Raw genomic sequence first — 229,939 nt, 5'->3', positions numbered from 1 at the left:
ACAAAGCGTGCCGGGTGACGCGGCCTAGATGCGCCGCCACGTCCGCCAGCATCTCGCGCGGCACATGGTTGAGCACGCTGTAGAGGCAGAGCGTGATGTCGAACGCCCGATCGGGCAGATCGTCGAGTGCGGTCACGATGTCGCCGGTCACGAAATGCAGGCGGATATGATCGTCGCTGATGTCGAGCGCGTGCCGTGTGGCATGGACGATCATCTCCGGCGCGATATCGAACCCCCGGCATTCGACCGAGGCGAAGCCGAGTTGCCGCGCACGCCGCGCGATGCGGAGCAGCCACAGGCCCGGTCCGCATCCCGCATCGAGGATGCGGATATGGTCGCGGCCGGCGGCACGCATCGCCACCATTTCGCCGTCGAGCCGCGCCCAGATCTCCGCATCGAGCAGGCCGGGGCGATGATCGAGACCCAGCGGATCGCGCGGCTCGCCATCGACCTGATCGAGGAAGGCGAAGCTGTAGGCATCATAAGCCGCCGCCGTCATCTCGCGCAGCGTGATCGCGGTCATCGCGGCTTCGGCTCCGGCTTGGCGGGCTGTTCCGCCGCATCCTCCTTCGGATCGACCGCCTGCCAGAAATCGCGCAGGCTCAACCGACCGAGCAGCCGACGCTGCCGGCGCGCGGCGCGATCGGCCATCAATGTGGCGCGAAGGGACAGATCCTCGTTCATGCGGCTTGCTCCATCGGGGGCATGAGGGGGCAGGGCAAAGGTTGCCCTGCAATGACGATGGTCGCGCCGGGAAAGGCGCAGCATTCGGTCTGTGCAAAGTGCAACGCGGCATCGCGCGATACGAAGATGCCGCCCATCAGGCCGTGATTTTCGCGGACCAGCCAATGGCCCTCCACGTCCTGACCAACGATAAGGCAGGTGTCGCAGCTACGTTGGTCTTCCTCGGGCATATAATACTCGTCTTCAGCGGCGGCATTCTGTGCCGTCGCGACAAGGATTATGGGCCGCCCCATAGCTATTCGAGTGGAGCGGCCGGCGGCATCCATTGGGATTTCATAGTGTTGCGACAGGCCGTGGCGCGTTGCGACGAACCGTGGCGACACCCTATGCAAATGCTATGCGGATGCCGGATCGCCCGGCTCGCAAAGCTATGCGCGCGTCGGCACATCGAACGCATGAGAATGCGCCGCCCTATCGATGATGACGACTGGATTTCGATCGAACCCGGCAACCCCCGTTCGGGCCCGTTCGATCCGTTGTTCGACTTTCTGGGCGCGACCAAGCCGCTGACATTGATCGCGGTGGTGTGCGGCTTCATCGCCGCGGTGGCGGGGATCGCCGAGCTGCTGCGCTAATTCTGCATGCTTTCCAATCTTGACAATGTTCTCTATTTGTTCTAATTGGGAGCGTTTCGAAATATCAAGGTCGAGTCGAGCCCTTCGCCAAAAGGGAGCGGATGTCGATCTGTTTTGGGGAAAGCCATGAACCGCGTCGATTCTTCCGCTGACGAAGTCGTGATCGAAATTCTCGCGCTCGATCGTGGCGGCGCTCGCTTGTGGGGCATGAGCGCTTCTCCCCACTCGTCATTGCGAGGAGCCGCAGGCGACGCGGCAATCCAGGCCCGCATTTGAGACAGGTCGCGAGCCTCTCCCATGTAGGCCTGGATTGCTTCGCTACGCTCGCAATGACGCGTGGGGATAATGCGCTGTTTTTACAGCGAGAATCCAAAGGCCACAAAAGCCGCAACCATATTGGCCTTCACCGTTACACGGATCGCCGCTTCACTGGCGCGCGAGCAGCCCGCGCCGTTTTTGGTTCCCCCAGGTCGAACGGCCGCTCAGGAACGCGATCCAGCCCCACGCCGCGCCGACATGGCGCAGCAGCTGGAAGGTGAAGGGCTCGATCAGCGAGGTCAGCAGGATGCGCGCGCTGCCTTCGGGCACCATCCCGCCCGACCAGCGGCGATAGAGGCGGATCGACCAGAAGTGGAAGCTGAGATCGAGCACCACTTTGGCCAGCATCACCCCCAGGATCGGCAGGACCAGCACGAAGCGCCCCGTCACCACGAAGCCGGCCAGCAGGACAAACGCGACGAGACCGTAGAGCGGCTGCACCGTATCGAGCGCCTTGACCGGCAGCATCATCGTGCCGAGCCGGCCGAAGCGCGGATTGCCGACCATGTCGCGGTTCCAATATTGGGTCTGCAGGAAGCCGCCGAACCAGCGCCGCCGCTGCCGCAGGAAGGGGATCAGGCGCGCGGGCGCATCGGTCTGCGCGCGGGCTTCGCCCAGCACGCGGATCGTCCACCCCAGATCATTGTCGCACGACCAGCGGTGGAGCCGGTGGATCAGTTCATAATCCTCGACCATGCAATCGGGATCGAACCCGCCGACCGCAACCACGGCTTCGCGCCGGAAACCCGCAAAGGCGCCCGAGATCAGCAGGAGGCCGTTCACCTGCATCCACGCGAAGCGCGAGATGAAGTTGCGGACATATTCGTAGGTCTGGAACCATTCGAAGATGCGGCCGGTGACGCTGTGGTCGCAGATCGGGCCGAGCAGCCCGGTTGCCGCCACCAAAGCGGGATCGCGGCGGAAGGCGGCGCGCATCGCGGCGATGGCGTTGGGCAGCAGGATCGTGTCGGCATCGACCGTCAGCACGATATCGCTGTCGATCTTTTCCAGCACGGCGTTGAGCGCGCCGGCCTTGCCCGCCTGTTCGACACGCAGCCAGCGCAGCGAGGGGAGGACGGGCGAGGTCGCGATCTCGCCATATGGCGCGGGTTCAAGGCCGAAGGCTTCGGCGAGGACCGCCGGGGTCGCGTCGGTCGATCCGTTGTCGGCGATCAGGATGATGTCGGGCGCTTCGGCCTGCGCTGCGAGCGCCTTCACCGTCGCGACCAGCACCGCCTGTTCGTTATGCGCGGCGAGCAGGACGGCGAGCGTTTCGGGCACCGCGACGGGCGGGGGCGGCGGCAGCGTCTGCTGGCGATGGAGCGACCAGGTCATCACCGCGACGAAGCCGAGCAGGAAGGTGTCGTAGCCGATATAGGCAAGGCCCACGCTCCACGCGAACAGGCCCGTCTGGCGCCACGCCATATCCACCAGCACCGCGAGCAGGACCAGGGCCCCGACATGGAGGAGGACGCTGACGATCGTGAAGGGCGGGCGGTTCAGCCGCGGCGAATAGGCCGCGAACCGGGCGTCGAGCGGGGTCGGGGAAAGCATCGCCTGGGACGTATCCGAAAAAACATGTTACGCGGGCGAACCGGGTGGCCGTTCGCGCCGGTCGCTCTATGATCCTTTTGCGATCCACCCGCAATTGCGCTTTCTGCCGGGGGCCGAGTGACGCCGATGAACGACATGAACCTTCCCCGCTATACGACCACCGCGATCGTCCTCCATTGGGTGCTGGCGGTGCTGATGATCGGCAATCTTCTGGTCGGCCTCTATTTCACCAAGCTGCCCGACGAATGGATCCGCCCGGTGCTCGATACGCACAAGTCGACCGGGATCGCGATCCTCGGCCTCGTCCTGCTGCGCGTGCTGTGGCGGTTGGGGCATAAGCCGCCGCCTTTCTCGCACGGTATGGCGGCATGGGAGCGGGTGGCCGCGCATGTCGCGCATTTCGGGCTCTACGCCTTCATGCTGCTGATGCCGCTGACCGGATGGTTCATGGATTCGGCGTGGAAGGATGCGGGCAGCCACCCGATGTTCTTCTTCGGCGCGTTCGAATGGCCGCGGATCGGCTATTTTCTCAATATGCCGCTGGAGCAGAAGGATTACTGGCACGATCTGTTCGGCGCGATCCACCAATATGCGGGCTATGCCTTGTTCTGGCTGATCATTCTGCACGTCGCAGGCGCGCTCAAACACCAGTTCATCGATCGCGAACCCGAATTTCAGCGGATGTGGCCCCGCTGACGGGATGAACCGGGGTCTTTCGCTGACCCCTCCGATTTGGCGGAACAGAAACAGTCGCGGATGTTGGCGCGCGCCGATCGCCGCCTATATGCGTTCTGACATTATAGAAACGAAGAAGGGCAGGACGGGATGTCGCTGTTTGACGACGATGAAGAAGCGCTGGATTCGAACGGCAAGCTGATCGTGCCGGATGAGGTGCAGGATGCGATCCGCACCCTGATCACATGGTCGGGCGATGATCCCACCCGTGAAGGGCTGGTCGACACGCCGTCGCGCGTGGCGCGGGCGTGGCGCGAATATTGCCAGGGCTATGGCGAGGATCCCTCGCATCATCTGAGCCGCACCTTCGAGGAAGTGGGCGGCTATGACGAGATCGTGCTGCTGAAGAAGATCCCGTTCCAGTCGCATTGCGAACATCACATGGCGCCGATCATCGGCCATGCGCACATCGCCTATCTGCCGCATCAGCGCGTCGTCGGCATCTCGAAGCTGGCGCGCGTGCTGCAGGGCTATGCCCGTCGCCTCCAGATTCAGGAGCGGCTGACGGCCGAGATCGCCGACTGCATCTGGACGCATCTCGAACCCGTCGGCGTCGCGGTTGTGATCGAGGCGAGCCATGCGTGCATGACGGCGCGCGGCGTGCGCACCCCCGGCGTGTCGATGACGACCAGCCGGATGATGGGCGTCTTCCGCGAGGACGAGCGCAGCCGCAAGGAAGTGCTCAGCCTGATGGGGTTCGAGTAAGCCCGCGTCATCCCGGCGGAGGCCGGGATCTCAGCGAGCATCTAGGCGCATGTTTGTCGCATGAGCCTCCTGAGATCCCGGCCTCCGCCGGGATGACGTGTCAGGCCAGCTCCACCGCCACGGCGGTCGCTTCGCCGCCGCCGATGCACAGGCTTGCGACGCCCTTCGTACCGCCGCGCGCCTTGAGCGCCGCGAGAAGCGTCGCGATGATGCGCGCGCCCGAGGCGCCGATCGGGTGGCCGAGCGCGGTCGCGCCGCCGTTGACGTTGAGCTTGTCCGACGGGATGTCGAGTTCGCGCTGCGCGATCATCGCGACGACCGCGAAGGCTTCGTTGACCTCGAACAGATCGACGTCGCCGACCGACCAGCCCGCCTTGTCCAGTACCTTGCGGATCGCGGGGACGGGGGCGGTGGTGAACAAGCCGGGTTCGTGCGCATGCGCCGCCTGCGCGACGACGCGCGCGACGACGGGCAGGCCGAGCTTCTTCGCAATGCTCTCGCGCGTCATCACCAAGGCAGCGGCGCCGTCGGAGATCGACGAGGCGTTGGCGGCGGTGACGGTGCCGTCCTTGACGAAGGCGGGCTTGAGCGTCGGGATCTTTTCGGGCTTCGCCTTGCCCGGCTGTTCGTCGGTGTCGACGATCGTGTCGCCGGCGCGGCCCTTGACCGTGACGGGCACGATCTCGCCGGCGAAGGCGCCGGTGGTGATCGCTTCGTTGGCGCGCGAGAGCGAGCGGAGCGCATAGTCGTCCTGCGCTTCGCGGGTGAACTGGTAATTGCGGGCGGTCTCGTCGGCGAATTCGCCCATCAGCTTGCCGGTGTAAGCGTCCTCGAGGCCGTCGAGATACATGACGTCCTTGATCGCATCATGGCCCATGCGCGCGCCGCCGCGATGCTTGGTCATAACGTAGGGCGCCTGCGACATGCTCTCCATGCCGCCCGCGACGACGATGTCGGCGGATCCGGCGGCGATCGCATCGGCGGCCATCATCGCGGCCTTCATGCCCGAACCGCACATCTTGTTGACCGTGGTCGCCTCGACCGACAGCGGCAGGCCCGCGCCGACCGCCGCCTGACGCGCCGGCGCCTGCTTCAGCCCATGCGGCAGGACGCAGCCCATATAGATGCGGTCGACGGCATCGCCGGACACGCCCGCGCGCTCGATCGCGGCCTTGACCGCGACGGCGCCGAGATCGGTCGCGCTGACAGTAGAAAGGGCGCCCTGAAACCCGCCCATCGGGGTGCGGGCATAGGACACGATGACGACGGGATCGGATGTGTTGCTCATGGTCTCAATATGGTGATGGGGTGTCGGTTTTGAAGATCAGGCGGCGGCCAGCATTTCCTTGAGCGGAACGCTGGCATCGGCGAGCTTTTCGGGGGCGATTTCGGCGCCAGCGACGACCAAAGCCTTGCCCTGCACATAGTCCTTCACGACGTTGACGCAGTCGAGCGCGATCACCTTGCCTTGGCGCAGATAGACCAGCGTGAACGCACGCGTCGCCGGATCGCCGCGCAGCACGGTCTGGTCGTAGCCGGTCGACAGGCCCACCGTCTGGAGCCGCAGATCATATTGGTTCGACCAGAACCACGGAACGGCGTGATAGGGCTCGGTGCCGCCCAGGATCGCCTTGACCGCGGTGGTCGCCTGATCATTGGCGTTCTGGACCGATTCCAGCCGCATCGTGATGCCGTCGGCAAAGTCATTCTTGTGGAGCGCGCAGTCTCCGATCGCCCAGATATCGGGAAGCGAGGTGCGGCACAGTTCGTCGACCGCGACGCCATTGCCCCCCTCGGCCCCCGCCGCGATCAAAGGCTCGACCGCCGGGATGATGCCGATGCCGACGATCACCATATCGGCGGGCAGGACGCTGCCGTCGGCGAGGCGCACGCCGGTGGCCTTGCCGTCCTTCTCCTCAATGCAATCGACCGTCACGCCCAGCCGGACATCGACGCCGTGCGCGCGATGCTCGGCCTCGTAGAAGCGCGACAGCGGTTCGGCGGCGACGCGCGCGAGGACGCGATCGAGCGCCTCCAGAACGGTGACGTGCTTGCCGAATTTGGAGAGGACGGCTGCCGCCTCCAGCCCGATATAGCCGCCGCCGATCACGACGACGCGTTCGGTGGTCGCCAGTTCGTCCATCATCCGATCGGCATCGGCGCGGGTGCGGACGCCGTGGACGCCCTTCAGATCATGGCCCGAACAGACGAGCTTGCGCGGCGCGCCGCCGGTCGCCCAGATCAGCTTGCCGTAGGTGACGGTGGAGCCGTCTTCCAGCGTCAGCAGATGCGCGGTCGGATCGACCGCCGTCACCTTGCGGTTGAGCAGCATGTCGATGTTGCGATCGGCCCAGAAGGTCGCCGGGCGGATCAGGATGCGGTCGAACGTCTTGTCGCCGGAGAAATATTCCTTCGACAGCGGCGGGCGCTCATAGGGGACTTCGGGTTCCTCGCCGATCACCGCGACGCTGCCTTCGAACTTCTGCGTGCGAAGCTGCAACGCGGCCTGCGCGCCGCCATGCCCCGCGCCCACGATCACGACATCATAGCTGGTGGTCATCGATATCCCCGAAATTCCGTTGGTGGCGATGTGCGGTCGAAGCGGCCACTTGTCCAGTTCTCACTCGTCATTGCGAGGCGGAGCCGAAGCAATCCAGTCCGCAGTTCGGAGTGGATTGCCACGTCGCCTCCGGCTCCTCGCAATGACGAGGAGAGGTCAAGCCAGGATGCGCTTGCGAACCTCGACCTTGCTGGTGCCGAGCATCGAGATCAGGTGCGCGCGCTTCAGGAAGAGGTGCGCGTCGCACTCCGCCGTGAAGCCCATGCCGCCGTGGATCTGGATGTTCTGCTTGGCATTCGCCAGCGCCGCTTCGCCCGCGAGCAGGCGCGCGCAGGCGACTTCGACGCCGTCATCATTGCCCCGACCGAAGGTGACGGCGGTGTGATAGCATTGCGTCTCGGCACCCGCTGCGCGCAAGGCAAGATCGGCGCACTGGTGCTTGATCGCCTGGAATGCGCCGATCGGCTGGCCGAATTGCTCGCGCGTCTTGGCATAGTCGACCGCCATGTCGCGCGTCGCGCCGGCAAGGCCCGCCATATAGGTGGCGAGCAGCAGCGAGAGGCGATCGACCTCCGCGCCGCCCGACAGCGCGGCATCGGTCGAAACCTTGGCGACCGCGACGGTTTCGTCGATCAGCTCGACCGGTTCGGCCGCGCCCAACGAGTCGATCGCGACGAGCGCCGCGCCGCCCTTGCCGACCACGACGGCGTGGGTCGCGCCTTCGCCGTCGATCAGGTGCGCGCCGCCATCGAAGGCGTTGACGAAGGCCGCGCGCGCCTCACCGCTCATCAAAGCGGGGCGGGTGGCGTCGTCGGCGAGGTGGACCGCGATCATCTGCGCGACGATCGAGGGCGAGGCGAGGTGGGCGCCCAGCGCCTTCGCGACGATCACTTCCTCGGGCAGGCCATAGCCGATGCCGCCGCGTTCTTCGGCGAGACCCAGGCCGAACAGGCCGAGTTCGACAAGGTCGCCCCAGATCGCGCGTTCGACCGCACCGCCATGCGCATGGGCTTCGCGTAGGCGATCGACCGGCAGCTTGTCGGCCAGAAGGCCGCGGATGCTGTCCTCGACGAGCTGCTGTTCCTCGGTGGGGGTGAGATTGACGATCATCGTGCGGAAGGTCCCTTGGGCAGGCCGAGCACGCGCTCGCCAATGGCATTGCGGCGGATTTCGTTGGTGCCGCCACCAATGCCCCATTTGAAGCATTCGAGATATTCGAGCGGATAATCGGGCATGCCATGCCGTTCGAGCGCGGACGGCCCGAACAGTTCGAGCGCATAGCCGTTCACCCGGCGGGTCAGTTCGGCGAAGTGGAGCGCGACGATATTGCCCTCAGCACCCGGCACAGCCTCGCTCATCCCGCGCGAAATCTGCGCGACGGTGAGCGAGCGGAGCGCCGCCACTTCGGCCTTGAGCGTCGCGAGGTCGGCGCCGGTCGCGTCGTCGAGCAGACCCTTGGCCTTGGCTTCGGCGATCATGTCGTCGGTGCGCTTCGAAAGCTCGATCTGGTGGGGGACTGTGCCGGTGCCGCGCTCGAAACCGAGCGTCGTCATCGCGACCTTCCAGCCGCCATTCACTTCACCCACCACGTTCGACAGCGGGATGCGGACATCGTCGTAGAAGGTCTGCGCGAAGTGGGTCAGGCCCGACATCGCCTTGATCGGCCGCACCTCGACGCCCGGCGTCTCCATGTCGCAGATCACCCAGCTAATCCCCTTGTGGCGCGGCAGATCGGGATCGGTACGGACGAGCAATTCCTGCTGTTTGGCGAGGTGGCCGTAGGTCGTCCAGATCTTCGTGCCGTTGACGACCAGATGATCGCCGTCGATCACCGCGCGGCATTTGAGCGCCGACAGATCGGACCCTGCGCCCGGCTCCGAAAAGCCCTGGCACCAATTTTCCTCGCCCTTCAGGATCGCGGGCAGATAACGCTGCTTCTGCGCCTCGTTCCCCGAATTGATCAGGGTCGGGCCGGCATGGCTCAGCGCCACGAACATGCTGCCCGAAACCGGGCCGTTCGCGCGGGCATATTCCTCATGCCAGATTAGGGTTTCGAGCACCGATGCGCCGCGCCCGCCATAGTCCTTGGGCCAGCTGATGCCTGCCCAGCCGCCATCATATTGGCGGCGCTGCCACGCGAGATCGAAGTCGCGCATCGCGGCGCCATCATGCGGGCGGGGTTCTTTCGGGACATTGTCGGCAAGCCAGTCGCGGACTTCCTCACGGAAGGCGTCCAGCTCGGCGCTATCGATGATCTTCATTGGAAAAGAGCCTTAACCTCGGGCAGTGAAACCTTCATCGACGCATTGCGCGGCAGCGCGTCGACCATGCGAAAATCGACCGGAACCTGATAGGCGACGAGCCGGTCCTTGAGCCAATGTTTGAGTGCGGCCGCATCGGCACTCTGGCCGCGCCGCAGTTCGATCGCGGCGACCGGAACTTCGCCCAGCCGCGCGTCGTCGATCCCCACTACGGCCGCATCGGCGATGGCGGGATGCTCGCGCAGCGTGGCGGCGACCTGATCGGGGACGATCTTGAATCCGCCCCGGTTGATCGCCCCGTCGGCGCGGCCGTGGAGAAACAGGAAGCCGTCGGCGTCGAGCGAGGCGAAATCGTTGGTGCGGACGAAATCGGGCCCGATCCGTTCGACCTGCGCTTCGAGCAGGCCGACCTCGCCGGGTGGGAGCGCGATGCCGGTGTCGCGATCGACGATGCGTAGGGTCGCGCCGGGGCTGGGCATGCCCGCGCTGCCGCGCTTGTCCGCGCCGAAGCGGCGATAGGTGTCGAGCGTCCAGTTGGCGATCACGCCGCCAAACTCGGTCGCGCCGAAGGCGGGGAGGGCGGGGATGCCGAAGCGATCCTCGAACGCTACCTGCAGCGCCTCATCGAGCTTGCCCCCGCCGACGGCGACGAGGCTGAGGCTGGAGAGCCATTCGGCCGGGATATCCGAATCGAGCAGCATGCGGACGCCCGCAGGGGGCACGGTGCCACGGCTCGGGCGATGATCGCGCACCGCCTCCGCCCAGACGAGCGGATCAAAGCGTTCGAGGATCACGAGCCGCTGTCGCCAGACGAGCGGGGGAACGGCGTAGGCCAGCCCTGCGATATTGCCGAGCGGGTGGACCATCACCTGCGGCGCGGAAACTTCGGAGGTTCCCGCATAAGCCGACTTGGTGCCCGCGACCGCGCCCGCGATCGTCGACCACGGCAGGCCGCTGCGCCGGGGGGCGCCGGTGGTGCCGGAGGACAGGAGTTCGAGGCCGATATCGGGCATGGCTGCGCGGAACGGACCCGCGCCGCGCGGCACCAGCACCTCGACCGAGCCGTCACCGATCGCGATCGCCTGCGATCCGACCGATCGTGCGGCTGCGAGCGCCTCGGGCGTCCAGTCCTCGGCATCGGCGACGATCGCGGGGAGGCGCAGCGTCTCGATATCGCTCGCGATCCCGGCCGGGCTTTGCGCGGCGTAGATCATCGATGTCGTGCGCTGCGCCATCAGCGTCGCAGCGAAGGCGGCGATATGCTGCGGCCGGTTGCGCGCGACCAGTCCTACCGTGTGGGCATCGCCCAGAGCGTCGTCGATCCTGTTCGCGATGTCCGCGACCCAATCCCAGCTGCGCCAGCGCCCGCCGAAAGCGAGCGCATCGTCCGCGCCGCCGCTTTCGACGGTGGCGCGGATCGCAGCTGGGAGGTCCAGCGTCACGGGCGCTTACTTGCCGGTGAAGACCGGCGTGCGCTTGTCGGCGAAGGCGTTGATCGCCTCGCGATGGTCGAGCGAGAGGTGCGACATCGTCTCGTAGCCGAGATGCGCCTCGATCATCGTGTCGAGCTTCTGGCGCAGGTCCATGTTGATCGACTTCTTGGTCAGCTTCACCGCGACAGCGGGCAGCGCCGCGATCGTCTCCGCAATCTCCTGCACGCGCGCGTCGAGCGCTTCGGCGGGGACGGCTTCGGTGATCAGGCCGATTTCGGCGGCTTCCTTACCGGTGATCGGCTTGCCGGTGAGCAGGTAGAGCTTGGCGCGCGCGTGGCCGATGATCGCGGGCCAGATCACCGCACCGCCATCGCCTGCCACCAGGCCGACATTGACGTGGGTGTCGGCGATCTTCGCCGTGTCCTTGGCGACGATGATGTCGCTGAAGAGAGCGAGGGTCGAACCCAGGCCGGTCGCGGCGCCGTTCACCTTGCAGATCAAAGGCTGCGGCAGATCGACGACGTTGTAGAGGATCGCGCGCGCCTCACGCATCGCTTCCAACCAACGGACATGATCGTCCAGCCGATCGCGCATGTCGACGATGTCGCCGCCCGCCGAGAAGCAGCGGCCTTCGCCGGTCAGGATCACGACATTGCAGTCGGGATCGCGGCCGATTTCGGGAAAGGCGCGCTCCAGCTCCTGGTGCATCTGGGGGTTGGTGGCGTTCATCACCTCGGGGCGATTGAGCGTGATCGTGATGATCTTGCCCTCGCGCGTGATCTTTATCGTCTCGTAACCCTCATAGACGTGCACGTCGGCATCTCCCTCGATTTGCCCCTTGTTGGGCAGCGCCGTAGCGGATATCGCGATAAAAGATATTACTCAATTGCGCTAGAGCGGTTTCAGTCAGAACCGCCTGAGGGGACAAGTTATGGCGGATGACGGCCTGTTGCGGAACATGATCACCGATGAGTCGGTGGACCTGATGCGGCGACGGATCGGCTTTCCGAACCCCACGCTGCGCACCGGGGCGATCGACGAGCCGTGGAACCTCGCCTGCACCGACGATGCCGTGCGCCGCTTCGCGATCTGCATCGGCGACGACAATCCGCTGTTCGTGGATCCGGACTATGCGAAGGGCACGCGCTGGGGCGGCGTGATCGCGCCGCCGGCGTTCGAAAAGTCGATGGGGATCAATCGGAATCCGGTGATGGACCCGGATGAAGCGAAGATCACGTCGAAGGCGCTACGCGGTATTCAGCTATTTCATTCGGGCGGCGAGAATTTTTATTACGCGCCGATCATGGAGGGCACGAAGCTCTATCGCTCGCGCTTCGTGAAGGCGGTCGAGGACAAGCCGTCGGAGTTTTCGGGCCGCTCGGTGATCGTCACCAACGGGCTGTGCCTGTGGGATCAGAACGACAAGGTTCTGGTCGACGGCGTCGACTGGTTCATCCATGCCGAACGCAAGAAGAAGAGCGGCGACGCCAAGGCGAAATATGCCAAGGAGGAGCCGGCCTCCTACACCGACGAGGATCTGGCCGAGATCGAGGCGGCGTACGACAACGAATATCGTCGCGGCGCCGATACGCTGTACATGGAGGACTGCACCGTCGGGCAGGAACTGCCCAAGATGGTCAAGGGGCCGCTGACGGTCACCGATCTTATCAACCTGCATATGGGCGCGGGCTGGCTGATCTACGGCAACTGGCCGAACCGGCTGGCATACGAGAATCGCAAGAAGCTGCGCGGTTTCTACAGCCGCGATGAATATAACGCCTGGGATACGGTGCAGCGCGTCCATTGGGACAAGGAGCTGGCCGACAAGGTGGGCGTGCGGATGATGTACGACATCGGCCCGGTGCGGCAGTTCCACATTTCCAACTTCCTGACCAATTTCGCGGGCGACGACAGCTTCATCCACCGCATCAAGTTCGAGTTCCGCCGCTTCAACTATATCGGTGACGTGACCTGGATGACGGGCGAGATCACCGAGGTTTCGGTCGACGAGACGCTCGGGCCGAAGATCGAGGTCGCGCTGCGCGGCACCAACCAGCGCGGGATCGAGAATATCCGCGCGACGGCGACGATCCTGGTGGCGTCGAAGAAGCACGGTCCGGTAAAGCTGCCTGAGAGCCCGAAGCCGACGGAGCATCGGGCCAAGTAGGATAGGGGAAGCCAGATGATGCAGCCGACGATCGCCCATTGGATATTGCTCGTCGGCGGCCTCCTGCCGATATTTTCGGTCGCGATCGCGAAGGCGACGCGCAGTTACGACAATGCCGATCCGCGCAATCCGGCGAACTTCGCCGATCCGGTGCGGCAGCGCGCGCATGCGGCGCACGCCAACAGCTATGAGGCGTTTCCGTTCTTCGCCGTGGGCGTGCTGCTCGCGACCTTGCGCGCCGCGCCTCCCGGCCATGTCGATCTGGCGGCGGGCATCTGGCTGGTGTTCCGGCTGCTCTACATCGGCTGCTATCTCGGCGGCTGGGCCGGCCTGCGATCGATCACCTGGTTCGGCGCCTTCTTCGCGGCCTTGTCGCTCTATGTGATCGCGCTGACCTGACGGGAGAGAGAGCGATGCGGGACTATCGCGAACGTTATGGCGAATGGGCGCTGATCCTCGGCGCATCGCAGGGGCTGGGCCGCGCGATTGCGGCGGAGGCGGCGCGACGCAAGCTGAACCTTGTCATGGTCGCGCGACGCGAGGCGCCTTTGATCGAGGCTGCACGCGAGATCGAGGCTGAGTTGGGCATTCAAACGAAGACGCTGGCGATGGATATGGCGCGCGACGATATCGTCGATGCGATCGAGGCTGGCCTAGGCGGGATCGATATCGCCTTCATGGTCTATAATGCCGCCGCCGAACCGCATGGCGAATTCCTGGAACAGGATGTCGCGACGCATCTGGAGAATATCGCGGTCAACTGCACCACGCCGACGCTGCTGGTGCACCATTTCGGGCGCAAGATGGTGGCGCGCGGCCGCGGCGGGATCGTGATCTGCTCCTCGCTCGCCGCCGATCAGGGCATCTACAGCTACGTCACTTATGGCGCTGCCAAGGCCTATGAGATGATCCTGGGCGAAGGGCTGTGGGAGGAATTGCGCCACCACGGGGTCGACGCGACCGCGCTGATGGTCGGATCGACCTACACCCCCAATTTCCGCGAATCGCAGCGCAAGAAGGGGACGTTGTTCGCCGACAGCCCCGCGCCGGAAGGCATAGCCGAGGGCATTCCGCTGCCCCAGCTGCCCGAAGATGCTGCCGCCAGCCTGTTCGCGCAGATCGACGGTGAATGGCTGCCGCGCATCTTCGCCAATCCGCGCGACGAGCAGAATGCGATCGCGAACCGCGACAAGAGCCGTGTCGAAATGATCATGCGGATGGGCGACGCGATGCGCACCGGCTGGCGCAAGCCGATGGACCCCGTGGGGTAAGAGGGGGCGTTAGAGCGACCCTTCCGGCGCAACGTCGCCATCGGGCAGGAACATGCCCACGCGCCATTCCTTCGACGTCGGATCATTCTTGTACGCGGCGAAATCGCGCACGCCTTCGTCGTAGAGGAAGGTGTCGTCGATGAAGAAGTTGCCGGTGCATTCACGCGCCGGCTTGGTGAAGATCCGGTAGGCCGCGTCCGACATGATCTCGGGCTTGCGGCATTTGCGCATCTCGTCCGAATTGCCGACCGCAAACTCGATCGCCGAAGTGGCGATGCCGACGCGCGGCCACAGGCAATTGAAGGCGATTCCCGCCTCGCGATATTCCTCGGCCATGCCCAGCATCGCCATCGACATCGAATATTTGGTGATCGTGTAGGCGACGTGCCCCGCAAACCACTTCGGATCGAGGTTAAGCGGCGGCGACAGCGTCAGGACGTGCGGATTCGCGGCCTTCTTCAGATGGGGGATCGCCGCCTTCGAGGCGAGGAAAGTGCCGCGCGTGTTGACCTGATTCATCAGGTCCCACCGCTTCATCTCGCTATCCTCGACCCCGGTCTTGGAGATCGCCGAAGCGTTGTTGACCAGGATGTCGATCCCGCCGAAGCGCGCGACCGCCGCGTCGATCGCGGCCTGAACGCTGTCCTCATGCCGCACGTCGACGACGATCGGCAGCGCCTGGCCGCCTGCTTTCTCGATGTCTTCGGCTGCCGAATAGATCGTGCCGGGCAGGTGCTTGTGCGCTTCGGTCGTCTTAGCGGCTACGACGATATTGGCTCCGTCGCGCGCGGCGCGTAGGGCGATCGCCAGCCCGATCCCCCGGCTTGCGCCCGTGATGAACAGCGTCTTTCCGGTAAGGCTCAAGGCAACGACCCCATTTGAGATTACTCTTTTGCGCTTTGGCCATAATATTATAACGTGGCAAGTCCCATCGTCAGGAGCCCGAATGTCCCGTCCCAAGGAGCCCAGAACGTCCGCCGTCGATCAGGCCGCCCGAGCGCTGCGCGATATGGCCATGAAACGTGAGGAGGGGCAGCTGGTCGGGTCAGAAGACGAGCTGATGACCCGGCTGGGCGTAAGCCGCCCGACGCTGCGCCAGGCGGCCGCTCTGGTCGCGCAGGAACATCTGATCGAGATCAAGCGCGGCGTTAACGGCGGTTACTTCACCTCGCGGCCGAGCAGCATCACGGTCGCGCGGATCGCCGCCATCTATCTCGAGGCGCATGACGCCAAGCTGCGCGAACTGGTCCGCGCGGTGGAGCCGATCCGCCATGAACTCGCGCAGCTTGCCGCGCGCAACCGCGATCCGGAGGCATTGGCCGCGCTCGGCGCCTTCCTCGACAAGGAGCGCGCGCTCGACGAGCAGGGTGGGGCGAACGACTATCTGACCTTCCTGAAGACCGAGCGCGAGCTGGGCCGGTTGATCGGGCGGGCGAGCGGCAACCTGCTGCTCGAGCTGTTCCTGAACATCACCTATGATCTGGCGGCGCGCGTCAGCGGCACCGACGACGTCTATGCGCATCGGCCCGACCGGATCGAGCAATATCGCCTCCACCGCAACCAGATGGTTGCCGCGATCCTGAGCGGGGATGAGGAGATGGCCTCGCTCGCCACGCGGCGCTGTTCGACGATCGTCGTCGAATGGATGCAGGACGATATGGGCAGCGGCGGCTTCCAGTCCGATCCGATGGCGCTTCCGGCACGCTGATGGACGGAGAGGCCGTCCCTGGCGGCGGCCTCGGAATGCCGCTGTCGCTCGACATGCGCGAGAGGATCGAGGCGCTGATCGCGCCCTTGCGGTCGCCCTTGTCCGAATATGGCTTCGCGAACCTCTGGCTGTTCCGCGACCGGCATGACTATCGCTTCGTCGATGGCGATCTGCCGCACATCACCGGCCGCACCTATGATGGGGAGCGGCATGCTATGCCGCTGGTGTCGATCGATGCGGAGGGGGCGGCGCGGCTGCTCGATGGCGTCGACTGCCTCTATCCGTTGAGCGATGATGCGCTGGCGCAGGCCGGGTTCGACGTGCGCTGGAACGACGACGATGCCGACTATGTCTATCGCGCCGAGGCGCTGGCGAAGCTTGATGGCGCCAAGGCCAAGCGGGCGCAGGCGCGCGCTTTCGAGGCCGAGCAGGCGCCGGTCGCGGAGCCGCTGAGCGACGCCAATCTCGTGTCGGCGCGGACGGTGCTCGATGGCTGGCTCGCCGATGTCGGGCGCGATCCGGATATGACCGATCTCGATGCCTGCCGTGAGGCGCTGGCGCGGCGCGAGGCGCTGGGACTCGACGGGTTGCTGGTGACGACGGGGGCGGGGGAGCCGGCGGCGTTCCTGCTGGCGGGGACCAATGCAGACGGATCGCGCGTCGTCCATTTCGCCAAGGGGCGCCGCGTCCATGCCGGCGCCTATCCGTGGATGTTCGCGCGGTTCGCGGCAACGTGCGGGGCGGCGATCGTCAACTTCGAACAGGATCTGGGCAAGCCGGGCTTCGCGCAGGCGAAGCGCGCGCTGGCGCCGATGGGGCAGCTTCGGAAGTACAGAGCAAGCAAAAGGGGTGGAGCATGAAGGCGTTGATGGCGGATCTGCAGGCGGAATATGACGAGCTGGCCGATTGGCTGGCGACCTTGCCCGAGGCCGATTGGGGCAAGCACACCGTCTTCTACGACTGGACCGTGGCCGACGAGGTGATGCACCTCCACCAGGTCGACCTGTTCGGCTTGATCGCGATGCGCGACGCCGCCGAGTTTGCCGAGCTGTTCAAGGCGGTGCGTGCGGGGCAGGCGCAGGGGATCGAGTTGAGCCAGGAGATGCGCACCCGCTTCGGCCATCTCGCGCCTGCTGAGCAACTGGCCGCGTGGCGCGCGACCTATGAGGAGGTGCTGGCGCGCTTCGCCGCTTCGGATGCCGAGACGCGGATGCCGTGGTTCGGGCCGGAAATGGGCGTCGCTTCCTTCGCCGCCGCGCGGCAGATGGAGGTGTGGGCGCACGGGCAGGACATTTATGACCTGTTCCGCGTCCGCCGCCCGTCGCACGACCGCATCCGTGCGATCTGCGATCTGGGGGTGAGGACGCAGGGCTGGTCTTTCCGCAACCGTGGCCTCGATCGCCCCGCGCCGCCGCGCGTGACGCTGACCGCGCCGTCGGGTGCGGTGTGGGAATGGACCCCGGACGGGGCCGAGAGCATCACCGGCCCGGCCGAGGATTTCGCACTGGTCGTCACGCAGCGCCGGCATGTCGACGACACCGATCTGATCGTGACCGGCGCAGGCGCGCGGGCGTGGATGGAGGTGGCGCAATGCTTTGCGGGCAAGCCGGCCGACGGGCCGGCGGCTGGGGTGCGGAAGGTGGACTACGCCTGATCCGTCATCCCGGCGGAGGCCGGGATGTCAGGAGGTTCTTGCGACCAACTGCCGCCTAGATGCTCGCTGAGATCCCGGCCTCCGCCGGGATGACGACTGTTCAAAGCGGGATGTTGTAGAGCTTCGAGGCGTTGGTGCTGAGGATCTTCTCGCGCTCCTCGAAGGTCAGCTGCGCCAGGCCCGAGGCCGCATGTTCGAGCGGTTCGGGGTAAAGGCAGGTTGGGTGCGGGAAGTCGGTTTCGAACATGACGTTGTCGACACCGCACTGGCGCACCGTGGCGGCCATATTCTTCCGTTCGAACCAGAAGCAGCCGTAGATGTTGCGGCGGAAATATTCCTCCGGCGTGAGCGAAAAGGTCTTCGTCACAGCATTTTCGTGGAGCTGATATTCGAGCGTTTCGAGCAGGAAGGGGATCCAGCCGATCCCGCTTTCGACCGAGACGAACTTGATCGTCGGATAGCGATCGAGAATGCCCGACAGGATGATGTTCGCCATCACGCGGGCATTGCCGAAGAACAGCATCGACGAACCGATGGCGAAGCGGATGTCGTGCGGCTCGGACGGCCAGAAGCTGCTGCCGAACCACGCTGACGAGCTTTCCGACGCGCCGATGTGGAAGTTGATCGGCATGTCGTTGGCAACGCACGCTTCCCACAGCGGATCCCAATGGCGTTCGGCCAGATCGGGCAGGCCGTTATTCTGCGGGTCCGAATTGATGATGACGCCGCGCAGGCCCATCTTCTTGGCGCGCTCCACCTCGGCGACCGAACGCTTCACATCCCACCAGGGGAGCAGCGCCATGCCGTAGATGCGCTGCTTCGATTGCTGCAGCATATCGGCCATCGCGTCGTTGTAGATTTCGATGCTGGCGATGCGGATATTCTCGTCGGCGTCCCAGCCGCGCTGGCCGCCGAAGCCGAGGACGTTGGGATAGACGATCTGGGCGTGGATGCCCGCTTCGTCCATCACCTCGAGCCGTTCCTTGACGCTGTGCGCGCCAGCATGGACGTCGCCGATCTGCCAGTCGAAGAATTCCAGCGAGCGCGACTTGCTGCCGTCTTTCTTGATCACCGAGATCGGGCTGGCGCCGATGCCCGACAGCTGCTTGCCCTCACCGATGATCCAGGTGGGCTTGCCCTCGAACAGATCGACGCGGGGGACGAGATTTTTCAGGTTGGCGGGCGCGCGGCTGGTCCACAGATCATGCGGTTCGCTCAGATGCGTGTCGGTGTCGATGATCTTGATGCCGGCGATCAGATCGCGCGCGGTGGGCTTCAATTGCGTAGCCATGATCCTGCTCCTCTATTTGAACAGGAGGGTGCGCCTGTCGCCGGTTCGGGGCAACTCCGGGACTTATCGCGAAGGCGCATAAGCTTTGGCGCGGGCGACAGGCGGTGCGAGTCGCGCGGAATTCGAAATACGAAACTTATCAAACTTGTCACTACGTCGGCTTCGGAATCGCCTCCCGCACGGATTTTCGTGAGCAGCGTGCGCCGATGATGAGCGATGCGGGCCATGTCGCGATCTTATGGATCGGACCGGGTGTAGGACAGCTTCAGACGTGCGAGGTCTCGGCGATCGCATCCGCCAGCGCGGGGCGGCGGCTGTTGTGCCAGAGGAGGAGACCGGCGGCGACGATCAGCGACGCGCCGAGCATTGCCAGCGCATCGGGCCAGGTGCCGAATACCAGCACGCCGAAGACGATCGCGACGAGCATCTGGAAATACATGAAGGGCGCGATGTGGGCGGCGCTGGTCCGTTCGGTGGCCATGAACAACAGGATCTGGCCGCCCGTCGCGACGACGGCGATCGCGCAGGCCGTAAGGACAATGCCGAGGCTGGGCCATACCAGATGCAGCCCCTCCGCCCCCGAAACATCGCCCACCAACGCGGCGATCAGCGTGAAGGGGAGGGCGCAGCCCGATCCGAGCAACTGCATCTGGAGCGCGCTGGCATGGCCCACGGCCATCCGGTTGAACAGGACGAGGAAGGCGAGACACAAGGCGCTGACAAGCGGCCACAGCCCCGCCCAGCCGACGTTGGACAATTCGGGCTTGATGACCAGCGCGATGCCAATGATCGCGAGAAGTGACGCTGGCCAGGTGACGCGCGGCGCGCGTTCGCCGAGGAACAGGGCCGAGATCATCACGAGCATCAGCGGGCTTGCGAACTGGATCATCGTGGAGGCGGCGAGCGGCATGTAGCGCAGGCCGACGAAGACCGAGACGGTGCTGAGCGCGATGGCCGCGCCGCGCGCAAGCTGCATCCGCCACAGGGGGAAGGTGAAGCCCGCACGCCCTTCACGCAGCCACAGGATGATCGCGATCCCGACCGCTGCGAACAGATGGCGCAGGCAAGCAAGCGCGGTGCCCGGATAATGGCCGGTCACGAGCTTTGCGATGCCGTCGCTGATCGCGAACAGGCCATAGCCCGAAAGCGCGAGCATCATGCTGCGCAGGCCGAGGCCATGATCCTGTTCCGGTGGGTTCATCAGGCCGTGCGATAGAAGCGGCGCGTGCCGCCGACAACCATCGGCATCGCATCCTGCACGAAACGCAGCCAGCGCGGATCGGCATGGGTGGCGAAGCGCATCGGATTGAAGGCCGCGATCGAGGCGAGCGACCAGCTGGACAGGATGTCGGCATAGTCGCCGGTATCGTCGACGGTGCGCCAGCGTTGGAGCAGGGGCGCGCCATTTTCGGCCATGAACGGATCATAATCCGCCACCATCGCGGCGATGAAAGCGTCGGCATCCTTGGCCGCGACCCGCGCGGTGTAGGTCAGGAAGGTCGGGAAAACGTCTTCGGGCATCGGCCGGGGCGCGGCATCCGATTTAAGCGTGAAATCGTAGGTGAAGATCTTGAGCTTTTCGAGCGGGAGGCCGAGCCGCGCGAAGCCTTCGCTGCTGGAGGTGGCGAGACCGTCGCGGCTGCGCAGATACGTGTCGAGTTGTTCTTCGTCGGCAAAGGTCTGTTCCCAGATGTGGGTCCAGGGGCGGCCCTTGAACGAGACCCAGCCGACATTGTCCTCACCCAATACCGAGGCGGCCATGCCTTCGCCCTTCGCGACCATATCTGTGATCGCGGAGGCGTCCGATCCTTCGGCGACCTTCATCAGCACGATGCGGCGTATGCCCTTTTCGATGCGCGGGGCGGGCGTGTCGAAGGTGTAGCGGGTGGCGTAGATGTCCTGCGTGATGCATTCGGGACTGTCGGCCATCAGATAATTGTCGAGCATCTGCGCGTGATAGGCGTGCAGCATATAAGGGCCGGTATAGGCCGCCTCGTCGACGAAGTTGTTTTCCCAGATGACGGTGTCGCTGTCATAATCGAGGCCCGCCGCGGAATCGACGAGGCCGGGCAGGAAGCGATCGGTATCGTCGAAGCCCTTGCGGAACGCCTCGACCTGCGTGTCATCAACGCCATAGCGCAGCGGCATGATGTAGAAGCGCCGGATCATCGTCTCTCTCCCCTTAGGATCGCTTAGTCGCGGAAGCCCGCGCCGCCATTGACCGCGAAGGTCTGGCCCGTGATCCATTCGGCATCGTCGGAGAGGAGGAAGGCAAGCATCGACGCAATGTCTTCCGGCTGGCCGAAGCGGGGCAGGGGCGTGTCGGCCAGAGCGCGCTCGCGCATGTCCGGCGTCAGGTTGACCATCGCGCCCGGCGTCTCGACGAGGCCGGGGGAGACGCCGTTGCAGCGGATATTCGCCTTGCCCACCAGCCGCGCGACGTGGCGGATCAGCGCCTGAAGCCCTGCCTTCGACGCGGCATAAGCGGGAAGGGCGGGCATGCCGTTGAACGCCGAACCCGATGAAACCGCCGCGATCGATCCGCCGCCTGCCGCCTTCAGATGCGGGATCGCCGCGCGGATCAGCACGGCGGGGCCGATCAGGTTGACGCGGTTGGTCCGCTCCCAGATCGCGACGTCCATGTCGGGCACGGGATGATCGTTGCCCATCGTCGCCTTGGACAGATCGGCGCCGGTGATCGCGACGCCGTCGAGCCCGCCGAACGCCTCGACGGCGGCGGAGACGAGCTTTTCGGCCGAGGCTTCGTCGGCGAGATCGTAATGCTGCGTCAGGATCGCGCCGCGCTCGGCCTTCAGAGTGTCGAGCGCGGGCAGGTTGATGTCGCCCACCAGCACCTGCGCGCCTTCGTCGATCAGCCGCACAGCCAGCCGCGATCCCATGCCGGTCGCGCCGCCGCCGATGATGAAACGCTTGTTTTTCAGGCCTCTCATGACGCTCTCCTCTCGGTTGCGCCTTTTTTTCCGTTCGTGTCGAGCGAAGTCGAGACACGTTGGCTGGGCGCTTGTGAACGTGTCTCGACTTCGCTCGACACGAACGGATTTGTTTTGCTTCTACGTTCGGTTTGGAACCGGCTTGAATACCCCGCTCATGCGCAAAACCTCGCGGCCGTTGGTGGTGGCCATCGCGTCGGCGAAGATCAGGTTGGCGGTGCGCTTGCGGGTGACGACCTGCGCCTCGATCCATTCGCCGACCTTCACCGGGCGGATGAAATCGGCGGTGAGGTTGATCGTGATGCCCATCGTGATGATCGTCAGCGCGAAATCGGCGAAGGTCATCAGGAAGCCGCCATGCGCATAGCCTTGCGTGTTCGACTGGCCTTCGCAGATCAGGGTGCCGAGCGTATGATTGCCGTCATCTTGCCGCCGGATGAAATAATCGGCGGAGCGGCCGATGAACTGGCCGGGACCGGGCAGATGGACGAAGCCCGGCGGGGGCGTGAAATCGGGCGGCACCCAGCCGAATTCGCCTGTCGGTGCCGCGTCGATATGCCTCATGCCGGCAACTTGAACTTCTGCACCTTGCCGGTCGCGTTGGTGGGCAGTTCGTCCGAGAAGATGACCGAGCGAGGCACCTTGAAATTGGCCATATGCTCACGGCTCCACGCGATCAGGCCCTTTTCGTCCAGTTCGGCGCCGGGTTTGAGCACGACATAGGCACGGCCGACTTCGCCCATGCGCTCGTCGGGAATGCCGGTGACGGCGACCTGGAGGATGGCGGGATGCGCGAGCAGCATTTTCTCGATCTCGGCCGGATAGCAGTTGAACCCTCCGACGATGAAGATGTCCTTCTTGCGATCGGTGATGCGCAGATAGCCGGCCTCGTCGAGGATGCCGATGTCGCCCGAATGGAGCCAGCCATCGGGATCGATCGCTTCCTCGGTCGCCTTTTCGTCGTCGAGATAGCCGAGCATCACGTTCATGCCGCGGATCATCACCTCGCCAGCCTCACCGGCGGGCAACGTATTGCCATCGCCGTCGACGATCTTGAGTTCGATCCCCTCGATCGCGCTGCCGCACGAATTGACGATCGTTTCGGGCGGATCGCCGACCTTCGACATGGTCGCGGTGCCGTTGCATTCGGTGAGGCCGTAGCCGGTCAGCACCGTCGGGATGCCCAGCACCTCGTTCATCGCGGTGATCATCGACGGCGCGACCGAGGCGGCGCCGGTGACCGAGACGCGGATCGATGCGATGCGCTTCGGATCGAAATCCTTGGCATTGAGGAGCGTGGTGAAAAGGGTCGGCGGGCCGGGCAGGAAGGTCACCTGCTCGCGCTCGACCTTGTCGACGAGGCTCGGCACGTCGAGCGTCGCTTCGGGAACGATGCCCGCGCCGACCGCGAGGCAGACGACCCAGGCGGCCTTGTAGCCCGAACAGTGGAAGAACGGCCACATGACGAGGAAGCGATCGCCCGCCGTCAGCGTGGTCGCCTTGGCCCACAGGCGCGCGGTTTCGACGACCTGCGCGTGGGTGGCCAGCACGCCCTTGGGATCGCCGGTGGTGCCGCTGGTGAACATGATGTCGCACACCGTATCGCCGGTCAGCGCGGCGGTGCGCGCTTCACCCTCGGTGATGCTCGCGGGGGTGGCGGAGGCGAGGAAGGCGTCCCAGCCCTTGAGGCCGTCCGCGCCGATGTGGATCACGCGGCGCATGTGCGGGATGGCAAGGCCCTCGATCACCTCTGCATAGCGAGTGTCGAGGAATTCAGTCGCGGCGACGGCCATCACCGTGTTCGAGCGGCGCAGGATATAGTCGACCTCGGCGCCGCGGAAGCGCGTGTTGAGCGGCACCAGCACACCGCCCGCCGCCTGCAGGCCGAGGCAGGCGATGATCCATTCGATCGAGTTGGACGCCCAGATCGCAACGCGCTCGCCTGGTTGCAGCCCCGCCGCGACGAAGGCGCCCGCCGCCTGCTTCATCGCCTGCGCGAGTTCGGCGAAGGTCAGGCGCTTGTCATTATCGATCACGCCCATCACGTCGGGCCAGGTCGCCGCCGCTTCGAGCGCGGTGTGCGGGATGGTGACGGCTCGGTTCACGCGGAAGCCTCCGCGGCCTTGGCGGCTTCTGCGGCCTTGCGGGCCTCCACCAGCGCGTTGCGCGCGAGCATCATGTTGAGCGACTCCCGATCGAGCGAGGCGGCGAAACCTTCGGTCAGCGCCGCGTTGAGATTGGCCTTGGCATAAGCCACGCCTTGCCCCGGCAATGCCGCCAATTGGCGGGCGACCGCCATCGTCTCCGCAACGAGTTCCGCATCGTCGTAAACCCGATCGACCAGACCGAAGCCGAGCGCCTGTTCGGCGCTGCGCTTCTCATCGATCAGGTAGAGCTGGCGCGCCTTCGACGGGCCGAGAATGTGGGTCCACAGCCAACTGCCCCCATAATCGCCGGGCATGCCGCCGGTGGTGAAGGCCGCGCGGAACTTGGCGCCCGCGCCGGCGAAGCGGAAATCGCATGCGGCGGCGAGGCTGAGTCCCGCGCCCGCGCACGCGCCGTTGATCATCGCGATCGTGGGCTTGGGCATTTCGTGGAGGATGCGCGACGCCTCGACCGAACGGCGCAGCCAGCGCACCCGGCTTTCGGTGGTCGACCGCTTCGGCGCGGTGCCCGCGACGCGATCCGCCGACGCCTTGCCGATCGCCTTGACGTCCCCGCCCGCGCAGAAGCCCTTGCCCGCGCCGGTCAGGATCACGCAGCCGATCTTGTCGTCCTCCGCCACACGACGCACGGCCGCGAGCAGTTCGCGCATCAGTTCGGTGTCGAGCGCGTTGAGGCTGTCGGGCCGGTTGAGCGTGAGGGTCGCGACGCGATCCTCGACCGTCTCGATCAAAACATCGGCCAACTAAGCTCTCCCATTCCAACTTTTCCGCGAGGTGGTTTCGTATATAGAGTTATCTCAAATCGGAAGGGAAGAGATTCACGATGCAGTTCAGAGAAGCCTTCATCTGCGAACCGCTGCGCACGCCGGTCGGTCGCTTCGGCGGCATGTACAAGGACGTCAGCGCGCATTTCCTGGGCGCGGCGGTGGTCAAGGCGCTGATGGAGCGGACGGGGCTTCCGGGCGAGGCGGTCGACGATGTGCTGTTCGCGCAATGCTATCCGTCGATGGACGCACCGGCGCTCGGCCGCGTGGTTGCGCTCGATGCGGGCCTGCCGATCACGGTGGGCGGTCTTCAGATCGATCGCCGCTGCGGTTCGGGCCTGCAGGCGCTGATCTATGCCGCGCTGCAGGTGTCGAGCGGCGCGTCCGAGGTCGTCCTGGCGGGCGGCGCCGAATCGATGAGCAACGCGCCTTTCTATTCGACCGAGCAGCGCTGGGGCATCAAGGGCAGCGCGGCCGTGTTTCACGATGCACTCGCGCGCGGTCGCGTAACGGCGGGCGGCATCAACTATCCGGTGCCCGGCGGGATGATCGAGACGGCCGAAAATCTGCGCAAGGATCACAATATCCCGCGTCTGGAGCAGGACGAGTTTGCGGTGCGATCGCACCAGAATGCGGTCAAGGCGCAGCAGTCGGGCGCCTTCGCCGAGGAGATCGTGCCCGTCACGCTCAAGACCAAGAAGGGCGACGTCGTCATCGACACCGACGAGCATCCGCGCGCGGATACGACGGTCGAGGCGCTGGCGCGGCTCAAGCCGATGCTCGCCAAGGATCCCGAGGCGACCGTGACCGCGGGCAATGCATCGGGCCAGAATGACGGCGCGTCGGTCGCGATCGTCGCGTCGCGCGAGGCGGTCGACAAATATGGCCTCAAGGTGTTCGGCAAGCTGGTGTCGTGGGGCATTGCGGGCGTCGAGCCGAGCCGGATGGGCATCGGCCCGGTCCCGGCGACGCAGAAGGCGCTCGACAATGCGGGGCTGAAGCTGAGCGATCTCGACCTGATCGAACTCAACGAAGCCTTTGCGTCGCAGGTGCTGGCCTGCACGCGCGACTGGGGCTTCGCCAAGTCGGACTTCGATCGCTTCAACGTCAACGGTTCGGGCATTTCGCTGGGCCACCCGGTCGGCGCGACGGGCGGCCGTATTCTCGCCACGCTGCTGCGGGAAATGAAGCGGCGAAACGTCCGCTACGGCCTCGAGACGATGTGCATCGGCGGCGGGCAGGGGCTGGCCGCGATCTTCGAACGGGCCGAGTAGAGCATAGAGTTATCTCTAATGACGGTTCATAATTTCACGGGTGCCGGCGGCGCAAAGATCGCCGCCGACATCGTGGGCGAAGGCAGGCCGGTGGTGATGCTCCACGGCGCGGGGCAGACCCGCGGTTCGTGGTGGCGCACCGCGGCGATGTTCGCCGATCAGGGCTATCGCGCAATCACGCTCGACGCGCGCGGGCATGGCCAGAGCGACTGGTCGGCCGACGGTTACGGCATGGACGTGTTCGTCGACGATCTGCGCGCGGTGCTCGATCAGGTCGAGGCGCGGCCCGCGCTGATCGGCGCGTCGCTGGGCGGGCTGACGTCGATGGTGGCGATCGGGGAGGCGGATCGCGCGATCGCCTCCGCGCTCGTCCTCGTCGACATCACCCCGCACATCAGGCGCGAGGGCGGTTCGGCGATCCAGGGCTTCATGGGCGCGAATCCCGAAGGCTTTGCGACCGTCGAGGAGGCGGCGGATGCCGTCTCGCGCTATTTGCCGCATCGGCCGAGGCCCAAGAGCGTCGAAGGGCTGCGGCGCAATTTGCGCGAGCGCGAGGACGGACGGCTCGTCTGGCATTGGGATCCGGCCTTCATCAATCCGCGCCCCGGCCACCGACCCGATATCGACGTGATGCAGGCGCGATTGGACGAGGCGGCGCGCGCGATCGAGGTGCCGACACTGATGGTGCGCGGATCGGATAGCGAGATCGTGTCGGACGAAGGCGTCGAGCAGTTTCGTCGCCTCGTCCCCACGGCGGAGATTGTCGAGGTGAGCGGCGCGCGGCATATGGTCGCCGGAGACGCCAACACCGACTTCGCGGGCGCGACCATCGAGTTTCTCTCCCGCGTCTATCCGGCCTGATTTCGAAGGGATTTCCTATGCGCCTGCGTTCGATGCTGTTCGTGCCGGGGGACCGGCCCGACCGGATGGAAAAGGCGTTGGGCGTCGGCGCCGACGCGCTGATCCTCGACCTTGAGGATGCGGTCGCCCCCGACAGCAAGCCCGCCGCGCGCGGCATGGTCGCCGAATTCCTGAAGGCGAAGACCGAGCGCCCGGCGCCGCTGTTCGTCCGCATCAACCCGGTCGATCTGGGCATGGTCGAGGAGGATATGGCGGCTGCGGCCGACGCCGATGCGATCATGGTCCCCAAGGCGGAGGGCCGCGCGACGATGGAGGTCATCGCGCCCTATCTGCGCCGCATGAACAAGAAGGCGCTGCTGATCACCTGCGAGACGCCAGCCGCCGTCTTCACGCTGGGTGACTATGCTTTGTTCAAGGATCTGCTGATCGGCCTGAGCTGGGGCGGGGAGGATATGGCGGTCGGCGTCGGCGCGACTGCGAATCGCGAGGACGGCATCCACACGCCGCCCTTCCAGCTGATCCGATCGCTCACTTTGTTTGCGGCGCATGGCGCGGGGGTGAAGCCGGTCGATACGGTCTATCCGGCGTTCACCGATCTGGAAGGGCTGGCGGCCTATGCCGGTCGCGCGCGGCGTGATGGCTTTCAGGGGATGCTGGCGATCCACCCATCGCAGATCCCGGTCATCAACGCCGCCTTCACGCCCAGCGAGGCCGAGATCGAACATGCCAAGGCGATCATCGCCGCGTTCGACGCGAACCCCGGCGTCGGCGCGCTCCGCCTCGACGGCCGCATGATCGACATGCCGCACCTGAAGCTGGCGCAGGCCACACTCGCGGCGGCGGGCTAGGCCACTCTCCTCACCACTCGTCATTGCGACCCCGGACTTGATCCGGGGGAAGCAATCCATTCCGCATTCGGAGTGGATTGCCGCGTCGCCTTCGGCTCCTCGCAATGACGAGGAGAGTGAGATGACGGTGTGGCTTAAAACTCCGCGATCAGGCGCAGACCGGCGCGGGGGCGGACGGCGCTGCCGCGCGCCTTGGTAGCGCCGATGCCGGCCTGCATCGAAACCGGCCCGAAATCGTGGTGGAGCTGCGGCATGATCAGCCAGTATCGATCGCCGCCCGTCCGATAATTGGCCTCGATCCCCAGGATCGTGTCGGGGCCGAGATCGTAGAAGATCGACTGGTTGAGCAGCAGCGCGCTGGCGTTCGGGCCGGAGAAGGTGACATCGCCGATGCCGATCATCGTCATGCTGCTCCACCGTTCGCCCAGCCGGTTGCCGATCAGGTAGAGCAGGCTCGAATACCAGCGGTCGTCGGCGCGATCATAGACGCCCAGATATTGGACGCCGTGGACGGCATCTCCGCCGCGCAGCGTGCCGAACGTGCCCTGAAGACCCATCTTGTAGGCCGTAACCTTGCGATCGGTGAGCGGCAGTTCGAGTTCGGCGGCAAAGCCGTCGGCCAGCGCCATTTCGACCTCGGGCGCCCATTCGACCTCGCGATGCCGCCCGGACAGATTGATCTGGCCCAACGTATTCGCCTCCAGCTCGCCCTTCTTCGCGCCGAGTGGGCGGACCATATCGAACACCATCGGTTCGGGGATGGCGGGATAGGTCTGCGCGTGGACGGGCAAGGCGACGGTTGCGGCGAGGATCGGCAGGAAAAGCCGGAGAGGGTGCATCGACGGAAATATCCTCGCTATGAAGCGCCGGCCGACGGGTGGCGCGAAGGAGGATTGTGATCTTCGGATCGGCTTACACGGACCTTACGGATCAGCAGTTCAGGGAATGGGGCCATGCGGCTGCTGATCGTCGAGGATAATGACGAGCTGGCGCGTCTGCTGGGCGAGGTGCTGGCGCGCGCGGGGCTGGCGAGCGATCGGGCGGCGACGCTGGCCGACGGGCAGTTGCTGCTCGACGTGTCGCATTATGCCGCGGTGATCCTCGATCTCGGGCTGGGCGATGAGGATGGGCTGGCGCTGCTGCGATCGCTGCGCGCGCGTGGCGATGCGACGCCGGTCCTGATCCTGACGGCGCGGGGCGCGGTGTCCGATCGGGTCGCGGGGCTGAACCAAGGGAGCGACGATTATCTGGTGAAGCCGTTCGCGCCCGAGGAGCTGGTGGCGCGCATCCACGCGCTGTTGCGCCGGCCCGACGCCGCTTATGGGCGCAGCATTCGGGCGGGGGCGATCACGCTCGATATCGAGGCGCAGGATCTGCGGATCGCGGGCCGATCGCATCAGGTGCCGGCGCGCGAGATGCAGTTGCTGGTGATGCTCGCGCGGCAGCAGGGGCGGGTGGTGCGCAAGGCGCAGCTCGAAAGCGCGCTGTTCGGCGCGGACGACGATTATAGTTCGAACGCGGTCGAGGTTTACATGCACCGCCTGCGCCGCCGGCTGGAGGCGCTCGGGGCGGGCGTGGGGATCAGCACGGTGCGCGGGGTCGGCTATATGCTGGCCGAGGATAGGCCATGAGCCGGCCGGGATCGATCCTGTCGCGCATCCTGTGGATGCATGCCGCTGCGCTGCTGGCGACGACGTTGATCGTGGCGAGCGCGGTCTATCTGTTCCTCGATTCCACCGCCGATCGGCTGCAGCGCCAGACGCTGACCGCGCATGCCGAGACGCTGCAGCGGGGGCTGGTGCGCGGTGGCGATGGCGCACTTTACCTGCGCGGCGAGGCGGCGGATGCGATACGGGGCAGCGGGGCGAGCTTTTCCTACCGCGTGATCGACAAGGGTGGGCGCGTGGTGCTGGGCGCACGGCGCGGTGCGCGGGTGGACGATGCGGTGCCGCGCGATCCTGGCCCGTCCTTCTTTCGCCAGCATTCGCGGCGGGCGGTGTTTTCGGGGTTGAGCGTACCGGTCGGGCAGGGCGGGGGGCTTTGGATCGTGGTGATCCAGAATCTCGAACATCCCGACGTGATCGTCGACGATATCGTGCAGCAATTCCTGTTGTGGGGGGCGTTGCTGATCGCGCTGATCCTGGCGGTGCTGCTCGCGGTCGACCTGCTGATCGTGCGGCGGGCGCTGCGGCCGGTGAATGCCGCGTCGTCGCATGTTCGCACGCTGGACGTCCACGATCTCGACGTGCGCCTGCCCGATGCCGAGATGCCGACGGAGATCCGTCCGCTGGCCGTCGCGGTCAATCAGGCGCTCGATCGCGTGGCGCGCGGCTATGGCATCCAGCGCGACTTCATTGCCGATGCTGCGCACGAACTGCGCACCCCGCTGGCCATCGCGCGGATGCGCGTCGATGCGGTTGCCGATGCGGAGGTGGCGGCCGCATTGCGCGCCAATCTGGATCAGCTGGGGCGGATCGTGGGGCAGTTGCTCGACATCGCCGATGCCGACAATGCCCCGCCGATCCGCGATGTGGTGGACCTGCAGGCGCTGGCGATGGCGGCGGTTCAGGATATGGCGCCGCTCGCGATCCGGGGCGGGCGCAGCATCGCGTTCGATGGCGGCGACGGAGAGATGGCGGTCTATGGATCGGCGCGGTTGATCACGCGGGCTTTGGGTGCGCTGATCGAAAATGCGCTGCACCACACGCCGCCCGGCGCATCGATCATCGTGGGCGTCCACGAAGACGGGACGTTGTCGGTCGCCGATGACGGGCCGGGCGTGGCGGCGGAGGATCGGCCGCATATGCTGCGCCGTTTCTGGCGGAAGGATCGATCGGGCAACGCCCATTCGGGCCTCGGCCTCGCGATCGTCGCGCAGGTGGCGCGGGTCCACCGCACGATGGTCGATTATGCCGGGACGCCGGGGGGCGGAGCGACCTTCCTGATACGGTTCGAACCGGTCAGATCGTCTCCGACGCCCTGAGCGCCGCAACCTCATCGGCCGAGAAGCCGAGTTCCGTCAGAACGTCGCCCGTATGCTGGCCCAAGGTCGGGGGCGGGGTGCGGATGTCGGCGGGGGTTTCGCTGAGGTTTACCGGCATGCGGAACAGGGTCGCGCCGTCGGCGAGGCCGGGATAGGCGACCTGCTGCTTCATTCCCATCGCCTCGACCTGCGGATGGGCGAGGACTTCGCGCGGCGAGAGGATCGGGGCGGCGGGGATGCCTGCGGCGCCCAGCTCCGCAATCGCCTGATCGCTGCTGCGCTCGGCGCACCATTTGCCCATGCGTTCGGACAGCACATCGCCATTGTCGCCGCGGGTGCCGTCGCTGGCGAAGCGCGGATCGTCGAGCCATTCGGGCTCGCCCATCAGCTTGGTCCAGCGCTTGAACAGCGGGTTGGAGACGACCTGGGTGACGATCCAGCCGTCGGTCGTCTTGTAGATGTCGGTCGGGCCGTTGATGAAGCTGCGGTTGCCGATCGCGGTGCGATCGATCCCCAGCGCCGCCTGCTCGACGAGGTAGGTGGTCGAAAAGGACACCGCCGATCCGAGCAGGCTGCCGTCGATCTGCTGCCCACGGCCGGAGCGGTTACGCTCCCACAAGGCCATCATCACCCCGATCGCGGCATAGAGGCCGGTCGCGTGATCGACCCAGCTGATCGGGGTGCGATAGGGCTGGTCTGCGGTGCCCGTCAGATGCACCCCGCCGCTCATCGCCTGGCCGACCGAGTCGAATCCGCCCTTGTCCTTCCACGGGCCGACGGGGCCGAACGAGGAGACGTTCGACAGGATGATGTCGGGCTTGATGGCTTCCAGCGTCTCATAATCGATGCCCATGCCGGCGAGCGCGCTGTCGGGGACGTTGGCCATCACCACGTCGGCGCTTTCGATCAGGCGGCGCAGCACTTCCTTGGATTCCGGCGTGCGCGTGTCGATCGCGACCGATCGTTTGTTGCGGCTCATCTGGAGGAAGATCGATCCCTCGCCATCGTCGGTGATGGGGGCGACAAGCCGGTCCTCGCCGCCCTGGCGCCGTTCGATCCGGATCACGTCGGCGCCGAAATCGGCGAGCACGGTCGCGCCATAGGGGCCGGCGACATAGCGGCCGAAATCAAGCACCCGGATGCCGTCCAAAACCCCTGCCACCGTCTCTCTCCTGTTATTCAGGTAGTTCTTTTAGAAAGCGGAATATAATTCCGCAATGCAGAATTGAGCTTGGCTTTGGCGTCGAAGGGACTACAAACCCCACCCGACTCCGGCCGCCTTGCCGGCCTGCAATCATAACGGATGGACCGATGGACACCGAAACCTTTGCCATGCTTCGCGAAACCGTGCGCCGCTTCGTCGACGAGCGGCTGATTCCCAACGAGGACCGCGTCGAGCATGAGGATGCGGTGCCGCAGGAAATCATCGACGAGATGCGCGATCTGGGCCTGTTCGGCCTGACCGTGCCCGAAGAATATGGCGGCCTAGGCCTCACCTCGGCCGAGGAAGTGCAGGTGATCTACGAACTGGGCCGCACCAGCTTCGCCTATCGTTCGGTGATCGGCACCACCGTCGGCATCGGCAGCCAGGGCATCGTCATGGACGGTACCGAGGCGCAGAAGCAGGAATGGCTGCCTAAGCTCGCCGGCGGCATGTTCGCCAGCTTCGCACTGACCGAGCCGAATGCGGGTTCGGACGCCGCATCGATCACCACCACCGCTATCCGCGAGGGCGACGTCTATCGCGTCAACGGCACCAAGCGCTTCATCACCAATGCGCCGCGCGCGGGCATGTTCACGCTGATGGCGCGCAGCCAGCCCGACGTGAAGGGCGCCGCCGGCGTCACCGCCTTCATCCTGCCGGCCGAGACCAAGGGCATCAGCTTCGGCAAGCTCGACAAGAAGATGGGCCAGAAGGGCACGATGACGTGCGACGTCATCCTCGACGACGTGATCATCCCGGCCGAAAACATCATCGGCGGTGTGCCCGAGCGCGGCTTCAAGACCGCGATGAAGGTTCTCGATCGCGGCCGCATCCACCTGTCGGCGCTGTCGAGCGGCATGTGCGATCGTCTGGTGCAGGAAAGCGTCAATTACGCGGTCGAGCGCAAGCAGTTCGGGCAGGCGATCGGCCAGTTCCAGCTGATCCAGGGCCTGATCGCCGATAGCCGCACCGAAGCCTATGCGGCTTGGCTGATGACGCAGGATGTCGCCAAGCGTTACGACGCGGGCGAGAAGGTTTCGGCCGACGTCGCATCGACCAAGTATTTCGCATCGGAAGCGCTGGGCCGCGTCGCGGATCGCGCGGTGCAGATCCACGGCGGCGCGGGCTATATGGCCGAATATAAGGTCGAGCGCTTCTATCGCGACGTCCGCCTGATGCGCATCTACGAGGGCACTTCGCAGGTTCAGCAGACGATCATCGCCAAGGCGCTGCTGCGCGAGGCGGGCCTGAAGGTCTGATCGGGGCCGGGGCGGAGACGCGCGGGCGTGGCCAAGGAATTCGGCAAGGTTCTCTCGCTTCCCGGTGCGGAGGAGGAGAAGACCGATCGCCAGTTCGTGACCGCGCTCGCCCGCGGGCTGGAGGTGCTGCGCGCCTTCACGCCCGAGGACGGCCCGCTCGGCAATCAGGAACTGGCGGAGCGGACGGGACTGCCGAAAGCGACCGTCTCGCGGATCACGCATACGCTCACCACGCTCGGCTATCTCGATTATCTGCCGCGCCTGTCGCGCTACATGATCGCGCCGTCGGTGCTGTCGCTGGGCGCGGCGTGCGTCGCGGCGGCGGGTATCCGGCGGATCGCGATGCCGCACATGAAGGATCTCGCCGAATATAGCGACGCTTCGGTGGCGCTGGGCGCGCGCGATCGGCTGACGATGATCTATCTCGATGTCGAACGCGGGAGCCGCACGGTGGCGTTCAGCCTCGATGCCGGCGCGCGCGTGCCGATCCACCGGTCGGCGATGGGTGCGGCCTATCTGTCGGGCCTGCCGGATAAGGACCGCACCGTCCTGATGGATGCGATCGCGCGGGCGAGTGAGGATCACTGGCCGGCCACGAAGACGCGGCTCGAAGGCGCCTTCGCCCAGATCGAGGCGCGCGGCTACTGCGTCTTCGAAGGGACTTATGACCGTGCGATCAACGGCGTGGGCGCGGTGCTGGTGCAGAATGACGGCACCGTCCACGGCTTCACCTGTTCGGCCCCAACCTATTTGTTCACGCCCGAGCGGATGGAAGCCGATATCGGCCCCCGCCTTGTCGCGATGAAGGAAGCGGTGCGGGCGGAATTGAGCCAGCGGCGCTGGTGACGACGACATTTCGGAAAAGAGGAGAGGGATATGGCCGAAGTCTTGAAAGAAACGCCGATCGAAGGCGTCGCGCTGCTGAAGCTCAACCGGCCCGAAGTGTTGAACGCGCTGAGCGTTCCGCTCCGTCTCGAACTCGCCGCGCATATCGATGAGCTGAACCTCGATCCGGCGGTGCGCGCGATCGTCATCACGGGTGACGAGAAGGCATTTGCGGCGGGCGCGGACCTGACCGAACTCAAGAAGCGCACCGTGCGCGACGCCCAGACGCGGGAATCGGTCGCGGCCTGGGTCGCGCTGCGCGCCTGCCAGAAGCCGGTGATCGCCGCGGTCAACGGCTTCGCGCTGGGCGGCGGTTCGGAACTCGCCTTCCATTGCGACATCATCATCGCAGGCGAGGGCGCGAAGTTCGGTCTGCCCGAGGTCAAGGTCGGCATCATGCCGGGCGCCGGCGGCACGCAGCGGCTGGTCCGCGCGGTCGGCAAGTTCAAGGCGTCGCGCTACCTGCTGACCGGCGATCTGATCCCGGCCGAAGTCGCCTACACGATGGGCATCGTTTCCGAAGTCGTGCCCGACGATCAGGTCATCCCGCACGCGTTGAAGATCGCGTCGAAGATCGCGGCACTGCCGCCGCTCGCGGTGCAGGCGATCAAGGAGGCGGTGGGCCTTGGCCCCGACGCCTCGCTCGACACCGCGCTCGCGCTCGAACGCAAGACCTTCCAGCTTCTCTTCACCACCGAGGACCGCGACGAGGGCATCGCCGCCTTCCTCGAAAAGCGTAAACCCGTCTTCAAGGGACGTTGATCAATGGCTGAAACCACCACTCTCGGCGTCGTCGGCGCCGGCCCGATGGGCGCGGGCATCGCGCAGATCGGCCTCACCGCCGGCCTCAAGGTCGTCCTGTTCGATCTGTCGGCCGATGCGCTCGCCAAGGCGGGCAAGGACATTATCGGCCGCATCGCGCGCATGGTCGAAAAGGGTCAGCTCGCCGATGGTTATACCGCCGAAGCCGAAGCGCGGCTGACGCTCGCGACCGACCTGAACCAGTTCGCGCCGTGCGAGACGGTGGTCGAAGCGATCATCGAGCGGTTGGAGCCGAAGCAGAAGCTGTTCGCGCAGCTGGAGGAGATTGTGTCGGCCGACGCGATCCTGGCGACCAACACCTCCTCGCTCTCGGTCGCGGCGATCGCGGCGGGCTGCAAGAACAAGGCGCGCGTCTGCGGGTTGCACTTCTTCAACCCCGTGCCGCTGATGAAGCTGGTCGAGGTGATCACCGCGCCCGCCACGTCGCAGGCGGTGGCGGACGATGCGACCGCCTTGTCGAAGATCCTCGGCAAGGTGCCCGTCACCGTGAAGGACGGCCCCGGCTTCCTCGTCAATCTGCAGGGCCGCGCCTATACGCAGGAAGGTCTGGCGGTCGTGCAGGAGCAGGTGACCGACCCGGCGACCGTCGATCGCATCATGCGCGACGGCGCGGGCTTCCGCATGGGGCCGTTCGAACTGATGGACCTGACTGGCATCGACGTGAACTTCCCGGCGACGTCGTACATCTATCAGGGCTATCAGCATGATCCGCGCCTGAAGACGACGACGCTGCACGAGATAATGTTCCACGCAGGGCTGTTCGGTCGCAAGACCGGCCAGGGCTTCTTCAAGTACGGCGACGAGGCCAAGGATGTCGCGCCCGCGCCGGAAGTGGGCGAGGGCGGTCCGTTCGCCGCGAAGATCGGTGACGGTTCGGCAGATTTCGCTGCGCTCACCGAACTCGGCCTCGTCGATGGCGACGGCCCGACTTTGGTCGCGCCGCTGGGCGAGGATTGCTCGAGCATTTGCGCGCGCCTCGGCCTCGATCCCAAGACGACCGTCGCGATCGATTTCACCGCGGTCGACAAGAAGCATCTGACGCTGATGACCGCGCCGGGCGGCTCGGCGGCGGCGCAGCCGGTGGCCGCGTGGCTGCGCGGGCATGGCTTCATCGTCGAGGTGATCAAGGATTCGGCGGGCTTCGTGCTGCAGCGTATCCTGTGCATGATCGCGAACCTCGGCAGCGAACTGGCGCAGATCGGGGTGGGTTCGCCCGCCGACATCGATCTGGGCATGAAGTTGGCGCAGAACTATCCGGCCGGCCCGCTCGAATGGGCGGAGAAGATCGGCGTCGCGAAGACCTACAAGATCATGCAGGGCCTGCAGGAGGCGACCGGATCGGATCGCTACCGCCCGAGCCTGTGGCTGCGTCGTCGCGCGCTGCTCGGCCAGTCGATCTATCAGGCCGATTGATCGATGTACGATCTCCTCAAAGGTCTGACCGTGGTCGAAGGCGCGGCGTTCATCGCCGGGCCTTCGTGCGGCCTCCACTTCGCGCAGATGGGCGCGACCGTGATCCGCTTCGACCAGATCGGCGGCGGCCCCGACAGCGCGCGCTGGCCGATCGGTCCGGGCGGGCAGAGCCTCTATTGGGAGGGGCTGAACAAGGGCAAGAAGTCGATCGCGATCGACCTTTCCAAGCCCGAGGGCCGCGAGCTTTCGCAGCGTATCGCGACCAGCGGCGACGGCCTGTTCGTCACCAATTTCCCGGTGCAGGGCTTCCTCAGCTACGAAAAGCTGTCGGCGCTGCGCGAGGATCTGGTCTGCCTGCGCGTGATGGGCTGGGCCGATGGCACGCCCGCGGTCGACTATACGATCAACGCCAGCGTCGGCGTGCCGACGATGACCGGCCATCCCGATGATCCGCGCCCGGTGAACCACGTCCTGCCGGCATGGGATCTTTATGCGGGCGCGATGGCGGCGTTCAACATGCTGGCGGCAGAGCGTGATCGCCGGATCAGCGGCAAGGGCCGCGAAATCCGCCTCGCGCTGTCCGATCTGGCTGCCGCGACGATGGGCAATCTGGGCAATGTCGCCGAAGTGATGTTGGGCGGTGCCGATCGCCCGCGCAGCGGCAACAACCTGTTCGGCGCCTTCGGTCGCGACTTCGCAACGTCGGATGGCGAGCGGGTGATGCTCGTCGCAATCACGCCGCGTCAGTGGACCGGGCTGATCAAGGCGCTGGGCCTCGCCGATGCGATTGCGGCGCTCGAAAGCGAACTCGGCGTCGACTTCGCCAAGGATGAGGGCGCGCGCTTCAACCACCGTGCCCGCGTCGATGCGCTCGTCGAAGGCGCGATCGGGAAGCTGCCTTTGTCGGCCTGTGCCGAGGTGTTCGACGGGGCGGGTTGCACCTGGTCGATCTACCGCACGCTGCAGCAATCGCTGGCGAAGGAGCCGCGGTTGTTCGGCGAAAATCCGATCTTCTCGAACGTCACCCATGCGGGCGGCGCATCCTATCCGACGCCGGGTGCGGCCGCGCGGCTTCCGGCCGACGAGCGCAAGCCCGCCGCGCCCTCGCCGAAGATCGGGCAGGATACGGACGAAGTGCTGGCGACCCTGCTGGGCCTCAGCAGCGGCGAAATCGGCAAGCTTCACGATCAGGGACTGGTGGCATGAGCGACATCACCGAAGACATGATCGCCGAATGGCGCAGCGCGATCGGGCGCACCCAGGCGCTGAAACAGCGGCTCGAAGCCGAACCGCTGCGGCGTTACGCGCTCGCGGTCGGCAGCGACCGCAATGTGGAAAAGGTGCTGCCGCCGCTGGCGCACTGGGCCTTCTTCCTGCCCGAACCCGCCGATGGCGACATCGGTGAGGACGGGCACCCCAAGCGTGGCGGCTTCCTGCCCGCGATCACCTTGCCGCGCCGCATGTTCGCATCGGCCAAGATCCGGTTCGAAGCGCCGCTTTTGATCGGGGAGGAGGCCGAACTGGTCTCGACCGTCGCCGACGTGACCCACAAGAGCGGCCGTTCGGGCGATCTGGTGTTCGTCGAGGTGGACCGCGAGCTGCGCCAGGGCGGCGTGGTGCGCGTCACCGAACGGCAGAGCTACGTCTATCGCGATGCCGACAACAACCCGGTGCCGCTGCCGACGCCGACTGCCGATCCGATCGATGGCGATCTGTGGGAGCCGTCGACGGTCAACCTGTTCCGCTTTTCGGCCGTCACCTTCAACGGGCACCGCATCCATTATGACGTGCCCTATGCGACCGGCGTGGAGGGCTATCCCGCGCTGATCGTCCACGGGCCGTTCATCGCCGCGAAGCTCGCCGCGCTGGCCGCGACCAAGGGCGAATTGGCCAGCTTCGATTTCCGCGCATCGGCCCCGATCTTCCTCGGCCAGCCGATCCGCCTTCAGCACGCCGGCGACGGCGAAGTTCAGGCCGTCCGTTGCGACGGCGCCACCTCCACGTCCGCGAAAGTGACCTACAAATGACCGACTGGATCGCCTCCGCCGCCGCCGCCGCTACCGCCGCGCGCATCTATGCCAAGGCCGCGCAGGCCAAGGTCGGCGCCACGATCGCGCCTTCGGGCAAGGTCGAAAGCAAGCTTGCCGATCAGCAGCAGCGCCTCGTCCACGGCTTCGCCTGGATCGCGACGACCGCCGAAGCCATCGCCGCCACCGCCGATTGGGCGGCGCGCGGGCAGGGTGCCGGCCGCCAGCGTGAGATCGACGTGCTGACGCTGCGCATCGGCGTGGGCGAATATCTGGCGCAGCTGATCGGCGGCGTGCCGATGAGCCAGAACGAATATGCGCGTCCGGGCGAACTCGGCATCGCCGATGCTGCTGCGACGCTCGCGGCGGATGAGGCCGTGAAGACGTTCCTGGCCGACGGCAACACCGCCGAGACGCGCCTCGCGCTCGCGAACCTGCTGCGCGGCGGCGAGCTGCCCGACGAGGCGCTCGACGACGAGACGATGGACATGATCCGCGAACAGTTCCGCACCTTCGCGGCGGACCGGATCGCGCCGAACGCACATGCGTGGCACCTGGCCGACGAACTGATCCCCGACGCGGTGATCGCGGAGATGGCCGAACTGGGCGTGTTCGGCGTCTGCATCGAGGAAGAATTCGGTGGCCTCGGCCTTGGCAAGCTCGCCATGTGCCTCGTCTCCGAAGAATTGTCGCGCGGGTGGATCTGCGCCGGTTCGCTCGGCACCCGTTCGGAAATTGCGGGCGAGCTGATCGGGCAGAACGGCACCGCCGAGCAGAAGGCGAAGTGGCTGCCGGGCATCGCCAGCGGCAAGATCCTGCCCACCGCCGTCTTCACCGAGCCCGACACCGGCTCCGACCTCGCCTCGGTCCGCACCCGCGCGATCAGGCAGGATGACGGCAGCTGGAGCCTGAAGGGCAGCAAGACCTGGATCACCCACGCCGGCCGCGCCGACGTGATGACCGTGCTGTGCCGCACCGATCCGAACACGCCGGGCTATGGCGGGCTTTCGATGATGCTGGCGGCCAAGGGGCGTTCGGAGGGGACCAACTTCCCCGACGAAGGGCTCGACGGCAGCGAGATCGAAGTGCTCGGCTATCGCGGCATGAAGGAGTTCGTGCTGTCGTTCGACGACTTCAAGGTCGCCGAAGACGGGCTGCTCGGCGGGAATGAAGGGCAGGGCTTCAAGCAGCTGATGAAGACCTTCGAAGGCGCGCGCATCCAGACGGCGGCGCGTGCGATCGGCGTGGGCTGGAACGCGTTCGACGTCGCGCTGCGCTACGCCACCGAGCGCAAGCAGTTCGGCAAGCAACTCGCCGATTTCCCGCGTGTCACCGACAAGCTGGCCCTCATGGTCGCCGAACTGGTGATGGCGCGCGAGCTGACCTATTCGTCGGCGCGCCACAAGGACAAGGGCCAGCGTTGCGATATCGAAGCGGGCATGGCCAAGCTGCTCGGGGCGCGGGTCGCGTGGTCGAATGCCGACCTCAACGTCCAGATCCACGGCGGCAATGGCTATGCGCTCGAATATGAAGCGAGCCGCATCCTGTGCGACGCGCGCATCCTCAACATCTTCGAGGGCGCGGCGGAGATTCAGGCGCACGTGATCGGGCGCGGGCTGGCGGCGGCGTAAGCACTTACGTCATCCCGGCGGAGGCCGGGATCTCCGGAGCAGCGAAGCGCGTGAGCCTCCTGAGATCCCGGCCTCCGCCGGGATGACGAAGTTTCCCATAGGAAACTTCCTACAGCACCGCCTTGAACAAGGCCGCCGCATCCTCGCGGCCGGTCGAGCGCGAGACGCGCTTCGTGATCTGCCAGCGCCCCTCGCGCCTCTCCAGTTCCCAGCGCCCGAACGACTGGCGCCACACCTTCACCTCTCCATCCTCGCGCACATAAACGGTCGCATAGCCGGTCGCGGTCGCGCGCGTGCCGTCGATATCGACCACGAACGGCCCCATCACATGTGCGCAATTGGGCAGGATCGCCTGATGCAGCGGCGATGCGACGATGCCGCGCGTCGCATCGCGCCCGTCCATGAACACGCTGGCGTCGATGTCGACATGGGTATCCTCGGCATAGAGCAAGCTCGCTTCGATCTCGCTGTTGCTGTCGACGGCAAGGCCGTAGCGGATCAGGTGCGCCTGGATCGCGCGTTCGTCCTCCAGCCGCTCGATGCGGGCGGCGAGTTGTTCAAGGGTGGGGGCGGTCGTCTCCATATCTCCGGGTAACCGTGTTGGCGCAGTCCGGCATAGCCGAAACGGTGTAGGTGGCTTCCCATTGAAACCCATTATAGCTTAGGTTCAGTCGAACAGAGACCGCCAACCGGCGGCGCGTGGATCGAGGAACCGAATGAGCGATATCTACCCCGCCTATGCCGAAATCGTATCGCGGCTGACCGCGCCGGGGGCGCCGTTCGAAATCGTGCCGGTCGCGGTGCGCGGTGAGGAAATCCGGGCCTATGCGGGCGCGTCCGAAAATCTGATCGACATCTATCTCGATACCGCCGCCAAGTTCGCCGATCGCCCGCTGCTGTGGGAAAATGGCGATTTCACGAGCTATGCGGAGATGTTCGCGGCGGCGTGGCGCCTGGCGGGCGGGCTGGCCGATCGGTTCGGCGTGGGGCCGGGCGACCGGGTCGGCATCGTTATGCGCAATCGCGGCGAATATCTGCTGTCGCTGTTCGCCTGCGCGCGGATCGGCGCGGTCGCAGTGCTGGTCAACAGCCGCGGTTCGGCGGACGAACTCAGCGCGGCGACCAGCGATGTCGATTGCAAGGTGATCATCGCCGATGGCCCGCGCGCGGCCCTGCTACGCAAGGGCGGCTGCGATGCGCCGATCGTCTTCATTCCGGAGGATGATCGCCCGGTCGACGTGTCGGGCGCCACGCCGTTCGCGGAATTGACCGATGCGCGGCAGGCGGAAGCGCCGATCATCCGCGTCGCGCTCGACGATCCGTGCTGGATCCTGTTCACATCGGGCACGTCGGGGCGGCCCAAGGGCGCGGTGCTGACCCAGCGCAACATCACCCAGATGATCCACAATCTCGGCTTCTACGCCGCGAGCGGGATGGCGCTGGCCGCGACCTTGATGAAGGTCGAGATCGACGTGATCCGCAAGAATGCGAAGCCGCCGTCGAACCTGCTGATCGTGCCCCTGTTCCACATTTCGGGGCTGACCGCGATTGCGGGCTCGCTGATGGGCGGCGGCCTGATCACGATCATGCGCCGATGGGACAAAGAAGAGGCCGCGCGCCTGATCGCCGCCAATAGCGTGACGCAGCTTACCGGGCCGCCGATGGTGTTCGAAGATCTGCTCGACCTGCCCGATGGCGTCGCGCGGATGGCGACGATCAACAATGTCGCGATCGGCGGGCAGGCGCTGCCGCCCAATTTGGCGCAGCGTATCCGCGATGCCTTCCCGCGCGTGAGCCTGGGCAATGGCTGGGGCATGACCGAGGCGAGCGGCAGCGTGTGCGCAGGCTCCGGTCCGCTGATGGCGCCGCGCCCGCGATCGGCCGGGATGATCTGCCCGGTGATGGAAACGCGCGCGGTCGACGAGACGGGCAAGGTGCTTCCGGCCGGGGAATCGGGAGAGCTGCAGGTGCGCGGGCCGTTCGTGATGGCCGGTTACTGGAACCAGCCGGAGAAGACTGCCGAGGTTCTGAAGGACGGCTGGTATGCCACCGGTGACGTCGGCTTCATCGATGCGCAGGGCTACATCCACATCGTCGATCGCCTGAAGGAGATGATCATCACCCACGGCGAGAACGTCTATTGCGCCGAGGTGGAGCGCGTTCTTGAAGCGTCGGGCCAGTTTCTGGAGGTGTCGACCTTCGGCATTCCCGATGAGCGCGCAGGCGAACTGATGGTCGCGGCGGTCGTGCCGCGTCCGGATGGGCCGAAGGATGCCGCGGGCGTGAAGGCGATCGCGAAGGCGGGGCTTGCCGATTACAAGGTGCCCGCGCATGTCATGATCGGGATGCGTTCGCTGCCGCGTACCGCGACCGGCAAGGTCGAGAAGCGCAAGCTGCGGGAGGCGTTTCTGGCGAATCTCGAAACCGCCTGAAAAGGGCGGGCGAGCGGAGAGGATAAGATGACGACGAAGCTCGATGCCGATGCGCGCGCCGCGCTCGACGAATATTATACGCTGGTGACGGTGCCGGTCGAAACGCTGCCGCACCTCGAATATCGCGCGCGGGTCGATGCCGGGGGCGATCTCAAGCCCAAGCAGCCTATTACGCGGGTCGAGGATTTCGCGGTGCCGGGGCCGGATGGTGACATTCCGGTGCGGCTCTATGCGCATGGTGACGCGCCCGCGCCGACGCTGGTTTTCTATCATGGCGGCGGTTTCGTGATCGGATCGATCAAGAGCCATGACGCGACTGCGCGGGCGATTGCGCTGGCGACGGGCTGGGCGGTGCTGTCGGTCGACTATCGCCTTGCACCCGAGCATCGTTTCCCGGCGGCGGCGGAGGATTGCTATGCCGCGCTTGTCTGGGCGGCGTCCGATGCGGCGAAGGCGAAGGGGATCGACACCGCGAACCTCGCGGTCGGCGGCGACAGCGCGGGCGGCAATCTGGCGGCGGTCGCATCGATCATGGCGCGCGATCGGGGCGGGCCGGTGCTGCGGCATCAGCTGCTGATCTACCCGGTGGTCGACGTCGATTTCGACACGCCGAGCTATCTCGAAAATGCCGACGGCTATCTGCTCAGCCGCGATGCGATGAAATGGTATTGGGATCATTATATGGGCCCCGATGGCGACCGCAGCCATCCGCACGCGACGCCGATCAACGCCGAAGTCCACGATCTTCCGCCCGCCACCGTTATCACCGCCGGCTTCGATCCGCTGCGTGACGAGGGGGAGGCTTATGCGAAGAAGCTGGAGGCCGCCGGCGTCGACGTCGAGATGACGCGCTATCCGGGCGCGTTCCACGGCTTCGTCGGGATGGGCGATCTTCAGTCGGGTCGCGATGCGATGGCGCAGATCGCGCGTCGGCTGACGGGATCGGTAGCCTAAGCCGTCGGCTGACTCTGCAGTTCGATCAGCTGGCCGTAGAGGAAGCTGCCCGAGACGATCACGTCCTGGTGGATAAAGCCCTGCACCGTGCTCGCGCCCTTCGCGCCCGATCCGCCGGGGCCGAAGACGCGGATGTGCAGGCGGTCGCCCAGCGTCGTGCCCAGCGCGGCCTGTAGCCGCTCGGCGGCTTCGGCGACGGCGTCGCCGGAAGGATAGCGGATCGCGAAGTGGGGGACGCCGAAGGGTTTGCTGCGGGCTATGCTGCGGTAATCGGCGAGGGTGGCGGCGAAGTCCGCATCCTCGTTCGCAAGCTTCAGAAGACGCGCCTCGACCGCCTGCTGTTCGGGCCGCATTGGCGACAGGAAGAAGGCGTTGTTGCGCATGTCGCGATCGGCGGGATTGGGGTGGACGGCAAGGAAGCTTTCCTCGCCGTCGCCCGAAAATCCGGTGTCCGATATCGCGCAGCCCAGCGCCTCGGCCATCGCCACCGCAAGGTGCCGTTCGCCGGGGCGGTAGAGCGTTTCGACATGGTTGAGCAGATTGCCGGTATAGGTGGCGATCCGCTCCACCGCGTCAGATCCCGAACGCCTGGATGGCGATCCGATCGGTGTGGAAATGCGCGTCGCCGAACAGTTCGCCGGCGACGCGGACGCGCTTGTAGAACAGGCCGATGTCGAGTTCGTCGGTGACGCCGATGCCGCCGTGCATGTGCGTCGCCTCGACCATCACGTCATAAGCCAGCTTGCTCATCGCGCCCTTCGACAGGCTGCACAGCATGGTCGCGGCCTTGTCGCCCTCGTCGAGCGCACGCAGCGCCTTGAGGACGGCGCCGCGGGTCAGATCGAGCCGGGCGTAGAGGCGCGCCGCGCGATGCTGCAGCGCCTGGAAGCTGCCGATTGGGCGCCCGAACTGCACGCGCTCCTTGAGATAGGCGACGGTGCGGTCGAAAGCTTCGTCGGCGATGCCGAGCAGTTCGGCCGCCAGCAGCGCGCGGGCGACGTCGAGCGTGCGGGCGATGGCCGCCTTGGCCGCGCCCGCATCGCCCAGCGGCGTGGCGGGGGCGTCGGCAAAGTCGATCTCGGCGGCGTTGCGGCTGTCGATCAGGTCGAGCGGACGGACGGTGACGCCCGCCGCCGACGGATCGACCAGGAACAGGCCCGGTCCATTATCGGTCGCCGCGACGACGATCAGCAGCTTCGCGCCGACGCCGTCGAGGACGATCTTCTTGGTGCCGCTGATCTTGCCGTCCTTGAAGGTGACGGCGGTGCCGGCCGGATTGTGGCGCAGCCCTTCTTCGAACGCGAAGCCGGTGACCAGATCACCCGCGATGATCTTCGGCAGCAGATCGGCCTTCAGTTCGGCGCTGCCCGCCTGCACCACCAGTTCGGCGGCGATCGCGGCCGACAGGAAGGGGGTGGGGGCCAGAGTATGCCCCATCTGCTCGGCGATCAGGCCGGCGGCGGCATAGCCCATGCCCAGACCACCTTCGGCCTCGGGCACATGCGGGGCGATGAAGCCGTTTTCGGCCATCTCGCTCCATACCGACGGCGTGTAGCGCAGCGTATCGCCGCTATCGCGCAGCGTGCGCAGGGCGGAGACGGGTGCCGACTTGGCGAGGAAGCCGCGCGCGGCGTCGACGAGCATCACCTCGTCTTCGGTCAATACCAGCGGCATGGATCAGAGCTCCGGAAGGCCAAGCGCGCGCTTGGACAGGATGTTGAGCTGCACCTCGTTCGAACCGCCCGCAATGCAATTGGCGGGGGCGTGGAGGTAGGAATGGACCGGCTCGCTGAAGAGGTCGTTCACGGCATCGAAGCCGCTGATGCTCATCAGCAATTCGCCGCGGCGATAATTGAGCTCGGTGCCCATGAGTTTCAGGACCGAAGGCGCGAATTGCGAGAATTGCTTCGCCTTGCCCATGTCCTTGAGCCGCTCGACCGCGATGCCCAGCACCCAGCTTTCGATCTCGTGATTGGCGATCGCCATGCGCAGGCTCGGATCGGCCTTGAGGCCGTCGGCGCCCAGCTTGGCCTTGGCGACGCTCGACACCGTCTCGGTGACCGAATTGGTCATCGACGAACCGATCATCTCGCGTTCGTGGCCGAGCAGATATTTGGTGACGTCCCAACCCTTGCCGCGCGGGCCGACGACATTGCCCTCGGGTGCGGTGGCATTGTCGAAGAAGGTCTGCACGAAGGGGGCGTCGCCGTTGATCAGCGTGATCGGCTTCGTCGTGACGCCGGGCTGGTCCATGTCGACCAGAATGAAGCTGATCCCCTGATGCTTGGGCGCGTCAGGTTCGGTGCGGACGAGCGCGAAGATCATGTCGCACTTGTCGCCGTTGGTGGTCCAGATCTTCGATCCGTTGATCACCCACTGGCCGTCCTTCAACTCGCCCTTGGTCGAGAGCGAAGCGAGGTCGGAGCCGGCGCCCGGTTCCGAATAGCCCTGCGCCCAGCGGATTTCGCCGCGCGCGATCTTGGGCAGATGTTCGGCCTTCTGTTCGGGCGTGCCGAAGTGGAGCAGTGCCGGCCCGAGCATCCAGATGCCCAGGCTCTGCAGCGGCGGCTGCGCCTGGATGCGGCGCAGTTCCTGCTGCAAGATGCCGGCGCGATGCTTGTCGAGGCCCGCGCCGCCATATTCGACCGGCCATTCGGGCACGGTCCAGCCCTTGTCGCGCATCCGTTCAAACCAGACCTTCTGGTCCTCGTCCTGGAACTCGGCCTTGCGGCCGCCCCAGTAATTGAAGGTCGAAAAACCCCGGAAGGCGCCGCGCCGGCTCTGGGGGCAGTTCGCCTCCAGCCAGGCGCGCGTTTCGGCGCGGAAATCGTCAAGCTCGCTCATGGCCCAGTCCTCAGGAAATGCCGAACAGCTTCAGCGCGTTTTCGCGCAGGAATTTCGGCCAAACCTCATCCTTCAGCGGCAGATTATCCAAGTCGCTGAAGATCGTGTCGAGGCTGATGCCCATCGGGAAATAGCCCGCATAGAGCACCTTATCGGCGCCGCGAGAGTTCATATAGTTGATGATCGACTTGGGATAATGCTTCGGGCGGAAGGCCGAGGGGCTGTAATACAGGTTCGGGAACTTGATCATCAGCTTGACGGCTAGATCGTCCCAGGGCTCGGCGCCGTGGCGCATCACGAACTTGAGTTCGGGGAAGAACCACACGACCTCTTCGATCAGCTCTGTCTTCTGCACCATGCTGGGGAAGCGCGGGCCACAAATGCCGGTGTTGACGAAGACGGGCAGCCCTTCCTCGACGCAGGCGGCGTAGATCGGGAACATCTTCTTGTCGTCGATCGCGACCTGGGGGACGAGGCCCGAGGGGAAGATCGAGACGGCGTTGATCCCCTGATCGCGCTTCGCCTGCTTGATGCGGCGGACTTCCTCCATGCCCCGGTTCGGATTGACGTCGAGGCACTGGAGGAAGCGATGGCGGTTCTTCGAGATCGCTTCGCTGATCTCGGGGCGGCCCGTATAGGCGCCGACCATCGCACGTTCGATATTGTGCTTGTCCATCTGCTGGAGAACCCAGCCGACCTTGTCATCGGTGTCGCCGACCGAGGGGATGTCCTTGAACATGTACTGCGCGGGCATCTTGAACTGCTGACGGCTTTCCTCGTCCATCATCAGCGGCTTGAGATATTCGTACATCTCATGATTGCTGGACGACATGGGGATGCCCAGCATCAGATCGATGGCGGCGATGTCCTTGGGCCTCGGCATGAAAATCCCTCCTCTCGTTGCGCTCTATCGGCGCGGAGAAGGGGCGTGAATGCGCGCAAAATGCCGCAGGCCGGTCTCCCCTCCGCCCGTTCGTTATAGTGCGTTATAGTAGCCGGGGAGGGCTATCAAGCGGATTCGGGTGCGCTTTCCGGAAGCACGGACTGGTGAAGCGCGGCGAGCAGTTCGGGGCGATATTCCTCGCCGAACATGCCCAGGCACACGATCAGGATCGACGCCCGCATCTCGCTGCGCATGCGCACGGCATCCCAGCCGCGACGGACCCATCGCTGCATCGTCGCTTCGTACATGCGCGTGATCTGCGCGGTCAGCATCGGCTTGGGCAGATCGAGCCGGATCGTGCCGTCATCGACCAGCCCTTCGACCAGCGGGCGCAGCAGCAGATCCGACAACGGGGAGATCAGCCGTGCGCTTTCCTCCGCACCCAGAGTCGCCATCCCGCGCGAAAGGGCGCGGTAGAAATGCGGCTTGCGTTCGAACACCTGCAGCAGATGTTCGATGACCGCGAGGACGCGATCGACCGGCGGGGCAGGGGAGATCGTGGCATAGACCGCATGGAAATGCTCGATCTCGCGCTGGAACACAGCCTCCAGGATCGCGGCCTTCGAACCGAACAGATTATAGGGCGTGGCAAGACTCAGCCCCGCGCGCGCCGCCAGTTCGGGCATCGAGAATTCGCCATTCTCGCGCTCGTTGATCAGTTCCTTCGCCGCGCGGACGAGGCGCTGGCGCCGCTCGTTCATGCCGCGTGCACGCGCACCGGCGGGCGTCAAGTCCTCATTGGGGGCTGTTTCCATGTTTCCGAGCATTAGGTGAAAGCCGGATTGCGTCAAGCAAAGGCAGTAGCCCTTGCCTATGATGATCAAGCTAACCAGATAGAGATTACTGAATCGAGCGGGGAATGATGATGACGGAAGCGGTGATCGTATCGACGGCACGGACGGGAATCGGCCGCGCGTACAAGGGCGCGTTCAACGATACCGAGGCGCCCGCGCTGAGCGCCCACGTCATTCGCGCCGCTGTCGAGCGGGCGGGAATCGATCCCGCGAGCGCCGACGATGTTTTCTGGGGCGTGGCCAGCCAGTATGGCAATCAGGGCTATAATCAGGGGCGCATGGTCGTCTTTTCGGCCGGCCTGCCGATCACGGTTCCGGGATTCACGATGGACCGCAAGTGCGGTTCGGGCCTGACTGCGATCGCGATGGCCGCGCGCTCGATCGTGTCGGGCGATATCGATGTCGCGATCGCGGGCGGGATGGAATCGATCTCGCTGACGATGAACAAGCATGCGCCGACCTACCGCCGGGAATCGGACAGCGTGAAGGCGGGTAACGCTCTCGCCTATATGGCGATGCTGGAGACCGCAGAGGTCGTCGCCGAACGCTACAATATCAGCCGAGAGGCGCAGGACGAATATTCGGCCGAGAGCCACCGTCGCGCCGCCGCGGCGCAGGCCGAGGGCCGCTTCGCCGACGAGATCGTGCCGATCACCGTCACCAAGAACATCGTCGAGAAGGACGGCAGCGTTTCGGGCACCGAGCAGGTGACGCTCGACCGCGACGAGGGCGTGCGCGGGGACACGACGCTCGAAGGCCTCGCCAAGCTCAAGCCCGTCTGGAAGGACGGCATGCTCATCCAGGAAGGCAAGTTCATCACCGCTGGCAATTCCAGCCAGCTGTCCGACGGCGCCTCCGCGCAGGTGCTGATGAGCCGCGCGGCTGCCGAAAAGGGCGGCCATCCGATCCTGGGCGTCTATCGCGGTTTCCAGGCCTATGGCTGCGGGCCGGAGGAAATGGGCATCGGCCCGGTCTTCGCGATCCCCAAACTGCTCGACCGCGCGGGCCTGAAGATTTCGGACATCGGCCTGTGGGAGCTGAACGAGGCGTTCGGCAGCCAGGTCGTCTATTGCCGCGACAAGCTGGGCATCGATCCGTCGATCTACAATGTCGACGGCGGCGGCATTTCGATGGGCCATCCCTTCGGCATGACCGGCAGCCGCATTGCGGGCCACGCGCTGATCGAAGGCAAGCGCCGCGGCGTTAAATATGTCGTCGCGTCCATGTGCATCGCGGGCGGCATGGGCGCCGCCGCTCTGTTCGAGATCGTCTGACCGGGGGAGGGGCGCCGGACCGGCTCCGGCGCCCTTCGCCTTATTGCGCGGCGATTTCCGCCTGCGTGTTCTTGAGCCGGCCCAGCCCGATGCTGTCGCTGGCTTCGATCGGAACGCCCGTCGTCTCCAATATGCGTGAGACGGTCATGTACTGGCACGCCGCGATCAAAGTGGTGAACGTGCCCTCGATCCCGAAATGCGCGCGCATTTCCGTCAGCGCAGCGTCGCTCGGCCGCACGTCGCGGACGAGTTCGTCGACGAAGCGCATGATCGCCTTTTCCTTCGCATCGAAGATCGGATTGTCGGGCGTCGTCTTGATCGCCTGAATCTTGTCCTCGGCCATGCCCAGGTAGCGCGCGAACGCCTGATGCTGGAACTGTTCATAGGCGCAGTTGCTGAGATGCCCGACGCGCAGGATCGCGATCTCGCGCAGCAGCGGATCGAGCGACTTGGTGTGCATCACCGCGCGCGCCAGCGCCGAAAAGCCGGGGCGAAGATCGTCGGCGATATGGCCGAACATCCGTTCGATGTTCAGCGCGGCGGGATCGCTGTCGCCTTGCGGGTAAGGAATGCGCGGTTCGGCCATCATCATCTCTCCTCATCTGTTTTGCAGCGATGATGATAGCGATGGCGGTTTCGAACGAAAGGGCCGCCTTGCTGCCGCAACGCAGATCAGCCTAGCATTTGCGCCGAACCAGAAAGAGGAGCGGGACGTGGCGAAATATCAGCTGTTGGTGGTCACAAATCCGGTCGAAGGCCGCGAGGACGAATATAATGACTGGTACGACAATCAGCATCTGGCCGATGTGATCGCGATGGACGGCTATACTGCCGCCAAACGCTACACCGTCACCGCGCTGATGGGCGACAAGCCCGCCGGCACCTATGCTGCGGTCTATGAAATGGAGACCGAGGATCCGATCACGGCGTTCGAAAGCCTCGGCAAGGCGATGGACGCCGGCACGATGTACATTTCGGACGCGATGGACCCGGTGCGGCTGTCGGTCTCGCTGCTGACGCCGATCGGGTAACGTCCCCACTTTCCTCGTCATTGCGAGGAGCCGCAGGCGACGAAGCAATCCAGGCCCGCACTTGAGTTAGGTCGCGAGCCTCTCTCATTCGGGCCTGGATTGCTTCGCTGCGCTCGCAATGACGAGTGTTTGTGGAGAGGCTACCTCTCCACCACCGGCGCGAACATATAGCCTTCGTTGCGCACCGTGCGGATTAGTTCGGTGCTGCCCTCGCTGCCCAGCTTGCGGCGCAGGCGGCTGACCTGCACGTCGATCGCGCGGTCATAGAGTTCGCTGTCCGAACCGCGCGCATAATCGAGCAGTTGATCGCGCGTCAGCACGCGGCGCGGATGCTCGACGAAGGCGCGCAGCAGGCGGAACTCGCCGTCGGACAGGATCACCGGCCGATCGTTCGGATCGTAGAGTGCGTGCGCCTCGACATCCATGCGCCAGCCCGAGAAGCGATATCCGGGTTCCTTCGCCGCGTCCTTTGCCTTGCCCGCCGCCGGTTCGGCGCGCACGCGGCGCAGCACGGTGCGAATGCGCGCCAAAAGCTCGCGCGGATTGCATGGCTTGGCCAGATAATCCTCGGCGCCCATTTCGAGGCCGACGATCCGATCGACATCGGTGCCGACCGCCGACAGCATGATCACCGGCGGCCCTTCATCACGCTGCAACCCGCGCAGCGCCGACAAGCCATCCTCGCGCGGCATCATCACGTCGAGCACGATCAGATCGTATCGGTGCGCAGCCAGCCGTTCGCGCATCTCGATCGGATCGGCGGCAGTGTCGGCGCGAAATCCGTGCTTTTCCAGAAAGGATGACATGAGCGTGCGGATGCCCGGATCGTCGTCGACGATGAGGATGCGGGTATCGAGATCCATGAAGGTAGCAATGGCGTTCATCCGCCTGCTTTGCCAGCCCCTTGTCGCCGGCATTTTTCAGGCGAGGGCGCACGCACGCTACAAAGATGAAATCTGTGTGCAACACAGGAGCCGGAAACCCAGGCTGTCGGCGACCGACAGGCCCCGTTCGTTCTGCCCCTGTGACGGATCCGGGCACTGGTTGTCGTAATGCCTGCAACGGTGCGTGGAGCCTGCGACCCTCCTCATGCCGTTGCAGGCCGCCCCATTTTACGCGCGCGTGCGAGGATGAAGACGATGGGATTTCCGGGGGCCATTGGGCAGGCTGATCAGCCGCCGCAGACTCAGTCTGTCGGCGTGCGCCCCGACGTGGCATCTTCGCGCCCCATGACGCCGTCCTTCCTTCAGCGCCTGCGCGGCCCCACGTTGATGGTGCAGATCCTGATCCTGCTGGTCGGCGGACTGGTGATCGCGCAGCTCGTGACCCTGCTGCTCACCCTGCTGCTGCCGCCCGCGCCGACACCGCAATATGATCTGCGCACCGTCGCCGCCGCGCTGCGCGAGAGCGAGGAGAGCCGGACCGGCAATCTGCAGCATATCATCCAGCCGGGGCCGCCCGATCTGGGCGGGCGCGGATGGCTGGTCTCCGAACGATCGCGCGCCGAACTCGCGACCTTGCTCAAGGTCGGGGCGGACGATGTGCGGCTGAGCTTCTACACCCCGTTGCCGTTCGCGGGCACCGTTGCTGGCCGCAAGCTGGCGATGGCGAATGATGGGCCGGTGGGCGGGGCGACCCCCGTAAGCTGGACGCCGCAGGCCAACTCCGGCTCGCTGCTCGTGCTGGCGCAGGCGACGATGCCACCGGTCGACCGGCTTGGGCCGATGCTGCCACGCACGCCCGACGGGCAGATCCGGCCGCGCATCGGCGCGCCCAATCGCGAAATGCTGCCCCCCGGCGTCCGCCGCCGGATCGAGGAGCGGCGCAACAGCTCCGATCCGTCGACCGCAGGCCCGGTCACGCGGCCACTGGACGGGCGCGGCGCGGGCCAGCTCATCACGATCGATCCGACCCCGTTGCAGGGGCGCGACGGCATCTGGATCGGCGGCGATCATGGCGAGACGATCCCGCCCATCCTGCGCGGTGGAACAGACGGTGCCACAGGCGGGGGCACGATCATTACCCAGCCCGGTAGCGGCACGATCCCGCAGATCGGCGCGGCGCTTCGCGAGCGGATCGGCGAGGGCGGCTTTTTTGAGCGGCGGCCGCTGATGGGGGCGCCCTTTGCGCCGTCCCAATCGCAACTTCGCTCGGTGATGCCAACGATCGAGACCGAGGCGTCGCGCGTGCCGGTCGCGCCGATGCTCGAAATGCCGCGCGAGGCCGTCACGATCGAACGGCGCGCACCCGTCGTCATGCCCGCGCCGCAGCCGGTGGCGCCGCAGGAAATGCCGTTCGTCGCGGCGACCCCGCCCGCCGATCCGCTGGAGGGCGCCACTGTCGTTTCGACGCCCGAAGGCGATTTTCTCGAGCCCGCCATTCCGCTCCTGCCGCGCGAACGCGGGCTGTTCGGCCTCGCGCCCGCGCCTTTCGTGGAGGGCGATTTCGTGGCGGCGCTGCGCCTGCCCGACGGGCGCTGGTCGGTCGTCCAGCCGGCGGCCGAACCTTTCCCGAACAGCTGGCAGCGGCGCGTGCTTCTGTGGTTCATCATCGCCTTCGCGACCGTCGCGCCGCTCGCCTGGCTCTTTTCGCGGCGGATCGTGAAACCGCTAAGGGGCTTTGCCGAGGCGGCCGAGGCGCTGGGTCGCGATCCGACTGCGGCGGTCATCCCGCTCGACGGCCCGGCCGAAGTCGGCCGCGCGGCCAATGCCTTCAACGTGATGCAGAGCCGGGTGAAGAGTTTCGTGGGCGATCGCACCGCGATGATCGGCGCGATCAGCCACGATCTGCGCACCCCGCTCACCCGCCTGCGCTTCCGCATTGAGGAGGTCGACGACGACGCCGTTCGCGCGGGCATGATCGAGGAGGTCGAGGAGATGGAGATGATGATCACCTCCGTCCTCGCCTTCATCCGCGACGCATCGGCGCCGGGCGTGCGCGAACGGCTCGATCTCGGCGCGATCGTCGAGGATGTCGCCGAGGATGCGGCGCTGGTCGGCAGTGACGTGCGGGTCGAACGGCTGACGGCCGCGCCGGTCGAGGTCGACGTGCTCGGTATGCGGCGGCTGTTCGCCAACCTTGTCGAAAATGCCGTCAAATATGGCGATCGCGCGCGGCTGCGCCTGTCGATCGATCAGGGCGATGCCGTTGCCGAGATTATCGACGATGGCCCCGGCGTGCCCGAGGAGGATCTGGAGCGCGCCTTCGAACCCTTCTACCGCGCGGCCAATGCGCGGGCGGGCGACAAGCGCGGCAATGGCCTCGGCCTCGCCGTCTGCCGCTCGATCGCCCGCGCGCATGGCGGCGACGTCCACTTGCTGCGCTCGCCCGAAGGTTTCAAGGCGCAGCTGCGGCTGCCGCTCGCTTATGATGCCGCGACGGTGGCGGCCTGACCCCAAAACTCCCCTCCCTTCTAGGGAGGGGCAAGGGGGTGGGTGCGAGCGACGAAGTCGCGAGCATCCTCGCTTGTCGCGCTAAACTTCGCCAAGGGCATCGAGCCCTTGGCTTCGTCACCCACCCCTAACCCCTCCCTTGCAGGGAGGGGGATAGAATCAGGGAACCGTCGGAATATCCACCGGATCGGTGGGCGCCCCCGGATCGGGGTCGACGGGCGAGGGGACCGGGATGTCGACCGGCGTATCGATCGGAACTTCGCGGGCGGGTGGGGGCTGGGTGGCCATGTCGTATCTCCTTCGGTGAAGGAAACGCATGGGGCTGCGGGAGGTTCGAAGGTCCGTCCCGTATAGCTTGCGTTCAGCCGCAAAGGCCCAAAACGGAAAGCGCCGGGACCTTTCGATCCCGGCGCCGGTGACGATTTCTCGTCAGCCCCCTTGAGCGGGCTCTACGCGGCGTCGCCCCTAATGACGCGCGGAGCCGTTTCTCCCCGAACCTGGCCGTTTTCCGTGCCTTTGTCCGTGAAAAGGTGCCTACCCGCATGGCTGGTTCTTGTCATCGGATTTCAAGGGAGCAACATACGAAAGCCGCGCGGTGTGTTTTCTGCGCAACAGCCGTTTCGGCGCCGCGCGCTGTTGCTCCGGCGCTTCGCGCGGCATAGACAGCGCCATCCTTATCGAAAGATCCGACCACTCATGCGCCTGTCCCGCCACTTCCTGCCCGTTACCAAGGAATCGCCCGCCGACGCCCAGATCGTCAGCCACAAGCTGATGCTGCGCGCAGGGATGATCCGCCAGACCGCCGCCGGCATCTACGCCTGGCTGCCGCTGGGCCATCGGGTGCTGCGCAAGATCGAACAGATCGTGCGCGAGGAGCAGGATCGCGCCGGCGCGGTGGAATTGCTGATGCCGACGCTGCAGTCGGCCGATCTGTGGCGCCAGTCGGGCCGTTACGACGCCTACGGCCCCGAAATGCTGCGCATCAAGGACCGGCACGACCGCGAAATCCTCTACGGCCCCACCAATGAGGAGATGATCACCGCGATCTTCCGCGATTCGGCGCGCAGCTATCGCGATCTTCCGCGCACGCTCTATCATATCCAGTGGAAGTTCCGGGACGAGGTCCGCCCCCGCTTCGGCGTGATGCGCGGGCGCGAATTCCTGATGAAGGACGCCTACAGCTTCGACATGGATGAAGCGGGCGCGCGTCACAGCTATAACCGCATGTTCGTCGCCTATCTGCGCACCTACAAGCGGATGGGTCTGCGCGCGATCCCGATGCAGGCCGATACCGGCCCGATCGGCGGCGATCTTTCGCACGAGTTCATCGTCCTCGCCCCCACCGGCGAGAGCGAGGTCTTCTACCACCAGAATTGGGAGCAGGACCGCGCGCTCGAGGTCGATGCTGACGATGCGGTCGCGCTGCAGGCGTTCGTTTCGGGCCTGACCACCGATTATTCGGCGACCGACGAGAAGCGCGACGAGGCGCGCGAGGCGGCGGCGGGCGATGCGCTCAAGACGTCGCGCGGCATCGAAGTCGGCCACATCTTCTACTTCGGCACCAAATATTCGGCGCCGATGGGGCTGAAGGTGCAGGGCACCGATGGCTCCGAAGTGATCCCGCACATGGGCAGCTATGGCATCGGCGTGTCGCGCCTGATGGGCGCGATCATCGAAGCGAGCCATGACGATGCCGGCATCATCTGGCCCGACGCGGTCGCGCCTTACGCCGTTGGCCTGATCAACATGCGCGCCGACGATGCGCGCTGTGCGGCCGCCAGCGACGATATCTACGCCAAGCTGCAGACCGCGGGGGTCGAGGTTCTGTACGACGATCGCGACGAACGCGGCGGCGCGAAGTTCGCGACGATGGACGTGATCGGCCTGCCCTGGCAGCTCGTCGTCGGCCCCAAGGGGCTCGACAAGGGCGTCGTCGAACTCAAGCGCCGCGCCACGGGCGAGAAGATCGAGCTGTCGGTCGAAGACGCGATCGCGAGGATCGTCGGTTGAACCACACATTGTCATCCCCGCGAAGGCGGGGACCCATCCAGTCTCTCCGCGAGGGAAGGCATTGGATAGGCCCCCGCCTTCGCGGGGGTGACGCCCTGTGGGGAGCGTCATGATCCTCTCCCGCTACGAGCGGATGATCGCGAAGCGTTATCTCCTTCCGGGGAAGGGGGAGGCGTTCATCGCGCTCGTCGCGTCGATCAGCCTCGTCGCGGTCGCGCTGGGCGTCGCCGCGCTCATCATCGTGATGAGCGTGATGAACGGCTTCCGCGCCGAACTGTTCGACAAGATCGTGGGGCTGAACGGCCATGCGGTCATCCAGGGCTATGACAACAAGCTGCCCGACTGGCGTCGCGTCGCGGCCGAGGCGAAGGCGCTGCCGGGCGTCACCTCCGCGACTCCGCTGATCGAACAGCCGCTGATGGCGAGCTTTGCCGGCCGCGTCGAAGGCGTGCTGGTGCGCGGGCTGACGACCGAGGATATCCGCACCAATCCGGTGCTGCGCGGCAAGGTGATCGCCGGTTCGCTCGATGCGGTGACGCAGGGCGAGGGGCGGGTCGCGATTGGCGCGCGCCTGGCCGAACAGCTGGGCGCGCAGGTCGGCAGCCAGATCAGCCTGATCAGCCCCGATGGCCAATCGACCCCGTTCGGCACGGTGCCGCGCATCGTTTCCTATCAGGTCGCCGCAATCTTCGAAGTCGGCGTCTATGATTATGACAAGGCGTTCGTTGTGATGCCGATGGCCGAGGCGCAGACCCTGCTGATGCTGGGCGACGCGGTTGGCATGGTCGAGGTGCAGACGACCGATCCCGATCGGGTCGGCGAGATCCTGGCCCCGCTCAAGCCCAAGATCGCGATGGTCGGGCAGGTCAGCGACTGGCGCGACATGAACGCTTCCTTGTTCGAGGCGCTGGCGGTCGAGCGGGTGGCGATGTTCGTGGTGCTCTCGCTCATCATCCTCGTCGCGGTGTTCAACATCCTCTCCTCGCTGATCATGCTGGTGCGCGCCAAGACGCGCGACATCGCGATCCTGCGCACGATGGGCGCGTCGCGCGGGGCACTGATGCGGGTGTTCATGGTGGTGGGCACGACGATTGGGACGCTCGGCACCGTCGCGGGCATCGCGCTGGGCGCGGTGTTCCTGTTTTATCGGCAGGCGGTGGTGAACTTCGTTCAGTTGGTGACCGGCCAGAATCTCTGGGATCCGTCGATCCGCTTCCTGACCGAATTGCCGTCCAAGACCGATCCGGTCGAAGTGACGGTGATCGTGATCATGTCGCTGGGCTTCAGCTTCCTCGCGACGCTCTATCCCGCGTGGAAGGCCGCGAGCACCGATCCCGTACAGGTGCTGCGTTATGAGTGACGTTCTCGCTGTCTCCGGTCTCAAGCGCAGCTTCTCGCAGGGCGGGGCGACGATCGACGTGCTGCGCGGGGTCGATCTCCACGTCGGCCCCGGCGAGATCGTGGCGCTGCTCGGCCCCAGCGGATCGGGCAAGTCCACCCTGCTGCAGGCGGTCGGCCTGCTCGAAGGCGGGTTCGAAGGATCGATCCGGATTGCGGGCGAGGAAGCGGCGCGTGCCGACAATGCCGGCCGCACCCGCATCCGCCGTGATGCGCTGGGCTTCGTCTATCAGTTCCACCATCTCCTCCCCGATTTCTCGGCGGTGGAGAATGTCGTGCTGCCGCAACTGATTCACGGCGCGGAGACCGATGTGGCGACGAAGCGTGCGGAAGCTTTGTTGTCGGCGCTCGGCCTCGGTCATCGCCTGACGCATCGGCCGAGCCAGCTGTCGGGCGGCGAGCAGCAGCGTGTCGCCGTTGCCCGCGCGCTCGCCAATCGGCCCGCTTTGGTGCTGGCGGACGAGCCGACCGGTAATCTCGACGAGGGCACGGCCGACATCGTCCTCGCCGAGTTCCTCCGCCTCGTGCGCGGGGAGGGGAGTGCGGCTCTGGTAGCGACGCATAACGAGCGTCTGGCGATGAAGATGGACCGCGTGGTGCGCCTCCACGATGGGCAGTTGAGCTGATCGATTAACCACGCCGGCCAAGGGCTTCCTTAACCCTTCGCCTTTAGTCGCAATCGAATGCTCGCCTGTGCGACTCACACGATTGCGCTTCTGGCCCGGCTGCGTCGCAGCAACCGGGGCGCGGTCGCGTTGATGGGGGCGCTGTCGCTGTCGGTCATCGTCGGCATGGGCGCCTTCGCGGTCGAGGCGAGCCAGGGCTATGCGCAGAAGGTGCGCAATCAGCGCGTGTCGGACATGGCCGCGCTCGCCGGCGCGCTCGCCTACAACGTCAACAAGAGCGAGATCGAGATGCGCGCGACCGCGAAGGCCGTCGTCGCTGCGCAGGGCGTCGCCGCGAGCGCCGCGACCGTCAACCTCATCACCGATCCGACGACGTCGAAGCAGCTTGTTTCCGTCACCGTCACCACCCCGGTCCCACTGGCGCTCGCGCGCGTGATGACGTCGGCGCTCAGCTATGACGTGACCAGCGTGGGCATGGCGACGGTGAGCGCCACGACGACGACCGCGCCGCCCTGCATCTCCGCGCTGTCGGGCGCGGGCCAATATGGGATCGATCTTACGGGCGGCCCCTCGCTGGAAGCGCCGAATTGCGCGATCAATAGCAATTCGGGGATGAGCGTGCCCTGGGGAGCGCGCATGAAAGGGAAGCAGTTCAATTCGGGCAAGAAGATCGACGATCCCGGCACCGGCGTCACCACCGATCCGACCCCGAACAACATCAATCAGAACAAATCCAATTCGGCTGTCGACTGGATGAAGGATGACAGCGCGCTCAAGGCGTTGCTGTGCAAGGTCAACAAGCTGACCGGGGTGTCGGATGGTGACTATCCCGACGGCAACACCGTCTGTTCGACCACGCTGACTGCACCGACGACCTATGCCAATACCGGCGCGGCGGATGTGACTCTGGGCTATCGTCCGCGCAGCGACGGCGGCGTTCACGCGTTTCAGACCGCCGATTATAGCTGCAAATATATCATACCGGCGGGCAATTATACGGTCGGCAAGCTGACCATTCCCGGCGGCTGCGAATTGACCGTGGTCGATGGCGCGAACATCCGCGCGGATTCGATCGACATGAGCGGCAGCGCCATGACCGTCGGCAACGGCAATTTCATCGTCGGCGGTGTCTTCGGCTTCAACAGCGGATCGCTGATCACGATCGGCAACGGCAATCACAGCTTCGGCACGCTTTCGATCACGGGCGGGCGCACGCTCCAGGTCGGCACCGGCAATTTCAACGTCACCAACGGCATCAGCCTCGACGGCGGATCCTATCTGAAGGTGAACATCGCGGCGGGAAATAGCGTCACGGTCGGCCACAATAGCGGCACCGCAATCTCGGTCGGCGGGGGCAGCTTCGTCTGCTTCACGGCCAATTGCGATGCGCCCAGCGCCGCTGCTGGCAATTTCAGCTCGAACGGCACCATCGTCACCTCGGGCGGCAGCACGATCATCTTTCCCAAGGCGCTGACCCACACGATCGCGGGCGATCTGAACCTCAACGGTAGCTCGACCTTCGGTTCGGGCACCTATGTGATCAAGGGCAATTTCACGAACAATACCGGCGGCACGATGACGGGAGCGGATGTCAGCTTCGGGCTGGGCGGCACGTTCAATCTGTCGGGCGGCACATCGATGGAGCTTGCCGCACCTTCATCCGCGTCGAGCTACGGCGTGCCGGGTATCCTGATCGCGACCAAGAGCATGCAGGCGACGAAGATCGGCGGCGGATCACAGAACAAATATGCCGGCCTGCTCTACGCGCCCAAATCCTCGGTCCTGCTGGATGGAGGCGCATCGATGACGAGTTCGTCGGCCGGCTGCCTGATGATGATCGTCAACACCCTCTCGCTGAACGGGGGCGCTGCCGTTGCGAGCAGTTGTACCGGCCTTGGCGGCACGTCGGGCACGTCCGACAGCGTGGCGCTGTACAAATGATCGCGCTGCTCGCCCGCTTGCGCCGCGACCAACGCGGGGTCGCCACGATCGAGTTCGGGCTGATCTCGGTCCTGTTCTTCGCGGTCATCTCCGGCGCGCTCGATATCGGCATCTGGTATCAGCACCGCCTGCGGCTCGATTCCGCGGTGGAGCAGGGCGGGGTGGCCGCGTTCAACCAGCGCAGCGCCGTCGATGCCAATGCGATCGGCACCTTCGTCGCCGCCGCATCGCAGCTGTCGACCGCGCCCACCGTCACCGTGACCTGCAACGGCGCCACCTGCGTGAACAGCGGGCGGACCAGCAAATGCCTTGGCGGCACCAGCGGCGATCCGACCTTCACCAATCCGGTCGCCTCGCTTTGCCTCGATGGTAGCCTGCCGGGCTATTATATGGTCATCAAGGCGGTGGCATCGTCGTCCAGCGTGGTCGTGCCGATCGCGCGCTTCGGCGGATCTATGACGCAGACCAGCCGCGCGATCGTGAGGCTGCAATGACGCGCCTGATCCGCGACATGCGCGGCGTCACGGCGGTTGAGTTCGCGCTCGTCGCGCCCGTCTTCCTGATGTTCATGTTCATGATCATCGATGGCGCGCGTGAGGTGTGGACCTATCAGACGCTCCAGCAGGTCGCGACGGCCTCCGCGCGCTGTGCAGGGCTGGGCACCACCGACTGCAATTCGAGCGCGAATGTGAAGGCTTATGCGGTGGCGAAGGCCAATGGCTTCGGCGTGCCGCTCACCGCGTCGGCGGTGACGCTGACGACGGGAACGACCTGCCAGTCGATGGCGAACATGACCAAGGTGGCGATCGTGACGAGCTATCAGGGCGCGACGACAAAGTTGCTGCCGAGTTCGCTGTCGACCCTGCGCACGGAAAGCTGCTTTCCGACCGCGCCGACGACCTAGCCCCACACACCTCGTCATTGCGAGGAGCCGAAGGCGACGAAGCAATCCACTCCGCAGTCCGGAATGGATTGCTTCGCTACGCTCGCAATGACGAACCTTGGTGGCTAGGTCGGATTGAGTTAGCCCTTTCGTCAAACAAGAGGAGAGGGCGAATGAACCGACTGAAGGGACGGGTGGCGATCGTCACCGGTGGCGCGCGGGGGATTGGCGGGGCGATTGCGAAACGCTTTGTGGACGAAGGCGCGCAGGTCGCGATTTCCGACATATTGGTCGCCGATGGCGAGGCGCTGGCGAAGGAACTGGGCGAGGCGGCGATCTTCATCCGCGCCGACGTGAAAAGCGCCGATGACTGGGCGATGCTGGTCAAGGCAGTGGTCGATCGCTTCGGCGGGGTCGACATTCTCGTCAACAATGCGGGCGGCGCGCCGGGGATCGGCAATCTGATCGACGAGACCGAGGAGTTCCACCGCCACGTCGTCGATCTCAACCTCACCGGCACATGGGCGGGGATCAAGGCCGTCATCCCGGCGATGAGGGCGCGCGGGGGCGGATCGATCGTCAACATCTCGTCGATGGACGGGCTGGTCGGCGTCCCCGGTGTCGCCAGCTATTGCGCGGCCAAGTTTGCGGTGACGGGCCTCACCAAGTCGGCGGCGCTCGAACTCGGCCGCTTCGGCATTCGCGTCAATTCGATCCATCCGGGGATGATCGGGACGCCGCTCGTCCTCCAGAGCGGGGCCGCGACGCTCTCGCGCGTCGAAAAGTCGCTCGCGCACCAGCCGATCCGTCGGATGGGCAAGCCCGAGGAGGTCGCGGCGGCGGCCGCCTTCTTCGCGTCGGACGACAGCAGTTTTTGCACCGGCTCCGAACTGCTCGTCGACGGCGGCCACATTGCGGGCCCGGCGCGGGAGGAGGTGGGCGGTCTGGTGATGCACGAGGGGCAGTAAGCCTCGCCTAAACTCCTCGTCATTGCGAGGAGCCGCAGGTGACGAAGCAATCCAGGCCCGCACTTGAGTTAGGTCGCGACCCTCTCCAGTGCGGGCCTGGATTGCTTCGCTCCGCTCGCAATGACGAGTGGGGCGGGGCCTTACCCCTCCAGCTTCGCCCGCATTTCGGCTTCCTGCGCCGCCACCTCAGGCGGCAGGAAATCGATCAGGTCCGCCTCGGTGTAGGTCGGCCGGATCTCGATCTCGCTGGGGCCGGGCATCGGATTGGGGCAGCGTTTCACCCACGCGACCGCCTCGTCCATGTCCTTGACGTCCCAGATCCAATAGCCTGCGACCTGATTGTTGGGGACGTCGAATGGCCCTTCGATCACGGTGCGGCTTTCGCCGTCGAAGCGGATGCGCTTGGCGGCCGAGGTGGGCTTCAGCCCGTCGCCATCCTTCAGGATGCCGGCGTCGATCAGCTCCTGATTATATTTGCCCATCGCCTCGAACATGCCGGGATCGGGCATCGCGCCCGCTTCGCTGTCGGTGGTCGCCTTCACGAGAATCAGGACTTTCATCGGACGTCTCCTTTCAGGCGTCCACGATCGTCTGGAAGCCGCCGTAGATCATGCGCTTGCCGTCGAAGGGCACATCGTCGGGCGGGGTCTTCATTCGTTCGTCGGCCATGATCTTGGGCTGGGCGGCGTCGCGGACCTCCTTCGAAGGATATTCGACCCAGGAGAAGACGACGATCTCGCCTTCCTCGGCCTTCACAGCGCCCCGGAAGTCGGTGACCTTGCCGTCGGGCACATCATCGCCCCAGCATTCGACGACGCGGGTCGCGCCATGATCCTTGAACACCGCGACGGCTTTCTCAGCCATCTCGCGATAGGCGTCCTTCTTGGCCGCAGGCACGGCGACCACGAAACCATCGACATAGATCATCGTCCGTCTCCTTGTTCGTGTGTGCGAACGCCTCAGGCAGGTTCGCGCTGCATCGCGGCCGTCATCGCCGCGACGTCCATCCAGTTGATCCCGGTCATATGCCCGTCGGGATCCTCGTAACCGCGGCCATACATGAACCCCATGTCGTCGACAGGGCTCGGATCGGCGGTGCCGCCCGCCGCCACCGCGCGATCGACGATCGCATCGACCTCGGCGCGGCTCTCGACGCTCAGCGCGAAGAAGGCCTGTGCGCTCGCCTGAGCATCGACGATCGTCTTGGAGATAAAGCTGGCGAACTTTTCGTGGGTCAGCAGCATGACGTGGATGTTCTCGCTCCACGTCATCATCTGGGCGGTGCCGTCGCAGAAACGATCGTCGCGCACGAAGCCGACCGCTTCGTAAAAGGCGATCGATCGGGCGAGATCGGCCACCGGCAGGTTGACGAAGATCATCTTGCTCATCGTCGGTCTCCTTGGGGCTGGATCAGGCGGGCTGCGCCTCGAATGCGGCCGTGGCGGCGGCGACGTCCATCCACATCACTTCGAAGATGTGGCCATCGGGGTCTTCGTAGCTGCGGCCGTACATGAAGCCACCCATGTCCTGCTGCGGCGTGGGATCGAGCTTCGCGCCCGCCGCCGCCGCGCGGCCGATGATCGCGTCGACATCATCGCGGCTGTCGGCGCTGGTGCAGATCAGCACCTGTGCGCTGGTCTTCGCGTCGGGGATCGCCTTGGGCGTGAAATCGGCGAAGCGATCGTACGTCATGATCATCACGTGGATGTTCTCGCTCAGCGTCATCATCTGCGCGCGATCGTCGCGGAATTGCTGGTCCGCCGTAAAGCCGACCGCCTCGTAGAAGGCGATCGACCGGGCGAGGTCGGTCACGGGCAGGTTCACGAAGATCATCTGGGCCATTGTCCGTCTCCTTACGACTCGATGGTTGATTGGGTAGCGCACCGTAGTTATATTTAGCAACTATGAAGTTAGAAAAAGTAACCGACTCGACGAAGCGCTCTTATGACGATGCCTGCGGGGCCGCGCACGGGCTCGATCTGGTGGGCGATCGCTGGGCCTTGCTGGTGGTGCGCGAACTGATGTTCGGCCCGCGCCGCTTTTCCGATCTGCGCGGCGGTTTGCCGGGCATCAGCGCGAACGTGCTGACGCAAAGGCTGGAGGGGCTGGAGGCGTCGGGTGTGGTGACGAAGCGCAAGCTGCCGCCACCCATCAATGCGCAGGTCTATGAACTGACCGACTGGGGTTATGAGGCGAAGCCGATCCTCGAAATCCTCGGCCGCTGGGCCGCGCGATCGCCGGGGCACGATCCGTCGAAGCCGCTGAGCGCGGCATCGCTGCTGCTGTCGTTCGGGACGATGATCGACATGAAGCGCGTCGGCGTGATCGCCGCGACGATCGGCTTCCGGCTGAATGGCGAAGATTATATCGCGAGCGTCGGGCTGGGCGGTTTCGCTGCGCGGCGGGGCGATTTGGCGGCGGCCGATGTGGTGTTTACCGCGTCGCCTGCGATGATCGCAGCGGTCGTCTATGGCGGCGCGCCGATCGACATCATCCAGGTCGAAGGCAGCGCGCAGGTGGCCGAGTGGTTCGTCGGCCTGTTCCCGTTGCCGGAAAAGGCGGCGCCCTGACGGCGCCGCCTTCCGTATTCGTCAGTCCTTGAAGCGATCGGCGTTCATCACCTTGGCCCAGGCCGCGACGAAATCGTCGACGAACTTCTGCTTGCTGTCGTCGGAGGCATAGACCTCCGCCACCGCGCGCAGTTCGGAGTTCGAACCGAAGATCAGGTCGACCGGGGTGGCCTTCCACTTCGCCGCCCCGCTTGCGCGGTCCTTGCCGTCATAGAGGCCGGCGGTCGCCGATTTCGACCAAACATTGTCCATCGACAGCAGGTTGACGAAGAAGTCGTTGGTCAGCGTGCCCGGACGCGCGGTCAGCACACCGTTCTTCGAACCGCCGCTGTTCGCGTCGAGCGCGCGCAGACCGCCGACCAGCACGGTCATTTCGGGCACCGTCAGGTCGAGCGCGTCGGCCTTATCGACCAGAGCGTCCGCCGGGCTTAGTTCGGCTTTCGCGCTGTAATAGTTGCGGAAGCCGTCGGCCTTGGGCTCGAGAAAGGCGAAGGACGCGACGTCGGTCTGCGTCTGCAGCGCATCGACGCGGCCCGGCGTGAACGGCACACTGGCCTTCACGCCGCCACGCTCGGCCGCCTGTTCGATCGCGGCGTTGCCGCCCAGCACGATCAGGTCGGCCATCGACACCTGCGTCCCGCCCTTCGCCAGATCCTTCTGGACGGCGTCGAGTTTCTTCAGGGTCTTGGCGAGGTCGGCCGGATCGTTGACCGCCCAGCTACGCTGCGGATCGAGCCGCAGGCGCGCGCCGTTCGCCCCGCCGCGCATGTCAGTGCCGCGGAAGGTCGATGCCGAGGCCCAGGCGGCGCGGATCAGATCGGCATTCGGAATGCCCGATGCGAGGACCGCAGCCTTCGCCTTGGCCTGACCCGCATCGTCGAGCGGCGCGAGCGTCGCCTTGGGCAGCGGATCCTGCCACGAATAGGTCTCGCTCGGCACATCCTTGCCCAGATAGCGGGCCTGCGGGCCAAGATCGCGGTGCGTCAGCTTGAACCATGCCCGTGCAAAGGCCTGCGCGAACAGTTGCGGGTTCTTCTGCCAGTTCTCCATCACCTTGCGGAAGGCGGGATCCTCCTTCAACGCGATGTCGGTCGTGAACATGATCGGGGCGTTGAACTTGCCCTTGATATGCGCGTCGGGAACCTTGGGCGCCTTGCTCGGATCCTTGGGGGTCCACTGGGTCGCGCCTGCCGGGCTCTTGGTCTTCACCCATTCGATGTTGAGCAGATTGTCGATGTACTGCGAGGTGAAGCGCGTCGGGGCGGAGGTCCATGCGCCTTCGAGGCCGGACGTCACGGTGTCCTCGGCATTGCCCTTGCCGCACTTGTTTGCCCAGCCGAGGCCCTGCTGCTCGATCGTCGCGGCGGTAGGCTCCTTGCCGACGCAATCGTCGGGCTTGTGCGCGCCATGCGCCTTGCCGAAGGTGTGGCCGCCCGCGATCAGCGCCAGCGTCTCCTCATCGCTCATCGCCATATTGCCGAAGGCGCGGCGGATGTCGGCGGCGGCGCCGATCGGATCGTGGTTCGCGTTCGGGCCTTCGGGATTGACGTAGATCAGGCCCATCGTGGTGGCGGCGAGGCCGCGCTTGAGCGAGCCGTCCGGATTGGACCGCTCGGTGCCCATCATCTTGGTTTCCGGGCCCCAATAGACGACGTCGGGCTGCCACGCATCGACGCGGCCGCCGGCAAAACCGACCGTCTTGAAGCCCATATCCTCCAGCGCGACATTGCCGGACAGGACCATCAGGTCGCCCCAGCTGAGCTTGCGGCCATATTTCTGCTTGATCGGCCAGACGAGGCGGCGGGCCTTGTCGAGGCTGACATTATCCGGCCAGCTGTTGAGTGGATCGAACCGCTGCTCGCCGCCGTCCGACCCGCCACGGCCGTCGGCGGTGCGATAGGTACCCGCGCTGTGCCATGCCATACGGATGAAGAACGGGCCGTAATTGCCGAAGTCCGAAGGCCACCACGGCTGCGACGTGTGCAGCACCGTCTTGATATCCGCCTTCACCGCATCGAGATCGAGGCTGGCGAACTCCTTGGCATAATCGAAATCGGCGCCATAGGGATTGGCCTGCGTCTCATGCTGGCGCAGCGCGGTCAGATCGAGGCGGGTCGGCCACCAATCCTTGTTGGTCATGCCGCCCGGCTTTTCGGGCACCGGCGGGATCGGATTTTCGGCGACCGTCTTCGCCTCGGTTGCGGCCTTGTTCGGCTTCGCCTGCTCGGCGGAGAGCGCGGGCACGGCAATCGCGCAACACGCCACGCCCAGCATCAATGTGAATGTCTTCCCTGGCATCGCATCCTCCTGTTCGTTGTCCCCCGACGAATGGGTATGCCCGGACGATGCGCGCGCGAAATGGATTTGGGTGCTAACTGATATCGAAGCTTTCGATCAGCGGCGCGTGAAGCCCGACCAGCGCAGCAGCAGGAAGGTGGCGGCGGCAGCGCCCAGCGCGATTGCGGTCGCCACAAGGGTGCCGTGGCCCGACTGCGCCCACGGCATGCCACCGGTGTTCATCCCAAAGATGCCGGTGACGAGCGTTGCCGGCAGCATCAGCGCGGTCGTGATCGACAATATGTAGAGGTTCTGGTTGGTCCGCTGCGCCGCTTGACCCTCCAATTCATCGCGCAGCAGGCGAAGCTGGCCCTGGATCGCCATGACGTCCCCATCGAGCCCGCGCAGCCGCTGCGATATCTTCTCGACCACCGGCAGCACGGTTTCGGGCAATTCGTCGTCGACCTCCAGCCGGCGGAACACCGCATGCATCCCATCGAGCATGCGGTGAAGCCCCGCGAGCCGGCGGCGGATGAGCATCAGGTCACGCGGAGAGGGGGGGAGGTGCCCCGCGAGGAACTTGTCCTCGGCGCGCTGCATCTCGACGCTCAACTGGCGCGCCATGCCGCCCACGACGTCGGCAATCGCGGCGAGCAGCAGGTCGAGCGCCTGCGCGGGTTCGGATACGGCCGCCCCGCGCGTCAGCCGCGAACGGACCAGATCGGCCGACCGCAGCGGATGGAGCCGCGCGGTGATCATCATCCGGTCGGTGAAGGCGAGGCGGAGCGCACCGACATTGACGCTGTCGTCATCGTCGAAATCGCGTTCCAGATCGTGCAGCACGCACCCGACCACCCCGCCGTCAACCAAGGCGCGCTGGTGCGCATCGGGGGACAGCAGGAGTTCGCGGACTTCGACCGGCAGATCAAACTGCGCCGCGATCCAGTCCTTCGACGGTTGGCTCGCCAGATTGAGGTGGAGCCAGCGGAAACCCGCGCCCGCATCCGCCGAACAATCGTCGACTTGCCGCATTGCGCCGTCCGCATAGGCAAGCCCCCAGATCAGGCCAGGCCGCGTCGCCGCCGAGGTGAAATCGAAGCCGGGAGGGGATGGCGTGGCCGTAGGACGACTCCGGAACGAGGGGTGACGAATTGTCAGCTTAGCCTTGGGTGATGACAAGACGTCGAAGCATATCTCCCCTCCCTGCAAGGGAGGGGTAAGGGGGTGGGTTGCGAGCGTAGCGAGCATCTTCGCGCGTCGGAAAAGCTACGCCTTCGGGCTTCGAGCCCTTGGCTCCGCGACCCACCTCCGGCCCCTCCCTTGCAGGGAGGGGAGGGGAGCGTCGGGTTATCCACAGCCGCGTCATCGGCTCGTCCCATTCCGGCTACCGAATCGCCCGCCGATCCCTACATTGTCGCGATGGCCTTCAAACCCTTCGTTCCGCTGCGCGTCTTTTCGTCCTTCACGATGCTGGAAGGCGCGATCGATCCGAAGGCGATTTCGAAGCAGGCGAAGAAGCTGGGCTTCCCCGCCGCCGCGATCACCGATCGCAACGGGCTCTACGGATCGATGGCCTTTTGCGACGGCGCGAAGGGCAATGGCGTGCAGCCGATAGTCGGCACGATGCTGGCGGTTGCGCGGCCGGGGATCGATCGGCTGATCGTCGACTGGCTCGCCCTCTATGCGCAGGATGCGCAGGGTTACGACAATCTGTGCGCGCTCGTTTCCGCTGCGCATCTCGAACGGCCGGTGCATGAGGACGCGCACGTCCCGCTGTCGAAGCTCGAAGGGCTGACCGACGGGCTGATCGCGCTGACCGCAGGCGGGGAGGGCGCGCTCGCCAAGCTGCTCGCCGATGAGCAGATCGATGCGGCAACATCCTATGTCGAGACGCTGGAGAAGCTGTTCCCGAACCGGCTCTATATCGAACTGGTTCGCCGCGAGGAGGAAGTTGAAGAGAAGGCCGAAAACGCTCTGATCGACATGGCCTATGCGCGTGACATTCCGCTGGTTGCGACCAATCCGACGAGTTTCAGCGAACCCGATTTCCACGCCGCGCACGACGCGATGCTCTGCATCGCCAGTTCGTCTTATGTGGAAAGCGCCGATCGCAACAAATCCTCGCCGCATCTGTGGATGAAGGATGGGGACGAAATGGCGCGCCTGTTCGAGGACGTGCCCGAGGCGCTGGCGAACACGCTGGTGGTCGCGCAGCGCTGCGCCTTCGCCGCGCCCTATCGCAAGCCGATCCTGCCCAGCCTTGCCGGCGACCGCGAGGGCGAGGCCGAGGCGCTGCGCAACGATGCGAAGGCGGGGCTCGAAGCGCGCCTCGCCAAGATGACCGGCGAGGTCGATCGCGACGCTTATTTCAAGCGGCTCGAGTTCGAGACCGACATCATCATCAAGATGGGCTTTCCGGGCTACTTCCTGATCGTTGCCGACTTCATCAAATGGGCGAAGTCGAACGACATTCCGGTGGGGCCGGGCCGTGGTTCGGGCGCGGGCAGCGTGGTCGCGTGGGCGCTCACGATCACCGATCTCGATCCGCTGGCGTTGGGGCTTCTCTTCGAACGCTTCCTGAACCCGGAACGCGTGTCGATGCCCGACTTCGACATCGACTTCTGCGAAACCCGGCGTGGCGAGGTGATCCGCTACGTTCAGGCGAAATATGGCCGCGATCAGGTCGCCCAGATCATCACCTTCGGTAAACTGAAGGCGCGCGCGGTGCTCAAGGATACGGGCCGCGTGCTGCAGATGAGCTATGGTCAGGTCGATCGCCTTGCCAAGCTGGTGCCCAACCACCCGACCGATCCGTGGACCTTGGAACGCTCGCTCAACGGGGTGTCCGAGTTCAAGGCGGAATATGACAATGACGATCAGGTCCGTCGCCTGATCGATCTTGCGATGAAGCTGGAAGGGCTGCCGCGCCACAGCTCGACCCACGCGGCGGGCGTGGTGATCGGCGATCGGCGGCTCGACGCGCTCGTCCCGCTCTATCGCGATCCGCGTTCGGACATGCCCGTCACCCAGTTCGACATGAAATATGTCGAAGGCGCGGGCCTCGTGAAGTTCGACTTTCTCGGCCTCAAGACGCTGTCGGTGCTGCAGAAGGCGCTGCAATTCCTCAGCGCGCGTGGCGTGCATGTCGATCTCGATACGCTCGCCTGGGATGATCCGGCGGTCTATCAGCTGCTGCAAAAGGGCGACACGGTCGGCGTGTTCCAGCTGGAATCCGAAGGGATGCGGCGCACGCTGGCGGCGGTGCGGCCGACCTGCTTCGAAGACATTATCGCGCTGGTCTCGCTCTATCGCCCCGGCCCGATGGACAACATCCCGATGTTCGGCGCGCGCAAGAACGGGCGTGAGGAGATCGAATATCCGCACCCGCTGCTCGAAGGCATCCTGAAAGAAACCTACGGGATCTTCGTCTATCAAGAGCAGGTGATGCAGGCCGCGCAGGTGCTGGCCGGCTACTCGCTGGGCGAGGCCGATCTTCTGCGCCGCGCGATGGGCAAGAAGATCAAGGCGGAGATGGACGCGCAGCGCGCCCGCTTCGTCACCGGCTGCGCCGACAAGGATATCAGCGCGGCGAAGGCCAACGAGCTGTTCGACTTGATCGACAAGTTCGCAGGCTATGGCTTCAACAAGAGCCACGCGGCGGCCTATGCGCTCGTCGCCTATCACACCGCCTGGCTGAAGGCGCACCACAAGCCCGAATTCTACGCGGCATCGATGTGCTACGACATGCACCAGACCGACAAATTGTCGATCTTCGTCGAGGATATGCGCCGCATGGGCGTGCCGTGCCTCGGCCCCTGCGTGAACCATAGCGAGGCGGAATTCTCGGTCGAAGACGGCTCGGTCCGCTACGCGCTCGGCGCGCTCAAGGGCGTGGGCGAGAAGGCGATGGAGGATCTGGTCGCCGAACGGAAGACCAAGCCCTTTGCGTCGCTCGACGACTTTGCCGACCGGATCGATCCGCGCCTGCTCAACCGCCGCCAGCTCGAAAGCCTTGCGGGCGGGGGCGCGTTCGATGCGCTGGAGAGCGACCGTGCGGTGCTGTTCGCCGCGGCCGAGACGATCCTCGCGCACGCTGCCGCCGCCGCGGATCAGCGCAACAGCGGGCAGGGCGGTCTGTTTGGTGAGGCGATGGGCGGCGGGGTCGCGCCGATCCGGCTCGATCGCAGCGTTCACTGGGGCCTGATGGACCGGATGGGGGCGGAGAAGGAGAGCTTCGGCTTCTACTTCTCGTCGCACCCGACCGATCGCGTTCGTCACCTTGCCGACGCCAACAGTGCGCGCAGCTATGCGGCTTTGTGCGCGCTGCCCGCGCCGGTCGATGGTGGGCGGGTCAATTCGGTGATGTCGGCGCTGATCGAAGATGCGCGCTGGCGCACATCGGCGCGCGGCAAGCGATACATGATGGCGACCTGTTCGGATGCGAGCGGGCAGTTCATCGCGACCTGCTTCGACGACGATGCCTCGGCCGATCTGGAGAATGCGGCTAAGGCGGGCGACTGTGCTCTGCTCCGCGTCGAACTCGACTGGCGCGCGGGGGAGGAGACGCCGCGCGTCACCGTCCGCTCGCTCCAGAGCTATGAGACGATGCAGGCGATCCGGCTGCGCGTCGACATCGAGACGAGCGAAGTTGCGGCGATCCCCGCGCTGGCGGGATTGGTCGAGCGTGGCGGGCGCGGCGAAATCTGGCTGAAGGCGCTGCTGGCCGACGGCGCGACCGCCGACGTCCTTCTGGGGCGCGACTTCAATCTGGACGCGGACCTCGTCGCGCGGATCGAACGGATACCGGGCGTCACCGCGAAGATCGGGACGGTGACCGGGCCGAAGCTGGCGCTGGTGGCTTAAACTCCTCCCCGGCACGGGGAGGGGGACCGCGAAGCGGTGGAGGGGGCGAGAGACTGGGCGCAGCGCCCGTGGCCTGCCCCCTCCGTCGCCTTCGGCGCCACCTCCCCGTACCGGGGAGGATCTTTAGAGAATCTCTTTGATCTTCTCCGGCGGCCGGCCCAGCCGCGCGCCCTTGTCGGTCTCGACCAAAGGCCGCTCGATCAGGATCGGATCGGCGGCCATCGCGTCGAGGATCGCGTCGTCGGACGCGCCTTTCAACGCCTTCGCGCCGTCCTCGGCCTTACGCAGCCCTTCGGCCGCACTCATCCCCGCCTTGGCGTAGATCGCGGCGATCTGGGCGCGCGACGGCGGGGTCTTCAGATATTCGAAGACCTCCACCTCGACGCCCGGCGTCGCTTCGAGGATCGCCAGCGCCTCACGCGATTTCGAGCAGCGCGGATTGTGCCAGATGGTGGCCTTCACTCCGCCGCCTCGTTCTGGCGTTCCAGCCACTGTTCGAGCCACTTGATCGTGTACTCGCCCTTCTGGAATTCGGGATCGTCGAGCAAGGCGCGGTGGAGCGGGATCGTCGTCTTGACGCCGTCGATCACGAACTCCTCCAGCGCGCGGCGAAGGCGGCGCAGGCATCCGTCGCGGTCGCGGCCATAGACGATCAGCTTGGCGATCATCGAATCGTAATAAGGCGGGATGCGATAGCCGGCGTAGATGCCGCTATCGACGCGCACATGCATGCCGCCCGGCGCGTGAAAGCCCTTCACCGTGCCCGGCGAGGGGGCGAAGGTCTTCCAATCCTCGGCATTGATGCGGCATTCGATCGCATGGCCGCGAAACTCGAGGTCTTCCTGCTTCACGGAGAGCGGCTTGCCCTCCGCCACGCGGATCTGTTCGCGGACGAGATCGAGGCCGGTGATCGCCTCCGTCACCGGATGCTCCACCTGCAGGCGGGTGTTCATCTCGATGAAGTAGAACTGGCCGTTCTCGTACAGAAACTCGATCGTACCGGCGCCGCGATAGCCCATGTCGGCCATCGCCTGCGCCACGATCGCGCCCATCTCGCTGCGCTGGGCGTGGCTGATGACGGGGGAGGGGGCTTCTTCCAGAACCTTCTGGTGACGCCGCTGGAGCGAGCAGTCGCGCTCGCCGACATGGATGGCGTTGCCATTGCCGTCGCCGAACACCTGGAACTCGATATGGCGCGGGTCGCCGAGATACTTTTCCATATAGACGGTCGCGTCGCCGAAGGCCGACTTCGCCTCGCTGCCCGCCTGCTGCATCAGTTCGCCGAGCAGATCCTCGCTCGGCACCACCTTCATGCCGCGCCCGCCGCCGCCCGAAGCGGCCTTGATGAGCACCGGATAGCCGATCTTCGCGGCGACTTCCTTGGCTTCCTCGACCGAGTTGAGCGGCCCGTCCGAACCCGGGACCAGCGGCAGGCCGAGCTTGGCGGCGGTCGCCTTCGCCTCGATCTTGTCGCCCATCGTGCGGATATGTTCGGGCTTCGGCCCGATCCAGATCAGGTTGTGGCTCTCCACGATCTCCGCAAAGCGCGCATTTTCGCTCAGGAAACCGTAGCCCGGATGCACCGCATCGGCGCCCGAAATCTCCGCCGCGGCGATGATGTTCGGGATATTGAGATAGCTCTCGCCCGCGGGCGGCGGCCCGATGCAGACCGATTGATCGGCCAGCCGGACGTGCATCGCATCGGCATCGGCGGTCGAATGGACCGCGACCGTCTGAATGCCCATTTCGTGGCAGGCACGGTGGATGCGGAGCGCGATCTCGCCACGATTGGCGATGAGGACCTTCTGGATCGCCACGGATCGATTACTCGATAATCACAAGCGGCTGATCGAATTCGACCGGCTGGCCGTTGTCGACCAGGATCGCCGCGATGGTGCCGGCGCGGGGCGCGGGGATGGCGTTCATCACCTTCATCGCCTCGACGATCAGCAGCGTCTGGCCGGCCGACACGCGGTCGCCAACGCTGGAGAACTGCTTCGCACCGGGTTCGGGCGCCAGATAGACGGTGCCGACCATCGGCGACTTCACGGCACCGGGATGCTCGGCGGGGGCAGCCGCGAGGGCGGCAGGCGCTGCGGCTGCCGGGGCCGCGACGGGGGCGGCGGCCGCAACCGCGACGGGGGCGACGCCCGCGACCGCGATCTTGCGCGCAACCTTGATGCTGCGTTCGCCATCGCGAACCTCGATCTCGGTCAGGTTCGTATCGTCGAGGAGGACGGCCAGCTGGCGCACCAGATCGGTATCAACCTGCATCGCGCCGTTTTCCTTGGGGCCATTTGCCTGGGGACTGTCGGACATGGTGTCTCTTTTTTACTGTTGCGATTTTGGGACGCGCTACTGTCAGAAGCCTGCCGCTGCGTCCAGCGCCAGCCGATAGGAAAGCGCGCCGAATCCGGCCACCGTTCCCTTCGCGGCCTGGCCCACATAGCTGATGTGGCGGAAGGCGTCACGCTTATGTGGGTTCGACAGGTGAACTTCGATCACGGGCACCGCGACGGCCTTTATGGCGTCGTGGATCGCGATCGACGTGTGGGTATAGGCGCCGGCGTTCAGCAGAACCGCCTTCGCGCCTTCGGCATTCGCTTCCTGGATCCAGTCGACCAGATGGCCTTCGTGGTTCGACTGGCGCATCTCGATCTCGACGCCCAGTTCCTGCGCCCGATCTTCGAGCAGCCCGGCAATGTCGTCGAGCGTGTCGGCGCCATAGATTTCGGGCTCACGCGTGCCCAGCAGGTTCAGGTTCGGGCCGTTGAGAACGTAGATGACCGGACGATCCGCCAAGGTTGCGACCCCTTTCCGTTGCGATAGCCGTGCGCCGGTCCCTATATGGCCGCGCAAGACAAGGCAAATATCGGGAGCGACAATGAACGCGGACGGCACGATCCAGGTGCGGATCAACGGGGAACATCGCCGGATTCTGGCGGGCATCACCATCGCCGATCTCGCGCTCGAACTCGGTCTGGACCCCACCAAGGTCGCGGTCGAACGCAATCTGGAGGTCGTGCCGCGTTCCACGCTGAAGGACGTGATCGTTGAGGATGGCGACGATTTCGAGATCGTCCATTTCGTCGGCGGTGGCGATCATGCGACACCTGCGGTTGATGACGACAGCTGGACGGTCGCTGGCCGCACCTTCCGATCGCGCCTGATCGTCGGCACCGGCAAGTATAAGGATTTCGCGCAGAATGCCGCGGCGGTCGAGGCTTCGGGGGCGGAGATCGTCACCGTGGCCGTGCGCCGCGTCAACGTGTCCGATCCGAATGCGCCGGTGCTGATGGATTATATCGATCCCAAGAAGATCACCTATCTGCCCAACACCGCCGGCTGCTTCGACGCCGAAAGTGCGATCCGTACCCTGCGCCTGGCGCGCGAGGCGGGGGGCTGGGATCTCGTGAAGCTGGAGGTGCTGGGCGAGGCGCGGACCCTCTATCCCGACATGGTCGAAACTTTGCGCGCGACCGAAATTCTGGCCAAGGAAGGCTTCCTGCCGATGGTCTATTGCGTCGACGATCCGATCGCCGCCAAGCGGCTTGAGGATGCCGGTGCGGTCGCGATCATGCCGCTGGGCGCCCCGATCGGATCCGGCCTCGGCATCCAGAACCGCGTCACGATCCGCCTGATCGTGGAGGGCACCAAGCTCCCCGTCCTCGTCGACGCCGGCGTCGGCACCGCATCGGAGGCGTCCGCCGCGATGGAACTCGGCTGCGCGGGCGTCCTGATGAACACCGCGATCGCCGAAGCCAAGAACCCGATCATGATGGCCGCCGCTATGAAGGCGGCGGTGGAGAGCGGGCGGCTTGCCTATCGCGCGGGGCGGATGGGGCGGCGCATGTATGCGGACCCGAGCAGCCCGTTGGCGGGGTTGATTTGAAAGTTTGGCTGCGCTGGCGCTACATTGCGTAGGGCAAGTATCTCGAAGACGATCTCACTACTAAAAGCATAAATTTTCTCTGAAACGAAGAGAAGTAATGCCTAGTCAATAGGGATATGTTGGAAGATACTTCATTGAGTAAAACGTTTCCCCATTCATCAGGGCGGTAGCGCATGATGTTGGAGAACATGCTCGTTATAAGAAAGTGTGTTGCGATTTCTGGAAGAATTATCGGGAAAAATGGATTATCTATAAACCACAATTTCCCTCTTAGGTCTGTATAAATCATGGCATTGATCTGAGATGCCTTGGCGGCTTGGATCGTCACGATTGTTTTTCCATGCCGTTCGGTAATCGAGAAGCCGTCAAAAGACTGCTGAACCGAAGCGGTGCTTGGCCGCGTTTCGCCGTTTCCGATTTGAAATTCCCAGGTAACACTTCTCGGATCGTTGGCACTCGTGATTTCAAGTGGATAGCACCTACTTTGCTTGCCAGTTGTCAGTTGATAATATTCTGACATCTCTGGAATGAGGCTCAAGAGCATCCCTAGGCTAACGTCAAATCGCTCTTCATAGAATTTCATTACAGAATCTGAGCAATCTATATTAAATGAAATGCTTGGTACTTTGACCAAGTGCGTTGGAAAAGCGCCGACTAAGTCGCTAAAGGTGCCCCGCGGGGAGTCACCGCCAAACTGAGCTTGTATGGATGCTGGAAGGTAAGCCATGCCGTGAGAGCCCGGTAGCATGTCTTTTCTGTACCTGAGTGGATTATTAAGAATAATAATTCCATAGGTGTAGGCGGTAAGTGAGTAGAAAAAGTTCAAAGGCTTAACCATTAGGGAGCCGTTGCGTCCCGCTAAAAATAACTCCCGCCCTTGACTAAAGCAGTTTTTAATTTTCAAGGCTTCATCGGAGCTTATTCCAGAATTTTTACTTTCTCCTACCATTGTTTTTCGAATTTTGTATAAATTCTTGATCTCATTTACATTTTCCAGGCTTTCGGCAAGTTCGAGCATCGCGTCGTCAAAGTCTAGCGGTTCGATACCGAGAAGGTTTAGCGGATCTTCTCGGTCTGTTCTGCCTTTAATTTCCTTAAGAAGTAGAGAAGTGTTTTTTGAAGGTATGAGATCTGGATCTTTCAGGCTTCCAATGCCGTTCTGTTGTTCAAAATCATGCAAGCCCTTGTATTTTCTCTGATCTTCCTTCTCAAGGATTGACCAATCCCGGAGGGCCTTTGCCTTTTTTGCTACGAGATTATCGTAGGCGGCGTCATTCGAAAAAATAGGCTGATTGGACGCTGGAACACGCGTCATGTCGTCTTGGATGATTTCTTCCAACATCGTGATTTCTCTCCTGCTAGGTGACGCTAGCGCGATAAACCTTTGTTGTCAGGTATAGTTTTGGAAGTGGACCACAGCAGAGCATGATTGTTTGTTTCTGCCGAGGGGAGGAAATGTTGAGGTGGCAAATTTGAGAGGAGGTCGATAATGGCTTCCAATCTCTCGTTATGACCACCTCCCCAAATCCCTGGGCGCTCGAAGCCCGCGCGTTGCTCGCGCTCGCGATGCCGCTGATTATCGGCAATCTCGCATGGTCGGCGATTGCGGCGGTCGATCTGATCTGGCTGGGGGAGCTTGGCCCCGATGCGGTGGGGGCGGGGGCGTTGGCGCTCAATCTCTACAATGCGCTGATGGTGTTCGGCATGGGGCTGTCGACCGCGGTGTCGCCGATGATCGCGAGCGAGCGGGGTCGGCGGGCGCATCCGGTGCGCGACGTGCGGCGCACGATGCGGCAGGCGATGTGGTCGATCGCGGTGATCAGCCTGCCGGTGTGGCTGCTGCTGTGGCACAGCGAGGCCGTGCTGATCGCGATGGGGCAGGAGCCGGCGCTGGCGCGTGAGGCAGGGCACGTCATGCACGGGCTGCAATGGGCGTTCCTGCCCTATCTGCTGTTCTACGCGCTGCGCAATTATATCGGCGCGCTCGAACGGCCGATGTCGGGCGTGCTGATCGTGGTCGCGGCGATCCCGGTCAACGCGCTGGCGGGCTGGGTGCTGATCTTTGGTAAGCTGGGCGTACCGGCGATGGGCCTGTTCGGCGCGGGGCTGGCGAGCAGTTTGACCGCCGGCTTCATGTTCGCGGCGATGCTGGCGGTGATCCTGATCGACCGGCAATTCCGCCGTTACAGCCTGCTTGGCCGCTTCTGGGTCTCGGATTGGCCGCGCTTCCGCTATTTGTGGCGACTGGGCCTGCCGATCGCGATCACGCTCGCGCTCGAAGTCACCGTGTTCAATGCATCGGCCTTCCTGATGGGGCTGCTCGATCGCGCCTCGCTCGCCGCGCATGCGATCGCGATCCAACTGGCCGCGCTCTGCTTCATGGTGCCGCTGGGCATGGGGCAGGCGGCGACGGTACGCGTGGGGATCGGCTATGGCCGGGGCGACAAGGACGCGGTGTCGCGCGCGGGCTGGCTCGCCATCCTGATGGGACTTGGCTTTGCGATCGTCACCGCGATCCTTCTGGTCGCCTTGCCGCGCGAACTGGTCGGCCTGTTCATCGATGTGAGCGCGCCTGCCAATGCGGAGGTCGTGCGCCTCGCCATATCCTTCCTGATGGTCGCGGCCTTGTTCCAGCTGGTCGATTGCACGCAGGCGATCGGCGCGGGCGTGCTGCGTGGCTTGCACGATACGCGCGTGCCGATGGCGTTCGCTGCGGTCGGTTACTGGGTGATCGGCATCGGCGTGGGCGCCTTCCTGGCCTTCCGCACGCCGTTGCGCGGGACCGGGCTGTGGCTGGGGCTGGCGGCGGGGCTGGCCGCCGTGGCGATCCTGATGGTCGCGCGCTGGGCGATGCGCGGCAGGCTGGGCCTAGTGCCGGCGCGCTGAGGCGCGGCGGGGGCGATGCAGGGTAGAGAGGGTGCGCGCCTGGCGTTCCAGCTTCGCCATGCGTAGCGCCAGGGCAATGCCGCCGACCGAGACCATACAGGCGGCGGCATAGGCTATGAGAGGGTCAACCATCTGTTTCGTCCTTCAACGACGCGAACGACGGGGCCGTCCGCACCGTTCCCATATGGACGAGGGCAGATTGTGTTTCGAGCCGGGATAAGCCGCGCCGGGATAGTATCTGCATAGTATTTCAGGGCGCGGCGAATATGCCCTTCAGCCAATTATCGACGATCGCGGTTGCGGGATAGCTGGCCTGACCAAGCTCGCGGTTGATCTCCATATGGCCGCGCAAGCCCTTGCCGTCGATCGCTTTCACCTCCGCCGGCGTGCCCGATTTGGCGAGCGCGGCGCCCAGCGCGTCGGACTGCGCCTTGCCGTCGGCGCGGTCGATGTGGAGAATCAGGAAGGCGGGAGCGTTCGGCCCGGCGGCGTGCGCGGTGGGCGACAGAGCGCGCTGGCGGGCGATATCGGTTCCGAACGCCTGCTCATAGGTGTTGCGCATCATCGGACCGGCCTGATCGAGCTGGCTCGGCACGTCATAGGCGGCGCCATCGAGCGCGATCACGCCGCGCACCGCGCCCTCGGTCAGCCCCAGCGCCTCCAGCCAGCGTTCGTCGGTGCCGACCAGCGCGACGAGATGCGCGCCCGCGCTGTGGCCCATGATGACGATCCTGCCCGGATCGACCCCGATCTTCGCGGCATTGTCACGCGCCCAGGCGATCGCGGCGGCGACGTCCTGCGCCTGTTTCTCCACCGACGCGGCGGGGACGAGGCGATAGTTGATCGACGCGACGGCATAGCCCTGTCCGGTCAGATGTCCGACCATGTCGGCGCCGGTCGCATCATTCTTGTCCCCCCGTTTCCATCCGCCACCGTGGACGAACAGGACGAGCGGCGTGGGTTTGGTAGCGCCCTTGGGTTTCCACAGGTCGAGCTTTTGTTGGGGATCGACGCCATAGGCATATTCGGTGGCGCCGGGCGCGGGATCGGACTTCATCCGCGCCGCCATCCGCTCGCGCATCGCCTTGCGCAGCGGGCCTTCGGAAAAGGCGGGAGATGCCGCCACGACCGCCAGCGTCATGCCTAAGAGAATCTTCGACTTCATCGCCACTCCTCATCGTCATCCCGGCGGAGGCCGAGATCTCAGGAGATAGGGAGACAAGCTCGCCGCAAGAGCCTCCTGAGATCCCGGCCTCCGCCGGGATGACGGATGTGCTGGGGATAGACTGAACCCCGCCTTACGGATTCAGAGCGTCGCGTGCTTGAGCGTCAGGAAATAATCGAGGCTGGTGTCGTCGCTCAGCATGAAGCCCTTCGTGACCGAGAAGCTGAGGCCGTGGCGATCGATCACCTCCAGCCCCACCGCATTGGCGTGCGCCGCCAGTTCCTCGGGCGTCAGGAATTTCTGCCAGTCATGCGTGCCCTTCGGCACCATGCCCAGCCCTTCGCCGACCGTGATGAGCGCGAGTTTGGAGGCGGGGGTGCGGTTGGGCGTGGAGAGCACCATCAGCCCGCCGGGCGCGAGCAGCCGCGCCAGCGCCGCGACGAAGGCTGCGGGATCGGTGACATGCTCGATCACCTCCATCGACGTGACCAGATCGAACGGCTCGACATCGAGCGCCTCAGCCCCGCACGCGCGATAATCGATCGCGAAACCCTGCTTTTCGGCATGGGCCTTGGCGACCGCGATATTCTCGGGAGCCGCATCGATCGCGGTCACGGCCGCCCCCATCCGTGCGAGCGGTTCGGCCAGCAGCCCCGCGCCGCAGCCGACGTCGAGCGCGCGCAGCCCTTTGAGGGGCTTCAGCGCCGCCGGATCGAGTCCCCAATGCGCGTTTGCTTGGCTCCGCAGATAGGCGAGGCGGGGCGGATTGAGCTTGTGGAGCATCGCCGAACTGCCGTTCGGATCCCACCATTCGCCCGCAAGTTTCGCAAAATGCGCGGCTTCTTTGGGATCGATCGTTGCGATTTTAGGGGTGCTTGCGTTCATGATGCCCCCTCTCTATCAGGGCCGCGCTCTTGAACCCAAGGGCTTTTCCGGTCCCACGACCTGCAAGAAGACGGACGACAATGGCGCGCATCGTGATGAAATTCGGCGGAACCTCGATGGCGGGGATCGACCGAATTCGTAACGTCGCCAATCGCGTCAAGCATGAGGTCGAGCTTGGCAACGAGGTCGCGGTCGTCGTCTCGGCCATGTCGGGGGAGACCGATCGCCTCGTCAATTTCTGCCGCGAAGCCTCGCCGCTTTACGATCCGCGCGAATATGACGTGGTGGTCGCGTCGGGCGAGCAGGTGACGAGCGGCCTGCTGGCGATCACGCTGCAGGCGATGGGCGTGAAGGCGCGCAGCTGGATGGGGTGGCAGCTGCCGATCCGCACCAGCGATGCGCATGCCTCCGCCCGGATCCAGACAATCAATTCGGACGCGATCGGCGCCGCAATGGCATCGGGCGAAGTCGCCGTCATCCCCGGCTTTCAGGGCATGACCGAGGATGACCGCATTACCACTTTGGGCCGTGGCGGTTCGGATACGTCGGCGGTGGCGGTTGCAGCCGCGATGAAGGCCGATCGCTGCGACATCTACACCGACGTCGACGGCGTCTATACCACCGATCCCCGCATCGTCCCCAAGGCGCGCAAGCTCGCCAAGGTGACGTATGAAGAGATGCTGGAACTCGCCTCGGTCGGCGCCAAGGTGCTGCAGACCCGATCGGTGGGCCTTGCCATGAAGGAGAAGGTGCGGGTGCAGGTGCTCTCGTCCTTCGACCAGCCGACCGACAATCCCACGCCCGGCACGATGATCGTGGGCGAAGACGAACTCGAAGGAAGCACGATGGAACGCCAGCTCATCACCGGCATCGCCTATGACAAGAACGAGACCAAGGTGACGCTTACCGCGGTGCCCGATCGCCCCGGCGCGGTCGCCTCGATCTTCGCGCCGCTGGCCGATGCGAACATCAATGTCGACATGATCGTGCAGAACGTCGCGCACGATACCGGTTCGACCGACGTGACCTTCACCGTGCCCAGCGCCGAACTCGCCCGCAGCCTCGACGTGCTGGAGCGCGAGCGCGGCAATATCGGTTACGAAAAGCTGGTTCACGACGCTGCGGTTTCGAAGATTTCGGTCGTCGGCGTCGGCATGCGCAGCCATGCGGGTGTCGCATCGAAGATGTTCTCCACCCTGGCCGACCGCAAGATCAACGTGCTTGCGATCACCACGTCAGAGATCAAGGTCTCGGTGCTGATCCACGAGGATTATACCGAACTCGCGGTCCGCGCGCTCCACACCGCCTACGGCCTCGATGCCGAGGATGCGGCCTGATCGCATAACCTGGGGGCGGGGGCTGGCGCTTCTCGCGCTGCTGGCGCTTGCCGGCTGCGCGGGGGTGATCCGCGAAACCGTGTTCGATACCAAGGGATCGGCACGCAGGGTCGTTGCCGATCCGGTCTGGACCGGCCGCGCGCCGCAGCGGGTTGAGGCGCATACTGCGGACGGGCTGACCTTGCGGGGCTGGTATTGGCCTGCGCAGGGCAGGAACGACCTGATCCTGTTCTTCCACGGGCGCGGCGGCAATGCCGATCTCGCCGCGAAGACGGCCGAGCCGCTGATCCAGGAAGGGCGTGGGCTGCTGATCGCCGATTATCGCGGCTTCGGTGACAATCCGGGCAATCCCAAGGAGAAGGGGCTGTTCCGCGACGGCGACGCCTTCTCCGCACTCGCGCGGCAGCTGGCGCCCGACGCGCGGCTGACGATCTTCGGCTATTCGCTGGGCAGCGCGGTCGCGGTCGATCAGGCGGTGAAGCAGAAGCCGGCCTTGCTCGTCACGCTCGGTGCCTTTGCGAGGCTCAAATCGGTGTCACCCGATTTCGCCAAGCCCTTCCTGCCCGACGAGTTCGACAATCTGGGCACGGCGGGGCGGCTCGCTTCGCCCTGGCTGATCCTGCACGGCACCGCCGACAAGACGGTGCCTTTCGCCAATGCCGGCCGCCTGCAGGGCGCAGCGGCGGCGGGCGTGAAGCTGGTCCCGCTGGACGGCGTCGGCCACCGCACCGATTTCGCCACGCTCGCGCCGATCATCTGGCGGACGATGGACGAAGGGCTTTCGGCGCACTAAGCGGGCCGAAACAACAGGATTTACGAATGACCAAAGGACAAGACCGGCTGAAGGCGCTGATGGCGCGCGGATGCGAATTCCTCGACAGCGAGGTCGCGATCCTCGCCGGCGCGATGAGCTGGGTCAGCGAGCGTAACCTCGTCTCGGCCATGTCGAATGCGGGCGGCTTCGGCGTGATCGCGTGCGGGGCGATGAGCCCCGAACTGCTCGATGCCGAAATTGCGGGCACGAAGGCGCTCACCGAAAAACCGTTCGGCGTGAACCTGATCACGATGCATCCGCAGCTCAACGAACTGATCGAGGTCTGCGCGAAGCACGGCGTCGGCCACGTCGTCCTCGCGGGCGGCCTGCCGCCGGGCGGCGCGATCGAAAAGATCAAGGCGTCGGGCGCCAAGGTGATCTGCTTCGCCCCCGCGCTCGCGCTCGCCAAGAAGCTGGTCCGTTCAGGCATCGACGCGCTGGTGATCGAGGGGATGGAGGCCGGCGGCCATATCGGCCCGGTCTCGACCTCGGTTCTGGCGCAGGAAATGCTGCCGCTGCTCGCCGAACAGCTTCCCGTGTTCGTTGCCGGCGGGATCGGGCGTGGAGAGGCGATCGCCGGCTATCTGGAAATGGGGGCTGCGGGCGTGCAGCTAGGTACCCGTTTCGTCTGCGCAACCGAATCGATCGCGCACCCGAACTTCAAGAAAGCGTTCATCCGCGCGTCGGCGCGCGATGCGATCGCCAGCGTGCAGATCGACCCGCGCCTTCCGGTCATCCCGGTCCGCGCGCTCAAGAATTCGTCGTCCGAACTGTTCACCGCGAAGCAGCGCGAAGTCGCGCAGCTGCTCGACGACGGCAAGGTCGAGATGATGGAGGCCCAGCTCCAGATCGAACATTATTGGGCGGGCGCGCTGCGCCGCGCGGTGATCGACGGCGACGTCGAACATGGCAGCCTTATGGCCGGCCAGTCGGTCGGCATGGTCACGAAGGAAGAGCCGCTGGCCGAGATCATCGGCACGTTGATGGACGAAGCGGCGGCCGCGCTGGAGCGGCGCTAATCGCAGAAACCCGGCCCTCTCCCGTGCACGGGAGAGGGAAACATAGGGCGACCCACAAGAAAACTTCGTTCGTGATGAGCGGCGCACCCTTGGAAAGCGCCCACGCTTTCTGTTAGCGCATCACGTCATGGCTCCCGCAACCGCCACCTCCGCCGCACGCGAAATCCTGACGCGCCTGCACGACGTGATGGCGTCGCGGTCGGCCGCGCAGGCCAAACTCAACCAGGTCGTCCAGATCATCGGGGAGGCGCTGCACACCGAAGTCTGCTCGATCTACCTGCTGCGCGACGGCGTGCTCGAACTGTTCGCCACCCGCGGACTGAAGCAGGAGGCCGTCCACGTCACCAAACTGGCGCTGGGCGAAGGTCTGGTCGGCACGATCGCTGAGGATGTCGAAACGCTCAATCTCGAGGAAGCGACCAGCCATCCCGACTTCGCCTACAAGCCGGAAACGGGCGAAGACCTCTTTCATAGTTTCGCAGGAGTTCCGATTGTCCGTCGTCAGGAGGCGGTGGGAGTCCTGGCTGTTCAGCACAGCGACACCCGCAAGTTCGATGATGTCGAAGTGGAAGCTTTACAGACAGTTGCGATGGTTCTTGCCGAACTGATCGCGGGCGCGGGCCTGATCGACGAGAGCGGTCCGGGCGGCGGCAAGAGCCAGCGTGACACCGGCCCCGTGCGCCTGACCGGACTCAAGCTGGTCGAGGGCATGGCACGCGGCCAGGCGGTTTATCATCAGCCGCGTATCGAGATCGAACATACCGTCGCCGAGGATATCGAGGTCGAACGGCATCGCGTCATTTCGGCCTTCGCCAAGATGCGCGACCAGATCGAGCGGATGACGCGCGAGGCCGATTTCGGCGGGGCCGGCGAACATCAGGACGTCCTCGCGATGTACAAGATGTTCGCCTACGACGAGGGCTGGATCCGCCGCATCAACGAGGCGATCGACAGCGGCCTGACTGCCGAAGCGGCGATCGAGCGTGTGCAGCAGCGCACCCGCATGCGGATGCGCGAGATTGGCGATCCCTTGCTCGCCGATCGGATGCACGATCTGGAGGATCTGTCGAACCGCCTGCTCCGCATCGTCTCGGGCCAATTGGGCACGGCGGCGCAGATGGGCCTGCGGCAGGATACGATCCTGATCGCGCGCAATCTGGGGCCGGCCGAACTGCTCGAATATGATCGCCGGCGTCTCAAGGGCGTGGTGCTGGAGGAGGGGTCGCTCACCGCGCATGTCACCATCGTGGCGCGGGCGATGGGCGTGCCCGTGCTGGGCCGCGTCAAGGATGTGCGCCGCACGATCGGTGATGGGGACGCACTGCTGCTCGACGGATCGACCGGCAACGTCATCGTTCGGCCGACGCCGACGATGGATGAGGCGTTCGACGCCAAGCTGATCGTCACACAGCGTCGCCGCGCCGAATTCGCCGCGATGCGCGATCTGCCCGCCGTCACGAAGGATGGCGTGCGGATCGAGCTGATGGTCAATGCGGGCCTGCGCGACGATATGGCGGCGCTCGACGTGACCGGTGCCGACGGCGTCGGGCTGTTCCGTACCGAATTCCAGTTCCTCGTTTCGGCGACCCTGCCGGCACGCGAGCGCCAGCAGCGGCTGTATCGCGAGGTGCTCGATGCGGCGGGCGATCGCCCGGTCATCTTCCGCACGGTCGATATCGGCGGGGACAAGGCACTGCCTTATCTCAACGGCGGCCGGGCCGATGAGGATGAGGAGAATCCCGCGCTGGGCTGGCGCGCGATCCGCCTGGGCCTCGAACGCGACGGGCTGATGAAAGTGCAGGCGCGCGCGCTGCTGGAGGCGGCGGCGGGGCGCACACTCAACGTCATGTTCCCGATGGTGTCCGAACCCTGGGAGTTCGAGGAAGCGCGGACCCTGTTCGAGGCGCAGCGCAAGTGGATCCACGGCCGCAACCGGCCGACGCCGATCCATGTCCGCTACGGCACGATGCTGGAGGTGCCGGCGCTCGCCGAAAGCCTCGATATGATCCTGCCGCAGCTCGATTTCCTGTCGATCGGCACCAACGATCTGACGCAATTCCTGTTCGCGGCGGATCGCGCCAATCCGAAGCTGGCCGAGCGTTATGACTGGCTCAGCCCCGCGATCCTGCGCTTCGTCAACCGCGTGGTGCGGCAATCGCTCGACCAGCGCGTGCCGGTGGGCGTGTGCGGCGAAATGGGCGGCCGCGCGCTGGAGGCGATGGCGCTGATCGGGCTGGGCATCGATCGCCTGTCGATCACCCCGGCGGCGATCGGCCCGGTCAAGGCGATGATCCGCTCGCTCGACGCGGGCGCGTTGCGCGCGCTGATGCCCGATCTGCTGACGCGGCCCTTGCGGTCGATGCGGGATGATCTGACCGCGTGGGCGGCGCAGGAAGGCGTCGCAATCATCTGAATTTGGCGGGTTAACATCTGAAAGTTTGACTTTTCCGGACACCGCTTTGACAAATGTCGGCGGGGGGACGTCGCGATTGGCGACGTGAAGGAGTTTCGATGGCGGTCGACGATAAGGACGAAGCGGGATTGTTCGTGCGCCGGGTGGGCGATGAGCTGGCCGCCGCGCGCCGTGCCCAGAAGCTGGAGATCGAAGAGATCGCCACGCGCACCCGTATCCCCGCACGCCATCTGGAGGCGATCGAGCGCAGCGATTTCGCCGCACTGCCCGCCATTCCCTATGCCGCCGGCTTCGTGAAAACCTATGCCAACATGCTGGGGCTGGACGGCAACGCGATGTCGCGTTCGTTCCGCGACGAGGTGGGCGACGTTTCGCGCGATGCCTTCATGCCGCAGGCCTATGAGCCGGTCGATCCGTCGCGCGTGCCGTCCAAGCTGCTGGCGATGATCGCGCTGGGCGTCGCAGTGCTGCTGGGCATGGGCTATCTGCTGCTCCGCTTCGAAGGCGACAGCAGCGATCTGGCGCAGCTGGCCGCCGACACGCCCGAAAACAGCCGTCCCGCACCTGCTGTGCCCGCGCCGCTTTCGCCGGTGCCGACCGCCGTCGCGCCCGCCGTTCCGGCCGAACCCGCGTCGCCGACCGGCCCGATCGGCGTCACCGCGACCGAGGATGTCTGGCTCAAGATGTCCGAACGCACCGGCGGGCCAACTTATTATATGGACGTGATGAAGGCCGGCGAACGTTTCGACCTGCCCGAAACCGCGACCGATCCGATCCTGCGCACTGGCCGTCCCCAGTCGGTCAAGGTGATGATCGGCACCAGCGAATTGCCCGCGATCGGCGAACCCGACCGGCTCGTCCGCGCCTACAGCCTGAAGCGCGATGCCGTGACCGCGATCGCCACCGGCAAGCCGCTGCCCGAGGCGGCTCCGGCGGAACCGGTGGTCGAACAGCCGCGCAGCCCGCGCCGTTTCCGCCGGCCGCGCGCCGACGATAATGCCCCGTCCGACGCGGCGGTGGCTCCGGAAGCCCCGGTCCAGCCTTGATCCCTTCGCCCAACCGGGCGACAAGGCGCACGATCGTTTCACGCGCGTAAAAGGACGTTTTCCGCGATGACCAAGGCGTTTGCCGCCCTTCTGCTCCTCTCCTCGGCCGTGCCGGCACTTGCCGCGCCGCCGCCCGCGACCGTCGAATCCCGTGTCGGCGTGCTCGAAAAGGAAATGCGCGCGGTGCAGCGCAAGGTCTTCCCCGGCGGCGCGCAGCAATATTTCGAACCCGAGATCAAGGCACCCACGACCGCACCCGCGCCGGTCGGCGCCCCTTCCGATGCGCCGATCGCTGATCTGGCGCGCCGGGTCGACGCCCTCGAAAAGTCCTTTTCGGACATGACCGGTCAGATGGAGCAGAACAGCTTCAAGATCCGCCAACTGACCGACGAGGTCGCCAAGCTGAAGGCGCAGATGGCCCCGCCGGCGGTGGCTGCGGCGCCAGCGGCGGGCGGTGCGACCCTGCCTTATGTCGTCCCGCCGGCTGCCAAGGGTGCGACGGGTGGCGCGCCTGCGCCCATCGCTGCGGCCGAAGCGCCTCCCGCGACCGCGCCAAGCGGCGATCCGGGCAAGGACGCCTATATGGCGGGCTATGATCTGTGGACCGCGAAGAAGTTTCCGGAGGCCGCGACCGCACTGAAGGCGATGGCCGCCAAATATCCGAAGAACAAATATGCGAGCTATGCGCGCAACCTCGCCGGCCGTTCGTACCTCGACAACGGCCAGTATAATGAGGCGATCCGCGAGTTCTTCGAGAATACGAAGGACGAAGCGGGCGAACGCGCGCCGCACAGCTACGTCTATATGGCGCAGGCGCTCATGAAGCGTAAGCCGCCGCTGCCCGACAAGGCGTGTCAGGCCTATGAGGTGCTGGCCTCCAAATATCCGGACAAGGTGACCGGCGGCCTCGCCGATCTCGTCGCCAAGGGAAAGGCCGATGCCAAGTGCCAGTAAGGCACGCGGCCTGATCCCCGACACGCTGATCGCCCGGTTCCGGGCGGATGTCGAAGCCCTGTGCGGCGAGGGTTTGTTGGCTCTCGCCGTCTCGGGTGGCCCAGACAGCATGGCGATGCTGCACCTCGCGGTCGCCGCCTTTCCCGGGCGCGTGATCGCCGCGACCGTCGATCATGGCCTGAGGGCTGAGGCGAGGGTCGAAGCGCAACTCGTTGCCACGGCGTGCGAAAGCCTTGGCAATCCCCATGCGACCCTGAACGTCACGGTGGCACCGGGCGCCAGCGTTCAGGCACAGGCGCGCGAGGCCCGCTATGCGGCGCTCAACAATTGGGCGCGGGGGCAGGGGGCGTCGGCGCTCCTCACCGCGCACCATGCCGACGATCAGGCGGAGACTGTGCTGATGCGCCTCGCGCGCGGCAGCGGGCTGGGCGGGCTGTCGGGCATCCGTGCGTCGCGCGATCTGGGCGGCGAGCTGACGCTGATCCGCCCGCTGTTGGGCTGGCGCAGGGCGGAGCTTGCGGCGATCGTCGGGGCCGTTCCGACGGTCGACGATCCCTCCAACCGCGATCCCCGCCACGATCGCACCCGCGCCCGCGCGCTGCTTGCCCATACCGACTGGATCGATCCCGCCCGGATCGCCGCGACCGCGCGCCATCTGGCGGAAAGCGAGGCGGCGCTCGATTGGATCGCGGATGAGGTCATCCGGTCCCGCTGCATCATCGACGATGGCAGGATCGCTGCCGATCTTGCTGGCCTGCCACGCGAAATCATCCGCCGCGTGCTCACAAAATTGATCGCGCATGCCGATTCGCCCGCCGACGGCCCGACGCTCGATCATCTGCTCGATCGCCTCGAAAACGGCCTCTCGAGCAGCGTCGGCGGGCTGATCGTTCACCCCGGCGACCGGATGATCATCCAAAAGGCGCCCGAACGGCACTGAAATCGGTCCGTCCTGTGACCGGGTGCATTGTCATTAACCCTCGAATGCCTATCTTCTACGGGCACGAAAGGCGGACCCCAAAGAATGAGCGACCAGAAAGAGCCCCAGCAGCCGAATCCGTGGATGAAGAGCCTTGCGATCTGGATCGGTATCCTGCTCGCACTCGTCCTCTTCGTCTCGATGTTCGAAAGCTCGTCGCGGCAGGCCGGTGGCGATGCGATCGCCTATTCCGAATTCCTGGCTCGCGTGAACGAAGGCGCGGTGCGTGAAGTCGATATCGGCGACGGGGTCGTCACCGGTAAGTACAATAACGGCACCGCTTTCTCGGCCAATGCGCCGAGCGATCCGATGCTGATCCAGCGTCTGTCCGAAAAGAACGTCACCTTCCGCGCCAAGCCGGAGGAGCAGACGAGCTTCTGGATGATCATGCTCTATCAGTCGCTGCCCTTCCTCCTGATCCTCGGCATCGCCTTCTTCGTGATGCGCCAGATGCAGAAGAATGCGGGTTCGGGCGCGATGGGATTCGGCAAGAGCCGCGCGAAGATGCTGACCGAAAAGCATGGCCGCATCACGTTCGATGACGTGGCGGGCATCGATGAAGCGCGTGAGGAGCTGCAGGAGATCGTCGATTTCCTGAAGGATCCGACCAAGTTCGCGCGTCTGGGCGGCAAGATCCCGAAGGGCGCTCTGCTCGTCGGCTCGCCCGGCACCGGCAAGACCCTGCTCGCCCGCGCGATCGCGGGTGAGGCGAACGTGCCCTTCTTCACGATTTCGGGTTCGGACTTCGTCGAAATGTTCGTCGGCGTCGGCGCGAGCCGCGTGCGCGACATGTTCGAACAGGCGAAGAAGAATGCGCCCTGCATCGTCTTCATCGACGAAATCGACGCGGTCGGCCGCCATCGTGGCGCCGGCCTCGGCAACGGCAATGACGAGCGCGAGCAGACGCTGAACCAGCTTCTGGTCGAAATGGACGGCTTCGAAGCGAACGAGGGCATCATCATCGTCGCGGCGACCAACCGCCCCGACGTGCTCGATCCCGCGCTGCTGCGTCCGGGCCGCTTCGATCGCCAGGTCGTCGTCCCGCGCCCGGATATCGAAGGCCGCGAGAAGATTCTCGCCGTCCACATGAAGAAGCTGCCGTTGGCGCCCGACGTCAATGCGCGCACGATCGCGCGCGGCACGCCGGGATTCTCGGGCGCCGACCTCGCCAACCTCGCCAACGAAGCCGCCCTCCTTGCCGCGCGCAAGGGCAAGCGCCTCGTCGCGATGAAGGAGTTCGAGGAAGCTAAGGACAAGGTCATGATGGGCGCCGAGCGCAAATCGATGGTCATGACCGAGGATGAGAAGAAGGCGACCGCCTATCACGAGGCCGGCCACGCGCTCGTCTCGCTCCACGTTCCGGGCTGCGATCCGCTCCACAAGGTCACGATCATCCCGCGCGGCCGCGCGCTGGGCGTCACCTGGAACCTGCCCGAGCGCGATCGTTATTCGATGACGATGAAGCAGATGAAGGCGCGCCTCGCGCTCTGCTTCGGCGGCCGTATCGCCGAACAGATCATCTACGGCGCGGACGAACTGAACACCGGCGCTTCCAACGACATCCAGCAGGCCACCGACATGGCCCGTTCGATGGTGATGGAATATGGCATGTCCGAAAAGCTGGGCTGGCTGCGCTATCGCGACAATCAGGACGAGGTGTTCCTCGGCCACTCGGTCGCGCGCAACCAGAGCGTTTCGGAAGAAACCGCCCGCCTGATCGACCAGGAGGTCCGCCGCCTCGTCGAGGAAGGCGAGCATGTCGCCCGCACGGTGCTGACCGAGCATCTCGACGAACTGCACCGTCTGGGCAGCGCGCTGCTCGAATATGAGACTTTGTCGGGCGAGGAAGCCAAGCGCGTCATCAAGGGCGAGGATATCGGCCGCGACGACAGCGCCCACCGCCAGCCGGTCGCGCTGAGCGGCGGCGGCTCCTCGATCCCCAAGAGCAAGCGCCCCGGCGGCGGCAACTGGGGCGAAGCGGCACCGCAAGGCGCCTGATCGCTCCAGCGACGTTATGAACGAGGGGAGGGCGGCGACGTCCTCCCCTTTTTCTTATCGCCGTCATCCCGGCGGAGGCCGGGATCGCAGCGGGCTCTCGCCGCCAACTCATCCCCCCATCTTCTGAGATCCCGGCCTCCGCCGGGATGATGGGTGACGCTACCTCCCCACTCGTCATTGCGAGGAGCCGCAGGCGACGCGGCAATCCAGGCCCGCACTTGAGACAGGTCGCGACCATCTTAAGTGCGGGTCTGGATTGCTTCGCTACGCTCGCAATGACGAGTGAGGAGGAGAGGGCGGCCTGACCCCATACGAAAACGGCGCCCCGTTAGGGACGCCGTTATCTGTCTCTCGAAGGAGCGGGAAGGCCCAGCCTCCCCGAAGCGCGTTACGCTTCGGTCGCCTGTTCGGCGAGAACGGTCAGGCCCTTCTCGTTCACCTCGGCGAAGCCACCCTCGACGTGAATACGCGAGACGACCGTGGTCGGGTTCGAATAGATCGAAAGCTCGCCCGAGCGGACCACCGACATGAACGGGGCATGCCCCGCGAGCACGCCGAAATCGCCCTCGGTGCCGGGAACCACCACCATATAGACTTCCTCCGAACGGAGGAGCTTTTCCGGGGTGACGAGTTCGAAGTGCAGGTCTGCCATTCAAAATCTCCCCCCTCCCTTCAAGGGAGGGGCAGGGGTGGGTGGCGAAGCCAGAGGCTCGATGCCTCTGGCGTAGCCTTGCGGGAGCAGGTTGGAAGCTCGCGACTTCGTCGCTCGCACCCACCCCCAACCCCTCCCTTGCAGGGAGGGGCGTAGTTCGGTTTACGCCGCTTCGGCGGCCAGCTTCTTGGCCTTCTCGACGGCTTCGTCGATGCCGCCGACCATGTAGAAGGCGGCTTCGGGCAGGTGGTCATATTCGCCGTCGACGACGGCCTTGAACGACTTCACCGTGTCCTCGATCGCGACGAACTTGCCGCTGATGCCGGTGAAGACTTCGGCGACGTGGAACGGCTGCGACAGGAAGCGCTGGATCTTGCGGGCGCGCTGGACGGTGAGCTTATCTTCTTCCGAAAGCTCGTCCATGCCCAGGATCGCGATGATGTCCTGCAGCGACTTGTACTTCTGCAGGATCGCCTGGACGGCGCGCGCAGTGTCGTAATGCTCCTGGCCGACGATGCGCGGCTCCAGCACGCGCGAGGTCGAGTCGAGCGGGTCGACCGCCGGGTAGATGCCCAGTTCCGAAATCGCACGGTTCAACACGGTCGTCGCGTCGAGGTGAGCGAACGAGGTGGCCGGCGCCGGATCGGTAAGATCGTCCGCGGGAACGTACACGGCCTGAACCGAGGTGATCGAACCCTTGTTGGTCGAGGTGATGCGTTCCTGCAGCGCGCCCATGTCGGTCGACAGGGTCGGCTGATAGCCCACGGCCGACGGGATGCGGCCCAGCAGCGCCGACACTTCGGCGCCCGCTTGGGTGAAGCGGAAGATGTTGTCGACGAAGAACAGCACGTCCTGGCCTTCGACGTCGCGGAAATATTCGGCGATCGTCAGGCCCGAGAGAGCGACGCGCGCACGGGCGCCCGGCGGCTCGTTCATCTGGCCATAAACCAGCGCCACCTTCGAACCGTCGGTGATCGCGTTGCCGTCGGCGTCCTTGGCGATAACGCCGGCGTCGAGGAACTCGTGGTAGAGATCGTTGCCCTCACGGGTACGCTCGCCGACGCCCGCGAACACCGAGGTGCCGCCGTGGCCCTTGGCGATGTTGTTGATCAGTTCCTGGATGAGCACGGTCTTGCCCACGCCCGCGCCGCCGAACAGGCCGATCTTGCCGCCCTTCGCGTAAGGGGCGAGAAGGTCGATGACCTTGATGCCGGTGGCCAGAATGCTGGTCTCGGTCGACTGATCGATGAACAGCGGGGCTTCGGCGTGGATCGGGGCGGTCAGGTCGGTGTCGACCGGGCCACGCTCGTCGATCGGCTCGCCGACGACGTTCAGGATGCGGCCGAGCGTCTTCGGGCCGACGGGGACGCGGATCTGCGAACCGGTGTCGGTGACTTCCTGGCCGCGGGTCAGGCCCTCGGTCGAGTCCATCGCGATCGTGCGGACCGTGTTCTCACCGAGGTGCTGCGCAACCTCGAGGACCAGGCGGTTGCCGTTGTTGGTCGTTTCCAGCGCCGAAAGGATCGCGGGCAGGCTGGTTTCGAAGGTCACGTCGACGACGGCGCCGATGACCTGCGACACGCGGCCGACATTGTTGGTGGTGGTAGCCATAGGTTTCTTCCTTGCCTGCCTGTGTCTTTAGAGCGCTTCGGCGCCCGAGATGATTTCAACGAGTTCGGTGGTGATCGCGGCCTGACGGGCGCGGTTATACTGGATGCTGAGCCGCTTGATCATGTCGCCCGCATTGCGCGTCGCATTGTCCATCGCGGTCATGCGGCTGCCCTGTTCGGACGCTGCATTTTCCAGCATCGCACGGAACAGCTGCACCGCGACGTTGCGGGGGAGGAGTTCGGCCAGGATCTCGTCCTCGTCGGGCTCATATTCCACCGCCGCCGAAACGCCGGCATTGCTGTCCGTGTCGTTCGCGGCCAGCGGCACCGGGATGATCTGCAGCTCGGTCGGCTCCTGCAGCAGCGCCGACTTGAACTTGGCGAAGAACAGGTGCGCCACGTCATATTCGCCGCCATTGTAGCGGGCGATCAGATCATCTGCCACTTCGTGCGCATCGCCGAAGGCGACGTTCTTGATGTGGCTCTGGTCGACCTGGTGGACGATCTTGCCCGGATAGAGGCGCGCGATCACCGGACGGCCCTTCTTGCCGATCAGGTAGAACTTCACCGTCTTGCCCTGGGCGATCAGCTCGTCGGCCTTCTTGCGGGCGGCGCGGACGATGTTGGTGTTGAACGCACCGGCAAGGCCGCGCTCCGACGTCGCGACCACCAGCAGGTGGCACTGATCGTTGCCCGTGCCGGCCAGCAGCTTGGGCGAGTTCGGGCCGATCGTCACCTTGGAGGCAAGGCTGGCCATCACCGCGTTCAGCCGCTCGGCGTAAGGACGCCCGGCCTCGGCGGCCATCTGCGCGCGACGCAGCTTGGCCGCGGCGACCATCTTCATCGCCTTGGTGATCTTCTGGGTCGACTTCACCGAAGTGATGCGGACCTTGAGGCTCTTCAGACTGGGCATCTGCTTCCCTTATGGTCGCCCCCGCGCGGACGCGGAGGCGGCATCATGTTCAGGCGAACGTCTTGACGAAGGCTTCGAGGGCCGACTTCAGGCCCGCGGTGCTCTCCGCCGACAGATCCTTGCTGTCGCGGATCGCGGTCAGGATGTCGGCATGCTTGGAGCGCAGTTCCGCGAGGAAAGCGGCTTCGAAGCGCGTGACCGAAGCGACCGGGAAGGCATCGATATAGCCGTTCACGCCCGCAAAGATCGATGCAACCTGCTCCTCGAAGGGCAGGGGGGCGAACTGCGGCTGCTTGAGCAGCTCGGTCAGGCGCGCGCCGCGGTTCAGCAGCTTCTGCGTCGACGCGTCGAGGTCCGAACCGAACTGCGCGAAGGCGGCCATTTCGCGATACTGGGCGAGGTCCAGCTTGATCGAGCCGGCGACCTTCTTCATCGCCTTGGTCTGCGCGGCCGAACCGACGCGGCTGACCGAGAGACCGACGTTGATCGCGGGGCGGATGCCGGCGTTGAACAGGTCGGTTTCAAGGAAGATCTGGCCGTCGGTGATCGAAATCACGTTGGTCGGGATGTAGGCCGAAACGTCGCCCGCCTGGGTTTCGATGATCGGCAGCGCCGTCAGCGAACCGTTGCCGTTCGCGTCGTTCATCTTCGCGGCGCGCTCGAGCAGGCGGCTGTGGAGATAGAAGACGTCGCCCGGATAGGCTTCGCGGCCCGGCGGACGGCGCAGCAGCAGCGACATCTGACGATAGGCGACCGCCTGCTTCGACAGATCGTCATACACGATCAGGCCGTGCATGCCGTTGTCGCGGAAATATTCGCCCATCGCGCAGCCGGTGTAGGGTGCGAGGAACTGAAGCGGGGCGGGGTCCGACGCGGTGGCGGCGACGACGATGGAATATTCCATCGCGCCATTTTCTTCCAGCGTGCGAACGAGCTGCGCGACGGTCGAACGCTTCTGACCGACGGCGACGTAGATGCAGTACAGCTTCTTCGATTCGTCGGTGCCGGCGTTGGCGCCCTTCTGGTTGATGAAGGCATCGATCGCGACGGCCGACTTGCCGGTCTGACGGTCGCCGATGATCAGCTCGCGCTGGCCGCGGCCAACGGGGACGAGCGCGTCGAGCGCCTTGATGCCGGTCTGCACCGGCTCGTGCACCGACTTGCGCGGGATGATGCCGGGGGCCTTCACCTCGACGCGGCTGCGCTGATCGCTGACGATCGGGCCCTTGCCGTCGATCGGGTTGCCCAGGCCGTCCACGACGCGGCCCAGCAGGCCCTTGCCGACGGGAACGTCGACGATGGTGCCGGTGCGCTTGACGGTGTCGCCTTCCTTGATCTCGGCGTCGGTGCCGAAGATCACGACGCCGACATTGTCGGCTTCCAGGTTCAGGGCCATGCCCTTGATGCCGTTGGCGAACTCGACCATTTCGCCGGCCTGGACGTTGTCGAGGCCGTGGATGCGGGCGATGCCGTCACCGACCGACAGCACCTGGCCGACTTCGGAGACCTGCGCTTCGGCACCGAAGCTGGCGATCTGGTCGCGGATGACCTTGGAGATTTCTGCGGCGCGGATGTCCATGTTCAGCCTTTCATCGCAATCGCGAGGGTGTTCAATTTGGTGCGGATCGAGCCGTCGATCTGCTTGGAGCCGATCTTGACGATCAGCCCGCCGAGGATCGCGGGATCGACCGTCAGGTCGACCGCCACGTCGCGGCCCAGCTGGCTCTTGAGCTTCGCCTTCAGCGCTTCGACCTGATCGGCCTCAAGCGGGTGGGCGGAGGTGACTTCGGCGGTGGTTTCGCCGCGATGGCGCGCCGCGAGCTGTGCGAAGGCGCGGATCACCGGGCCGAGCTGGCTCAGGCGACGGTTCTGCGCAAGCACGCCGAGAAACTTGGTGGTTACGGAATCGAGCTTCAGGCTGGCGGCTACTGCGGCCACCGCCTTCACGGCTTCCTCGCGACCGACCAGCGGGCTGGTGGTCAGGCGACGAAAATCGTCCGATTCGGTGAGCGCGGCCTTCAGGCCAGCAAGGCTCTTGGAGACGGCGTCGATCGCCTTCTCGTCGCGGGCCAGCTCGAACAATGCGGTCGCATAACGTCCGCTGAGGCTAGCCTGAATACCGCCGGAATTCTCCACGCGCGTTCAATCCCCCGATTGGATTTCGGTCCCATGCGGAAAAGGGGGCGCCCTGTAGGCGTCCCCGCATGTTGGCCGGCCGGTTAGCAGGGGGGGGCACGCGATGCAACCCGGTTGGAAGTGCTGTTTCGGAACGCTTCCGAAAGAGCCTAAGCGTCGTCGTTTAAAAGATCGAACAAAGACGATGTCGACGTGTTCGTCGCGGTTGCGACAAAGGCCGCCGCCTGGCTGCGCGTCTGCGCATTCCAGCCGCGCGCTTCGCGTTCTTCGACGCTCATCGAATCATAGTCGCTGATCAGCAGCTGGTTGTAGTTGGCGAGACTCGTCAGCGATGCCGATCCGCCGATCGTGCTCATCACATCGTCGCGCATGCGCTGATTGAGTTCTTTTTTCGCAGCCGCCTGCTCGCCCGCGCTGAACTGGTCGCTCTTGTCGAGAATCATCGCCGACAGCGCCCGGCCCGACAATTCGGACAGGTCCACGCTCTTGCCCGCCTTCTTCGCGGCATCCAGCGTGGCGCGGGTTTCCTTGCCGACGGTCGCAAAATCCTTGGCATTGTCGGCGACGTCAGCCGCCTTTGCTTTCGCGGTGGCGGAGATGGTGACGCCGTTCGACGACGTCGCGGCGGTCGTGCTGGTGGCTTTGCCGGTCGCGCCATAGGTCAGCGCCGAAACGCCATCGGTCGCGCTGCTGCCCGAAGATTGGCCGAGCAGGGTGGCGAGGCTGGTCGAAAGTCCCGAAAGCGAAACGGTCATGGCGCGATCATCCACATGGGTCATATCGCTGGTGCCGGAATATGGTTAACGCGACGTTGCTATCGGGGAGGCGGATGGATGCGACTGGAAAATCTGGGCGATCGCATCTGCATCCTGGGCCCGTCGAACAGTGGCAAATCGACGCTCGCGGTGGCGATCGCGCGCAGGCGCGGGCTGGACGCCGTCCATCTCGATCAATTGCATCATTTGCCGGGGACCGATTGGGTTCCGCGCGCGCCGGAGGATTTTACCGCGCTCCATGATGCGGCGATCCTGGGCGATCGCTGGGTGATCGACGGCAATTATACCCGCCTGATGCCGCAACGCTTCGCCCGCGCGACGGGTGTGATCCTGCTCGATGCGCCGACGGGGATCAGCCTGTGGCGCTATGTTCGCCGGGCATTGTTTGAAACCAACCGTGTCGGCAATCTCGAAGGCGGGCAGGACAGCGTCAAATGGGCGATGCTGCACCACATTGCGGTGCGCACGCGCGATAACCGCAGGCGCTATGCCGCGATGCTCGATGGGCTGGATTTGCCGCAGATCAGGCTGACGTCGTCACGCCTGATAGACAACTTCTATCAACGCGAAGGATTAGCGCGCTGACGGCTATCAAGCCGCCAGTTTCATCTCCATGCGGCCCCAGATCTCGACGAGCGCGTCGGTCAGTTCGCGCATCATCTCTTCGCTGTGTGCGGGGCCGGGGGTGAAACGCAGGCGTTCGGTGCCGCGCGGCACGGTCGGGAAGTTGATCGGCTGAACGTACACGCCGTACTCGGCGAGCAGGATATCCGACACCTTCTTGGCCTTCACCGGATCGCCCACCATCAGCGGGACGATATGGGTCACGGTGTCCATCACCGGCAAGCCCGCTTCGGCGAACATGCGCTTCAGCGTCGCGGCGGCGGCCTGCTGGCCCTCGCGCTCGACCGAGGAGGATTTGAGGTGACGCACACTCGCCAGCGTGCCGGCGACCAGCACCGGCGACAGCGAGGTCGTGAAGATGAAGCCGGGCGCATAGCTGCGGATCACGTCGATGATCACCTGATCGGCGGCGATATAGCCGCCCATCACGCCGAACGCCTTGCCCAGCGTCCCTTCGATCACGGTGATGCGATCGGCCGCCGCGTCGCGATCCGAAATGCCGCCACCGCGCGGGCCGTACATGCCGACCGCGTGAACCTCGTCCAGATAGGTCAGCGCATTATACTTGTCGGCCAGGTCGCAGATCGCGTGAAGCGGGGCGACGTCGCCGTCCATCGAATAGACGCTTTCGAACGCGATCAGCTTGGGCGCTTCGGGATCTTCGGCGGCCAGCAATTCCTCGAGATGGGCGAGGTCGTTGTGGCGCCACACGCGCTTTTCGCAGCCCGAATTGCGGATGCCCGCAATCATCGATGCGTGGTTCAGCTCGTCCGAGAAGATGATGCAGCCGGGCAGAACCTTGGCGAGCGTCGAGAGCGTCGCTTCGTTCGAGACATAGCCCGAGGTGAAGAGGAGCGCGCCTTCCTTGCCGTGCAGGTCGGCCAGTTCGGCCTCCAGATCGACATGGTAGTGCGTGTTGCCGCCGATGTTGCGCGTGCCGCCCGAACCGGCGCCGACGTCGTGGAGGGCTTCCTCCATCGCCGCGATCACCTTGGGGTGCTGGCCCATCGCCAGATAATCGTTCGAACACCAGACGGTGACGGGCTTCGGGCCGTTATGGCCGGCGAAGCAGCGCGCATTGGGGAACATGCCCTTGTTGCGCAGGATGTCGATGAAGACCCGGTAGCGGCCCTCGGCATGAAGCCGATCGATCGCCTGAGTGAATACGCGCTGGTAGTCCAAACTCGGTGCTCCCGCCCCGGCCCGTTCCCCTCCAACGGGCTGAATCTTGGCCGCTCTTTAGTGCCTTGAAGGCCCGAATGCCAGTGCGAACGATTCGCGATTCATAAGGTTGCGACCGACGGAAGCCCGCGTCGTGCCAATTCGTCCACGAATGCATCCGGAAGGTCGACCGGCGCCGTAAATATTGCCTGCCCGATCGGATGGGCCGGCCATTCCTGCCCCTGCGTCAGATAAGCGACGCGCCGCGCAATGCCGGGGCCGCCGTCGACGAAGGCGATCGGATGCGGCGCGGCGGCGGCCAGTTCGTCGGCGACCAGCGGGAAATGGGTGCAGGCGAGGACGGCGATGTCCATCCGCTCGCCGCCCGCCTGATCGGTCAGGCCCGCGAGGACCGCGCGATATTCTTCACGGTCGGTCGCTTCGCCGCGCAATTTGGCCTCGGCCAGTTCGACGAGCCGCGCGGAGCCGTGGCGCAGCACGGTGCAATCGGCGGCGAAGCGCGCGGATAGGTCATCGACATAAGGCTGTCGCACGGTCGCGTCGGTGCCCAGCACGCCGATGACGCGGTTCTTCGATTGCTCGGCCGCCGGCTTGATCGCGGGCACGGTGCCCACCACCGGCAGGTCCAGCGCCGCGCGCACCGCCGCCAGCGCGATCGTCGACGCGGTGTTGCATGCGATGACGACCAGGCGCGGGCGATAACGCTCGACCAGCCGCCCGAGCAGCGCAGGCACGCGCGCGGCAATCTCCGCCTCGGTCTTGGTCCCGTAGGGGAAGCCGCCATTATCGGCGACATAGACATAGGATGCCTGCGGAAGCAGTTCGCGCGTGGGGCCAAGCACCGAAAGGCCGCCCACACCGGAATCGAACATCAATATCGGGCGATCGTCGGCCATCAGCGTCGATCTAGTGAGCGCAAGGCGTGCTGCCTAGAGGAAGCTATAGGGATCGACATCGACCGCGACGCGCACGCTCCTCGGCCATTCGAGCGCGCCGAGCCATTCGCGCATCACATCCTGCACATCGAGCGAGCGGCGCGCGTGGACGAGCAGCCGTTGTCGATGCCGCCCGCGCAGCATGGCGAGCGGGGCGGGGGCGGGACCGAAGACGTGCATCCCCTCCACGCGCGGCGCGCTGCGCCCGATCAGCCGCGCCGTGGATGTCGCGTCGTCCAGCTTCTCGGACGACACGATGATCGCGGCGAAGCGGCCGAAGGGCGGGGCATCGGCCATGCGCCGCGCCTCGGTCTCCGCCTCGTAGAAGCTGGCGACATCGCCCGACAGCAATGCCTGGATCACCGGAGCGCCCGGCGAATGGGTCTGGATATAGACGGTGCCCGGCTTCTCACCGCGCCCCGCGCGGCCAGCCACCTGCGCGATCTGCTGGAAACTGCGTTCCGCCGCGCGCAGGTCACCGCCCGACAGGCCCAGATCGGCGTCGATCACGCCGACCAAAGTCAGCTCGGGAAAATGATAGCCCTTGGTCACAAGCTGCGTGCCGACCACGACGTCCACATCGCCCGCCTCCATCCGCTCGACGAACTCGGCGGCGCGGGCGGGGGTGTTGAGCGTGTCCGACGTCGCGATCACGACGCGCGCCTCCGGGAAGATCGCGGCCACCTCGTCCGCGATCCGCTCGACTCCGGGTCCGCAGGCGACCAGCGCATCCTCCTCCTTGCACTCGGGGCAGGCGCGGGGCGGGGGCATCGAATGGCCGCAATGGTGGCATTGGAGCCGCTGAAGCAGCCGATGCTCGACCATCCACGCGGTGCAGTTCGGGCATTGGAAGCGGTGCCCGCACGCCCGGCACAGGGTCAGCGGCGCATAGCCGCGCCGGTTGAGGAACAGCAGGCTCTGTTCCTTGCGCTCGATCCGTTCCTCCATCGCCTTGACCAGCGACGGCGCGATCCAGCGGCCGCGCGGCGGCGGCTCCTGCAGCAGATCGATTGCGACGATCTCGGGCATCTCGGCCGCGCCGTGGCGCGCGGTGAGCTTCAATTCGGTATAGCGCCCGATCGCCGCCTGCTGCCGCGTTTCGATCGCGGGCGTGGCGGAGGCGAGGACGATCGGTATCCCCTCCAGCTTCGCACGCATCACCGCGACATCGCGGGCGTGGTAGAGGACGCCATCCTCCTGCTTGAAGCTGGTCTCATGCGCCTCGTCGACGATGATGAGGCCGAGATTCGCATAAGGCAGGAACAGCGCCGATCGCGCGCCGACCACCACCTTGGCATCGCCGATCGCCAGCCCACGCCATGCGCGCCGGCGTTGCGACTGACGCAACTCGCTGTGCCACGCGACCGGCAAATGGCCGAAGCGCGCCTCGAACCGTTTGAGGAAAGGTTCGGTCAGCGCGATTTCGGGGAGGAGGACCAGCACCTGTTGGTCCTGCCGCAGCGCCTCGGCGATCGCCTCGAAATAGACTTCGGTCTTGCCCGATCCGGTGACGCCGTCGAGCAGGAAGGGGTGGAATTCGCGCGCCTTCACGGCGTCGGCGAGCATGCCCGCCGCAAGCTGCTGCTCGTCCGACAAATCGGGCGGCGCATGATCGGGATCGGGCGAGGTCCAGGGCGTGTCGATCGACACCGTCACCGCCTCGATCGCGCCGGTCTTCACGAGGCCGCGAATGACGGCTTCGGAGACATCGGCGATCGTCGCGAGTTCGCGGATCAGCCCCTGCCGCTGGCCGATCCGCTCCAGCGCCTGTTCGCGCTGCGGGGTCATCCGGTCGGGCGCGATGCCGCTCACGCGATATTCGGTGATCGTCCGTGACCCATCGAGCGCGCTGGAGGAGGGGAGGGCCATGCGCAGCACGGCGGCCGGCGGCGCCAAGTAATAATCGGAGGTCCACTCGATCAGGCGGCGCAGCGGCGCCTGGATCGGCGGCGCATCATAGACGCTCAGCAGCGGGCGCAGGCGATTGTCGCCGACCTGATCGGCGGACGGAAGGCTTTCCTCCTCCCACACCACACCCACCATCTGCCGCGGGCCGAGCGGGGCGAGCACGATGCTCCCCGGCTCGACCGCATGTTCGCGATCGGCACGATAATCGAGCGGCCCGAGAGCCGGGTTGAGGAGAAGCACATGCGCGCGCGGCATGGGGGCTACTTAGGGTGGGGTGAGGGCGCTGGCAATTTGCCCAATCCTCGTCCCCATTTTCGTCATTGCGAGGAGCCGAAGGCGACGCGGCAATCCAGGCCCGCACTCTAGATGGTTTCGAACCTCTTCCGGTCCGGGCCTGGATTGCTTCGCTATGCTCGCAATGACGAGGAGGGGGAGAGCCGCTTACTTCTTGTCCGGCGCGATCGTGATGCGCACCTCTTCGCCCGACTGGCCGGGGAAGTTGGTGAACAAAGCTTCGATCAGGTTCGGCACCAGCTTGGTCAGCGCATCGTCGAGCGAGCGGGCCTTGGCCTTGCCTTCGAACAGATGCTGCTTGTCGACCGAGCGTTCGATCGTGAGGTTCACGTAGCTCGTATAGACCGTGTAGGTATCGATCCGGTTGTCGAAGAAGGGATCGTACCACAGCGGATCCCAGCCGTAGTAGAAGGCCGATCCGTAACCCCAGCGGCGGCCATAGGGGCCGAAGCCCGGACCGAAGCCGCCGCCATAGGGGCCGAAGCCGCCGCCACCGCGCGACACAGTCTTCTGCACGCCATGATCGATGCCATAATCGAGCTGGACGACCAGCTGCGGCTTGTCCCCGCCTTCGACCGGGCGATAGCCATAGGCCGCGAGGCGCTGGCTCACCTGCTGCGCATATTGGCGGAATTCGAGGCCGCCTTCGTTGCGCGGATCGACGGGAACGATTGCGAAGCTCTGGCCTTCGGGAACGGGCAGCGCCTGGAAACGCGACACATTGGCCTTGAACGGCTGCGCGCAGCCGCCAAGGGTCGCGAGGGCCAGAGGGAGCGCCACGGCGGCGATTAAGCGGGTCGGGAACGGCATGGGGAGCGCCTTCGATAGAGTCTCGTTGCGTCATAGCCGGGATCGGCACGCATCGGAAACGATCGTTGCACTTTCCCGGCTGAACAAGGCTTTAACGTTTGAAACCGGGCGCTGGTTGCGACGCCAGTGACGCGATCAGTGACGCGCGGGTTCCGGATCGGGCGCAGGGTTGGAAAACAGGCGCGGCAAATGCTCGGCCATCGTGCGATAGCCGGCGACGGTCAGCAGCACATGGGTGCGCCGCCCGTCGTCGGGATCGCGCCGCCGGCCGATCATGCCGCATTTCTCCAGCGCCTCGATCCGGCGCAGCACCGCGGTGCTCGATTCGTCGAGCATGGCACGGATCTGCTTCACGCACTGGATGCGCCCGTTCAGAAGCGCATCGAGGCAGGCGAGCAATATAACCCAATTGGCATTGCCGAAGATCGGGCGCGGAAATTCGCGCGTGAACTCGGCATGCAGCTTCAACGCATGCCGCGTGAAGCCGCGCAGCAGGTTCCGCTCGGCAAGTTCGCTGTCACGTCGCGCCTGTGGAAGTGATCCAAGTAAAGACTTGGCATCGAGATCATGAAGATCGAACTGACCATGTGAAATTAACATGGATTTATTTTGAACTGGATCACGATGGGTCAGCACCTTAGCCTCCCGTCCTGCGGGACTGGAAATATATATTTGGAGCCGTCCTGCGTGCGGCGCCGACTCTGATTGGCCGGATAACCCGTGTAATTCTTTGCCGTTCCGGGCAAAAAACCATTACGCAAAACCCCTTATCAGACAATCGCGTCCGAAATCGGAGTTAAAGGAACGTCGCTTTCATCCGAAAATTACTTGGTGGTCAATCGGTGGAGGTAGCGATGTTTCAAGGTGCGCGTAAATTGACATCTCTGTTCATGGCGACGGCTGCAATAATGGCCCTGTCGGGCTGCGAGAGCAGCGGCGGCCTTCGAATGGCCGGGGTCGGCGCAGGCGCCGGCGCGGGAACAGGCGATGGCAGCGGTTCGACGCCCGTCGACGATGGCAGCGGCTCGGGCAGCGGCAATGGCTCCGGCAACGGATCGGGCGGCGGCTCCGGTGGAGACGGCTCGGGCGGTGGCGGCACCGGAGGCGGCGGCAGCGGCGGTGGTGGAACCGGCGGCGGTGGCACCGGTGGCGGCGGTAATGGCGGCGGAACCGGTGATGGCGGCGGCCAGGGCGGCCTGTCGCTCGCGAACCTGCCCGTTCCCGGCCTGATCGGACCGGGGGGCGTGGCCGATACCGGCCTGCTTCCGAACGTCGGCAGTCCTTCCAATCCGGGGCCGCTCGGCCCGGTCCTCGTCCAGGCGGGCAATGCCGTGCTGGGCGTCGAAAGCCAGACGCCGACGCTGGTTCAGGCGGTCGACAATGCGGTGCCGGGATCGGTGCCGATCCTGGGTACCGTCGCGCAGGTGCTGGAATCGACCGGCCAGGCGCTCGTCGATACCGGCAATGGCCAGCAATATCTGGTCGACGGGCTGACCGCCGCGGTTGGGCAGGCGGTGTCGCTCAACGTACTGGGCAAGGATATCCTGCCGGCGGGCGCGAACCCGCTGGTCGGCGTCAGCCTCGCCTCGGCGACGCAGAATGCGGGCACGCTTGCGACGGTGGGCGTCGATGCGGCCGGCAATCTGGTCAATGCGGTCGTGACCCCGCTCGGCGCGGGTAATGGTGCGGTCGGCGGGGCGCTGCCCGGCACGCTCGCACCCGTCACCAACGGCCTCGGTCAGGTCGCTGGCGTGTCGGCGGGCACCACGCAGGTGCTCGGCACAGCGGGCGTGACTCCCGCAGTCGGCGTGAGCGTGCTGTCGCCGACGCAGACGGTGGGCAGCGTCGCGAGTGTCGGTGTCGGCACCGGCGGCAATGTGGTGACCGCAGCGGTCGGGCCGATCGCCGGAGCATCGGCCGGCGCCGCTGTTCCCGCGGGCGCGATCGTCGCCCCGGTCCAGCAGGTCGTTCAGACGGTGACGGGCGCGCTGCCTTCGGGCGCGATCCCGACCAACGGGCTGGCGACCGTGCAGGTCGGCAACGCGACCTTGCTCGACGGTGGTGCGAACCCGGCGATCGGCGCGAGCGTGCTGTCGCCGACGCAGGCGACCGGATCGGCGCTGACGGCGGGTGTCGCCTCGGCGGGCAATCTCGTCACCGGCACCGTCGGCAACGTGCTGGGCGCGGTGCAGGGCACGGTTACGGCCGTGGCTGCGCCCGTCACCAATGCGGCATCGCCCGCCGGCGTCGGGGCCGTACCTGTCCAAGGGCTCGTTCAGGGCCTTCTCGGCCGCCGCGGCGGTCGATGAGGGAGCGAGGCGACCGGTTAAGGGGCCGGTCGCCTCCTTCTTCTTCCGGGGCATTTCCAAGGGGACTTCAGCATGAACAGGTGGACCCGGTCGTCCGCCGCGAGCCTGCTCGCCGGCGCGACCATGCTCGGCGGTGCCGCACAGGCGCAATCGCCAGCCATACAGTCGCCGCTCATCCTCGATCGCAATCGGCCCGACCGTATCCAGCCGGTCACGCCCACCGCGCCGCAGACCAAGGCCGCGCCGTCGGCGGCCCCTGCCGAGGTGGAGGGCGGCGCCGAACGCACCGACACGATCATCCGCGGCATCCAGTTCATCGGCACCAAGGCGCCGGCCTCTGCAGCCCGCGCGGCCGAACCGTTCATCGGGCAACTGGCAACGCGCCAGAACCTGATCAACATCGCGACGGCAGTATCGAATGGCTATGCCAAGTCGGATGTCGCGCTCTTTTCGGTGCTGATCCCTGATCAGGATTTGTCGAGCGGTATGGTTAAAGTCCTGCTGATCGAGGGGCAGGTCGAACAGGTCATCGTCACCGACAAATCCGGCCCGCGTGCGCGCAAGCTGATCACCGAGATTGCGAGCCACCTGAAGGGCGAGGCGGTGCTGAGCAAGACGCGGCTTCAACGCTACATCTCGCTGATCCAGGACGTGCCGGGCACCAAGACCGACATCCAGATCGTGCAGGGGTCGCGGCGCGGGTTGGTGCGGATCGTGCTGACGATCACCGACAAGAAGCACGATTTTTCCAGCAGCTTCGATAATCGCGCCTCGGCGACCTATAAGGGCGGGCAGATTACCGCGAATGCCAAACTCTACGGCCTGCTGCGCGGCGGCGATCAGACCGACGTGACGGCGGCGGCATCGATCAACTTCAAGAATTTCAAATATGCCTCGATCGCGCATTCGACCCCGATCGGCAGCGACGGCGGGCGCGCATCGGCGTCGTTCGGCTATCTGAAGACCAAGCCGCGCAATTCGGCGATCAGCGGTGAGGCGCAGATTGCCGGGCTGACCTACAGCTATCCGCTGATCCGCAGCTATACGCGCAACCTGACCCTCTCAGGCACGGTCGACGGCCTCAACAGTGACAATGCCGCCTTCGGCCAACTGATATCGAGCGAGCGGACCCGCGCGCTGCGCTTCGCCGCCGGCTATGTCGATGCGAAGCCCAAGCGCACGATCACGGGCGGTATCACCGTCAGCAAGGGCGTCGACATGCTCGGCGCGCGTGCGATCGACGTGCTGGCGGAAAAGAACTTCACCAAGGTCAATGCGCGCGCGACGATCGACCAGATGATCGGCAAGCGCGTGATCGCGCGGCTGCGCCTGTCGGGCCAATATACCAAGGATCGTCTGGCAGCGGCCGAACGCTTCGCAGTGGGCGGCGACGAATTTGGGCGCGCGTTCGAGATTGCGTTGCTCAGCGGCGACAGGGGCGGGGCGGGGCTGGCCGAACTGGCCTTCCGCCCGATCAAGAGCGGCAAGTTTGCGGGGACCGAGATTTACGGCTTCGGCGATTATTCGCGGATCACGATCGTCGAACGTGGCCCGTTGCCGCAACTGTTCTCCGACGGCATCGTCCGCAACGTGATCTTCCCCAGCGCGACCTACGATCTCGCTTCGGCAGGCGCGGGTGCGCGGATCGCCTATTCGACGCAGGCGGCGCTGTTCCTTGAGGCCGCGCGCGCGATCGATCGGCCCTATCCGGGTTATGACAAGCAGTGGCGGTTCAATGTGGGCTGGCGGCTCTCGTTGCGGCCCTAAAAAATCCTCCCCCGGAGGGGGAGGGGGACCGCCGAAGGCGGTGGAGGGGTATTCGCCGCAAGCGAGCCGCTGCCGGCCAATACCCCTCCGTCATGCTGCGCATGCCACCTCCCCCTCCGGGGGAGGATCTAAAAATCAATCGTTCAAACACGCCTCAAGCAAAGGCTGGTCGAAGCCGAACTGCCGCGCCTTTTCCAGCGTGTAGGGGCGCAGGTTCGACGTATTGTAGTGGCCGATGATCTTCCCCTCGGCGTCTTCCGAGTGGAATTCGAACTTGAACAGCTCCTGCGTGATGATCACCGGGCCTTCCATGCCGATCACCTCGGTGATGCTGGTCACGCGGCGCGAGCCATCGCGCAGGCGCTTCACCTGGACGATCAGGTCGACCGAGTCGGCGATCTGGCGCGAGATCGCTTCCTTCGGCACCTTGATGTCCGACATCATCACCATGTTCTCCATACGCGCCAGCGCCTCGCGCGGGCTGTTGGAGTGGAGGGTGCACATCGATCCGTCGTGGCCGGTGTTCATCGCGGCGAGCATGTCGAAACATTCGCTGCCACGGATTTCGCCCAGGATGATGCGATCCGGGCGCATACGCAGCGCGTTGACGACAAGGTCGCGGATCGTGATCGCGCCCTGGCCTTCAAGGTTCGCCGGACGCGTTTCGAGCGGCAGCCAGTGCGGCTGCTGCAGGCGGAGTTCGGCGGCGTCTTCGATCGTGACGACGCGCTCGCCGGGGTCGATCATCTTCGACAGCGCGTTGAGCATCGTCGTCTTGCCCGAGCCGGTGCCACCCGAAATGACCACGTTGAAGCGGCTCGCGCCCGCGATCTTGAGGAAAGTCGACATACGCTCGCTCATCGACCCACCTTTGGCCATGATGTCGAGCGTGATCGGCTTGGACGAGAATTTGCGGATCGAGATCGCGGTGCCGCGCAGCGACAGCGGGGGGACGATCACGTTGACGCGGCTGCCGTCGGCAAGGCGCGCGTCGGCGAGCGGCGTGGTCTGGTCGACGCGGCGGCCGACCTTGGAAACGATGCGCTGCGCGATCTGGAACAGATGCTCCTCGTCGCGGAACTGGACATTGGCCAGCTCCAGCTTACCCTTGCGCTCGACATAGGTCTGGTCAGGGCCGTTGACCATGATGTCGGTGATCAGCGGATCGCCCAGCAATTCCTCGAGCGGCCCGAGGCCGAGCAGCTCGTCGACCAGCACCTTTTCCAGCGCGAACTGTTCACGCCGGTTGAGCGTGATGCGCAGTTCGGCCAGCACTTCGCCGATGATCGGGCGGAATTCCTCGGCCAGCTCATCCTTGCTCAGCGTCGCGGCCGCTTCCGGGTCGACGCGTTCGAGCAGGCGGGGAAGCACCTGCTCCTTGATCTTGTGGATCGATGCTTCGAAGCCCTCGACCTTCGACTTGCCGGCCTCGCCCGACGCGGCCTCGCGGATGGCGAGGCGGGTCATCGCGTCCTGATAACGCGGCTTGGCGGCGTCCTCGACGACCGCATCGCCCATGACGGGCGTGGGTTCGGCATTGAAGCTGGGCAGGTCGGCGAAGGGATCGGCGGCACTGAACGCCTGTTCGGCCGCAGCGAAGGGATCGCCGCCGCTCAGGGCGCCCGCATTGAACGGATCGCTCGACAGCGGCGGGAATTGCGCTCCGCCCGCAAGCGGCGCGGGGCTGCCGCCCTGCATGGGCCGCGCAACGCCGAAAGCCGGCCGCGCGCCATTGGTCATCGAACCCCGTTTGCCGAACGCACTCATAGGCACCATCATGTCCTGCAGGCCCGACGCGGGTCCGCCAACGGTTGCGTTTAGCGCCGAAGCTTTGACAAGTTCCTAACTACGATAAAGCCGCAGGAGATCGCCTTGTCCCCCTTTCTGATCGTCGAACGCGAAGGCCCGGTCGTCACCGCCACGCTCAACCGGCCCGATCAGCGTAACGCGCTGACCAGCGACGCCGATTTCCGCGCGATCGTCGATTTCTGCGGCGAGGTGAGCACCGATCGCTCGATCCGCGCCGTGGTGCTGACGGGCGCGGGGTCGGCCTTCTGCGCGGGCGGCAACGTCAAGGACATGAAGGCGCGCGAGGGGCTGTTCAAGGGCGATCCTTATGAACTGCGCGATCGCTATCGCACCGGCATCCAGCAGATCCCGCTGGCCTTGTGGGAGCTGGAAGTGCCGGTGATCGCGGCCATCAATGGCCCGGCGGTGGGGGCGGGGCTGGATCTCGCCTGCATGTGCGACCTCCGCATCGCATCGCGCACGGCCAGCTTCGCGCACAGCTTCGTCAAGCTGGGGCTGGTTCCCGGCGATGGTGGCGCGTGGCTGTTGCCCCGCGTTATCGGGCAGTCGCGGGCGTCGATGATGACGCTGACCGGCGACATGATCGATGCCACGACCGCGCTGGATTATGGGTTGGTCAGTGAGTTGACCGATCCGGAGGATCTTCTGACCCGCGCCCGCTCCATTGCGGGGCGGATCGCCGCCAATCCCGGCCATGCGACGCGGCTCAGTAAAAAGCTGATGCGTGAGGCGCAGGATCTGAGCCTGAAGGCGGTGCTCGAACTGTCCGCCGCCTATCAGGCGCTGGCGCACCACACCCATGATTATGAGGAGGCGGTGGACGCCTTTCTGGAGCGCCGCGCGCCGCGTTTCGAGGATCGCTGAAACGCCGTCTTTTCAATCGTTTCGCGGCGTGCTTACTTCCTTGTCATGAAACAAGCGATCTTCGCCGCGCTCTGCGCCTCCGCCGCCTTCGTCTCCACGCCCGCGATGGCCGGGGCCGAACGCTTTTCCGTGATCTTCGGCGGCCGCAATGTCGGCCATCTCAACGTCGATACCAACGGCACCCACAGCGATATCGACTTCGACTTCAAGAATAACGGCCGCGGCCCGACGATGAAGGAATCGCTCGACGTCGACGCGAACGGTTTCCCGACCGCCTGGACGGTGACCGGCGCCACCACCTTCGGCAGCAAGGTGGACGAGCGTTTCACCCTGAAGGGCAAGCGCGCGACCTGGGTGGATTCGACCGGCCCCGGCAAGGCGACGGTCAAGGAACCCAGCATCTATGTGCCGCAGAGCGGCAGCCCGTGGAGCGTCGGCCTCTATGCCCGCGCGCTGCTGAAGGATGCGGACGGCGCGATCCCGGCACTGCCCGGCGGCACGCTGCGGATCGAAAAGGGCGCGGCGCTGACGATCGCGGGCAAAGCGGGGCCGATCGCGGCGACCGCCTATGAAATCGGTGGCGTCAACACGACGCCCGATACGGTGCTGCTCGACGCCAGCGGCGCGATGGCGGCCTATGTCACGCCCGACTTCATCATCATCCGCGAAGGTTATGAGGGCGAGGAGGAGCGGCTACGCAACCTGGCCGCCAAATGGTCGACCGATCGCTATGTCGCGATCCAGAAGGCGGTCGCGCATGATTATGGCAAGCCGGTGCGGATCCGGAATGTGCGCCTGTTCGATCCCGCGACCTCGGCGCTGACCGATCCGGTGTCAGTGCTGGTCAACGGCAAGGAGATTGCGGCGGTCGAGCCGGTCGACAGCCCCGCGACGCCGGGCGAAGTGGCGATCGACGGCGCCGGCGGCACGCTGGTCGCCGGCATGTACGAAGCGCACGGCCATCTGGGGCAGGACGATGCGCTGCTCAATCTGGTCGCGGGCATCACCACCGTTCGCGATATGGGCAACGACAATGCGGTGCTAGACGAACTGATCCACCGCATGGACGACGGGATCATCGGCGGCCCGCATGTGATCCGCAGCGGTTTTCTGGAGGGCAAATCGCCCTTCAACGCCAATAACGGCATCGTCGTGAACAGCGAGAAAGAGGCCGTCGACGCCGTCCGCTGGTACGCCGCGCGCGGCTATTGGCAGGTCAAGGTCTATAACAGCATGAACCCCGAATGGGTGCCGGCCGTCGTCAAGGAGGCGCATGCGCTGGGCCTGCGCGTCGCGGGCCATGTTCCGGCCTTCTCCACCGCCGATGCGATGATCGCGGCGGGCTATGACGAGATGACCCATATCAACCAGTTCATGCTCGGCTGGGTCATCAAGCCGGGTGAGGACACCCGCACCCTGTTCCGCCTGACCGCGCTCAAGCGACTGCCGGCGCTCGATCTCAACTCTGCGCCGGTGCAGAAGACGATCCAGTCGATGGTCGACGGGCACAAGGCGATCGATCCGACGCTGGGCATCCATGAAATGCTGACCCAGAATCGTGACGGGAAGATCGCGCCGGGCGCGACCGACTATTTCGATCATATGCCGATCGGCGTGCAGCGCGGGCTGAAGAAGGCGATGGTCGATCTGTCGGCGCCGGGCGACGTCGCCGCCTATCAGAGTGCGTGGGAAAAGATCACCGCCACGGTGAAGATGCTCCACGATCGCGGCGTCTTCATCGTACCGGGAACCGATACGGGCGGGGCGCTGACCTATCACCGCGAGCTCGAACTCTACACGCAATTTGCGGGCTTCACCCCGGCCGAAGTCCTGAAGCGCGCGACCTTCGACATGGCCAAATATAGCGGGCAGGATCAGCGGCTGGGATCGATCGCCAAGGGCAAGCTGGCGGACTTCTTCCTGATCCCCGGCGATCCGACCAAGGACATCAAGGCGATCAAGACGATAGCGATGGTCGTGAAGGACGGCACCTTCTACTACCCGTCCGAAGTGTACCCCAAATTCGGGATCAAGCCCTTCACCGAAGCACCCAAGGTGACGCTGCCGAAGTGAGACATCAATTGATATCGTTTGCATACATATTGCGGGATTTTTTTCTATAAGTTCTAAACTATTGTCAGCTTTCATGCGTATCGGCGTGATTGGGGAATGGCGTCGAATATGAAGATTTTGTGCGTTGAAGATGATCCGCTCGTGCGGGAGGTGACGGTCGATCTTCTGGCCGCGCTGGGCCATGACGTCTTTCCGGCGTCGGGCGGCGAGGAGGCGTTGATGCGCCTTCGCGAGCGTGGTGCGGCCTATGATTTGCTCGTCACCGACATCCATATGCCCGGCGATCTGGGCGGTTTGTCGCTGGTGGCGATGGCGCGGGCAAACATGCCCGATCTGCGCGTCATCTACTTCAGCGGCACCGACCAGATTCCGGAGGATGAGAAGTCGATCCTGCTGCGCAAGCCGTGCAGCCTGGGCATGTTCGAAGAAGCGATCGACCGGATCGCGGCGCGCTGATCTTTCCTCGTCATTGCGAGAAGCCGTAGGCGACGAAGCAATCCAGGCCCGCACCGGAGATGGTCGCGAACCTCGCCAGTTCGGGCCTGGATTGCTTCCCCCGGATCAAGTCCGGGGTCGCAATGACGAGTTGGGACGTGATTCACTCTTTCCTCACACCCTTCCGCTAAGGCCGGTCCGATGGGCGCGATCGGCTGGATCTGGGCGTGGGCCATGTTGTTGGCCGCAGTGCGGGCGCATATCGCGCATTCGCTGCCGCAGACGCTTGTCTGGGCGATAGCGGCCTCGGGCATCGTCGCGCTGCCGATCCTGTGGAGCAAGAAGGATGGCATCTTCGGCGATTGGGCGCCGTCGGGCATCGTCCGCGCGGGGCTTTCGATCACTATCCTGCTCGCGGGCGGCATGGCCTATCCGCAGGCGGCGATGGGGCTGATCGCCTAGCCCTTCAAACGCCGGGCGGAACGTCCTAGATCGTCGGCGTGACCAAGACCCCGCCGACCGACCGATTCAACGAAGAGAGCAACGTCTATACCGTGCGCGGCAGCGACGCGCCCGATCTCGATGCGGGTGTCGCCGCGATCCGCAATGTGCTGAACACCTTGCCCGTCCGCCCCGGTGTCTATCGGATGCAGGATGCGCGCGGCGAGGTGCTTTACGTCGGTAAGGCGCGCGCGCTGCGCAACCGCGTGACCAATTACACCCAGGTCGCGCGCCTTTCGAAACGCCTGCAACGCATGGTCGCGCAGACGCGATCGATGACGGTCGTGACGACGGGCAGCGAGGCCGAGGCGCTGCTGCTCGAAGCGCAGCTGATCAAGCGCTATCGCCCTGCCTATAACGTCCTGCTGCGCGACGACAAAAGCTTCCCCTTCATCCTGCTGCGCGAGGATCATGCCTTCCCGCGCATCCAGAAGCATCGCGGCGCGCGGCGGGCGAAGGGGCAATATTACGGGCCGTTCGCCAGCGCCGGATCGGTGACGCGCACGCTCAACGCGTTGCAGAAGCTGTTCCTGCTCAGAAGCTGCACCGACAGCTTCTTCGCCAATCGCGACCGGCCGTGTTTGCTCTATCAGATCAAGCGTTGCTCGGGGCCGTGCGTCGATCGGATCAGCGCGGATGCCTATGGTGAGTTGGTCGCGGACTCCAAGGCGTTCCTCGCCGGCAAATCGACCCAGGTGCAAAAGAAGCTGGGCGAGGCGATGAGCGCCGCGGCCGAGGCGATGGATTACGAACTCGCCGCGATCTACCGCGACCGGCTGCGCGCGCTGACCTTCATTCAGGGCAATCAGGCGATCAATGCCGAGGGCGTGGGCGACGCCGACGTTTTCGCGATGCACGCCAAGGCGGGCACGGTGGGTATCCAGGCGTTTTTTATTCGCGGCGGGCAGAATTGGGGGCACCGCGCCTTCTTCCCCGCGCACACCGCCGATGTGCCGGAAGAGGAGGTGATGGAAAGCTTCCTGATGCAATTTTACGAGGAGGTGCCGCCGCCCGGCCTGATCCTGGTCGATCGCGATCCGGCGGAGAGCGAATTGCTGGCCGAGGCGCTGAAGGAACGAGCAGGCCGCAAGGTCGTGATCAAGGTTCCCCAGCGCGGCGAGCAGCGCAAGCTGATGGCGCAGGCGCAGCGCAACGCGGTCGAGGCGCTGGACCGGCGGCTCGCGGAATCGACCACGCAGGGCAAGATCTTTCAGGAGATGGCCGACCTGTTCGAACTGGAAGGGCCGCCCGACCGGATCGAGGTGTACGACAACAGCCATATCATGGGCACCAATGCGGTCGGCGCGATGATCGTCGCGGGGCCGGAGGGCTTCCGCAAGAACGCCTATCGCAAGTTCAACATCAAGAATCCGGACACCAAGCCCGGCGACGACTTCGCGATGATGCGCGAGGTGCTCGGCCGCCGCTTCGCCCGGCTGGAGCGCGAGGATCCCGAACGGCGATCGGGCGACTGGCCCGATCTGCTGCTGATCGACGGCGGCAAGGGACAGCTTTCATCGGTGTGCGAGGTGCTGGAGGAGATGGGCGTGCAGGACGTCGCGGTCGTCGGCATCTCGAAGGGGCCGGATCGCAATGCGGGGCGCGAGCATTTCCACCTGCCCGGCGGGCGCGAGGCGATGCTGCCGATGAACTCGCCCTTGCTGTTCCACCTGCAGCGGCTGCGCGACGAGGCGCACCGCTTCGCGATCGGCGCGCACCGCACCAAGCGCGCGGCAAACCTGACCAAAAGCCCGCTCGATGACATTCCGGGCATCGGCCCCGCGCGCAAGAAGGCGCTGCTGATGCATTTCGGCACCGCCAAGGCCGTGCGCAGCGCGTCGCTGGCGGACCTTGAAGCCGCGCCGGGCGTTTCAACGGCTATGGCGCAATCGATTCACGATTTCTTTCATCCGGCAGGGTAAGCGTGCAATATGACGGTCATGCCGCCCGCAATTACCCCGGACGACAACGCCAGGACGCGCGTCCTCCTCACCATCGATACGGAATTGACGATCCGTACCGAGGAGCAGCCGGGCGACTGGATCGATGGCTATGCGCGCTCCTATGAGGCGGCCGGGGTCGGCGTTCCCTATCAGTTGCGGGTGCTGGCGCAGTATGCGCTGAAGGCGTGCTTCTTCGTCGATCCGATGCCGGCCTGCCTCTACGGGATCGAGCCGATCAAGCGGATGGTCGATCCGATCCTGTCGGCGGGGCAGGAGGTGCAGCTGCATCTCCACCCGCGCTGGTACGGGCCGCGCGACGGCATCCTTGTCGGCGAGTATGAACTCAACAGCTACGATCTGAACAAGCAGCGCGACATGATCACGAAGGCGCGCGAGCTGCTGATGGAAGCGGGCGTGCCCGAGCCGTGCGCGTTCCGCGCGGGCAGCTATGCCGCCAATGACGATACGCTGCGCGTGCTGGCCGAACTCGGCTTCCGCTTCGACAGCAGCCATAACGGCTCCGAACATCCGTGGCCCAGCTCGATCGATCTGCCGCGCGAACAGATCACGCCAGTGGAATATCTGGGTGTGACTGAGGTGCCGGTGACGTTGATCGGCGATGGCCCGCAGACCCGCCATTTGCAGGTGTGCGCGGTGTCGCTGGGCGAACTGGAGGCGGCGATCCGCCATGCGGGGGCGGCGGGCCTGCCGGTGGTCAACATCGTCAGCCACAGCTTCGAACTGGCCAACCGCACCGGCACCGCGCCGAACCGCGTCCATGTCCGCCGGTTCGAGGCTCTGTGCGATTTCCTGTCGACCTGTCGTGATCGATTCCCGACAGTGTTCTTTTCCGATCTCGACGAAGTCGAACTCGACGTCCGATCGGACATGCTCCCCAACAGCGCGCTGCGCCGCTTCGGCCGGATGGTCGAACAGATCTGGTCGAACCAGGTCGCGGAGCGGGGGGCTTAACTTCCTGATCCTCCCCCGCCAGGGGGAGGTGGCGCCGAAGGCGACGGAGGGGGAGGGTGGCGACCAACTCGATATGCTTCGCTGTCCTCCCCCTCCGTCATGCTGCGCATGCCACCTCCCCCTGGCGGGGGAGGATTGCTAAGCACTCCTCCATGCTCATCCGCTGCCCCGCGATCGTCTGTTCCGTCCTGCTGCATGGCGAACATGGCGCGGTGGTGCGGGCGCTGACGCCGGAGGACGGGCTGGTCGCGGGCTATGTGCGCGGCGGACGATCGCGGCGCATCCGGCCGATCCTGTCGCCGGGCAATCTGGTCGCGGCCGAATATCGCGCGCGGACCGAGGATCAACTCCCGGCGCTGACCGTCGAACTCTCGCACAGCCGCGCGGGGCTGCTGGCCGAGCCGCTGCCGGCGGCGGCGATCGACTGGCTGTGCGCGCTGACTGCGGTGGCCTTGCCCGAACGCGAGCCGTTTCCCGATCTCTATCAGGCGCTCGAAGCGGCGCTGGCGGCGGTCGAATATGCGCCGTCTGCGCGCGGTTGGGCGCTGGCGGCGCTGCGCTACGAAATGCTGGTGGTCGCGGGGCTTGGCTATGGGGCGGGGCTTATGCCGCCGGCGGAAGGCGCCGACTGGCCGGATATCCTGAACGGCTGGCGGCAGAGCGGGCGATTGCTGTCGGACGACATATTGTCCGGTCGCCGCGCTTCCGCGCTCGATGCGCGCGAACGGTTGATCGAGCGGGTGAAGCGGATCGCGACCTGAAAATCCTCCCCGGCACGGGGAGGGGGACCGCGAAGCGGTGGAGGGGGATTTTCACGGGCGACACGTCCAGCCTCCAGCCCCCTCCACCATGCTCCGCATGGTCCCCCTCCCCGTGCCGGGGAGGATCCAGTGGCTTGCCTCGCCTGCCAACACGCCGCATAGGCCCCCCCGAGTTTGCAATCGGAGGGCTTCCAATATGTTGATCGCGCTGCTGCCGGGGGATGGGATCGGTCCCGAAGTCGTCGAGCAGGCGGTCCGCGTGTTGAATGTCGTTACCGACAAGCTGACCTACGAGACCGCACCCGTCGGCGGCGCGGCTTATAAGGCGCAGGGGCATCCGCTGCCCGCCGCGACGCTTGATCTTGCCAAGCGCGCCGATGCGATTCTGTTCGGTGCGGTCGGCGATCCCGATTGCGACAAGCTGGAGCGGCACCTGCGCCCCGAACAGGCGATCCTGGGGCTGCGCAAGGAGCTGGCTTTGTTCGCGAACCTGCGCCCGGCCAAGCTGTTTCCCGAACTGGCCGATGCCTCCGCGCTGCGGCCCGAGGTCGCGACCCAGATCGACATGGTGATCGTCCGCGAACTCAACGGCGACGTCTATTTCGGCGAAAAGGGCATGCGCACCACCGCGGCGGGGCTGCGCGAAGGCTATGACATCATGTCCTATGACGAGGGCGAGGTGCGCCGCATCGCGCGGGTCGGCTTCGAAACTGCGCAGGCCCGGAACGGCAAGCTGTGCTCCGTCGACAAGGCCAACGTCCTCGAAACATCGCAGCTGTGGCGCGACGTGGTGATCGAGATGTCGGCCGACTTCCCCGATGTCGAGTTGAGCCACATGTATGTCGACAATTGCGCGATGCAGCTGGTGCGCAATCCGGGCCAGTTCGACGTGATCGTCACCGGCAATCTGTTTGGCGACATTCTGTCGGATCAGGCGAGCATGTGCGCGGGATCGATCGGGATGCTGCCGTCCGCGTCGCTCGATGACAAGCAGAAGGGGCTGTACGAGCCGATCCACGGTTCGGCGCCCGATATTGCGGGGCATGGCAAGGCCAATCCGCTGGCGACGATCCTGTCGGCGGCGATGATGCTGCGTTACTCGCTGGGCCTGCCGGACGAGGCCGACCGGATCGAGGCGGCGGTCGCCAAGGCGCTGGCCGGCGGCGCGCGTTCGCCCGATCTTGGCGGTACGATGACGACCGCGCAGATGGGCGACGCGGTGCTGGCCGTCCTTTAATTCGTCATTGCGAGCGTAGCGAAGCAATCCAGGCCCGAACCCAACGAGGTTCGTGACCATCTCCAGTGCGGGCCTGGATTGCCGCGTCGCCTTCGGCTCCTCGCAATGACGAGGTGAGGGGTCTTGGATTTCCCGACAAAGCGGCGCAAAGGCATCGCAACATTCATCCGGGGCAGCGGAGCGTGGGCATGAGCGTAATCATCAAGGAAGCCGATCTGCTCGAGAGCGTCGCCGACGCGCTTCAGTTCATCAGCTATTATCACCCGATGGATTATATCCGCGCGCTGGGTGATGCGTACGAGAAGGAGCAGGGGCCGGCCGCGAAGGACGCGATCGCCCAGATCCTGACCAACAGCCGCATGTGCGCGGAGGGGCATCGCCCGATCTGCCAGGATACCGGCATCGTCACCGTCTTCATCAAATGGGGCATGCAGTGCGTTCTGGAGAGCGACAAGAGCCTGCAGGACGTCGTCGATGAAGGCGTGCGCCGCGCTTATCTGAACCCCGAAAACCGCCTGCGCGCGTCGATCCTGAAGGATCCGGCGTTCGGCCGCGTCAACACCAAGGACAACACCCCCTGCGTGCTGAACGTCGAAATGGTGCCCGGTCACCATGTCGAGGTGCAACTGGCGGCCAAGGGCGGCGGCAGCGAGAACAAGTCCAAGTTCAAGATGATGAACCCCAGCGACTCGATCGTCGACTGGGTGCTGGAAATGGTGCCGCAAATGGGCGCGGGCTGGTGCCCGCCCGGCATGCTGGGCATCGGCATCGGCGGCACCGCGGAGAAGGCGATGACGCTGGCCAAGGAATCGCTGATGGGCGATATCGATATGGCCGATCTGAAGGCGCGCGGGCCGCAGAACGATATCGAGCGGCTGCGCATCGAGATCTTCGACAAGGTCAACGCGCTGGGCATCGGCGCGCAGGGTCTGGGTGGCCTCGCCACGATCCTCGACGTCAAGATCATGGACTATCCGACGCACGCCGCGTCGAAGCCGATCGCGATGATCCCGAACTGCGCCGCGACCCGCCACGCGCATTTCCACCTCGACGGCTCCGGCCCCGCCTATCTGGAAACGCCCGACCTGAACGACTGGCCGAAGGTGGAATGGGCGCCCTCGAAGGAATCGATCCGCGTCGATCTCGACACGCTGACGCCCGAAATCGTCGCATCGTGGAAGCCGGGCGATCGCCTGCTCCTGAACGGCAAGATGCTCACCGGCCGTGACGCTGCGCACAAGCGGATCCAGGACATGCTGTCGAAGGGCGAGGAACTGCCCGTCGATTTCAAGGGCCGCGTGATCTATTATGTCGGCCCGGTCGATCCGGTGCGCGACGAGGTGGTCGGCCCGGCCGGCCCCACGACCGCGACCCGCATGGACAAGTTCACCGACATGATGCTGGAGCAGACCGGCCTGATCGCGATGGTCGGCAAGGCCGAGCGCGGCCCGGTGGCGATCGAGAGCATCAAGAAGCACAAGGCCGCTTATCTGATGGCCGTCGGTGGCGCGGCCTATCTGGTCGCGCGCGCGATCAAGGAATCGAAGGTCGTGGGCTTTGCCGATCTCGGCATGGAGGCGATCTACGAGTTCACGGTGAAGGATATGCCCGTGACGGTGGCGGTCGATGCGACCGGCGAGAGCGTGCACCACACCGCGCCTTTGGTGTGGCGTGAGAAGATCGCCAAGGAAAAGCTGCTCGAGAATGCATGAGGGCGGGGGCAACACCCCCACTCGTCATTGCGAGCGTAGCGAAGCAATCCAGGCCCGCACTTGAGATGGTCGCGACCATCTCAAGTGCGGGCCTGGATTGCCGCGTCGCCTTCGGCTCCTCGCAATGACGAGGAGAGGGCGGTTCAATCCAAATAGAAATCGATCGTCGTGACGACACGCACCTTCTGGAAGGGCGTGTCGCTGCCCGACGATCCTTCGCCGTCGCGCGCGCCGATCGAGAAATAGCCCTGCGTCGCCTGCCGGATCGCGCCGACGCTGGTGCCCGAATCCTTGGCGAACTGTTCGGCGGCCGCGCGTGCGTCGCGGGTGGCGGCGGCGATCATCGCGGGTTTGACGTCGTTCAGCTTGGTGAAGCTGTATGTCATCCCCGATCCATCCTCCAGCGCGACGCCCTGCCGCACCAGATCGGCCTGCTGCGCGAACGCCTTCTTGGCCTGCATCACCTTGGGCGTCCGCAACTGGAGCCGCTGGCGGATCGTGATGTTGGGGCTGCCGTCATTGTTGCGGAATTGGCTGACATTGACGCCGACGACCGAAATCTCGTCATCCTTGAAACCATTGGCGTTGAGCAGGGCGCGGATCGCCTTCGTATCCTGATCGATCTTCGCCTGATTGCCGGCAAGATCGGGGCCGTTGGCCGAATAAGCGAGCGTCCACGTCGCGAGATCGGCGGTCACGTCGCGCTCTGCAAGGCCGCGCATCGTCACCGCCCGATCGGCATGGCGCGCGCGGACGAGGCCGTCACCCATCAGGAAACCGCCGGCCGCAATGCCGACCGCGATCAAAGCGGCGGGAACGAGACGGGTGGCGAGGGCAGGGCGGTCTTCGGACATGGGCATCTCTCCTGTTATGGGGAGAGGGTTAGAGGCGGTGCGATGAATAGGGGCTGACGTAGAACACCGATCCTCCCCCGGAGGGGGAGGGGGACCGCCCGAAGGGTGGTGGAGGGGTAGTTCGTCGCGAGGGAAGGACAGGAGAGAGTAGGTGCCGCTGCCGGCCAATACCCCTCCACCATGCTGCGCATGGTCCCCCTCCCCCTCCGGGGGAGGATCTGCGTTGGACGGATTCGTGGCGTAGAATCAGGACAGGTGAAGGTCGGCGCGTCCTGCCAAAAGGGCACCCGGACGAGGTAACTGGGTCAGTGGTGCGGGCATGGCTGGGGCCGACCGAACCGACATGCTTAGCCTGCTCTCACCAGGCCAGGGGATGCGGTCCTGCGATTGGCTGCTGCCGCTCCTCGATAGAGCGGCCCCGGCGATTGGGGGCGAGACGCGGTCTGTCCGGTCGGGGCTACCCGGGATGCGGGACTCTGACTTCCCGCAGTGGATCGGCCCTGTCTTTCCTTCGAAACCGCACGTCGCCTCCGCCTGCCGGCGGGTTCGTCCAGCACATGCCGGCGAGAAGCGATGCGCATCCGCTTCTTGAACCGGATGACTTCGCGCCGACCTGTCACGGCCCGGTTCGGAGATAGCTCTGCTCCGGGCCGGTCCTGCATCCTCACGCTGATCGGGCGAGAGGATGGTGGAGTTGCTAACCCAAATGGTTCATTTTGTCAAGTATGTTCTTTAAATGTTCTAATTCGCGCGTGGCGCCAGGCGTGATAGCCTGGCGTCATGTCGACCGGGCGTAGCATCCGCACCCATGTTCACGACGACGGCGTCAATGCGTGGCGCAGCACTGCGCTTGCGCCGGCGGCGGGGCTTGCCGGGCATGTCTTCGGCTATAGCGATTATTGGGAGCGAACCGGTGGCTTTGCGACGCGCCGCGAACTGCCGCATGCCGAGGGGGTGATGATCGTCAACCTCGGCGCGCCGATCGCGATCACCGGCGGCGACGGCGCGGTGATCCGGCTGCATGCGGGGGAGGCGTTCATCGCGGGCGTGCATCTGCGCCCGGCGCTGTCGCATTCCGATGGCGCACAGGCGGGCATCCACATCTTCCTGCCGCTGGTCACGTTGCGCCGCCTGCTGGGCGTGCCGATGGGCGAGCTGATCGATCGGGTCGTCCGGCTCGACGATCTGCTGGGGAGCGCGGCGCGGGATCTGTGCGCGCGTCTGCTGGAAGCGCGCGATGCGGAGGGGCGGGCAGCCCTGCTCGATGCGGCTTTGATCCGCCGGTTAGCCGAGACCGCGCCGCTCGACCTGCGCCAGCATCATGCGATCGCGGCGCTTCGCCATCGCCCGGTCGACGATATCGCCGCGATCGCGCGCGATATCGGGTGGAGCCGCAAGCATCTGGCCGATCGGGTCCGCGATGCCGTGGGCGTCGGGCCACGCTGTTTCCGCCGGCTGCTGCGCTTTCAGGCTTTGACGGCGATGGTGCGCACCGACGCGGGTGAGCCCGACTGGGCCGGTATCGCGCATGATGCAGGCTATTGCGATCAATCGCATATGATCCGCGAGTTTCGCGAGTTCGCCGGGATGACGCCCGGCGCCTTTGTGGCGCGCAGCCTGCCGGACGGAGGCGGGCTGATCGAAGGCTGAGGTGCGTTTGATCCAATCCGTCCGATGCGGGCCGCCATAGAAAGGCGGGGAAAGGAGACGACCAATGCCTGTTCGTAACATGATCCCCTGCCTGCGTTATGCCGATGCCCCGGCCGCGATCGAGTTTCTGTGCACGGCGTTCGGGTTCGAGCGCCATGCCGTCTATGTCGACGATGCCGATCCGACGCTGGTGCATCACGCCCAGCTGATCCTCGACGGGGGAATGGTGATGCTGGGTTCGGCGCGGCCGGGCGAGGTGCAGCGCCTCTATGGCTGGAAGACCCCGGCCGAGGCGGGGGGCGTGACGATGGTGATCTGCGCCTATGTCGCCGATCCCGACGCGCATTGCGCGCAGGCCCGCGCGGGCGGAGCGGAGATCGTCGTCGAGCCGCGCGACAATGAGGGCTATCCGGGGCGCGCTTATGATGCGCGCGATCCCGAAGGCAATGTCTGGAACTTCGGCAGTTACGATCCCTGGGCCGATTGAAGCGCAAAAGGAAAGGGCCGCCGGATCACTCCGGCGGCCCTTCCTGTTTCGGCGATGCCGAAGAAGATCAGGCTTCTTCGGTCGACTCGTCGAGCAGATCCGTGGGGATCTCGCCCGGCTCGGCATTCGGATCGAAATCCTCGGTGAAGCCGGCTTCGTCACGCTCGAACATCTGAGCCATGACGTCGACGCCCTGCGCCTGCAGCTCGGCTTCTTCGGGCGAGCGGGCGACGTTGACGGTCACGGCGCGGACGACTTCCGCGTGGAGACTGATCTTCACCTCATGCGTGCCGATCGTCTTGATCGGACGCGAGAGGACGATCGCCGACTTGGCGACCTTGATGCCGTCTTCGGCCAGAGCCTCTGCGATGTCGCGGGCCGAAACCGAACCATAAAGCTGGCCGGTGTTCGACGCCTGACGGATCAGCACGACCGACTTGCCCTCAAGGGCGCCGGCTTCGGCTTCAGCGTTGGTGCGACGGTTCGCATTGTCGGCTTCGATCTGGGCGCGGTTCGCCTCGAAGACCTTCTTGTTGGCTTCGTTGGCGCGCAGCGCCTTCTTGCGCGGCAGCAGATAGTTGCGCGCGAAGCCCGCCTTGACGGTGACGACGTCACCGATCTGGCCCAGCTTCTCGACACGTTCGAGCAGGATCACGTCCATGTTCGCGGTCCCTTCTTACTTAACGATGTACGGAAGCAGCCCGATGTGACGGGCGCGCTTGATCGCCTGAGCGAGTTCGCGCTGCTTCTTGGCGGAAACCGCGGTGATGCGGCTCGGGACGATCTTGCCACGCTCGGACACGAAGCCCTGGAGCAGACGGACGTCCTTATAATCGATCTTGGGAGCATCCTTCGCGGAGAAGGGGCAGCTCTTGCGGCGGCGGAAAAACGCGCGTGCCATGTTCTATATCTCCTTAGGCCGCATCGCGATCGCGGCGCTCGCCACGATCACCACCACGGTCGCCCCGGTCACCGCCACGATCACCACCGCGGCCATCACGGTCGCCACGGCGGCCGTCACGTTCGCCACGACGCATCATCGCGGACGGGCCGGCTTCCAGCTCGTCGACACGGATGGTCATGTAACGGATCACGTCTTCGTTGATCGCGGTCTGGCGCTCGAGCTCGGCGACGACACCCGCGGGGGCATCGATCTGGAGCAGGACGTAGTGCGCCTTGCGGTTCTTCGCGATACGGTAGGCGAGGCCGCGCAGGCCCCAGGTCTCGGTCTTCACGACCTTGCCATTACCTTCCTCGACGATCTTGGTGGCGGTTTCCGCCAGCGCGTCGACCTGCGCCTGAGCGAGGTCCTGACGCGCGAGAAACACATGCTCGTAAAGAGCCATGTCGCGTCTTCCTTCATGTTGCCGATCGCTGACGCCGCGCCCATCGCGGTGCCCCTCCGGCTGTCGTCAAAAAATGAACAGGGGCGAAGAGACAGGCTCTCCACCCCGGAACGCCGCGCCTATGACCGATCGAGCCGTGAAAAGCAAGCGATGAACCGCCGACATCGCGGCTTCGTTTGTGCGGGAAATGCGTTAGAGACGATATGATGAAACGAACGACGATCGCGGCGGCGATGCTCTCCCTCGTTATCGCGGCGCCCGTGCGGGCGGAAACGCCGCGCGAACTGCTGCTCGATGCGGCTTTCGATACCCACGACAAGGCCAATGCGCTGAAACGCATCGATCAGGCGCAGGGAGCTGCGACCGCCCAGCTGGCGCGCACGCCCGCCGATCGCGATGCGCGGCTGTCGATGGCGATGGCGGTCGGCTATCGCGCGAAGCTGACCCGCAGCCGGGGCGAGGCGATGTCGGCCAAAAGGCTGTTCGACGGCCTGGCCGCCACCGATCCGCGCGATCCCGAGGCGGCGGCAGCGGTGGGCTGCTGGCATCTCGATTCGGTGATCGAACTGGGCGGGATGATCGCGGGCATGGCGCTGGGGGCGAAGAAGGCGACCGGGCTGGCGGCGATGGATCGCGCGGTGGCGCTGGGCGGCGGACGGGCGATGTTCCCCGGTCTGGCGGGCCTGCTGCGCATCGCGATCGACCCCGCCGATGCGCGGGGCCGCGCGCTGATCGACATGACGACCCGCGCGCAGACCCCGGAGAAGGTCGACAAATTGTTCCAGCGCAGCGCCGCCGCCGTCCTCGCCCAGTTGAGGGCGGGGCGAGGCGAACTGGCGCAGGAACTGGCGAAGGAGTTGCTGCCGTTCGGGAAGGTGAAGCGGTAGGCTGCGGTCGGCCCTAACTTGTCCTCCCCCTGGCGGGGGAGGATTGTTGGAGGGATTAGTGCGACGGGGTGCTGATTGTTTTCGGCATCATCCGGGCGACTTCTTCTTCGGTGACGGGCTTGGCGAAGTCGTTGCCGAAATGGGTGCGGACATAGGCGACGACGCCGGCGATCTGGGCGGGCTTCAGCGTGTCGGCGAAGGACGGCATCGCGCCCTTGCCGCGCACGACGATCGTGATCGGATAGGCGGCGACGCCCAGCTTCGGATTGCCCGCCAGCGCGGGGATGGTCGCCGCACCGCTGCCGCCCTTGGCATCCTGCATGTGGCAGGCGGCGCAGACGATCTTGTACACCTGTTCGCCGGTGACGGGGACGGGCGCCTTGGTGCCGCCGCCGCCCGGTTCGTCGGCCTGGGCGGGGGCGGTGAGGGCGGCGAGCACCGCGAAACCCAAAGCGAGGCGGCGGAATATCTTGGTCGTCATGGATCAGGCCTCCAGCGCGCGCTTGTGAAGCCGGGTGATCGCGTCGATCGAGGAAAGCAGGGCGCCCTCCATCCAGCAGCCGATATAGGAAGCATGTTCGCCCGCCAGCACGACGCGGCCGTCCATCGCCACGAGCGTCTGATAATGCTGCTTGCGGCTTTCCTCGGTCCAGCGCGCACAGCAGCCGAGCGTCCAAGGGACGCGGCTCCACGCGACCGACGCGCCGGACAGATATTCCTTGCGATATTGCGGGTGGATCACGCTGCCTTGCGCCAGCGCGGTTTCGATCCGCTCCTCGGGCGTCATGCCGGCCAGGTGATAGGCGCCGACATCGCGCGCGAAGGCGCCGAGCAGCACCGCCGGCTTGTCGGTGAAGAAGGCGTTGTTGGGGTAGGAGACGAGGCCGATTTCCTGATTGGTGAAGCTGATGCCGCCATAAATGGCCTCATCCTCCTCCCAGAAGCGGCGCTTCATCTCGAGGCCGATCTTGACCTGACCCGAATAGGGGACGGCGGCGATCGCCGACTTCATCGGGGCGGAAAGCTGGGTATCGATCTGGTTGAGGACACCCAGCGGGATCGTGCAGACGCAATAATCGGCCTTGGTCTCGCTGGCCGTGCCCTTCACCACATCCTGCCAGCTGACGGTCACGCCGTTCGCGTCCTGCGCGATTTTCGTGACCTTGGCATTGTGGGTGATCAGATCCTTGACCTGCTTCTGGAAACCCTTGCCGATCATGTCCATGCCGCCGACGGGCTGGAACATCGTGGTCGCCATTTCATGCCCCATGAAGAAGGACATGCTGGACCAGACCTGCGGATCGAGCAGATCGGGCAGGCCGTGGAGATCCTTGGACGGGATCGGCGCGCCGTTGACGCCGCCACCCGGCGGTCGTTCGAACCCGCGATGCGAGGAGGAGCGCAGGCCGACCTTATAGACCAGATCGTCGTCGAGCATGCCCCAGCCCTTGAGCGCGGTGAGCATGCGATCGCGATCGGCCGGGGTCAGCCGGTCGTCGAGCGCCTTGGTGTTGATCGATTTGGCGAGCAGTTCGGCGACATTGCCTTCGAAGTCCGCAGCGGCCGCCTTGTACCGGACCGGCTTGCCGCCGAAGGCGTCGGTCGAATGGACATAGGCATTGTGGTTGAACTGGACGAACGGCTCCAGCGCGACACCGAACGCCTTGCAATAGTGCAGCAGGGTGCGGTGGTGGTGCGGGATGCGCCACGGGCCGGGGTTGAGATAATTGCCCGGTGCGAAGGCGACATTCTGCGTCGCGCCACCCAGTTCGGTATATTTGTCGCCGCCGCGCAGCGACCAGTTTCGTCCGCCGGCGCGCGCCTGATATTCGAGGATCGTGACCTTGTAGCCCGCCTTGCGCAGCTCATAGGCCGCGAGCATGCCGGCCAGGCCGGCGCCCAGCACGACGACTGACGCGCCCTTTTTCGCGCCCTGCAGATTGGGCGGTCCATCGAACTGGCTTTCGGCGGCGTGGCCGAGCGCCGTCATCGCCTGATAGAGCGCCGCGACGCCCGCCGTTTTGCCGATAGCCGTCAGAAGCTGACGCCGCGTGGGCGCCGGAAAATTGTCCATCATATTGGTCGACCCGTCCCCTTATGCTGCACCTGCGTAATGAGCGCCGCGTGGTGCGGTCAATCAATAATAGTTCCCCTGAGGAAAACTGGATGCGGCTGTGTTGCAGGGCCACAACACCGCTGATAGCCTCCGCGCATCCGGGCGGGTTCAGGGCCTGCCGCCAAAGGGGTAAATCGATGAAAATCAACCGCCTGCTGCTCGCAGCTTCCGCGATGGCGCTGCTCGCCTCGCCGCTCCACGCGCTCACCACCGCCAAGCCGCGCTTCGGCACGTTCGGGGTCGATCTGACCGCGATCGACAAGGCGGTGAAGCCGGGCGACGATTTCTGGACCTATGTGAACGGCGCGTGGGACAAGCGCACCCCGATCGCCGCCGATCGTACCAGCGCGGGCGTCAGCGTCCTGCTGGTCGACGAGGCCGAGGCGCAGGTGAAGGCGATCGTCGAGGATCTGGCCAAGAACCCCGCGAGCGCGGGCAAGAGCGGGCAGCAGATCGGCGATTTCTATGCCAGCTGGATGGACGAGGCGGGGATCGAGGCAGCGGGCACCAAGCCGCTCGCCCCCTATCTCGCGCGCGTCGACGCCGTGAAGGACAAGGTGGAGCTGCAGAAGCTGTTCACCGAGATCGGCTATACCGCGCCGATCGGGGTCGGCATCCTGCCCGATCCGGCGGATACGAGCCGCTATGTCGCGATGGCGGGGCAGGCGGGCCTGGGCCTTCCCAACCGCGATTACTACCTGAACCAGGGCGAGAAATACGACACGATCCGCAAGGCGTATCGCCTCTACGTCGCCAAGATGCTGACGCTGGCGGGCATATCGGATGCCGATGCGCGCGCGGATAAGATCATCGCGTTGGAGACCGAGCTGGCGAAGGTCCAGTGGGCGCCCGAGCGGCAGCGCGATATCAAGGCGATCTACAACCCGATGGACCGCGCGGGCATGGAAAAGCTCGCACCCGAATTCGATTGGGACAAGATGCTCGTCTGGTCGGGCCTGGGCGACGTCAAGACCGTGATCATGGGGGAGACGACCGCGATCGCGGCGACGGGCAAGCTGCTCGACAGCACGCCACTGGACACGTGGAAGGACTATTCGAAGTTCCACTTCATCCGCACCCACGCCATGTATCTGCCCAAGGCGTTCGACGACGCGAATTTCGACTTTTTCGGGCGCACCCTGCGCGGCCAGCCCGAACAAAGGGCGCGGTGGAAGCGCGGCATTCAGCTGCTCAACGACAATCTGGGCGAGGCGATCGGCGCGATTTATGTCGAGCGGCACTATCCGCCCGCCAGCTCGGCCAAGATGGACGAACTGATCGTCAATCTGCGCGCGGCGCTCAAGGAACGGCTCGACAAGCTGGAGTGGATGGATGAGCCGACGCGGGCGGCCGCGTTGCTCAAACTGTCGACCTTCGATCCGCGTGTCGGCCACCCGATCAAATATGTCGATTATAGCTCGATGACGGTGAAGCGCGGCGCGCTGCTCGACGATGCGTTGGCGGCCGAGAAGTTCGAATGGGATTTGCAGCTGTCGCGCCTGCCCAAGCCGGTCGATCGCACATTGTGGGAAATGACCCCGCAGACCGTGAACGCCTATTACGATCCGCTGATGAACCAGATCACCTTCCCGGCGGCGATCCTGCAGCCGCCCTTCTTCGATCCGAACAGCGATCCGGCGGTGAATTACGGATCGATCGGCGCGATCATCGGGCATGAGATCGGCCACGGCTTCGACGATCAGGGCCGCCAGTTCGACGAGAAGGGGCGCATCCGCGACTGGTGGACCCCCGTCGCCGCCGAACGCTTTGCGGCGCGGACCAAGAACCTTGGCGGCCAGTTCGATGCCTATGAGCCGCTGCCCGGCGTCCACATCAAGGGCGAGCTGACGATGGGCGAGAATATCGGCGATCTGGGCGGGGTGGAAATGGCGTATAGCGCCTATCGCCGCTATGTTGCGCAGCATGGCGAGCCGCCGGTGATCGACGGGCTGACCGGCGACCAGCGTTTCTTCCTCGCTTATGGCCAGAGCTGGCGGAGCAAGCTGCGCGAGGGGCGTCTGCGCGAACAGCTGCTCACCGATCCGCACAGCCCGGCTTATTATCGGGTCAACGGCATCGTCCGGAATGTCGACGCCTGGTACAAGGCGTTCGACGTGAAGCCCGGCGACAAGATGTACCTGCCGCCCGAGCAACGGGTGCATATTTGGTGAGCTAAATCCTCCCCCGGAGGGGGAGGGGGACCGGCGTAGCCGGTGGAGGGGTATTCGAGGCTTGGCGGTTCGCTGCCGGCCAATACCCCTCCGTCAGTCCTGCGGACTGCCACCTCCCCCGCCGGGGGAGGATCTTGGAACTAAGCCCCCGCCACCCACGCATTCAGCAACGTGTTCGCGATCGCGAAGGGCGGGGGCGGCATGAAGGGGCCGCTTTCGTCGCGGCGGAGGGCGGCTTCGACGCCGTCCTTGTCGACCCAGATCGCGGCCTCAATCTCGCGCGTGTCGAGGTTGAGGTCGGCGCTTTCGACTTCGGCGATGCACGCGATCATCAGCTGCGAGGGGAAGGGCCAGGGCTGGCTGGCGATGTAGCGGACCTTGGTGGCCTTCACGCCCGCTTCCTCGAACAGTTCGCGGGCGACGGCTTCCTCGATCGACTCACCGACCTCGACGAAGCCCGCGAGCGCCGAATAATTGCGCTGCGGCCACGGCTTCTGTCGGCCGACCAGGATCTTGCCTTCATACTCCGCGAGCATGATCACAACCGGATCGGTGCGCGGGAAATGTTCGGAGCCGCAGCCTTCGGCAGCCTTGTCGCACAGCCGCGCCCAGCCCGAGCGCATCGGGCGGGTATGCTTGCCGCAGCGCGGGCAGAACTGGTGGCGCGAATGCCAATCGATCAGGCAGCGGGCGACCGCATAGGTGGCGGCCTCGTCGCCCTTCAGCTGGCCGAGTGCGGCGGACATCGCCGCGCTGCGCTGCGCGCCATTTTCCTGCACCGGATCGATCGGCACGAAATGCGGCGCGCCGTCGATCAGGCCCAGCAGCGCCAGCGTCGCATCGGGCGCTGCTTCCGACGCCGGGCCCCAGCCGAGCAGACCGCCATCCAGAACATCGGGCGCCAATCCGGTCAGGCGGAGCAGCTTCGCGTCGGCGCGGGCCAGCTGTTCGTCATGGTACGCCTGATTGTCGCGCTCATTGTCGATGCGGACCAGGGGGGAGCCGGTGAAGCCGGGGGGCGCGAAGCGGGCCATCTATGTTCCTCTACCTATTTCGAACCGGCGATAGCGCGGGCGGCGGCCCGTGCGAAGAGGGTCGGCAGACCTGCCGTATCGACGGAAGCGACCGGCCACCATTCGCCCGATATGTCAGGACGGGCGGACAGCCGTGTGACGACAACGCGCAGGTCGAGCGCGAAATGGGTGAAGACGTGGGTGACGCTGCCGGCGTCGTGCCAATCGGCGTCGATCGGCGCGTCGGCGAGGGCGGGGTCTTCGTCGCTCCACGGCCCGGTCGGCAAAGCGCGCATTCCGCCCAGCATGCCCTTGTCGGGGCGGCGGACGAGCAGCACCGCGCCATCATGCTCGATCCAGAAGGCGGTGCCCTTGCGCTGGGGCTTGGCCTTCTTCGCGGCCTTGACCGGATAGGTTTCGGGATTGCCCGCCGCGCGTGCTGCGCAGGGATCGCGCAGCGGGCAGATCAGGCATTGCGGGTTGCGGGGCGTGCAGATGCCCGACCCCAGATCCATCATAGCCTGCGCGAAATCGCCCGCGCGCTCATCGGGCGTGATGCTGTCGACCAAAATACGCAGCTTCGGCCGCGCGGCAGGCAGGGGATCGGCGAAGGCGAAGAGGCGGCTCGCCACGCGCTCGACATTGGCGTCGATCACCACCGCGCGCCGGCCGAAGGCGATCGCGGCGATGGCGGCGGCGCTATAGTCGCCGATGCCGGGCAAGGTGCGCAGGCCCGCCTCGCTATCGGGAAAGTGGCCGCCATGATCGCGGGCGACGGCGCGGGCGCAGGCGATCAGGTTGCGGGCGCGAGCATAATAGCCAAGGCCCGCCCAGGCGGCCATCACATCGGCATCGTCGGCATTGGCCAGCGCATTGACCGTCGGCCAACGTTCGGTGAACTTGGCAAAATAGCCGCGCACCGCCGCGACGGTTGTCTGCTGGAGCATGATTTCGGACAGCCAGACGCGATAAGGCTCGGTGCGGGCAGCGCCGGGCGGCGCGCGCCACGGCAAGGCGCGCGCGTGGACGTCGTACCAGTCCAGCAATTTGGCGGCGACCTGTGCCGGGGCATCGACGAACATGGCCCGCCTATGGCATGGACGCCCCATGAGCGAAACGGACGGCGTGCAAAAGCCTGCGAAGGCGAAAACCAAGGCGGCTAAACCGGCGGCCAAGGCGTATGAACGCCCGCGCGGCGGGGCTGCGCGTTCGGTGGCGGACATGCTGCCCGACGTTGGCCGGGCGGCGTTTCGGCGCTTCGGATTCGTGCAGAGTTCGGTCGTCAGCCGCTGGGCCGAGATCGTCGGCCCGCGCTATGCCGCCGTCTCCACCCCCGAATCGATCCGCTTTCCGCAGGGCAAGCGCGACAGCGGGCTGCTGACGCTGGAGGTGCAGGGCGCGCATGGGCCGATGATGCAGCATGTGCTGCCCGAGATCATGGAGCGCGTGAACCGCTTCTTCGGCTATGCCGCCGTCGCGCGCGTCGCGATCCGGCAGGGCGTGCCGCCCGCCGCGATCCGCAAGCCGCAGCCGTCGCTGCGCATGCCCAATGCTCAGCTGCCCGCGATCGATCTGGGCAAAAGCCTGCGCACCGTGGGCGATCCCGAATTGCGCGCGTGCCTCGCCTCACTGGCGGGGGCGCTCTCGGCCACGACGGGCGCGCCGATCATCGATAATGGGGACGAGACCAAGTGAAGAAGCGGCTGATCGCGGGCATCCTCATGCTGGCGCTGCTGCCGGCGGCATCTTCGGCCGCGACGGTGGCGAAGAAGGCCGCGCCGGCCAAGGCCGCGAACTGGGTCGATACGGTCAACATCACGCCCGAGGGCGCCTATGTGATCGGCAATCCGGCGGCGAAGGTGAAGCTGGTCGAATATCTGTCGCTCACCTGCCCGCATTGCGCGCACATGGCGGGGGAGGCGATGACGCCGCTGAAGCGCGACTATATCGCCAAGGGGCTGGTCAGCCTGGAAATCCGGCACGCGGTGCGCGACGGTTACGACTTTGCGGGATCGATGCTGGTCCGCTGCCAGCCGCGTAACGCCTATCTGCCGTCGATCGAGGGGCTGTTCGCGACCCAGCAGGTCTGGTTCGAAAAGGCGATGGCCGCATCGAACGATCCCGCCTTCGAAAATCTCGCCCCGGCGGCGAAGATGCAGTTCGTCGCCAAGGCGGCGGGCTTTGACAGCTATTTCGCCAAGCGCGGCATGGCGCCCGCGCGCTTCAACGCATGTCTGGCCGATCCCAAGGGGCAGAAGGCGCTGGAGGACATGGCCGATCGCGCGTGGAACAAGGATGCGATCTCCGGCACGCCCGGCTTCCGGCTGAACGGCGAGATGTTGGGTTCGATCGCCAGCTGGGCCGCGCTGGAGGCGAAGATCAAGGCGGCGTTGGGCTAGTCGTCATCCCGGCGGAGGCCGGGATCTCGGCAGAGTCGCGACAAGGCAGAGGCAGGAGCCTCCTGAGATCCCGGCCTCCGCCGGGATGACGGAAGTAACAGGCACTTGCACGCCGCGATTGGCCGTTTACACCTGTCCCAACGACATATGCGTTCCCCTGGAGTTGAAGTAGCGATGAAGACATATCTGGCCGCGACGGCGATCACTCTGGCGCTGGTGACGGCGGCTTGCCAGAAGAAGGCCGACGAGACCGCGACGGCGAACACGGCCGAGGGCGCACCCGCTGCGACCGCCGCCGCCGGCACCGCGCCCTATAGCGGGCAGGACTGGACGCTCACCACCGCCAAGACGCCCGAGGGCGGTTTCCGCATGGGCAATCCGGACGCGCCGGTGAAGCTGGTCGAATATGCGTCGATCACCTGCCCGCACTGCCGCGACTTCACCAAGGCGGCGGGCGAGCCGCTGCGCAACGAATTCGTGAAGACCGGCAAGGTCAGCTGGGAATATCGCAACTTCGTGATGAACCCGCTCGACGTCGCCGCGACCCTCGTCGCGCGCTGCCAGGGGCCGGAGCCGTTCTTCGCGATGGTCGATCAGCTTTATGCGAGCCAGACCCAGTGGATCGGCAAGTTCAACTCGGTCGACGAGGCCAAGCTGCGCCAGCTCGGCACGCTGCCCCAGGGGCAGCAGTTTGAACAGCTCGTGACGCTCACCGGCCTCGACGAATTCTTCAAGACGCATGGCGTGCCGGGCGACAAGATCAACGGCTGCCTGACCGACAAGAAGGCGCTCGATGAGCTGCTGAAGATCCGCGATTATGGCGTGAACACCGACAAGGTGGATGGCACGCCCAGCTTCTTCATCAACGGCGTGAAGCAGGACCAGGTCTATGACTGGCCGGGCCTTGAGCCCAAGCTGCGCGCTGCGGCCCGCTAAGGAGACGCCAGACCGGCCGCGATGAGGATCAGGAAGCTTCGCCTTTCGGGTTTCAAGAGCTTCGTCGAGCCGGCCGAGCTGATCATCGAACGCGGGCTGACGGGTATCGTCGGCCCCAATGGTTGCGGCAAATCCAACCTGTTGGAAGCCATACGCTGGGTGATGGGCGAGGGATCGCCTAAATCGCTGCGCGGCGGGGGGATGGAGGACGTGATTTTCGCGGGCACGGCGACACGGCCGGCCCGCGATTTCGCCGAAGTGACGATCTTCACCGAACGGCCCGACGCGACGGCCGATGAGGATCGCGAGGTCGAAGTCACGCGCCGGATCGAGCGGGGCGCGGGTTCCGCCTACCGCATGAACGGGCGCGATGTGCGCGCCAAGGATGTCGGCCTGATGTTCGCCGACGCCGCGACCGGCGCGCATTCGCCCGCATTGGTCAGCCAGGGGCGCATCGCCGCCGTCATCGCCGCCAAGCCGCATGAACGCCGCCAGATGCTCGAAGAGGCGGCGGGGATTGCCGGCCTCCATGTCCGCCGCAAGGACGCCGAGCAGAAATTGCGCGCGACCGAGACGAACCTCGCGCGGCTCGACGAAATCCTGTCCGACATGGAGGCGCGGACCGCGACCCTGCGGCGGCAGGCGCGGCAGGCGGAGCGGTATCGCGCGCTGAGCGAGCAGATACGGTTGGCCGAAGGGCGGCTGATCTTTTCGCGTTGGCGCGATGCGGCGGCGGCGGCCGAAGCGGCGAAAAAGGAGGCGCAGGCGGCCGAGGCGAAGGTGGCCGAGGCGGCCGAGGCGCAGCGCGATACGGCGGCGAAGCAGGCGCTGGCTGTGACTGCGGTGGCCGATGCGCGGGCTGCGGCGCAGGCGGCGCGCGATCGATCGACCGAACTGGCGCACCGGCTCGCGTCGCTTTCCGGCGAGCGCGACGGCGTGGTGCGACGGATCGCCGAGATCGGGCAGCAGCGCGAGACGCTGGCACGCGATCGGGCGCGCGAGGACAGGCTTGCGATCGATGCGGCGGCGGCGCTTTCGGCGCTGGCGGAGGAGGACAAGGCGCTGACCCAGCGGCTTGCCGAGGCGCAGGCGCGGCAGGCGACGGTGGACGCGCAGGTGCGCGATGCCGAGGCGATGGCGCGCGAGGCCGAACTGGCGGTCGCCAAGGCGCAGGCCGCGCACGCCGCCGAACAGGCGGATCTGCGCGTCGCGCAAGCCAATGTCGCCGCGATGCGCGCGCGGCATGATCGCGCGCAGGCCGAACTCAACCGGGTGCTGCGCGAGATCGAGGCGCTGGGCGGCGAAGCGCCATTGGTCGCGCGCCGCGATGCCGCGATCGAGGCGCGCCAGTCGGCCGAGCGCGCGATTGCGGCGGCGCTGGCGGCCGTCGCGCAGGGCGAGGAGGCGCGCACCGTCGCTGCGGCCGAGCGTGATGCGGCTGAGGAGGCGGGCGGCGCCGCGCGGGCTGCGCTGGCGACGTTGGAGTCCGAGGCGCGGGCGCTAGAGAAGGCGCTGGGCGCGGGCGGGGGCGGCGATCGCGTGCTTGATAAGCTGCGCGTCGATCCGGGTTACGAACATGCGCTGGCGGCCGCGCTGGGCGACGATCTCGAAGCGCCGATCGGCGGGGACGGGGCGTTGCGCTGGACCGGGGCGGAGGCCGCGAAGGATCCCGCGCTGCCGGCGGGCGCCGAGCCGCTGGCGGCGCATGTCGCGGCACCGGCCGAACTGGCGCGTCGGCTTGCGCAGATCGGCGTGGTCGATGCCGATGACGGATCGATCGCGCTGGCGGCCGGGCAGCGGATCGTTACGCGCGACGGCAAGATGCGACGCTGGGATGGGTTTGTCGCGCTGGAGGCCGGAGCTGCGGCGGCCGAGCGGCTGTTGCGGGTCAATCGCCTCGACGAACTCAACGCGATGCTGCCGCCTGCTCGACAGGCGCTGGAAGTCGCGCAGGCGGCTTTGGCGGCGGCGGGCGGGAAGATTGCGAGCGCCAAGGCGGCGATCGATGCGGGCCGCGCCGAATTGTCGCGCGCCGAAAATGCGCAGCGCGGGGCGATCCGCGACGAGGATCAGGCCGTCGCCGCGATCGAGCGGCTTGCGGCGCAGCGTGCGGCGTTGGGCGATCGCGAAGGCCGCGCCAAGGCGGAAGCCGGCGAGGCAGGGCAGGCGGTGGAGGCCGCGATGGCAGCGATGATGGCCTTGCCCGACGGCGAAAAGTCACGCGCCGAGGCGGAGCGGCTGCGCGCGGGTGCCGAGGCGGCGCGATCGACCCTGTTCGAAGCGCGCGGGCAATCGATGACGATCGCGCAAGCGGCCTCCGCCGATGCGCAGCGCCAGCAGGCGGCGCGCGCCGAGGCCAAAAGCTGGAAGGCGCGCGCGGGCGACGCTGCCGGCCGGATCGCCGAAATGGATGCGCGCGCTGCGGCGATCGAGACCGAGAGCAAGAGCCTGGAAGGCCGCCCTGAGGAACTTGGCGCTCTGATCGACAATTTGCGATCCGATGCAAGCAATGCCGAGCAAGCCTATAAAAATGCAGCCGAAGCTGAGCGCACTGCGGATGCGCAATTGCGCACGGCCGAAGCCGCGGCGGCGCAGGCGGGGGAGCGGCTTTCGGAAGCGCGCGAGCAGCGGGCGGGGGCGCAGGTGCGCGCCGAGAACCAGGAATTGCGGCGCGTGGAGATGGGCCGCATTTCGGGCGAACGCTTCGAATGTCCTGCGCCGGTGCTGCCCGAGAAGTTGGGCTTTGCGAGCGCGGACGTGGGTGACGGGGCGGCGGAATCGGCGCGGCTCGATCGGCTGACGCTCGATCGCGAGCGGATCGGGCCGGTCAATCTGGTCGCCGAAACCGAACTGGCCGAACTGGAGGCCAGCCAGGCGACCAGCGCGGTCGAGCGCGACGAATTGCAGGAGGCGATCCACCGCTTGCGCGGATCGATCGGCAGCCTGAACCGCGAAGGCCGCACCCGCCTGCTCGCTGCGTTCGAAGCGGTCGACAAGCATTTCCGCCGCCTGTTCACCACGCTGTTCGCGGGCGGCGAGGCGCATCTGGCGCTGATCGATAGCGAGGATCCGCTGGAGGCGGGTCTTGAGATCATGGCGCAGCCGCCGGGCAAGAAACTGGGATCGCTGACTTTGCTGTCGGGCGGCGAGCAGGCGCTGACGGCGGTGGCGCTGATCTTCGCTTTGTTTCTGACCAATCCGGCGCCGATCTGCGTGCTGGACGAGGTCGACGCGCCGCTGGACGACGCGAATATCGAGCGTTTCTGCGACCTGCTGATCGCGATGACGCAGGAGACCGAGACACGCTACCTGATCGTCACCCACAATGCGGTGACGATGAGCCGGATGCACCGCCTGTTCGGCGTCACGATGGTCGAACGCGGGGTCAGCCGGCTCGTCTCGGTCGATCTGGGCGGAGCGGAGCAGCTGCTGGCGGCGGAGTGACGCCACAGCCGTCATCCCGGCGGAGGCCGGGATCTCAGCAGAGTCGCGAGCAGGTTGAGGCAAGAGCCTCCTGAGATCCCGGCCTCCGCCGGGATGACGAAAGTGTTCACGACGATACTGTTTCCGCCTTCGAAACCCGCTATAAGCCCCACATCCAACAGGGTGAGGCGATGATCGGGCGGCTTTTTGCAGGGCTGGCGATTGTGGGAGCGATGAGCGCGACGGTGCAGGCCGCCGCGCCCTTGGCCTTGCCCGATCCCTTCGCGCGCTTCGCCGCCGAGATCGAAGCCTTTGAGCGCGCCGACGAGCAACTGGATGCGCCCCCCGGCGAGACGATGTTCGTCGGCAGCTCCAGCATCCGCCTGTGGGACACATCGCACAGCTTCCCCAGCCGCACCGCGCTCAACCGCGGTTTCGGCGGCGCGACGACGCCCGACGTCCTGCACTATTATGAGCAGGTGGTGGGCGATCATGAGCCGGCGACCGTGGTGGTCTATGTCGGCGAAAACGACATCGCCGCAGGCGCCGAACCCGAGCAAGTGGTGCGCGACGTGAGCAAGTTGCTCGCCCGCATCCGCGCGGACGAGCCCAATGCGCGGATCGTCTATATCTCGATGAAGCCCAGCCCCAGCCGCTGGGCACTGTGGGACGACATGACCGAGGTCAATCACGCGATGGCCGCCCGCGCGGGGGCGGCCTCGGGTTTCGACTATCTCGACGTCGCCAGCGCGATGCTGACCAAGGAAGGCAAGCCCGACGCCAGTCTGTTCGGGCTGGACGGCCTGCACATGAATGCGCGCGGCTATGCCGTGTGGACCGGCGCGGTCGAGGCGTGGCTCAAGGCGCCGCGCAACGCCCGCCCGATCGAAAGCGCGACGCGCACCACCTCCTGATCTTGCCGTTCGGCAGGAAAGCGACGATGCTTCGGTTATAGCAAACCGAGGAGGGGTGATGCGATATTCGGGCAAGACCGTGATGATCACGGGTGGTGCGCAGGGCATTGGCGAGGCGGCGGCGCGCGGCTTCGTTCAGGAAGGCGCGGCGGCGGTGATCGCCGATCTCGATATCGACCGGGCGACGGCGCTGGCCGCCGATCTGGGGCGTGCGATCGCGGTGGAGGTCGACGTGCGCGATCGCGACGCGATCGATGCGTGTGTCGCGGCGGCGGATGCGGCCTTCGGCGGGGTCGATATCCTCATCAACTGCGCGGCGCTCCACAATTTCACCTATGGGCAGCCGACGCTGAAGCTCGACATCGCGAAGTGGCGCGACATGCTCGACGTCAACGTCGTCGGCATCGTCAATGCGGTCGCGGCGGCGCAACCTTCGATGCAGCGGCGGGGCGGGGGCGTGGTCGTCAACCTCGCCAGCATCAACGCCTATATCGGCTTGAGCGCCTATGGCGTGTCGAAACTGGCGGTGCGCGGCCTGACATCGGCAATGGCGGGGGAGCTGGCGCCCGACAATATCCGCGTCGTCGGCATCGCGCCGGGGATGGTGGATTCGGAATCGGTGATGGCCGAACTGCCCCAGCATCATCGCGACGCGCTGATCAATCAGATGCAGCTGATCAAGCGGCAGGGGCGGCGCGAGGATATCGTCAACGCCTTCCTGTTCTTCTGTTCCGATCAGGCGAGTTTCATCACCGGCGAGACGATCATCATCGGCGGCGGCTACCCCGCTTTGCCGTGAGGCCGCGCTGCCCTATAGCGCGCGCAGATTCGCATCCGGGAGGTTTTCCATGAAGTTCTTCGTCGACACGGCCGATACCACCGACATCGCTGAAATGGCGGCCACCGGCCTGCTCGACGGCGTGACGACCAACCCGTCGCTGATCGCCAAATCGGGCCGCAAGTTCGTCGAGGTGATCGCGGACATCTGCAAGCTGACCACCGGCCCGGTTTCGGCCGAAGTCGTCGCGCTTGATCATGCGACGATGATGAAGGAAGCCGAAGTTCTGCGGAAGATCGCCGACAATGTCTGCATCAAGGTGCCGCTGACGATCGACGGGCTGAAGACCTGCAAGGCTCTGTCGGATGACGGCACGATGGTGAACGTCACGCTCTGCTTCTCGGCGAACCAGGCGCTGCTGGCGGGCAAGGCGGGCGCAGCCTTCATCTCGCCCTTCGTCGGCCGCCACGACGATATCGGTTTCGACGGCATGGATCTGATCGCCGACATCCGCCAGATCTATGACAATTACGATTTCGGCACCGAAATCCTGGTCGCGAGCGTGCGTCACCCGGTCCACATCCTGCAGGCCGCCAAGATCGGCGCCGACGTGATGACCGCGCCGCCCGCCGTGATCCGCGCGCTGTTCAACCATCCGCTGACCGAGAAGGGCATTGCCGGCTTCATGGCCGACTGGGCCAAGACGGGGCAGAGCATTTTGTAATTAATCCTCCCCCGCCAGGGGGAGGTGTCAGCTTGCTGACGGAGGGGGAGGGCGACAGCAAACTCATTTGAGTCACTGTCCTCCCCCTCCGTCGCCTTCGGCGCCACCTCCCCCTGGCGGGGGAGGATAATGGAGAGGCGTTGCGCTTGCGCCACGTCGTCGCCCTATCAATCGACGTCACCGTTAAGCCATTGCCTGTTAACCATTGTCGGGTAGATTCCCGATCATGGGAAGCGTGATCGATTTCGAAGGTGGGGCGGTGGCCTCGATGCGGCGTAGGGTCGCGGAGGTCGAGGAGGCGAATCAGGATCTGATCGCCTTCGCGCGCGGCCATTCGGGTGCGGTCTCGTCGATCCATCAGGCGGTGATCGCCGCGACCGATGCCAATGGCCTCGATCATCTCATCCATATCGTCACGCAGCTTTGGCCCGATATTCTCGGCCTCGATGCCGTGTCGGTGGCCCTGTTCGCGGGTGACAAGGGGCTGCGCGCAGATGCATCGGGGATGCAGTTCGTCGAGCGCCGCATCGTCGAAAAGTCGGTGGCCGATATCGAGGGCGTGGTGATGCGCGGGGTCGAGCGCGGCCATCCGTTGTTCGGCCCGGCTTCCGAACTTATCCGCGCCGAAGCGCTGATCCGCCTGACCGCCGAAGCACCGCTGCCCGGCGGCGTCCTCGCGCTCGGCCAGCGTCGCCCGCAGGGTTTCGATACGCGTGCGGGTTCCGAATTGCTGGGCTTCCTCGGCGCGATGCTTTCGCGCATGATCGGGCGGTGGCTGCTCCCCTAAATCTTGATGATCATCCCGCGCGCCTCGTGGCGGCGGAATGGGCCGATCATCTGCGCCGCGACCGGCGGCGATCCGATCATACTGTCCGTGCTTATGCGGCGACCGCGCATCGTCTGATCGCGTTCCTCGGGCGGCATCGCGGGCAGATCATCGATGGCGATCTTCTGGCCGGTCTCGACAAAGGCGACCTGCGCGCCTTCCTGGCCGAACGGCGCGGGGAGGGGCTGTCCAATGTCTCCGCCGCGCGCGAGTTGTCCGCCGTGCGCGCCTTCCTCGATTTTGCCGGGGGCAAGGCGCGCGTGAAGGGGCCGCGGATCAAGAAGGGCGTGCCGCGCCCCGTCACCCCCGCCGACATCGCCGCGATCGCCGAGGATGCGGTCGAAAGCGCCGCCGAACCCTGGATCGCGGCGCGCGACGAGGCGGTGCTGCTGCTGCTCTACGGCGCGGGTCTGCGCATTGGCGAGGCGGTGGGCCTGACCGGCGACGCGCTACCGCTGGGCGATCGGCTGTCGGTGACGGGCAAGCGCGGCAAGACGCGGATCGTGCCGCTGCTCCCGCCGGTGCGCGAGGCGGTCGAGCGTTACGCCGCGCTCTGCCCCTATGGCTATGCCGACAAGGAAATCCTGTTCCGCGGTGCCAAGGGCGGTCCGCTCGCCCCCGACCTGATCCGCCGCGCCGTCCGCGCCGCGCGTGTGCGTTTGGGCTTGGACGGCCGCACCACGCCCCATGCGCTGCGCCACAGCTTCGCGACGCATCTGCTGGGGCGGGGAGCGGATCTACGCTCGCTGCAGGAACTGCTTGGCCATGCGAGTCTGTCGTCGACGCAGGTCTATACGGGCGTGGATGCGGCGCATCTGATGGACGTGTATCGCAACGCGCATCCGCGGGCTTAGTCCGATCGATTAGCGCGCCGGCACCGGCGGCATGATAGCCACTGCTCCGCACGACAAGGAACAAAGCCCATGATCGAAGCCGCCGGCAACGCATCGACGACAACCACCGCGTCCAGCGGATCGGGCTATGGATCGTCGATCGGCGCGCTGAGCGACGCGCTGATTTCGCAATCGCAGGGGCTGGGCGGGCTCGATACCGGCAAGTTGGCGTCGTCGCTCGATTCGATTCAGGCGCAGGATCCGGCGTTGGCAGGGCAATTGCGCGGCGAACTGGCGGCGCGCCTTTCGCCGGTCGAGGCGGGGGCGCTGCTGCGCGTGTCGGGCGAGATGCAGGCGCCCGTCCTGCTGGCGGCATCGCCGGTGCAGGGAGATGTCGCATGCCCGTCACCCGGCATGACCCCGGCCGAACAGGCGGCGGCGGCACGCGGCGATCGCGAAGCCTTCTGGGCGTCGCGCGCCGAACGTGGCGATCCGCTGGGCGCGACCGCGCTGCAGATCGTGCGTAACGACAGTTTCAACGGACAGGTCGCCAATGGCCGCCTGTACAATGCGATTGCGGAGCGGACGGTGTTCAGCGGCAATTGGCCGGATGGCGCGAAGATCAACGCCGAGATCCAGCAGATCGGCGTCGAATTGATGCGCGCCCATGCCGATGCGGTCACCCGCTTCGGCAACCCCACGGCCGAGGATGTCGCGCGTTACCATCATCAGGTGTTCGCCGATCACGGCCTCGATCCGCGCACCTTTGGCGGAACAATGTTGACGGGAACCGTTGGCGAGGCGAACGCTTATTCATGGGTATGGAGAAGCTGCCCCTGATCACGCGACATGCGGGCCGGTTCCTGGCGACGGTGGCGATAGCGATGACGATCAGCGGGTGCGGCGAGGCGAAGACGACCGTGAAGGTTGGTGCGCACAGCTTTGCCGTGCCGAGCGAGGCCGTGCGCGACAATCCGGGCGCGGGGCTGATCTTCGCGCTGGAGCCCGAGGCGGCGGGCGGGCGACCGACGATCGTGCTGGTTGAGGATGCTGCCGATTTCTGCCGCCGCCATCCTGCCACCACCGACACGATCAGGGCGGTGTGCGGAGGCGGCGACGGCGTCGACATGTTGGTGGACGCCTATCGCGCCGAGGATATCGAGAAGATCGCGGCGGAGGAGAGCGCGAACCAATATTCGCTTTGGCTCAAGCCCGCAGGCGGACGGCCGCGCACGTTCCTGAGCGCCTGCTCGCAATGGCCGGATCAGGCGGGCAAGTGCCAACCGGTCGTCCGGGTCGGCGACCTCGTCTATTCGTTCGATATACCTGCCGACGAGATCGGTCGCCTGCCGCTCATGGCGCGCCGGATCCGGGCCGCGCTGAAGGCATGGGAAGCGTAGCAGGCCGTCACCCCGGCGGAGGCCGGGGTTTCAGGAGGTTCTTGCGACCAACTCAATTCCAGATTCTCGCTGAGATCCCGGCCTCCGCCGGGATGACGACGATAATTAGCGCCTGCGCGCGGTCGCCGATCCGCTTGCCTTCGCCGGCAGCCAGTCCGCAAACGTAGGCGTGTCGCTGACCTTCCACGGGTTGCCGCGGCTGTCGAGGAACAGCTTTTCCATCTCGCTGCGGTGGAAGGGGCGCGAGCCAAGGCGGCCGAAGATTGCGATCTGGTTGCCGCTTTCGTCGACGCCGCGATCGCGATCGAGGCCCTTGGACAGCGCGAGCGCGGGGGAGGTGGTCTTCACCCAGGCGATCAGTTCGGGCTTGGGCGCGGGCGAGAAGCCGTAGAAGTTGGGCTGGCTGTCCGGGCTGGTCAGCTGGATCACCTTCAGGCCGTTCCGCCCGTCCGCGACATAAGCGAAGAGCGAGGCGTTGGTGGTGCCGACGATCACGTCCTCGGCATCGTTCAGCTTACCGTCGAAACCGACCTTCATGTAGAGCTGCGGCGCCAGCGGCTTGCGGATGTCGACGATGACGAGGCCGTCATTTTTCGCCGCGACATAGGCATAGGTGCGCGCCAGATAGACGCGGCGCGCATCGGCCAGCGGGAAGATGGCGGGCGTCAGCACCGGCTTGTCGAGATGCGTGACGTCGATCAGCTGGAGGCCATCCGCCGTCGTCACCCACAGATAGCGGAACTGGAGCGCCGAGGCGCGCGCATCGCGCAGCGGCACCGTCGCGGCCAGCTTCGGACGGATCGGATCGCTGATGTCGACCACGACCATGCCCGCATCGGCCGCGATATAAGCGTAATTGCCGCCGATCGTGATGTGGCGGGCACCCTTGAGCACGTTGCCATCATTCCAGGTCGCCGAGCGCTTCAGGAAGTTGTTGCGCGGATCACCATCGGCCAGCGTTTCGACATTGACGACGATCAGCCCTTCTTCCGAGTCCGTGACGAAGGCGTAGCGATACAGCTCCGCCATCTTCTGTTCCTGGTTCTCGGGGTAGAACTTGGTGATCTGATCGTTGCGCTGGGTGCTGATCGCCTGGCCGGTGGGCAGCGCCATGCAGGTCGCATTCTTCGACTTGACCGTGGTGTTGTGGCCAAGCGGGGAGAAGGGCGCGGTCAGGATACGCTGCGACGTGCCCTTGTTGGCGATCGACGCGACGTCATAGACCTCGAACCCGCCACGGCCCTGCGCGGTGAACATATATTCGCCGCGCAGCTGCAGGCAGCGCGCCGCATCGGGCGTCGGGTGGGTCGTGTTGGCGAACTCCTCGATCGAGTCATCCTCACCCGAGAATTTGTTGCCGAAGCGGGTGCCGCGCTTCCACTCGATCAGCTCGCGATTGTGGTCCTGATGCGCCTTGTACCAGTCGGGATAGGCGTACTTATGCAGGTAGCTACCGATAACGGCCTGCGGCTCGCTCCACTCGGTCACGCGCACCGCCTCGATGCCATGTTCCAGCCCGGTCCAGGCGTTCATGCCGACGAAGTTCACGAAGTTGGTGCCCAGCACCATCAGCTGCGCCATGACGGCGTTGTTGTCGTCATTCGCGCTGAGATGGCAGTCGGTGCAGGTCTTCGTCTCGGTCTTGCGCACCGTGTGCGGGAAGTGCGGGGCGAAGGCCTGGCTCGAATAGCCCGCCGACGAGATTGGCGGCTGCTGGATATAGATGCGCTCGCGGTTGATGTTGGTCGACGAGAGGACCAGCGCCGAGGTCGAGCGGATCGGGGCGACGATATTGCCCTTCGTGGTCTGGTGCCGGCCGATCTGGAACATCTCGTCGCGCGCGACCTGCGGGTTGTAGGTCGCGAAGTTGCGGCTCTCGATGCCGTCATATTTGTGGCCGGTCGTCTTCCAGTTCGCCTCGATCGGCAGGTGGCAGCCGCCGCACGACGTGGTCCACGACAGGTGGCAGGTGAAGCACGCCATATTGTCTTCGGTGTGCGCGCGCTCCGACTTCGGAACGCCCGGACCCCAATCGAATTTGCCGGTTTCCGAGCCGTTCTTCGACATCAGCTTGGCGCGGGCGGCCAGCGGATTGAAGTGGCTGCTGCCGCGATCGACCGACTGGGCAACCAGCGAAACCTTCCACTCGATCTTCGGATCGACCAGCGAGCGCTGGATCAGCGTGCGTTCGCCATTCGCCTCGGTCACCCACTCGAAGCGGCGCTTGCCGTCGGGGTTGCGCAGCAGGGCGAGGTTGGTGCCGCCCGGACGCGCCGCCGGACCCGAGGTGAGCAGGGTGGGGAGCGCATCGGCGGTGCCGTGGCAGTCCTTACACCCGATCTCGATCGCATTGGCGACTTCGCCATAGAGGAAGCCGCTGCCGTGGCTGTCCTGCGCGAAGTGGCAATCGGCGCACTGCATGCCCTTTTCGGCGTGGATGTCCATCATGTGGACCGCCTTGCCCTTCTGCTCGCCGACGGGGGCAAACTCGCCCATGCCGTGCTTGCGGAATTTCTCGGGATCGTTGGGGTCGATGATGTGCGACGTTTCGGTCCCGTTGGTCGCCATCTTGCCCCAGGCGTCGAGCAGATTGCCGTCGCGATCGCGCTTGTAGATCGCACGGAAGTTCCAGCCGTGGCCGTGATAGTCGGCGAACTGGGTGTCCTTCGCCTTCGGGTTCACATCGTCATAGACGCGGCGCAGGAAATCGACGTCGGACCATTTGCCGATGGCGGCGGCGGCTTCGGGATTGCGGTCGATCACCGCGAAACGCTCGGCCGCGGTCGGATATTTCTGCTTGGCCGGCCACATCAACGGCGCGTCGGATTCATAATCCCACATCGTGTAGCCGAGGTAGCTGTTCAGGAAGATGTTGGGCTGGTGCATGTGGCAGTTCATGCACTGCGCGGTCGGGATGGCGCGGGTGAAGGCGTGCTGGATCGGGTGACCCTTTTCCTTCATCGCGCCGACCGGGTGGGCCGGGGTCGCATGATCGCCATGCGCCGCGGGGCTGGCATGGCCCTTTTCGGCGGGTTCATGCCCCTTGGCCGACGAATGCGAATCGCTGCCATGTTCGGTGGCCGTATCATGGCCGCCCTTGGCGCCGTGCTCTGCGCCACCGCCATGACCGCCGCCCTCGTGGTGGTCGAGTTCGGGGCGCTCGATGAGGTCGCGGATCGTCGGATCGACCGTCGCGGTCTGCCCGTCGCGGCCATATTTGGCGTAGATCAGGCTGTGGGTCGGCTCACGATCATTGGCATAGACGACGTGGCAGCCCGCGCAGCCCGAATGGCGATAGTCGCCCGGCTGATCATTGGTGCCCATGAACCACATGAACGGATCGTTGAGGCGGGTCTTGTGGATGTTCAGGACCGGAATGGCGGTGCGCAGGCCGGTGCCGGGGCCGCGGTTCGACTGCTTCAGGTCGGGGCGGCCCGGTTCCTCAAGGCGCTGGATGCTGCCCGACGGATTGGGCAGGCCGATTTCGGAGAATTGGCTGCTGATCACGCGGCCGCCGCGTTCGAACACGCGGAAGATGTCGGCCGGCGGAATCACGTGCCAGGTCGGCAGCGGATAGAAGATGGGGAGGGCGCCGCGCGCCTTCTGTTCGGGCGTGACCGATCCGACCGCGGTGCCAGCGCCGGGCGACTTCAGGATCGCGGGTTCGCCATGCGCGGTATAAGCCTCGCCGAAGCTGTAATTCTTGTAGGGCAGGATGCCGTTATTATAGGCCGCACCGCCCCACAGCATCGCGCCGGTCGACATCAGCGATCGTTCGGCGGCGGTGATGATCTCCATGTGGCACGCGCCGCAGGCATCGCGCGCGACGCGATAGTCGGACGGGTTCACGAAGCGGATATATTCGGGCGATTCCTTGTTCAGCAGCGTGTAGCTGCGCTTCGGATTGGCCGAGGAGGGCCAACGCCAGGCGATCGGATAGCGGGGCAAAACGTGCGCCTTGTCGCGCGCGGCGACATAGGCCGGGTCGTTCGGCCCGCGCGAAGGATCGCCCGAAATCTTGTTGTTGCCGCCGTGGCAGTCGGTGCAGCTGAGCACCACCGCCTGGCTGTCGTGCATCGTCTTGCGATCGCTCTGCGTGTGACACGACATGCAGCCGGCATTCTTGCTGTCGGCGCCCTGGACGCCGTCATGATCTTCCCAGAACTGGGTGCGCGGGGCGGGGCCGACGCGGACGAGGCTGTAATCGCGTGCGACGGGCTTCTCGCCCTCGTTCGCGGTCAGCGGAGAAGTGGCGAACAACGTCAGGCACGCCGAGAGCGCGACCACGCATCGCGCCGCCCAAGCCACCAGTCCCTGTCGCCCCAAAGTTCGCATCTAATCCCTCAAAACGTCAGGATCGCATTGAAAAGTACGGAATAATAACGCTTCTGGCCCTTCGAGTTGGTGAAGAGATCCTTGAAGCCCTTACCCGGATCGAGCACCGCGCCCGACAGGCGGAACACCGCATTCTGGACCATCGCCGGCCGGTAAACGATCGCGGTCGACAGATCCCAGCCGATCGACTTGGGAATGCTGTCTTCGACGCGCAGCGCCTTCAGCGTCTCGGTCGTCGCGAACCACAGCCGGTTGAGCTGCGGCGAAATGCGCAGCTGTGGCAGGACGTCCAGATCGGCGCCGACGCCGGCCAGAATGGTGCCCGGATTGTTGAAGTTCGACTGCCCCTGATCCTTCGACGAGCGCAGATCGTTGAGCAGGCCGTTACGCTGGCTGACGTTCACCACGCGCCCGCCGCCCGCGAACGGGATCGACTGGCGGATCCAGTAGCTGGTGTCGGCGCCGGCGAAGACCGGGTTTTCGAAGATCGCGTCGAAGCCGGTTTCGGTGTTGTCGTACGGCTTCTTGTCGCCGCTGGCGTAGAGGCCCGACAGCTTGAAGCGCATCCAATCGACGTCGTAGCTCAGTTCGGCCGCGCCGAAGAAGCCGCGGACCTTCGCCTCGCGCGCCGTGAACAGATTGTGGCTGTCGCGGCCAAGCAGGCCATAGACGCTGGCCGACAGATTGAACCGGTTCAGGCGGCCATCGACCGAATAGCCGAGATAATAGGCCTCATACTTGCGCGGCTTCAGATCGCCCAACAGCACGGGGACGATTGGGAAGCCGTTATCGTCGACCTTGATGTCGTTCTCGCGATTGATGTTCGCGGTCGCGGAGACGAGCGAGGTCATGCCCGCGATCGGGAAATCCTGCAGGAACATGTTGCCGAACAGGATGAAATCGTCGCGCGGCATCGTCGTGACATCGTTCAGGCCGCTGTTCGTGTCCTTTTCCAGCCGCCAGATCGCCGCCAGATTATACTGGAAGCGGTTGTTGTCGCGGTTGCCGAACAGGCGAATGCCGAGCTGGTTGTCGTTGAACAGAAAGCCACGGAAATCCGCCTGGAAGGGCTGGATCCCGATGCGCAGCGAATCGAAATCGTAATGATCCGACTTGTTGCCGAGATGCTTGTCGATGAAGAGTTCCTGCACACCAACGAACTGGTCGGTGCGGTGCGTCTTCTTCGAAGGCTCGACGTTCAGGACGCGGCGTTCCTGCACGTTCACGTAATTGACGTTGAACGCGAGGGTCAGCCGATATTCGATATCCGGCGGCTTATACGCGGTCGAACCCTTGATGAGCGCGACCGAGCCGATGAAGGTCTGCGCCGCGACCAGGCTTTCGCCGCGCCCGAAGACGCCGTTCTGCTGGGGCCGCTCGACCACCTGACGGCTCGCAGGCGTCGGGAAGTTGCGCGGTTCGACGATCGTGTCGGAAATGCCCGACAGCACGAAGAACCAGTCGTCGCCGTGGATCGGCAGCCAGGACGGGATCTTGTCCTTGGCGATCGGACGATCGCCCTTCAGGAAATTCTGGTGATAAGGATCCCAGCGCGAATGGCAGACATTCTGGATGCCGATGAAGCCTTTGTCCGGGCACAAAGCCTTGGCCAGACGCCAGCGGTCGGGAACCGGAAATTCCTCACCGGTGAACGCTTCGGGCGGGGGCGGGGCCACCGCGCCGACATTGTTCTGGATGATCGGCGCGGGCAATTCGGCCTGCGCGCCCGGACGACGACGGCCGTCGATCGACTGATCCTGCGCCGGTAGTTCGACCGGCTCGACAGCGGGCGCCGCCTCCGGTGCGGGCGCTTGCGCGGCGGCGACGGCCTCGTCGGGCGCGGCGGCGATCAGCGCCACCGCCTGCATCAGGGAGGGGAGCATGCTCGCCATCTACTTGCCCGAACAGATGTCCAGGGTGGCGGAGGTGCCGACAAACTCCTGCACCGGACACTGCACATAAGGCAGCTTCGCGCCATTGGCCTGCGAGAAGGAAATCTGGCTCGCGCGCATCGCCAGCGGCGAAAGACCGACGCTTAGCGGACGCTGGCTGCCGTTGAAGGTGCCGAGGAACGAGATCATGTCGTCCTGGTCGATACCGTCGCCCGAAATGCCGATCGCGCCGACCAGCACATTGCCGCGGTAAATGGGCGTGCCGCCGGGGAAGATCTGGATGCCGTTCTGCAGGCGGTTCTGCGCGGTGCCCGAAATGGCCGGCGTCGTCGTGCAACGCTGCGGCGTATCGGTCGCCCCGCCCAGGATGAAGCCGACATGCTGGAGGATGTTCGGGGTGACGAGCGTGCTCTGCAAGCCGACCGAGAAGGGGCTCCATGCCGAGAAGGGGCGCGAGAGCGGGCCGTTGGGCTTGCCGACTTCGCCGTCCGGGAAATAGGGGCGGGCGACAAGACCCAGCCAGCGATCAGAGACGCCGTAGCCGCCGCTCAGGATGTTGTTCTGCGCGGTGAAGCTCTGCATCGCGGCGACATAGCTCGCGACCGAGGGGCTGCCCTCGACGCCCGGATTGGGATTGCCGGTAAGGTCGGCCGCGGCGCGCGGGTTCGAGAAGAAGGCGGCGGTGCGCGCCTTTTCGAGCGACACGTCGATGCCGAAGATCGGGGCGTCGGGCGAACGGACGACCGCGAGGATCGAGCCGCGCGTGTCGACGATCGAGAGCGAGACCTGCGCACGGCTGTCATCGGGCTTGCGGATCGCGGCGCGCGCCTTCGACATCACCAGGAAGGCTTCTTCCTGGATCGCGCGGACTTCGGCGGCGGTCAGCGGCTGCGCGACTTCGGCGGCGTCGGTGCCGGCGCGGATCGGGAAGCGGTTATTGCCCGATCCGTCGGTCAGGATGAAGGCATCCGGGTTGGTGATGACCGTGCCGGCGCTATGTTCGGCGGCGGTCGCAAGGCGGACGCCCGAGGCTTCGGTGCCGTAGGTCGTGCCATCGAGCAGAGCGGCCGCGCCCGTCTGCGCATAATAGCCGCGCACCGGGGTCAGGCTGCCCAGCGTGCCGTTGATCGCGGTGAAAGCGCGGGCATTGGCCGGGTTGCTGCGCAGCCCGTCGGTGGTCGCTTCGCTATAGGCGAGCAGGGTGCCGTCGATCGAGATGCGGTTCGCGCGGATCGCGTCGGGCGCCTCGTAACCGATCGAGCCGGCAAGGGCGATGAACTCGTCCGGATCATTGTCGGGCGCGACCGAATTGCCGTCATAGCTGTAGAGACCGTCGGACATCACGCCGAGGCCGCCGACGACGACGCCATTCTTGTAGAGCGGGATGCCGCCCGGATCGGCCGAGAGGCCCAGCGGCGAACGCTTCGGGCCGATCTGCGCGGCGACCATGCGCTGCAACTGGGTGACGGCGTCCATCAGGAAGCTGCCGCCCGGCGTGTAATGGGTGTTGAGGTCCGAACAGGGCGTCGAGCTGAACTGCACGCCGAACAGCGGACCGCTTTCGAGGCCGATCGTGTTCGGGGCCTTCGGGAAATGTTCCTGGACGATGAAGCTCGCCGTCCGGGTCGAGAAGGCGTTGCCCGACGAGGAGAGATAGGCGCCGGTCACGGCCTTGGCTATCGCGCCGGCGACGAGGACGCTCGCATCCGGGGCGGCGGCGGGCGGACCCTGGACCAGACCTTCGAGATCGCCGCGCGTGACGGTGCGTTCGCTTGCCTGCGTGCCGACGGTCAGGATCTTGGGCGCGCCGTTCATCGTGAAGACGCCCAGCACGTTGCCGACGCGGTCCGTAACCGCGATCACGGCGGGCTTGCCGCGCGCGGCGGCTTCTTCGGCGGATTGCGCGATGATCTTGCCGACGTCGGCGCTGGTCAGGTTCTGCGCGGAAGGCGCGGTGAACACGCTGCTGGTGATCGTGATGTCAGGCGTCGCCGTCGACGGCGGGAGGCCGCCGTTCGAATTGGACGAGCTCCCCCCGCCGCCGCAGGACGCGAGTGCGAAGGAAAGCGACGTTACGAACGCGGTAAGCCGGGATACTTTCATCGAAGCGCCCTGATCGAGGCAGCAGCCTGGGAGAGGGCCGTGCGGAATTCCGCAGGCCGATAATCATTCGAGTCGTTGACGGCGCGATAGGCGCGATCGATCGACCCGCGCACGCCCTTGGCCTGGCCCGCCGTGGCATAGCCATTGTGGACCATCGCGTTGAGCAGCGTGTCGAGCGCCATCACGGCCTGCACCGAACCTTCATAGTCGGTGAAGCGCGGCGCGGTGGCGGGGCCGGCGATCGTATCGACGATCTGGATAATGTCGTTGCGACCGAAGCTGGTGCGGCTGAAGGCGTCGGCCAGCGACTGCGCGGTCGCGCCCAGCTTCAGGCCCGCCTGCACCGCCGAGGAGCGATCCTTGGCGAGCGCGGCGTGGAACGCCTTGCTGTCCGCATCGAACTTCGCCGCGAGGCCCGGTGCTGCGACCTTCGCCGCCGCCGAGAGCATGATCATGTTCTCGTCGTTGAAGGCGGGCATGCCGGCCGGGATCGGGCGACCCGGATTGGCGACCCAGCTGACCTTGCCGCCCTTCGGCCCGTCCTGGAACTGGCGGTGGCAGGTCTGGCAGTCGAAGAAGTAGATTTCGGGGAAGACGCCCTGGGTGCCGAGCTTCGGGTTGGCGAACAGAGTCACCGCGCGGTTCACCGCGGTCGCCTGACCGATCGCCCACATCTGGACGTTCGAGACGCGGCCCTTGCGGCGGATATAATCGGCGTCCTCATCCCAATGCTGCTGGAGCGCGGAAAAGAGATCGACTTCGAAGGCGACGCGCGGATGGCCGGCGGCCATGATCCGGTGCGACACGAACTGGCCGGGCTTGTCGCTGCCGAAGTGGCAGTCGAGGCAGCGTTCGGCGCGGGCGCGCGGCTGATCGAGCGGATAGAGGCCGCGCGAGACATTCGCCGCATGCGTGCCGTTCACCGCATAATGCGTGGAGAGCCACTGGCCGGCGCCGCCATGACAGGCTTCGCAACCTACGCCGTCGGACACCTGGAAGCTGGCAGCCTTGCCCGCATAAGCCGGATCGGCGTGGCAGCCGAGACATTCGGGCGCGCTGGTGGCGGGGCCGATGCCCAGCTTCGCGGCGATCGCCTGGCCACGCGGTTCGGCGAGGACGGCGAAGGCGCGGCTATGGCTGCCCGCCGGGCTCGACGGTTCCTGCCAGCGGAGAAGTTCGTCCTGGCGCACGACCTTTCCGGTCGGTTCGCTGCGGCCGTGACAGGTGGAACCCGCGCAGGATGCGACACCAACGTGCAGCGCGCGCGAAGCGGGGGAGGAGGCCGAAGCCTGCGCACGATCGGTCCAGCCGCCAATCGCTGCGAGCGAAATCAACGCGGTCGCGAGCAGCGCACACAGCCCCGCATAGACCAGTGACAGCTTGCCTGACACTCTGCCCCCCAATTCGGCGCTCCCTGTAAAGCCCCGTGCCGGCGCGTAACGATTGACCACCCCTGGTTATCGTTACGCTATTTCCTGACGTTCTTATTGCCGGAAACGCAATTGATCAACGTCTTATACTTGCTTGCGTCGTATCACGAGGTTGCGGATTTCGGTCATGTCCTCCATCGCGAAGCGTACGCCTTCGCGTCCAAGCCCGGAATCCTTGACGCCGCCATATGGCATGTTGTCGACACGGTAGCTGGGAACATCGTTCACCACGACACCACCGACGTCGAGTTCGTCCCACGCATCGAGCACTTTGAAGATGTCGCGTGTGAACACGCCCGCCTGAAGCCCGAACTTCGAGTCGTTCACGATATCGAGCGCTTCTTTCCACTCGCGGAAGCGAATCAGGAAGGCGACGGGGCCGAAAGCTTCCTCGCGATTGATCTTGGTCGCAGGATCGACGCTTTCGAGCAGAGTCGCCTCGAGCATCGCGCCCTCGCGCTTGCCACCGCACAGCAGGGTCGCGCCCTTGGCGGTGGCTTCCTGAATCCAGGTGTCGAGGCGAGTCGCCTCCTTCACGTCGATCATCGGGCCGACGAAGGTTTTCTCGTCGTGCGGATTGCCGGCGATCAGCGTCTTGGTCTTCGCAACCAGCTTCGCCTTAAACGCGTCATAGACCGCGTCGTGGACGAGGATGCGCTGCACGCCGATGCACGACTGGCCCGATTGGTAGAAGGCGCCGAAGACGGTGCGATCGACCGCATCGTCCAGATCGGCGTCGGCATCGATGATGACGGCTGCATTGCCGCCCAGTTCGAGCACGACCTTCTTCTTGCCCGCGCGCGCCTTCAGATCCCAGCCCACGTCGGGCGATCCGGTGAAGGAGAGGAGCTTGAGGCGATCGTCGGTTGTGAAGAGGTCCGCGCCGTCGCGCGCGGCGGGCAGGATCGAGAAAGCGCCCTTGGGCAGGTTCGTCTCTGCCAGCACTTCGCCCATGATGATCGCGCCCAGCGGGGTGCGGCTCGCCGGCTTCATCACGAAGGGGCAGCCGACCGCGATGGCGGGCGCGACCTTGTGCGCGGCGAGATTGAGCGGGAAGTTGAACGGCGAGATGAACGAGCAGGCGCCGATCGGCACGCGCTTCCAGATGCCCTGATAGCCCTTGGCGCGCGGCGAGATGTCGAGCGGCTGCACCTCACCCAGCATCCGCACCGATTCCTCGGCGGCGATGCGGAAGGTGTCGATCAGGCGGCCGACTTCGCCGCGCGAGTCGTTGATCGGTTTGCCGGCCTCGATGCACAGCGCGTAGGCCAGTTCGTCCTTGCGCTCGGTGAAGCGATCGACGCAATGCTGGAGCACGGCCTGCCGCTCATAGGACGCCATCTTGCGCATCGGCTCCTCGGCCGCATGCGCCGCTGCGATGCCTGCCGCGATCGTCTTGGCGTCCGCCAGCGCGACGCGGGTCGCGACCTCGCCGGTGAACTTGTCGGTCACCGCCAGATCGGTGTTCGGCTGCTGCGCCTCGTTCGCGAGGTAGAGCGGGTAGGTGTCCTTGAGCTTCATTGCGTCCAACCTTTGCACCCCTCCCTGCAAGGGAGGGGAAGGGGGTGGGTGGCGAAGCCGGAGGCTCGAAGCCTCCGGCGTAGCTTTGTGCGACGAGCGGCGATGCTCGCGACTTCGTCGCTCGCACCCACCCCTCAATCCCCTCCCTAATAGGGAGGGGAAGCAGGAGTTTTAACCCTCGACCGCCTTGCTCAGCGTTTTGATGTCCTTGTTCAGGATCTGGTCGTTCTCGCTATAATCGACCGGGCAATCGATCAGGTGGACGCCCGGCGTATCGAGGCATTCCTTCAGAAGCTTCGGCAGATGCTCGGCGCTTTCGACGCGGTGGCCCTTGGCGCCGTAAGCTTCGGCATATTTCACGAAATCGGGGTTGCCATAGGTCAGGCCCCAATCCTCGAAGCCCATATTCGCCTGCTTCCAGCGGATCATGCCGTAGCTGTTGTCGTTCAGGATCAGCACGGTGATGTTGAGGCCGAGGCGAACCGCGGTCTCCATTTCCTGGCTGTTCATCATGAAGCCGCCGTCGCCGCAGATCGCCATGACCTTGCGATCGGGATAGACCATCGCGGAGGCCATCGCCGACGGCAGGCCCGCGCCCATCGTGGCGAGCGCGTTGTCGAGCAGGACGGTATTCTGTTGGCGCGCCTCATAATTGCGGGCGAACCAGATCTTATAGACGCCGTTGTCGAGGCAGATGATCCCGTCCGACGGCATCGCCTTGCGGATCTGGCGGACCAGATGGGGCGGGAAGATCGGGAAGCGGGCGTCGCCTTCGAGCGACTTCGTATGTTCGACTTCGGCGGCGCGCGCCTTGAAGCAGAAGTCGAAGTCCCACTTGCCCGAAGGAACGATGTCCTCCTTCATCTGCCAGACGGCGTTGGCGATATCGCCGATCACCTCGACATTCGGGAAATAGACCGGATCGACCTCGGCCGATCGGGTGCTGACGTGGATCACCGGGCAGCCACCGTTCTTCATGAAGAAAGGCGGCTTTTCGATCACGTCATGGCCGATGTTCACGATCAGATCGGCATGCTCGATCGAACGGTGGACGAAGTCGCCGGCCGAAAGCGCCGCGCAGCCGAGGAACTTCGGGTGCGTCTCGTCGATCACGCCCTTGCCCAGCTGGGTGGTGACGAAGGGGATGCCCGTCTTTTCGACGAACTGGAGCAGCATGCGACCGGTCAGCTTGCGGTTCGCGCCCGCGCCGATGACGAGGATCGGCGACTTGGCCTGCTCGATCATCTTCACCGCGGCGCGCACGCCCTTCGATTCCGCGAGCGGACGGCGGATCAGCGAGGGCTTGAGCGGGGTCGAATCGGTATGCTCGTCGGCGACGTCTTCCGGAAACTCGATATGCGTCGCGCCGGGCTTTTCCTCTTCGGCGAGGCGATAGGCTTCGCGGACGCGGCTCGGGATATTGTCGGCCGAGGCAAGCTGGTGCGTGAACTTGGTGATCGGACGCATCATGTCGACGACGTCGAGGATCTGGAAGCGGCCCTGCTTCGACTTCTTGATCGGCTTCTGACCCGTGACCATCAGGATCGGCATGCCGCCGAGCTGCGCATAGGCCGCCGCGGTGACGAAGTTGGTCGCGCCCGGCCCGAGCGTCGCCATGCAGACGCCGGTGCGGCCGGTATGACGGCCATAAGTCGCGGCCATGAAGCCGGCGCCCTGTTCGTGGCGGGTGAGGATCAGCTTGATCTTCTTCGAGCGCGAAAGGCTGTCGAGCATGTCGAGATTTTCTTCGCCCGGAACGCCGAAGATATATTCGCAGCCCTCTTCCTCAAGGCACTGGATGAACAGATCGGATGCCTTCGTGGCCATGAACTTGCCTCCCCCTGACAGCGCCGCTGCCCCGCGGCGAACTGAATGGGGAGGATTGCTAAGTCATTTCAGGCGGGCCGAATAGAGGCTTTGTTGCTGTCATAGTGACGACATGGAAACTTCATGTCGCAGAGGCGGCCTCTACTTGCCGTCATCCCGGCGGAGGCCGGGATCTCAGGAGATAGGGAGATGAGGTCGAGGCAGGAGCCGCCTGAGATCCCGGCCTCCGCCGGGATGACGATTACAGGCTGAGCATCCAATCCCAGCGCATATCGCCGGCGCCATCCATTACCTGCACGCCCTTGGCCGCGAGTTCGTCGCGAATCCGGTCGGATTCGGCAAAGTCCTTCGCGGCGCGTGCTGCCTGACGTTCGGCGATCGCGGCCTCGATTTCGTCTTCGGACGCGGTGGCATCGTCGGGCCGCTGGCGCAGGTCGATGCGGCGCGTGGCGAGCAGGTTAAGGCCGAGTGCGAGGTCCATCGTCGCGACGAGGCGGAGCCGTTCCTCGGCCGGGATCGCCTTGGCGGTGGCCGCCTGTTCGATCAGGGGCAGCGCCTGCGGGACCATCAGGTCGGCCGACAGCGCCTCGTCAAACTGGTCGATCAGCTTGGCGGCGGGGGCGGACAGGCCCGCCTCGATCACGCTGCGCTGATAGGCGAAGGCCGCGCCCTTCGATTTCTCGCTCTCGGCGACCAGCGGCAGCCAATCGGGATCGCCGACTTGTGCGCGAACCTGCTCGACCGCCAGCACGAGCCGGCCAAGCCGGGTCAGCGCCGCCGCCAGGGCCTCGGGCGAGAATTCCAGCTCGCTGCGATAGTGCGCCGAGAGGCAGAGCAGGCGATAGGCGAGGGGATGGACGCCCTTTGCGATCACGCTCGCCAAGGTTGCGAAGCCGCCCTTCGATTTCGACATCTTCCCGCCGCGATCGACCAGGAAATTGTTGTGCATCCAGAAGTTTGCGCCCGACTTTTCGGAGCCGGTGAACGCCTGATTCTGCGCAATCTCGTTGCAATGGTGGATCTCGCGATGGTCGATCCCGCCGGTGTGGATATCGAACTGCGCGCCCAGATATTTCATGCTCATCACCGAGCATTCGAGGTGCCAGCCCGGCGCGCCCGGACCCCAGGGCGAGAGCCATTCCATCTGGCGCTGCTCGCCGTCCGCCGAGCGCCGCCACAATGCGAAGTCGGCCGGATTGCGCTTGCCCTCCACCTCGGCGATGCGGCCGACGACTTCATCGCCGCGCGCACCCGCCAGACGGCCATAATCGGGCACCTTCGACGTGTCGAAATAGAGGCCGCTGTCGAGTTCGTAGGACGCGCCATGCGCCTCGATCTCACGCGCGAAGGCGATCATGTCCTGGATATGATCGGTCGCCACGCTCCAGATTGTCGGCGTGCGGATGTTGAGCGCCGCCAGATCGGCCTTGAAGGCATCGGTGTAGAATGCCGCGATATCCCAGATCGTCCGGTTCTGCCGCGCGGCGGCGGCCTCCATCTTGTCGTCGCCCGCATCGGCATCCGACGTCAGATGCCCGACATCGGTGATGTTGATGACGTGATTGACCGGCCAGCCCTTCCAGTTGAGCACCCGGCGCAGCGTATCGGTGAACACATAAGCGCGCAGATTGCCCAGATGGGCGAAGTCATAGACCGTCGGCCCGCAGCTATAGACCCGTGCCATATCCGGATCGATCGGCGCGAATGTGCGCGTCGAACGGGTGAGGCTGTCGAACAGCATCAGGGGGGCGCCGGTGGGCTGGGTCATCATCGGTCTCTTTGTTGAACCGGCGAGGCTCTAGAGGAGCGGAGCGGCTTGCACCACCCTTTCGCTGGACGCGGCACCGCGATAAGGAAGCGGCGTGCGCCATCTGCTCAACCTTCTGATCGCGATCACCATGATCTGGTGCGGTTCGCATTGGTGCGGCGAGGCGCAGGCTGCCGAGCCGACGGGCGAGCTGGCCTTCCTGCTCGACGACCACATGGCCGGCGACAGCGACGATGCGGACAAGGGGCGGGGCGCCGTGCATGGCGGCCATCACCATTGTCCGCTCGCGATCGATCAGCGCCTTAATGGTGGCGACGCCGTTCGTCTGGTTGCGGCCAAGCCGGTCGCCCGCTCGATCCGCGCGCTGATTCCACGCGGCACGATGCCGCTGCTGGAGCCGCCATCCGCCTGAACCGATCCGCCCGCGCCGCTTTGCCGGCGCGATCGTGACATCGAGTTCAGGAACAATTTCATGCCCATTTTTACGAGGCGCGCGCTCGTCGCGAGCGCGATGCTGTGCGTCCACCTTCCCGCCTTTGCGCAGGAGGTGGAGGCCGAAGAATCCGAAGACATCGTCGTTCAGGCCACCCGATCGGGACGGCGCGTTCAGGACGAGCCGGTTCGCGTCGAGGTGATCGATCGCGAGGAGATTGAGGAAAAGATCCTCATGAAGCCCGGCAATATCGCGATGATCCTGTCCGAAACCGGCGGATTGCGCGTGCAGGTGACGTCGCCTGCGCTTGGCGCGGCGAATATCCGCGTGCAGGGGATGGATGGCCGGTTCACGCAATTGCTGGCCGATGGCCTGCCGCTCTATGGCGGGCAGGCATCGTCGCTGGGCCTGCTCCAGATTCCGCCGACCGATCTGGGTCAGGTCGAGGTGATCAAGGGCGCTGCCTCCGCGCTCTACGGCGCATCGGCGCTGGGCGGCGTCATCAACCTCGTCTCGCGCCGTCCGGGCGACGCGACGGAGGGCGAAGTCCTGCTCAACGCCACGACGCGGAACGGGCAGGATCTGACGGCCTATGCCGCGACCCCGATTGGCCCGAACTGGGGCGCGTCCCTCACGGGCGGCTATCACCGGCAAAATGCGCAGGATCTGGACGATGATGGCTGGATCGACATGGCGCGCTTCCGCCGCTGGACCGCGCGCCCGCGCCTGTTCTGGACCGGCGATGACGGCGGTTCGCTGTTCGTCACCGCAGGCGTGATGGACGAGACGCGGATCGGCGGTACCTTGCCCGGTCGCACCGTACCCGATGGGACCAGCTTTGCGCAGACGCAGGATACACAGCGTTTCGATGGCGGCCTTGTCGGGCAATTGCCGTTGGGGGAGGGCGACACCGCGCTCCATATTCGCGGGGCCGGCATGACGCAGAAACACCGGCATCGCTTCGGCGATGTCGTCGAAAATGATCGGCACGGCACCTTGTTCGGCGAAGCATCTTTGTCGGGGAAGATGGGGGGCACCAACTGGGTCGGCGGTGTCGCCTGGCAGGAGGATCGCTTTCGATCGAAGACGTTCGGCGCGTTCGATTACACCTATCGCGTGCCGGGCCTGTTCGCGCAGATCGAGCAGGATTTGCTGAGCGAACTCACCCTGAGCGCGAGCGCGCGGACCGATTTCCACAATCGATATGGCACGCAGTTCAGCCCGCGCCTGTCGCTGCTTTATCGCACCGGGCCGTGGACGGTGCGCGCATCGGGCGGGCGGGGCTTCTACGCGCCAACGCCTTTCGTAGAAGAGATCGAGGCGGCGGGGCTGTCGCGGCTCGAACCGCTGGGCAAGCTGAAGGCGGAGGTCGCGCAGACGGCATCGTTCGATGTCGGTTATAAGAAAGGGCCGATCGAGGCGAACGTGACGGTCTTCGGATCGAACACCGATAATGCCACCCGGCTCGATGTGATCGCGGTGGATCGGGTCCGCCTCGTCAACACGCCGGGCGTGACGCGGATTCGCGGTGGCGAGGCGCTGCTGCGTTATCGGTGGAACGCCTTCACCGTGACCGGCAGCTACGTCCATATCCACGCGAGCGAACCACAGCCGGGCGGAATCGGACGGCGGATCGTGCCGCTCACCCCGCGCCAGACCTTCGGGCTGGTCGGCATGTGGGAGGAGCATGACAAGGGCAGGGTGGGCGTCGAGGTCTATCACACCGGGCGGCAGCCGCTGGAGGACAACCCCTATCGCCGGACTTCGAAGCCCTATTTCGAGATCGGCCTGCTGGGCGAGATCGTGGTCGGCAAGGCGCGGCTGTTCGTCAATGCCGAGAACATCCTCGACGTGCGCCAGACCAAATATGACTCGCTGCTGCGGCGGACCCGCGCGCCCGATGGTCGATGGACTGTGGATGTGTGGGGGCCGACCGACGGCTTCGTGCTCAATGCGGGCGTACGCTTCCGCCTGGGCGAATAGACGGAGAAGGCCGGCGGAGGATCGCCTCCGCCGGCTTTTTCAGGTCAGGCGTTTTCGAGCCGGTAGAACTCGACCGCATTGTCGCAGACGATCTTGCGGGTCGTTTCAGCGGGCAGGTGCGCGAACTGATCCTCGATGATGGCGCTGCTGTCGGGCCACACGCCGTCGCCATGCGGGAAGTCCGAACCCCACATCAACGTCTCGACACCGATCAGGTCGACCAGCTTCGCGCCGATCTTTTCATACTGGAACGAGAAGCGGCACTGGCGGAGCAGATATTCGCTGGGCTTCATCTTGAGCCGCTTGCCCATCGCGCCGAACTTGAACTGGTCGTCCCATTCGAAGTCCATACGGTCCATCGCATAGGGGAGCCAGCCGATGCCGGACTCGCCGAAGGCAACGCGCAGGTTCGGATAACGCTCCAGCGCGCCACTGGAGATGATGCCGGCGACGATCGGGAACAGATTGACCTGGAAGGTCGACACCATCGTGAACAGGCGCGCGGGGCGATGTTCGGGATCGAAGGCCGGGATACCCGTCGGCACCGATGGGAAGGTGTGGAAGTGCATCGGCAGATCGACATCTGAGATCGCCTGCCAGATGGGTTCCCACTGCGGATGCCATAAAGGCACCATGTCCGGGCTGTGCGGCAGTTCGATGCCCGCGAGGCCGAGTTCGGCGACGCGGTGGATTTCCTTCACCGCATAATCGATGTCGTTCAGCGGCACACAGCCCAAGCCCAGCTGCCGATCGGGGAAGGGCTTGCAGAAATCCTGCGCCAGCCAGGTGTTGTAGATGTAGAGGCTCTCGCGGATCAGCGCGGGATCGCGCATCTGGAGCATCAGCGACAGCGGGCCGAAGATCACTTCGGCATCGACGCCATCCATCTCCATTTCCTTGAGGCGCAGATAGGGGTCGCTCACGCGGCGAATGCCCTTCTTGCCATCCTCGTACAGGCCGGTTTCGGCCATGCGATCGATGCGGTGATGCGCGCCGGGAACATAGGGCGCGCCGCCGCCCGAACAGCCGTTGACCAGGCCGTAGCCGATCCCGTCACCATCGAACCAGCGCCGACCATCCTCGGCATCGACGACGTGCGGCACGCGCGCCTTGAAGGCTTCCGATGCTTCCGAGACGAACAGGTCGGGCGGCAGATTGCACAGGTCCATATGGCAATCGGCCGAAATGCGATTGTACTTCATCAGAGCATCTTCCCAGTTTTTATCCGTCGCGATCGACGGTGGATCTGGGCCGATTTTTGCCGGATGGACGGGCGGTTCGCAAATCCGAAACGGCGTTCGCGCGGCCGGAATGCGTATTTGCCGCTCTATTGTCGCGTTCGCACTCGAATGAAGGCCGCAAACAGAAAGGCCGGCGGAGATCGCTCCCCGCCGGCCAGGCTGCTGCTATGCGAATGTCGTGGAGAAGCGTCAGCCCTTGGGCGTCGGCTTCGCCTCGGCGGTCTGCATCACCTGGTTGAGCTGGGCGTCGCAGCCCGCCTTCTTGAAGGTGGAGACCATCGTGTCCTTGTCCACGCCCGCGGGCGTGATGACCGAGAACTTGAGGTTGGTCGGAGCCTTGGCGCCATCCCAGCTGAGCTTGTAGGCGCCGCCATCGGTGACGGGCACGGCGACCGGCCAGGCAGCCTTGGCCTGACCTGCCGCGAACTTGATCGGGCTCGACTTGCCATCGGCGCCGGTGACGGTGACGAGCGCCTCTGCGGTCGCATCCTTGCGCCAGATCGTGACGCTGGCCGGATCCATGACGCACATGTTCGAGCTGCGGTTCATGTCGACGTACCACACGCTCGGATTTTTCGTGCCGTCGTCGCCCTTGACCGAGCGGACCGCACCGATGCGGGCCCGCTTTTCGCCGCCGCCCGCCATCAGCGCGCCCAGCGTGCTGCCGGCGGCCGCCGTCTTGGTCTCGACCGCGTTGAAGGTACCGGGGCCGGAAAGGGTGCGCGTGCTCTTGCCGTCGAGCAGGACGACGGTGTCGCCCGCCTTCAGGACGATCTTGTCACCCGCGACGGGCTTACCCACCGGGAAAGTCTTGGCCGAAGGGCCGGCTGCGCGAACGACGAGCGGGGCGGCGATGGCCGTGCCCGACAAGGCGAACGCAAGAACTGCCGCAACAAACGCCTGCGGCCGACGCTTACTTGTCCAATGCACTATAGCCTCCTGGTCCCACCTCGCGAAGTCGCTCGACCAGATTGGCGAGCGCCTTGTCATCCTTGTCCGCCGCGACCATCGCTTCCAGCTCGGCCAGGGCATTGACATCTTCATCGTCGAATCGACGCAGTAATTCAGTGAGCTTCGTCACATGTTCGGCGCCCATATGCGGCACCGGCTCAAACACCGGCATCGGTGTCGAGCGGCCGGATACCGCAATGCGGCCCATCGGTCGGAAGAAGCCCAGAGTCGACGTCTCTTCGACAGTATCACTGACGAGTGTTTTCGTCTTGAGATATTTGTTCGCGCCTTCGAGCCGCGACGCCGTGTTCATGCTGTCGCCGAGCGCGGTATATTGGATGCGACCTTCGCCGCCGAAATTGCCGACGATCGCTTCGCCCATATGGACGCCGACGCGGGTGACGCCGATCGGCGGGCAGCCTTCGGGCGCGTCACGGCGGAACTGTTCGCCCGCCTCGTACATCGCGATAGCGCACTGGACGGCGCGGTCGGCATCGTCGGGCCGGCTGATCGGCGCGCCCCAGAAGGCGACGATCGCGTCGCCCACGAACTTGTCGATCGTGCCACCATGCGCGAGTACGGTTTCCGACAGCACGTCGAGATAGCGATTGAGCAGGAAGGCGACCATTTCCGGCTCGATCTGGTGGCTGAGCTTCGTGAAGCCCTCCAGATCGCTGAACAAAGCATAGATTTCGCGCTTCTCGCCGCCCAGCGACAGGCGTTCGGGGTTCTTGAGGATGTCGGCGGCGATGTCGCGCGGCAGATATTTGCCGAGCGCGCCTTGCGCGAAGTTGCGCTGTTCCGAACCGATCCCGCGCGCGGCGGTGCCGACCGCCGAATAAGCGAAGATCCAGCCGAGGATCCAGCCGAACACCGGCAGGCCCTGCGTATCCATGCCCTTGAACTGGAGCGCGAAGGGCGCCGCGAAGACGATCGCCGCCTGCACGAGCAGCGCCAGCGCCAGCCACCACCAGCGCATGTTGGCGGTCGACGTCAGCGCGCCCATCGCGATGATCGCGATCGCGATCAGCCACAGGCCCCACATCGGGATACGCGGCGGCATGATATTGTCGAGCATCTGCGCGAGCAGATGGGCGTGGATTTCCAGCCCGATCGTGGTTTCGCCGACAAGGCCGGTGGTCGGACTTTTCATCCGCGACATCGGCGTCGTGAACTGGTCGACATCGGGAATGTTGCCGCCGATCAGGACGTAGCGGCCCTCGATCTGCGGCTTCATCGCCTCCAGAACCTCGGGCATCGCGATCAGCTCGACCGGCAATTTGTCGAAAACGGGCCGTTCCTTGTCGAGCGGCAGGCGATAGCGGATCGAGCCGTCATAATCGCGGAACTGCGGATAGCCCTGCGTCAGCGAGTTCGCCATCAGCGGCGGCAGATCGCGCGGCTGATTGGGCCAGCTGCGCATCACGCCGTCATTGTCGGCCTGCAGCCGGATGCTGGTGAAATGGACGTTGCCGGGCGCGGTCTGCTTCATGAAGTCGCGCAGGAAGTTTTCCTGATCCAGCGTCATGAAGTTCGGGTTCGACTTGTTGGTCGCCAGCCCCAGATAGGTCGGCGTCTTCATGCCCTTGAAGGCATCGATCAGGATCTGGTCTTCGGGTGTCGGCTGATCGATCAGAATATCGATGCCGATTGCCTTCGCGCCCATCTGGTCCAGCTGGGTCAGCGCTCTTGCGAGCATCGATCGATCGAGCGGGGAGCGACGGCCGGTGAGCCGCAGGGTCTCCTCGTTGAAGGTGACCATCGTGATGCGCTGGTCGGTTTCGGCCTGCGGAGCGGCGAGCACCTGGCGCACATCATAGAGCGCGCGTTCGGCATCCTGCGCCAGCGGCACATGCCAACTCCACCGCGCGAGCAGCAGGCCGATGATCAGGAACAATGCGGTTGCGATCAGGCGGGACAGGCCGATCTGCTTGATCGCCTTGCGGCCGCGCGCGACAAGACCCGCCGAAGCGCGACCCGCACGGGCACTGCTGCTCGATTGACCGGCAACTGTCGCCATCTACACTATTCCCCCGAAGGACGCGCCGTTTCCCCACGCGCCCTAAGCCCCGCTGCGTTAATAGACTTTTGCGTTCGAAAAGAAAGGGGCGTCAGCGACTTGCCATTGCCCGTAACGAGCGGGTAGGTTCCCTGTTCGTTCCTTGGTGGCGGATGGATGATGACGGTCGAGATTTTGGCGCTTTTCGTAGCGATGCTGGTGATCGGTGCGGCAATAGGTTGGGCCGTGAAGGGCCGGGGCCTCGCCGCGGTGGCGCGCGAACGCGACAATATGCGCGATCAGTTCAACCGAGCCGTCGTCGACCTTGCGGCCACATCCGAGACCGCAAAGCAGGCCGAATCGTTACGGCGCGAGCTTGGCGAGGCGCGCGACGAGCTGCGCCGCCTCGATGCCGATCGCGCCGCTCTGCTCGCCGAACGCGACGCGCGGACCCAGGCTTTCGAAGCGCAATTGGCGCAGCTCCGTGAGGCGAAGGAGCAGCTTTCGGCGCAATTTTCCGAAGTTGGCGCCAAGTTGCTCGATCAGGCGCAGCGCCAATTCCTCCAGCGCGCCGACGAGCGCTTCCACCAGCAGGGGGAAAAGAGCGAGGCGCAGTTGAAGGCGCTGCTCAATCCGGTGGAAACGACGCTCAAGCGTTATGAGGAAGGCTTGCAGCGCGTCGAGAAGGAGCGCGTCGACAGCTATGCGGGGCTGCGCGAGGCGGTCGATCAGGTGCGCGTCGGGCAGGGGCAGGTGCGTGACGAGGCCGCCCGCCTTGTCAACGCGTTGCGCGCCAGCCCGAAGGCACGCGGCCGCTGGGGCGAACAGTCGCTGCGCAACGTGCTCGAACAGGCGGGCCTCTCGCCTTATGCCGATTTCGCGACCGAGGTTTCGGTCGACACCGATGACGGCCGGCTGCGCCCTGACGTGGTCGTGCGCCTGCCGGGCGGGCGCCGCCTGATCATCGACGCCAAATGCTCGTTCAATGCCTATATGGATGCGAGCGAGGAGGTGGATGAGGCGGCGCGTTCGACCTTCCTCAAGGCGCACGCGGCGGCGCTGCGTACCCACGCCTCGCAGCTTGGCCAGAAAAGCTATTGGGATCGCTTCGGCGAGGCGGCCGACTATGTCGTGATGTACATCCCCGGCGAACATTTCCTGTCGGCGGCGATGGAGCAGGATCCGCAGCTTTGGGACTGGGCGCATGAGCGCCGCGTCCTGATCGCGACCCCGATCAACCTCGTCGCGCTTGCGCGCACCGTGGCCAGCTTCTGGCGCCAGGAAAAGCTGGCTGAGGAAGCGCGGGCGATCGGCCAGTTGGGCAAGGAGATGTTCGAGCGCCTCTCGGTCGCCGCGACGCACCTCAAGCGCGTCGGCGGCGGGCTCAACAGCGCGGTCGACAATTACAACAAGTTCGTCTCGTCGTTCGAAGGCCGTGTGCTGGTGACGGGCCGCAAGTTTCGCGAACTCAATATCGAGACGGGCGGCAAGGAGATCGAGGAGGTCGCCGCGGTCGAGGCGCTGGCCCGCGATCCGGCAGCGAGCGAACCGGCGGCGATTGCGGACAAAAGATCGGTCAACGATGCCTGATTATTTATGCGCGTCAGTGAGCCGCTTCGGGGGCTTCCAGCCACGCCATCGCTTCGAACGGCGTGGTGAAGATGCGCAGATAGGGTTGCGGCATTTCGCGCTGGATCTGCAGCTTGGCGATCGCGCTGTTGGTAATCACCGCGATCTTTCGGGCCTTGGGGAAGTCGGCCATTTCTTGCCGAAACGCGATCAGCGCCTCGCGCGTCTGAACCGCGCTTTCGCGCATATCCATGCGCAGCAGATAGCCGGGGCGAAATCCTTCGAAGAGGAAGCGGCTTTTCACGTCGCGAGTGTAGGCGGCGACGCCGTCGGCATCGAACAATCCGTGCCAGGCGATATCCAACAGGTTGATATCGTGGCGGAAGCTAACTTCGTACATGGACAGGCTTCATGCCCGCCGGGCCTTATCAAATCGCTAAGGGGCGACGCATTTTGTCGGGCACGCGGATGATCGCGGAAGCGGAAGGCGCGGTTCTCCTCCTGATCGATCTGCAGCGCGCGATCGATCATCCCGATTGGGGCGTGCGCAACAATCCCGATGCCGAGGCGAACGTCGCGACATTGCTGGTGCATTGGCGGGGCAAGGGCTGGCCGGTCTGGCACGTCCGCCATGATTCGTCCGAAGCTGGATCGCATTACCGCCCCGGTCAGCCGGGGCACGATTTCCGCGAAGGGCAGGGGCCGATGCCCGGCGAACCGGTCTTCGCCAAGCAGGTCAACAGCGCTTTCATCGGTACCGACCTCGAAATGCGCCTGCGCGAAGCCGGCCATCATCGCCTCGTCATCGCGGGCGTCATCACCAACAATTCGGTCGAAGCGAGCGTGCGCCACGCGGGCAATCTCGGCTTCGATGTGCTACTGGTCGCGGATGCGTGCTTTACCTTCGCCAGGGTCGACTGGTCCGGAATTCCGCGCAGCGCGGACGATGTTCATGCCATGTCGCTGGCCAATCTGGATGGCGAATATTGTCGCGTCATCCGCACCGGAGACATTGGCATTTAGGTCACGGCGCGGCAAAAATCGTTGCGTATCAAGAAACATCGTTGCCAACCGCGATCCCGCTTTCTAGCAATTGTGCATTGCAGCGGAGGAATCGAATGAGCGGGGCGGGGTTCGGTCGAAGGGATATGTTGAAGGCGTCGGCGGCGCTGGGCGGGCTGGCCGGATTGTCGGCCTGCGCGACCGTGCCGGCGGCCAGACTGACGGTGTTCGGGCGCCGTGCATCGGGTAAGCCGTGGATCGCGCCGATGCGGATGAACGTCGAGGAAATCGTCGACGTCAAATGCTGCATCCGTCCGTTCCGCCCGAAGGGACCGTGCCTCGATGCCGTGCCGCTGGGCGATACGCTGGTCATCCACAATTACGGGCATGGCGGCAGTGGCTGGTCGCTCAGCTGGGGTTCGGCCGAGATTGCGGTTACGAAGGCGCTGTCGGTCCTGCCGCGTGAGATTGCGGTCATCGGTTGCGGTATCATCGGCCTGACCACCGCGGTCGTCGCGCAGCGTGCGGGCCTGAAGGTCACGATCTACGCCCGCGAATTGTTCAACCGCACCCGTTCGGTCCGCGCCAATGGCAGCTGGACCCCGGATTCGCGCATCGCGCTCACCGATCCGGCGGGGCCGGGCTTCGGCGATGTCTGGGAACAGATGGCGCGCATCTCGTGGAAGGCGTTCCGTTCCTATCTAGGCCTGCCGGGCAAGCCGGTCGACTTCAGCGACCAGTATAACCTGTCCAACGAACCGATCGTTCGCCGCGAACATCCGGCCGATCCCGCCGTTGCCGACAGCTATGCGACCAAGGGCCTGCCGCAGCAGGATAGCGAGTTCGGCCATTATGCCGATCGCATCAAGGATATCATTCCCCAGGCCCGCAACCTCGAGGAAGGCGAAAATCCCTTCCCGACCAAGTTCGCGCGCACCGCATCGCAGATGCATTTCAACTTCGGCAGCTATGGGCATCTGCTGATGCAGGAGTTTTACGAGGCGGGTGGCCATTATGAGATGCGCGATTTCCACTCGCCGGCCGATTTCAAGGCGCTGCGCGAGAAGGTCGTGATCAATTGCACCGGCTATGCCGCGCGCGAACTGGTGCGTGACAATACGATCATCCCGGTGCGCGGCCAGACCGGTTGGCTGATCCCGCAGCCCGAGGCGCATTACGGCTTCCGCTATAATGACGTCTCGGTCCTGTCGAAGAGCGACGGGGTGATGATCATGAACTTCCCGCCCAATGCGGGCGAGCTGTACGGCGTGAACGACAGTACCGAGATCCCCGATCGCGCGGATATCGAGGATGGGGTGCGCAAGGTCGCCCCGCTCTTTGCCGATCCGATGTGGAGGGCATGACGATGACGATCGCTCGTTTCATCATTGCCGCCGCACTCGCCGGTGGCATCGCCGCGTCGCTCTCCGCCGCCGATCCGGTCAAGACCAGCGCGCAGGGCATCTATACCGAGGCGCAGGCCGCCGAGGGCGCGGAGCTGTATCAGGGCAGCTGCGCCGCCTGTCACGGCGTGGCGCTCGGCGGATCGATGGAGACGCCGCCGCTCAACGGCAAATGGGTTGCCAACTGGGCGGGCAAGCCGATGAGCCATGTCGTCGACTATATCAGCCACGCCATGCCGCTTTACGCGCCGGGTTCGCTGAGCCCTGAGGATAATGCGAAGATCGTCGCCTATCTGCTCAAGGCCAATGCCATGCCCGCGGGGAGCGTTGCCCTGCCGAGCGATCCGGCGGCGCTGGATAAGCTGCGCTTCGACGTGGCGAAGCGCTACGAACCCAAGCCCTAATAGCAGTTCGACACACCGCCATCGACCGTCAGGGCCGATGCGGTGACGAACGAAGCGCCGGGGCTGCACAGGAAAATGGCGGCGGCGGCGATCTCATCGGGATCGCCGCTGCGTCCCAATACACCGCCCGCGCCGCGCGTGCTGCCGGCGTTGCTCTCGGTCATGAAACGGCCGGGAATCAGCGCGTTGCAGGTGATACCGAAGGCGCCATATTCGGCCGCAAGCGCGCGGGTCATCGCGCTTACCCCGCCTTTGGCTGCGGTATAAGCGGCGTCGCCGGCGGCACCCCGGACAGCGGCGGCCGAACTCAGCATCACGATCCGGCCCCATCCGCCGGGCTTCATCGCCTCCGCTGCTGCACGGGCCAGGCGGAAGGGCGCGGCGACATGCGCCTCCATCATCATCGCGAAGCCATCGGCATCGATGTCGTCAATCGCGCGCCGCAATCGTGGCCCGGCATTGTTGATCAGGATGTCGATCTTGCCCTCGGTCGCGACGATATCGTCGATCGCCTCCAGGCTGGCGTCGGCGTCCAGCACATCGAAAGGCGCGATCCCGATCGCCAGACCTTCGCCGGCCAGCACGTCCCGCACAGCCGCCAGTCGGTCACCATCGCGTCCGTTGAGATAGACCTTCGCCCCGCACCGCGCGAGCGACCGCGCCATGACGAGGCCGAGCCCCTGCGCGCTTCCCGTCACCAGCGCGACCCGGCCTTCGAGCGCAAAAAGCCGCTCGATCTCGGTGCCTATCGTCATCGCCGTCTCCCGTCTGCTTTGCGCTTCGATAGCAAGTTTCGGGATGCGCGCCACGCCGGGCGTGACTAGCCTGGGTTCCGAGGAGAAACCCGATGACCCTAAGCAGCAAGACCGTCCCGTCGCCCGTCGGCGAACTCACGCTGGTGGCGAGCGGGGAGGGGCTTGTCGCGATCCTGTGGGAGAATGACGATCCGGGGCGCGTGCGGCTTGGCGAAGTCGTGGATGATCCGGAGCATCCGATCCTGATCGCGGCGGCGCGGCAACTGGGCGAGTATTTTGCGGGCGAGCGGACGGCGTTCGATCTGCCGCTCGATTTCCGGGGCACCGATTTCCAAAAGGCGGTGTGGGCGGCGTTGCTGACGATCCCGTTTGGCGAGACGCGCAGCTATGCCGATATCGCGCGAGCGATCGGCCGGCCCAGCGCCTGCCGCGCGGTAGGTGCCGCCAACGGACGCAACCCGATCTCGATCGTGGCGCCGTGCCACCGCGTGGTCGGGACCAACGGAAGCCTGACCGGCTTTGCGGGCGGGCTGGACGCCAAGCGGCTCCTGCTGGGGCTCGAGAGCGGGCCGCTGCTCGTCTGAGTTAGTGCCCGGCTTAATGGTCGTCCTCGTCGTCCTCGGGCGGGCCGACGAGGAGGGTCCACGCTTCGAACAGGGCGGCGCGGGCGCGTTGCATCGAACGGGCCGCATCTTCGTTCACGTCTAGCACCTCGACGGTGAGGTCCAGCACCTCGTCCTTGAGGTGCAGGATCTTCTGGCGGAGCTCGACGAAAGCCTCCGGGCTGATGCTCATTTCTCAGGCTCCTTGGGGATCCTCCTCCCTTGATTCAAACAGTCGATTGCGTCAATATATGAGACACGTAATTCGCTATTTGGACGAAAGTTGAGGATGCCATGAACGATGTAACCGAGCTTAGCCGGACGCCGCAGGCCGCGCCCGCGCCGGACCAGAGCCAGCCCCTCGACTATAAAATCGTCGACGCCGACGCGCATGTGAACCCGCCGCACGAATTCTGGGTCGACTACCTTCCCGCCAAGTTCAAGGACGCCGCGCCCAAGATCGAGCATGCCGAAGACGCGGATTATATCGTGTTCGAAGGCAGCCGCCGGAAGATGAACCTGCTGGGCAGCAGCGGCAGCGCGGGTTCGAAGGCGTACAAGGCCGAGGGCCGCCGTTCGTCGATGATGGCGGGTGGCTGGCTGCCTGCGCAGCGTATCGCGGACATGGACAGCGATGGCATGGATGCCTCCGTCCTGTTCGGGGGTGGTCCGCTGGGTTCGAAGAATGTCGATCTCTATATCGAAAGCTTCGCGGCCTATAATCGCTGGCTGTCGGACTTCTGCTCTTATGATCGCCGTCGCCTGATTGGCGTGGGGTATATCCCGCTGCGCGACACGCAGGAATCGATCAAGATGATGAAGGAAGCCAAGGCGCTTGGCTTCAACGCGGTCAACATCCCGGCCTTCCCGCAGTCGAAGGAAGCCAACAAGACCTCGGGCGATACCGGCGCGATCGCGTCGATGGGCGCGCAGGCGGCGGCGCTGACCGGCGATCCGTTCGGCGGGCGCACGCTGGCCGATCCGGAGTTCGAGGATTTCTGGGCGGCGGCGGTCGATCTCGACATGACGCTGACCATCCATCTGGGCGGCCGCATCCCGCGCTTCGGCGACAAGCAGCACATGCTGCCCGACATGGTGATGTCGAAATATGCGATGGCCGAGCCGGTCGCGATCATGATCTTCGGCGGCGTCTTCATGCGTCACCCGAAGCTGCGTTATTCGGTGATCGAGAGTGGTGTGGGTTGGTTCGCGCACATGGCCGAATATATGGACCGGACCTGGGAAAAGCAGCGTTACTGGACCGAGAGCAAGCTGGAGGAGCGGCCGAGCTTCTACATGGACCAGAACGTCTATGGATCGTTCATCAACGACCGGGCGGGCATCCTGATGCGCGATCTGCCGGGTGCCGGCAACATCATGTGGTCGTCGGACTATCCGCACTCGGAAACGACCTATCCTAACTCGGCGGCGGTGATCGAGCGCGACTTTGCGGGCATTCCCGAAGACGCGAAGTATGAGATCATTTGCGGCCGCGCCAAGAAGCTGTTCAAGGTCGGCGAGTAAGAAGGTTCAGGGCCGCCCGAGGGGGCGGCCCTGCTTGTTTCAGCGGACGGCGATCCGTTCGTAAAGCGCCTCGATATCACGCGTGTAGCGCGGCGCATCGAACAAGGGCGCGGTCGCCCGGTTGGCGGCGAGCTTCTGCTTGAGAGCAGCCAGCATGTCCGGATCGGTCGCAATCTCCAGCGCACGCCGCTCATAATCGGCGGGCGATTCCGTCACCAGTTCGGGCAGGCCGACCGCGTGAAGCAGGCTGCCCGCCACGCGCGCGACGAAGCTGCGGCCCAGCTTGGTGAGGACCGGCAGGCCCGCCCAGAGCGCGTCGCTGGCGGTCGTGTGCGCATTGACCATGAAGGTGTCGAGAAACAGATCGGCGTGCACGTGGCGCGCGAGATGATCGGCCGGGTGCATGCGATCGGCGAAGACCAGCCGGTCGGCCGAAATGCCGCGCGCGACGATCTCACGGCGCAGATTGTCCGCCGCCCACTCATTGTCCTTGAGCAGCCACAAGACGCTGCCTTCAACCTGGCGTAGCAGGCGCGCCCAGATGTCGTACTCGGCGGCGGTGATCTTGTAGTTGTTGTTGAAGCAGGCGAACACGAAGCCGTTCTCAGGCAGGCCCAGTTCGGCGCGGGTAAAGACCCGGTCCGAAATCTCGCGGCGATCATCGTTCGGCTGATAGCTGTTCGGCAGATAGGCGATCTCTTCGGAATAGAAGCGCCGATATTCCGTCGGGACGATCACTTCGTCGGCGATCAGATAATCGATGAAGTCGGTGCCGAGCGTCCCCGGATAGCCGAGATACGTCACCTGCACCGGCGCCGCGCGATGGGCGAAGATGCCGAGGCGCGAACCGTGCGTATGGCCCTTCAGGTCGATCGCGATGTCGATGCCCTTGTCGCGGGCGAGTTTCGCGATCGCCGCGTCTTCGGCGCCGTTGACCTGGTGGAAGGCATCGACATTGGCAACAAGGCGCTGGCGCATCTCGTCCTGCTGATCGGGGCCGTAGGAGAAGGCGTGGATTTCGAACCGATCGCGATCGTGCAGTTCGAACAGCCGCGCGATCAGCATCATCGTTGCATGGTTATGGAAATCAGCCGAGAAGTAGCCGAGCCGGATCCTGGTGCTCGCCGGGTGCTTCGGGAAGGCGACCGTGCGACCGGCGCCATATTCCTTGGCGGTCCAGTTGCGCGAGCAGAGCAGCTGGCGCTGCGGGCTGTCCTCGAACGCCAGCATGTAGAAGGCGGGGAAGGCTTCCTCGCCGCTGCCGATCTGGGTCATGCCAGCGTCGAAGGCGTCATTGCTCCACACGCACATATGCGCCTGCAGGTTGCGTGCCTCGGCGGCGGCAAGCGCCGAACCCGACGAATATTTGGCGGCGCGCTTGTGGCTTTCGAGCGCCTCGTCGAGCCGCTTGAGACGGCGCAGCACGCCGCCGCGGTTGTTGTGCGCGTGGACGTGGATCGGATCGATCGCGATCGCCGCATCGAAGCTTTCGAGGGCCTCTTCAAGCCGCGTCATCAGCATCAGCGCATTGCCGCGGTTGACGAGCGCCTGCGCGAAATTGGGACGCAGTGCGATCGCTTCGTCGAAGTCGACCAGAGCCGCGTCGAGGCGGCCGATCGCGATCAGCGCGTTGCCGCGATTGTTATAGGCTTCGGCACAGGCCGGGTTGAGCTTGATCGAGCGGGTGCCCGCCGCCAGCGCGTCTTCGAAACGCTTCGCACGGCGCAGCGCGATGCCGCGGTTCATATGCGCTTCGGCATAATTGGGGTTGAGCTTGATCGCCTGATCGAAGCTGGCGATCGCTTCGTCGGTGCGCTGATGATCGTTCAGCGCATTGCCGCGATTGTTGAGCGCCTCGAAATAATCGGGCGCCAGATCGATCGCGCGATCATAATGGCGGATCGCCTGCTCGAAACGGCCGAGGCCGGCGGAAATGGCGCCGGCGATGTTGTTCAGGATCTCGCAGTTCGGGAAGCGTGTCAGCAGATCGGCCGCCGCGTCGAGCGCGATCGTCAGGCGACCCTGTTGATAGAGCGAGACCACCTTTTCGAGTTCGTCGGCGGGCGCGCTCACGATCTTCGGGCGTGCGGCCTCTTGCGCGGCATCGCGCAGCCGCTTGTTGGCGGGGAAGCGCGCGAGCATCTCGGCATAGAGCGCCTGGGCTTCCTCGGCCGAAAGGCTGCGCGCCTTGCGGAGCGCCTGATCGACGGACATCTTCATGGGATCGGTCTCTCCGAAGGGATCAGGCGGCCATCGCCAGCGCGGGCTTGCTCAGCAGCGCGAGGATCGAGATGCGATTGAAGAACCACATCTGCTCGATCTGGAGATCGCTATATTTCCGGATCGTGTTGGCGAAGGTGTAGGGCGTGTACCAGACGTTGTGGTCCGGATGGACGACCTCGACGAAGGTCTGCGCGCCGTCGATATAGTCGAAATGGCCGCCGCGGCACTGGAACGCATCGGGCACCGAGATGAAGAAGGTCGACGCATCGACCCGCTCGAGCGACTTCAGGAAATCGTCGACGTTGGGCACGTGCTCCAGCACCTCGGGGACGAGCACGACGTCATAGCTGTCAGTCACGTCGTCGAGGCTGCCGAACAGGCGACCGCTGACATAGGGTTCGAGCTGGGCGAGCGCCTCGACATGCGGATCGACGCCGTCGAGCTGCGCGCATACGGCTTCGAGCGCGAGGTGGAGCGAGGTCGCCGGATCGGTGATCGGCCAGTCGGCGCACCCGACATGCAGTACACGCTTGCCGCGGCAGATGTTCAGGAACAGTTCGAGGCGGTTGACCGTGGCGATCTCGGTGCTGATCTCGACCTTCTGGACGAAATAGGGATCGTGGATCGTCTCCAGCCGCGAACCCGTCACCTGCGGCGCGGTGGCTACGGGAGCCGGGGCAGGGGCCGCAACAGGTGCAGCGGCGACCGGCGCGACGGCTTCGACCACGCCGAAGTCGCCCTGCACCGCGTCGACATCGACCTGACGGATTTCGTCATAGGAGGCGCGGGTCGAACCCCAGAGCTGGTGCGCATAGACCGGATCATTGCCGTCATAGGCGACGCCGCTGAAGTGCTTCGGGATGAAATAGTGGCTCGGGTAGATGCGCAGCTTCGAATAGCCGTAGGTGCGATAGCTTTCGGTCAGGCGCAGCGGGCCGACCGTCTTCCACGCGGTATCGTGCGTCACCGAAGGTTCGGCGGCGATATCGTCGATGATCTGCTTGACGAAGGGATTGCCCGCGACCGACCCGAAATAGCCTGCGGCGATCAGACCGGGGCGAACGATCTCATTCTCCCAGCAGGCGAAGGCTTCGCAATCGAGCAGATGATCGTCGAGCGGGCGCAGCGCGATGCTGTCCGCGTCGACTACGATGCCGCCATGCGCGTGCAGGATTTCCCATCGCATCATATCCGCAACGCCATTCAATTCGCGATCGTACATCGCGGTCATGTGCTTGGCGTTGACCCAGTCGATCCCGTTCAGCTCGGCATTGCCCCACACCCGGAATTCCCAGCCCGGATTGAGCGTGCGCCAGCTCTCCATGCAATTATCCGGGCGTTTGGCTTCATTGCCGACCCAGATGAAGTGGATGAGCTTCGGGATCATATCGACATCCTTGCCGCGAAGGGTTTCAGACCATCCGCGACATCACGGACGGTTCGTGCGTCTTCCTAGGCAAATATGGTTAATGGATCCTTGTGGCCCGCTCAGGCCGTCACAAGGTGAATGCGATCGCGGCCGAGCGCCTTGGCGCGATAGAGCGCGTCGTCCGCGCTCCTGATCGCCGCTTCGACGTCGAGCGTGGGGGTTTCGACCAGCGCGATGCCGATGCTGAGCGTGCAGTCGGGCAGTCCGTCGCCCTGATCGAAGCGGCGGAGCCGATCGGCGATCTGTCGGCTCTTGGCCGCGTCGCATCGGGGCAGGATGGCGAGAAACTCGTCGCCCCCGATCCGGAACACCGCGCCCTTTTGCGGCGCGACGAGGCTGTTCGCAGTGTCTGCGACCGCGACGAGGACGTCGTCGCCCGATCCGTGTCCGTGATCGTCGTTGATCGCCTTGAAATGATCGACGTCGATTGCGAGCACGGCGGCACCAGGCCCCACCAGATCGGCGCCGAACCGGGCGAGGCCATCGCGATTCCAGGCGCCGGTCAACGGATCGCGCGATGCGGCGGCCTGCAGCCTTTCGCGCGCGCGTTCGGCCGGGATCGCGAGCAGGCTCAGGTTGAGAATGCCGAGCAGCAGCTGATCCGACAGCATCGGGATGCGCGGCAGCAGCGCGCTGGATTGCGGATACCACAAGGAGATGACGATCACGGTGAGATAGCCGGGAAGATAGGCCAGGAGCGCGAGGCCCGCGATCTTCTGGCCGCGCGAATTGAAGCTGCTGCGCGCGCGAAAACCGCAAGGCCGGACAACCCCATCGCGATCGCCAGTCCGATCGCCTCGCTCACCTCCGCCAGCGGTGAATGATCCGCGACACCGAGCAGGATCGGAAGCGAATGGCCGATCGGCGGGGCGAGGATCGGCACGATCATCCAGCGGCGGAACGGCGTCTCGCCGTTGAGCCGATATACGCCGGAGACGACAAGAATGTCGGTGAAACCCATCAACGCGAAGAACATCGCGCCGAGCGCGAGACTATGGCCGACCGAAGCGAACAGGCCGACCAGAACGACGGCATAGATCCAGCTGCTCAACGCCCAATGGAGAAGATGTCGTTCGGCGGGATCGCGCCGCCATAGTGCGAAAAACACCGTGCCGAACGCGCTGCTGGCCAATGTGCTGCAGACGCCAAGCGTGAATATGTCGAGCGATTGTAACATGATGAAGCCGCGATCACTCTAGAGGCGACTGGTTAACGACTTGCGCTGCACGCGGTTCAGCATGGAAGGATGCCGGATCGAGCATCGGTCGCACGCGCGCGTCGACTTCCCGCTTTTACGGCTTCGCAATATCCGGTGCGCTATGATCGTCGGCATGACGAACGATCGAGATCCCACCATTAACGGCGAACCACGGCGCAATCACACGCTGCGCCACATCCTGTTCGCGATACCGGCCACGATCTGCCTGACGGTGGTCAGCACCGGGCTGATCCTGTTCGTATCGTCGATCTGATAGAAAACCGCGAAAGCGACCTTGGTCGCTGGTGACCCCTACGGGACTCGAACCCGTGTTTTCGCCGTGAGAGGGCGACGTCCTAGACCGCTAGACGAAGGGGCCGTGCTTGGCGGAGCGGCGTCCTTATGGGGCCGCCCCGTTCAAGTCAAGCGCGGGGAGGATTATTCCCCGGCGTCGTCCGCTTCGCCGCCATCGGCAAGATCGGAGCCAGTGTCGGCATCGTCCGAAGGCGCGATTTCAGTAGTGCCGTCGGACAGATCCGCTTCGGCTTCCTCCTCGCTTTCCTCGATCCGCGCGGCGCCGACGACATGCTCGTCGTCGGCGACGTGGAACAGGCGGACGCCGGCCGAATTGCGGCCGATGACGCGGGTGTCGCCCACCGACATGCGGATCATCTTCGCCTGATCGGTGACCAGGATCAGCTGTTCGCCATTATGCGCGGGGAAGCTGGCGACGACCGGGCCATTACGCTCCAGATTGTCGATATTGCCGATGCCCTGGCCGCCACGGCCGGTCCGGCGATATTCGAAAGCGGACGAACGCTTGCCATAGCCATTGGCGCAGACGGTGAGGATGAACTCCTCGGCCGCCTGGAACTCGGCCATGCGATCGTCGGGCAGGGTCGCTTCGCGCTCGCCTTCCTTCCACGGCGCCGCCTTGAGATAGGCGTCGCGCTCCTCGGTGGTCGCGTCGAAGCCCTTGAGGATCGACAGCGAGATGACCTCGTCGCCATCCTTCAGACTGATGCCGCGAACGCCGGTGGAGGTGCGGCTCTGGAACTCGCGCACTTCGGTCGCGGCGAAGCGGATCGCCTTGCCGCCGCGGGTGGCGAGAAGGACGTCATCTTCTTCGGTGAGGACGGCGACCCCGATCAGGCGATCGGTCGCATCTTCTTCGAAGCGCATCGCGAACTTGCCGTTGGTGGGCACGTTGGCGAAGGCGTCCATCGAGTTGCGGCGGACATTGCCGTGCGCCGTCGCGAAGACGACGTGGAGCGAACCCCAGCTTTCCTCATCCTCGGGTAGGGGGAGGACGGTGGTGATCTTCTCTCCCGGAGCGAGCGGCAACAGGTTGATCATCGGGCGACCGCGGGCCTGCGGCGCGCCTTCGGGCAGGCGCCACACCTTCTTGCGATAGACCTTGCCGTGATCGGAGAAGAACAGGACGGGTGTGTGCGTGCTGGTCACGAACAGCTCGATGACCGCGTCTTCATCCTTCGTGCCCATCGCCGAGCGCCCCTTGCCGCCACGCTTCTGCGCACGGAAGGTGTCGAGCGACGTGCGCTTGATGTAGCCGCCGAGGGTGACGGTGACGACCATGTCCTCGCGCTCGATCAGATCCTCGTCGTCGATCGTGTCGCCGGCGGGCGCGATCGTGGTCTTACGCGGAGTTGCGAACTCGGCGAGGATCGCGTCGAATTCCTCGACCATCACTTCGTAGAGACGCGCACGATCCGACAGGATGTAGAGCAGTTCGGCGATCGAGGTGGCAAGCTTGGCGAGTTCGTCGCCGATTTCGTCGCGGCCCAGCGCGGTCAGGCGGTGGAGGCGCAGATCGAGGATCGCGCGGACCTGAACATCGCTGAGCGTGTAGGTTTCGGCGCTCTCGATCGTTTCGACCGCCTCGACCAGCTTGATGTAGCTTTCGATCTCGTTGCGCGGCCATTCGCGCGACAGCAGCGCGGCGCGGGCTTCGGCCGGGCTGGCCGAGGCGCGGATGATGCGCACCACTTCGTCGAGATTGGTGACCGCGATGACGAGGCCGAGCAAGATGTGTGCACGGTCGCGGGCCTTTGCCAGTTCGAACTTCGATCGGCGGGTGATCACCTCTTCGCGGAACTTGACGAAGCTTTCGATGATGTCGCGCAGGTTCAGCGTTTCCGGGCGGCCGCCACGGATCGCGAGCATGTTCGCCGGGAAGCTCGTCTGCGCCTGCGTGTGGCGCCACAGCTGGTTGAGGACGACTTCCGGGGTCGCATCGCGCTTCAGATCGATAACGATGCGGACGCCGAAGCGGCTCGATTCGTCGCGAATATCGCTGACGCCTTCGATCCTCTTGTCCTTGGCGGCTTCGGCGATTCCTTCGACCAGTGCCGACTTGCCGACCTGGAAGGGAATTTCGGTCAGGACGATCGAGCGGCGATCGCCACGGCCTTCCTCGATATCATGGCGCGAGCGCATGATGATCGAGCCCTTGCCGGTATGATAGGCGTTCCGTGCGCCGCCCTTGCCGAGGATCAGCGCGCCGGTCGGGAAGTCCGGGCCGGGGATGATTTCGTGCAACTGGTCGATCGTGATGCCGCCATCGGCGATATAGGCCTTACAGGCCGCGATCACTTCGCCCAGATTGTGCGGCGGAATGTTGGTCGCCATGCCGACCGCGATGCCGCCGGCGCCGTTGACGAGCAGGTTCGGGAAGCGCGCGGGCAGAACCTGCGGCTCCTGCAGCGATCCGTCATAATTGGGCTGGAAATCGACGGTGTCCTTGTCGAAATCCTGCAGCAGCGCCATCGCCGCCTTGCTGAGACGCGCTTCGGTATAACGCATCGACGCCGGAAGATCGGGATCCATCGACCCGAAATTGCCCTGGCCGTCGATCAGCGTGACGCGCATCGACCAGTCCTGCGCCATGCGCGCAAGGGCCATGTAGATCGCGCTGTCGCCGTGCGGATGGTAATTACCCATCACGTCGCCGACGATCTTCGCCGATTTACGATAGGGACGGCCGGGGACGAAGCCGCCTTCCTGGCTGGCATAGAGAATGCGGCGGTGGACCGGCTTCAGGCCGTCTCGAACGTCGGGCAGGGCGCGCGCGACGATGACCGACATCGCATAGTCGAGATAACTCGACTTCATCTCGTCGACGATCGAGATCGGGGAGATATCGCTGTTTTCGATGGGCGGCGGTACGCTGGCCAAAGGAGTCGTGTCCGTATCGTTGAAGCTGTGTCACGCGCCATGACAGGCGGGTGACACGCTCCTAGCCAATGCGGACGGCGAAGGCAAAGCCTCGCTGAACGTCTATCAGATCATATGTGTCGCGAGCAGGACGATGAAGGCGAGCAGCACGAGCGCAAGCCCCCATCCGAGGATGTAACGCGTCATGTGCGGCGTGGCGCCGGCGCGGGCCTCTTCAGTCGACAGTTCGACGCCATTGCCCTTGTCCTGATCGGTCGGGTGAACTCGGCTGTTCATGGCAAAACCTCCATTCTCCTCAGACACCAACGGGCGGCTGTTATCGATGTTCCGGTGAACCAAGGCGCCGCGGTTGCGTTTGCGACGGAGTTGTTGATAGGCCCGATGGGCTACGAGGGATCGCAAAAGGGGGATTATGCGCGCGCTTGAGGAAAAGAGCTTCCTGCTGCTCGTGCTGGCAGTCTCGCTGGTGCTGATCTGGATCATTTCGCCCTTCTTCGGCGCGATCCTGTGGGCGGTGGTCGTCGCGATCCTGTTCGATCCGATGCAGCAAAAGCTGCTGAGCCGCTGGCCGGGAAAGTCCAATCGCGCCGCGCTGATAACCTTGCTTGCGGTGCTCGCGATCGTCGTGATTCCGTTGATCCTGCTGACGATGTTCGTCTTGCAGGAGGTGGTGAGCGTCTATAATCTGATCCAGTCGGGCCAGATCGACTTCAATCATTATTTCGAACAGTTCCAGTCGGTTCTGCCGCAATGGGCATCAAACCTGCTCGATCGCTTCGGCCTGTCGAACCTGCCGGCGGTGCGGGACAAGCTATCGGCGGGCATCACCAGCCGTTTCCAGATGTTTGCGACGCAAGCCTTCTCTATCGGGCAGCAGGCATTCGGCTTCACGCTGGCGCTGGGCGTGATGCTCTATCTCACCTTCTTCCTGCTGCGCGACGGGCGATCGCTGGCGGGCAAGTTCGATCGGTCGATCCCACTGGAGACCGAACATCGCCGGGCGTTGTTCCACCAGTTCGTCACGGTCGTTCGCGCGACGATCAAGGGCAGCCTGATCGTCGCCATCGTTCAGGGATCGATCGGTGGCATAACCTTCTGGGCGCTGGGCATCCACGCGGCTGTGCTGTGGGCCGTTGCGATGGGATTGTTCTCGCTGCTTCCGGCGATTGGGGCCGGGATCGTCTGGGTGCCGGTGGCCGCCTATCTGCTGATCAGCGGCGAACTGGCGAGCGGGCTGATCCTGATTTTCGCCGGCGTGTTCATCATCGGCATGGTCGACAATGTCCTGCGCCCGATCCTGGTGGGCCGTGACACGAGTATGCCCGATTATGTCGTGCTGATCTCTACACTGGGCGGCGTCGAGATTTTCGGGTTCAGCGGTTTCGTGATCGGCCCGGTAATGGCGGCGTTGTTCATGGCCGTATGGAGCATCTTCGCCGACGTGCGGCGCGAACAGCGTGAACAGCAGGCGATCGATACGGAGTGAAGGCGAGGGGGGCTAGCCCATCGCCTTCACGAAGCGCCACACGTCGCCTTCAATGCTGTCGAAGCGATAACCGTCGCTGTCGAAACCCTTCAGCCCTTCGGGATCGGTCACATGATGCTCGCACATCCAGCGCGCCATCATACCGCGCGCGCGCTTCGCGCCGAAGCTGTTGAAGACGAGGCCGGTCGGCCGTTCCTCACGAAAATCGATCGTGATGATGCGGACGCCCTTGGGCGGGGCCTGCTCTACCGCGTGCCAATATTCCTTGCTCGCGAGATTGACGATCACGTTCGATCCATCTTCGAGCAGGTCGGCCGCGAGGGCGTCGGAGATGCGGTTGCCCCACATCTCATACAGCGTCTTCTTGCGGCCCGGCGCCCAGCGCGTGCCCATTTCAAGGCGATAGGGACGGATCAGATCGAGCGGGCGCAGCAGGCCATAGAGGCCCGAAAGGATGCGAACATGGTCCTGTGCGAAGCGGATCGCATGGGAATCTAGCGTCTTGGCTTCGAAGCCGATATAGACGTCGCCCGAGAAGGCGTAGAGCGCGGGGCGCTCCTCCTGCTCGGCGAATCCCTTGTAGCGATCGGCGTTGAGTTGGGCGAGCTTGTCCGAAATGCTCATCAGCTTGGACAGCTTCTTCGGACCAAGTTTCGCCGCGGCCGCCGCGGTTTCCAGCGCTTCTTCGGCAAAGCGCGGCGTGGTGGGCATCAGCGACGGTAGCGGGCTCTTATAATCGAGCGATTTGGCCGGGGAGATGAGTGCGATCATGGAACGTTTGCTACGGCTTCGCGATTAAAGGAGCAATGGGCCGATCAGCATCCGTTCAGCGGGCGAGCTTTACCAGCGACCGTAACAAAGCGCCGATACCCGCGCTTGTGCCGGCCCGCGGGAGCCATTAGTCCACGCACGTGTTCTTGGAAGCGGCCGGCCCCTTGGTCGCTATGAGGAGGCTTGAATGATGAAATCCCGGATCGCGCTTGCAATCGCGCTCGGCGTCAGTGCCGCTGCGCTGACGGCGGTGAACCCCGCCGTTGCGGCGAAGAAGGAAAAGGCGCCGACGATTCAGTTGAGCGATGCCATCCGCAAGGAGCTTGGCCCGGCGCAGGAAGCCATGAAGGCGAACGACTTCGCCAAGGCGCAGGGTCATGTCGACGCGGCCCGCGCCGCTGCAACGACCGAGGATGAGAAGTTCATCGTCGGCCAGATCCAGCTGAACATCGGCATCATGGCGCAGGACAATGCCAAGGTCTGCCTGGGCGTCGACGAGATGCTGGCGACCAGCAAGACCTCGGCCGAGGACAAGCCGAAGCTCGCTTCGCAGCAGGGCCACTGCGCCTATGAGGCGAAGAACTATCCGAAGGCGGAGCAGGCTTATGCCGCCGCCATCGCGTCCGGCCCGGTCGCGCAGGACGTCTATGCCCGTCTGGCCGACGCGCAGTTCCGCGACGGCAAGACCGTCGAAGCTGTCGCGACGCTGCAGAAGGTGATCGCGGACGAGGCCGCTGCCGGCAAGTCCGTGCCGAGCGACTGGTATGCCCGCGGTGCCGACATGGCTTCGCGTGCGAAGGCTGCGCCGCAGTTCGTCGACATCAGCTCGGCATGGCTCGCCGCCTATCCGGTCAAGCAGAACTGGCATGACTCGGTGATGATCTATCGCCAGATGTCGAACCCGAGCGGCGATGCCGACCTGGATCTGCTGCGTCTGCTGCGCGCTTCGGGCGCGATGCCGCTCGCGGCCGCTTCGGCCTATACCGACTATGCGATCGCCGTTTACCTGAAGTATCCGAACGAAGCCGTTACGGTGCTGAAGGAAGGCATTGCAGCCGGCAAGCTGAACCCGACCAGCAGCCAGAACACCCGCGAGATCCTGGCGATTTCCGAGCCGAAGATCGCGGCCGACCGTACCGCAGTGAAGGGCGCCGTCGCCGCGTCGCAGGGCGCTAAGGCGACCTATCAGTCGGTGTTGAGCAACGCCGATCTCTCTTACGGCTTCGGCGAATATAAGCAGGCGGCCGATCTGTATGCGCTCGCGGCAACCAAGCCGGGTGCGAATGCTGATATCGTCAACCTGCGCGCCGGCGCTTCGCTGATCCAGTCCGGCGACAAGGAAGGCGGCAAGGCTGCCCTTGCCAAGGTGCAGGGCGGTACGCAGAAGGTGGTCGCGCGCTACTGGACCGTGCTGGCCGATCATCCGGCCGCCAGCTGATCCAGCTGCGGCTCGTGATTGCGGGCTAAAAAGAAGCCGCCCATCCCACAGCGGGATGGGCGGCTTCTTCGTTTTGGGATCGGATCAGGCCGCGTCGACCGGAATGCCGGGGACATCCTTCGACGTGCGGATCGTCAGCGACGTCTTGACGCTCGCGACGTTGGGCGCGGTCGTCAGCTTCGACGTCAGGAATTGCTGGAAACCCTGAAGATCGTGCGCGACGATCTTCAGGATGAAGTCGATTTCGCCGTTGAGCATATGGCATTCGCGCACTTCGGCGAGTTCTGCGACATGCTGTTCGAACAGGCGCAGATCATCCTCGGCCTGGCTGCGCAGCGAAACGAGCGCGAACACGGTGATGCCATAGCCGAGCGCACCCGAGTTGAGCTTGGCATGATAACCCTCGATCACGCCGGCTTCCTCGAGCGCGCGGACACGGCGAAGGCAGGGCGGGGCGGTCAGGCCGGCGCGGCGCGCCAGCTCGACATTGGTCATGCGCCCGTCGTCCTGAAGATCGCGCAGGATAGTGCGATCGATGGCGTCAAGCGCGATGTCGTTGGGCATATTCGATTCCTGAAGCTGTAAGCCTGATATTTATAATATTGTTTCGGCCATCTGCAACAAAATGCTGATGCCGTTAAGTGCGTTAGGCTCTTTTCCGGTCGCTCCGCTGCGCCTATCATCAGGCGGAGCGCGCTCTGGAGCGGTGCGCGATTGGGGCCGGAGATTCTTCTTTGCGATTTGACGACATGCTCGCGACATTGCTTGCGCAGCCGCTGCCGACGGCGGAGACGCGTGCGATGATGTGGCGGCAGGTCGTCGACGTGCTCGCGCAGGGGCGCGGCCATCAGGCCGACGATCCCCTGGCCGATGCGCCCCGCGCGCTCGATGCCTATAATTTCCTCCGTTCGGTCCGCCCCGAAATCCCGACGGCAGTGCGTCTTGCTGCAGGTCGCGGCCTCGCCGGACGCCGGACGCCGCCCGAACTGGTGCTGATGTTCGCGGAAGATCTGCCGCATATCGCCGCGCCCTTGCTGAGCCATGCCGTGCTCGACGAGCGCGAGTGGCTGGCGATCCTGCCGCGCCTGTCGCCCAGCGCACGCAACCTGCTTCGCAACCGTCGCGACCTAGGCAGGGCCGTCGTGCAGGCGCTCGAAGGCTTCGGATCGAGCGACCTTCTGATCACCGGCCCCGAAGGGGAGGCTGAAGAGATCGCGCCGCTGGTCGCCGATCCGGTGGTCGTGCCCGTCGTCGACGAGGTCGAAGATGTGGTCGAGCGCCCGTTGGCCGAGGCGGCGATGCGCCGCGCGACCGAAGCGGGCGAGCATCAGATCCGCGATCTCCTGTCGCGCATCGAATCCTTTCGTACCCGCGCCGGCGGCCAGACCCCGCCACCGCCGCCGGTTCCGATCGAAACGCCCCGGCTGTTCGATGAGGAACATGACGAGGATGAAGCGCGGATCGAGGCGTTTCGCTTCGAAACCGGGATCGACGGCGTCATCTGCTGGGTGGAAGGCGCACCGCGCGAGCCGTTGATCGGCGAGACGATCGCGGTTGCCGCGCGCCAGACCGATCATGGCGTTGATGGTCATGCCGCCGGCGCCTATCGCAGCCGCACCCCGTTTCGCGATGCGCGCCTGACGATCGCCGGCAGCGGGGCTGCGGCGGGCGAATGGCGCATCTCGGCCGTGCCGTTCTTCGATACGCGCGACGGTCGTTTCTGCGGTTATCGCGGCACGGCGCGTCGTCCGCGTGCCGACGAGATCGCCAAGGCGGTCGCGACCGATGTCCAGCAGGGTGCCGATCCGCTCGCGGCGGAATCGCTCCGTCACCTCGCGCACGAACTGCGCACCCCGCTCAATGCGATCATCGGCTTTTCGGAGATGATCGAGAACCAGGTCCAGGGCCCGGCATCCTCCTCCTATCGCGCCCGCGCGCAGGATATTCTCGATCAGGGGCGCAAGCTGCTCGCCGCTGTCGACGATCTCAGTCTTGTTGCGGCCGCGCGCGAGGGCAAGGGCGTATCTGAGAACGCCTCGGTCGATGCCGCCGCGATCCTCATGCGCCTCCACAGCGAGTTCGAGGAGGCGGCCTCCGAACGCGCGAGTGCGCTCGCCTTCCGTATCGATCCCGAATTGCCGCCGGTCGCCGCCGATGCCGCGACGGTCGAACGGATGATGTCGCGCCTGCTGGCCGCCACCATTTCGATGGCGATGGCGGGCGAGAAGGTGATGGTCGATCTGCAGCGCGATCCGCGCCGCCCGAACCGCCTGCTGATGGTGATCGTGCGCCCGCGCGCTTTGTCCGGCCGTAACGAGAAGATGCTGCTCGATCCGGGCTATAATCCGGATGGCAACTGGCCCGAGGCGCCGGTTCTGGGTCTGGGCTTCGCGCTTCGCCTCGTCCGCAATCTGGCGATTGCGTGTGGCGGCATGCTCGATATCGATTCGCAGCGTTTCTATCTGAGCCTGCCGCTGCGTCGGCCGGGCGTTCAGGCGGGTAACGGCAGCCGCTGAAGCGAAGGGCTGGCTGGTGGGCCCGGCAGGACTCGAACCCGCAACCTAGCCGTTATGAGCGGCCAGCTCTAACCATTGAGCTACAGGCCCCAACCAGCGTGTCGGCGATTAGCGGAGGATCGCGCTCGCTGGCAAGCGTCCCCGGCTTTCACCGGGGACGTCAGGCGAACTTAAAGCGAGAAACGCGTCGTGATGCGGAAATCGCGGCCGGCGAGCGGCGAGAAATCCTTCAGGAAGCTCGCATGGCGGCGGGCATTTACGTCGAAGATGTTGTTCGCCGACAGCATGATCGCCGTCGTTTTGTCGCCTTCGAAAGGATGGAAGGTCAGCGCGGCGTTGACCAGCGTATAGCTGTCAGTCGGCGTTTCGTTCGGCGCGAGACGGCGCGCCTTGTCGACCCATTCGACCTCGACGCGGCCATCGATCCGGCCGCTTTCCGCGCCGAGTCCGCCCAGCAGGCGAAGAGGCGGGATGCGGGGGGCAGGGCCATCCGACTTGATCGTCGCGCGGGTATAATCGCCCAGCGCGTCGGCCTTGATCGTGAAATCGCCGATCGTCGCGAGATCGAGCGAACCGCCCGCCTCGACGCCCCAGAAACGCGCCTTGCCCTGCAGGATCTGATAGACGGGCAGGCCGTCTTCCAGCCCGCCGGTGCGGACGTCGTAGATGAAGCTGCTGTAGCGGTTATGATAGATCGAGGCGTCGAAGGTGAACCCGGTGCCGCGGCCGTGGAGCACGGCTTCGAGGCCCCAGGCGCGTTCGGTATCGAGCGCGGGATCGCCGATCTCGAACGTCTCGGTGCCGTGGTGCGGGCCGTTGGCGAACAGTTCCTCGGGCGTGGGCGCGCGTTCGGTGCGCATCAGGTTTGCGCCGACGCGCCATCCGTTTGCGACCGCATAGGAGGCGCCGAGCGATCCGGAGACGGTGTCGAACTGACGCGACCCTGCGAAGAATTGCGGCTGATCGTCGAGCGGGGTCGCCTTGGCATCGCTATGTTCGTAGCGCAGCGCGCCTTCGACCTTGAACGCGCCGTAATCGAGCTGCTGCAGGGTGAAGGCCGACAGCTTGGACGAGCTGCTTTTCGGCAGGAAAGCTTCCTCGCCGACGACATTGAAGTCGCGGGTCGAGAATTGCGCGCCGGTCGCCCCTCTCCACGCGCCATGATCGGCCTGGACGAGTTCGACACGCCCTTCAAAGCCGTCATTGTAGAAGGCGGTGCCGATTTCGCCGCTCTCCTCCAACTCATAATGTCGATAGCTGGCGTAGCCGGTGCGGATCTTGATCGCCTTCAACAAATCGCCGCCGGTCTCGATCTCGGCGCGCGCATCGAGCCGGTTCTGCCGGACATCGAGGCGCGGCGCTTCCTGATGCTGGCCAGGGGCGGTCGCGTAACGGACGGGGATGCCGTAAAGGCTGTCATAATGGCTGTAAGACAGGCCGAAGCTGCCCGTTTCGGTGATGTAGGCGGCGCCGACGCCCGCGGTCCAGGTCTTGTTCGCGCTGTTGGGCAATTTGCCGCGGAGCGCAGCGTTGCCGGCGAAGTCGATCGCCTCTTCCTCGTCATGGCCATGATCGTGGCCGTGATCGTCATGTTCCTCCGGCGGGAGCGCCGCCGAGGCCAGCGCCTCCGTGCGGCCGGCGCGGGTGAGAACATGGCCGCCAATGTCGAGGTCGCCCGACTTTAGATAGCTGCCGTCGGCGTGGATGACGAAGTTCTTGCCGATGGGGGCGTCGATCGAGCCGCCGATCGAGCGTTCGTTCGCAGCACTTCCATAGCCGCCGACGAGTTCGGTGTGGATCGCCTCGTCGGGTACGGCGCGCGGGATGCGCTTGTCCATGACGTTGACGACGCCGCCCAGCGCGGCGCTGTCATACAACAGCCCTTCCGGGCCGCGGACGACTTCGATGCGATCGGCGAGCAGGGGATTGATAACCACGGGGTGGTCGGCGCTGGTGTTCGACACGTCGATCGATCCGATGCCGTCGGTCAGCACCGGTGCACGGCTGCCCGAAAGGCCGCGCAGGATGGGGCGCGAGGCGTTGGGGCCAAACGAACTCGCGGTGACGCCCGGAGTGTGCTGCAGTGTTTCGCCGATCGTCGAGCGGGTGACGCTCAACAGCTTTTCACCGCTGATCGCGACGCTGTTAGCCAACACATCCATGCGGTCGCGCTGGATAGGGGCGGTGACGATGATGTCGTTGGTCGGCGCCTGATGAAAATCGGCGTCTGCGGCGTCTTCCGCGAGAGCGGGCGTAGCGAGAATGAGTGCGAGCGAGGAAGTGAGTGCGAGCCGGGCGGCGAGCGTCATGTTATAATATTCCCTTTTTGGTTCCGCCTGCCTATGCTTCGTGAGATATTATATCAAGACATTTTGTGCGGCGCGGAAACGATGTTCCGCCTCAACCATTTTCAGGCTGTCGGTCCGATGAACGGCGCGACTCAATCTCGTTGCGAAAAAAGGGCGCTCAGGGGCGGGAGGATGGCGCCAACCTCGGTGATCGTCGCACCGTCGCTTGAAAAGGAATGGGGGCGGGAGAAGCCGGCCGGGAGCGGGGTATTTCGCGGCTCGCGCGACAGATTGAACAGGCAAAGCAGTGCCGCTTCGTCCGTGCTTCGCGTGAAGGCCAGCATGTCGTCGGGCAGATCGATGAAGGCGATCACACCGCTGGCGAGCAGAGGTTCGGCGTGCCGAAAGGCGACGGCCTTGCGGTAGATGGCGAGGATGGAAGCGGGATCGGTACTCTGAACATCGACAGACCGATCGCGATGCGCATCCGGAATAGGGAGCCACGGCTTGCCGGTCGAAAAGCCCGCCTGTGCCTCTCCAGCCTCCCACGGCATCGGCGTACGGCAGCCGTCGCGGCCCTTGAAGGCCGGCCAGAAGCGGATGCCATAGGGATCGCGCAAATCCTCAAACGCCAGTTCGGCTTCGGGCAGCGCCAGTTCCTCGCCCTGATAGAGGCAAATCGTGCCCTTTAGCGCGACGAGGATCGCGATGGCGAGGCGTGCGATCTGATCGGGATCGTCGCCGGGCTGCGCGAAGCGGCTGACGTGGCGCATCACATCATGGTTGGAGAGCGCCCAGCATACCCATCCGTCGGCGGTCTCGGCCTCGAATTTCTCGACCGTATCGCGGAAATATCGGCCGCTGAATTCGGTGCCGAACAGGTCGAACGTATAGGCAAGATGCAGCGTGTCGCCGCCCGATGTGTAGAGGCCAACCGTTTTGGGCGACTGTTCGCCATCGCCAACCTCGCCGACTGCAACGGTGCCCGGATATTCCTCCAGCAGCGCGCGGATACGCTTCAGGAAGGCGACATTTTCGGGCTGGGTCTTGTCGTAGAGATGCTCCTGAAAACCGTAAGGGTTGCTCTGCTGGATGTCGTGCGCGCTGGACATCGGCGCGGGCGGATTGTCGCGCAGGGCGATGTCGTGGAAATAATGGTTGCAGGCATCGAGCCGGAAGCCATCGACCCCGCGATCGAGCCAGAAGCGGATCGTATCGAGCAGCGCGTCCTGAACCTCCGGGTTATGGAAGTTGAAGTCCGGCTGCGACGTCAGGAAACTGTGCATGTAATATTGCATGCGCGTCCCGTCCCACTCCCACGCCGGGCCGCCGAAAATCGACAGCCAGTTATTGGGCGCGGTGCCGTCGGGCTTGGGATCGGCCCAGACATACCAGTCGGCCTTGGGATTTGTGCGATCGGTGCGGCTTTCCCTGAACCAGGCGTGCTGATCCGAACAGTGGCTGAGCACCTGATCGATGATGATCTTCAGCCCCAGTTCGTGCGCACGGGCGAGCAGCGCGTCGAAATCGGCGAGCGTTCCGAACATCGGGTCGACGTCGCGGTAATCGGACACGTCATAGCCCATGTCCGCCATCGGTGATTTGAAGAAGGGCGAGATCCAGACCGCGTCGACGCCGAGCGATGCAATATGATCGAGCCGGCGGGTAATCCCCTTCAGATCGCCGATCCCGTCGCCGGTCGTGTCCTGAAAGGAGCGGGGATAGACTTGGTAGAGGACGGCGCCGCGCCACCATTCGGGCGTGGCGGTCATGGCTGCTGCTCGACGAACAGGCCGACGCTGCGGGCTTCCACGATCATGCTCGCCTCCCCTTCGAACGGACGCCACGTCCCACCGGGCAGGGTGAGATCGATCGCCTCGCGACCCCGATTGATCGCGATGGCGACGCGCGGCGATTGATCGGGCAGGTGGAGCAGCATCACGATCGCCGACTGCGCCGGATCGTGCCAGTCGCCGACCTCATAATCGCGGCCGTCGGGCGTCAGCCAGTCGACATCGTCGGGGCCAAGCAGGCGCGGATCCGACACTGCGGGATGCGCCGCACGAAAGCGGGCGAGGCGGGCGGTCTGGCTCTCCAGATCGCGATCGCGCCCGTCCCAGTCGATCCAGCTCAGATCATTGTCCTGGCAATAGGCATTGTTGTTGCCCCGCTGGGTGCGCCCGAATTCGTCACCGGCCGTCAGCATGATCGTGCCGCGCGACACGAACAGGGTGGCCAGCAAGGCGGCGACATCGCGGCGGCGGGCGGCGATGATGGCGGGATCGTCGGTTGCGCCCTCGACGCCGTTGTTCCACGACAGGTTATCATGATGGCCGTCGCGATTTTGCTCGCCATTGGCCTCATTATGCTTGTGCGCGAAGGCGGTGACGTCGGCGAGGGTGAAGCCGTCATGCGCGGCGATGAAGTTGACCGAGCGGGAGACGCCGCCACGCCCGAACGTATCGGATGATCCCGCAAGTCGGGTCACGAGATCGCCGATCGCATGAGGATCGCCGCGCCAGAACCGGCGGACATCGTCGCGATAGCGATCATTCCATTCGAGGAAGGGCGCGGGAAAATTGCCCAGTTGATAGCCGCCGGGGCCAATATCCCAAGGTTCGGCGATCAGGATGCGATCGGCCAGGATCGGATCGGCGCGCATCTCCTCCAGCAGCGCGGCGTGCGGATCGAAGCCGTCGCGCAGGCGGCCCAACACCGGGGCCAGATCGAAACGGAAACCGTCAATGCCCGCCTGCGTCACGAAATGGCGCAGCGTATCGAGGACCAGGCGGCGCGTCGCCGGATGATCGCAATCGAGCGTGTTGCCGGTGCCGCTATCGTTCGCCAGCACGCCATAGTCATCGTCGGCATGGCGGAAATAGGCGAGCGCATCGAGGCCACGCAGCGATAATGTTGGCCCCAACCGGTCGCTCTCGCCCGTATGGTTGAACACGACATCAAGGATCACGCCGATCCCGGCCGCATGCAGCGCCGCAACCGTATCGCGCAGTTCGGCGATCCCGCCGGGTGCGAGGCGCGGGTCGAGCGCCATCATGCTGACCGGGTTGTAGCCCCAGCTGTTGGTGAGGCCGAGCGCGGGCAGGTGGCGCTCGTCGATCCAGGCCGCGATCGGCATCAGTTCGAGGGCGCTCACGCCGATGGCCTTCAGATGATCGATGATCGTCGGATGGGCGAGGGCGGCGATCGTGCCGCGATGCCTTTCGGGGATGGCGGGATGCAATCGGGTGAAGCCGCGCACCGACACTTCGTAGATCAGCCCGCCGGGCGTGAAATGCGGTGGCGCCGGTTCGAGGCCGGGCAGGGCGGCCTCTACGATCGCCTTGGGCATCAGCGGCGCGGTGTCCACCGCCTCGCCGCGCGGCGCGGCCAGCCGGAGATCATAGACATAGGGGCGATCGATGCGGACGGCATAAGGATCGGTCAGCAGCTTGTTCGGATCGAACCAGTGGCCGCGATCGGGATCATAGGGGCCGTCCGCGCGAAAGCCGTAGCGCGCGCCCGGCCCGATCGCTTCGACCTCCACCTGAAACACATCGCGTGGCCCGCGCTGCATCGGCACGCGCGTCTCTTTGTCGCCGTCGAACATGCAGACCCAGGCTTCGGTGGCGCATTCGGACCAGAGGGCGAAATGAGTGCCGCTCGCGGTCGGCGTCGCGCCGAAGCGGATCATCCCACCAGTCTTTCGTAGATATCGGCGTAGAGGCCGCTGCTGCGATCCCACGACACGTCGGTGCGCATCCCCCGCTTCTGCATGTCGCGCCACAGGCCGGGCTGGGCGAAAAGCTCGATCGCGCGATCGATCGCGCCTTTGAAGGCATCGCCCGACCCCGGCTGATGCAGGATGCCTGTTGCGGCATTGGCGGCAAGCGCCGCGTCGTTGGCATCGACGATCGTGTCCGCCAGGCCGCCTGTCCGCGCGACCACCGGAACGCAGCCATAATGCAACCCGTAAAGCTGGGTGAGGCCGCACGGTTCGAAGCGTGACGGGATCAGGATGGCGTCGCCGCCCGCCTGCATCAAATGCGCGAGCGGTTCGTCATAGCCGGTGATCACGCCAATCTCGCCCGGATGCCGTGCCGCAGCGGCAAGCAGCCCGCTTTCCAGGCCACCATCGCCCGATCCCAGCACAGCGAGCCGGGCACCGTGGACCACGATATGTTCGATCGCGTCGAGCAGCAGATCGGTGCCCTTCTGCCAGGTCAGGCGGCTGATCGCGACGAAGATCGGGCCCTTGCCAGCCTTCAATCCGAAACGCTTCTCTAGCGCCTTGCGGTTCTTCGATCGCGCGCCAAGCGCCCGCGATGAGAAGGGGGCGGCGATGTGCGGATCGACCTCCGGATTCCATTCGGCGATATCTATGCCGTTGACGATGCCGTGAAGCTTGGCGCCGCGTTCGCGCAGCAGCCCTTCGAGGCCCATGCCGAACTCGGCCGTGCGGATTTCGCGGGCGTAGGTCGGGCTCACCGTCGTGATCGCATCGGCATATTGCAGGCCCGCCTTCAGAAAGCCGACGCCACCATAATATTCGACGCCATCGACCGAATAGGCGGTTTCCGGCAAGCCTAGCTCGCCGAACGCCCGCGCCTCGAACCGCCCCTGAAAGGCGAGATTGTGGATCGTGACGACGACCGGAAGATCGGGCTGGCTGCCGAAGCGAACATAAGCTGCGGTGAGCGCCGCCTGCCAGTCATGCGCGTGGACCAGATCGGCCGACCAGCCTTCGATCTTGCCCGTCGCGACATCGGCGGCCGCCGCCGAAAGTGCGGCGAAGCGGCGGCGATTGTCCGGCCAGTCCTGTCCGGTGCCATCGACATAGGGGCCGCCCTCCCGATCGAAGAGGTGCGGCGCATCGAGCAGCAGCAGGTCGAGCGTGCCGTGCTTTGCAGAAAGGATACGCGCCGGGCCGCCGAACAGGTCGGCATAGGTCGCGACCTCCTTCGCCTTGCCCAGCTTGCGCATGACGGCGGGGTAAGCGGGCAGGATCGATCGCACCTCGATCCCGCGATCGGCGAGCGCGAGGGGCAGGGCGCCCGCGACATCGGCGAGTCCGCCGGTCTTGATCAGCGGATAGAGTTCGGACGTGACGGAGAGAACGCGCATCCGGTCAAGCGTCCAGGCGTTCGATCATGTCGCGGGTGATCAGGCACACCCCCTTTTCGGTGCGGCGGAAGCGCTTTGCGTCGAGGATCGGATCTTCGCCGACGATCAGCCCGCGCGGGATGCGCACCCCCTGGTCGATCACCACCTTGTGCAGCCGCGCCTCGCGCCCGATCACGCAATTGGGCATGATCACCGCTTCTGTGATCGCGGAGAAGCTGTTCACGCGAACATCCGGGAAAAGCAGGCTTTTGTGGAGCGATGCGCCGGACACAATGCAGCCGCCGCCGACCAGCGAAGATGTCGCCGATCCGGTGCGGCCCGCCTCGTTATGGACGAATTTCGCGGGGGGCTGGACCTCCGAATAGCTCCAGATCGGCCAGCTGCGCTCGTAGATGTCGAGATGCGGGACCACGTCGGTCAGATCGATCGACGCCTCCCAATAGGCATCGATCGTGCCGACATCGCGCCAATAGGCTTCGCGCTCGGTCTCCGCGCGGATACAGCTTTGCGAGAAGAGGTGGGCGACCGCCGTCCCGTTCTTGACGATATAGGGGATCAGATCCTTGCCGAAATCATGGTCGGACGCCGCATCGGCGGCGTCTCGGCGAAGCTGATCGGCGAGGAACTTGGTCGTGAAGACGTAGATGCCCATCGACGCCAGCGCGGTATCGGGCTTGCCTGGCATGGCCGGTGGATCGGCGGGCTTTTCGACAAAGTCGACGATCCGCGCATTCTTGTCGATGTGCATCACGCCGAAGCCGGTCGCTTCCATCCGCGGGACTTCGAGGCAGCCGACCGTCACGTCCGCGCCGCTATCGACATGCTGGCGCAGCATCACCTCATAATCCATCTTGTAGATGTGATCGCCGGCGAGAATGATCATGAACTCTGGATCATAAGCTTCTATGATATCAAGGTTCTGATAGACGGCATCGGCCGTGCCCTCATACCATTGCGTCTCCGACACGCGCTGGCTGGCGGGCAGGATGTCGAAGCTTTCGTTGCGCTCGGGGCGCAGGAAGTTCCAGCCGCGCTGGAGGTGCCGGATCAGCGAATGCGCCTTATACTGGGTCGCGACCCCCATGCGGCGAATGCCCGAATTGAGCGCGTTGGACAGGGCGAAATCGATGATCCGCGCCTTGCCGCCGAAATAGACCGCCGGCTTGGCGCGGCGATCGGTCAATTCGAACAAGCGGCTGCCGCGTCCCCCGGCGAGGACATAGGCCATCGCATCGCGGGCGAGCGGTTGGCTGCGGCGCGGGCGCGTATCGGCGGGGGGCATCAGGCGGGCTCCAGCATGATGGTCGAAAGAGGGGGAAGCATAAGCCGCACATGACCGTCGGCATCGGCTGTGACGCTGCCGCCATTGCCCATGCCGGCGCCACCATAAGCGGCGGCATCGCTGTTGACGACTTCGCGCCACAGCCCGCCCTGCGGCAGACGCAGCGCGTAATCGGGGCGGGGAACAGGGGTCAGGTTGGTCGCGACGACGATCGGCTTTTCGCCGGGCGCGCGGCGTTCCCATACGAACACCGAATTGGCGGCATCGTCGGCGACGATCCAGCGAAAGCCTTCGCCCTCGCAATCGCGGGCGTGCAGGGCGGGGCGACCGCGATACAGCTGGTTTAGATCGCGCACGAGGCGGCGGACGCCTTCATGCGCGGGCGCGTCGCGCAGATACCAGTCGAGTGCGCGCGCCTCGCTCCACTCGCTCCGCTGCGCGAATTCCTGGCCCATGAACAGCAGCTTCTTCCCCGGATGGCCCCACATCAACGCATAATAAGCGCGCAGGTTCGCGAACTTCTGCCAATCGTCGCCGGGCATCTTGGCGAGCAGCGATCCCTTGCCGTGGACGACCTCGTCATGGCTGAGCGGCAGGACGAAATTCTCACTGAAGGCATAATGGAGGCCGAAGCGGATATCGTCGTGATGATGGCGCCGATGAACCGGATCGCGCGCCATGTAGCGCAGCGTATCGTTCATGAAGCCCATATTCCATTTGAAGCCGAAGCCGAGCCCGCCTTCGTGGACCGGGTGGCTGACCTTGGGCCAGCTGGTCGATTCCTCGGCGATCGTCATCACGCCCGGATAGCGCCCGTAAAGCTCGCGGTTCATCTGCTGGAGGAAGGACACGGCCTCCAGATTCTCGCGCCCGCCCTTGGCATTGGGGATCCATTCGCCCGCTTTGCGCGAATAATCGAGGTAGAGCATCGATGCGACGGCATCGACGCGCAGCCCGTCGATATGGAATTTCTCGGCCCAATAGAGCGCGTTGTTGACGAGATAGGCGATCACTTCGCGCCGCCCGAAATTGTAGATCGCGGTTTGCCAGTCGGGGTGGAAGCCCTTGCGCGGATCGGCGTGCTCATAAAGCGCGGTGCCATCGAACTGGGCGAGGCCATGTTCGTCGACCGGGAAATGCGCGGGCACCCAATCGAGGATCACGCCGATCCCGGCGCGGTGGCATCCGTCGACGAACCGCGCGAAGCCCTCGGGCCGGCCGAAACGCGCGGTGGGGGCGAACATGCCGATCGGCTGATAGCCCCAGCTCGGATCATAGGGATGCTCGCTGATCGGCAGCAGCTCGATATGGGTAAAGCCCATGTCGACGACGTAGGGAATCAGTCGATCGGCCAGTTCGTCCCACGACAGGAAGTCGCCGTTCGGCCCGCGTTGCCACGATCCGGCATGGACCTCGTAGATCGATAAGGGCTGGCGGCGGATGTCGGCCTGTTGCCAGAAGGCGCGATGCGCCTGGTCGCCCCAGTCGTGCGCCAGCGGGGCCGTCGTGATCGAGGCGTTGGCGGGGCGCAGTTCGGCGCGCTGGCCGAAAGGGTCGGCCTTGAGTGGCAGCGTCTTGCGGTCCTTCGCGACGATTTCGAACTTGTACGGCTCGTCCTCGCCAATGTCGGGGATGAAGATTTCCCAGATGCCCGTGTCGCGGCGCAGGCGCATCGCGTGGCGGGCGCCGTTCCAGTGGTTGAACGATCCGACCACCGACACGCGCCGGGCATTGGGCGCCCAGACGGCGAAATGGACGCCGTGGACGCCTTCATGGACGATCTTGTGCGCGCCCAGCTTGTCGAACAGGCGAAGGTGCGATCCCTCGCCGATATAATAATCGTCCATCGGGCCGAGGACCGGGCCGAAGCTATACGGATCGCCCGACAGCCATTCGGCCTGCGCATTCGCGCACCGATAGCGCAGCGGCCGCGCCTTGCGGATGCTGATCTTGCCTTCGAACAGGCCCGCATCGTCGATCCGGCTGAGCATGCCGATCGATTTCCCCCCGAATGTCAGCGTCTCGACGCTCTCCGCACCGGGGATGAAGGCGCGGGCGATCAGGCCCTTGTCGCCAGCATGGACGCCCAGCACCGCAAAGGGGTTTCCGTGGCGCCCCTCGACGATCGCAGCAATGTCGGAAGGCGAAAGGCTGGTCAGAGAACTTTCCAGATTTCAGAGGCATATTGGCGGATTGTGCGATCGGATGAGAACCACCCCATGCCTGCCACATTTCGAATGGCCTGCGCGCGCCACTGCGGCTGATCGCCCCAGAGCGTGTCCAACTCGCGCTGCGCGGCGTGGTATGCGTCGAAGTCGGCCGCGACCATGAACCAGTCATGGTCGTACAGCCCCTGAATCAGATCGCGATACCGATCGCGATCGTCGGGGGAGAAGACCCCGCTCTGGATCGCGGACAGCGCCTGCGACAATTCGCGCGACGCCTCGATCACCTTGCGCGGCTGATATCCGCCGCTGCGCCATTCGGAAACCTGGGCGGCGGTCAGGCCGAAAATCTTGATATTCTCCGCACCCACATGGTCGCGCATTTCGACATTGGCGCCGTCGAGCGTGCCGATCGTCAGCGCGCCGTTGAGCGCGAACTTCATGTTGCCGGTGCCTGACGCCTCCATGCCCGCGGTCGATATCTGTTCGGACAGGTCGGCCGCCGGCATCATGATCTCGGCCAGCGAGACGTTGTAATTGGGCACGAAGGCGACCTTGAGCATGCCCTGAACTGCCGGATCATGGTTGATCACGCGCGCGACGTCGTTGGCGAGCTTTATGATCAGCTTGGCATTGTGATAGCTCGGCGCCGCCTTGCCGCCGAACAGCTTCACGCGCGGCACCCAGTCGCGTTCGGGATGGCTGCGGATCTGATCGTAGAGCGCGACCGCCTCGACGATGTTGAGCAATTGGCGCTTATATTCGTGGATGCGCTTGATCTGGGTGTCGAACAGGGCGTCGGGATCGATCTTCAGCCCCATGCGATCGCGCAGCAGGTTCGACAGGACAACCTTGTTCGCGCGCTTCACCGCCGCGAACTTCTCCTGAAATGCGCTGTCTTCGGCGAAGGGCTTGAGCGCCTGCAGCGCCTCGGCATCGTCGAGGAAGGCATCGCCGATCGCCTCGCGCAACAGGCTGGTCAGCCCCGGATTGCACTGCATCAGCCAGCGGCGCGGCGTGATGCCGTTGGTCTTGTTGTTGATCCGGTCGGGATAGAGTTTGTGGAGATCGGCGAACACCGTCTCCTTCATCAACTCGGTATGGAGCGCCGAGACGCCGTTGACGCTGTGCGATCCGGCGAAGGCGAGATTGCCCATCCGCACGCGCCGGTCGCCACCCTCATCGATCAGGCTGATCGCGCTGATCGCGCCGTCGTCGAAGCCGCGATCCTTACGCGCCTCGATCAGCAGCTTGGCGTTGATCGCATAGACCAGTTGCATGTGCCGTGGCAGCAGCCGTTCGAACAGCGGCACAGGCCAGCTTTCGAGCGCCTCGGGCAGCAGGGTGTGGTTGGTGTAGCTGAAGGTGCGGCGGGTGACGTCCCACGCCTCGTCGAAGCCCAGATCGTGATGATCGATCAGGATCCGCATCAGTTCGGCGACGGCCACGGCGGGGTGGGTGTCGTTGAGCTGGATCGCTGCCTTGTCGGGCAAGGTGCGCAGATCGCCGAAATATTGGAGGTGACGGCGGGTGATGTCCTGCAGCGAGGCGGAGGAGAAGAAATATTCCTGCCGCAGCCGGAGCTCCTGGCCTGCCGGGGTCGCGTCGGCGGGATAGAGGACGCGCGTGAGCGCCTCGGCCTGGTTGCTTTCCCTGAGCGCGCCGATGTGATCGCCGGCGTTGAAGGCATCGAGCAGGATCGGGTCGATCGGCTGCGCGGTCCACAGCCGCAGCGTGTTGACCCGCTCGCCGCGCCAGCCGACGACCGGCGTGTCATATGCGGTGGCGATGAAGCGATCGTGCGGCTTCCAGTGTCGGGCATGATCGCCCGATCCGTCTGCGGCGGCGAGTTCGACGACACCGCCGAAGCCGATTTCATAGCTCGCCTCGCGCCGTTCGAACTCCCAGTTATTGCCGTGCGCAAGCCAGGTTTCGGGCAGTTCGACCTGCCAGCCGTCCGAAATCTCCTGCCGGAACATGCCGTTCACATAACGGATGCCATATCCGTAGGCGGGCACGTCGACCGTCGCCATCGACTCCATGAAGCAGGCGGCGAGGCGACCGAGGCCGCCATTGCCGAGCGCCGCATCCGGCTCCAGTTCGCGGATCAGATCGATATCGACGCCGAGGGACGACAGCGCCTCGCGCATCGCTTCCATCAGGCCCAGGTTCGACACGGCGTCGCGCATCAGGCGGCCGATCAGGAATTCGAGGCTGAGATAATAGACGCGCTTGGCGCCCGCCTCGTAGGTTTCCTGCGTGCTCGCGATCCAGCTGTCGATGATCCGATCGCGGACGACGAGGATGCTGGCGGCCAGCCAGTCATGCGCCTTGGCGGCGGCGGCATTCTTGCCGATGCGATAGGTAAGGCGCTCGATAATCTCGCCGGCGAGCGTCGCGGGATCGCTGGCGCGCGGGGCGGGTTTGGGCAGGCTCGCGGCGGTGGTCAGGTTCATGAGCGACGATTCCCCCAATGGCCGAAACGAACTATCGCAGGGACAACGCCCGACGGCAAATATGTTGCGGAGCAAAAAGTGGCTAAATGACTAATCCAGCGCAATCGGTAGCAATCCGGGGCTGCGATCACGCTGTCACACCATGTCACCGCAAAGCACCTGCAACATGTTGACACCGGGAGGAGAAATCCCCGGATCATAGGGTCTGCATGGCAGGCTTTCTCTCCGATACTATCCGCTACGGCGTTGTCCGGTCGCTCCGCGCGGCGGCGCATGATGTGCGACTGATCAGCGATATTCCCGAAAAACAGTGCAGGCTCGGGCGCCATCCGAACCTGTCGTCGAAGCGGCATCGGCGGCTCGATATGGTCCGCGCGCGGGGCGTGCTGTTCATCCACGTGCCCAAGAATGCGGGCACCTCGATCTCGCAGCAGCTTTATGGCGAGCAGATCAAGCACGCCTCGGTCCGCTATTACCGGACGGTCGGCGGCGACCTGATGGATCGGGTCAAAAGCTTCTGCATCCTGCGCGATCCGATCGATCGCTTCCTGTCGGCCTATCGCTATGCGATCGATGCGGGGACGAAAGACAACCGCATCTCGCCGCCTTTCTTCAGCGACTATACGGGTTTCCGCCATGTCGGCGACGCGATCGATCATGTCGCAGGTGCGCGGGACATGTTCCGGATCGACCATATCTTCCGCCCGCAGGTCTGGTACGTCACCACCGAACTCGGCAGCATCGGGGTCGATCATGTCGTCCATTATGATGCGCTGGGTGATCTCGCCGCTATCGATCCGGCGTTGCGTGGCGCCGATCGGGTGCGGCTCAATGCCTCGCGCGACATCCCGATCCTGCTCACCCGCGCGCAGCGGGAGGAGATCATGCGGGTCTATGCCCGCGACTATGAACTGATCGAGCGGGCGAAGCGGCTATGGCCCGGAGCGCTCAGAGACCGGCTTCGGCAAGGCGAAGCATGACGAGGGTCGACAGCCGCGCACGCTCCGCCAGGCTGTCGATGATCAGAAATTCGTCCGCCGAATGGATCGCCCCGCCGCGCGCGCCCATCGTGTCGACCACGGGCACCCCGCACGCCGCGATATTGTTGCCGTCGCATACGCCGCCGGTTGCCTTGCGGCCGATCGCGATGCCCAGATCGGTGGCGCTGCGTTCGACCAGAGTGAACAGCTTTTGTGCGCGGGCATCGACCGGCTTGGGCGGTCGGCCGAAGCCGCCGTGGAGGTGGATCGAAACCTCATGCTCGGCCGAGATTTCGGCGATCAGCCGGTCGATCAGGGTGACGGCAATCGCCTGATGCTCGGGCAAAGCGGGGCGCAGATTGACGCGCAGGATCGCGCGATCGGGGACGATATTGTTCGGGCCGCCGCCGTCGATCTTCGCCGGGTTGATCGCCAGCCCCTCGCGCCTGGCCTTCGACAGCCGCAGCGCAAGGTCGGCTGCCGCGACGACGGCGTTCCGGCCGTCCTCCGGATTGCGCCCGGCATGTGCAGCGCGTCCCGTCACGATGATCGAGAAATTGCCGCTGCCCGGTCGCGCACCGGCCAGCGTCCCGTCGGGTAAGGCGGGTTCGTAGGTGAGGGCGGCCAGCTTGCCCCGCGCGGCTTGAGCGATCAGCGCCGCCGAGCCGGGGGAGCCGATCTCCTCGTCCGAGTTGATCACCACCTCATAGCCGACCCGCGATGCCAGCGGGGAGGCGTCGATCCCCACCAGAGCGGCGAGCATCAGCGCGATCCCGCCCTTCATGTCCGCGCAGCCCGGCCCGTTGAGGATCGCGCCATCCTCCAGCGGCGTCACCGTCTGAAACGGGTGATCGATCCCGAACACGGTGTCCATATGGCCGGTGAGCAGCAGTTGAACCGGCGCCGATGGGCGTACCCGGACGTGGAGGTTGCGGCCGAAAGCGACGGGCTGGGCAACCCCGTCCGTATCGATAACCTCGCCCGGCGTCGCATCGAGCAGCCCGACGTCGCCCGGCAGCACCGCAAAGGCATCGGCCAGCAGGCCGGCCATCGTCGCCAGCCCGTCGAGATTGCGTGAGCCCGAATTGATCGCGCTCCAAGCCTCGACCTGCGCGCGCATCGGCGCGGATGCGGCGGCGTCGAGCGCGGGGAGGGGCAGGGTCACAACAGCCGCCCGCCCAGATCGGCGGTCATATCCTCGATCGTGGGCGCTTCGAAGCTCGCAACCGGATAGGCGCAATAATCGGCGGCATAATAAGCGCTGGGGCGATGATTGCCCGATCGCCCGAGCCCGCCGAAGGGCATGTTGCCCGCTGCGCCTGTCGTCGGCCGGTTCCAGTTGACCACGCCGGCCCGCGACCGCGACAGGAAGCGCCGCCACAACTCCTCGTCGTCGCTCAGCAGACCCGCCGACAGCCCGTAGCTCGTCGCGTTGGCTGCCTCGATCGCCGCGTCGAAGGTGGGCACGCGGATCAGCTGGAGGACCGGCGCGAAAATCTCCTCATCGGGCACGTTTATGCCGGTGACGTCGTAGATAGCGGGCGTGACGAACGCCTCACCGCGATCGAGCCGTTCGAAGGGGAGGAGGGGTTTCGCACCATTCGCCTTGAGCGCAGCCACCGCATCGATCGCGCGTTGGGTGGCACCGGTCGAGACCAGCGGCCCCATATAGGGTTCCTCCTCATCATCCCACGCGCCGATCCGCAGGCGTGAGGCGAGGGTGTGGGTCGCCTCGACGATCGCATTGCCGAAGCTCCCTTCGGGCACGATCAGGCGACGCGCGCACGAGCAGCGCTGGCCGGTGGTGACGAAGGCCGACTGGACGATCGCAGCCGCCGAAGCATCGCCATCGCCCCACGCGATCAGCGGGTTGTTACCACCGAGTTCGAGCGCGAGGATCAGGTGCGGGCGATCGACGGTCGCGCGGCGGAAATGCGCGCCGGTCGATGCCGCGCCGGTGAACAGAAGCCCGTCGATATCGGCATCGATCAGCGCCGCGCCCTGATCACGTCCACCCAGCACGATCTGAAAAATGTCGTCGGGCACGCCGGCGACCTGGAGCAATCGCGCCATGTTCCGGCCGGTTAGCGGGCATTCCTCCGATGGTTTGAAGATCACCGCATTGCCCGCGAGCAACGCGGGAACGATGTGGCCGTTGGGCAGATGGCCGGGGAAGTTGTACGGCCCCAGTACGGCCATAACGCCATGCGGTTTGTGGCGCAGGACGGCGCGGCCGAAGCCGGTCGTCGCCTCGCGCGTGCCCGCCCGTTCGGCCTGCGCGGCGATCGACACCTCGACCTTGCCGATCATCGAGGCGATTTCGCCGCGCGTTTCCCACAGGGGCTTGCCTGTCTCGCGTGAGATATCGCGCGCCAGCCCCTCGGTCTCGGCCTTGAGCGCCTCGGCATAGCGGCGGACGATCGCGATGCGATCTTCCAACGGCGTTTCGGCCCAGCCCGGCAGCGCCGCACGGGCGCGATCGACCATCGCAGGGATCGCGACGATGGGTGTTTCCTCGCCTTCCCATACCATCTCGCCAGTGGCCGGATCGATCGACCGCATCATAGCCGCACCCTCATCACATCTCCCGCCTTCAGCCCCAGCAGGTCCGCATCGCTCGCGCGGATCAGCGCCCTTTCTCCATCGACCGCCACGGCGACGCGCGCGGCCCGGAAGCCTGTGGCGCTGTCCGTCGAAGCGATCGCTTCCTCGGCCTCGCCCGGATCGCCGATCGCGACCGTGCAGCGGCGGGTCCGCTCGATCGTGGTGATGCTGTCGCGCGGTGCGGAATAGGTCGGGCCGCCGTCGAAGATGTCGATCAGCCCCGATCCACGGAACCCTTCCTGCTCCAGCATCGCGCGGGCGGCCTGGCCCTCGACATGAACCTTGCCGATCGCATCGCGCGCGGCCTCGTCGATCAGTTCGACGTAGATCGGGTGGCGCGGGGCGAGATCGAGGATGAACTGGCCGTCGGTCGACATCACCATATGATCGGCCTGATCGAAGGGCAGGCGGAAGAATTTGCTCGCGACCCCCTCCCAGAACGGACAGGTGCCGTCGGGCGCGAAATAACCGCGCAGTTCGGCCATCACCGTTTCGGCGAAACGCGATTTCTCCGCCCCGATCAGCATGTAGCGCGATCGTGCGAGCAGGCTCCCGGCACCGCCGCTGCGCCGTTCGGGACGCAGATAGAGCGATCCCACCTCGGTCCACCCGGCGCATTCGTTGACGAGCACCAGCGCCTGATGATCGAAGCGGGTCGCGATCGCGGAAGAGAATTGAGCGAGCGTCATCACCCGAAACGAGAAATGCGGCCGCCCGACGCCGACGCCCGCGCGCACGCCGCACAGCCCCTCGACCCGACCCGTCTCGCTGTCCTCCAGCATCAGCGTGTACCACGCCTCGCGCGTCGGCACGGTGCCGGCGAAGCTTTGTTCGGACAGGGTGAGGCGGGCGAGCAGGGTCGCTTCATCCTCGGGCAGGCTTGTGAAGCCGCGTCCGGACAGGATCGCCAGCTCCATCAGCGCATCGAGATCGGCAATTACCGCCGGGCGGACGAACAGCATCGCGTCTTGTGCCTCAAACCGGAACCGAAAGCCAATGGTCGAGCGCGTCATGCGCCGCGCCCACCGCCGCCCAGAGCGCCGGATCGATCAGATCGGCAGCGTCGATCGTCTCGGGCCAATGGGCTTCGACCAGCTTCGCCAGACTATCCCAACGACAAGGGCGCAGCAGGAAGCGTGGGTCGATCGCGGCCTTTGCGGCGTCGGATACCGGCACGCGTAGCCGCAAACAGGCCGGGCCGCCGCCGTTGCGCATGCTCTCGCGCACATCGACGATGATCGCTTCGACGATGGGATTGTCGCCGGTAATGGCCGCGTCGATCGCCGCGCGGACCGATGCGACCGCCTGCGTCTCGGCGGGCAAGACGAGCGCCATCCCGCCGGCCGGAAGCGTCACCAGTTGCGAGTTGAACAGATAGGAGGATACCGCTTCTTCCAGCGTCACGCCCGCCGTCTCGACCGCGACGAAACCCGGAACCGATGTAGCGAGCGCCGCGAACAGAGCATCGCGATCCTCGAACGCCTGCGGGTGGGCGAACAGCACATTTTCATTGGCGACCGCGACGACATCGTTGTGGAAGGCGCCGGCCTCGATCGCTTTGCGCGACTGGAGGGTATGGATTTCCATGCTCACGCCCGCGAGCCGCGCCACGGCTTCGCCAGCGCGGCGCGACTGGCGTTCGGGAAAGCAGCCGCCGCGTGGTTCGCCATGAACGAAGACATTGGCGCCTTCCGCGCCGTGGCTTGCCGTGAGCCGCATATGGTTGGCCGCGCCTTCGTCGCTGAAATGCGGGGTGGCCGGCAAAGCGGGGTGAACGGCGAAATGGCGGCTGTCGGCGAAAATCGTCGACAGCGCGGCAAAGGTGTCGGCGGCCTCGAACGAACGGTGGAGCATCGTCGCGAGATTGGCGGTGACGAGGTGGACGCGCCCGTCGCCGGCATCGGGCGCGGCAATCACGGTTGCGGCGTTCGCAGCCCACATGGCCGAGGCTGAGCAGGCATTGTTGAACAGCACGGGATCGCTGTCCGCCGCCTCCCTCAGCACCTCGACATCACTGCCCGCAAAACCCAGCGTACAGAGCGTTGCGACCGCGGGGCGACGGGGTGGGGGGATGAAGCCCTGTGCCAGCCCGCGATCCATCAGCAGCCGCATCTTGGCGAGCCCCTGCAGCGCGGCTTCGCGCGGGCGCGAAATCGCTCCGGCATTGTTGGCGCTCGCCAGATTGCCGGCCGACAGCCCCGCATAATTGTGAATGGGGCCGATCAGCCCGTCGAAGTTGATTTCGGTCGCGCTCATGCTGGTCAGCTCAGAAGGGGAAGTGGGTGATGTCGTCGCCTGCGGTGAGGCCGAGGGTGGCGGCGGAAGTCGGATCGATCGCCATGCCGTCAGTCGCCCGTCCGCGGGTCGCGCGGAAGGATCGGCCGTGGCCGGTCGCGATCAGGCTCTCGGTTCCACCGTCCAGGATCGCGCTGATCGGGCCACCATGCGCCTCGCCGATCCCGCGCAGCGCGTCGGTCGCGGCGATCAGGGTCGGGCCGGCGTCGAAAATGTCGACATAGCCTTCGTCGATAAAACCTTCCTCGGCCAGCAGGGTCACGGCCGCGCGGCCATCGTCGTGGACACGGCCGATCGCGGCCTGCGCCTCATCGGGCAACATGTTGGTGTAGATCGGGTGGCGCGGGCCGAGATCGGCGATGAACTGGTTGCCCGTAATCCCGTTGATCCGATCGGCCTCCGCAAAATCCATCGCGTAGAAGCGCCCGCCGACGGCATCCCAGAAAGGCGACGTGCCATCCTTCAGATAGCCGCGCAAATCGGCGATCGTCCGATCGGCAAAGCGCGCGCGATCGCGCGCGATCAGCAGATAGCGGCTGCGCGCCATCAGCCGGCCATAAGCGCCGCCACGCAAGGCCGGGTCGATCATCAGGCCGCCAACCTCGGTCGCGCCCTCCAGATCGTTGACGAGGGTGAGGACGTCGAAGCGGACCATCCTGCCGTCCAGGCTCGACCGCTGGGTCATCCGGCCGATCCGGTAGCTGTAGAAGGGCCAATCGACCCCGGTGCGCGGAAAAACCATCCCTGTGCCGCGCACTTGACCATCGACCTCAAGCAGCAGCAGGATCGCGCCCGACAGATCGTCGCCGTCGAGCAACGCGTCGCTACGCGCGATCCTGTCCGCCAGCGCGGCTTTGTCGGCCGGCAGGTTGGTAAGTCCCGGCCCCGCAGAGATTGCGAGGGCGAGGAGTGCATCCAGATCGGCTTCGATCGCGGGGCGGATGAACGTCGCCATCCGCGATGTCTGCCCCCCGGCGACCCAATTGTCGAGCCACCGCAAGAGTGCGGCGAACAGCATCGATCGTGCCGGTAACGTCTGGCGATCCTGTCTCGTTATAATCCATTGCCGGGAGGCTTTGGCTTATTCGAAGCTTTTCAGATTATAGTCTCCGTTGAACTTTTCTGTTAGTCGCGGATTGGCGAAATTTCGTCGGGTGTTTGTGGGGCGTAAGGTCGACATGGCTGGATCAGATATGGGGCTCGCGTCCCAATCGATGCGGGTCGGCTTCCTGCGCCTCCTGGCTCTGTTGCTTGCGGTCGCGCTCGTCAGCACCGCGATCCTCGTCGGTAGCGCCGAATATTTCGCGCGCGATCAGGCCAAAAGGCAGATGGCGGAAACCGCGCGGGCGCTGTCGCGCGTGCTGGATGGCGATTTTGCGCGGCACGAGGCGCTGTTGCGGGCGCTGTCGCAATCGCCCAGCGTCGCGGCGCACGATTGGGAGGCGGTCGATGCGCAGGCGCGCGCCTCGCTGCGCACGCCCGATGCCTGGATCGTGGTGGGCGATCGCAACGGTCGTCAGGTCGTCAACACGAAGCTACCCCGCGGGGCGAAGCTGCCAGTCGGCGGCGATCCGGACTGGATCTGGCCAATTCTCGATCGTGGCGAAACGCATCTGTGCAACCTGACGCACGGCCTGATCGAACGAGACATCATCTGCGTCGATGTGCCGGTGATCGAGAATGGCCGGGCCGCCTATTATATGTCCGTCATCATGCGGCCGCATGCCCTGCAGCCGCTGTTCGAGCGGCAGCGTCTGCCCGACGACTGGTACGGATCGATCATCGACAGCAAGGCGACGCTCGTCTGGCGAAGCCGCGAACCGACGAAGTTCGTGGGGCGTGCGGCGACTGACGACGTGCGACGGGCATTTGCAGCGGCCGATGAGGGCGTGATCGCGTCAGTCTCGCTCGATGGGGTCAGGACATATGCGGCTTACAGCCGATCCCCGGTCAGCCGCTGGACTTTCCTGGTCGCCGCTCCGCGTGAGCAACTCGATGCCGGTATCTGGTCGACGCTGATCCTGGCGGCGATCGTCGTTACGTTGCTGATGCTGGTGGGCGGTATCGTCGCCTATCGCTGGGGCCGGCGTGCGTCGCGGGGTGTAGAGGCCGTCGCCCGCAGCGCCAAGGCTTTGGGCGCGCGCGAGGCGTTTGCGCCGCCCGCGACACGGATCGCCGAACTCGATGCGATCGGCGCCGCTCTGGCCGAGGCCGACCAGAATCTGCGCGAGCGCGATCAGGCGCTGGCCGCGCTCAACGCCTCGCTCTCGCAGCGGGTCGAGGATGCGTTGGCCGAGCGCGAGCGCGTTCTGGCGCAACTGCACGAGGCGCAAAAGCTTGAAACACTCGGCCGGCTGACGGGCGGCGTGGCGCATGATTTCAACAATCTGCTCGCTCCCGTCATGGGCGCGCTCGATCTGCTGCAGCTTCGCCACGGCACCGATCCCAAGAGCGGGCGGCTGATCTCCGCCGCATTGGCGAGTACCGAGCGCGCCAAGACGCTTGTTGTGCGCCTGCTCGCCTTTGCCCGCCGCCAGTCGCTCCAGCCGCGCCCGGTCGATCTCGGCGCGCTGGTGCTGGGGATGAGCGACCTGCTCCAGCGCTCGCTCGGATCGACGATCGAGGTCAAGATCGAGACGCCGGAGGCTCCGGCGGTGGCGCTTGTCGATCCCAACCAGCTTGAACTCGCGCTCCTCAACCTCGCGATCAACGCGCGCGACGCGATGCCCGAAGGCGGGCCGCTGCTGTTTCGCGTGGTCGACGAGACCGAGGATTTCGTCCGTATCGAGGTGATCGATGGCGGCGAGGGGATGGACGAGGCGACGCTGACGCGCGCGATCGAACCCTTCTTCACGACGAAGGAGCAGGGGCGCGGCACCGGCCTTGGCCTCTCGATGGTCGACGGGTTGGCCGCACAGTCGGGCGGTTCCTTTACGCTGAGCAGCCGTGTCGGCGCGGGCACGATCGCCACGCTGCGCTTCCCGCGCGCCGAATTGCCCGAGGCGAGCTTTGTCCCAGCCGAGGCCATTCCCGAGCCGATCGAACCCGGCCGGGTGCTGCTGGTCGACGATGAAGAGATGGTGCGGCGGGGCAGCGCCGAACTGCTGGAGGGGCTGGGCTACCAGACGGTTCAGGCCAGTTCGGGCGCAGAGGCGCTTCGCAAGATCGCCGAAGGGCCGGCATTCGATCTGCTGATCAGCGACTATCTGATGCCCGGCATGAACGGCGCGACCCTGATCGCCGAAGTGCGCAAGATGGCGCCCAAGCTGCCGGTCGTCCTCGTCACCGGCTATGCGGCGCCCGATCTCGATCTCCCCGGCATCTCGATCCTCGCCAAGCCTTTCCGTCAGCGCGACCTGGCGATCAGCATCACTGAGGCACGCAATCTGGCGGCCGGGCTTTGACGAAGGCGGATGGGGAGGGACTGTCCGATCGGCGCGGGCTGCTGATCGCGATTGCAGTCGGAACCCTGTTGTCCTTCGCGATGACGGGGCAGGTGGCGGGTTTTCGCAACAACATCTTCCACCTGCCGATCCTCGCCGGCCTTTCTGATCTGCCGCAGTTCGCCGGCGATCCTTATGTCCAGAGTCTGCGTTATTATTCGTCGGGCTTCTGGCAGAGCCTGCACGGTATCGCGCCGGGCCATGCCGGGCTGATCCTGATCGACATGTTGGCCGTGGTGTCGCGGGCGGCCTGCATCACCGCCTTCCTGCTCTGCGCCGACGCGATCGGGATAAGCGAGCGGCGCGAGCGGCTGTTGTTCGTGACGTTGCTGGCCTTTTCCAGCGTGGCCAACGGCTATTCGTCGGCTGGGTCGCACGGGCTGTTCATCAACAGCTTCACGCATAGCGAGTTCGCCAATGCGTCGATGCTGCTGTCCTTATGGTGCGCGTGGCGCGGTCGTTTCTTCGGCGCCTTTGCGTGGAATGGCGTCACCTTCTTCCTCAATGCCTTCATGGCGGTGTGGATGGCATTGCCGCTGCTGGCGGTCGCGGCGGTGTTGCTGAAGCGGGGCGATGTCGCGCCGAAGGTCATGGCGCTGCGCATGGTGACGGGCTTCGGCGCCTTCCTGCTGATCGCCGCGCCTGCTCTGCAAGGGTTTCTCGGCAATCCCGAACTCGGCAGGCCGATGGACCATGATTTTCTGGCCTATCTGCGCGAATATTTTCCCGAGCATTGGCTGATTGACGGATCGACCCCGCGGTCGATCGCGGTGTTGTTGCTGACGGCGATGACGGGGCTGACGGCCGCGTGGCGACTGGCGCAGGTCGATCGGCGCGCCGGCCTGCTTCTCGCTGCATTGGCGGGCTTCGTTGTCGATTGGCTTGCGGGTGCCTTCGTGCCGCTGGTGGCACCGATGCCGATGTTCATCAACCTGCAGTTCCTGCGCGGCGGCGGCGGCATCTTCCTGCTCGCAGCGCTCGCGCTGGCCGCGCTGACGGTCGTGGTTGCGCGCGATCAGGGGCAGGGGCGGCGTATCTGGGCACCTCTGCTGGCCCTTGGCAGTTGCACCGTGCGGCATCTGCTGCCGATCGCGCTGCTCGCCAGCCTGCTATTTCGAGTGCGTCTGCCTGCGACAGTCGTCCGGTTGCGGCTCGATATCGCGATGACGATCGCGCTGCTGCTCGTCTGGTCCGCGCTTATCGTTCGGCAGGCGCGTGAGAATGCGGCCGAGCGCGCCGATATCGCGGCCTGGACCGCGATCGGCGATTGGGCGCGGGCGCACAGCGCCCCCAACGACCGCTTCCTGATCCCGATCGCCAACATCGTCTTCGTCGATCCGCCCTACAAGCCTGCAGAGCCGGGACAGGGCGCGCTCGTCGAAGGGTTCGAGGTGTTCTCGACCATATCGGAGCGATCGACCTTCGTGGACGTCCGTTCCGGAGCGGCGGCTTTATGGACGCCGAGCTATTATCTGCCGTGGCGTCGCCGCGTCCTCGCGGTCATGTCGCTCGCGAACCACGATCAGAGGCTGGCTTTCGCGGCGATGCATGGCCTCGCCTATGTCGTCGATCGTTGTGGATCGTCCGATGCGTTGTTCGCGGCCGGCGGTCGCTGCGTCTATCGCGCGATCCCGCCTCAGCGCAGGCAGTTCGCCAGGCCGTATCGCTCGACCTGACCGATTCGCCGCGCGATGCGATCGCCATAGCGGCGGGTGAAACCGGTAGGGGCGATCGCGCCGCGTTTCTTCGGCAGCGGCAGCACCGCGGCGATCCGCGCGGCCTCGCTACGGCTTAGGCGCGAGGCATCGTGGTGGAAGTAGCGCATCGCCCCGGCATTGGCGCCATAGGTGCCGATCCCGGTCTCGGCGATGTTGAGATAGACTTCCATGATCCGCTGCTTGCCCCAGATCAACTCGATCAGGACGGTGAACCAGGCCTCCAGCGCCTTGCGCGCATAGCCGCCGCCTTGGAACAGGAAGGCGTTCTTCGCGGTCTGCTGGCTGATCGTGGAGCCGCCGCGGATCTTGCGCTCGCCCTCGATATTGCTGACGAGCGCCTTCTGTATCGCCCCGAAATCGAAGCCGTTATGTTTGCAGAAATTGCCGTCCTCGGCCGCGATGGCGGCAAGCGGCATGTTGCGGTCCATGTCGGACAGGCTCATCCAGTCCTTCGTGATTCCCCGCCCGCCGCCCGCATTGGCGATCATCGTCACTGTCACCGGCGGCGGCACGAAGCGGTAGAGCAGCACCCACAGCACCGACACGGCGACGAAGATCAGGATCGCACGACCCAGCCAGCCGAGGGCGCGGCGCGGGAAGGACTGTTTTGATGCGGAGGAACGCTTGGCCATAGGTCGGCGATCACGATTAGCAGCGGCGGATATTTCGGCAAGCGGGCGCGTTCAGCGGCGAAACGATCCGGAGGGGATGCCGATGCGAAAGTGGGCGATGGCGTTTGTGGCATGCACGATGCCCTTCGCCGCGCAGGCGGCCGATTTGCGCGATTATTGCACCGATCGTCCGGGCATCGGCAATCCGCCCTGCATCGTCGACAAGGGGCATGTCTCGGTCGAAGTCGGGCTGGCCGACTGGACCCTCGATCGGACCACCGACGAACGCGACAGCCAATATCTGTTCGGCGGCGCGCTGGTTCGCTTGGGGCTCACCGAGACGACCGAAGTGCAGCTCGGTTGGGACGGTTTCGGCATCGACCATGATCGCGACCGGACGAACGGCGCGCGATCTTCAGCGCATCGGGCCGGCGACATGACCGTCGCGATGCGCCAGAGCCTGAGCAATCCGGACGGCTCCGGCTTTTCACTGGCGGTTCAGCCTTATGCGACCCTGCCGGTCGGGCGTCAGCCGATCGGGGCGGGGGATTGGAGTGCGGGCCTGCTCGTTCCGCTGAATTATCAACTCAGCGAGCATCTGAAGTTCGAAGCCATGCCCGAGGTTGATGCGGCGGTCGACGAGGACGGGCATGGACGCCACCTTGCTTTCGGCAGCGTCGTCGGCTTGACCGATGAGATCAGCGAGGCGGTGACGGCGTCGATCGAGATGCAGGCGTTGCGCGATCGCGATCCCACAGGGCACGCGACGATGATGCTCGCCGGCCTGTCGCTGGGCTGGCAGCCGAACGACAACCTGCAGCTCGATATCGGCTCCAATGCCGGGCTCAATCACAACAGCCCCGACGTCGAACTCTATCTGGGCGTCTCGCGCCGCTTCTGAAACAAAAAAGGGCGGGGCACCATCGGCGCCCCTCCCATATTTTCCGTCGTCTGTCGCGATTACATCGCGGGCAGAAGTCGCTTCTCGCCCGCGAGGCGGACCATCGCCTTCTGCAGCTTGTCGAAGGCGCGAACCTCGATCTGGCGAACCCGCTCGCGGCTGACGCCATAGACCTGGCTCAGTTCTTCGAGCGTCTTGGGCTCGTCGACCAGGCGGCGCTCGACCAGAATGTGCTTCTCACGGTCGTTGAGCGCGGCCATCGCCTCTTCGAGCATGTTGTGGCGCAGACTCTTTTCCTGCGCCTCGGCGACGCGGGTGTCCTGCAGCGGCTCGTCATCGACCAGCCAATCCTGCCACTGACCTTCGCCATCCTCGCGCATCGAGACGTTGAGCGACGTATCGCCGCCCATCGCCATGCGGCGGTTCATTGAGGTCACTTCCTCCTCGGACACGCCGAGATCGGTCGCGATCTTCTTCAGAACCTCGGGATTCAGATCGCCATCCTCGAACGCGTCGAGCTTCGACTTCATCCGGCGCAGGTTGAAGAACAGCTTCTTCTGCGCTGCGGTGGTGCCCATCTTCACCAGGCTCCACGACCGCAGGATATATTCCTGGATCGACGCCTTGATCCACCACATCGCATAGGTGGCGAGGCGGAAACCACGATCGGGCTCGAACTTCTTCACGCCCTGCATCAGGCCGATATTGCCTTCGGAAATCAGCTCGTTCGTCGGAAGGCCATAGCCGCGATAGCCCATCGCGATCTTCGCCACGAGGCGAAGGTGCGAGGTAACGAGGCGCGTGGCCGCTTCCGGATCGCCATGCTCTTGAAAGCGCTTGGCGAGCATATATTCTTCTTCGGGCTTCAGCATCGGGAACTTCCGAATCTCTGCGAGATATCGGTTGAGGCTCTGCTCACCGCCGAGGGCCGGAATCGTCGCCGGGACGTTCTTGCCGCTAGCCATGATCGATCAAACTCCCTTTAGTACGGAACGAGTCGAAATCGGCTCTTTCCTCGATGTTTCTGATAGCATGAGTTCGCTGAACAGATGCTGCATATCCTGCGGACAATCACTATCGAACCGTAAAGCCTCGCTTGTGATCGGATGGACGAAGCCCAGAACGGCCGCGTGGAGCGCCTGCCGCTTGAAGTCCAAACGAGCGAGCGTTTCGCGATGTTCCGGCCGACTGCGCCCATATGTTTGATCGCCGAGTAGCGGGTGCCCCAGCGACGCCATATGGACACGCACCTGATGGGTGCGGCCGGTTTCCAGCCGGCATTCGACCATCGCCGCCTTCTTGAGCTTCTGCACCGTCCGATAATGGGTGACGGCATGCTTGCCGCGCCCTTCGGGGACGATCGCGATCTTCTTGCGATTGGCGTCCGATCGGGCGAGCGAGGCGCGAACTGTGCCATCTGCCGGATTGGGCCAGCCCGCGACGATTGCCAGATAGCGCCGGTCGATGCTGTGCTTGGCGAATTGCCCCGCCAGCCCGACATGCGCCGGATCGGTCTTGGCCGCCACCATCAGGCCGGACGTATCCTTGTCGATCCGGTGGACGATCCCCGGCCGCTCGACACCGCCGATGCCCGACAGGCTGCCCCGGCAATGGTGGAGGAGGGCGTTGACCAACGTTCCGTCCAGATTGCCCGCAGCGGGATGGACGACCAAGCCGGCGGGCTTGTCCACCACGATCAGATGCTCGTCCTCGAACACGACGTTCAGCGGAATTTCCTGCGCTTCGTTATGCGCGGGCGCGGGATCGGGAACCGAGACGGTATAATTGGTGCCGGGACGCACCTTGGCAGCGGGATCGCGGGCGAGCGCGCCGGTGTCGGTAGCGACCTGCCCGGACGAGATCAGCGCCTTCAGCCGCTCGCGCGACAGGGTCGGGATCAGCACCGCGAGGGTGCGGTCCAGCCGCCACCCTTCGGCATCGGTTGGCACGGTTGCCAGCAATGTCGATTTCCCCCCGGTCATCGTTTACGGAGATGGGCATGAATCTCCGGATTTCAAGGGCTCTGCTGGATGAGATCGTGCAATGGGCAGCGCGCGATCCCGATGTCGAAATCTGCGGCCTGTTGCTGGGTTCGGGCAGCGATGTCGAAGCCATCCGGCCATGCGCCAATATCGCCGACGAACCCGCCCGGCGCTTCGAGATCGACCCGGCCGCCTTGTTCACTGCGCACAAGGCCGCGCGCCGTGGCGAGGCACCGGCGCCGATCGGCCATTATCACTCGCATCCGTCGGGCAGCGCCGAACCCTCCGCCTGCGATGCGCAGGCGGCCGAACCGGGGAGCCTCTGGCTGATCGTGGCCGGGCAGGATGTGTGTGCCTGGATCGCGCGGCCGGGTGGGGCGCGACACGATATGTTCGACGAAGTGACGATATTGTCCGGCGACGGGCCGTCTGCGCCCTGATGGGCCGGCTTGCCTAAGCCGCGACTAACCGTCACAAGAGCGCCCCTGAGTTTCACCCAAGGGCGGCCGGGCATCGTTTCGGGCGCGACAGCGATAAAGGACGGATAGGATGGCGAGCAGAGCTGCGGAATTCGCAAGTCTGCTATGTTCGCGCCTGTGCCATGATCTGCTCTCCCCGGTCGGCGCGCTCAACAACGGGCTCGAGCTTCTGGCCGATGAGACAGATCCCGAAATGCGCGCCCGCTGCATGGAATTGCTGGCCGAGAGCGCAGCGGCGACCGCGAACAAGCTGAAGTTCTTCCGCCTCGCTTTCGGCGCCGCCGGCGGCTTCGGCGAAATGGTCGACACGCGGGAGGCGCGCGCGGCGATCGAAGGGCTGCATGGCCCCTCCAGCCGCGTTCAGATCGGTTGGATGGTCGACGAGGGCGCCCGGCCGAAGAACGCGATCAAGATCCTGCTCAACCTCGCGCTGATCGCGGGCGACGCGCTGGTGCGTGGCGGCCGGCTCGATATCGGCGCGGAGGGCAGCGAGATCGTGCTGCGCGCCGAAGGGCCGCGCATCGTGCTCGACCCCGAACTGCGCAACGCGCTGCTGGGCGAAGCCGACGAGGGGCTGATCAGCCCGCGTGCCGCGGCGGCCTGGCTCGTCCACCTGCTCGTTCAGGAAGAGGGCGGCGAGGTTCAAGTGTCTGAAGTGGAACCAGGGGTTCTACTAATGGGCGTCGCTCTGCCGGCTAAATAAACCGCTTCTTTACCATCTATCTGCCATCAGCGGCCCGATATCCGTTCGGGAAGGGCATGATGGACGACCTGCTCAGCGACTTCATCGCTGAAACGCGCGAAACGCTCGAAGCAATCGCCGGGGAAATCGTGGCGTGGGAAGCCGCGCCCGAGGATCGCTCGCGTCTCGATTCGATCTTCCGCTTCGTGCACACGGTGAAGGGAAGCTGCGGCTTTCTCGATCTGCCGCGTCTCGAACGCCTCAGCCATGCCGCCGAAGACGTTCTGGCCGATGTGCGCGACGATCGCCGCAAGCCCGATGCCGCACTCGTCACCGCCGTTCTCGCGATCATCGATCGCATCGCCGAACTCACCAACGCCATCGACAACGGCCAGACCATGCCCGACGGCGACGATCAGGCCCTGATCGCCGCGCTCAGCGAAGTCGAAACCAGCGCGGTTGAGGAGGAGGAAGACGCCCCCGCCACGACCGTCGCCGCACCCGCCAACCGCAGCGTCGCGCGCAGCATCCGCCTGCCTGTCGACCTGCTCGATCGGATGATGGCGGGCGTTTCGGACATGGTGCTCGCCCGCAACGAATTGTCGCGCAAGCTGCGCGAAGTCGGCATCCAGTCGGGCATCGAAGTCGCCTTCGAACGACTGTCGCTGTGCATCGCCGAGATGCGCGATTCGATCACGCGCACCCGCATGGCGCGGATCGAACATCTGTTTACGGCGCTGCCACGCCTCGTCCGCGATATTTCGTCCGAACTGGGCAAGCAGGTGACGCTGCGTATCGACGGCGGCGACGTCGAACTCGATCGCGAGATGATCGAGATGATCCGCGATCCGCTGACCCACATCGTCCGCAACGCGATCGATCATGGCATCGAAAAGCCTGAGGATCGCGCGGCCGCCGGAAAGGCTGCGATCGGCGCGCTCGATGTCTGCGCGCGGCAGGTGGGCAACCATATCCTGATCGAAATCGTCGATGACGGGCGCGGGATCGACGCCGATCGCCTCGTCCGCAAGGCGATCGACAACGGCGTCATCACTGAGGACGCGGCCGCCCGTATGGGCTGGGATGCCAAGCTCCAGCTGATCTTCTCACCCGGCCTTTCGACCGCGCAGGCTGTGACGGCGATTTCGGGACGAGGCGTCGGCATGGACGTGGTTCGCGCCAATGTCGAAAAGATCGGTGGCGCGGTCGAGGTCGACAGCATGCCAGGCCGCGGCGTCCACCTGACGATGCGCGTTCCTATGACGCTCACGATCATCCCCGCGCTGACGGTCAGCTGCGGCGGACAGCATTTCGCGATCCCGCGTTCGGCGATCGACGAGATCGTTCGCGTCGGCGGCGACGCGGTGCGCCCCGCCAAGCTGGGTGGCGCCGACGTGGTGTTCATCCGCGGCGTTCGCCTGCCCGTGGTCGCGCTGGCCGACGTGATTGGCGCTGAAGACGCCGGGCAACGCGGCAACATGGTCGTCCTCAAGCTGTCGGGCGGCAATCGCTATGCGCTCGCGGTCGAGGCGGTTCACGATCATGAGGAACTGGTGGTGAAGCCCGCTGCGCCGATCGTCATGGCGTGCGGCATCTATGGCGGCACCACCTTGCCCGATAACAGCCGCCCGATGCTGCTGCTCGACATCGCGGCGATCGCCGAGCGTGCGGGTGTCGACTGGAAATCGGGCAGCCGCGATCATGCCGAGGAGCATGTCGAGGCGGTCGTCGAACAGCATGATCCGATCCTGCTGTTCCGCGATCTGGACGGCACCGAGCGCGCGATCCCGCTGGCGCTGGTCGAACGGATCGAGGATTGCTTCGCCGGCGCGATCAGCGAGCGGGGCGGGCGGGTCCGCCTGGTCCACGAAGGCCGCATGATCCCGCTGCTCAGCTGCGGCGTGCCGATCACCGGCCCGAAGGTTCGCGTGCTGCGAATGAACGACGGCACGGCCGAAATCGCTTATGCGATCGATACCGTGATCGATATCGCCCCGGTCGAGGTCATCCTCGATCGCGTCGCCACGCCGGGCCTCGTTGCCGGCGTGATGCTGGTCGAGGATCGTCCCGTCGAGATGCTCGACAGCTTCTGGATGTTCGCCGAGGTCGCGCAGCCGCAGACCCCCGTCGACATGAAGCCGCTCTGCCTGCTTGCTGACGACGATGCCTGGACCCGCAAGGTGCTGGCGCCGCTGGTCGAAGCCGCGGGCTATCGCGTCGCTTTCGAAGAGAAGGGCGTGACGCCCGATCTGGTGATTGCCGGCGAAGCATCTACCGCCTCGTCCGAAGCGCCACTGGTGCGCCTGCGTACAACGTCCGAACCGGCCGACGCCGCCGATGCCAGCCTGTGGCGCTATGATCGCCCGGCGCTTCTGGCCGAACTTCAACGCCATCGCACCCGTAGGAACGCCGCATGATGACCGATCTCTACCTGATCGTGGAAATCGACGGTCAGAAGGCGGTGCTGCCGGCCAGCTGCATCGAGTCTGTCGTGGAAATGGGGGAGGTGACCCCCGTTCCCTGTGCGCCACGCCATGTGCTGGGCCTGTTCGCGCTGCGCAGCCGGGTGATGACGGTGATCGACACGCGCGTCGCGCTGGGTGCCGAGGTTCGCGCAGGCGGCCGCGGCGCGCAGGCGGTGATCGTGACGATGGGCGATCATCTCTACGGCTTCCTCGTCGATCACGTCGACGATGTGGTCGCGATCGACGGCGCCCCGGCGCCGGCTCGCGCGCTGCTCTCGCCCGGTTGGGCGGCGATGAGCGCCGGTGTGCTCGAACATGAAGGGGTGCCGGTGATGCTGCTCGATGTCGATGCGCTGATCGGCGGAGAGAAGGCCGCTCTCGCCGCGTGATAGCGCGTTAACCGGTCGCTTACCGCCGTTGGATATGATCCAGCGGATTTCAAATACGTACGGAACGCCGCATGAAGACCTGCCTCGTCGTCGATGATTCCAAGGTGATCCGCAAGGTCGCCCGCCACATATTGGAAGGGCTGAGCTTCAGCGTGGACGAAGCCGGTGACGGGCGCGAGGCGCTCGATCGCTGCCAGAGCTCGCCGCCCGACGTCATCCTGCTCGACTGGAACATGCCCGTGATGAGCGGGATCGAATTCCTGCGCGCGCTGGGTCAGACCGAGATCGCGCGCCGTCCCAAGATCGTATTCTGCACCACCGAGGACGATGTCGGCCACATCCGCGCCGCGATCGATGCGGGCGCCGACGAATATATGATGAAGCCGTTCGATCGCGCGACGATTGAAAACAAGCTGCAGATCGTGGGCGTCGCCTGACATGGCATCGGCGGGCGCCGAACGCGGACAGCGAAGGGCGCCCGGCGGCAACAGGATCGCGGCGGTGCCGCCGCCGATCCGCATCCTCCTTGTCGACGACTCGCTGGTCGCGCGCACCGTGCTCGCGCGGCTCGTCGAAGGAGATTCCCGTTTCGAAGTCGCGGGTGCTTTTCCCGGCGCTGACCGCGCAATCGATTTTCTGCGCAACGCCCCCGTCGATATCGTCGTCCTCGACGTGGAGATGCCCGGAAAGGACGGGCTGACCGCGCTTCCCGAAATCCTCGACGCTTGTCAGGGCGCGCGCGTCCTGATCGTGTCCTCCTCGGCCGCCAAGGGCGCCGCCGCGACGATGCGGGCGCTGACACTGGGCGCGGCGGACACGTTGCTGAAGCCGACCGCCGGCAATTTCGGCACCGATTTCACCCGCCTCTATATCGATACGCTGCTGCGGCTCGGCCGTGGGCGTGGTGCGCAGGCCAAGGAGCGTGCGCAGGCGCAGCCCGGCCCGGCACCCGAGCCTGTTCTCGTGCCGCTGCGGGCGCCGCATGCGGGCGGCCCCATCGCCTGTCTGGCGATCGGTGCGTCGACCGGTGGCCTGCACGCTCTGTCGGCCTTGCTGCAGGCTCTGCCGGACGATTTCGACGCGCCGATCCTGGTGACGCAGCATCTGCCGCCCGTCTTCATGTCCTACTTCGCCAACCAGTTGCACGACATTTGCGGCCGGCCGGCGACCGTGGCGGAGGATGGGATGCGGCTGACACGCGGCGGCATCATCGTCGCGCCGGGCGAGGGGCATATCCGCCTGATCATGGGCGACGTCGTGCGGATCCGGATCGATCATGATCCGGCGCCGAGCCGCTGCATGCCATCGGTCGATCCGATGTTCGAGGCGGTCGCCGAGATGTTCGGACCCGCCGGCGTCGGCATCGTGCTGACCGGCATGGGGCGTGACGGCACGATCGGCGCGGGCAAGCTGGTGGAGGCCGGCGCCGAGGTTCTGGCGCAGGATTCATCCAGTTCGGTCGTGTGGGGCATGCCCGGATCGGTCGCGCAGGCGGGGCTTGCCAGCGCGGTCCTGCCGCCCGATCAGATCGCCGCCTTCGTCGCGACGCGCGGTTCGGCATGGAACTGAGCACCGCCACCGCGCGGCAGATCGCGCGGCTGTTCGAACAGGGGACGGGGCAGCAGCTTGGCGACGATCGGCTGTGGCGCGTCAGCGCGATGCTGACGCCGCTGTGCCGCCGGATCGGGGTGACGCCGGTCGAGCTTGCGGGCCGCGTCGCAGCGGACCCGGCCGATCCTGCCGCCACGCAGATGATCGACGCGCTCCTCAATAACGAAACGAGCTTCTTTCGCGACAGCGCGGTCTTCCGCCAGATGCAGGACGATATCCTGCCCGAACTGGCGCGCCGTTGTGCGGCCACACGGCGCATCCGCATCTGGTCCGCCGGGTGCGCGACCGGGCAGGAAGCCTATTCGATCGCGATGCTGTTCGCGGAAGATCCCGATCGCTGGCATGACTGGTCGATCGAAATCCTGGGCACCGATATCTCGCGCGTCGCGCTGAAGCGGGCGTCCGCCGGGGTCTATTCGGCGTTCGAGGTGCAGCGCGGGCTTCCCGGCCGCTTGCTGGGCAATTGGTTTGCGGAAGGCGCCGATGGCAGCTGGACCATCGTGCCGCGGATCGCGGCGATGGTCCGCTTCGCGCCCCACAATCTGATGGGGCCGCCGCCGGGCCAGGGCTGCTACGATCTCGTCCTCTGCCGCAACGCCTTGCTCTATTTCCCGCCGCAGAACCGTGCGCGCGTGCTGGCCGGATTGTCGGCCGCGATGAAGCCCGATGCGGCGCTGATCCTTGGCGCGGGCGAGACGGCGGGGAATGATGCGCGCCAGCTTGTCGCCGACGCCGATATGCTCACGGTGTTCCGCCGCGCCGCCTGATCCTCTTGCCCCTGTGCGGGGCGGAGTTACATGGGGTGCATGAGCGAGATCATCGATTGCCCGTCGCCGAATCATGACGACCGCAAGCTGCCGATCAGCATGGTCGTGCTCCATTATACCGGCATGCAGGACGGCCCTTCGGCGATCGAGCGGCTGACCGACGCAGAGGCCAAGGTTTCGAGCCATTATGTCGTCGCCGAGGACGGGCAGGTGCTGCGCCTCGTTCCCGAAGAACTGCGCGCCTGGCATGCGGGCAAGAGCCACTGGCGCAGCGTCACCGATGTCAATTCGGCCAGCATCGGCATCGAGATCGTCAATCCCGGCCACGAATGGGGCTATCGCCCGTTCCCGGCCGCGCAGATGGGCGCGATCGTCCCGCTCGTCGCCGACATCGTGAAGCGATACGATATCGCGCCCGCCAATGTCGTCGGCCATTCGGACATCGCCCCCGCTCGCAAGCAGGATCCGGGCGAGCTGTTCGATTGGGAGATGCTGGCGAAGGTCGGGCTGGCGCTCAAACGGCCGCGCAAGAACCTGGCCGATCCGCACTGGACGCCGGGCGGCTTCCTGCTCGCGCTCGAACGCTTCGGCTATGACGTCGTCGATGGCCCTGCGGCCGTCACTGCCTTCCAGCGCCGTTTCCGTCCCGAGACGATCGACGGGATCGCCGATGGCGAATGCCGCGCGATCCTGCTCAGCCTTCTTCTGGACCGCGAAAATGGCATCAGTCGCTAAGTCCGGCGAGGGGCGGGCGCCGATCCTCGGGATCGTCCGGTCGGTGCTGGGGCAGCCCTGGCACTGGCGCGGTGGATCGGCCGATGTGCGGGATGAGGGTTTCGAGCCGGACGATCTGGTGACGCAGTTGCTGTTGGCGCGCGGCTGCCCGCGTGACGCGGTCGAGGAACATCGCGCGCCGACGATCCGCGCTTTCATGCCCGATCCCTCGATCTTCCGCGACATGGACCGCGCGGCCGAGCGTCTGGCCGATGCAGTCATCACGGGTGAAGCTGTTACCGTCTTCGGCGATTATGACGTCGATGGAGCGACTTCGGCCGCATTGCTGATACGCCTTCTGCGCGAACTCGGCTGTCCGGTCGGCTATTATATCCCCGATCGTCTGATGGAGGGTTATGGCCCCTCGGGCGAGGCGCTGGTGCGGATCGGGACGGCGGGCAGCAAGTTGATCGTCACGGTCGATTGCGGCGCGCAGGCTTTCGAGGCGCTGGCGCAGGCGAGCGCGGCGGGGATCGAGGTGATCGTCGTCGACCACCACAAATGCGCGGCGACGCTGCCCGATGCCCTGGCGGTGGTGAACCCCAACCGGCTCGACGAGGATGAAGGCGCGGCGCATGGTCATCTGGCGGCTGTGGGCGTCGCCTTCCTGCTCGGCGCGGCGCTGCTGCGGGTGCTGCGGGCGCGTGGATATTTTGCGGGAAAGACCGAACCGAAGATATTGGAACTGCTCGATATCGTGGCGCTGGGGACGGTTGCTGACGTTGCGCAGTTGAAGGGGCTCAACCGTGCCTTCGTGGCGCAGGGGCTCAAGGTGATGGCGAACCGGCGCAATGTCGGCCTCGCGGCGCTGATCGGGGCAGCACGCCTCAATCGGGCGCCGACCTGCACCGATCTAGGCTTTGCGCTGGGGCCGCGGATCAATGCGGGCGGGCGGGTCGGAAAGTCCGATCTGGGCGTGCGCCTGCTGACCACCGAGAATCCGGACGAGGCGACCGAGATCGCGGCGGAACTCGATCGGCTGAACGAGGAACGGCGCGCGATCGAGGCGAATGTGCAGGCGGAGGCCGAAGCGGCGGCGCTGCATCAGGGCAATCGCGCGGTCGCGGTGGTTTCGGGCGAGGGCTGGCATCCCGGCGTGATCGGGATCGTCGCGGGGCGGCTCAAGGAGAAGCTGGGCAAGCCCGCTATCGTCATCGCGCTCGATGACGAGGGCGTCGGCAAGGGATCGGGCCGATCGGTGTCGGGCGTCGATCTGGGGGCTGCGATCCTGGCGGCCAAGGATATGGGCCTGCTCGTCGCGGGCGGCGGCCATGCGATGGCGGCGGGTCTGACGGTCGGCCCCGGCGGGGTCGAGGCGCTGGCCGATTTTCTCGATGCCCGGCTTGAAAGCGCGGTGGCGCAGGCATCGGACGGGCGCGCGTTGCTGCTCGATGGCGTGGTCGCGCCCGGCGGCGTGACCCCCAATCTGGTCGAGGCGCTGGAGCGTGGCGGCCCTTATGGTGCGGGCTGGCCGGCACCCCGGATCGCGGCGGGGCCGGTGCGGGTGATCAAGGCCGATGTGGTCGGCAACGGCCATGTCCGTGCGATCGTGCAGGGCCGCGACGGGCGGTCGTTCAAAGCGATGGCATTCCGATCGGCCGATACGCCGTTGGGCGAGGCGCTGCTGGGCGCGGGGCCGGGCCGGTCGCTGTGGATCGCCGGCCGCCCCAAGATCGACGACTGGGGCAGCCGCCCGGCGGCCGAGATGCACCTTGAGGACGTTGCCTGGGCCGATTGATCGGCGTCAGGCCGGGATGTGGTTTGCCCCGATATAGGCGAAGGTCATTGCCGGGCCTAGCGTCGCGCCGGGGCCGGGATAGGACCGGCCATAGACCGAGGCGGTGCAGTTGCCCGCCGCGTAGAGGCCCGCGATCGGCTGACCATCGGTCCCAACCACCTGCGAATGCTTGTCGGTGACAAGACCACCCTTGGTGCCGAGGTCGCCGAGGAGCATGCGGACCGCGAGGAACGGGCCTTTGTCGACCGGGGCGAAGCTGCCATTGGGCTTGACGGTCGGGTCGTTCCAGAAGCCCTCATAGGGGCTTTCGCCTCGCTGGAAGTCCTCATCGACGCCCTTGGCCGCCATCGCGTTGAAGCGGGTGAGGGTGGCCTTCAGGTTGGCGGGGTCGATCCCGGTCTTGCCCGACAGCGCGTCGATCGTGTCGGCCTTGATGAAGAAGCCTGCGTCGATCAGACCTTGCGGCGTCTTGCCGGGCAACATGCCGCAGAACATGTAGCGGCTGCGGTGGGTGGCATCGACGATCAGCCATGCCTCGGTCAGGCCCGCCTTCCGCATCGCCGAGCCGAACGAGTAGTAGTCCGCCGCCTCGTTGACGAAGCGCCGGCCCGATTGATCGACGACGATGCTGTGGGGGAGGGAGCGTTCGGCGAGGCAGAAGATGGCGTCGGGGACGCCCGGCATCGCGAAGGCGGTGCCCCACCAGGCCGCGTCGAGCATCGCGGTCTTCGCGCCGATGCTGTCGGCCATGCGGATGATGTCGCCGGTGTCGTCGCGCGAGGCGGAGGACTGGGCGCCGTCGATCCCCTGAAGATCGGTCCGCATAGCATCGGCATGGGCGAAGCCGCCCGCGCAGAGGAACAAGGCCTTGCCCCCGCCGATCCGCTGGCCGCCCTCCAGCACCACGCCGGTCGCGCGGCCATCCTCAATCACGACCTGGGCGATCGGGCTGTTCAGGCGGACTTCGATACCCAGTTGGTCGGCGATCATGCGCAGCTGGCCGATCAGGCTCTCGCCGCAGCCGAGCGGGATCCAGCCCTTCGCGCGGCGCAGCTTCTCACCCAGGAAGACCCGCGCCATCGCGGCGATGCTGGTGAGGCTGGTGAAGGCGCGCGAGACCTTGGGGATGTCCTTGATCATGATCGCGAAGGGCGCGCCCGAGCGGCGCATCGTCGCGAGGTTCGCCCCCAGCCTGCGGCCGTCGGCAATCTCCATGTCCAGCCCGCGGGCGAGGCCGGCATGGGAGGCGGCGCGATAATCGGGCTGGGGCGAGCTGGTCCAGGCGAAGCCCGCTTCCGTCAGCATGTCGACAAGGTGCGGCCCCTGTTCGAGCATCGCGCGGCGCTTGGGCCGATCGGTGGGGTCGTCGGCGGGGTTGCTTATCTCGTCGAGATAGGCCTCGGCCGCCTCCAGCGTGTCGGGAACGCCCGCCGCGCGCTGATAGCGGTTGGTGGGCACCCATAGGCCGCCGCCGGACAGAGCAGTGGTGCCGCCCCAGACCGATGCCTTTTCCAGCACGACGACGCTGAGGCCGCGCCGGGCGGCGGTGATCGCGGCGGTCAGCCCCGATGCGCCGCTGCCGACCACCACGACGTCATAGGTCTCATCCCAGCTCATCCGATCCCTCCCGGCCGGCCGGTCTGATGACGGCTCGAACCGGGAGCGATCGTGCACCGCCGGTGCGCCCACGTCAACGCGGGCGAACCGATCGGTTCGGATTTAAGCGTGGAACGGCAGATCGAGCGCGTCGGCCACCACCTTGTGCCGGATCTTGCCGCCCGAGACGTTGAGGCCGGCCGCGAGGTGCGGATCGGCGGCCATCGCGGCGTCGGCGCCCAGATGGGCGAGCTTGAGCACGAAGGGCAGGGTGGCGTTGTTGAGCGCGAAGGCCGAGGTGCGAGCGACCGCGCCGGGCATGTTGGCGACGCAATAATGGATGATGCCGTCGACTTCGAATACCGGATCGTCATGCGTGGTGGCGTGGCTGGTTTCGAAGCAGCCGCCCTGATCGATCGCGATGTCGACGAGGACCGAGCCGCGCTTCATCGTCTTGAGCATGTCGCGGGTGACGAGCTTGGGGGCGGCGGCGCCGGGGACCAGCACCGCGCCGATCACCAGATGTGCGCGGGCGACGGCGGCGGCGATCGCGGCCTTGCTGGCATAGGCCGTCTTGATCTGGCTGCCGAAGACCATGTCGAGTTCGGCGAGGCGATCGTTGGAGATGTCGTAGATCGTCACGTCGGCGCGCATGCCGACCGCCATCTGCGCCGCATTCACGCCGGCGATGCCGCCGCCGAGGATCGCGACCCGCGCGGGCGCCACGCCCGGAACGCCGCCCAGCAGCACGCCGCGCCCGCCCTGGCCCTTTTCCAGGTAATGCGCGCCGACCTGCACCGACATGCGGCCCGCGACTTCGGACATAGGCTTGAGGAGGGGGAGGCCGCCGCGGGGCGAAGTGATCGTTTCATAGGCGATGCAGGTCGCGCCCGACGCCATCAGCCCTTCGGCCTGCGGCTTGTCTGCTGCGAGGTGGAGATAGGTGAAGAGAAGGTGGCGGGATTCCAGCATCGCGATCTCGCTCTGCTGCGGCTCCTTCACCTTCACGATCATGTCGGCGCCCGAAAAGACCGCGCCGGCATTGGGCACGATCCGCGCGCCCGCATCGACATAATCCTGATCCTCGAAATCGATGCCCATGCCCGCCTGGGTCTGGACGATGACTTCGTGGCCGGCAGCGGTCAGTTCGGCGACCGAGGCCGGGGTCAGGCCGACGCGATATTCGTGGTTCTTGATTTCCTTGGGGACGCCGACGCGCATGTCTCTCTCCTCGCAGATAGCGATATGCCGCTCGATATAACGCTTTTGGCCGGTACGAAGGTTGCGAATATTTTCCGTCGGGGCCGTAATGATGCGTGTGCGGGGCGGTTCGGCGGCACGATAATTTCGTCGGGCGCGGTGCGCAAAAAGCCGAGTCGCAGCGTCACGATGGGGGCGCGAAAGTTGTCAAAGTTGTCACGACGTCCCCCTCAAAACGCATCATATTAATTCGCATTCGCAATAATGGGTGTTGGACGCACGGTGAGAAAGAGCGCCGCGCGAGCGCGATTGAGGCGATATGTACTCTGTTTGTTCTGATTTGTCAAGGGCGCCTATATGGCTTCATCCCGGCGGAGGCCGGGATCTCTGGCGACTCCTGCGGCAAGCCTGTTCTCCTATCTCCTGAGATCCCGGCCTCCGCCGGGATGACGGGTCGAGAATGGCGGCAAGCGCCGCGCTTGTCGCTGTCCCGTTACCTCATGACGACAAGTGGAAAAATCCGCGCAGCTACATCGTCCAGCGATACTCGATCGTCGCTTCTAAGGCTGAGATAGCCAAGAGAATGTTCAAAGTAGATCCTGATTGGCGCATATCCAAAGGTGAGTTCACCTTCGACGAAATCCTCGAAAGCCTCCTGCGACGGCAACACGAGTTTGCAGGGCGCGGTGCAGGCAAGGACATCGACCATTTGATCAAGCGCTGCCCGAAAGGGTGTCGAATAGTCGAAGGCTTCACCTAGCCAGAGGATGAACTCCCAGCCGCTCTCAATTTGCTTAACTGCAGGCAGGGTATGAACGGTGAGCACGTCGCATTTTGAGCGAACAATCGTGTAGTATCAATGGCGGCTTCCACCCCCTTTCTCGTCATTGCGAGCGGAGCGGAGCAATCGATCTCCAGCGCGGGAGATGGATTGCCGCGTCGCCTGCGGCTCCTCGCAATGACGAGGTGGGGAGGTTGGAGCGCGCGCTCCCCTCGTCGCCCCGGACATGATCCGGGTGACGATTGGGGGGAGGCAGGTGGTCGCTTCTTGCAGGAGGAAACGGGGGAAGAAGGCGGTGAGGCTTGGCTTACTCGCGCAGCCAGTCCGCTGTGATCTTGCCCCTATGCCCTTCCGGCGCCAGCGCGGCGCGGAGGGGTTCCTGCATGCGCGGGAGTGCCTGCGTGAAGGCGTAGGGCGGGTTGACGATGAAAAGGCCCGCGCCGTTATAGATGTCGGGCTGATCGCTGTCGTACAGCCAATGCTCCACCGAAAGGAATTTCGGGATGCCGAGATTGCGAAGCTGATTCTTCCACCGGACATGCGTGACGCGGTCTTTGAGCGGATACCAGATCACCGTCACGCCATGCGCCCATTTGCGGTGCGCGGCGGCGAGGGTGGCCGTTATGCGGGCGCGTTCGTCGGTCTGTTCGTAGGGCGGATCGACCAGCACGACGCCGCGAGGCGTTCGGGTCGGCAGCATCGCCAGCCATAGTTCGTAGGCGTCGCGTTCATGGACGGCGGCATGTGTGCCGCGCATCGCATCGCGCAGCGCAATGGCGTCCTGGGCATGTTTTTCGTTGAGGATCAGGATGTCCTGCGGGCGCAGCAGCTGCGCCAATATGCGCGGTGAGCCGGGGTAGAGATGCGGTTCGGCCCCGTCATTCACCGCCCGGACGGCGGCGCGATAGTCGTCCAGCAAGGGGTTCGTATCGGCAAAGGCGCGCACCACGCCCTGCGTGGCCTCGCCAGTGCGCTTCGCCTCCTCGCCGCCGAGGTCGTAGAGGCCGCAGCCGGCATGGGTGTCGATCAGGGTCAGCGCGCTTGGCTTTTGCTGCAAGGCCTGCACGAGCGCGATCAGCAGGCTGTGCTTCACGACATCCGCGCTGTTGCCCGCATGGAAGGAATGGCGATAATTCATTGGGATTCAGATTCCTGGCGATCTGCCTTCATCCGTACTGCCGGGCGCGGAAGCCGAGCGCGAGACGATGGAGGCAGGCAATCCGGGGCTCGTACAGGGTCGGGCCGAAAGCTTCAAAGCCCTTCTGACCTCGCCTAGACCGAGATCGCCTCGAACTGCCCCGGCGCGATCCCGGCGACGGTCCAGTCGCCGATCGACCAGCGCACCAGCCGTAGGGTGGGCAAGCCGACCGCCGCCGTCATCCGGCGCACCTGCCGGTTGCGCCCTTCGCGAATGGTGATTTTCAGCCAGGCGTCGGGAATGGACTTGCGCTGGCGTATCGGCGGATCGCGCATCCACAGATCGGGCGCGTCGATGCGGGCGATATCGGCGGGCAGGGTCATGCCATCGTTGAGGAGGACGCCCTTGCGCAGGCGCTCCAGTTCCTGCTCCTGCGGATCGCCTTCGACCTGCACGAGATAGGTCTTGGGCAGCTTGAAGCGCGGATCGGCAATGCGCGCCTGCAGCCGCCCATCGTCGCATAAAAGCAGCAACCCCTCACTGTCCCGATCGAGCCTGCCGGCGGGATAGACGCCCTTCACCGCAATGAAATCGGACAATGTGGACCGCACCGTTGGCGATCCGCGGTCGGTGAATTGCGACAGAACCCCGAAGGGTTTGTTGAACAGGAGCAGGCGGGCCATCCGGGGCTCATATCGCTCGACGGCGGCGAAGTCTGCAGGGCCGTGTTGCCCCATTTTCGTCATTGCGAGCGGAGCGCGGCAATCCATTCCGGAGTGCGGAGTGGATTGCCGCGTCGCCTGCGGCTCCTCGCAATGACGAGGTGGGGAGGGGCGGTTTCGCGCAGTTCCCCGTTGCCCCGGACTTGATCCGGGGTGACGATGGGGGAGGCGGGCGAAGGCTGGCCGTAAAACGAAAAGGAGAGGCGGGATGGTTGAGGAAGAGGTGCGCTATGGCGCGATTGGGTCGCACGGGCGTCTATTCGTGCCCGAAGGGGCCGGTTCGCGACCGGGGGTGATCGTCTTTCCGGGCGGAGGCGGGATCGGGGAGGCGTGCTATCGATCGGCGCGGCGGATGGCGGAGCAGGGCTATGTCGCGCTGGCGGCCGATTATTATGGCGGGGGCTTTCGCGGCAAGGATCTGTCCGATCCCGAAAACGGGCGCCGGTTCGCCGAGCTGGCGGGCGATGCCGCGCTGATGCGGGCGCGGGCGACAGAGGCGTTCGATGTGCTGGCGGCGCGGCCCGAGGTCGATGCGGGGCGGATCGCGGCGATCGGATATTGCTTTGGCGGAGCGATGGCGGTGGAGTTCGCGCTGTCGGGCGCAGCGATCAGGGCGGCGATCGGCTTTCATATGGTGCTGGGGCCGCTGACTTTGAGCGACGCGGGCAAGGCGAAGGCACGGCTGCTGATCTGCAACGGGACGCGCGATCCCTATGCGCCGCTGGAGGACATCACGGCGTTCGAGGCGGCGATGCGCGATCAGGCGGAAGCGCGCTGGCAGGTGAACCTCTATGGCGGCGTGCGCCACAACTTCACCGATCCGGACACCGGCGGGGATCCCGAGGTGTTTCGATATGACGCCCATGCTGACAGGGAATCGTGGAATGCCGCCACATTCCTGCTTCGGGACGCTTTGGGAAGCTGAACCGGGCCTGTCTGTTGCGGGCGCAGGGAACAAATGTTAGTGGCCCGCCGCTATGCGCTGGAGACGGGGGACGGCGTCGGCGCACGGGATGAAGCCATTGACGGCCAGGAAGTCCATCACCGCATGACGACAGAGCCGCAACTGCCGGCCGAACACGCGCCGCCTTCTCACGGGCAAGGCGCCGGGGACAGCCACGCGCATGGCGGCTTCGCCAAGCTGGTCGTCGGCGCGATCGGCATCGTCTTCGGCGATATCGGCACCAGCCCGCTCTACGCCTTCCGCGAAACATTTGCGGGCCATCACCGGCTGATGCCCGATCCACTGCACATATTGGGCGTGCTGAGCCTGATCTTCTGGTCGATGATGCTGGTCGTGACGATCAAATACGTCATGATCATCATGCGCGCGGACAATAAGGGCGAGGGCGGCAGCCTCGCGCTGCTCGCGCTGATCAACCGCAAATCCGAAGGGAAACGCTGGACCAAGGGGATCGTGCTGCTCGGCGTGTTCGCGACCGCACTCTTCTACGGCGATAGCATGATCACCCCGGCGATCTCGGTGCTGTCGGCGGTCGAGGGGCTTACCACGGTCAATTCAGGCTTCACGCCCTTCGTCCTGCCGATCGCGATCGGCATCCTGATCGGCCTGTTCGTGATCCAGTCGCGCGGGACGGCGAAGGTCGGGCTGCTGTTCGGCCCGATCATGCTGGTTTACTTCACCGTGCTGGCGGTGCTGGGCATCATCCACATCCTGGGCAATCCGGCGGTGCTGGTGGCGCTGAACCCCTGGTATGCGATCCAGTTCTTCATCAGCGACGGCTATCTGGCGTTCCTGGCGATGGGTTCGGTGGTGCTGGCGGTGACGGGCGCGGAGGCGCTTTACGCCGATATGGGCCATTTCGGGCGCAAGCCGATCGGCATGTCGTGGCTCGTCTTCGTGCTGCCCGCGCTGATGCTGAACTATCTGGGGCAGGGGGCGATGATCCTGTCGCAGGACATCAACACCGCGCTCCAGACGATCCACAACCCCTTCTTCCTGCTCGCGCCCGAATATCTCCGGCTGCCGCTGGTGATCCTCGCCACGATGGCTACCGTGATCGCGAGCCAGGCGGTGATTTCGGGCGCCTTCTCCGTCACGCAGCAGGCGATCCAGCTGGGCTTCATGCCGCGTCTGCGCATCACGCACACCAGCGCGGGCGCGATCGGCCAGATCTATATCCCGGTGATGAACTGGGGCCTGATGGTGATGGTGATCCTGCTGGTGCTGTCGTTCAAATCGTCGAGCAACCTGGCGGCAGCCTATGGCATCGCGGTGACGGGGGCGATGGCGATCGACACCTGCCTGCTGGCGGTCGTGCTGGTCCATCTGTGGGGCTGGAACAAGTGGCTGGCGGCACCGCTGATCGCGGTGTTCGCGCTGGTCGACCTGGCCTATTTCGGCGCGAACCTGACGAAGGTGCCCGACGGGGGCTGGTTCCCGCTGCTGATCGGCTTCATCGCCTTTACCCTGCTGACCACCTGGGCGCGTGGACGCCAGCTGATGATCGCGCGGATGCGCGAGGTGGCGATGCCGGTGAAGGTGTTCGTCCAATCGGCGGTCAACACCGCGACGCGCGTGCCGGGAACCGCGGTGTTCATGACCAGCTCGCCCGAGGGCGTACCCCACGCGCTGCTCCACAATCTGAAGCACAACAAGGTGCTGCACGAGCGGGTGATCCTGCTGACCGTCAAGATCGCCGACGTGCCGTACCTGACCAGCGGCAACCGGATGGATTTCAAGGATCTGGGCCACGGATTCCACCGCGTCGTCGTCAATTACGGCTTCATGGAGGATCCGGACGTGCCGGCGGTGCTCGCCTCGACCAAGTCGTGCGGGCCGGAATTCCGGATGATGGACACCAGCTTCTTCCTGGCGCGGCAGACTTTGCTGCCATCGTCGCGCCCCGGCATGGCGCTGTGGCGCGAAAAGCTGTTCGCGTGGATGCTGCGCAACGCCGAAAGCGCGATGGAGTTCTTCAAGCTGCCGACCAACCGCGTGGTCGAGCTTGGGAGCCAGGTGGAGATTTAAGGGCGCCCCGGCGTCTCGGCCGGGGCTGCGCCGTCAGTCGATCTGGCCGATGCCTTCGCAGCTGAGATCGAAGGCCGTCAGGCCCGCGTCGAGATAGCCGGCGAGCATCGGCATATCCATGAGTTGCGCG

204 protein-coding genes, 2 tRNA genes and 1 pseudogene (2 of these 207 cut by a window edge) are annotated in these 229,939 nt (G+C 65.3%); 101 read left to right on the top strand and 106 right to left on the bottom strand.

The window, feature by feature from the left end; translation table 11 throughout:
* The 3 genes in view from EOD43_RS11895 to EOD43_RS11890 are tightly spaced (each overlapping or abutting the next) and all read right to left on the bottom strand, a layout consistent with a single transcriptional unit that may run on beyond the window.
* Positions 1-523 carry the 5' portion of a class I SAM-dependent methyltransferase gene (locus EOD43_RS11895; RefSeq protein ID WP_164857213.1) on the bottom strand. The gene continues 248 nt to the left of window position 1, outside the view, so the window shows 523 of its 771 coding nt (coding positions 1-523); it begins with the start codon at positions 521-523; its stop codon lies off the left edge, out of view.
* Positions 520-684 carry a hypothetical protein gene (locus tag EOD43_RS23665; protein ID WP_164857212.1) on the bottom strand — a complete coding sequence of 55 codons (165 nt, stop codon included), beginning with the start codon at positions 682-684 and terminating at the stop codon, positions 520-522. Before EOD43_RS23665 ends, EOD43_RS11895 begins: the two co-directional genes overlap by 4 nt.
* Entirely contained in the window at positions 681-914 is a 234-nt protein-coding gene (locus tag EOD43_RS11890; RefSeq protein WP_127744046.1) for a hypothetical protein, read from the bottom strand. The genes EOD43_RS23665 and EOD43_RS11890 overlap by 4 nt, the downstream gene beginning before the upstream one ends.
* A gap of 231 nt (positions 915-1,145) precedes the next feature.
* Here EOD43_RS11890 and EOD43_RS11885 point away from each other — a divergent pair, with 231 nt between their 5' ends.
* Both EOD43_RS11885 and EOD43_RS23660 read left to right on the top strand, forming a co-directional pair.
* Entirely contained in the window at positions 1,146-1,319 is a 174-nt protein-coding gene (locus tag EOD43_RS11885; protein WP_164857211.1) for a hypothetical protein, read from the top strand.
* Between the two features lie 126 nt (positions 1,320-1,445).
* Entirely contained in the window at positions 1,446-1,595 is a 150-nt protein-coding gene (locus EOD43_RS23660) for a hypothetical protein (protein ID WP_164857210.1), read from the top strand.
* Between the two features lie 150 nt (positions 1,596-1,745).
* Here the strand turns inward: EOD43_RS23660 and EOD43_RS11880 are convergent, their stop codons facing one another.
* Positions 1,746-3,191: a glycosyltransferase family 2 protein gene (locus EOD43_RS11880; RefSeq protein WP_127744042.1), complete on the bottom strand. Its 1,446-nt coding sequence runs from the start codon at positions 3,189-3,191 to the stop codon at positions 1,746-1,748.
* Positions 3,192-3,317: 126 nt separating this feature from the next.
* On the opposite strand from EOD43_RS11880, the gene EOD43_RS11875 reads away from it, so the two are divergent.
* Both EOD43_RS11875 and folE read left to right on the top strand, forming a co-directional pair.
* Positions 3,318-3,887, top strand: a complete 570-nt coding sequence (locus EOD43_RS11875; RefSeq protein WP_127744040.1) for a cytochrome b — start codon at positions 3,318-3,320, stop codon at positions 3,885-3,887.
* 129 nt (positions 3,888-4,016) lie between these two features.
* Positions 4,017-4,631, top strand: a complete 615-nt coding sequence (gene folE / locus EOD43_RS11870) for a GTP cyclohydrolase I FolE (RefSeq protein WP_127744038.1) — start codon at positions 4,017-4,019, stop codon at positions 4,629-4,631.
* A gap of 100 nt (positions 4,632-4,731) precedes the next feature.
* On the opposite strand, the gene EOD43_RS11865 is transcribed toward folE, so the two are convergent.
* The 6 genes from EOD43_RS11865 to EOD43_RS11840 form a co-directional block, all read right to left on the bottom strand.
* The gene (locus EOD43_RS11865; RefSeq protein ID WP_127744036.1) at positions 4,732-5,919 is read right to left on the bottom strand and encodes an acetyl-CoA C-acyltransferase; all 1,188 of its coding nucleotides are present in this window, start codon (positions 5,917-5,919) and stop codon (positions 4,732-4,734) included.
* A 36-nt stretch (positions 5,920-5,955) separates the two neighbouring features.
* On the bottom strand, positions 5,956-7,191 hold the full coding sequence (locus EOD43_RS11860; protein ID WP_127744034.1) for an NAD(P)/FAD-dependent oxidoreductase: 1,236 nt from the start codon (positions 7,189-7,191) through the stop codon (positions 5,956-5,958).
* 156 nt (positions 7,192-7,347) lie between these two features.
* The gene (locus tag EOD43_RS11855) at positions 7,348-8,301 is read right to left on the bottom strand and encodes an acyl-CoA dehydrogenase family protein (protein WP_164857209.1); all 954 of its coding nucleotides are present in this window, start codon (positions 8,299-8,301) and stop codon (positions 7,348-7,350) included.
* Positions 8,298-9,452 carry an acyl-CoA dehydrogenase family protein gene (locus EOD43_RS11850; protein ID WP_127744031.1) on the bottom strand — a complete coding sequence of 385 codons (1,155 nt, stop codon included), beginning with the start codon at positions 9,450-9,452 and terminating at the stop codon, positions 8,298-8,300. The genes EOD43_RS11855 and EOD43_RS11850 overlap by 4 nt, the downstream gene beginning before the upstream one ends.
* Positions 9,449-10,894: a class I adenylate-forming enzyme family protein gene (locus EOD43_RS11845; RefSeq protein ID WP_127744029.1), complete on the bottom strand. Its 1,446-nt coding sequence runs from the start codon at positions 10,892-10,894 to the stop codon at positions 9,449-9,451. Before EOD43_RS11845 ends, EOD43_RS11850 begins: the two co-directional genes overlap by 4 nt.
* 6 nt (positions 10,895-10,900) lie before the next feature.
* Positions 10,901-11,698 carry an enoyl-CoA hydratase/isomerase family protein gene (locus EOD43_RS11840; RefSeq protein WP_240653163.1) on the bottom strand — a complete coding sequence of 266 codons (798 nt, stop codon included), beginning with the start codon at positions 11,696-11,698 and terminating at the stop codon, positions 10,901-10,903.
* Positions 11,699-11,816: 118 nt separating this feature from the next.
* On the opposite strand from EOD43_RS11840, the gene EOD43_RS11835 reads away from it, so the two are divergent.
* The 3 genes from EOD43_RS11835 to EOD43_RS11825 are packed head-to-tail and all read left to right on the top strand — an operon-like array spanning position 11,817 to position 14,323.
* Positions 11,817-13,052 carry an FAS1-like dehydratase domain-containing protein gene (locus tag EOD43_RS11835; protein ID WP_127744027.1) on the top strand — a complete coding sequence of 412 codons (1,236 nt, stop codon included), beginning with the start codon at positions 11,817-11,819 and terminating at the stop codon, positions 13,050-13,052.
* 15 nt (positions 13,053-13,067) lie between these two features.
* Positions 13,068-13,451, top strand: a complete 384-nt coding sequence (locus EOD43_RS11830; RefSeq protein ID WP_127744025.1) for an MAPEG family protein — start codon at positions 13,068-13,070, stop codon at positions 13,449-13,451.
* A 14-nt stretch (positions 13,452-13,465) separates the two neighbouring features.
* Positions 13,466-14,323, top strand: coding sequence for an SDR family NAD(P)-dependent oxidoreductase (locus tag EOD43_RS11825; RefSeq protein ID WP_127744023.1), 858 nt, complete (start codon positions 13,466-13,468; stop codon positions 14,321-14,323).
* Between the two features lie 9 nt (positions 14,324-14,332).
* On the opposite strand, the gene EOD43_RS11820 is transcribed toward EOD43_RS11825, so the two are convergent.
* Entirely contained in the window at positions 14,333-15,187 is an 855-nt protein-coding gene (locus EOD43_RS11820) for an SDR family oxidoreductase (protein ID WP_127744021.1), read from the bottom strand.
* Positions 15,188-15,269: 82 nt separating this feature from the next.
* Here EOD43_RS11820 and EOD43_RS11815 point away from each other — a divergent pair, with 82 nt between their 5' ends.
* From EOD43_RS11815 to EOD43_RS11805, 3 genes are read left to right on the top strand one after another with little or no spacing between them, the layout of a single operon-like run.
* Positions 15,270-16,031 (top strand): FadR/GntR family transcriptional regulator, encoded by a 762-nt coding sequence (locus EOD43_RS11815; protein WP_164857208.1) that lies wholly within the window; start codon positions 15,270-15,272, stop codon positions 16,029-16,031.
* Positions 16,031-16,891, top strand: coding sequence for a phosphatidylglycerol lysyltransferase domain-containing protein (locus EOD43_RS11810; RefSeq protein ID WP_164857207.1), 861 nt, complete (start codon positions 16,031-16,033; stop codon positions 16,889-16,891). Before EOD43_RS11815 ends, EOD43_RS11810 begins: the two co-directional genes overlap by 1 nt.
* A complete protein-coding gene (locus EOD43_RS11805; protein WP_127744016.1) occupies positions 16,888-17,685 on the top strand; it encodes a TIGR03084 family metal-binding protein in 798 nt (265 codons plus the stop codon). Before EOD43_RS11810 ends, EOD43_RS11805 begins: the two co-directional genes overlap by 4 nt.
* 100 nt (positions 17,686-17,785) lie before the next feature.
* Here the strand turns inward: EOD43_RS11805 and EOD43_RS11800 are convergent, their stop codons facing one another.
* The 7 genes from EOD43_RS11800 to EOD43_RS11770 form a co-directional block, all read right to left on the bottom strand.
* The gene (locus tag EOD43_RS11800) at positions 17,786-18,976 is read right to left on the bottom strand and encodes an amidohydrolase family protein (RefSeq protein WP_127744015.1); all 1,191 of its coding nucleotides are present in this window, start codon (positions 18,974-18,976) and stop codon (positions 17,786-17,788) included.
* Between the two features lie 265 nt (positions 18,977-19,241).
* Positions 19,242-20,177, bottom strand: a complete 936-nt coding sequence (locus EOD43_RS11795) for a DMT family transporter (RefSeq protein ID WP_127744014.1) — start codon at positions 20,175-20,177, stop codon at positions 19,242-19,244.
* Entirely contained in the window at positions 20,177-21,145 is a 969-nt protein-coding gene (locus tag EOD43_RS11790; protein WP_127744013.1) for an antibiotic biosynthesis monooxygenase family protein, read from the bottom strand. Before EOD43_RS11790 ends, EOD43_RS11795 begins: the two co-directional genes overlap by 1 nt.
* Before the next feature lie 23 nt (positions 21,146-21,168).
* Entirely contained in the window at positions 21,169-21,927 is a 759-nt protein-coding gene (locus tag EOD43_RS11785) for an SDR family NAD(P)-dependent oxidoreductase (protein WP_127744012.1), read from the bottom strand.
* A gap of 120 nt (positions 21,928-22,047) precedes the next feature.
* Positions 22,048-22,491, bottom strand: a complete 444-nt coding sequence (locus EOD43_RS11780) for a PaaI family thioesterase (protein WP_127744011.1) — start codon at positions 22,489-22,491, stop codon at positions 22,048-22,050.
* Positions 22,488-24,032 (bottom strand): AMP-binding protein, encoded by a 1,545-nt coding sequence (locus EOD43_RS11775; protein WP_127744010.1) that lies wholly within the window; start codon positions 24,030-24,032, stop codon positions 22,488-22,490. The genes EOD43_RS11780 and EOD43_RS11775 overlap by 4 nt, the downstream gene beginning before the upstream one ends.
* Positions 24,029-24,835, bottom strand: coding sequence for an enoyl-CoA hydratase/isomerase family protein (locus tag EOD43_RS11770; RefSeq protein WP_127744009.1), 807 nt, complete (start codon positions 24,833-24,835; stop codon positions 24,029-24,031). The genes EOD43_RS11775 and EOD43_RS11770 overlap by 4 nt, the downstream gene beginning before the upstream one ends.
* Positions 24,836-24,915: 80 nt before the next feature.
* Here EOD43_RS11770 and EOD43_RS11765 point away from each other — a divergent pair, with 80 nt between their 5' ends.
* The 3 genes from EOD43_RS11765 to EOD43_RS11755 are packed head-to-tail and all read left to right on the top strand — an operon-like array spanning position 24,916 to position 27,839.
* Positions 24,916-26,130, top strand: a complete 1,215-nt coding sequence (locus EOD43_RS11765; protein WP_127744008.1) for an acetyl-CoA C-acetyltransferase — start codon at positions 24,916-24,918, stop codon at positions 26,128-26,130.
* Positions 26,131-26,148: 18 nt separating this feature from the next.
* Positions 26,149-26,991 carry an alpha/beta fold hydrolase gene (locus EOD43_RS11760; protein ID WP_127744006.1) on the top strand — a complete coding sequence of 281 codons (843 nt, stop codon included), beginning with the start codon at positions 26,149-26,151 and terminating at the stop codon, positions 26,989-26,991.
* Positions 26,992-27,008: 17 nt separating this feature from the next.
* Entirely contained in the window at positions 27,009-27,839 is an 831-nt protein-coding gene (locus tag EOD43_RS11755) for an HpcH/HpaI aldolase/citrate lyase family protein (RefSeq protein WP_127744004.1), read from the top strand.
* 134 nt (positions 27,840-27,973) lie between these two features.
* On the opposite strand, the gene EOD43_RS11750 is transcribed toward EOD43_RS11755, so the two are convergent.
* Complete coding sequence (locus tag EOD43_RS11750) at positions 27,974-28,678, bottom strand: hypothetical protein (protein WP_240653162.1); 705 nt, start codon at positions 28,676-28,678, stop codon at positions 27,974-27,976.
* 114 nt (positions 28,679-28,792) lie between these two features.
* Here EOD43_RS11750 and EOD43_RS11745 point away from each other — a divergent pair, with 114 nt between their 5' ends.
* Positions 28,793-29,470: a response regulator gene (locus EOD43_RS11745; RefSeq protein WP_127744002.1), complete on the top strand. Its 678-nt coding sequence runs from the start codon at positions 28,793-28,795 to the stop codon at positions 29,468-29,470.
* On the top strand, positions 29,467-30,822 hold the full coding sequence (locus tag EOD43_RS11740) for a sensor histidine kinase (protein WP_127744000.1): 1,356 nt from the start codon (positions 29,467-29,469) through the stop codon (positions 30,820-30,822). Before EOD43_RS11745 ends, EOD43_RS11740 begins: the two co-directional genes overlap by 4 nt.
* Here the strand turns inward: EOD43_RS11740 and EOD43_RS11735 are convergent.
* Positions 30,800-31,984 (bottom strand): CaiB/BaiF CoA transferase family protein, encoded by a 1,185-nt coding sequence (locus EOD43_RS11735; protein WP_127743998.1) that lies wholly within the window; start codon positions 31,982-31,984, stop codon positions 30,800-30,802. The genes EOD43_RS11740 and EOD43_RS11735 overlap by 23 nt on opposite strands.
* 149 nt (positions 31,985-32,133) lie before the next feature.
* Between EOD43_RS11735 and EOD43_RS11730 the strand changes: the two genes are divergently transcribed.
* The 7 genes from EOD43_RS11730 to EOD43_RS11700 are packed head-to-tail and all read left to right on the top strand — an operon-like array spanning position 32,134 to position 40,063.
* On the top strand, positions 32,134-33,285 hold the full coding sequence (locus EOD43_RS11730; RefSeq protein WP_127743996.1) for an acyl-CoA dehydrogenase family protein: 1,152 nt from the start codon (positions 32,134-32,136) through the stop codon (positions 33,283-33,285).
* 27 nt (positions 33,286-33,312) lie between these two features.
* Entirely contained in the window at positions 33,313-34,131 is an 819-nt protein-coding gene (locus EOD43_RS11725; protein ID WP_127743994.1) for an IclR family transcriptional regulator, read from the top strand.
* Positions 34,132-34,161: 30 nt separating this feature from the next.
* Entirely contained in the window at positions 34,162-34,932 is a 771-nt protein-coding gene (locus tag EOD43_RS11720; RefSeq protein ID WP_127743992.1) for an enoyl-CoA hydratase-related protein, read from the top strand.
* A gap of 3 nt (positions 34,933-34,935) precedes the next feature.
* A complete protein-coding gene (locus tag EOD43_RS11715; protein ID WP_127743990.1) occupies positions 34,936-36,405 on the top strand; it encodes a 3-hydroxyacyl-CoA dehydrogenase in 1,470 nt (489 codons plus the stop codon).
* A gap of 3 nt (positions 36,406-36,408) precedes the next feature.
* Positions 36,409-37,611: a CoA transferase gene (locus EOD43_RS11710; protein ID WP_127743988.1), complete on the top strand. Its 1,203-nt coding sequence runs from the start codon at positions 36,409-36,411 to the stop codon at positions 37,609-37,611.
* Entirely contained in the window at positions 37,608-38,432 is an 825-nt protein-coding gene (locus tag EOD43_RS11705) for an HTD2 family dehydratase (RefSeq protein ID WP_127743987.1), read from the top strand. The genes EOD43_RS11710 and EOD43_RS11705 overlap by 4 nt, the downstream gene beginning before the upstream one ends.
* Positions 38,429-40,063 (top strand): acyl-CoA dehydrogenase family protein, encoded by a 1,635-nt coding sequence (locus tag EOD43_RS11700; RefSeq protein ID WP_127743985.1) that lies wholly within the window; start codon positions 38,429-38,431, stop codon positions 40,061-40,063. The genes EOD43_RS11705 and EOD43_RS11700 overlap by 4 nt, the downstream gene beginning before the upstream one ends.
* Positions 40,064-40,172: 109 nt before the next feature.
* Here the strand turns inward: EOD43_RS11700 and EOD43_RS11695 are convergent, their stop codons facing one another.
* The gene (locus EOD43_RS11695) at positions 40,173-40,646 is read right to left on the bottom strand and encodes a nuclear transport factor 2 family protein (RefSeq protein ID WP_164857206.1); all 474 of its coding nucleotides are present in this window, start codon (positions 40,644-40,646) and stop codon (positions 40,173-40,175) included.
* A gap of 133 nt (positions 40,647-40,779) precedes the next feature.
* Here EOD43_RS11695 and EOD43_RS11690 point away from each other — a divergent pair, with 133 nt between their 5' ends.
* The gene (locus tag EOD43_RS11690; protein ID WP_127743980.1) at positions 40,780-42,495 is read left to right on the top strand and encodes a class I adenylate-forming enzyme family protein; all 1,716 of its coding nucleotides are present in this window, start codon (positions 40,780-40,782) and stop codon (positions 42,493-42,495) included.
* Positions 42,496-42,522: 27 nt separating this feature from the next.
* Complete coding sequence (locus EOD43_RS11685; protein ID WP_127743978.1) at positions 42,523-43,449, top strand: alpha/beta hydrolase; 927 nt, start codon at positions 42,523-42,525, stop codon at positions 43,447-43,449.
* Here the strand turns inward: EOD43_RS11685 and EOD43_RS11680 are convergent.
* From EOD43_RS11680 to EOD43_RS11660, 5 genes are all read right to left on the bottom strand, one after another.
* Entirely contained in the window at positions 43,446-44,018 is a 573-nt protein-coding gene (locus EOD43_RS11680) for a hypothetical protein (RefSeq protein WP_127743976.1), read from the bottom strand. The genes EOD43_RS11685 and EOD43_RS11680 overlap by 4 nt on opposite strands.
* Before the next feature lie 4 nt (positions 44,019-44,022).
* The gene (locus tag EOD43_RS11675) at positions 44,023-45,123 is read right to left on the bottom strand and encodes an acyl-CoA dehydrogenase family protein (RefSeq protein ID WP_127743974.1); all 1,101 of its coding nucleotides are present in this window, start codon (positions 45,121-45,123) and stop codon (positions 44,023-44,025) included.
* A gap of 3 nt (positions 45,124-45,126) precedes the next feature.
* Entirely contained in the window at positions 45,127-46,293 is a 1,167-nt protein-coding gene (locus EOD43_RS11670) for an acyl-CoA dehydrogenase family protein (RefSeq protein WP_127743972.1), read from the bottom strand.
* A gap of 10 nt (positions 46,294-46,303) precedes the next feature.
* Entirely contained in the window at positions 46,304-47,176 is an 873-nt protein-coding gene (locus tag EOD43_RS11665) for an amidohydrolase family protein (RefSeq protein WP_127743970.1), read from the bottom strand.
* 125 nt (positions 47,177-47,301) lie between these two features.
* On the bottom strand, positions 47,302-47,991 hold the full coding sequence (locus EOD43_RS11660) for a TetR/AcrR family transcriptional regulator (RefSeq protein WP_164857205.1): 690 nt from the start codon (positions 47,989-47,991) through the stop codon (positions 47,302-47,304).
* A 110-nt stretch (positions 47,992-48,101) separates the two neighbouring features.
* On the opposite strand from EOD43_RS11660, the gene EOD43_RS11655 reads away from it, so the two are divergent.
* Complete coding sequence (locus tag EOD43_RS11655; RefSeq protein WP_127744724.1) at positions 48,102-49,304, top strand: thiolase family protein; 1,203 nt, start codon at positions 48,102-48,104, stop codon at positions 49,302-49,304.
* A gap of 40 nt (positions 49,305-49,344) precedes the next feature.
* On the opposite strand, the gene EOD43_RS11650 is transcribed toward EOD43_RS11655, so the two are convergent.
* Complete coding sequence (locus EOD43_RS11650) at positions 49,345-49,893, bottom strand: carboxymuconolactone decarboxylase family protein (RefSeq protein ID WP_164857204.1); 549 nt, start codon at positions 49,891-49,893, stop codon at positions 49,345-49,347.
* Between the two features lie 124 nt (positions 49,894-50,017).
* Here EOD43_RS11650 and EOD43_RS11645 point away from each other — a divergent pair, with 124 nt between their 5' ends.
* Positions 50,018-50,335, top strand: a complete 318-nt coding sequence (locus EOD43_RS11645; protein ID WP_127743964.1) for a DUF4286 family protein — start codon at positions 50,018-50,020, stop codon at positions 50,333-50,335.
* A 140-nt stretch (positions 50,336-50,475) separates the two neighbouring features.
* Here the strand turns inward: EOD43_RS11645 and EOD43_RS11640 are convergent, their stop codons facing one another.
* Complete coding sequence (locus tag EOD43_RS11640) at positions 50,476-51,219, bottom strand: response regulator (RefSeq protein ID WP_240653161.1); 744 nt, start codon at positions 51,217-51,219, stop codon at positions 50,476-50,478.
* A gap of 255 nt (positions 51,220-51,474) precedes the next feature.
* Here EOD43_RS11640 and EOD43_RS11635 point away from each other — a divergent pair, with 255 nt between their 5' ends.
* Positions 51,475-53,727 carry an ATP-binding protein gene (locus EOD43_RS11635; RefSeq protein WP_164857203.1) on the top strand — a complete coding sequence of 751 codons (2,253 nt, stop codon included), beginning with the start codon at positions 51,475-51,477 and terminating at the stop codon, positions 53,725-53,727.
* Between the two features lie 159 nt (positions 53,728-53,886).
* Here EOD43_RS11635 and EOD43_RS24055 read toward each other — a convergent pair whose 3' ends face one another.
* Positions 53,887-54,015 (bottom strand): hypothetical protein, encoded by a 129-nt coding sequence (locus tag EOD43_RS24055; RefSeq protein WP_276318188.1) that lies wholly within the window; start codon positions 54,013-54,015, stop codon positions 53,887-53,889.
* Positions 54,016-54,423: 408 nt separating this feature from the next.
* Between EOD43_RS24055 and proS the strand changes: the two genes are divergently transcribed.
* From proS to EOD43_RS11600, 7 genes are all read left to right on the top strand, one after another.
* The gene (proS, locus tag EOD43_RS11630; RefSeq protein ID WP_127743958.1) at positions 54,424-55,737 is read left to right on the top strand and encodes a proline--tRNA ligase; all 1,314 of its coding nucleotides are present in this window, start codon (positions 54,424-54,426) and stop codon (positions 55,735-55,737) included.
* Between the two features lie 109 nt (positions 55,738-55,846).
* Positions 55,847-57,097, top strand: coding sequence for a lipoprotein-releasing ABC transporter permease subunit (locus EOD43_RS11625; RefSeq protein ID WP_127743956.1), 1,251 nt, complete (start codon positions 55,847-55,849; stop codon positions 57,095-57,097).
* Positions 57,090-57,761: an ABC transporter ATP-binding protein gene (locus EOD43_RS11620; RefSeq protein ID WP_127743954.1), complete on the top strand. Its 672-nt coding sequence runs from the start codon at positions 57,090-57,092 to the stop codon at positions 57,759-57,761. Before EOD43_RS11625 ends, EOD43_RS11620 begins: the two co-directional genes overlap by 8 nt.
* Before the next feature lie 57 nt (positions 57,762-57,818).
* Positions 57,819-59,702, top strand: a complete 1,884-nt coding sequence (locus EOD43_RS11615; RefSeq protein ID WP_127743953.1) for a pilus assembly protein TadG-related protein — start codon at positions 57,819-57,821, stop codon at positions 59,700-59,702.
* Complete coding sequence (locus EOD43_RS11610) at positions 59,699-60,196, top strand: TadE/TadG family type IV pilus assembly protein (protein WP_127743951.1); 498 nt, start codon at positions 59,699-59,701, stop codon at positions 60,194-60,196. The genes EOD43_RS11615 and EOD43_RS11610 overlap by 4 nt, the downstream gene beginning before the upstream one ends.
* Positions 60,193-60,606, top strand: coding sequence for a TadE/TadG family type IV pilus assembly protein (locus tag EOD43_RS11605; protein ID WP_127743949.1), 414 nt, complete (start codon positions 60,193-60,195; stop codon positions 60,604-60,606). Before EOD43_RS11610 ends, EOD43_RS11605 begins: the two co-directional genes overlap by 4 nt.
* Positions 60,607-60,758: 152 nt before the next feature.
* Positions 60,759-61,553, top strand: a complete 795-nt coding sequence (locus tag EOD43_RS11600) for a glucose 1-dehydrogenase (protein ID WP_127743947.1) — start codon at positions 60,759-60,761, stop codon at positions 61,551-61,553.
* A 221-nt stretch (positions 61,554-61,774) separates the two neighbouring features.
* On the opposite strand, the pseudogene EOD43_RS11595 reads toward EOD43_RS11600, so the two are convergent.
* The 4 genes and pseudogenes from EOD43_RS11595 to EOD43_RS11580 all read right to left on the bottom strand — a co-directional run.
* Positions 61,775-62,113, bottom strand: a pseudogene (locus EOD43_RS11595) (YciI family protein); the annotation flags it as partial.
* Between the two features lie 13 nt (positions 62,114-62,126).
* Positions 62,127-62,480, bottom strand: a complete 354-nt coding sequence (locus EOD43_RS11590; RefSeq protein WP_127743943.1) for a DUF1428 domain-containing protein — start codon at positions 62,478-62,480, stop codon at positions 62,127-62,129.
* Positions 62,481-62,512: 32 nt separating this feature from the next.
* Complete coding sequence (locus tag EOD43_RS11585) at positions 62,513-62,941, bottom strand: VOC family protein (RefSeq protein WP_127743941.1); 429 nt, start codon at positions 62,939-62,941, stop codon at positions 62,513-62,515.
* A gap of 22 nt (positions 62,942-62,963) precedes the next feature.
* Positions 62,964-63,395 (bottom strand): VOC family protein, encoded by a 432-nt coding sequence (locus EOD43_RS11580; protein WP_127743939.1) that lies wholly within the window; start codon positions 63,393-63,395, stop codon positions 62,964-62,966.
* Between the two features lie 62 nt (positions 63,396-63,457).
* Between EOD43_RS11580 and EOD43_RS11575 the strand changes: the two genes are divergently transcribed.
* Positions 63,458-64,123 carry a winged helix-turn-helix transcriptional regulator gene (locus tag EOD43_RS11575; protein ID WP_127743937.1) on the top strand — a complete coding sequence of 222 codons (666 nt, stop codon included), beginning with the start codon at positions 63,458-63,460 and terminating at the stop codon, positions 64,121-64,123.
* A 21-nt stretch (positions 64,124-64,144) separates the two neighbouring features.
* Here EOD43_RS11575 and katG read toward each other — a convergent pair whose 3' ends face one another.
* On the bottom strand, positions 64,145-66,421 hold the full coding sequence (gene katG / locus EOD43_RS11570; RefSeq protein ID WP_276318187.1) for a catalase/peroxidase HPI: 2,277 nt from the start codon (positions 66,419-66,421) through the stop codon (positions 64,145-64,147).
* A gap of 96 nt (positions 66,422-66,517) precedes the next feature.
* A complete protein-coding gene (locus EOD43_RS11565) occupies positions 66,518-67,432 on the bottom strand; it encodes a CorA family divalent cation transporter (protein WP_127743935.1) in 915 nt (304 codons plus the stop codon).
* A 387-nt stretch (positions 67,433-67,819) separates the two neighbouring features.
* Here EOD43_RS11565 and dnaE point away from each other — a divergent pair, with 387 nt between their 5' ends.
* A complete protein-coding gene (dnaE, locus tag EOD43_RS11560; RefSeq protein ID WP_127743933.1) occupies positions 67,820-71,263 on the top strand; it encodes a DNA polymerase III subunit alpha in 3,444 nt (1,147 codons plus the stop codon).
* A 123-nt stretch (positions 71,264-71,386) separates the two neighbouring features.
* On the opposite strand, the gene arsC is transcribed toward dnaE, so the two are convergent.
* The 4 genes from arsC to aroQ are packed head-to-tail and all read right to left on the bottom strand — an operon-like array spanning position 71,387 to position 74,065.
* On the bottom strand, positions 71,387-71,725 hold the full coding sequence (gene arsC / locus EOD43_RS11555) for an arsenate reductase (glutaredoxin) (RefSeq protein WP_127743931.1): 339 nt from the start codon (positions 71,723-71,725) through the stop codon (positions 71,387-71,389).
* Positions 71,722-73,080, bottom strand: coding sequence for an acetyl-CoA carboxylase biotin carboxylase subunit (accC, locus tag EOD43_RS11550; protein WP_127743929.1), 1,359 nt, complete (start codon positions 73,078-73,080; stop codon positions 71,722-71,724). The genes arsC and accC overlap by 4 nt, the downstream gene beginning before the upstream one ends.
* 7 nt (positions 73,081-73,087) lie before the next feature.
* Positions 73,088-73,582 (bottom strand): acetyl-CoA carboxylase biotin carboxyl carrier protein, encoded by a 495-nt coding sequence (gene accB, locus EOD43_RS11545; protein WP_240653160.1) that lies wholly within the window; start codon positions 73,580-73,582, stop codon positions 73,088-73,090.
* A 42-nt stretch (positions 73,583-73,624) separates the two neighbouring features.
* Complete coding sequence (gene aroQ / locus EOD43_RS11540; protein ID WP_127743927.1) at positions 73,625-74,065, bottom strand: type II 3-dehydroquinate dehydratase; 441 nt, start codon at positions 74,063-74,065, stop codon at positions 73,625-73,627.
* A gap of 82 nt (positions 74,066-74,147) precedes the next feature.
* Between aroQ and thiS the strand changes: the two genes are divergently transcribed.
* Positions 74,148-75,155, top strand: coding sequence for a sulfur carrier protein ThiS (gene thiS, locus EOD43_RS11535; protein ID WP_127743925.1), 1,008 nt, complete (start codon positions 74,148-74,150; stop codon positions 75,153-75,155).
* Between the two features lie 19 nt (positions 75,156-75,174).
* Here the strand turns inward: thiS and EOD43_RS11530 are convergent, their stop codons facing one another.
* Positions 75,175-76,497 (bottom strand): YaaC family protein, encoded by a 1,323-nt coding sequence (locus EOD43_RS11530; RefSeq protein WP_127743923.1) that lies wholly within the window; start codon positions 76,495-76,497, stop codon positions 75,175-75,177.
* A gap of 167 nt (positions 76,498-76,664) precedes the next feature.
* Here EOD43_RS11530 and EOD43_RS11525 point away from each other — a divergent pair, with 167 nt between their 5' ends.
* On the top strand, positions 76,665-78,041 hold the full coding sequence (locus EOD43_RS11525; protein WP_127743921.1) for an MATE family efflux transporter: 1,377 nt from the start codon (positions 76,665-76,667) through the stop codon (positions 78,039-78,041).
* Here EOD43_RS11525 and EOD43_RS23655 read toward each other — a convergent pair.
* The 3 genes from EOD43_RS23655 to ubiG form a co-directional block, all read right to left on the bottom strand.
* The gene (locus tag EOD43_RS23655; protein WP_164857202.1) at positions 78,024-78,173 is read right to left on the bottom strand and encodes a hypothetical protein; all 150 of its coding nucleotides are present in this window, start codon (positions 78,171-78,173) and stop codon (positions 78,024-78,026) included. The genes EOD43_RS11525 and EOD43_RS23655 overlap by 18 nt on opposite strands.
* 118 nt (positions 78,174-78,291) lie before the next feature.
* Positions 78,292-79,206, bottom strand: a complete 915-nt coding sequence (locus EOD43_RS11520; protein WP_420822440.1) for an alpha/beta fold hydrolase — start codon at positions 79,204-79,206, stop codon at positions 78,292-78,294.
* A 141-nt stretch (positions 79,207-79,347) separates the two neighbouring features.
* Positions 79,348-80,091, bottom strand: a complete 744-nt coding sequence (gene ubiG / locus EOD43_RS11515; RefSeq protein WP_127743919.1) for a bifunctional 2-polyprenyl-6-hydroxyphenol methylase/3-demethylubiquinol 3-O-methyltransferase UbiG — start codon at positions 80,089-80,091, stop codon at positions 79,348-79,350.
* An 80-nt stretch (positions 80,092-80,171) separates the two neighbouring features.
* Between ubiG and EOD43_RS11510 the strand changes: the two genes are divergently transcribed.
* The 8 genes from EOD43_RS11510 (at position 80,172) to ftsH (ending at position 90,651) form a co-directional block, all read left to right on the top strand.
* A complete protein-coding gene (locus EOD43_RS11510; RefSeq protein ID WP_127743917.1) occupies positions 80,172-81,428 on the top strand; it encodes an aspartate kinase in 1,257 nt (418 codons plus the stop codon).
* On the top strand, positions 81,418-82,221 hold the full coding sequence (locus EOD43_RS11505) for an alpha/beta hydrolase (protein ID WP_164857201.1): 804 nt from the start codon (positions 81,418-81,420) through the stop codon (positions 82,219-82,221). Before EOD43_RS11510 ends, EOD43_RS11505 begins: the two co-directional genes overlap by 11 nt.
* A 26-nt stretch (positions 82,222-82,247) precedes the next feature.
* Positions 82,248-83,261: an NAD(P)H-dependent flavin oxidoreductase gene (locus tag EOD43_RS11500; RefSeq protein WP_127743913.1), complete on the top strand. Its 1,014-nt coding sequence runs from the start codon at positions 82,248-82,250 to the stop codon at positions 83,259-83,261.
* A 127-nt stretch (positions 83,262-83,388) separates the two neighbouring features.
* Positions 83,389-85,674, top strand: coding sequence for a phosphoenolpyruvate--protein phosphotransferase (ptsP, locus tag EOD43_RS11495; RefSeq protein WP_127743911.1), 2,286 nt, complete (start codon positions 83,389-83,391; stop codon positions 85,672-85,674).
* 98 nt (positions 85,675-85,772) lie between these two features.
* Positions 85,773-86,720, top strand: a complete 948-nt coding sequence (locus EOD43_RS11490; RefSeq protein WP_127743909.1) for a helix-turn-helix domain-containing protein — start codon at positions 85,773-85,775, stop codon at positions 86,718-86,720.
* 66 nt (positions 86,721-86,786) lie between these two features.
* Positions 86,787-87,674, top strand: a complete 888-nt coding sequence (locus EOD43_RS11485) for a tetratricopeptide repeat protein (RefSeq protein WP_127743907.1) — start codon at positions 86,787-86,789, stop codon at positions 87,672-87,674.
* Positions 87,658-88,614, top strand: coding sequence for a tRNA lysidine(34) synthetase TilS (gene tilS / locus EOD43_RS11480; RefSeq protein ID WP_127743905.1), 957 nt, complete (start codon positions 87,658-87,660; stop codon positions 88,612-88,614). The genes EOD43_RS11485 and tilS overlap by 17 nt, the downstream gene beginning before the upstream one ends.
* An 84-nt stretch (positions 88,615-88,698) precedes the next feature.
* Positions 88,699-90,651: an ATP-dependent zinc metalloprotease FtsH gene (gene ftsH, locus EOD43_RS11475; protein WP_127743903.1), complete on the top strand. Its 1,953-nt coding sequence runs from the start codon at positions 88,699-88,701 to the stop codon at positions 90,649-90,651.
* A gap of 388 nt (positions 90,652-91,039) precedes the next feature.
* On the opposite strand, the gene EOD43_RS11470 is transcribed toward ftsH, so the two are convergent.
* The 6 genes from EOD43_RS11470 to EOD43_RS11445 form a co-directional block, all read right to left on the bottom strand.
* A complete protein-coding gene (locus EOD43_RS11470) occupies positions 91,040-91,303 on the bottom strand; it encodes an ATP synthase F1 subunit epsilon (RefSeq protein WP_127743901.1) in 264 nt (87 codons plus the stop codon).
* A 162-nt stretch (positions 91,304-91,465) separates the two neighbouring features.
* Positions 91,466-92,914 (bottom strand): F0F1 ATP synthase subunit beta, encoded by a 1,449-nt coding sequence (gene atpD / locus EOD43_RS11465; protein ID WP_127743899.1) that lies wholly within the window; start codon positions 92,912-92,914, stop codon positions 91,466-91,468.
* Positions 92,915-92,941: 27 nt separating this feature from the next.
* A complete protein-coding gene (locus EOD43_RS11460; protein ID WP_127743897.1) occupies positions 92,942-93,826 on the bottom strand; it encodes a F0F1 ATP synthase subunit gamma in 885 nt (294 codons plus the stop codon).
* A 49-nt stretch (positions 93,827-93,875) separates the two neighbouring features.
* On the bottom strand, positions 93,876-95,405 hold the full coding sequence (atpA, locus tag EOD43_RS11455; RefSeq protein WP_127743895.1) for a F0F1 ATP synthase subunit alpha: 1,530 nt from the start codon (positions 95,403-95,405) through the stop codon (positions 93,876-93,878).
* Positions 95,406-95,407: 2 nt separating this feature from the next.
* Positions 95,408-95,962 carry a F0F1 ATP synthase subunit delta gene (locus tag EOD43_RS11450; protein WP_127743893.1) on the bottom strand — a complete coding sequence of 185 codons (555 nt, stop codon included), beginning with the start codon at positions 95,960-95,962 and terminating at the stop codon, positions 95,408-95,410.
* A gap of 149 nt (positions 95,963-96,111) precedes the next feature.
* Positions 96,112-96,717 carry a hypothetical protein gene (locus EOD43_RS11445; RefSeq protein ID WP_164857200.1) on the bottom strand — a complete coding sequence of 202 codons (606 nt, stop codon included), beginning with the start codon at positions 96,715-96,717 and terminating at the stop codon, positions 96,112-96,114.
* Positions 96,718-96,795: 78 nt separating this feature from the next.
* On the opposite strand from EOD43_RS11445, the gene EOD43_RS11440 reads away from it, so the two are divergent.
* Positions 96,796-97,323 (top strand): P-loop NTPase family protein, encoded by a 528-nt coding sequence (locus tag EOD43_RS11440; RefSeq protein WP_127743889.1) that lies wholly within the window; start codon positions 96,796-96,798, stop codon positions 97,321-97,323.
* A 6-nt stretch (positions 97,324-97,329) separates the two neighbouring features.
* Here EOD43_RS11440 and hemA read toward each other — a convergent pair whose 3' ends face one another.
* The 5 genes from hemA to EOD43_RS11415 form a co-directional block, all read right to left on the bottom strand.
* Positions 97,330-98,544, bottom strand: a complete 1,215-nt coding sequence (hemA, locus tag EOD43_RS11435) for a 5-aminolevulinate synthase (protein WP_127743887.1) — start codon at positions 98,542-98,544, stop codon at positions 97,330-97,332.
* A gap of 101 nt (positions 98,545-98,645) precedes the next feature.
* Positions 98,646-99,440 (bottom strand): glutamate racemase, encoded by a 795-nt coding sequence (murI, locus tag EOD43_RS11430; RefSeq protein ID WP_127743885.1) that lies wholly within the window; start codon positions 99,438-99,440, stop codon positions 98,646-98,648.
* A 33-nt stretch (positions 99,441-99,473) separates the two neighbouring features.
* Entirely contained in the window at positions 99,474-101,642 is a 2,169-nt protein-coding gene (locus tag EOD43_RS11425) for a primosomal protein N' (RefSeq protein WP_127743883.1), read from the bottom strand.
* Between the two features lie 186 nt (positions 101,643-101,828).
* The gene (locus EOD43_RS11420) at positions 101,829-102,491 is read right to left on the bottom strand and encodes a DUF4136 domain-containing protein (protein WP_127743881.1); all 663 of its coding nucleotides are present in this window, start codon (positions 102,489-102,491) and stop codon (positions 101,829-101,831) included.
* 135 nt (positions 102,492-102,626) lie between these two features.
* A complete protein-coding gene (locus EOD43_RS11415) occupies positions 102,627-103,091 on the bottom strand; it encodes a winged helix DNA-binding protein (RefSeq protein WP_164857199.1) in 465 nt (154 codons plus the stop codon).
* 308 nt (positions 103,092-103,399) lie between these two features.
* On the opposite strand from EOD43_RS11415, the gene EOD43_RS11405 reads away from it, so the two are divergent.
* Together EOD43_RS11405 and EOD43_RS11400 are read left to right on the top strand one after the other, a co-directional pair.
* A complete protein-coding gene (locus tag EOD43_RS11405) occupies positions 103,400-104,800 on the top strand; it encodes a hypothetical protein (protein WP_206363520.1) in 1,401 nt (466 codons plus the stop codon).
* 72 nt (positions 104,801-104,872) lie between these two features.
* Positions 104,873-106,567 carry a ShlB/FhaC/HecB family hemolysin secretion/activation protein gene (locus EOD43_RS11400; protein ID WP_127743875.1) on the top strand — a complete coding sequence of 565 codons (1,695 nt, stop codon included), beginning with the start codon at positions 104,873-104,875 and terminating at the stop codon, positions 106,565-106,567.
* Between the two features lie 135 nt (positions 106,568-106,702).
* Here the strand turns inward: EOD43_RS11400 and EOD43_RS11395 are convergent, their stop codons facing one another.
* On the bottom strand, positions 106,703-108,334 hold the full coding sequence (locus EOD43_RS11395; RefSeq protein WP_240653159.1) for a TadA family conjugal transfer-associated ATPase: 1,632 nt from the start codon (positions 108,332-108,334) through the stop codon (positions 106,703-106,705).
* A gap of 105 nt (positions 108,335-108,439) precedes the next feature.
* Between EOD43_RS11395 and EOD43_RS11390 the strand changes: the two genes are divergently transcribed.
* From EOD43_RS11390 to EOD43_RS11350, 9 genes are all read left to right on the top strand, one after another.
* Positions 108,440-109,240, top strand: coding sequence for a crotonase/enoyl-CoA hydratase family protein (locus tag EOD43_RS11390; protein ID WP_127743871.1), 801 nt, complete (start codon positions 108,440-108,442; stop codon positions 109,238-109,240).
* A 45-nt stretch (positions 109,241-109,285) separates the two neighbouring features.
* Entirely contained in the window at positions 109,286-111,313 is a 2,028-nt protein-coding gene (locus EOD43_RS11385) for an amidohydrolase family protein (protein WP_164857198.1), read from the top strand.
* 108 nt (positions 111,314-111,421) lie between these two features.
* Positions 111,422-111,769 (top strand): response regulator, encoded by a 348-nt coding sequence (locus EOD43_RS11380; protein ID WP_127743869.1) that lies wholly within the window; start codon positions 111,422-111,424, stop codon positions 111,767-111,769.
* Between the two features lie 180 nt (positions 111,770-111,949).
* Positions 111,950-112,210 carry a hypothetical protein gene (locus EOD43_RS11375; protein WP_127743867.1) on the top strand — a complete coding sequence of 87 codons (261 nt, stop codon included), beginning with the start codon at positions 111,950-111,952 and terminating at the stop codon, positions 112,208-112,210.
* 38 nt (positions 112,211-112,248) lie between these two features.
* Positions 112,249-114,171, top strand: coding sequence for an excinuclease ABC subunit UvrC (gene uvrC / locus EOD43_RS11370; RefSeq protein ID WP_127743865.1), 1,923 nt, complete (start codon positions 112,249-112,251; stop codon positions 114,169-114,171).
* Positions 114,172-114,180: 9 nt separating this feature from the next.
* Complete coding sequence (locus tag EOD43_RS11365; protein WP_240653158.1) at positions 114,181-115,164, top strand: polysaccharide deacetylase family protein; 984 nt, start codon at positions 114,181-114,183, stop codon at positions 115,162-115,164.
* Between the two features lie 152 nt (positions 115,165-115,316).
* On the top strand, positions 115,317-115,925 hold the full coding sequence (gene recO / locus EOD43_RS11360; RefSeq protein ID WP_127743863.1) for a DNA repair protein RecO: 609 nt from the start codon (positions 115,317-115,319) through the stop codon (positions 115,923-115,925).
* Positions 115,926-116,121: 196 nt separating this feature from the next.
* On the top strand, positions 116,122-117,162 hold the full coding sequence (leuB, locus tag EOD43_RS11355; protein ID WP_127743861.1) for a 3-isopropylmalate dehydrogenase: 1,041 nt from the start codon (positions 116,122-116,124) through the stop codon (positions 117,160-117,162).
* A 188-nt stretch (positions 117,163-117,350) separates the two neighbouring features.
* Positions 117,351-118,874, top strand: coding sequence for a fumarate hydratase (locus EOD43_RS11350; RefSeq protein ID WP_127743859.1), 1,524 nt, complete (start codon positions 117,351-117,353; stop codon positions 118,872-118,874).
* Between the two features lie 143 nt (positions 118,875-119,017).
* Here EOD43_RS11350 and EOD43_RS11345 read toward each other — a convergent pair whose 3' ends face one another.
* Entirely contained in the window at positions 119,018-119,728 is a 711-nt protein-coding gene (locus tag EOD43_RS11345) for an SIMPL domain-containing protein (RefSeq protein ID WP_127743857.1), read from the bottom strand.
* A gap of 780 nt (positions 119,729-120,508) precedes the next feature.
* On the opposite strand from EOD43_RS11345, the gene EOD43_RS11340 reads away from it, so the two are divergent.
* Positions 120,509-121,378, top strand: coding sequence for a helix-turn-helix domain-containing protein (locus EOD43_RS11340; RefSeq protein ID WP_127743855.1), 870 nt, complete (start codon positions 120,509-120,511; stop codon positions 121,376-121,378).
* A 64-nt stretch (positions 121,379-121,442) separates the two neighbouring features.
* Positions 121,443-121,865, top strand: a complete 423-nt coding sequence (locus tag EOD43_RS11335) for a VOC family protein (protein WP_127743853.1) — start codon at positions 121,443-121,445, stop codon at positions 121,863-121,865.
* A 67-nt stretch (positions 121,866-121,932) separates the two neighbouring features.
* Here the strand turns inward: EOD43_RS11335 and rplI are convergent, their stop codons facing one another.
* Genes rplI through rpsF form a run of 3 tightly spaced genes read right to left on the bottom strand, consistent with a single transcriptional unit; the run spans position 121,933 to position 123,211 of the window.
* On the bottom strand, positions 121,933-122,526 hold the full coding sequence (rplI, locus tag EOD43_RS11330) for a 50S ribosomal protein L9 (protein ID WP_127743851.1): 594 nt from the start codon (positions 122,524-122,526) through the stop codon (positions 121,933-121,935).
* A gap of 15 nt (positions 122,527-122,541) precedes the next feature.
* Positions 122,542-122,766, bottom strand: a complete 225-nt coding sequence (gene rpsR / locus EOD43_RS11325) for a 30S ribosomal protein S18 (RefSeq protein WP_047169782.1) — start codon at positions 122,764-122,766, stop codon at positions 122,542-122,544.
* 13 nt (positions 122,767-122,779) lie between these two features.
* Entirely contained in the window at positions 122,780-123,211 is a 432-nt protein-coding gene (gene rpsF / locus EOD43_RS11320) for a 30S ribosomal protein S6 (protein ID WP_127743849.1), read from the bottom strand.
* Positions 123,212-123,414: 203 nt separating this feature from the next.
* Here rpsF and EOD43_RS11315 point away from each other — a divergent pair, with 203 nt between their 5' ends.
* A complete protein-coding gene (locus EOD43_RS11315; RefSeq protein WP_240653157.1) occupies positions 123,415-124,098 on the top strand; it encodes a hypothetical protein in 684 nt (227 codons plus the stop codon).
* A gap of 55 nt (positions 124,099-124,153) precedes the next feature.
* Here the strand turns inward: EOD43_RS11315 and EOD43_RS11310 are convergent, their stop codons facing one another.
* Positions 124,154-124,579 carry a c-type cytochrome gene (locus tag EOD43_RS11310; RefSeq protein WP_127743847.1) on the bottom strand — a complete coding sequence of 142 codons (426 nt, stop codon included), beginning with the start codon at positions 124,577-124,579 and terminating at the stop codon, positions 124,154-124,156.
* A gap of 3 nt (positions 124,580-124,582) precedes the next feature.
* A complete protein-coding gene (locus EOD43_RS11305; protein ID WP_164857197.1) occupies positions 124,583-126,175 on the bottom strand; it encodes a flavin monoamine oxidase family protein in 1,593 nt (530 codons plus the stop codon).
* Between the two features lie 176 nt (positions 126,176-126,351).
* Here EOD43_RS11305 and EOD43_RS11300 point away from each other — a divergent pair, with 176 nt between their 5' ends.
* On the top strand, positions 126,352-128,385 hold the full coding sequence (locus EOD43_RS11300) for a M13 family metallopeptidase (protein ID WP_206363519.1): 2,034 nt from the start codon (positions 126,352-126,354) through the stop codon (positions 128,383-128,385).
* A gap of 140 nt (positions 128,386-128,525) precedes the next feature.
* On the opposite strand, the gene nudC is transcribed toward EOD43_RS11300, so the two are convergent.
* Together nudC and mutY are read right to left on the bottom strand one after the other, a co-directional pair.
* Positions 128,526-129,419, bottom strand: coding sequence for an NAD(+) diphosphatase (nudC, locus tag EOD43_RS11295; RefSeq protein WP_127743845.1), 894 nt, complete (start codon positions 129,417-129,419; stop codon positions 128,526-128,528).
* A gap of 14 nt (positions 129,420-129,433) precedes the next feature.
* On the bottom strand, positions 129,434-130,480 hold the full coding sequence (mutY, locus tag EOD43_RS11290) for an A/G-specific adenine glycosylase (RefSeq protein ID WP_127743842.1): 1,047 nt from the start codon (positions 130,478-130,480) through the stop codon (positions 129,434-129,436).
* Positions 130,481-130,505: 25 nt separating this feature from the next.
* On the opposite strand from mutY, the gene EOD43_RS11285 reads away from it, so the two are divergent.
* From EOD43_RS11285 to EOD43_RS11230, 11 genes are all read left to right on the top strand, one after another.
* Positions 130,506-131,093 carry a DUF721 domain-containing protein gene (locus EOD43_RS11285; RefSeq protein WP_127743840.1) on the top strand — a complete coding sequence of 196 codons (588 nt, stop codon included), beginning with the start codon at positions 130,506-130,508 and terminating at the stop codon, positions 131,091-131,093.
* Positions 131,090-131,797 carry a thioredoxin domain-containing protein gene (locus tag EOD43_RS11280; protein ID WP_127743838.1) on the top strand — a complete coding sequence of 236 codons (708 nt, stop codon included), beginning with the start codon at positions 131,090-131,092 and terminating at the stop codon, positions 131,795-131,797. Before EOD43_RS11285 ends, EOD43_RS11280 begins: the two co-directional genes overlap by 4 nt.
* A gap of 174 nt (positions 131,798-131,971) precedes the next feature.
* Positions 131,972-132,733: a thioredoxin domain-containing protein gene (locus tag EOD43_RS11275; protein WP_127743836.1), complete on the top strand. Its 762-nt coding sequence runs from the start codon at positions 131,972-131,974 to the stop codon at positions 132,731-132,733.
* 21 nt (positions 132,734-132,754) lie between these two features.
* Complete coding sequence (smc, locus tag EOD43_RS11270) at positions 132,755-136,177, top strand: chromosome segregation protein SMC (protein WP_127743834.1); 3,423 nt, start codon at positions 132,755-132,757, stop codon at positions 136,175-136,177.
* Positions 136,178-136,347: 170 nt separating this feature from the next.
* Positions 136,348-137,070: a GDSL-type esterase/lipase family protein gene (locus tag EOD43_RS11260; RefSeq protein ID WP_127743831.1), complete on the top strand. Its 723-nt coding sequence runs from the start codon at positions 136,348-136,350 to the stop codon at positions 137,068-137,070.
* Between the two features lie 58 nt (positions 137,071-137,128).
* The gene (locus EOD43_RS11255; protein ID WP_127743829.1) at positions 137,129-137,869 is read left to right on the top strand and encodes an SDR family NAD(P)-dependent oxidoreductase; all 741 of its coding nucleotides are present in this window, start codon (positions 137,129-137,131) and stop codon (positions 137,867-137,869) included.
* A 49-nt stretch (positions 137,870-137,918) separates the two neighbouring features.
* Complete coding sequence (fsa, locus tag EOD43_RS11250) at positions 137,919-138,572, top strand: fructose-6-phosphate aldolase (protein ID WP_127743827.1); 654 nt, start codon at positions 137,919-137,921, stop codon at positions 138,570-138,572.
* A gap of 226 nt (positions 138,573-138,798) precedes the next feature.
* Positions 138,799-139,359 (top strand): DUF484 family protein, encoded by a 561-nt coding sequence (locus EOD43_RS11245; protein WP_127743825.1) that lies wholly within the window; start codon positions 138,799-138,801, stop codon positions 139,357-139,359.
* Positions 139,344-140,252 (top strand): tyrosine recombinase XerC, encoded by a 909-nt coding sequence (locus EOD43_RS11240; protein ID WP_127743823.1) that lies wholly within the window; start codon positions 139,344-139,346, stop codon positions 140,250-140,252. The genes EOD43_RS11245 and EOD43_RS11240 overlap by 16 nt, the downstream gene beginning before the upstream one ends.
* A 69-nt stretch (positions 140,253-140,321) precedes the next feature.
* Positions 140,322-141,071, top strand: coding sequence for a hypothetical protein (locus EOD43_RS11235; RefSeq protein ID WP_127743821.1), 750 nt, complete (start codon positions 140,322-140,324; stop codon positions 141,069-141,071).
* Complete coding sequence (locus tag EOD43_RS11230) at positions 141,047-141,631, top strand: hypothetical protein (RefSeq protein WP_127743819.1); 585 nt, start codon at positions 141,047-141,049, stop codon at positions 141,629-141,631. Before EOD43_RS11235 ends, EOD43_RS11230 begins: the two co-directional genes overlap by 25 nt.
* A 105-nt stretch (positions 141,632-141,736) precedes the next feature.
* On the opposite strand, the gene EOD43_RS11225 is transcribed toward EOD43_RS11230, so the two are convergent.
* From EOD43_RS11225 to cysS, 7 genes are all read right to left on the bottom strand, one after another.
* Complete coding sequence (locus tag EOD43_RS11225; RefSeq protein ID WP_127743817.1) at positions 141,737-145,966, bottom strand: multiheme c-type cytochrome; 4,230 nt, start codon at positions 145,964-145,966, stop codon at positions 141,737-141,739.
* Positions 145,967-145,974: 8 nt separating this feature from the next.
* On the bottom strand, positions 145,975-147,858 hold the full coding sequence (locus EOD43_RS11220) for a hypothetical protein (RefSeq protein WP_127743815.1): 1,884 nt from the start codon (positions 147,856-147,858) through the stop codon (positions 145,975-145,977).
* On the bottom strand, positions 147,859-149,961 hold the full coding sequence (locus tag EOD43_RS11215; RefSeq protein WP_127743813.1) for a heme-binding protein: 2,103 nt from the start codon (positions 149,959-149,961) through the stop codon (positions 147,859-147,861). It abuts the gene before it with no gap.
* A complete protein-coding gene (locus EOD43_RS11210) occupies positions 149,958-151,352 on the bottom strand; it encodes a cytochrome c family protein (protein ID WP_240653156.1) in 1,395 nt (464 codons plus the stop codon). Before EOD43_RS11210 ends, EOD43_RS11215 begins: the two co-directional genes overlap by 4 nt.
* 123 nt (positions 151,353-151,475) lie before the next feature.
* Positions 151,476-152,912: an aldehyde dehydrogenase family protein gene (locus EOD43_RS11205; RefSeq protein ID WP_206363518.1), complete on the bottom strand. Its 1,437-nt coding sequence runs from the start codon at positions 152,910-152,912 to the stop codon at positions 151,476-151,478.
* A 171-nt stretch (positions 152,913-153,083) separates the two neighbouring features.
* Entirely contained in the window at positions 153,084-154,739 is a 1,656-nt protein-coding gene (locus tag EOD43_RS11200; protein ID WP_127743807.1) for an acetolactate synthase large subunit, read from the bottom strand.
* Positions 154,740-154,980: 241 nt separating this feature from the next.
* Positions 154,981-156,507: a cysteine--tRNA ligase gene (gene cysS / locus EOD43_RS11195; protein ID WP_127743805.1), complete on the bottom strand. Its 1,527-nt coding sequence runs from the start codon at positions 156,505-156,507 to the stop codon at positions 154,981-154,983.
* 94 nt (positions 156,508-156,601) lie between these two features.
* Here cysS and EOD43_RS11190 point away from each other — a divergent pair, with 94 nt between their 5' ends.
* Both EOD43_RS11190 and EOD43_RS11185 read left to right on the top strand, forming a co-directional pair.
* Positions 156,602-156,919, top strand: a complete 318-nt coding sequence (locus tag EOD43_RS11190; protein ID WP_127743803.1) for a hypothetical protein — start codon at positions 156,602-156,604, stop codon at positions 156,917-156,919.
* 60 nt (positions 156,920-156,979) lie between these two features.
* A complete protein-coding gene (locus tag EOD43_RS11185; protein ID WP_127743801.1) occupies positions 156,980-158,923 on the top strand; it encodes a TonB-dependent receptor plug domain-containing protein in 1,944 nt (647 codons plus the stop codon).
* A gap of 44 nt (positions 158,924-158,967) precedes the next feature.
* On the opposite strand, the gene EOD43_RS11180 is transcribed toward EOD43_RS11185, so the two are convergent.
* The 3 genes from EOD43_RS11180 to EOD43_RS11170 form a co-directional block, all read right to left on the bottom strand.
* On the bottom strand, positions 158,968-160,125 hold the full coding sequence (locus EOD43_RS11180; RefSeq protein ID WP_127743799.1) for an amidohydrolase family protein: 1,158 nt from the start codon (positions 160,123-160,125) through the stop codon (positions 158,968-158,970).
* Positions 160,126-160,353: 228 nt separating this feature from the next.
* Positions 160,354-161,034, bottom strand: a complete 681-nt coding sequence (locus EOD43_RS11175) for a hypothetical protein (RefSeq protein ID WP_240653155.1) — start codon at positions 161,032-161,034, stop codon at positions 160,354-160,356.
* Between the two features lie 43 nt (positions 161,035-161,077).
* On the bottom strand, positions 161,078-163,135 hold the full coding sequence (locus tag EOD43_RS11170; RefSeq protein WP_127743795.1) for an adenylate/guanylate cyclase domain-containing protein: 2,058 nt from the start codon (positions 163,133-163,135) through the stop codon (positions 161,078-161,080).
* 159 nt (positions 163,136-163,294) lie between these two features.
* On the opposite strand from EOD43_RS11170, the gene EOD43_RS11165 reads away from it, so the two are divergent.
* The gene (locus EOD43_RS11165) at positions 163,295-164,704 is read left to right on the top strand and encodes a DNA recombination protein RmuC (RefSeq protein WP_420822439.1); all 1,410 of its coding nucleotides are present in this window, start codon (positions 163,295-163,297) and stop codon (positions 164,702-164,704) included.
* A 13-nt stretch (positions 164,705-164,717) separates the two neighbouring features.
* Here EOD43_RS11165 and EOD43_RS11160 read toward each other — a convergent pair whose 3' ends face one another.
* Positions 164,718-165,083: an STAS/SEC14 domain-containing protein gene (locus EOD43_RS11160; RefSeq protein WP_127743791.1), complete on the bottom strand. Its 366-nt coding sequence runs from the start codon at positions 165,081-165,083 to the stop codon at positions 164,718-164,720.
* 68 nt (positions 165,084-165,151) lie between these two features.
* Here EOD43_RS11160 and EOD43_RS11155 point away from each other — a divergent pair, with 68 nt between their 5' ends.
* From EOD43_RS11155 to EOD43_RS11145, 3 genes are all read left to right on the top strand, one after another.
* Positions 165,152-165,706: a cysteine hydrolase family protein gene (locus EOD43_RS11155; RefSeq protein ID WP_127743789.1), complete on the top strand. Its 555-nt coding sequence runs from the start codon at positions 165,152-165,154 to the stop codon at positions 165,704-165,706.
* A gap of 125 nt (positions 165,707-165,831) precedes the next feature.
* The gene (locus EOD43_RS11150) at positions 165,832-167,049 is read left to right on the top strand and encodes an FAD-dependent oxidoreductase (RefSeq protein WP_206363517.1); all 1,218 of its coding nucleotides are present in this window, start codon (positions 165,832-165,834) and stop codon (positions 167,047-167,049) included.
* 2 nt (positions 167,050-167,051) lie between these two features.
* A complete protein-coding gene (locus tag EOD43_RS11145) occupies positions 167,052-167,492 on the top strand; it encodes a c-type cytochrome (RefSeq protein ID WP_164857196.1) in 441 nt (146 codons plus the stop codon).
* Here EOD43_RS11145 and EOD43_RS11140 read toward each other — a convergent pair.
* Positions 167,489-168,247 (bottom strand): SDR family NAD(P)-dependent oxidoreductase, encoded by a 759-nt coding sequence (locus EOD43_RS11140; RefSeq protein ID WP_127743784.1) that lies wholly within the window; start codon positions 168,245-168,247, stop codon positions 167,489-167,491. The two genes, EOD43_RS11145 and EOD43_RS11140, sit on opposite strands and share 4 nt — an antisense overlap.
* Positions 168,248-168,339: 92 nt before the next feature.
* On the opposite strand from EOD43_RS11140, the gene EOD43_RS11135 reads away from it, so the two are divergent.
* Positions 168,340-168,831: a methylated-DNA--[protein]-cysteine S-methyltransferase gene (locus EOD43_RS11135; RefSeq protein WP_127743782.1), complete on the top strand. Its 492-nt coding sequence runs from the start codon at positions 168,340-168,342 to the stop codon at positions 168,829-168,831.
* A 13-nt stretch (positions 168,832-168,844) separates the two neighbouring features.
* Here EOD43_RS11135 and EOD43_RS11130 read toward each other — a convergent pair whose 3' ends face one another.
* On the bottom strand, positions 168,845-169,042 hold the full coding sequence (locus tag EOD43_RS11130; protein ID WP_127743780.1) for a hypothetical protein: 198 nt from the start codon (positions 169,040-169,042) through the stop codon (positions 168,845-168,847).
* Positions 169,043-169,143: 101 nt separating this feature from the next.
* Between EOD43_RS11130 and EOD43_RS11125 the strand changes: the two genes are divergently transcribed.
* Positions 169,144-170,373 (top strand): amidohydrolase family protein, encoded by a 1,230-nt coding sequence (locus tag EOD43_RS11125; RefSeq protein WP_127743778.1) that lies wholly within the window; start codon positions 169,144-169,146, stop codon positions 170,371-170,373.
* Positions 170,374-170,412: 39 nt separating this feature from the next.
* Here the strand turns inward: EOD43_RS11125 and EOD43_RS11120 are convergent, their stop codons facing one another.
* The 4 genes from EOD43_RS11120 to EOD43_RS11105 form a co-directional block, all read right to left on the bottom strand.
* Entirely contained in the window at positions 170,413-172,593 is a 2,181-nt protein-coding gene (locus tag EOD43_RS11120) for a tetratricopeptide repeat protein (RefSeq protein ID WP_127743776.1), read from the bottom strand.
* A 22-nt stretch (positions 172,594-172,615) separates the two neighbouring features.
* Positions 172,616-173,983, bottom strand: a complete 1,368-nt coding sequence (locus EOD43_RS11115; RefSeq protein WP_127743774.1) for a glycosyltransferase — start codon at positions 173,981-173,983, stop codon at positions 172,616-172,618.
* 101 nt (positions 173,984-174,084) lie between these two features.
* A complete protein-coding gene (locus EOD43_RS11110) occupies positions 174,085-174,693 on the bottom strand; it encodes a GGDEF domain-containing protein (protein ID WP_127743772.1) in 609 nt (202 codons plus the stop codon).
* Positions 174,690-175,202, bottom strand: a complete 513-nt coding sequence (locus EOD43_RS11105) for a hypothetical protein (RefSeq protein ID WP_127743770.1) — start codon at positions 175,200-175,202, stop codon at positions 174,690-174,692. Before EOD43_RS11105 ends, EOD43_RS11110 begins: the two co-directional genes overlap by 4 nt.
* A 154-nt stretch (positions 175,203-175,356) precedes the next feature.
* On the opposite strand from EOD43_RS11105, the gene EOD43_RS23650 reads away from it, so the two are divergent.
* Entirely contained in the window at positions 175,357-175,497 is a 141-nt protein-coding gene (locus EOD43_RS23650; protein ID WP_164857195.1) for a hypothetical protein, read from the top strand.
* Positions 175,498-175,526: 29 nt separating this feature from the next.
* Here EOD43_RS23650 and EOD43_RS11100 read toward each other — a convergent pair.
* The 3 genes from EOD43_RS11100 to EOD43_RS23645 form a co-directional block, all read right to left on the bottom strand.
* Positions 175,527-175,602, bottom strand: a tRNA-Glu gene (locus EOD43_RS11100).
* Positions 175,603-175,661: 59 nt separating this feature from the next.
* A complete protein-coding gene (gene gyrA, locus EOD43_RS11095) occupies positions 175,662-178,418 on the bottom strand; it encodes a DNA gyrase subunit A (RefSeq protein ID WP_127743768.1) in 2,757 nt (918 codons plus the stop codon).
* A gap of 105 nt (positions 178,419-178,523) precedes the next feature.
* Entirely contained in the window at positions 178,524-178,694 is a 171-nt protein-coding gene (locus tag EOD43_RS23645) for a hypothetical protein (protein WP_164857194.1), read from the bottom strand.
* Positions 178,695-178,830: 136 nt separating this feature from the next.
* Here EOD43_RS23645 and EOD43_RS11090 point away from each other — a divergent pair, with 136 nt between their 5' ends.
* Positions 178,831-179,904 (top strand): AI-2E family transporter, encoded by a 1,074-nt coding sequence (locus EOD43_RS11090; RefSeq protein ID WP_127743766.1) that lies wholly within the window; start codon positions 178,831-178,833, stop codon positions 179,902-179,904.
* A gap of 12 nt (positions 179,905-179,916) precedes the next feature.
* Here EOD43_RS11090 and yaaA read toward each other — a convergent pair whose 3' ends face one another.
* The gene (yaaA, locus tag EOD43_RS11085) at positions 179,917-180,675 is read right to left on the bottom strand and encodes a peroxide stress protein YaaA (RefSeq protein WP_127743764.1); all 759 of its coding nucleotides are present in this window, start codon (positions 180,673-180,675) and stop codon (positions 179,917-179,919) included.
* A gap of 187 nt (positions 180,676-180,862) precedes the next feature.
* Here yaaA and EOD43_RS11080 point away from each other — a divergent pair, with 187 nt between their 5' ends.
* The gene (locus EOD43_RS11080; protein WP_127743762.1) at positions 180,863-182,113 is read left to right on the top strand and encodes a hypothetical protein; all 1,251 of its coding nucleotides are present in this window, start codon (positions 180,863-180,865) and stop codon (positions 182,111-182,113) included.
* Between the two features lie 84 nt (positions 182,114-182,197).
* On the opposite strand, the gene EOD43_RS11075 is transcribed toward EOD43_RS11080, so the two are convergent.
* The gene (locus EOD43_RS11075; protein ID WP_127743760.1) at positions 182,198-182,677 is read right to left on the bottom strand and encodes an Lrp/AsnC family transcriptional regulator; all 480 of its coding nucleotides are present in this window, start codon (positions 182,675-182,677) and stop codon (positions 182,198-182,200) included.
* A gap of 170 nt (positions 182,678-182,847) precedes the next feature.
* On the opposite strand from EOD43_RS11075, the gene EOD43_RS11070 reads away from it, so the two are divergent.
* The gene (locus tag EOD43_RS11070) at positions 182,848-184,629 is read left to right on the top strand and encodes a sensor histidine kinase (RefSeq protein ID WP_127743758.1); all 1,782 of its coding nucleotides are present in this window, start codon (positions 182,848-182,850) and stop codon (positions 184,627-184,629) included.
* A gap of 14 nt (positions 184,630-184,643) precedes the next feature.
* Here the strand turns inward: EOD43_RS11070 and EOD43_RS11065 are convergent.
* From EOD43_RS11065 to EOD43_RS11030, 8 genes are all read right to left on the bottom strand, one after another.
* Positions 184,644-184,719 (bottom strand) — tRNA-Ile (locus EOD43_RS11065).
* A gap of 80 nt (positions 184,720-184,799) precedes the next feature.
* A complete protein-coding gene (locus EOD43_RS11060; RefSeq protein ID WP_127743756.1) occupies positions 184,800-186,938 on the bottom strand; it encodes a TonB-dependent receptor in 2,139 nt (712 codons plus the stop codon).
* 131 nt (positions 186,939-187,069) lie between these two features.
* Positions 187,070-188,689 carry a beta-galactosidase BglA gene (gene bglA / locus EOD43_RS11055; protein ID WP_127743754.1) on the bottom strand — a complete coding sequence of 540 codons (1,620 nt, stop codon included), beginning with the start codon at positions 188,687-188,689 and terminating at the stop codon, positions 187,070-187,072.
* Positions 188,686-190,608: a glycogen debranching protein GlgX gene (gene glgX / locus EOD43_RS11050; RefSeq protein ID WP_127743752.1), complete on the bottom strand. Its 1,923-nt coding sequence runs from the start codon at positions 190,606-190,608 to the stop codon at positions 188,686-188,688. The genes bglA and glgX overlap by 4 nt, the downstream gene beginning before the upstream one ends.
* The gene (gene glgA / locus EOD43_RS11045; RefSeq protein ID WP_127743750.1) at positions 190,605-192,038 is read right to left on the bottom strand and encodes a glycogen synthase GlgA; all 1,434 of its coding nucleotides are present in this window, start codon (positions 192,036-192,038) and stop codon (positions 190,605-190,607) included. The genes glgX and glgA overlap by 4 nt, the downstream gene beginning before the upstream one ends.
* 4 nt (positions 192,039-192,042) lie before the next feature.
* Positions 192,043-193,320 (bottom strand): glucose-1-phosphate adenylyltransferase, encoded by a 1,278-nt coding sequence (gene glgC, locus EOD43_RS11040; RefSeq protein ID WP_127743748.1) that lies wholly within the window; start codon positions 193,318-193,320, stop codon positions 192,043-192,045.
* Positions 193,320-195,479, bottom strand: a complete 2,160-nt coding sequence (glgB, locus tag EOD43_RS11035; protein ID WP_206363559.1) for a 1,4-alpha-glucan branching protein GlgB — start codon at positions 195,477-195,479, stop codon at positions 193,320-193,322. Before glgB ends, glgC begins: the two co-directional genes overlap by 1 nt.
* On the bottom strand, positions 195,476-197,941 hold the full coding sequence (locus EOD43_RS11030) for a glycogen/starch/alpha-glucan phosphorylase (RefSeq protein ID WP_127743744.1): 2,466 nt from the start codon (positions 197,939-197,941) through the stop codon (positions 195,476-195,478). The genes glgB and EOD43_RS11030 overlap by 4 nt, the downstream gene beginning before the upstream one ends.
* Before the next feature lie 209 nt (positions 197,942-198,150).
* Here EOD43_RS11030 and EOD43_RS11025 point away from each other — a divergent pair, with 209 nt between their 5' ends.
* Positions 198,151-198,921, top strand: coding sequence for a sulfotransferase family 2 domain-containing protein (locus tag EOD43_RS11025; protein ID WP_127743742.1), 771 nt, complete (start codon positions 198,151-198,153; stop codon positions 198,919-198,921).
* Here EOD43_RS11025 and EOD43_RS11020 read toward each other — a convergent pair.
* The 5 genes from EOD43_RS11020 to EOD43_RS11000 are packed head-to-tail and all read right to left on the bottom strand — an operon-like array spanning position 198,890 to position 204,838.
* Positions 198,890-200,041 carry a hydrolase gene (locus EOD43_RS11020; protein ID WP_127744715.1) on the bottom strand — a complete coding sequence of 384 codons (1,152 nt, stop codon included), beginning with the start codon at positions 200,039-200,041 and terminating at the stop codon, positions 198,890-198,892. The two genes, EOD43_RS11025 and EOD43_RS11020, sit on opposite strands and share 32 nt — an antisense overlap.
* Before the next feature lie 41 nt (positions 200,042-200,082).
* Positions 200,083-201,486, bottom strand: a complete 1,404-nt coding sequence (gene astD, locus EOD43_RS11015) for a succinylglutamate-semialdehyde dehydrogenase (protein ID WP_127743740.1) — start codon at positions 201,484-201,486, stop codon at positions 200,083-200,085.
* Entirely contained in the window at positions 201,483-202,538 is a 1,056-nt protein-coding gene (locus tag EOD43_RS11010) for an arginine N-succinyltransferase (protein WP_240653153.1), read from the bottom strand. Before EOD43_RS11010 ends, astD begins: the two co-directional genes overlap by 4 nt.
* Positions 202,501-203,781, bottom strand: a complete 1,281-nt coding sequence (locus tag EOD43_RS11005) for an N-succinylarginine dihydrolase (protein ID WP_127743736.1) — start codon at positions 203,779-203,781, stop codon at positions 202,501-202,503. Before EOD43_RS11005 ends, EOD43_RS11010 begins: the two co-directional genes overlap by 38 nt.
* A gap of 10 nt (positions 203,782-203,791) precedes the next feature.
* Complete coding sequence (locus EOD43_RS11000; RefSeq protein WP_127743734.1) at positions 203,792-204,838, bottom strand: arginine N-succinyltransferase; 1,047 nt, start codon at positions 204,836-204,838, stop codon at positions 203,792-203,794.
* A gap of 175 nt (positions 204,839-205,013) precedes the next feature.
* On the opposite strand from EOD43_RS11000, the gene EOD43_RS10995 reads away from it, so the two are divergent.
* Both EOD43_RS10995 and EOD43_RS10990 read left to right on the top strand, forming a co-directional pair.
* Positions 205,014-207,224 (top strand): ATP-binding protein, encoded by a 2,211-nt coding sequence (locus EOD43_RS10995; RefSeq protein ID WP_164857193.1) that lies wholly within the window; start codon positions 205,014-205,016, stop codon positions 207,222-207,224.
* Entirely contained in the window at positions 207,221-208,939 is a 1,719-nt protein-coding gene (locus EOD43_RS10990) for a hypothetical protein (RefSeq protein ID WP_127743730.1), read from the top strand. Before EOD43_RS10995 ends, EOD43_RS10990 begins: the two co-directional genes overlap by 4 nt.
* Here EOD43_RS10990 and mtgA read toward each other — a convergent pair.
* Positions 208,900-209,613 carry a monofunctional biosynthetic peptidoglycan transglycosylase gene (gene mtgA, locus EOD43_RS10985; protein WP_127743728.1) on the bottom strand — a complete coding sequence of 238 codons (714 nt, stop codon included), beginning with the start codon at positions 209,611-209,613 and terminating at the stop codon, positions 208,900-208,902. The two genes, EOD43_RS10990 and mtgA, sit on opposite strands and share 40 nt — an antisense overlap.
* A gap of 82 nt (positions 209,614-209,695) precedes the next feature.
* Between mtgA and EOD43_RS10980 the strand changes: the two genes are divergently transcribed.
* Positions 209,696-210,493, top strand: a complete 798-nt coding sequence (locus EOD43_RS10980; protein ID WP_127743726.1) for a transporter — start codon at positions 209,696-209,698, stop codon at positions 210,491-210,493.
* A 59-nt stretch (positions 210,494-210,552) separates the two neighbouring features.
* On the opposite strand, the gene rpoH is transcribed toward EOD43_RS10980, so the two are convergent.
* Positions 210,553-211,458, bottom strand: coding sequence for an RNA polymerase sigma factor RpoH (rpoH, locus tag EOD43_RS10975; RefSeq protein ID WP_127743724.1), 906 nt, complete (start codon positions 211,456-211,458; stop codon positions 210,553-210,555).
* Between the two features lie 6 nt (positions 211,459-211,464).
* Positions 211,465-212,475, bottom strand: a complete 1,011-nt coding sequence (locus EOD43_RS10970) for an RluA family pseudouridine synthase (RefSeq protein WP_127743722.1) — start codon at positions 212,473-212,475, stop codon at positions 211,465-211,467.
* A gap of 17 nt (positions 212,476-212,492) precedes the next feature.
* On the opposite strand from EOD43_RS10970, the gene EOD43_RS10965 reads away from it, so the two are divergent.
* From EOD43_RS10965 to recJ, 9 genes are all read left to right on the top strand, one after another.
* On the top strand, positions 212,493-212,915 hold the full coding sequence (locus EOD43_RS10965; protein ID WP_127743720.1) for a M67 family metallopeptidase: 423 nt from the start codon (positions 212,493-212,495) through the stop codon (positions 212,913-212,915).
* 109 nt (positions 212,916-213,024) lie between these two features.
* Positions 213,025-213,657, top strand: a complete 633-nt coding sequence (locus tag EOD43_RS10960) for a histidine phosphotransferase family protein (protein WP_127743718.1) — start codon at positions 213,025-213,027, stop codon at positions 213,655-213,657.
* 59 nt (positions 213,658-213,716) lie between these two features.
* The gene (locus EOD43_RS10955; protein ID WP_127743716.1) at positions 213,717-216,053 is read left to right on the top strand and encodes a chemotaxis protein CheA; all 2,337 of its coding nucleotides are present in this window, start codon (positions 213,717-213,719) and stop codon (positions 216,051-216,053) included.
* Positions 216,050-216,490 (top strand): chemotaxis protein CheW, encoded by a 441-nt coding sequence (locus EOD43_RS10950; RefSeq protein WP_240653152.1) that lies wholly within the window; start codon positions 216,050-216,052, stop codon positions 216,488-216,490. Before EOD43_RS10955 ends, EOD43_RS10950 begins: the two co-directional genes overlap by 4 nt.
* Before the next feature lie 71 nt (positions 216,491-216,561).
* On the top strand, positions 216,562-216,927 hold the full coding sequence (locus tag EOD43_RS10945; protein WP_127743714.1) for a response regulator: 366 nt from the start codon (positions 216,562-216,564) through the stop codon (positions 216,925-216,927).
* Position 216,928: 1 nt separating this feature from the next.
* Positions 216,929-218,059: a chemotaxis-specific protein-glutamate methyltransferase CheB gene (cheB, locus tag EOD43_RS10940; RefSeq protein WP_127743712.1), complete on the top strand. Its 1,131-nt coding sequence runs from the start codon at positions 216,929-216,931 to the stop codon at positions 218,057-218,059.
* Entirely contained in the window at positions 218,050-218,868 is an 819-nt protein-coding gene (locus EOD43_RS10935; protein ID WP_127743710.1) for a CheR family methyltransferase, read from the top strand. Before cheB ends, EOD43_RS10935 begins: the two co-directional genes overlap by 10 nt.
* A 30-nt stretch (positions 218,869-218,898) precedes the next feature.
* Positions 218,899-219,603 carry an N-acetylmuramoyl-L-alanine amidase gene (locus EOD43_RS10930; protein ID WP_420822438.1) on the top strand — a complete coding sequence of 235 codons (705 nt, stop codon included), beginning with the start codon at positions 218,899-218,901 and terminating at the stop codon, positions 219,601-219,603.
* Positions 219,587-221,380, top strand: coding sequence for a single-stranded-DNA-specific exonuclease RecJ (gene recJ / locus EOD43_RS10925; protein WP_127743706.1), 1,794 nt, complete (start codon positions 219,587-219,589; stop codon positions 221,378-221,380). The genes EOD43_RS10930 and recJ overlap by 17 nt, the downstream gene beginning before the upstream one ends.
* 6 nt (positions 221,381-221,386) lie before the next feature.
* Here the strand turns inward: recJ and EOD43_RS10920 are convergent, their stop codons facing one another.
* Both EOD43_RS10920 and ald read right to left on the bottom strand, forming a co-directional pair.
* The gene (locus EOD43_RS10920) at positions 221,387-222,997 is read right to left on the bottom strand and encodes an FAD-dependent oxidoreductase (protein ID WP_127743704.1); all 1,611 of its coding nucleotides are present in this window, start codon (positions 222,995-222,997) and stop codon (positions 221,387-221,389) included.
* A gap of 102 nt (positions 222,998-223,099) precedes the next feature.
* Positions 223,100-224,197, bottom strand: coding sequence for an alanine dehydrogenase (gene ald / locus EOD43_RS10915; RefSeq protein WP_127743702.1), 1,098 nt, complete (start codon positions 224,195-224,197; stop codon positions 223,100-223,102).
* A 439-nt stretch (positions 224,198-224,636) separates the two neighbouring features.
* Here ald and EOD43_RS23640 point away from each other — a divergent pair, with 439 nt between their 5' ends.
* Positions 224,637-224,936, top strand: a complete 300-nt coding sequence (locus EOD43_RS23640; protein WP_164857192.1) for a hypothetical protein — start codon at positions 224,637-224,639, stop codon at positions 224,934-224,936.
* Positions 224,937-225,264: 328 nt separating this feature from the next.
* Here EOD43_RS23640 and EOD43_RS10905 read toward each other — a convergent pair whose 3' ends face one another.
* Entirely contained in the window at positions 225,265-226,095 is an 831-nt protein-coding gene (locus EOD43_RS10905; protein ID WP_127743698.1) for a 23S rRNA (adenine(2030)-N(6))-methyltransferase RlmJ, read from the bottom strand.
* 134 nt (positions 226,096-226,229) lie between these two features.
* On the bottom strand, positions 226,230-226,778 hold the full coding sequence (locus EOD43_RS10900; RefSeq protein WP_127743696.1) for a pseudouridine synthase: 549 nt from the start codon (positions 226,776-226,778) through the stop codon (positions 226,230-226,232).
* A 247-nt stretch (positions 226,779-227,025) separates the two neighbouring features.
* On the opposite strand from EOD43_RS10900, the gene EOD43_RS10895 reads away from it, so the two are divergent.
* Entirely contained in the window at positions 227,026-227,742 is a 717-nt protein-coding gene (locus EOD43_RS10895; RefSeq protein ID WP_127743694.1) for a dienelactone hydrolase family protein, read from the top strand.
* A gap of 123 nt (positions 227,743-227,865) precedes the next feature.
* Positions 227,866-229,809 (top strand): potassium transporter Kup, encoded by a 1,944-nt coding sequence (locus EOD43_RS10890; RefSeq protein WP_127744713.1) that lies wholly within the window; start codon positions 227,866-227,868, stop codon positions 229,807-229,809.
* A gap of 33 nt (positions 229,810-229,842) precedes the next feature.
* Here EOD43_RS10890 and EOD43_RS10885 read toward each other — a convergent pair whose 3' ends face one another.
* Positions 229,843-229,939 carry the 3' portion of a DUF3775 domain-containing protein gene (locus EOD43_RS10885; RefSeq protein WP_127743692.1) on the bottom strand. The gene runs 311 nt beyond the window's last position, so the window shows 97 of its 408 coding nt (coding positions 312-408); the start codon falls outside the window, past its right edge; it ends in the stop codon at positions 229,843-229,845.

It is taken from the genome of Sphingomonas crocodyli, from assembly GCF_004005865.1.
Taxonomy (GTDB): domain Bacteria; phylum Pseudomonadota; class Alphaproteobacteria; order Sphingomonadales; family Sphingomonadaceae; genus Rhizorhabdus; species Rhizorhabdus crocodyli.
The sequence above is the reverse complement of the archived record's forward strand: the minus strand, read 5'-3'. Positions and strand labels throughout refer to the sequence as shown.

Bases quoted from the DNA above. Each gene is read 5' to 3' on its own strand.
- katG (WP_276318187.1), bottom strand. From the start codon at position 66,421: ATGCCAGGGAAGACATTCACATTGATGCTGGGCGTGGCGTGTTGCGCG.
- EOD43_RS11620 (WP_127743954.1), top strand. From the start codon at position 57,090: ATGAGTGACGTTCTCGCTGTCTCCGGTCTCAAGCGCAGCTTCTCGCAG.
- EOD43_RS11225 (WP_127743817.1), bottom strand. From the start codon at position 145,966: ATGCGAACTTTGGGGCGACAGGGACTGGTGGCTTGGGCGGCGCGATGC.
- EOD43_RS10995 (WP_164857193.1), top strand. From the start codon at position 205,014: ATGGGGCTCGCGTCCCAATCGATGCGGGTCGGCTTCCTGCGCCTCCTG.
- folE (WP_127744038.1), top strand. From the start codon at position 4,017: ATGTCGCTGTTTGACGACGATGAAGAAGCGCTGGATTCGAACGGCAAG.
- EOD43_RS11500 (WP_127743913.1), top strand. From the start codon at position 82,248: ATGACCAAAGGACAAGACCGGCTGAAGGCGCTGATGGCGCGCGGATGC.
- EOD43_RS10950 (WP_240653152.1), top strand. From the start codon at position 216,050: ATGATGACCGATCTCTACCTGATCGTGGAAATCGACGGTCAGAAGGCG.
- EOD43_RS11025 (WP_127743742.1), top strand. From the start codon at position 198,151: ATGGCAGGCTTTCTCTCCGATACTATCCGCTACGGCGTTGTCCGGTCG.
- atpA (WP_127743895.1), bottom strand. From the start codon at position 95,405: ATGGACATCCGCGCCGCAGAAATCTCCAAGGTCATCCGCGACCAGATC.
- EOD43_RS23665 (WP_164857212.1), bottom strand. From the start codon at position 684: ATGAACGAGGATCTGTCCCTTCGCGCCACATTGATGGCCGATCGCGCC.
- EOD43_RS11030 (WP_127743744.1), bottom strand. From the start codon at position 197,941: ATGAACCTGACCACCGCCGCGAGCCTGCCCAAACCCGCCCCGCGCGCC.
- EOD43_RS11625 (WP_127743956.1), top strand. From the start codon at position 55,847: ATGATCCTCTCCCGCTACGAGCGGATGATCGCGAAGCGTTATCTCCTT.
- EOD43_RS11245 (WP_127743825.1), top strand. From the start codon at position 138,799: ATGGGAAGCGTGATCGATTTCGAAGGTGGGGCGGTGGCCTCGATGCGG.
- EOD43_RS11575 (WP_127743937.1), top strand. From the start codon at position 63,458: ATGAAGTTAGAAAAAGTAACCGACTCGACGAAGCGCTCTTATGACGAT.
- EOD43_RS11520 (WP_420822440.1), bottom strand. From the start codon at position 79,206: ATGAAGTCGAAGATTCTCTTAGGCATGACGCTGGCGGTCGTGGCGGCA.
- EOD43_RS11880 (WP_127744042.1), bottom strand. From the start codon at position 3,191: ATGCTTTCCCCGACCCCGCTCGACGCCCGGTTCGCGGCCTATTCGCCG.
- EOD43_RS11375 (WP_127743867.1), top strand. From the start codon at position 111,950: ATGGGCGCGATCGGCTGGATCTGGGCGTGGGCCATGTTGTTGGCCGCA.
- EOD43_RS11120 (WP_127743776.1), bottom strand. From the start codon at position 172,593: ATGAAGATGTCCGTCGATCAGGCGCTCCGCAAGGCGCGCAGCCTTTCG.
- EOD43_RS11340 (WP_127743855.1), top strand. From the start codon at position 120,509: ATGTCGACCGGGCGTAGCATCCGCACCCATGTTCACGACGACGGCGTC.
- EOD43_RS10960 (WP_127743718.1), top strand. From the start codon at position 213,025: ATGGCGAGCAGAGCTGCGGAATTCGCAAGTCTGCTATGTTCGCGCCTG.
- EOD43_RS11020 (WP_127744715.1), bottom strand. From the start codon at position 200,041: ATGCGCGCGCAGGTCGAGGCTTGGAGCGCGATCAATTCGGGCTCACGC.
- EOD43_RS11720 (WP_127743992.1), top strand. From the start codon at position 34,162: ATGGCCGAAGTCTTGAAAGAAACGCCGATCGAAGGCGTCGCGCTGCTG.
- EOD43_RS11505 (WP_164857201.1), top strand. From the start codon at position 81,418: ATGCGGCCTGATCGCATAACCTGGGGGCGGGGGCTGGCGCTTCTCGCG.
- EOD43_RS11705 (WP_127743987.1), top strand. From the start codon at position 37,608: ATGAGCGACATCACCGAAGACATGATCGCCGAATGGCGCAGCGCGATC.
- EOD43_RS11760 (WP_127744006.1), top strand. From the start codon at position 26,149: ATGACGGTTCATAATTTCACGGGTGCCGGCGGCGCAAAGATCGCCGCC.
- EOD43_RS11605 (WP_127743949.1), top strand. From the start codon at position 60,193: ATGACGCGCCTGATCCGCGACATGCGCGGCGTCACGGCGGTTGAGTTC.
- recJ (WP_127743706.1), top strand. From the start codon at position 219,587: ATGGCATCAGTCGCTAAGTCCGGCGAGGGGCGGGCGCCGATCCTCGGG.
- EOD43_RS11640 (WP_240653161.1), bottom strand. From the start codon at position 51,219: ATGAACGCCATTGCTACCTTCATGGATCTCGATACCCGCATCCTCATC.
- EOD43_RS11805 (WP_127744016.1), top strand. From the start codon at position 16,888: ATGAAGGCGTTGATGGCGGATCTGCAGGCGGAATATGACGAGCTGGCC.
- EOD43_RS11385 (WP_164857198.1), top strand. From the start codon at position 109,286: ATGAAACAAGCGATCTTCGCCGCGCTCTGCGCCTCCGCCGCCTTCGTC.
- EOD43_RS11445 (WP_164857200.1), bottom strand. From the start codon at position 96,717: ATGACCGTTTCGCTTTCGGGACTTTCGACCAGCCTCGCCACCCTGCTC.
- EOD43_RS11675 (WP_127743974.1), bottom strand. From the start codon at position 45,123: ATGCCGCTGGTATTGACCGAAGACGAGGTGATGCTCGTCGACGCCGCG.
- EOD43_RS10890 (WP_127744713.1), top strand. From the start codon at position 227,866: ATGACGACAGAGCCGCAACTGCCGGCCGAACACGCGCCGCCTTCTCAC.
- mtgA (WP_127743728.1), bottom strand. From the start codon at position 209,613: ATGGCCAAGCGTTCCTCCGCATCAAAACAGTCCTTCCCGCGCCGCGCC.
- tilS (WP_127743905.1), top strand. From the start codon at position 87,658: ATGCCAAGTGCCAGTAAGGCACGCGGCCTGATCCCCGACACGCTGATC.
- EOD43_RS11590 (WP_127743943.1), bottom strand. From the start codon at position 62,480: ATGATCTATGTCGATGGTTTCGTGGTCGCCGTGCCTGCGGCCAAGAAG.
- EOD43_RS11215 (WP_127743813.1), bottom strand. From the start codon at position 149,961: ATGAAAGTATCCCGGCTTACCGCGTTCGTAACGTCGCTTTCCTTCGCA.
- EOD43_RS10980 (WP_127743726.1), top strand. From the start codon at position 209,696: ATGCGAAAGTGGGCGATGGCGTTTGTGGCATGCACGATGCCCTTCGCC.
- EOD43_RS11205 (WP_206363518.1), bottom strand. From the start codon at position 152,912: ATGAAGCTCAAGGACACCTACCCGCTCTACCTCGCGAACGAGGCGCAG.
- ubiG (WP_127743919.1), bottom strand. From the start codon at position 80,091: ATGAACGCAAGCACCCCTAAAATCGCAACGATCGATCCCAAAGAAGCC.
- EOD43_RS11715 (WP_127743990.1), top strand. From the start codon at position 34,936: ATGGCTGAAACCACCACTCTCGGCGTCGTCGGCGCCGGCCCGATGGGC.
- rpsF (WP_127743849.1), bottom strand. From the start codon at position 123,211: ATGGCTCTTTACGAGCATGTGTTTCTCGCGCGTCAGGACCTCGCTCAG.
- EOD43_RS11670 (WP_127743972.1), bottom strand. From the start codon at position 46,293: ATGAGCGAGCTTGACGATTTCCGCGCCGAAACGCGCGCCTGGCTGGAG.
- EOD43_RS11835 (WP_127744027.1), top strand. From the start codon at position 11,817: ATGGCGGATGACGGCCTGTTGCGGAACATGATCACCGATGAGTCGGTG.
- EOD43_RS11170 (WP_127743795.1), bottom strand. From the start codon at position 163,135: ATGGCGACAGTTGCCGGTCAATCGAGCAGCAGTGCCCGTGCGGGTCGC.
- EOD43_RS10905 (WP_127743698.1), bottom strand. From the start codon at position 226,095: ATGAATTATCGCCATTCCTTCCATGCGGGCAACAGCGCGGATGTCGTG.
- EOD43_RS23655 (WP_164857202.1), bottom strand. From the start codon at position 78,173: ATGGTTGACCCTCTCATAGCCTATGCCGCCGCCTGTATGGTCTCGGTC.
- EOD43_RS11275 (WP_127743836.1), top strand. From the start codon at position 131,972: ATGAAGACATATCTGGCCGCGACGGCGATCACTCTGGCGCTGGTGACG.
- rpsR (WP_047169782.1), bottom strand. From the start codon at position 122,766: ATGGCACGCGCGTTTTTCCGCCGCCGCAAGAGCTGCCCCTTCTCCGCG.
- EOD43_RS23660 (WP_164857210.1), top strand. From the start codon at position 1,446: ATGAACCGCGTCGATTCTTCCGCTGACGAAGTCGTGATCGAAATTCTC.
- EOD43_RS11350 (WP_127743859.1), top strand. From the start codon at position 117,351: ATGAGCGTAATCATCAAGGAAGCCGATCTGCTCGAGAGCGTCGCCGAC.
- EOD43_RS10930 (WP_420822438.1), top strand. From the start codon at position 218,899: ATGGGGTGCATGAGCGAGATCATCGATTGCCCGTCGCCGAATCATGAC.
- EOD43_RS11615 (WP_127743953.1), top strand. From the start codon at position 57,819: ATGCTCGCCTGTGCGACTCACACGATTGCGCTTCTGGCCCGGCTGCGT.
- EOD43_RS11580 (WP_127743939.1), bottom strand. From the start codon at position 63,395: ATGGCCCAGATGATCTTCGTGAACCTGCCCGTGACCGACCTCGCCCGG.
- EOD43_RS11660 (WP_164857205.1), bottom strand. From the start codon at position 47,991: ATGGAAACAGCCCCCAATGAGGACTTGACGCCCGCCGGTGCGCGTGCA.
- EOD43_RS11305 (WP_164857197.1), bottom strand. From the start codon at position 126,175: ATGATGGACAATTTTCCGGCGCCCACGCGGCGTCAGCTTCTGACGGCT.
- accB (WP_240653160.1), bottom strand. From the start codon at position 73,582: ATGTCCGACAGTCCCCAGGCAAATGGCCCCAAGGAAAACGGCGCGATG.
- recO (WP_127743863.1), top strand. From the start codon at position 115,317: ATGCTCATCCGCTGCCCCGCGATCGTCTGTTCCGTCCTGCTGCATGGC.
- rpoH (WP_127743724.1), bottom strand. From the start codon at position 211,458: ATGGCTAGCGGCAAGAACGTCCCGGCGACGATTCCGGCCCTCGGCGGT.
- EOD43_RS11105 (WP_127743770.1), bottom strand. From the start codon at position 175,202: ATGTTACAATCGCTCGACATATTCACGCTTGGCGTCTGCAGCACATTG.
- EOD43_RS11185 (WP_127743801.1), top strand. From the start codon at position 156,980: ATGCCCATTTTTACGAGGCGCGCGCTCGTCGCGAGCGCGATGCTGTGC.
- smc (WP_127743834.1), top strand. From the start codon at position 132,755: ATGAGGATCAGGAAGCTTCGCCTTTCGGGTTTCAAGAGCTTCGTCGAG.
- EOD43_RS11830 (WP_127744025.1), top strand. From the start codon at position 13,068: ATGATGCAGCCGACGATCGCCCATTGGATATTGCTCGTCGGCGGCCTC.
- glgA (WP_127743750.1), bottom strand. From the start codon at position 192,038: ATGCGCGTTCTCTCCGTCACGTCCGAACTCTATCCGCTGATCAAGACC.
- fsa (WP_127743827.1), top strand. From the start codon at position 137,919: ATGAAGTTCTTCGTCGACACGGCCGATACCACCGACATCGCTGAAATG.
- EOD43_RS24055 (WP_276318188.1), bottom strand. From the start codon at position 54,015: ATGGCCACCCAGCCCCCACCCGCCCGCGAAGTTCCGATCGATACGCCG.
- EOD43_RS11140 (WP_127743784.1), bottom strand. From the start codon at position 168,247: ATGACGATAGGCACCGAGATCGAGCGGCTTTTTGCGCTCGAAGGCCGG.
- EOD43_RS11400 (WP_127743875.1), top strand. From the start codon at position 104,873: ATGAACAGGTGGACCCGGTCGTCCGCCGCGAGCCTGCTCGCCGGCGCG.
- EOD43_RS11755 (WP_127744004.1), top strand. From the start codon at position 27,009: ATGCGCCTGCGTTCGATGCTGTTCGTGCCGGGGGACCGGCCCGACCGG.
- mutY (WP_127743842.1), bottom strand. From the start codon at position 130,480: ATGTTCGTCGATGCCCCGGCACAGGTCGCCGCCAAATTGCTGGACTGG.
- EOD43_RS11685 (WP_127743978.1), top strand. From the start codon at position 42,523: ATGACGACGAAGCTCGATGCCGATGCGCGCGCCGCGCTCGACGAATAT.
- EOD43_RS11750 (WP_240653162.1), bottom strand. From the start codon at position 28,678: ATGCACCCTCTCCGGCTTTTCCTGCCGATCCTCGCCGCAACCGTCGCC.
- thiS (WP_127743925.1), top strand. From the start codon at position 74,148: ATGAACGCGGACGGCACGATCCAGGTGCGGATCAACGGGGAACATCGC.
- EOD43_RS11255 (WP_127743829.1), top strand. From the start codon at position 137,129: ATGCGATATTCGGGCAAGACCGTGATGATCACGGGTGGTGCGCAGGGC.
- EOD43_RS11890 (WP_127744046.1), bottom strand. From the start codon at position 914: ATGCCCGAGGAAGACCAACGTAGCTGCGACACCTGCCTTATCGTTGGT.
- EOD43_RS11285 (WP_127743840.1), top strand. From the start codon at position 130,506: ATGAGCGAAACGGACGGCGTGCAAAAGCCTGCGAAGGCGAAAACCAAG.
- EOD43_RS11490 (WP_127743909.1), top strand. From the start codon at position 85,773: ATGGCGGTCGACGATAAGGACGAAGCGGGATTGTTCGTGCGCCGGGTG.
- EOD43_RS11795 (WP_127744014.1), bottom strand. From the start codon at position 20,177: ATGAACCCACCGGAACAGGATCATGGCCTCGGCCTGCGCAGCATGATG.
- EOD43_RS11125 (WP_127743778.1), top strand. From the start codon at position 169,144: ATGAACGATGTAACCGAGCTTAGCCGGACGCCGCAGGCCGCGCCCGCG.
- EOD43_RS10900 (WP_127743696.1), bottom strand. From the start codon at position 226,778: ATGGCCCGCCTGCTCCTGTTCAACAAACCCTTCGGGGTTCTGTCGCAA.
- ald (WP_127743702.1), bottom strand. From the start codon at position 224,197: ATGCGCGTCGGCGTCCCCAAGGAAATCAAGAACCACGAATATCGCGTC.
- EOD43_RS11345 (WP_127743857.1), bottom strand. From the start codon at position 119,728: ATGTCCGAAGACCGCCCTGCCCTCGCCACCCGTCTCGTTCCCGCCGCT.
- EOD43_RS11825 (WP_127744023.1), top strand. From the start codon at position 13,466: ATGCGGGACTATCGCGAACGTTATGGCGAATGGGCGCTGATCCTCGGC.
- EOD43_RS10935 (WP_127743710.1), top strand. From the start codon at position 218,050: ATGGAACTGAGCACCGCCACCGCGCGGCAGATCGCGCGGCTGTTCGAA.
- EOD43_RS11485 (WP_127743907.1), top strand. From the start codon at position 86,787: ATGACCAAGGCGTTTGCCGCCCTTCTGCTCCTCTCCTCGGCCGTGCCG.
- astD (WP_127743740.1), bottom strand. From the start codon at position 201,486: ATGATGCGGTCGATCGATCCGGCCACTGGCGAGATGGTATGGGAAGGC.
- EOD43_RS11165 (WP_420822439.1), top strand. From the start codon at position 163,295: ATGACGGTCGAGATTTTGGCGCTTTTCGTAGCGATGCTGGTGATCGGT.
- EOD43_RS11530 (WP_127743923.1), bottom strand. From the start codon at position 76,497: ATGTTGGAAGAAATCATCCAAGACGACATGACGCGTGTTCCAGCGTCC.
- ftsH (WP_127743903.1), top strand. From the start codon at position 88,699: ATGAGCGACCAGAAAGAGCCCCAGCAGCCGAATCCGTGGATGAAGAGC.
- EOD43_RS11260 (WP_127743831.1), top strand. From the start codon at position 136,348: ATGATCGGGCGGCTTTTTGCAGGGCTGGCGATTGTGGGAGCGATGAGC.
- EOD43_RS11115 (WP_127743774.1), bottom strand. From the start codon at position 173,983: ATGATCCCGAAGCTCATCCACTTCATCTGGGTCGGCAATGAAGCCAAA.
- EOD43_RS11690 (WP_127743980.1), top strand. From the start codon at position 40,780: ATGAGCGATATCTACCCCGCCTATGCCGAAATCGTATCGCGGCTGACC.
- leuB (WP_127743861.1), top strand. From the start codon at position 116,122: ATGTTGATCGCGCTGCTGCCGGGGGATGGGATCGGTCCCGAAGTCGTC.
- EOD43_RS11800 (WP_127744015.1), bottom strand. From the start codon at position 18,976: ATGGCTACGCAATTGAAGCCCACCGCGCGCGATCTGATCGCCGGCATC.
- EOD43_RS11610 (WP_127743951.1), top strand. From the start codon at position 59,699: ATGATCGCGCTGCTCGCCCGCTTGCGCCGCGACCAACGCGGGGTCGCC.
- EOD43_RS11815 (WP_164857208.1), top strand. From the start codon at position 15,270: ATGTCCCGTCCCAAGGAGCCCAGAACGTCCGCCGTCGATCAGGCCGCC.
- EOD43_RS11745 (WP_127744002.1), top strand. From the start codon at position 28,793: ATGCGGCTGCTGATCGTCGAGGATAATGACGAGCTGGCGCGTCTGCTG.
- EOD43_RS11060 (WP_127743756.1), bottom strand. From the start codon at position 186,938: ATGACGCTCGCCGCCCGGCTCGCACTCACTTCCTCGCTCGCACTCATT.
- EOD43_RS10955 (WP_127743716.1), top strand. From the start codon at position 213,717: ATGGACGACCTGCTCAGCGACTTCATCGCTGAAACGCGCGAAACGCTC.
- EOD43_RS11780 (WP_127744011.1), bottom strand. From the start codon at position 22,491: ATGAGGCATATCGACGCGGCACCGACAGGCGAATTCGGCTGGGTGCCG.
- glgC (WP_127743748.1), bottom strand. From the start codon at position 193,320: ATGCCCCCCGCCGATACGCGCCCGCGCCGCAGCCAACCGCTCGCCCGC.
- EOD43_RS11510 (WP_127743917.1), top strand. From the start codon at position 80,172: ATGGCGCGCATCGTGATGAAATTCGGCGGAACCTCGATGGCGGGGATC.
- EOD43_RS11010 (WP_240653153.1), bottom strand. From the start codon at position 202,538: ATGACGCGCTCGACCATTGGCTTTCGGTTCCGGTTTGAGGCACAAGAC.
- EOD43_RS11075 (WP_127743760.1), bottom strand. From the start codon at position 182,677: ATGCCCAACGACATCGCGCTTGACGCCATCGATCGCACTATCCTGCGC.
- EOD43_RS11525 (WP_127743921.1), top strand. From the start codon at position 76,665: ATGACCACCTCCCCAAATCCCTGGGCGCTCGAAGCCCGCGCGTTGCTC.
- nudC (WP_127743845.1), bottom strand. From the start codon at position 129,419: ATGGCCCGCTTCGCGCCCCCCGGCTTCACCGGCTCCCCCCTGGTCCGC.
- EOD43_RS11235 (WP_127743821.1), top strand. From the start codon at position 140,322: ATGATCGAAGCCGCCGGCAACGCATCGACGACAACCACCGCGTCCAGC.
- EOD43_RS23645 (WP_164857194.1), bottom strand. From the start codon at position 178,694: ATGAACAGCCGAGTTCACCCGACCGATCAGGACAAGGGCAATGGCGTC.
- EOD43_RS11000 (WP_127743734.1), bottom strand. From the start codon at position 204,838: ATGCTGTTCGCCGCACTCTTGCGGTGGCTCGACAATTGGGTCGCCGGG.
- EOD43_RS11155 (WP_127743789.1), top strand. From the start codon at position 165,152: ATGATCGCGGAAGCGGAAGGCGCGGTTCTCCTCCTGATCGATCTGCAG.
- rplI (WP_127743851.1), bottom strand. From the start codon at position 122,526: ATGGACGTGATCCTGCTCGAACGTGTCGAGAAGCTGGGCCAGATCGGT.
- EOD43_RS11585 (WP_127743941.1), bottom strand. From the start codon at position 62,941: ATGAGCAAGATGATCTTCGTCAACCTGCCGGTGGCCGATCTCGCCCGA.
- EOD43_RS11710 (WP_127743988.1), top strand. From the start codon at position 36,409: ATGTACGATCTCCTCAAAGGTCTGACCGTGGTCGAAGGCGCGGCGTTC.
- EOD43_RS11785 (WP_127744012.1), bottom strand. From the start codon at position 21,927: ATGAGAGGCCTGAAAAACAAGCGTTTCATCATCGGCGGCGGCGCGACC.
- dnaE (WP_127743933.1), top strand. From the start codon at position 67,820: ATGGCCTTCAAACCCTTCGTTCCGCTGCGCGTCTTTTCGTCCTTCACG.
- atpD (WP_127743899.1), bottom strand. From the start codon at position 92,914: ATGGCTACCACCACCAACAATGTCGGCCGCGTGTCGCAGGTCATCGGC.
- EOD43_RS11180 (WP_127743799.1), bottom strand. From the start codon at position 160,125: ATGAAGTACAATCGCATTTCGGCCGATTGCCATATGGACCTGTGCAAT.
- EOD43_RS11395 (WP_240653159.1), bottom strand. From the start codon at position 108,334: ATGAGTGCGTTCGGCAAACGGGGTTCGATGACCAATGGCGCGCGGCCG.
- EOD43_RS11885 (WP_164857211.1), top strand. From the start codon at position 1,146: ATGCGCCGCCCTATCGATGATGACGACTGGATTTCGATCGAACCCGGC.
- EOD43_RS10970 (WP_127743722.1), bottom strand. From the start codon at position 212,475: ATGACCGGGGGGAAATCGACATTGCTGGCAACCGTGCCAACCGATGCC.
- EOD43_RS11700 (WP_127743985.1), top strand. From the start codon at position 38,429: ATGACCGACTGGATCGCCTCCGCCGCCGCCGCCGCTACCGCCGCGCGC.
- bglA (WP_127743754.1), bottom strand. From the start codon at position 188,689: ATGACCGCCACGCCCGAATGGTGGCGCGGCGCCGTCCTCTACCAAGTC.
- EOD43_RS11150 (WP_206363517.1), top strand. From the start codon at position 165,832: ATGTTGAAGGCGTCGGCGGCGCTGGGCGGGCTGGCCGGATTGTCGGCC.
- EOD43_RS11440 (WP_127743889.1), top strand. From the start codon at position 96,796: ATGCGACTGGAAAATCTGGGCGATCGCATCTGCATCCTGGGCCCGTCG.
- EOD43_RS10920 (WP_127743704.1), bottom strand. From the start codon at position 222,997: ATGAGCTGGGATGAGACCTATGACGTCGTGGTGGTCGGCAGCGGCGCA.
- EOD43_RS11310 (WP_127743847.1), bottom strand. From the start codon at position 124,579: ATGACGACCAAGATATTCCGCCGCCTCGCTTTGGGTTTCGCGGTGCTC.
- EOD43_RS11300 (WP_206363519.1), top strand. From the start codon at position 126,352: ATGAAAATCAACCGCCTGCTGCTCGCAGCTTCCGCGATGGCGCTGCTC.
- EOD43_RS11380 (WP_127743869.1), top strand. From the start codon at position 111,422: ATGAAGATTTTGTGCGTTGAAGATGATCCGCTCGTGCGGGAGGTGACG.
- EOD43_RS11635 (WP_164857203.1), top strand. From the start codon at position 51,475: ATGGGATTTCCGGGGGCCATTGGGCAGGCTGATCAGCCGCCGCAGACT.
- EOD43_RS11335 (WP_127743853.1), top strand. From the start codon at position 121,443: ATGCCTGTTCGTAACATGATCCCCTGCCTGCGTTATGCCGATGCCCCG.
- EOD43_RS11135 (WP_127743782.1), top strand. From the start codon at position 168,340: ATGACCCTAAGCAGCAAGACCGTCCCGTCGCCCGTCGGCGAACTCACG.
- EOD43_RS11160 (WP_127743791.1), bottom strand. From the start codon at position 165,083: ATGTACGAAGTTAGCTTCCGCCACGATATCAACCTGTTGGATATCGCC.
- EOD43_RS11765 (WP_127744008.1), top strand. From the start codon at position 24,916: ATGCAGTTCAGAGAAGCCTTCATCTGCGAACCGCTGCGCACGCCGGTC.
- EOD43_RS23640 (WP_164857192.1), top strand. From the start codon at position 224,637: ATGGCGGCAAGCGCCGCGCTTGTCGCTGTCCCGTTACCTCATGACGAC.
- EOD43_RS11420 (WP_127743881.1), bottom strand. From the start codon at position 102,491: ATGCCGTTCCCGACCCGCTTAATCGCCGCCGTGGCGCTCCCTCTGGCC.
- EOD43_RS11405 (WP_206363520.1), top strand. From the start codon at position 103,400: ATGGCCCTGTCGGGCTGCGAGAGCAGCGGCGGCCTTCGAATGGCCGGG.
- EOD43_RS11860 (WP_127744034.1), bottom strand. From the start codon at position 7,191: ATGACCACCAGCTATGATGTCGTGATCGTGGGCGCGGGGCATGGCGGC.
- EOD43_RS11875 (WP_127744040.1), top strand. From the start codon at position 3,318: ATGAACGACATGAACCTTCCCCGCTATACGACCACCGCGATCGTCCTC.
- EOD43_RS11470 (WP_127743901.1), bottom strand. From the start codon at position 91,303: ATGGCAGACCTGCACTTCGAACTCGTCACCCCGGAAAAGCTCCTCCGT.
- EOD43_RS11730 (WP_127743996.1), top strand. From the start codon at position 32,134: ATGGACACCGAAACCTTTGCCATGCTTCGCGAAACCGTGCGCCGCTTC.
- EOD43_RS11790 (WP_127744013.1), bottom strand. From the start codon at position 21,145: ATGATCCGGCGCTTCTACATCATGCCGCTGCGCTATGGCGTTGATGAC.
- EOD43_RS11315 (WP_240653157.1), top strand. From the start codon at position 123,415: ATGATGAAACGAACGACGATCGCGGCGGCGATGCTCTCCCTCGTTATC.
- ptsP (WP_127743911.1), top strand. From the start codon at position 83,389: ATGGCTCCCGCAACCGCCACCTCCGCCGCACGCGAAATCCTGACGCGC.
- EOD43_RS11650 (WP_164857204.1), bottom strand. From the start codon at position 49,893: ATGATGGCCGAACCGCGCATTCCTTACCCGCAAGGCGACAGCGATCCC.
- EOD43_RS11080 (WP_127743762.1), top strand. From the start codon at position 180,863: ATGATGAAATCCCGGATCGCGCTTGCAATCGCGCTCGGCGTCAGTGCC.
- EOD43_RS10945 (WP_127743714.1), top strand. From the start codon at position 216,562: ATGAAGACCTGCCTCGTCGTCGATGATTCCAAGGTGATCCGCAAGGTC.
- EOD43_RS11460 (WP_127743897.1), bottom strand. From the start codon at position 93,826: ATGCCCAGTCTGAAGAGCCTCAAGGTCCGCATCACTTCGGTGAAGTCG.
- EOD43_RS11220 (WP_127743815.1), bottom strand. From the start codon at position 147,858: ATGGCGAGCATGCTCCCCTCCCTGATGCAGGCGGTGGCGCTGATCGCC.
- EOD43_RS11425 (WP_127743883.1), bottom strand. From the start codon at position 101,642: ATGCCGCGCGCGCATGTGCTTCTCCTCAACCCGGCTCTCGGGCCGCTC.
- EOD43_RS11850 (WP_127744031.1), bottom strand. From the start codon at position 9,452: ATGAAGATCATCGATAGCGCCGAGCTGGACGCCTTCCGTGAGGAAGTC.
- glgX (WP_127743752.1), bottom strand. From the start codon at position 190,608: ATGATCCGCTTCGGCGCGACGCCGACCGCGAGCGGCACTCATTTCGCC.
- EOD43_RS11810 (WP_164857207.1), top strand. From the start codon at position 16,031: ATGGACGGAGAGGCCGTCCCTGGCGGCGGCCTCGGAATGCCGCTGTCG.
- EOD43_RS11415 (WP_164857199.1), bottom strand. From the start codon at position 103,091: ATGTTAATTTCACATGGTCAGTTCGATCTTCATGATCTCGATGCCAAG.
- EOD43_RS10965 (WP_127743720.1), top strand. From the start codon at position 212,493: ATGAATCTCCGGATTTCAAGGGCTCTGCTGGATGAGATCGTGCAATGG.
- EOD43_RS11130 (WP_127743780.1), bottom strand. From the start codon at position 169,042: ATGAGCATCAGCCCGGAGGCTTTCGTCGAGCTCCGCCAGAAGATCCTG.
- EOD43_RS11090 (WP_127743766.1), top strand. From the start codon at position 178,831: ATGCGCGCGCTTGAGGAAAAGAGCTTCCTGCTGCTCGTGCTGGCAGTC.
- EOD43_RS10895 (WP_127743694.1), top strand. From the start codon at position 227,026: ATGGTTGAGGAAGAGGTGCGCTATGGCGCGATTGGGTCGCACGGGCGT.
- EOD43_RS11855 (WP_164857209.1), bottom strand. From the start codon at position 8,301: ATGATCGTCAATCTCACCCCCACCGAGGAACAGCAGCTCGTCGAGGAC.
- EOD43_RS11655 (WP_127744724.1), top strand. From the start codon at position 48,102: ATGACGGAAGCGGTGATCGTATCGACGGCACGGACGGGAATCGGCCGC.
- EOD43_RS11230 (WP_127743819.1), top strand. From the start codon at position 141,047: ATGGGTATGGAGAAGCTGCCCCTGATCACGCGACATGCGGGCCGGTTC.
- murI (WP_127743885.1), bottom strand. From the start codon at position 99,440: ATGGCCGACGATCGCCCGATATTGATGTTCGATTCCGGTGTGGGCGGC.
- EOD43_RS11565 (WP_127743935.1), bottom strand. From the start codon at position 67,432: ATGCGGCAAGTCGACGATTGTTCGGCGGATGCGGGCGCGGGTTTCCGC.
- cysS (WP_127743805.1), bottom strand. From the start codon at position 156,507: ATGACCCAGCCCACCGGCGCCCCCCTGATGCTGTTCGACAGCCTCACC.
- EOD43_RS11600 (WP_127743947.1), top strand. From the start codon at position 60,759: ATGAACCGACTGAAGGGACGGGTGGCGATCGTCACCGGTGGCGCGCGG.
- EOD43_RS11865 (WP_127744036.1), bottom strand. From the start codon at position 5,919: ATGAGCAACACATCCGATCCCGTCGTCATCGTGTCCTATGCCCGCACC.
- EOD43_RS11665 (WP_127743970.1), bottom strand. From the start codon at position 47,176: ATGCCGAGGCCCAAGGACATCGCCGCCATCGATCTGATGCTGGGCATC.
- cheB (WP_127743712.1), top strand. From the start codon at position 216,929: ATGGCATCGGCGGGCGCCGAACGCGGACAGCGAAGGGCGCCCGGCGGC.
- EOD43_RS11005 (WP_127743736.1), bottom strand. From the start codon at position 203,781: ATGAGCGCGACCGAAATCAACTTCGACGGGCTGATCGGCCCCATTCAC.
- EOD43_RS11365 (WP_240653158.1), top strand. From the start codon at position 114,181: ATGACGGTCATGCCGCCCGCAATTACCCCGGACGACAACGCCAGGACG.
- EOD43_RS11145 (WP_164857196.1), top strand. From the start codon at position 167,052: ATGACGATCGCTCGTTTCATCATTGCCGCCGCACTCGCCGGTGGCATC.
- EOD43_RS23650 (WP_164857195.1), top strand. From the start codon at position 175,357: ATGACGAACGATCGAGATCCCACCATTAACGGCGAACCACGGCGCAAT.
- EOD43_RS11695 (WP_164857206.1), bottom strand. From the start codon at position 40,646: ATGGAGACGACCGCCCCCACCCTTGAACAACTCGCCGCCCGCATCGAG.
- proS (WP_127743958.1), top strand. From the start codon at position 54,424: ATGCGCCTGTCCCGCCACTTCCTGCCCGTTACCAAGGAATCGCCCGCC.
- EOD43_RS11740 (WP_127744000.1), top strand. From the start codon at position 29,467: ATGAGCCGGCCGGGATCGATCCTGTCGCGCATCCTGTGGATGCATGCC.
- yaaA (WP_127743764.1), bottom strand. From the start codon at position 180,675: ATGATCGCACTCATCTCCCCGGCCAAATCGCTCGATTATAAGAGCCCG.
- EOD43_RS11200 (WP_127743807.1), bottom strand. From the start codon at position 154,739: ATGGCCACGAAGGCATCCGATCTGTTCATCCAGTGCCTTGAGGAAGAG.